Raw genomic sequence first — 207,347 nt, 5'->3', positions numbered from 1 at the left:
TGAGCGTGTTGAGTTCGCCGACGGCACGTTCTGGACATGGTCGGACATGGTTGCGGCGGGGCTGAACCAGACGGGCACGGCGGGCGCCGATGCCTTGGTCGGGTTCAATGGCAACGACAACAGTAGCGGTGGCGCTGGAAACGAGACCGTGGGTGGTGGAAACGGGACCAACCAGCTGTTTGGAGATGCCGGAGATGATGTAATCCAGGTCGCCTATAACTCAAGGGACAACATATTGGCCGGTGGGACCGGTAACGATACGTTGACCGGAGGTTACTTCTCAGACACCTATCTGTTCAACTTGGGAGATGGGCAGGACACGATCTCGGAATACGACGCTGGTTTTAGTGGCATCGATACCTTGCGGTTCGGGGCGGGGATTCTGGCTAGCGACATTCAAGCCTACAAGTCAGGCGCTGACGTCGTTTTCATGCACAACAATGGCACTGACCAAGTCAGAATCAAAGGCTGGTTTGACGGGACGACGTCTAGTGCTTCTGTAGTGACGCAGAGCGTTCTTGAGCGTATCGAGTTCGCCGACGGCACAGTGTGGTCATTTTCAGATATTTCCTCCATCAGCTTGGGCCAAGTTGGCACGGAGCTGGGGGATGTGTTGGCTGGCGGTTCGGGGAACGACAACATTCGGGGTGGGGACGGGGATGACATTATCGACGGCGGAGCGGGAGTCAATCGGCTGTACGGCGATGCAGGGGACGACAGTATTCAAGTCGCTTCTAGCTCTAGAGATAACATTTTGGCTGGCGGTACTGGAAAGGACACGCTGAAAGGTGGCTACTTTTCGGACACTTACGTGTTCAATCTGGGTGATGGTCAGGACACGATCACCGAGTACGACGCCGGCAACTCGGCGACTGACACCCTGCGTTTTGGCAGCGGTATTCTCGCCAGTGACATTGTGATGCGTCGTGTTGGCTCTGACTTGGTACTCCTGCACCGTAACGGCTCGGACCAAGTGACGGTCAAAGAAGTCTTTGACCGCGATACTTCCGCTGCCAGTGCCGTAACCTCGACTCTCATCGAGCGTATTGAGTTTGCAGATGGCACAACTTGGACATGGTCGGATATGGTTGCAGCGGGTCTGAGCCAGACGGGGACCGCGGGGGCGGACAACTTGGTTGGTTTCAATGGCAACGACATCATCCATGGAGGAAGTGGAAACGATACCTTGGATGGCGGAGCCGGTACCAACCAACTGTTCGGGGATGCCGGCGATGATGTAATCCAAGTCGCCTATAACTCGAGGGATAACACATTGGCCGGTGGGACCGGTAACGACACATTGACCGGTGGCTACTTTTCGGACACTTACGTATTCAACCTGGGTGATGGCCAGGACACTATCACGGAGTACGACGCCGGCCACTCGGCGATGGACACCCTGCGTTTTGGCAGCGGTATTCTCGCCAGCGACATTGTGATGCGTCGGACTGGTTCTGACTTAATGTTCCTGCACCGTAATGGCTCGGACCAAGTGACGGTTAAGGGGGTGTTTGACCGCAATGGTAGCGATGCGAGCGCTATCACCTCGACCCTCATTGAGCGTGTTGAGTTCGCCGACGGCACGTTCTGGACATGGTCGGACATGGTTGCGGCGGGTCTGAACCAGACGGGCACGGCGGGCGCCGATGCCTTGGTCGGTTTCAATGGCAACGACAACATTCACGCTGGCGCTGGAAACGATACCTTGGATGCCGGGACCGGTACCAACCAGCTGTTTGGAGATGCCGGAGATGATGTAATCCAGGTCGCCTATAACTCAAGGGACAACATATTGGCCGGTGGGACCGGTAACGATACGTTGACCGGAGGTTACTTCTCAGACACCTATCTGTTCAACTTGGGAGATGGGCAGGACACGATCTCGGAATACGACGCTGGTTTTAGTGGCATCGATACCTTGCGGTTCGGGGCGGGGATTCTGGCTAGCGACATTCAAGCCTACAAGTCAGGCGCTGACGTCGTTTTCATGCACAACAATGGCACCGACCAAGTCAGAATCAAAGGCTGGTTTGATGGAACGAGCTCCAGTGCGGCTGCCGTGACTCAGAGTGTACTCGAACGTGTAGAGTTCGCTGATGGAACCTCATGGTCTCTGGCTGATATCGCAACTAAGGGCTTTCGCCAAGTCGGTACAGCCGGGAACGATAGCCTATCGGGGTCGAGCGGTAACGACAGCATCAATGGTGGAGACGGTGATGACCTACTGGATGGCGGATCCGGTACGAATCAGCTATTCGGTGATGCAGGCAATGATGTTATTCAAGTCGCTTACAATTCAAGGAACAACACACTGGCCGGCGGCTCGGGTAACGATGTCTTGACTGGTGGTTATTTCTCGGACACATACGTGTTCAACCTAGGTGATGGTCAGGACACTATCAGCGAGTATGACGGCGGTAACGTAGCGACGGATACTCTACGTTTTGGCAGCGATATTGTCGCCAGCGACATTGTGATACGTCGGACTGGTGCTGACTTAATGTTTCTGCACCGTAACGGCTCGGACCAGCTAATGGTTAAGGGGGTGTTCGACCGCAATGGTAGCGATGCGAGCGCCGTCACCTCGACCCTCATTGAGCGCGTTGAATTCGCAGACGGCACATTCTGGACATGGTCGGATATGGTTGCAGCGGGTCTGAGCCAGACGGGGAACGCGGGGGCGGACAACCTGGTTGGTTTTAATGGCAACGACATCATCCATGGAGGAAGTGGAAACGATACCTTGGATGGCGGAGCCGGTACCAACCAACTGTTCGGGGATGCCGGCGATGATGTAATCCAAGTCGCCTATAACTCGAGGGATAACACCTTGGCCGGTGGGACCGGTAACGATACGTTGTCCGGTGGTTATTTCTCAGACACCTATCTGTTCAACTTGGGTGATGGCCAGGACACGATCTCCGAATACGATCCGGGTTACGGCGGCCTCGACACCTTGCGGTTTGGTTCCGGAGTCCAAGCCAGCGATATCCTCATGCGCAGAACCGGTTTCGACTTGACCTTTCTTCATCGAAACGGGACTGATCAGATAACAGTCAAAGGCTTGTTCGATGGCGTGACCTCGAATACAAGCTCTGTAAGTCAAAGCGTCATCGAACGTGTCGAGTTTGCCGATGGCACGTATTGGACTTGGTCCGACATGGTTGCAACAGGATTGAATCAAACGGGCACGGACAATGCCGACACCATGCTCGGTTGGAATGGTAACGATATTATCTACGGCGGAAGTGGAGACGACACACTAGACGCGGCAGGCGGAACTAACCAACTGTTCGGTGATGCTGGCAACGATTTGATCCAGGTTGCTACGAACTCAAGGGACAACCTCCTGGTTGGCGGCACTGGTAACGATACTCTGACGGGCGGCTACTTCTCAGACACTTATGTGTTCAACCTGGGAGACGGTCAGGACACGATCTCCGAGTACGACCCTGGTTATGGTGGCATCGATACCTTGAGGTTTGGGACAGGGATCCTGGCTAGCGACATCCAAGCTTACAAGTCAGGGGCGGACGTCGTGTTCATGCACAGCAACGGTATAGACCAGGTCAAAGTTAAAGGCTGGTTTGACGGGGCGACGTCGAGTGCTTCTGTGGTGACACAGAGCGTGCTTGAGCGTGTCGAGTTCGCCGACGGTACGTCATGGGCTCTGGCGGATATCGCAGCTAAGGGCCTGCGGCAGGTAGGCACAGCAGGAGCCGATAGCCTGTCGGGCTCCAACGGCAATGACAATATCTATGGCGGTGCTGGTAACGACGTGCTTGACGGCGGAGCCGGTACTAACCGGTTATTCGGTGAGGCTGGGAACGACGTGATTCAGGTGTCTAGCAACTCAAGAGACAACACGTTGTCGGGAGGGGCAGGGGACGACACATTGACCGGCGGATACTTCGCGGATACCTATCTGTTTAACCGCGGCGATGGCCAGGACACTGTCAATGAGTATGATCCAGGCTATGGAATGAGCGATACCTTAGCGCTTGGGACGGATCTTAGCCCTCAAGACCTTTGGTTCCGCAGGAGTGGGTCTGATTTGGAAATAAGCGTCGTTGGCGGAGACGAGAAGCTGACAGTCAGTAACTGGTATCAAGGGGGTGTTTATCACATTGAGGCCATGAAATTGTCTGACGGAAAGACGTTGCTTGATAGTCAAGTTCAGAGTCTGGTCGACACGATGGCTTCGTTTGGTGTGGCTCCAGGTGCTGAAACGACCATTACCACGGATCAGCGAGCTCAGCTTGACTCGGTACTGGCAGCAAACTGGAAGTAAGTTGCCGTAAACGTTCCTTTCACATTGAGCGGTATCTAAATAAGCTGCCCCCGCGCAGGCACGTTGGCGGGGGCAGTTTTTTTGTCCATCGCAAACGTAGCGAGCAGGGTTTCTTCGCTTATGCCAGGACGATGACCGTGGAAAGCGACTAGGGCGTCGATCACTGACGTCAGCGACTCGAAGGATGAGTATCGATTCCCTGATGGCGTCTGCCCCAATATCAGCGTCAACATACCTGCGATGATGTTGAGGTGGGCCGTTTGGGTTCGGCCTCTTAACGTTTCCTCCCGGAAGCTGGGATTCAGGGCACGTTGGGGCGATACGGAAAATCGTAGAGAACCATGAGCTATTCCATAGAGTGCAATGTCCTTATATGGAACTGCACTGTCATAGGCTAGTGAAACAATAAATGCGTTACAGCCGCTACCCCTTTACTCGACCGCTTTCCAGCATGAATTGGGCGACTGATTGAGATCGATAAAATGGCGACATCTGTTTGATCAGTCCGATCGGTAAGCCAGCCCATACGCCTTTCATATGGATATGAGGCGCTCTACCGTGAAATCTGCTGCGCAGCAGCTGACCTCAAAAAAAGTGAGAAACAAAATTTCAAATTGATGCCGTGGCTTAATCGGAAAGCTTCAGATTTTTGTAGTAAAAATCGTAGAGGAGGCCTAAAGCAGGGCGGGCTGGAGGAGCCGCGAAGGCTAGGTGTTACAGGCTCTTTCCCTGAGAGGAAGTCGTCATTGACTTCAAGTATTTGGTATTCCTTACCATATATTGCCGTAGCGCGCGAAGTGGTGTCCCAGCGGCGTCTAATGTGTTGCGTGTGTAATATTTAGTCAATTGTCTGGAAAGAATCAATTGCGAGCTACGCTTTAAATTGATGCGGCTTATTGCGAATTAATTTTTATTTGCGCCAATCTCGATCCGATCGACGGCCGCAGACTTAGTTGGGTCGCTAGGTGGCCGGGCAGACTTAACAGCAGGGTGTGCGGTCGAGCGCAGGGCAACCACTCACCGCATCCCTTATGCAACTGACGAATGGTTACCTTGTGACGGTATTCGTAAGTGGTCACAAGTTGTCATCGCTCGCTGGGATGCGTAAGCTGCTTTCTATGAACCAGTCTCCAGCACCTTCGCCCAGCACTCGCGGCCCTGCCGATCATGACATTCGCGACCAGATTGTCGCGGCGGCCAACGAGCATTTCAGTCAATACGGTTACGCCAAGACCACTGTGTCCGACTTGGCCAAGGCCATCGGCTTTTCCAAGGCGTACATCTATAAGTTCTTCGATTCTAAGCAGGCGATTGGCGAGGCCATTTGCTCCAGTTGTCTTGCGAAGATCGTCGAGGCCGTGGAGGAGGCCATCAACGAGCAAGGGCTCTCTTCGACAGAGCGCTTTCGCCGTCTGGTCAAGACCTTGATCACCACCGGAATCGACCTGTTCTTCAATGATCGCAAGCTCTACGACATTGCCGCATTCTCCGCGTCGGAGCGCTGGCCCAGCTCCCAGGTGTATGACGCACGGATCAAGCAATTCGTGGTGCAGGTGGTGCGCGAAGGGCGTGAAAGCGGTGAGTTCGAGCGCAAGACTCCCCTGGACGAAACCGTTGAAGCGATCCACCTGACCCTCCGACCTTTCGTCAATCCTCTGTTGCTGCAGTACAGCCTCGACCACGTCGAGGTTGCGCCGACGCTGACCGCGAACCTCATCCTGCGCAGCCTGATGCCCTGAACGGAGGGCTGCCGCGCGCAGCCGTCCCAAACCACACCACGTTCCTCGCTTTCGGTAGGTGCCTGACCGAGAAGTCGCTTTTTGTCTGCATGGTGACTATTGACACAATTAGTCACTTGAATAAGTATGGCTTCAACGATCCAGAGATCCCCTCGATACAGCTTCGGCATGTGTTTGCGACGCTCGTGCGGGTTCTCGTTCAGCTCCGTAGGAGAACGTCGATATGACCCGCTTCGCTGAGGTTTTGGCGCAATTTGATCCGGGCGTGCCATTTGTGGCTCCGGCCAATTGGCAGCAAGGTCGAACGATCTTCGGTGGCTTGTCGGCGGCATTGTCGTTGGAGACGGTTTTGCGCGAGCGGCCTGAAGGCTTCCCGCCGTTCAAGTCTGCGCAGGTGTCATTCATTGGGCCCGTCACGCAACCCCAGACATTCCACACAAGCGTGTTGCGCGAAGGGCGATCCGTGACTTCAGTGTCGGTCGACTGCACGTCCGGTGATGAGCTGGCGTTGCGCACGACCTTGCTGTTTGCGCAGCCACGGGCCAGCCGGATTACCCATGAGGCGTGGGGTTGCCCCTTGGTGGAAGGCCCGTCGCGGTACGCCACGCTGGAGCTGGATCGGACCATTGCGCCGGCCTGCGCCTTCAACTTCGAGATGCGACCGGCAGGCGGCTCGCTGCCGGTGTCCGGTGCAAAACATCCTGAGTTATTGATGTGGGTCCGTCATCTGGATGCCCGAGGAGTGGACCCGGCGGTGGCCCTGATCGCCCTCGCGGACAGTTTGCCGCCAGCCGCCATGACCTGTTTCACCGAGCCGGCCGCCATCAGCTCGGCGTCCTGGACAATCGATCTGCCGCAGCCCGCCGTGGCCGGCGAATGGTTTCTTATCAGCTCCTTCAGTCAGCAGGCCTTCGAAGGCTACTCGTTACAGGACATGGAGATCTGGGACGAAAGCGGGCGCCGAGTGCTTTGGGCGCGTCAAACCGTGGCCATTTTTACCTAGGCTCTGTTTGAAAAGTCTTGAGACGAAGATCAGGCAAGGCGAAAACCGGCGAGGAACGGCCGGGGTCGCGCTCGACTTTACTGGAGTAAATGAGCATTCCGAGCCGGTTTTCAACGCAGCATGAACGAGTATCAAGGCTTTTCAGACAGAGCCTAACAGAACAACCAATCGCTCCACCCCTCAGTCAGCGTTCCTAGAGTTCTAATAATGAAAAATAACTTGCTCAAGGCCCCCTTGGGGCTCGCCGTCACCCTTGCCACTTCCCAGGTGTTTGCAAGCGGCTTCGCCCTTAACGAACAGAGTATCAGCGGGATGGGGACGGGATTCGCCGGGCGTTCTTCTTCAGCGGAAGATGCCAGCACGGTCTTCGGTAACCCGGCGGGCATGTCGCGCTTGAAGCACGAGCAGGTCAGCCTCGGCGCAGCGACGCTGTTTGCCAAGAGCGATATCAGCCAGACCCGCGGCACATTCGGCGGCCAGCAAGACGGTGACATGGTGCCAACCACCACGGTGCCGATGGGTTACTACGTCAAGCCGCTGGACGAGCACTGGGCCGTCGGCGTGGGTTTCTACGTGCCGTTTGGCTTGATCACCGATTACGGCAGCGACTTTGCCGGGCGTTACTACGCCAACAAAAGCGAAGTGACGACGCTGACCTTCCAGCCCACTGTCAGCTATGCCTTCAACGACAAGGTGTCGATCGGGTTCGGGCCGACCATCAACCGGATCAGCGGTGAGATCTCCGGAATGGTCCCCAATCCTCTGAGCCCCGGCAGCAACGATGGGAAGCTGAAAAGCAACGGCGACGATACCGCACTCGGCTTCAATGCCGGTCTCCTGGTGCAGGCCACCGACCGGACCCGCCTGGGGCTGACGTATCACTCCAAGGTCAGTTATCACCTGGACGCGAAGTCCAAGCTCACCGGCGGGATTTTCAGCCTCGTCGGGGTCAGCGGGCGTAGTTATGACGCGTCACTGGATGTGGACCTCCCGGAGTCGGTCGATCTCTCCCTCACTCATCAGCTCAATGATGACTGGACCCTTTATCTGGGAAGCACCTGGACGCGCTGGAGTCGCTTCAAGGAACTGACTATCGAGAACTCAGGCTTGCCTGCGCTGTTGAGCGGTGCGCTGGGGACTGTCAGCGAAGAGCAGAACTGGCATGACACCTGGGCCCATGCAATCGGCGCGGCGTACCGGTTCAACGACCAGTGGGTACTGCGCGCTGGCGTGTCGGTGGATCAGTCGCCGGCCAACAACACCAACCGTGGGCCGCGGATTCCTACCGGTGATCGCACCGTACTCAGCTTCGGTGCCGGCTGGACGCCGGTGCAGGATGTGACGATCGACCTGGCTTATTCCTATCTTCAGGAAGAGAGCGTGCGGGTCAGCGAAACCTCGGCGAGCCGTGGTGCGTACAGTGCCAAATACCGCAACAGCGCCAGCGGTTTCGGTACTTCGATCAGCTATCGCTTCTGACGCGACATGCCGTGTGCCGGGCGCCTGCGCGGCGCCCGGCACACGGCGACCTTCATACACCCATGACATTGGCCATCAGACGCTGGTGGAGCCAGCGCGGCGTGGCCCAGGTCAACACCGTGAGCGCCTTGTTGCCGAAACCGGGTACGACACTCATGCGCCCGGCTTGCAGCGCGCGGATGCCGGCGCGAACCACCGGTTGAGGTTGCATCATCACCTTCCTCAGCACCGGCGTGAGTTTCTGGCTGGCGCTTTGGGCAAACCCGGTATCGGACATGCCCGGGCACAGTGCGGTCACGACCACACCATCGTCCTTGAGCTCCTGGTGCAGCGCCTCGGAGAAGCGGAGTACGTAGGCCTTTGCCGCTGAATAGACCGCAAAGTTTTTCACCCCCTGGTAGGACAGCAGGCTGGCGATATGCAGAATGTGCCCGCGACGCCGGGCGCGCATGTCCGCGGCAAAGAGCCGAGTCAGCAGGGTCAGGCTGGCGATGTCGAGGTTGATCATCGCCTGGGACTGGTCGACGGAGTGGTCCAGAAAGGGGCCCTGCAATCCATGGCCGGCGTTGTTGATGAGTACATCGACCACAATACCCTGTTGACCCAGCCGCTTGTGCAGCTCGATGATCGCCGGGACCGAAGACAGGTCGACCTGCTCGACGAGGATCTCGATGCCGAAGCGCTCGCGCAACTGGGCCGACAGCGCTTCAAGCTTGTCCAGCCTGCGGGCTACCAGAACCAGGGATTTTCCCTGGGCTGCGTATTGCCGGGCGAACTCCTCGCCGAAGCCGCTGGAAGCACCCGTGATGAGCACCCAGGAATTGTCGTTGCTTTTCATGTGGCTGGACTCCGGTGGTAAAGAAAGATTGAAAACAACATGTCAGATCATCGACTCGCCACGGGCTGCGGCTGAGGCGCTTGCCAGCCGCCACCGAGGGCCTTGAACGCCGCGACTGCCGCGCGCGCCGCCTCGGTTCGTGCCTGTGCCCGTGCATCGGATGCCTGGAGCAGCGTCTGGTCGGCGTTGAGGACGTCGATCAGGCTGGCCGCACCTTTCTGATAGGCAATAAAGGACGACTGGCGAGCCTCGCTCAGTGACGCTTCGCCTGAAATGAGGGTGGTCGCCTGGGACTCTCGGTTCACCAGGGCGGAGAGCGCGTTCTCGACATCCTCCGTGGCCCGAAGCGCGGATTGGCGGTAGGCCGCCAGTTCTTCAGCTTCCTGCCCCTTGGCCTGGTCGATCTGCGCGTTGATCCGGCCAAAGTCGAACAGCCGCCAGCGCAGTCCCAGTGCGCCAGAAGCCTGGCTGGCGCCGCCGGAGAACAGGTGCCCGGCCGACACGCTGGTGGCACTGCCGAGCAACGCACTGAGGGAAAATTTCGGGTAGTACTCGGCGATGGCTTCCCCGATGCGGGCATTGGAAGCGGCGAGCCGGCGCTCGGCGACGATGAGGTCCGGCCGCCGGCGCAGCAGATCAGCCGGCGTCCCCATTTCGTTGATTTGAGGGGGCAGGGGAATGCTGCCCCTCTCGGCCAATTGCTGGCGATGGGTGCCTGGCGGTGTGCCGAGCATGACATCCAGTGCATTCAGCGCGGCATCCAGGCCAGTCTGCAGCACAGGCACCGTGGCCTGCACTTGAGCGAGCGCGCCCTCGGTCTGGCGGATCTGATAGTGGGCGGCGAGGCCTTTGCTGTAGAGCAGTTGGACTTTCTCGAGTAAGTCCTGCTGGGTCTTGACTTGGCGGTTCGCGATGTCGAGTCGCGCTTGCAGGCCGCGCAGGGTGATGTAGATGTCAGCGGTCTGCGCGGCGACGGCAAGTCTTGTGGCGGCGACACCGACCTCGGAGGCCTGGTAGTCGGCCAATGCGGCTTCGCGTCCGCGTCGCAGGCCACCAAAGAGATCCAGCTCCCAGCTCGCGCTCAGGTCCAGCTCATAGGCATTGCCGTACCGGTCAAAGCCAGGCGTCGAATCGAGCACCCGGCCCAACGGGGTCTCGACCGATTGATAGGCGCGTGCGGCCTGGCCGCTGATGTTTCCCGAGGGCAGCAGGGCGGCATTGGCGGCGCCAAGGCCGGCACGCGCCTGGGCAACGCGCGCCGATGCCTGGGCAAGGTCAAGGTTCTGCTCCAGCGCTTTGGCGGTGAAATCACTCAGTACCGGGTCGCCAAATCCCTCCCACCATGTGGTGAGGCTGGTGGGCGCTGCACCGCGCCTTTGTTCGACAGAGGACTGGCCCAGGAAGCGATCCGAGAGCGCAGTGTCCGGACGCTGGTAATCCGGACCGACCGCGCAGCCGGCCATCAGGCTGGCGCCTACCAACAGAGCAAGGGGGCGGAAGGGAGGCATTGAAGTATCCTTAGGATCAATATTTGTGACCATATTATAGAGTGGTCACAGGCTGTCAATGGATGAGCAACGCGCTCGAACGGATCCAAGACTCCCTGTTTACTTAGGATTACCTAGATGTGAGGTGAACTGAAAATAAAACCTGAAATGGTGACCATTGACAGAATTGGTCACGAGAGCAAGAATGAGCTCCCCGTCCTCTGCTCAATAAAGGGAACCTATGCTCCGGCTCCGACCTGTCACCCTGGCCGCTTGCGTATTGCCTCTCGTCCTCACGGCGTGTGGCGATTCATCCACTGCCACCGATCCCCGCACGCTTGCTCCTCTGGTGAGGGTGGTGCAAGTGCAGGGGGCCTCTACCAGTGCGCGTTCTTTCACCGGCGTCGTGGCCGCCCGGGTTCAGAGTGACCTGGGCTTTCGTGTTTCCGGTAAGGTGCTGGAGCGATTGGTGGATGCGGGCCAGACCGTTAAAAAGGGTCAACCTTTGATGCGCCTGGACCCGATCGACTTGGGCTTGCAGGCGCGGGCCCAGCAAGAAGCGGTCACGGCCGCACGCGCTCGGGCCAAGCAAACCGCGGATGATGAAGCGCGGTATCGTGAGTTGGTGGCCGCCGGCGCGATTTCGGCGTCGGGCTACGACCAGATCAAAGCCGCCGCCGACACCGCCAAGGCCCAGCTCAGCGCTGCCGAGGCGCAGGCCGACGTGGCCCGCAATGCTTCCGGCTACGCGGTGCTCGTCGCCGACGCCGACGGTGTGGTGATGGAAACGCTGGCCGAGCCGGGGCAGGTCGTCAGCCCTGGGCAACCGGTGGTCCGGCTGGCGCGAGCCGGGCAACGCGAAGCCGTCGTGCAGTTGCCGGAAACCCTGCGGCCCGCCGTCGGCTCGAGTGCGCAAGCGACGCTTTATGGCCGCTCCAGCGCAGCTGTCACCGCGAAACTCAGGTTGCTGTCCGATTCGGCAGACCGAGTGACCCGCACCTTCGAAGCGCGCTATGTGCTCGAAGGCGCACTGGCCAACGCACCGCTGGGTTCGACGGTGACGCTGCGCATCGCCGAAGGCGCGGCCCAGGGGCCGGTGATGCAAGTGCCGATCGCGGCGTTGTACGACCTGGGCAATGGCGTAGGCGTGTGGGCCATCGACGGTGAGCCGGCCAAAGTCACCTGGCGAGCGGTGCAGGTCCTGGGCTTGAGCGATGATGCGGCACGCGTCACCGGCCGTATCAATGTCGGCGAGCAGATCATCGGCCTGGGCGCCCATCTGTTGCGTGAGGGTGAGTCCGTCAGGCTGCTGCCACAAACCGATGTGAAGGTCGCCGGGAGCCACCAATGAGCCTCAACCTTTCGGCTCTCGCGGTGCGCGAGCGCTCCATCACGGTCTTTCTGATTTTTCTGATTGCTGTCGCCGGAACCCTGGCCTTCTTCACGCTGGGCCGCGCGGAGGATCCGCCCTTTACCGTCAAGCAACTGACCGTGATCACGGCTTGGCCGGGCGCGACGGCGCAGGAGATGCAGGACCAGGTGGCCGAGCCCCTGGAAAAACGCCTGCAGGAATTGAAATGGTACGACCGCTCGGAAACGTACACCCGTCCCGGCCTGGCGTTCACCATGGTGTCGCTGCTGGACCGCACGCCGCCTTCACAGGTGCAGGAGGAGTTTTATCAGGCGCGCAAGAAACTCGACGACGAAGCCTCCAAGTTACCGACGGGGGTGATCGGGCCGTTAGTCAACGACGAGTACTCGGACGTGACGTTTGCGTTGTTCGCCCTCAAGGCCAAGGGCGAGCCGCAGCGCCTGCTGGCGCGTGATGCCGAGGTTCTGCGCCAGCGCCTGTTGCACGTGGCAGGGGTGAAGAAGGTCAACATTATCGGCGAGCAGGCCGAGCGTATTTTCGTTTCCTTTTCTCACGATCGGCTGGCGACCCTGGGTGTGTCTCCCCAGGATATCTTCGCCGCCCTGAACAGCCAGAACGTGCTGACCCCCGCCGGTTCCATCGAAACCCATGGGCCACAGGTCTTTTTGCGGGTGGATGGCGCCTTCGACAAGTTGGAAAAAATCCGCGACACGCCGTTGGCTATCCAGGGCCGGACCTTGAAACTCTCGGACGTGGCGACGGTGGAACGCGGTTATGAAGATCCGGCGACCTTCCTGGTGCGCAACAATGGCGAAGAAGCGCTGTTGCTGGGCGTGATCATGCGCGAAGGCTGGAACGGCCTGGACCTGGGCAAGGCGCTCGACGCCGAGACCAGCAAGATCAATGAAGGTATGCCGCTGGGCATGACGCTGACCAAGGTCACCGACCAGGCGGTCAACATCAGCTCGGCGGTCGACGAGTTCATGGTCAAGTTCTTCGTCGCCTTGCTGGTGGTGATGGTCGTGTGCTTTATCAGCATGGGTTGGCACGTCGGGATCGTGGTCGCGGCGGCCGTGCCCCTGACCCTGGCCATCGTGTTTGTGGTGATGGCGGCCACCGGCAAGAACTTCGACCGGATCACCCTTGGCTCGCTGATCCTGGCCCTCGGGTTGCTGGTGGACGACGCCATCATCGCCATCGAAATGATGGTGGTGAAAATGGAGGAGGGCTACGACCGGATCAAGGCCTCCGCGTATGCCTGGAGCCACACGGCCGCGCCGATGCTCTCCGGTACGCTGGTGACGGCGATCGGCTTCATGCCCAACGGCTTTGCCCAGTCCACTGCCGGCGAATACACCAGCAACATGTTCTGGATCGTCGGCATCGCGCTGATCGCCTCCTGGGTCGTCGCGGTGGCGTTCACTCCTTACCTGGGGGTGAAAATGTTGCCGGACATCAAAAAGGTCGAAGGCGGGCACGCAGCCATCTACGACACGCCACGCTACAACCGCTTTCGTCGCATCCTGGCGCGGGTGATCGCGCGTAAATGGCTGGTGGCCGGCACGGTCATCACCCTGTTTGCCGTGTCCATCCTGGGCATGGGCCAGGTGAAGAAACAGTTCTTCCCGACCTCCGACCGCCCCGAGGTGATGATCGAAGTGCAGATGCCCTATGGCACTTCCATCGAGCAGACCAGCGCCACCACCGCCAAGGTCGAAGCGTGGCTGCAGAAGCAGGCGGAAGCCAAGATCATCACCGCTTACGTCGGGCAGGGGGCGCCGCGTTTCTTCCTGGCGATCGCGCCGGAGCTGCCGGATCCATCGTTCGCCAAGATCGTGGTGCTGACAGACGATCAGCAAGCCCGGGAAACCCTCAAGTTCCGGCTGCGCGAAGCGGTGGCCGAAGGGCTCGCTCCAGAGGCTCGGGTCAGGGCCACGCAGATCGTATTCGGTCCGTACTCACCGTTCCCGGTGGCGTACCGGGTGATGGGGCCTGACCCGTCGAAACTGCGGGAGATCGCCAGTCGCGTCCAGGACGTCATGCAAACCAGCCCGCTAATGAGGACCGTCAACACCGACTGGGGGCCGCTGACGCCGACGCTGCACTTCAACCTGGACCAGGATCGTTTGCAGGCGGTCGGGCTGACCTCCAGCGCCGTTGCCCAGCAACTGCAATTCCTGCTGGCGGGCGTGCCGATCACGGCGGTGCGCGAGGACATCCGCTCGGTGCAGGTGGTCGGTCGGGCCGCGGGGGACATCCGCCTCGATCCGGCCAGGATCGAAGGCTTTACCCTGGTAGGGGCCACGGGCCAACGCATTCCCCTGTCCCAGGTCGGCGAGGTCGATGTACGCATGGAAGACCCGATCCTGCGACGGCGTGACCGCACGCCCACCATCACCGTGCGCGGCGACATCGCCGAAGGCTTGCAGCCGCCGGACGTGTCGAGCGCGATCATCAAGCAATTGCAGCCGATCATCGACACGCTGCCCCAGGGTTACCGGATCGAGCAGGCCGGGGCCATCGAGGAATCGGGCAAGGCCGGCAAGGCGATCGTGCCGCTGGTGCCGATCATGATTGCCCTGACGCTGCTGATCATCATCATCCAGGTGCGTTCGATCTCGGCGATGATCATGGTGTTTTTCACAGCGCCCCTGGGGTTGATTGGCGTGGTGCCGACCTTGCTGATTTTCCATCAGCCGTTCGGCATCAACGCGCTGGTCGGGCTGATCGCGCTGTCGGGCATCCTGATGCGCAACACGCTGATCCTGATCGGGCAGATCCACCACAACGCGCAGGAAGGGCTGGATCCGTTCAACGCCGTCATCGAGGCCACGGTCCAGCGTGCACGCCCGGTGTTGTTGACGGCCCTGGCGGCGATCCTGGCGTTCATTCCGCTGACGCACTCGGTCTTCTGGGGCACGCTGGCCTACACGCTGATCGGCGGTACGTTCGTCGGCACCATCATGACGCTGGTGTTCCTGCCGGCGATGTATTCCATCTGGTTCAAGATCCGTCCCGGTCATCCGGCGCAATGAAGCAGGCTGCGGCCAGTGTGCGTCAGGCTGGTGAAGGGCGGGTCGATTGAAAAACGAAGAGGTGCTTATGTTGAGTCCCACAGGTCAGAAGCGAATCGTCGTCACCGGTGTCGGCCTCGTCAGCCCATTGGGTTGTGGGGTGGAGGAGGCCTGGCGACGGTTGTTGGCCGGCCAGTCCGGCATCCGTCGGCTGGCTGACGCCATCACCGAAGGCACGGGAGTTGCCGTGGGCGGCCAAGTGCCGTCGCTGGAAGATGATGCCGTCGCCGGCTATGCCCCGGAACGAGTGATTTCGGCCAAGGACCGCAAGAAGATGGACCGCTTCATTGAGTTCGCCCTGGTGGCTGCCGATGAAGCGCTGGCGCAAGCGGGCTGGCACCCGACTAGCAGCGAGCAGCAGGAGCGCACCGCGACGATCATCGCGTCGGGTGTGGGTGGCTTCGGCGCCATTGCCGACGCCGTCCGCACCACGGATGCCCGCGGGCCGCGTCGCTTGTCACCGTTCACCGCGCCGGCGTTCCTGGCCAACATGGCCGCGGGGCACGTGTCCATCCGGCACGGTTTCAAAGGCCCGCTCGGTGCACCTGTCACGGCGTGTGCGGCCGGCGTGCAGGCGATCGGTGACGCGGCGCGGCTGATCCGCAGCGGTGAGGCGGACGTCGCCCTGTGCGGCGGCACCGAGGCGGCGATCGATCGTGTGACCCTGGGGTGCTTTGCGGCGGCCCGGGCGCTGTCCACCGGCTTCGCCGAGCATCCGCAGCAAGCGTCGCGGCCCTTTGATCGGGATCGGGATGGGTTCGTCATGGCCGAAGGGGCCGGGGTGCTGGTGATCGAATCCCTGGAGCATGCCCTGGCCCGTGGGGCCACGCCGTTGGCGGAACTGGTCGGCTATGGCACCAGCGCCGATGCCTACCACCTGACGGCTGGCCCGGAAGACGGCAACGGCGCCCGGCGCGCCATGGAACAGGCGCTGCGTCAGGCGGCTGTCAGCCCTGCGGACGTGCAGCACATCAACGCCCACGCCACGTCCACTCAAGTCGGCGACAGCGGCGAACTCGCGGCGATTAGCGCGGTGTTCGGGCGCGATCGCGGCGTGGCGATCACCTCCACCAAATCCGCGACCGGGCATTTGCTGGGCGCGGCCGGGGGGATCGAAGCGGTTTTCACGGTGCTGGCCCTGCGCGACCAGATCGTGCCGCCCACGCTGAACCTGCATCACCCCGACGAAGCGGCCGAGGGGCTGGACCTGGTCGGCCTGAGCGCGCGAAAAATGCCGATCACTCATGCGCTGTCCAACGGCTTCGGCTTTGGCGGCGTCAACGCCAGCTTGTTGCTGCGGCGCTGGGATGCTTGATGTTCCAGTGAGCTGTTAGCGTGGGAACGTTTGCCGGGGGGAAAGTGGACTTTCCCCCCCCGGCAGCCCGCATTCGCGCCCTTAAGCAATCGGCCTAAGGTAGACGCCGTTGCTCAGGTTCTGCTTGAGTTGGTTGCTCGTCTCATCGGCCAATACCTCTGGCTGATCATTGATGACGCCCTCCAGCACGCGCTGGACGACATCGTGGGCCGAGGCCTCGTGTCATGTCCGTGTCCACGAAGGCGACATGCACGCCGACCACCAGCGGTAAAGGGACGGATTTATTTACCGAGGCAGCGGACAATATGAATCTGTCCCTCTGTTTTGCTTCTTAGGTTTTGGAGCCGTGAAGAAGAAAAACACGGCTACCCAACGGTATATCTGTCTTCTGAATGTCACCCGCTATGCTAAACGGGTCGTGAAGACGTTGCTTGCCCCCACGAACCCACATCAGATTTTGTAGGGTGGTTTCGATTCTGGCCCCCATTGGTGTTTCAATAACAAGTGCCACGCTTGAACGTACCGGGTGCGGAAAGTCATGAGGGATGCCAGGGCAAATCACGCAACCGATACCATTGACTTCGAAGATTTCTTCAACTTCGCAGATCAAATGCATGTAATGAAGACCTACGTGAGGGGACTCCATATCCTAACCTATCGTTCGCCTAGCCGATTCAGGGGTTTTGAGGTCGTCAGCTTTCGGCCAGAAGCGAACAGTGAAGTCCCTAACCTAATGCACCTGCCATCTTGACTCGCGGATAAACAGGAATAGCCACGTTATGAAAATTGTTGGTAAGCGGACGGTAAACACACCTTGCGAATCTTTCGTCCTCTCCGGTTTCGATGACAGCTTGCTTCGCTTATGCTTCCCGGCTCACGCGTAAGGATTGGGGTAGGTGTGACGGCATGGAAGCAGATAAATCTTGTCCTGTAGTTCTGCGAGTCCGCGAAACGCTTGAAATCTTAGCGTTCGAGCATCCATTAGCAGGCTTTCAGCTGGTCAAAGGCAGTGTCGAGCCAGGTGAGTCAGCCGACCTGGCTGCGGTTCGAGAGCTGAAAGAAGAAGCAGGGATTCATTCGACAGTTGGGCGACATTTGGGGGAGCGGCGCTCCATCGTAACTGGACAAACATGGGCATTTCATGAATGTCATGAAGCCCAAGACCTTCCAGATACTTGGGTGCATTTTGCAGAAGATGATGGAGGCCATGAATTCAGATTCTTTTGGCATCCTCTCGTGAGCGAGCCCTCTGAGAGTTGGCATCAGGTTTTCAGGGATGCTTTGAGCTTTCTTCGGAAAAGGCTCACTGAAGCCTAAGTGCGCTTACAGCTTTTCCTGGGGTGGTCAGGCCGGCATCCACTACTGTGGTTCCAGCTCTGACCATAAAGGACTGCGTCTGATACCGGCCATCAACGTTCCGTAGTCTTCAAACTTGCTGACGTTTACTTCAACCTGACTCTTCCACGTCGCCTCACATTCTTCGCACACCCAAAGTGAGATTTTTCTAGAGCGGATAAGCATTGCTCGTATGTATCCTTGGTGGCATCTTTGGCGTTCGACCAGCATGTTAATAATCTCTAGTAGAACTCGGTGCAATCCAATCCCACCGGTTGTTCTTGGCCGGTCGTCGGCTACTGCCTGATGTTGAACATTCGGGAGATCAAGGCTGTAGCTTTTTGACCGCCAGCGTCATATAGACCAGTCAGCAATCTCTGATCCGTGAGCTTATGAAGGTTGAAAAAAATTGTAGAAGGCTTGACCGAGCCTCTGTTGTTGGAAGGCGTCTTGATTCCATTGGATCAGAAACTCATCGTAAGCAGCTTTTTCGATTTCCAATGCTGCATGGCTTTCCATATGCACCTCCCGTGGCTATAAGCGATTTCAGAGCGTACCCAGCCGGTTTGGTTGGTGCAAGGAATGACGGCTGCTAACCCGAAACGGACATTGCCTGGATTTGAAGTTGACCGTCAATGAAACCGTATTGCAGCATGGCATTGAACATGTGGCCGCTGTGCGGCCACTCTGTTGGATAGAGAGCTTATGAGTGTTGCAAGCATACCTTCGTACCTAACCGGAAGAAGCTCATGATCAGGATGTTACCGAAGAATGAACTCGAGAAACTTTCGATGAAAGCTGGCGCAGAGGGTTTAACCCTGAGTGATATTGCCGCCACTTGTGAGGAATTTGATGTCACACCGCAAGATGTGCTGAACGAGCTGTCCGTTGCGGTTGCAGAAGGTTATCTACAGGGATCTTTGATCTACGATTTTTGCGATGACGTCATGAACGGGATCGTGAATGCCGTGGTTGAGGTGGGTATGACCAACGAAATGCCTCAGCCTGCTTTCTCGCTTTATCAAGCGTTCGATCAAGGCGAGTGGATCCGTAGTAGCGACCCGCCTGAGACTGACCCCAGTGAGAAAAACACGAAGCCGTTGGTCCGAGAAATATTACGTGCCCTTAGAGGCTAGCTCTCACAAATTGAGAGTTTTCGCTCTTTGGCTGGAAGCAGGTGCGGATCGGGCGGCCGTTTTCAGCCTGCCTTGACTGATAGCGCTCGCCAGGCAGTCATTCGAACAACTCTCTCTCTGATCTGTAAGAGGTATCGACCGAGGTTATGACACTTGTGAAAGGGAATTTTATAAAGTTGACTCACGTCGATTCTACAAAGGCTTTGTACGTCGATTGGATAAATGTTCGTGATGCAGTGCCAGGAGATATTGCAGTCGTCAAAGAAACATTTAACACGGACTCCGGAATCATCGTCCGCCTATCATGCGAGCCTCGATCGGGCTTTCAAGAGTGGTGCGCCACCTTTCATGAAGCAGATCTGACCTACGAGTTATTGCTCATAAAATCAGGCCCAGATGATTAAGTTTAAAAGGCCGCTTGGGTTGCAGGCGGTCGTTCATAAACGTTTGTCTCTGACCGGTTTCTGCCGTCATGGCTGATAAATGCGCTGGCCAATCCGCCGTGTTTGGTCGATTGTTGGACCAGTTCTCATACGAGGTATTCGCGCTTTGCAGGTAGTCAGATGGTGATTCGCGATTTGTTCCATCCCCGGGGAGGCTTTCGATTTCCTCAAAAAGCCAGACTGATAGAGTGTTTACCAGGGGGAGGTGGGCTCCCCCCGGCAGCCCGCATTCGCGCCCTTAAGCAATCGGCCTAAGGTAGACGCCGTTGCTCAGGTTCTGCTTGAGTTGGTTGCTCGTCTCATCGGCCAATACCTCTGGCTGATCATTGATGACGCCCTCCAGCACACGCTGGACGACGTCGTGGGGCGAGGCCTTTGGCACGCCTTCGAGGCCTCGTGTCATGTCGGTGTCGACGAACGCGACATGCACGCCGACCACCAGGGTGCCCTGGCTCGCCAGTTGCAAACGCAAGCCGTTGGTCAATGACCACACGGCGGCCTTGCTCGCCGAATACGTGACCGTGTTGGGCAGGTTGACCCAGCTCAGGGCCGAATGCATGTTGACGATCGCACCGCCACCGTTCGCGGCCAGGATCGGTGCGAAGGCAAGGCTGGTGGCCAGCGGCGCGACGGCGTTGGTCTCGAACTCCTGGCGAAGGTTCTCCAGGCTGATGTTAGCTTTCGATTGGTTGCCGTGGATGCCAGCGTTGTTGATCAGCAGCGTCAGGTCTTGCACGCTCTCGACCGCCGCGGCGATGTCTTCAGGGCGCGTGACGTCGAGTTTCAGTGGCACCACGTTCGGTTGGGCTTCGACGGTGGCGGGGTCGCGGACCGCGGCATACACCTTGGTGGCGCCTGCTGCGAGAAGGGCCTGCACGAACGCCTTGCCCAAGCCACGATTGGCGCCGGTGACCAGGGCCACACTGCCTTTGATTTGCATGTTGAATCTCCAGGTGTTGACGAAAGAGAAAGCGAGGCATCAGCCCCGCAGGGGTTGTTTGACGAGGCTGCCTCGCAGGACGAACAGGACCAGGGCAATCAGGCACGCCGTGACCTGAATGCCTCCCAGTGCCGTGACCGGCGCAAAAGGCAGGGCCGAGGCCAGCCAGGTGGTCAGTGCGGCGGCGGCCATGGAGACAAAGCCCAGCAGTGCCGACGCCATTCCGGCCTCCTTGCCGAAAGGCCCCATGGCGATGGCCGTGCCCAGCGGATTGGCCAGCCCCATGCCCCAAAGAAAGGTGATCATGGACAGGGCGTAGCCACCCAGGCTTGGATTGGCCGGGCCCACCAGCAGCAAGGCCCCGCCAGCCATGGCGCAGATGATTCCCAGCAATGCGATGATCGCCGCGCCATGGCGGTGAGCCAGGCGCGGCGCTGCCATGCCCGCCGCGAACACCACGAACACCGTGGAGGCGAAGTACAGGCCGGTCTGCAGCGACGTCAGGCCCAGGCCTTTCATCAGGATGGCCGGGGCCGCGGCGAACGAGGCGAACAGGCCGCTCATCAAAAGGCTCATGGAAACGGCCGGCAGGATGAAGCGCTTGTCCAGGGCCAGGCGCCGATAGGCGAGCAGCACGCTCCTGGCCGAATGCGGTGCCCGCCGGTCAGCGGGGTGGGTTTCGCCAAGGCCGCGGACATAGAAGAGGGCGAGGGCGATGCCTGCCAGCCCCACCAGGATGAAAATGGCACGCCAGCCGAGGGTGTCGGTCAGCACACTGCCTGCCAGCGGCGAAAACCCCGGTGCGGCAGCCGTGGCGACCATGGTCAACGACAGCGCGCGGGCGAGGGTCTCGCCCTCGAACAGGTCGCGTGCAATCGCCCTGGACAGGACCGAGGTGGCGCACACGCCCAGCGCCTGGACCACGCGCCCGGCGATCATGACCTCCAGGGTCGGCGCGAAACCTGCGATGACGGTGCCAACGACAAAGATGCACAGCCCGCCCAACACCAGCTTCTGGCGCCCGTAACGGTCGGCGAGCGGGCCGACGATCAACTGGCCGAGCGCGAACGTGATGAAGAAACTGGAGAGGGTCAGCCCCAGCTCGCGGGTGGTCACCCCGAGTTCGTCGCCGATGGCTGGAAATGCCGGCAGAATGATGTTGGTGGAGAGCATGCCGATGGCGGCCAGGCCTGCCAGCAGCGCCACGGTCCGCCCGGTCAGGGGCTGAAGTGCCTGGGTGGAGTCGCTTACGGAAGTCGTCATCCCTTTAAGCCTGTTGATCGAAGCGGTTGTGGTGAGCGACCCGAAGACAAAGATCAGCCAACAAGGTCGTTGTTATGTATGATGGTCATCATATTTAGCGGCAAGCATGATGATCATCATGCAATCCGTCAAGCACAAAAACGGAGGTTTCCATGAGGTATTCCTCGGACCAGACAGCAGAGCGCTACGAGAGCATTGTTGAAGAAGCGTCTCGGCTGTTTCGTGCCAAGGGTGTTGCCGGGGCGAGCATTGCCGAGGTGATGAAGGCGTCAGGGCTGACCCATGGTGCGTTTTATGCGCACTTCGACTCGAAGGAAGTGTTGGCGTGCGCCAGCCTCGAACGGGCGATGGATCAGTTGGCGCAGAAGCTGCGCGAGACCTTGTCGAACAGTGACGTGCCCAAGCAGGCGTTCCTGGCCATGTACCTTGCCGAGTCGCACCGGGACCACCCGGAAACCGGCTGCGCTATGCCCGCGCTGGCGATTGACGTGGCGCGTGAGCCCGGCATGCGCCGCTCCTTTACTCAGCGGGTGGCGCGCATGGTCGAGACGTTGAAGTCCGGCCTGCCATGGCGGCCTGGCCGCTCCCGGGAAGACCAGGCCACCAGCTTTGTCGCCTCGATAGTGGGGGCGATGGTGCTGGCCCGAGCGGTCGACGATCAGGCATTTTCCGCACGCATCCTGCGGGCGACCCATGAAGAACTGCTCGCCGCTGATCGGCAGGCGCAGGAGCCCACAACATCGGCGCCAGTTGAGGAAAGCAATGATGCTTACAAGCAACCTGTCGCAACAATATCTAGTAAGCTAGATAATGTTGAGCGACAGGCGTCAGCAACCGGACTCGACGGCCATCTGTCGTTCGCCTTGTACAGCGCTTCGAATCGGATGATGCGCCTCCACAAGCCCTTGCTGGATCCCTTGGGCCTGACGTTCCCGCAGTACCTGGCGATGCTGGAGCTGTTCAATGACGCCCCCAGGACCGTGGGCGACCTCGGCGCCAGGCTCGGCATGGACACCGGAACCATCACCCCCTTGCTCAAGCGCTTGGAGACGTCGGGCAGGGTGACACGCACGCGGGACAAGGACGATGAGCGTCGAGTGCTGATTGCGCTGACCGATGCCGGCGAGGCCTTGCGCGAAGAGCTCCTGGCGGTCGGCCAGGCGATCGAGGCGGCTTGCCCGCTCAACCGGGAGGCGCGGCAGGCGCTGGCGGCGTTTGCGCGAGGGGCGGGCGAATAGCGTCCCAGGCTATAGGGCCGGGCGCCGTGAAGGGCGCCCGGCCCGTGATTACATCGCCTCGGCCTCGGTCAGCCCCTGGTCTTCACCGAGGAACCCGCCACTCTGGTGCTGCCACAGCCGGGCGTAGGTGCCGTTCCTGGCGAGCAGTTCGGCATGGGTGCCTTGCTCGATGATGCGTCCGTCATCCATGACGATGAGCCGGTCCATGGCCGCGATTGTCGAGAGGCGGTGAGCGATGGCGATGACGGTCTTGCCTTCCATCATTTCATCGAGACTTTCCTGGATGGCGACTTCGACTTCCGAGTCGAGGGCGCTGGTGGCTTCGTCCAGCAACAGGATCGGCGCGTTCTTGAGCATCACCCGGGCGATGGCAATGCGTTGGCGCTGGCCACCGGAAAGCTTGATGCCACGTTCGCCCACCAAGGTGTCGTAGCCGGTGTGGCCCTGGCGGTCGCTCAGTTGTTGGATGAACCCGTCGGCCTGGGCGTTCACCGCGGCCTGGTGGATCTGTTCGTCGGTCGCGTCCGGGCGGCCATAGGCGATGTTGTCACGGATGGAGCGGTGCAGCAGGGACGTGTCCTGGGTGACCATGCCGATGGCGCTGCGCAGGCTGTCCTGGGTCACCTTGGCGATGTTTTGCCCGTCGATGCGAATCTCGCCGCTGTCCACGTCGTAGAAGCGCAGCAACAGGTTGATCAGCGTCGACTTGCCGGCACCGGAGCGGCCCACCAGGCCGATCTTCTCGCCCGGGCGGATACTCAGGCTCAAGCCATCGAGCACCTGGCGCTCGCCGCTGTAGTTGAAGCTCACGTTGTCGAACGTAACCGCGCCGCCAGCAGGGACCAGCACGCTGGCGTCAGGCGCGTCCTGGACCTTGGGCCCCCGGGTGAGGGTTTCCATGCCGTCCTGCACGGTGCCGATGCTTTCGAACAGCGAGGTCATCTGCCACATGATCCAATGCGACATGCCATTGATCCGCAGTGCCATGGCCGTGATCGCCGCCACCGCGCCGGTGCCGACTTCACCTTGGTGCCACAGCCACAAGGCATAGCCGCCCGCGCCGATGATCAGCGCCACCACCAGGGCCTGATTGACGATCTCGAATTGGCTGACCAGGCGCATCTGGCGAAAGCCCGTCTGCTTGAAATCTTCCATGGCCGCCCGCGCGAAGTGCGCCTCGCGCTTGGAGTGGGAGAACAGCTTCACGGTGGTGATGTTGGTGTAGGCGTCCGAGATGCGTCCGGTCATCGACGACCGTGCGTGGGCCTGTTCCTGGCCGACCTGTCCCAGGCGCGGCACGAAATACAGCATGGCGAGCCCGAACAGCACGATCCAGGCAATGAACGGCAGCATCAGCTTCAGGGCGAAACCGCCGGCCAGGGCAATGATCGCAATGAAGTACACGCCAATCCCGGGGGCGATCTCGATGACGGTGAACAACACTTCGCGCACCGCCAGCGCTGTCTGCATCACCTTGGTCGTGACCCGGCCGGAGAACTCATCGGAAAAGAACGAAAGGCTTTGCCGCAGCATCAGCCGGTGAAAGTCCCAGCGCAACCGCAGCGGCAGATTGATCGCCAACACCTGGTGCTGGACCATGGTCCGCAACGCCACCAGCCCGATGCTGGTGACCAGTACGATGCCAATCCCCCATAGCACACGGCTCTCCTGGCCCTGTGCATCGCCACCGGCCTGCCAGGTCGAAAGCAGGTCCACGACCTGCCCGAGAAACGAGAACAGCCAGGCTTCGTAAATCGACACGCCGGCGCTCAACAGCGCGAACACAAGGATGTAACCGCGGGCACCCCGCGTGCAGGCCCACAGGAAGCGGGTCAGGCCGACCGGGGGCGGGGGCGCTTCATCAGGTGGGAAAGGGTCGAGTCTTCGTTCGAACACACGAAGCATTGTGGCCTCCGAAAGGATCAAGTCGGGGGTGATTGTCCCATGTTACGTCTGCCTTGAGGGGCGTACGGCCTGATGTTCTGTGAGCCGGGCAAGCCGCGCCCATGTCCAGCCGCTTGAACGCCCCCTGCAAGTCATCTCTGACAACAGCATCGCGAGGAAGTCAGGCGCGCTTGCGCGATTATTCTCTGACAGGGATCGACAACGTAGCCCGAAGGCCGCCCTCTGGCCGGTTGAGCAGTTCGATCCGTCCGCCCAAACGCGTTGCGATGGTGGCGACGATGGTCAGGCCAAGGCCCGCGCCTTGTGGATTGCCGCGGCTGTAGAACCGCTCGAACAATCGTGCTCGATCCGCCTCGTCGATGCCCGGTCCCTGGTCGTCGACGTTCAGTTGGTAGAAGTTGTCGACCCGGATCAGTTGTACGGTGATCACGCCGTGTTCCGGGGAGAAATTGGCGGCGTTGGTGATCAGGTTGTTGAGGGCGATGTCGACAGTGGCCGCGTCGGCCAGGACATGGAACGGTTGGTCGCTGACGTCGAAGGCCAGTTCCAGGTGCTTGCTCAACAGCCACGGGGTGAGCTGCACCAGGCTGTTGCGCACGGTCTCGCTGAGGTCGATGTGCTCCAGCACGGGGGCGCCGGCCTTGGGTTCGAGGCGGGCCATGGTCAACAACTGGCTGACCAGGCGACTGGTGCGATCGACCCCGGCGATGAGGAACGCCAGGGACTCCCGTCGCTCCTGTTCGGTGCCGGCCTCCTGCAGGTTTTGCGCGTGCACCCGGAGCACCGCCAGCGGGGTGCGCATCTCGTGGGCGGCGTCGGCGATAAAGCGCCGCTCGCGCCCGAGCACTTCCTGTATCTGCGCGAGCATGCGGTTGAGCGCCGCCTGCATGGGTTCGAGCTCGCTGGGCAGCGGCGTCAGTTGCAGGGGTTCGAGGGAGCCGCTGTGGCGTGCGCGCAGGGTCGCCGCCATGTTCGCCAGCGGCTTGAGGCCCCAGCCGATGGCGAGCCAGACCATCGCTGCGAGCAGCAGGCTGCCGATCGCGTTCGGCCACAGCGTGTGACGCACGATCCGGTCGACCAGATCCGCGCGCACGTCACCCCGTTCGCCGACCCAGATGCGCAGGCCGTTCTGTGGGTCTTCGAGGATGAAGGCGCGCCAGTGACGGCTGTTCAGGTCCACCACGTCGCTGAACCCTGGCTGGGTCGGCGGCGAGCGGAAGGAGGGCGCGCTGGCGGTGTGCACCAGGACGTCGCCCGCACGGTTCCACACCTGGAAGGCGATCTTGCGCTCGTAGGGATGGCCGTCGCCGCGCAACGGCGCGTCGGCCAATGCGTCGTTGAACGCCCGGTACAGGTCGGCATGCTGCTGCGCCGCCAACGGCATGCGCATCACCCCTTGCAGCAGCCGCGCGTTTTGCGCCAACTGCGCGTCATAGACTTCCGCGATTTCGTGGTTGCTGTCGTGCAGGTTGAACGCGCTGAGCACCGCGAGCCCTGCGAGCAGCAGGCCGATGATCAAGGTGAGGGTGCGGCGGCGGATCGACGTCATCGGCGTTCTTCCACCAGGTAGCCCACGCCACGGATGGTGCGGATCAGATCGGCCGAGAACTTCTTGCGCAGGTGATGGATGTGCACCTCCAGCGTGTTGCTTTCGGCTTCTTCACTCCAGCCGTAGAGCAGTTGCATCAGTTGGTCGCGGGTGATGACCCGGCCCGGCGGTGACAGCAATTCGTGCAGGAGCTGGTATTCCTTGGGCGTCAGGGCGACGGGCTGGCCGTGGTAGCTGGCTTGCTGCGTACTGGGGTTGAGGCTGATGCCGGCGTGCTCGATCAACGCCTGGGCCCGCCCGGCACTGCGTCGCAACAAGGCCCGCAAGCGGGCCTTGAGTTCGTTGAGGTCGAAAGGTTTGACCAGGTAATCGTCCGCGCCGGCATCCAGCCCGGCGATGCGATCCTCGGTGGCGTCGCGAGCGGTGAGGATCAACACCGGCAGGTTCGAGCCGGTGTTGCGCAAGCGGCGCAACACGTCGAGGCCGTCCATGCGCGGCAACCCGAGGTCGAGCACGGCCAGGTCGAAGGTTTCGCTGAGCAATGAGTGCAGGGCGCTACCGCCATCCTTGAGCCAGTCCACGGTGTAGCCCTCGCGCCCCAGTGCCTGCTGAATGCCCTCGCCGAGGGCCACGTCATCCTCTATCAGTAATAAACGCACCTGGACTCCCATCAGTCGAGTTTTTTGTCCACGTCCACCATCAGCGCGGCAATCTCTTTGCGCCGCCCGGCATCGGCGCTTTCCCGGCCCGGACGGGGCGCGGCTTGCAGGGCTTTTTGCAGCGCCGCCCTGGCTTCAGCGTAGTGCTTTTGACGGTAAAGGTGATCGCCCCAGAAGTACAGGCTGTCGATTCCATCGGGGTTCAGTTGCAGCGATTGCTTGAGCAGTTGCTCGGCCTTGTCGCTGTCGCCAAAGCCGATCGGCCAGCCTGGGACCCGGTCATACAGCGCGGCGAGGCTGGTGTAGGCTGAGCCTTGCAGGGCCTTGGGGTCCAGGCTCAGGGATTTTTCCAGGTCGGCTCTGGCGTCCTTGGCCTTGCCCAACGCTCCGAGGCCGCCCTCGGCGCCGGCCCAACTGCTGGTGACGATGCCTTTCCAGATCCAGGCCTCAGCGACCGCCGGACGTTCGGCAGTGAAGCGTGTGGCTTGCGCCGCCAACTGCTCGAACGCGGCGGCGCGCTGTTTTTCCGGCATTTCGTATTGGATGTGCGCCCAGCTCTGCTGAATGCCATCGAGGCGTTGCTGATCGGCGGTGTCCATTGCCCAGGCACCTTGGCTGAGGGCGCCTAGCAACAGGCATGCGAGGATGTTTTTCATGGTTTTGGTGGCTCGTTCCCGGTTTTTTCACTGAGGCGGCGGATCAGCGGCAGTTGCTTGCGCAGGCCGCGGTCCACCAGGTTTGGCAGCAGGCTGTTGAGGCGCACGAAGAAGCGCTCCGGCCAGCCCAGGTACACATCGCGGCGCTCCCCGGCGATGGCATGGGCCACCGCCGACGCCACGGCTTGTGGGTCGTCGACGCTGGCCTTGAGCGCATCGTTCAAGGCTTGCGCGGCGGCGCTGTTCATCGAGGTGCGGGTGGCGCGGGGCGCGACGTACAGGACACTGACCCGGGTATCCGCCAGTTCCCGGCGCAAGGCTTCGGAAAAACCGCGCAGGGCAAACTTGGTCGCGCAGTAGCTGGCATAACCGGGGTAGCCGATCGAGCCGTAAGTGGAGCCGACATTGACCACCATTGCGCTGTCCGCCTGCTTGAGCATGGGCAGCAGCCGTTTGGTCAGACAGATCGGCGCACCGACGTTCACCGCCAGCATCCCCTGGATGTCACTGTCGTCGAGCTGTTCGAGCATGGCGAAGTGGTTGACCCCGGCCGCATTGATCAGCAGGTTGATGCCGCCCACGCTCTCGGCGGCAGCCAGCACCTTGCCCTGGTCGGCCGCCAGCGTCAGGTCGGCGGCCACCCAACTGAGGTTCTGCGGATAGCGCTTGAGCAAGGCCTGCAGCGCGTCTTGGTGCCGCGCCACCGCCAGTACCCGCGCACCGGCTGCGCACAAGGTCTCGGTGATCGCCAGGCCGATGCCGCCGCTGGCGCCGGTCAGCACGACTCGCGCCTCATGCAGCTGCATGGTGTGCCTGCGCTTCACGGGGCAGGCCCCGGAACATGTCGGTGTAGAGTCGATAGACAACCTTCGAGGCATGAATCACCGCGGCCTGATCTTCCGGGTCTTCAAGCTTGTTCATCAGTCGGCGGTAGGTCTGCATGTGCTCGATGTCGAGCGAGCCGTGGGAGCTGAGGTAGCTGAAAGCGGTTTCCGGCAAGGCCAGGCGTTCGCGGATGCTGCCGGCGGCGTGGGTGGCCAGGGCGATGCTGGTGCCTTCGAGCACATTGACCATGCCGAACAACCCTACCGGGTTGCCTCGGGCGATGGTGTCATAGAGGAAGCCGGTCATCAGTTCGATCGACAGCGAAGGCTGGCCGTCTCGAACGGCGTCACGGTCCCCGCCACATGCGGCGATATCGTTGAGCACCCACTGTTCGTGGCCATATTCATCCTCGATGTACTCGCACACCGCCTTGCGCAGCCATTCCAGGCGTGTTGGCAGGCGCGCGCCGCACGCCATCATCAGCGGCACCGTGTGGCGCACGTGGTAGTAGGCCTGGGCCAGGAACGCGCGATAACTGTCCAGGCTGACCCGGCCTTGCAACGCATCGACGATGATCGGCAGGTTGAACAACTCGTGGCGTTCCTGTTGCGTGGCTTCTTGCAGGGTGTCGAAAAAACTCATGATGCAGGTTCCTCGGAAAGGGCGGATTCGGTCAGTTGGTTACGATACAAAGCGACGATGGCGTCACGACGGGGACGCCCATTGGCGGTGAGCAAACCGTTGGCGGCGCTGAAGGGCTGGGGCAGGCGGGTCCAGCGGTGCACCTGGGCGTAGCCGGGAAGTGCCTGGTTGGCTTCGGCGACGGCGGCGGCCAGTTGCTCGTCGCTGCAATCAGGGCGATGGGGCCAGAGCAAGGCATGGTTGAGTGGCTGGGCCTCGCCGTACACGAAGGCTTGGGCGATGTGGTGGCGCTGGGTCAGTTCGGACTCGATCCACTCTGGATTGACGTTGCGCCCGAAACTGGTGACGAACTGATGCTTCTTGCGACCCTTGAGGTAAAGAAACCCTTCGGCGTCGAATTCACCCAGGTCGCCGCTCGGCCACCATTGTTCGGTGTGCAGCGGTTCGCCCAGGTAACCCAACAGGGTCGAGCCCTTGATCAGCACTTCACCGTCCTCGGCCAGGCGTACTTCAACATGGGGCAGGGGTTTGCCAACGCTGCCAGGCCGGTGAGCGCCGGGGCGGTTGAGGCACACGACCGAAGCGCATTCGGACAAGCCGTAGCCTTCGTAGACCGGCAGGCCGAGCCGTTGCGCGCGGTGCAGCAGGTCTCGCGCCACCCGAGCACCGCCCACCGCGATAAAGCGCAGGTGACGCGGGTCGAACGCCTGTTGTTCGGCGGCGCTGACCAGCATCAACAGCAACTGGGGCACCAGGATCAGGCTCTGCGCCTTGCGGTCGGCGAGGTTGCTCAGCAGGCGCGGCACGTCCACGCCGCTGGCGCCCTGGATGCCCAGGGTTTTCTGGCTTGGCAGGCTCAACGTGGCTCCGGCGTAGAGGGCGGCGTAGCAGCCGAGATTCTCCAGCAGGATCGCCAGCGGCAGCAGTGCCACATGGTGCTGCGGCGCGCTGGGCAGGCTGGCCTGCTCCAGTTCCCTGGCCACCCGTAGCAGGCTGTCGGCGCTCAGGCAGACGCCTTTGGGCGTGCCGGTGGTGCCGGATGTAAAGGTCAACTTGGCGGTGCCGGCCGGCAGGCGCTGCCCACCCTCGAAGGTGCGACACCAGAATTCACCGCGCCGGGTGTAGCCAGCGGCGATTAATTCGTCCGCAAGCTCCGGCTCGGCAACGACCCGTGTCGCCTGGCTCTGCATCAAGCAATGGGCCCGCTGGGCCGGGCTGAAAAACGGCGGTAGCGTCACGCAGGCCACGCCTTCCCACAGCGCAGCCAGGTCCCACAGCATCGCCTCGATGCCATTGTCCAGCGCCAGGGCGATGACGTGCGCCTGTTCTTCGCGCAAGCGCTCCTGGCGATACAGCACCTGGGAGTACAGGGTCACGTAGTCGATCTTCTGGGTGTCGCCCCACAGCGCTACGGTGCCGTCGTTTCGTCCGGCATGGCTGCGCAAGGTTTCCTGGAAACGCTGCAGTTCAAGCGACATGGCAGGCACCTTCAATCGACGTGGGCAAACCGAGGCGAGTGAACAAGCCGATGTTGCGTAAATGAATGAACCCGGCGCGGATGTTCCCCACGTGCACCCAGGGCTTGCTTTCGTAATAGCTGCCCCAGTGATGGCGCTCCTCGCCCAGGCGTTCGGGGTCGGCGGCGCACAGCGTCACCGGCTTGAGGCCCAGGCGGTGGAAGCTGTTGACCAGGCCGATGTTGCCGGTGAAAGTCACCCACTCCAGCCCACCCATGGCCAGCAGGTAGGTAATGGCGATGATGCACAGACGGGCGCTGCCGGTGTCACTGGCCGCGAGATTGCCGACCTCGACGATCGCACGACGGTCCACCGTACGGTCGGCGGCTGCGCTGACCAGCAGCTCGATCGGCGCTTGCAGGTAACGTTCGAGAAACAGCGGCTCAAGGTGCGCGCGGCGCAGGCCGGCCACCGCGCAGAGCTCGCCAGTGCCGTTGTGCACGCCCAACAACTGGGGCATGAACTGACGGATGTCGGCACCGTGGGCCTTGCGGAAACGCTGTTGGATAAACGCTTCGAATACGGCTCGCTGAGCGTCACCGTGCTCTGCACCGGACAGGCTCATCAGGGGTGTTTCAGCCTGGCCAAAGTGCAGGGGCAGGGGGATGTTCCAATCGGACTCGGGCATGGGCAGAACGCCTCCCTCAATGGATTTGAGCGAAGTATCCGTGCCGTTTCTTAACGAAGTCTGAAGGTGAAGAAGGGTTAATGACGGGTGGGGTCGTGGACGCCCAGGAAGAAGGGATGTGCTGGCCAGTCGTATCGGTGGTTTTCGATACGACCGTGAACACAGGGCTCTATTGCGCGGGCAAGAGGATCACGAAGTTCTTTTTCATGTCTTCCAGCACGGTCCATGTCCCCTTGGCGCCCGGTTCGATAATGAACGTGTCGCCAGCGGCCAGTGTGAGCGGGGCGCAACCTTCAAGCTCGATGACGCAGCGTCCACTCAGGACATGGCAGAACTCCCAAACCTTGTAGTCGATGCGCCACGCTCCGGTGCTGGCTTCCCATTCTCCGGAAATGCGACCTTGCTGTTCATCGTGATAGTACTTGGACGTCAGCGTGTGAGGGGTGCCTTCAAGGACTTCTTCAAAAAAGGGAAGGTCGCGCACCGGTTGGATATCCAGTTCGCGGAATACGGTCAGTTTCTTGTTCATGGTTTTTTCTCGAGCACGTTTTGGGTAGGGCGATACATCAAGTAGGCTTCACCGGTTACGCCCAGCATCGGGTGCGGAACGATCTGGCAGGTTTTAACAATTTGAAAACCATGCCGTTCGTAGAATCGGCGGGCACCGTGGTTTTCTGCATAATCGATCAGGCATAGCCCCTCCAGCCCAGAGTCTTCGGCGCGCTGCTGGGCGTGGCGAAGAAACTTGACGCCCAGCCCCTGGTTGCGCCAGGCCTCATCCAGAGCCAGGCTGGATATGTACAAGGTATCGGGTATTTCCATGTCGGAATAAGGCGCGAGGACCGGGTCGGTCTCGACAGGCCCGTCAGGGGTCGCGCGCAAGGCATAGCTATGCATCATGCCGATGACACGCCCTTCGAAAGTGGCCATCAGGCAGTTCTTGTAGGAAAAGTCGCCGTGTTCCCTGGAATAGCGAGACGCACCGACACTCAGCAACGCTTCTCCCGGTGCGGCAAGCTTGCTCCATATGTAATCGGCCATGCCCTCCGATGTCAGTTGAAAGAAGCGCGCAATATCGTGCGCGTCCGAGGCTTGAGCGGGTCTGAAGTCGATAGGCATGTAGGGTGCTTCCATGGGATCGGGTGGTTAGTTTTCAAGGATTACGCCTTTAACAGGGGTGGCAGGGTAGGCGGTTTGAGCGGTTCCCATCATGCTCTGGGCGAACACCATCAGCACGGCGTGCGACGCCGCCCCATGCTCAAATACACGTGGCCGTAAAATGGATGCTTCAATCGCCAATCTTGGAGGGGGATTTGCCGACCTTGCTCGATGCCCTGACTTCCAAGCAGAGATCAGGGACTTCGCCGTCAGCGTGTTTGCTGGGTTCGGTTGGTGACGCTCGATTACAGGCTGTCGGGGTCGCCGAAGAACATTTTGACTAGGCTCTAGGACGACTTCTCAGCGGTTCAAATAGAGGGCTGTCTCGTTGTTACAGCCCTCCAGCGCAGAGGGTTCGTTAGAGCAGCTCAACCGAATTGGTTTGCCGATTCAACTGCGGTTTCAGGCTTCCACCTACGTGTTAACTGATAAGCAATTGCCAGCCATATGAACCACCCCGGCATGACCAACAGGGCAACGCGGGTGTCAGGTCTTAATGCCAGCAGGCAGAGAACGAAGCCCAGAAAAGCCATTGAGAACCATGCCATTGGAACACCGCCGGGCATCTTGTAAGCAGATTTGGCATGAAGCTCAGGACGCTTTTTGCGGTAGGCAATGTAAGACGCGAGAATGGTTGACCAAGTGAAGATCACCAGGATCGCAGACACGGTGGAAACGATGGTGAATGCCGTCATGACTTCCGGAACGATGAACAGCACGAGCACACCCAGCAGCATCAATAGTGTTGTGAAGGCCAGGCTCAGCAGAGGCACGCTGTTGCCTGATAGACGCCGAAAAATACCCGGAGCGTTGTCTTGATTCGCCAACCCGAACAGCATGCGGCTCGATGAAAATACACCGCTGTTGGCCGATGAGGCCGCCGAGGTCAGGACCACGAAGTTGACGATACCGGCCGCTGCGGGAAACCCGGCGACGAGGAACAGTTCGACAAAAGGGCTTTTGACGGGGGAAACCTGTTGCCACGATGTCACGGCAATAATGCAGCTCAGCGCGAGGACGTAGAACAGGATGATCCGCAGCGGAATAGAGTTGATGGCTTTGGGCAGGGTCTTCTCCGGCGAGCGGGTTTCAGCGGCGGCGGTGCCGATCAGCTCGGTGCCGGCGAAGGAGAAGATCGCCATTTGAAATCCGGCGAAGAAGCCAAGCAATCCGTTAGGGAAAGCCGCCTGTTTGTCCACCAGGTGGCTCAGGGATGCGGTGACACCACTGGGGGAGACGAAGGAGCTGGCAATCAACACGGTGCTGACGCCGATCAGGGTCACGACGGCAATGATCTTGATGATCGCGAACCAGAACTCCACCTCACCGAACAGTCTGACCGTGAGCACATTCAACGCGAACAGTGTCGCCAGCATGCCGACGGCGGGTATCCACGCCGGCATATCCGGAAACCAGTACTGGAAAAATCCGCCGACCACGACGGCGTCGCCGATCACCGCTACGCTCCAGCTCAGCCAGTACGACCAGCCGAGAAAGAACGCTGCGCGCGGGCCGAGGTAGGCGCCGGCGAAGTCAGCAAAGGTTTTGAAGTTGAGGTTGGACAGGAGCATTTCGCCCATGGCGCGCATGACGAAAAACACGAACAGACCGATGATCATGTAGATGAGGATGATCGACGTCCCGGAGAGGGCGATAATTTTCCCGGAGCCCATGAACAGGCCGGTCCCGATGGCACCGCCCATGGCCATCAACTGGATGTGACGATTGCTGAGCGTGCGCTGCAACGCGGGCTGTTCAAGCAGCCCGGAAGGGTTCGATTTCATTGCAAAACCTCTTGATTTTATGTTTTTGAGTTTTGGCAGAAAGTGGATGTCGAGCGTTTTTGTTAGAGAAGCAGCGGCTAATCAAGACGATGCTTGGAGGGTGAATGGCCCCTCGCCAAGTGGCGAAGGGCGGTCATCACCGATCAACTGACGGTGCGTAGACGCGAGGCTTTGGCCGGTGGTGGATCCAGCAGTTGGAATAGATTTTTGATGTTGGCCGGCGTCGGGACCAGGTGGACACGCTGGCCGATTTGCTGTGCCTGAGCCAGGTCGTTGAGATAGCGCAGTGACGAAAAGTCTTCCAAGGCAAAGCCCACCGAATCAAACACTGTCACTTGCATATCGTTTTCGCGTCCGGCCACTTCGCCCTGCACAATCTGGAAAAACTCTATCACCGGGGAGTCGGCTTCCAGTTGCTGGATGTCGCCCTCAATGCGAGTTTGCGGTTCGAACTCGACGATGACCCGGGCGTTGCGCAGGATGTCGGCGTGCAGTTCGGTTTTACCAGGGCAGTCACCACCGACCGCATTGATGTGCATGCCGGTCTCGATCATCTCGGGCGTCAGAATGGTTGCGTAGGCTTTGTCGGCGGTGACTGTGGTGACGATGTCCGCGCCCTTGACCGCGTCCTTCACCGAGCTGGCCAGAATCACTTCGATGTCCGGGAACGCCGCGAGGTTGTGCTTCAGTTTGAGGGACGCTTCTTGATCGATATCGAAAATACGGATTTCGTTGACGCCCAACATTTCATGAAAGGCCAGCGCCTGAAATTCACTTTGGGCACCGTTGCCGATCAGGGCCATCGAGGTCGCACCGGGGCGAGCCAGCGATTGCGCGACCAACGCGGAGGTGGCTGCTGTGCGCACGGCGGTGGTCAGGGTGAGTTCGCTGAGCAGGGTAGGATAGCCACTCTGCACATCCGCCAAAAGTCCGAAGGCCATGACCGTCAGTAAATTCTGCTGGCCGTTGTTGGGGTGGCCGTTGACGTATTTGAACGAGTACTGCTGGCCATCGTCGGTCGGCATCAACTCGATCACGCCGTCTGTTGAGTGGTTGGCCGTGCGCGGTGATTTATCAAACTGCGCCCAGCGTGCGTAGTCGGCTTCGATGTAGCCCGCCATTTCGCGGATGGCGCGGCGGATACCGACTTGGGTGAACAAGCGTGCAGCATCATCGACATCTATAAAAAGCGTCATGTTCTTATTCTCCGATCCAGGCATTGAAAGGTTGTAGAGCGTGGGGGGCTCAGCTGCGTTTGCTCTCGAAACCGTGCAGTACGTTGACGGCATTGATGCCGATCTCATCGACCATGTAGCCGCCCTCCATCACGAACAGGGTCGGGCAGCCGACGCTCGCGATCAGTTCACCGATGCCAATGAAGTCTTCACTTTCCAGTAGGAAGTGACTGATGGGATCGTCCTTGAACGTGTCGACTCCCAAGGAAATCACCAGCACTTGCGGCGAGAACTGCTGGAGTTTTTTGCAGGCATGGAGCAGGGCGTTGCGATAGCTCTCCCAGGTGGTGTTTTTCGGCAGGGGATAGTTGACGTTGTAACCCTCGCCGGCACCTGCGCCGACTTCGTGGCCGTAACCCGAGAAATACGGGTAGGACACCGCCGGTTCGCCGTGCAGCGACACGAACATGACGTCGCTGCGCTGATAAAAAATGTTCTGCGTGCCGTTGCCGTGATGGAAGTCGACGTCCAGCACCGCGACACGTTTGGCGCCTTGGGTGATGGCCTGCTGCGCGGCAATGGCGGCGTTGTTGAGGTAGCAATAACCGCCCATGTATTCGCGTGCGGCGTGATGACCAGGTGGACGGCATAGGGCGAAGGTACTGTCGTGGCCTTCATCGAGCAGGGCCAGGCCGGTGAGGGCGATATCGGCGCTGGTTTTCACGGCTTGCCAGGTCGTTGCGGTAATGGGTGAGCCAGCGTCCATGGCATAAAAGCCAAGCTTGCCATCGATGAACGCTGGCACCTCTTCGCCGGCCAGATCGCGCACCGGCCATACCAGCGGCAAGGCATCGTGAGTGCGACCGGTTGCGCACCATTCGCTCCAGGCATTTTCCAGAAAACTGACGTAGCGCTCGCTGTGCGCGTTGACGTAGCACGAGCGATCAAAAGCGCGCGGTTCGATGATCTGACCAAGTCCAACCTGTTTGACGCGGTTGTGCACCGTGTCGGCCCGACTCGGCTGTTCGAAAGACGGTTTGAGCGCGCCGTCTTTCAATTCGGTGCCGTGGTGCAACCGGTGGGAATCACTGAAAACTGTAAACATTCTGCGCATCCGTTAATGTGAGCCAGTGCAAATATTCTGTTCCGGCATGGCTGCGCTTTCTTTGCTTTCTTTCCACGACTTGGCGGATTATTCGGAAGTTTTTACTCAGGAGTGGTTTCATGCAGAAAAAAATATCCAAACGCATCAGTCTCGATGAAACCGATCTGGCTATTCTTGAGTTGTTGCAGGAGGACGCGAACATTTCCAATGCCGAACTCAGTGAACGGCTGTCGTTGAGCCTTACTCCGTGCTGGCGGCGGCGCAAGCGAATGGAAGAGGCGGGTGTCATCAAGGGCTATCAAGCCAACCTTGATCGGCGAATGCTCGGGCTGGATATCATGGCATTCGTGCACATTCGCTTTTCCACCCATGCCGATCACGCTCCGGACGCCTTCGAGGCAGTGATTGCGCAATTGCCAGAGGTATTGGCTTGCCACAAGATCACCGGAGATGCCGACTATGTACTTCAAGTGTTGGCCGAGGATCTTGATAGCTATAGCGACTTTATCGAGCAAGTGCTGAGGCGCCAGGTCGGCATCGCGTCTATTCAGTCGAGTCTGGCTTTGCGCGAAATCAAAGCGGGTAGCCGTATGGCCATACCCAAATTGAGCAAGGATTGAAGATCGGACGTTCTGGGCTGAACAAGGCTCTAAAACCTTACCGCCACGTCCGTCGTCATAAGCATCTGCTGAAAGCGCTTCCATATGCGCGAGTTAGCTGAGACGAAGCGCAAGCTGAGCGTCAGATAAAAGCTCCACATTACGTGATCCCTGGCTTAATACACCTGCTCCCGCGAATGGCAGCTTTCGGCCCAGGCTGCGTGAAAACGCACTCAATACGTCGAGAGTTGAGAACTACGGGCGCTCCTCGCGAAGGGTATCAACCCCAAGTTGACCGCAAATAAAAGCGACACGCTGCGGCTGTGAACAACATCACTGGACAAGTGGGCACGCAAGTAAGCTAGGCTGTTCGCGCGACAGGTCATCGGTATTCGATGGCCTGAAAAATAAGGCGCTATCAATGTCGAAGCATTTGCTGTTGGGCTGGACCCTTTCCTTGTGCGTGCTTACTGCCTTGAGCGGCTCGGCCACCATGGCAGTTGCTGCCTCGCCTAACGCTACGGCGGTATCGGACACGCAATCGGTGTCCCTGGCAGGCGGCAAGCTGAACTTCGTGCTGGAAGGCGTCGAGGCCCGTATCTTGAACAGCGAGAACGGCGGCACGATGTACTTCGATCCGAAAAGCGAGCGGGCCATCATCGTTACCGAAGGTCCGGCGCCGACTGCGGGTACCACCCCGGACGCTGCGTTTCGCATTGCCGTGGATACCTTGAAGGATAAGCAGCAGGCCGCCTCACCCAACTTTCGCATGACTGGCGAGAAGACCATCCAGGTGAACGGCTTGAGGATGTACCGCCTGGACGGCACCGACGATTTCAACGGCCTGAAACTGCTGATGGCCTCGCTGATGACGATGAGCGATCAGAAGATCACCATCATCGAAGTGATGTCCAGCGAAAACGACCCGGCCGGCCATACCGCTGCGCTGGAGAACATTCTGGGCAAGTAAACCGCAGGTTTCCGGATAGTAGGCTGTCGGCTCCCGACGGTCTGTCTATCACCAGGAACCCACATGATCTCGTGCGCAAAGCTTGCCCAAATCGGTGTCGCGCTCCCCGAACCGCTCGCGCCGCGCGGCGACTCTGTACCCGACGTGGTGCACCGCGGGGTGGTCTATGTCAGTGGCCAGCTCTGCTTTTATGGAATTCACTGGAGCTCCATTTACAAGCTATCGGGATCGCCAAAAAACATCTGAATCCGCGACCGCAACCAACGCTCCCCTGGGTCGTTGTCCTGGGAGCCGCGCCAGGCCATGTGCAGTTCGAAGCTGCGCACCGGTATCGGTGGGTCTTCGGCGCGCACGCCGCCGGCGGCGGTGAGGGCGTCGGCGGTGTAGTCGGGTACGGTGGCGATGATGTCGGTGCCTGCCAGCAAGGTGCTCAAGCCGTTGAACTGCGGTACGGCCAATACCACGTGGCGCTTGCGCTCGAGCTTTTCCAGTTCTTCGTCGATAAAGCCGCTGAGGTCGCCGGCGAAGGACACCAGCGCATGGGGGCGGGCGCAGAACTCGTCCAGGGTCAGGCGTCCCGGCGCGGTGTCGGCCCGCAGGACCTTGGGCATGCTGCGCCGCAAGACCTTGCGCTTGGCGTTGGCCGGCAGGTCGTCGGTGTAGCTGACGCCGATGGAGATTTCCCCAGAGGCCAGCAGGCCGGGCATCAGGATGTAGTTGACGCGGCGCACCACCAGCACGATGCCGGGGGCTTCGGCCCGCAGGCGCTTGAGCAGCATCGGCAGCAGGGCGAATTCGGCGTCGTCCGACAGGCCGATCCGAAACACCGAGGTGCTGGTGGCCGGGTCGAATTCCGCGGCGCGGCTGACCGCCGTGGAAATCGAATCCAGGGCTGGGGAGAGCAGGGCGAATATCTCCACCGCCCGGGCCGAAGGCTCCATGCTGCGGCCGGTGCGCACGAACAGGGGGTCATCGAACAGGCTGCGCAGGCGTGACAGCGCGGCGCTGATGGCCGGCTGGCCGAGGAACAATTTCTCGGCCGCACGGGTCACACTGCGCTCATGCATCAGTGTTTCGAACACGATCAACAGGTTCAAGTCGACACGCCGCAGGTCATTACGATTCATCTGGGGTCCTGGCTGATTCGGTAAGCTTGACGTGGGCGGCCATATGGCAACAATGGCCGGCATGAATCTTACGGGGAAAGGCTGGTACTCTGCACTGGCTAATTCGGGTTTCCCAGGGATAAAGCCGACAGGAACGGTTCATTTTCTTGCTGCGGAATCAATGACAGGCATGTCGACTATTAATAGCCACTGATGGTCTTGGGCACAAAGCCCGGATAGAGTTCATGGCATTAGAGGTTACTTTGACGAGGTTTGCGATGTCCCGCACGATCCGTTTTCACAAGTTTGGTGGTGCCGAGGTGCTCAAATGCGAAGAGCATGCGGCGGCTCTTCCTGCGCCAGGAGAAGTGCAGGTCCGTGTCGAAGCGATCGGCATCAGTTGGTACGACACCTTGTGGCGCCAGAACCTGGCTTCGTCCCAGGCCCGCCTGCCTTCCGGGTTGGGCCATGAGATGGCCGGTGTGGTCACGGCCGTGGGCGAGGGTGTCGACGACCTGGTCGTGGGTGACAAGGTCGCCAGCTTCCCGGCCGAGAGCCCTAACGATTATCCGGTGTACGGTGAAGTCATCGTGCTGCCGCGCACCGCGCTGACCCGTTACCCTGATGTGCTCAGCCCGATCGAGGCGGCCGTGCACTACACGCCGTTGCTGATCGCCTACTTCGCTTACGTCGACCTGGCGCGGGTCAAGCCGGGGCAGTTCGCCCTGGTCACCGATGCCAGCCACTGCGCCGGCCCGTCCTTCGTGCAACTGGGCAAGGCCCTGGGCGTGCGGGTGATCGCGGCGACCAAGACGGCCGACGAGCGTGAATACCTGTTGTCCCTGGGGGCCGAGAAGGTCATCGTCACCGAGGAGCAGGACTTGCTGATGCAAATCAACAAGCTGACCGACAACCGTGGCGTCGACGTGGTCTTCGACGGCCTCGGCGGGCCGCAGATGTCGCTGCTCGGCGATGTGCTGGCACCGCGTGGCAGCCTGGTGCTGTATGGCCTGCAGGGCGGCAACCAGACGCCGTTCCCGGCGTGTGCGGCGTTCCAGAAGAACATCCAGTTCTTCGTGCATTGCATCGGCAACTTTACCGGCAAGCCGGAACTGGGCATCGTCCAGGACCAAGTGGCTTTGCAACGGGCCCTGCGCGACATCAACCAGCTGACAGCAGACCGCGTGGTGGTGCCCCTCAAGACCCGGATCTTCCCATTCACCGAGTTTGTCGAAGCCCATCGCTACATGGACGAATGTCCTTGCCGCGAACGTGTTGCCCTCCAAGTCGTCGATCCTGCCTGATCGACGCCTCGCGCAAGAGTCAGTGTCCCGGCTCTTGCGCTGCCTACGGCCTGAGCGCCTGCCTTTCCTTCCTGTGCTGCCGGTCTCGTTGCCGGGTACCTGCCTGCCCAAGTGCCCTGGCTGGGGCCGTCTCTTTCTGATCTGTTTGCCCGCCCGCATCTGAACTGGTTTTTGTCCTTAATCTGTATCTTCCAATCATTGTTTAAGTCCTGATAATTGAACGCTTGTTTTCGTCTCAAGGAAGAAGTCGTGGCGTGGTATAACTTTTCCGAAGGGGGTTGCCCTTCAAATTATAATCAAGGTGCATTGAGCCTTACTTGGTGTAAGCCTATCTACCGATCGTCAATCGTGCCGGTTGTAGTGGGACGTCGATTCAAGTTCGGCAAGTTCCTTATTTCATGTACTCATTGTCTGTGGGACGTTGTCGGAAATCTCCTAGGACGTGCTAGGGGATCAACCACGTCCAGTGCCCATGCGGCTTTCAGCGGCGGGTTGAAGGCGGCGAGCGAATCCGCAAGCGTATGTATCAAATAATGACAGCAAGCAAGGCTTGAATGTACTGCTAATACTCTTTGCAGCACTAGAACAATCTATCCATATCAATACGTCGCTCGGCCCGTGGGTGCGAAGGCGACGCCGACCGTTGAATTTCCAGGTAAATGGCTATGAGTGCAATCCATGAGCAAGCAATGACTCACGTGTATCAACAAGTATTGCAGCGACTGTTGGGTTTTTATTCCCGGGCAGAACGAACCGCATTGCAGTTGTTGATCCAGCGTTTAATTGTCGCCGCCGGAGGCATCGATCGGATGGGTGATTATCGCGTGTTGACAGTGCAGAACGGCAGCCGGGATGGCTTCTATGTGCTGACGGCACTGCGAGCCGCACAGTTGAGCATCGCAGGCCGGCATCCAGCGACCTTCGCCTTGCGCGTGGCCACGCCTCGCCTGAGCCAGACCACCCAGGCCACCCTGGAAAACATCCATCGCTGCTACAGCGCGCTGTTCGTCTATGACGACCCTCGGGTCGAGCTGCTGATGGCCGATAATCGCGAGGTGGTGCCGTTCAATCACACGCAGCCGCTGTCGGTGGCGGGACACGAAGCCAATCGCATGGACATGCTGGTGCTGGGGCACCTGCGTTCGGTGGACAGCCCCCTGGAGGTCGGGGACGAGGGTTACCTGGCCATGGCGGAGTTCTATCGGCACATGGCGCGCTGGGAAGCGGGGGTGGACTCACTGGTCAGCAGTGATACGCCGCGCCAGCAGAAAAACTTCATGTCGGGGCTTCGGCGCGCGGCCGGCAAGATCGGCCTGGTGGCCGACAGCGGCAACGGTTTCGACAGCCTCTTTGCCCAGTTGGATACCCTTGGCAGCGAGCTCTATGGGCAGGTCTACGGTCCCGAGCACTTGGTCCCGTGGCAGCCGGAAGGTCACTTCGAGGCCTGTCGGCGGGTGGGGCACATCGGTATCGATGACTTGACCGTCGATCGTCTGGAAGGCACCAATTGGCCTTTGTTCAATGAATTCCTGCGGGTGCAGACCGAGAACCTCATTCCGTCGACGTCCGAGAACGAATACCTCAGCCCGCTGCTGTCGGCGCACTTGCATGGCTTGCAGGCCTGCTACCTGCATGGGCGCAGCTATGAAGCCGGGTATGGGGACTACGCGCAGCGCGCGGTGATGATCATGCACCGCAAGCAACTGCCGGAATACGCCTGCGAGCAGGCGCAGGCGATGTTCGGTTCGCCCCTGCAAATCCCGCAGCGCCGTGTCCAGGCCGCCCAGGAGGCGCAGAAAATCATGGGGCTCAGCGAAACGCAGCTGGTGTGCATGCTGTTCGCGCCGTTCGTGGAAGAGGGGGCGGGCCTGGAGCATTTCCTGCGCTGCTGCCACCCGGGCATGCTGGTGGCGATGCCGGACCTGCACAAGGCGATGCAGGGCGCGGCCATTGCCGACCAGGTGGCACATTGGATGGTCGATGTCAGCGGTTTGCCCATGGACGTGCTCGGTACGTTGTATCGGTCGAGCGTCACGCGCTCGGAACGGCTGGAAAACCAGCCCGAACATGACCTGCAACAGGCCTTGGACGGTGCCGACGCGGCACAAGCCGAGCAGGGCGATGATGACCTGTGCGAACGCTCGGCCCGGCATTGAGGAGCGAGGCTTGATGGTTTCCTGCACCCTGCTTCCCGTCATGCCGCCGGGCGCCGCGGCACGGCCGGGCAGGGCTCGCCGCCTGGGCCTGATGCCATGAAGGGCTGCCGGGAGACAGACTTCGCCTACCAGGCGGTTTATCGGTACCTGACCACGCTGATCAACGAGATGGGGGTCGATGCCCGGGTGCGCCTGCCGTCATTGCGGCAATTGTCCGAGCGCCTGAACGTGTCGATTTCCACCATCCAGTACGCGTATTCACTGCTGGAAAAGGAAGGCCGGGTCTACTCGATCGCCAAATCCGGCTACTACGCGTTGCCGGTGCCTTGCGTCGCAAGCCTCGAGGGCGGTGACGACCTGCTGGAGCGCTTGTACGTCAATGTGCGACGGCCGGGCATGCGGGTGCTCAGTGCCGATGAACCGGCGTCCATGCAGCCGCTGGACAGTCCGCTGTTGCTGCTCGAACGCGAGTTGCTGCGCCAGTACCCGCGTTCCCCGCAAATGCCCTCGCAGCCTTGGGGTGAGCTGGAGTTGCGCACGGCGCTGGCGGCCCGCTACACCTCTTCGCCGGCCCGATGCTGGAATGCCGACGATGTCTACCTGGGCGCTGACCTGCGGGGCGTCCTGGAGATCCTGATCGCTGCGCTGGCGCTCCGGGACGCCACTGTATTGATTGAATCACCCTGCGACTGGACGGTCCTGCGCCTGCTGCAGGCGGCCGGGGTCAACGTCATCGAATTGCCGCTGCAGGCCGCCGGGGGTTTCGATCTTGAACAGCTCGAACACTTGCTGGTGAACGAAACGGTGTGCCTGGTGATGCTGTCTTCGATCCTGAACATGCCCAGGGGGACCCTCGTGCCTGACGAGAACCGCCGTGCCGTCGCCCGGCTGCTGGAGCGGCACGGGACCTGGGTGTTGGAGAACGACAGCTATACCGACCTGGCGTTCGAAGCCGACACCGTGCCGTTTCGCGACCTGCTCGACCCCGATCGGCTGATCGTCTATTCCACTTTCGAGAAAACCATCGGCCCGGAAGCACCGTATGGCTACGTGCTGTCGCGCCAGCTGACCCTGCATCTGCAGCGCCATTTCCTGTTACGGGCTTTTCGCCTTTCACCCATTCGCCAGAAAGCCATCGCCCGTTTGTACAGCAATGGCAGGGTCGACCAGCACTTGCTGGTGTTGCGGCGCCTGTTGCGCGACAGCGCCGTGTCGGCGAACCAGCTGTTGCGCGAGCGGCTGGGGGACAGCCTGCATTGGCCTGAGCCCCAGGGCGGGGCGACGATCTGGTTGCAGTCGACACGGCAGGTCGACCTGCGACGGGTGTTCCAGCGGCTGCTGGCCCAGCGCATCGTCATCGCGCCTGGCGAACTGTTCAGCCTCCAGGGGCTGTATGGACAACATCTGCGCCTGACGCATGCCCTCAATGGCACGCAGGACCTGGACGCGGCACTCTGCGCACTGGCCGATGCCCTGCGGCTCGAACCCGCGTAATGGCGGGTGATGGATCGAACCCATCGCGCCATGGTCGAACTGTCAGTAAACTGCATCCCATTTCCCGAGCCACTCTATCCAGAGGTTTTGCATGACAGTCAGTCCATTTGCGGGCAAGCCGGCACCGGCAGAGTTGTTGATCGATATCCCGCGACTGGTGACGGCCTATTACACCGGCCGCCCCGACGCATCGGTTGCCACCCAGCGCGTGGCGTTCGGCACCTCCGGCCACCGTGGCAGTTCCTTCGACCTGGGGTTCAACGAGTGGCACGTGCTGGCCATCAGTCAGGCGATCTGCCTGTACCGCGAAGCCCAGGGCATCACTGGGCCGCTGTTCATTGGCATCGATACCCACGCGCTGTCGACACCGGCAGGCGCAAGCGCGCTGGAAGTGTTCGCCGCCAACGGCGTGACCGTGATGATCGCCGAGGGCGACGAATACACCCCGACACCGGCGGTTTCCCACGCCATTCTTTGCTACAACCGTGGCCGCACCACGGGGCTGGCGGACGGTATTGTCATCACGCCGTCCCACAACCCGCCTCAAAGCGGTGGCTACAAATACAACCCCACCAACGGCGGCCCGGCCGACACCCACATCACCAAATGGATCGAGGCCAAGGCCAACGAGCTGCTGGCCAATGAGCTGGCCGGGGTCAAGCGTATCAGCTATGAACAAGCCCTGAAGGCGAGCACGACCCACCGTCACGACTACGTCAACAGTTACGTGGCTGACCTGGTCAATGTCATCGATTTCGATGCCATCCGCGCGGCGGGTCTGCGCCTGGGCGTCGACCCGCTGGGCGGTGCCGGGGTGCGCTACTGGCCGGCGATTGCCGAGCACTATCGCCTGGACCTGGACGTGGTGAACACCCAGGTCGACTCGACTTTCCGCTTCATGACCGTCGACTGGGACGGGCAAATCCGCATGGATCCATCCTCCAGCCACGCCATGCAAGGGTTGATCGGCTTGAAGGAACGTTTCGACGTGGCCTTCGCCTGTGACCCGGACCATGACCGCCATGGCATCGTCACGCCGTCCGGTGGCCTGCTGGCTCCCAACAACTACCTGGCGGTGTCCATCGACTACCTGTTCCAGAACCGGCCGCAATGGCGCGCCGATGCGGCCGTGGGCAAGACCGTGGTCAGCAGCGGCCTGATCGATCGCGTGGCCAAGCGCCTGGGGCGGCGCCTCTATGAAGTGCCGGTGGGCTTCAAGTGGTTTGCCGATGGCCTGTTTGACGGCTCCCTGGGCTTCGGCGGTGAAGAAAGCGCCGGCGCGTCGTTCCTGCGCAAGGACGGTGGCGTCTGGAGTACCGACAAGGACGGCCTGATCCCGGCGCTGCTGGCGGCCGAAATGACCGCTCGCACCGGTCGTGACCCCAGCCAGGCTTACCGCGCCCTGACCGAAGAGTTGGGCGAGCCGTTCTCGGTGCGCGTCGACGCCAAGGCCAGCCCGCAGCAGAAGGCATTGTTGAGCAAATTGTCGCCGGAGCAGGTGGCGTCCACCGAACTGGCCGGCGAGAAGATCCAGAACATCCTCAGCCACGCGCCGGGCAACGACCAGGCCATCGGTGGGCTGAAGGTCATGACCGAAAACGGCTGGTTTGCGGCTCGTCCGTCGGGCACCGAGGATATCTACAAGATCTACGCCGAGAGCTTCATTGGTGAAGATCACCTCAAACAACTGGTGGCCGAAGCGCAAACCCTGGTGGACGGGGCGATCTCCGGGCAGTGAGTGGGGCGTTCATGCCTGTGGAAGATGACTTCCCCAGGCATGACGCCAATCCGCCTCCTGTGGGAGTGAGCTTGCTCGCGAAGGTGGTATTACATTCAACAGAGATGTCGACTGAAGCACCGCCTTCGCAAGCAGGCTCGTCCCCACACAAGCCTTTAAAGCTCCAGATACCTTTCACTTCATCGCCTAACCCCATGACAAATAAGATTTCTGGTGGAACCTGACGGCAAATGCAGACACCATGTCTGCCATGTTTCAGAACACCGGAGTTCCTACGCGTGTCGCAACACACTCCCGATCTTCCTCCCGATCTCTTGCCTCTTGCGCAGATGCCGTGGCTTAAACGCCTGGCGGCGCGGTTTTTTGGTCATGGCCTGACACGGCTTCGAGCCCAGCACCGCAGTTCCTGGCTGCACGGCCAGGCCGACGGGTTTCGCAGCGGCCATACCGCCGGTTTTGACTATGGCTATAAAGAAGGGCTGGAAGATGGACGCCAGGTCCTGTTGATCCGTGATTCCCGCAGCACGGAGCACCCGGCCCCGCAGGTCGATGACTCGCTGTTCGATGACTGGCGCCTGCCGTTGAACGCCGAATTGAAGAAGCGTATCAAGGCCGATGTCGCCCGGTTGCTGCCGGCCCATGGGCAACCCAGCGCCGCGCAATGGAAAATGATTTTCAGTGACACCCCCTCGACCTCGGTGGTCGCCGGGGCGGGCGCGGGCAAATCCACGACGCTGGTGCTGCGCATCCTGTTGCTGGTGCATTACCTGGGTTTCGAATTGGACTCGATGACCGTGGTGACGTTTACCCGGGAGTCGCGCAAGGACTTCATCCAGAAGCTGATCGACGTATTTGGCCTCTGGGGGCGTGCGATCAGCCTCAAGCAGGCGCGTGACCTCGTGCGCACCTTCCACTCGCGGATCTTGCCGATGGTCCGCAGCCTGCCCGGGTTCGAGCGCCTTCAAGCGTTCGAGGCCCTCAGTCACCGCGAGGTGAATGACGACGATGGGCAGGGCAACCCCTTTGATTTGCGCATCAATGATGTCCAGCGCCAGCATCTCAATGCCTGCTACCACCGGCTTTACCAACGGGACGAGCGATTTCGTGAGCTGATCAAGCCGCTGTCCCGGCATGCGCTGCAACTCAAGGAATTGGAGCGCGATCACCCGGACGTGCAAAAACGTGTGGCCGTGACCGAGTTGGCGGCCCAGCGCGATGAGGCGTTGTGTGACGCGATCGAAGACTTGTGGGTGCGCGCCGGCGCCTGGCCTATCAAAGGCGTCGAGTCGAAGCGGCAAGCCTTTGAAATCAACGGCTCGACCTTTCGCTGCCACGGCTACATCCCGTCCTTGGATGCTTGGGTCGTGCTGGGTTTCGATCCGCGGGAAGATGCTCGCCTGAGCCGTCCGGGGGCCAAGCTGAGTGTGCGCGCCGAGTGGGCGGTAAAGCGCACCTTGTTTCAAGCTTTCTGTCGTAAGCCTTTGATTTGGATTGAAAGCTATGAGTCATCCAAGCGTGTTCTTGCCTCGCTGGCGGGGGATGCCAGCGCCGGTCCCGGTTTCGACTACAAGGTCAAGGGCGAGCTTGCCTCGGCGCCATTGCTGGACTGTTTTGTCGCCGCCGCAGGTTTTATCGAGAACCTTGGCCTGGATGTGCCGGATGCCGTGGGACGGATGTCGTTTGCCCAGGATGATCCTGATCGCTACTTCTTCGAGGCATTGAGTCGCTACTGGCGGGCTTTCGAGGATCACCTGCTGGACCAGTCGCCACCGATCATGGCCTACAACCGGATGTTCGCGTTGTTCAGTGAGCAGACGCCGGAAAACTTCAAGCTGTTGAGCGACAGCATGCTCAGGCCCCTGTCGCACTTGATGATCGACGAGTTTCAGGACGTTTCGCCGCAAATCGTCTCCTGGTTGCGCGCCAGCCTTCGCGAAGTGCGCAGCCGAGGCCCGGCGATGCACGTAGGGCGCGGCGCCCAGCGTTCTTCGTTGCTGTGCGTCGGTGATGATTGGCAATCGATTTATGGCTGGCGCGGCAGTTCGCCAAGCTACTTCATGGCGTTCAACAAGCAGTTCCCGTCGCCGGCGACCACGCGGGTGATGCTGACCGATAACTACCGCAGTCATCAGCACATCATCGATGCCGCCGAGCACATCGTGCGAGCGGCCGCCGCGATCCCCGGGAAGAAGGCCAAGGCGAGCGGCCAGCCTCGATCGTTGAGCCCGGTCAACGTGTTGGATCGGGATGACGAAGGCCTGGCTCGGCGGCTTGAAGAACACTATCAAAAGGGTGATTCAATCTTGATGCTGTATCGAAAAAGCAGCGATAAGTCATTGATTGAAAAGTATATTTCGCCAACTGTTAATGTGGATTCTAACTTGCCGTACGAAACACGACGGCTCAGGCAAATGACCTATCACAGCGCTAAGGGGTTGCAGGCTGATGCGGTGTTCCTGCTAGGCGATTGTCAGCACCTGACCCGGTCGCCCTACAAGAACCAGGTCTACCGAATGGCCGGGCTGGGCCAGGACGGCGATACCGAACCCTACGACACTGCGCAAAAGGACGAGATCCTGCGCCTGGCGTATGTGGGCATCACCCGTGCGGTGCAGCACTGCTACTGGTACGTCGATGCTCCGGACGGCCAGCCAGCGAACGCCCCCAAGGCTTCGGATCGGATCGGCACGGGCAAGCCGTTCTTCGCGGATCATCGGCGTGCCCGCAATGGTTGATGCAAGTCAAGTGGGCGTTGAGGAGCAACTGCAATCGGCTCGGCCCCTGTGGGAGCGGGCTTGCTCGCGAAAGCGGTAGATCAGAAAGTAAGGGGGCGGCCAAGCTGGCCCCTTCGCGAGCAAGCTCGCTCCCACAGGGGGGGTAGGGGAACGCGATGGCTGTGATGGACCCGCTCCAACAAGCGGAGCGGGTGAGTTGATCGGTCAGGAAGCAAATCTGCGCAAGCCAACCGGTGGCACGAAGGCTTCCAGCTCGGCTTCCACTGCTTCAATGATGCGCTCCACATCCGGGGCGTTCATCACGGTTGCGCAGGGGATGCCGGCGATGGCGATCATGGTCTCGCCACTGGCACGGTCAAACAATCGGGCGACCATGCTGCCGGGGGCGTCCATGCTGGCTTCAAAGCCCATTGGATGAAAATGCCAGCGCATCAGCTGGCAGGCGTTGGGGAAGGTAACCTTGCTGAAAGATCCTTTATTCATGTGTTGCCCACCTTCTTCAATCGAGCGCTTCCTTTTGCTCATGTCAGGAAGGAAGAGCCATCTTGGCCCTACCAGTGAGAACTAAAAATAGCACCTGAAAATGAATGTCATGTGGCTTTTTTCAGTCCGTTTAGCGATTGGTTCAATTCTTTTGATCTGCATCAAGGCCTAAACGGTAGATTCTGTTTTGCCATCACGCTTCGCGTACGCCGTCCTGGACCTCGTGCAAGGGCTCTGGCGCGCGGTATTTGAAGGCGATGAGCAGGGCCAGGACGACCATGGCCAGGGCGACAGCGAAGGTCGTGTGCAGGCCGCTTGTGATTGCCTCGGGGCTGGCATTGCCGATGTCAGGCGTCGCCGACGCATGGGCGAACACTGCCCCCAGCACCGATGCCCCCGTAAAAAAGCCCAGGTTGCGCGACAGATTGAGCAGGCCGGCAATCACGCCTCGTCGGTGGGCGGCCACATTGGCCATCACGGCGGTGGTGTTGGCCGTCTGGAAGAAGGCGTAGCCGAGGGTCGTCACCACGATGGCGCCAAGGTAGCCGCCGATGCCGAGGGCCGGTGAAACCAGCGAAAGCATCAGGCTGCCAAGGACCATGGTGGCCAGTCCCGCCAGGCGCATGGGGCGCACACCGATGCGGTCGGTCAGGCGCCCGGCCGGGACGCCGGCCAGCGCGGCCACGCAGGGGCCCACCGCCAGCACCAGGCCGACGAGTGCCGCCGGCAAGCCAAGGGCGATCGACAAGTAGAAGGGGCCGACCAGCAGCGTCGCCATCATCACCGTGGCGACCACGGCACTCGTTGCCAACCCGGACACCAGCAGGCGGTCCCGGAACGCGGTCAACGGGATCAGCGGCGAGACGGACCGGGATTGGACCCACACAAACAGCCCGGCCCCCAAAGCCGCGATCAGCAACAGCGCCACATTCAGCCCGCCAAAGTCGCCGCGCCCGGAGGTCATGGCCAGGGCGTAGGCGCCGAGGGTGGCTGCCAGCACCAGCGTGCCGTAGACATCGAACCGCGCGCCAGTCGCCTGGGGTGGTCGCACCGGCAGCGAGCGCCAGGCCAGCCCCAGCGTAAGCATGCCAAGGGGCACATTGACCAGGAACAGCGCCTGCCAGCCAAAGCCGCTGATCAACGCGCCACCCAGGCTTGGCCCGAGCGCGGTGCCCACCGCCGACAACGTCGCCAGCAGGCCCATGGCGCTGCCGGTCTTGCCCTGGCTGACGGTGTCACTGGCCAGGGCCAGGGTCAGCGTCATCATGATGGCGGCACCCAGGCCTTGCAGGGCCCGGCCTGTGAGCAGCCAGCCGAGCGAAGGCGCCGCGCCACAGCCTGCCGAGGCGACCGTGAACAGCACGATGCCGATCAGTAACAGTCTGCGCCGACCCATCAGGTCCCCCAGGCGCCCGACGCTGACAATCAGCGTGGTTATCACCAGCAGGTACGCCAGCACCACCCACTGGACCTGCTGGAAGGATGCCTCGAATGCCTGGGCCAGGGTCGGCAAGCCCACCGTGGCGACACTCGCGCCCAGGGACGCCAGCAGGGTCGAGAGCGCCAGGCTGGCCAAGGCCCCGCGCGAGGCAGAGGGAAGGGGGTGGGAGGTTGTCGGTGGAACATGGGTTTTCATTGGGTCACCTGTGTCTGCGGCCTTGAACGTGGCGCTGTCAGAACGTTACGCCTGGGCATAACATGGCGGAAGACGCAGCGTTTGCACGTTATAGCTGCACCCAACGCCATCTATTCACGCCAGGGCCCTGCCATGTCCGTTCCCGACCTCAATTTGCTCGTCACCCTGGATGTGCTGCTGTCCGAAGGCAGCGTGGCCCGTGCGGCGCGAAGGCTGCGGTTGAGCCCGTCGGCGATGAGTCGGGCGCTGGCCCGGTTGCGCGAAACCACGGGGGATCCGCTCCTGGTCAGGGCCGGGCGAGGGCTGGTGCCAACGCCCCGTGCCCTGGCGCTGCGCGAACAGGTCAGCCATCTGGTTCAAGAGGCCCAGGCGGTGCTGCGGCCGGTCGCGACGCCGGACCTGGGCCAGTTGAACCGAACCTTCACCTTGCGCACCCGCGAAGGCTTCGTCGAGAACTTCGCCATCGACCTGATTGCTCGCATCAACGAGCAGGCGCCCGGCGTACGCCTGCGTTTCGTGGAGAAGGCCAACCGCGACAGCACGGCGTTGCGCGAGGGTACCGTGGACCTGGAGACCGCGGTCGTCGACAAGGACACCAGCCCGGAACTGCGGACCCAGGCGCTGTTCGGTGATCGCTTGATCGGGGTGGTGCGCGCCGGACACCCGCTGAGCCAGGCCGCCGTTACCGCCGAGGGCTATGCGGCGTGTCGGCATATCGGGGTTTCGATGCGTTTTCTCGATCAAGGGCCTATCGACCGGATCCTGGAGCCATTGGGCCTGTCGCGGGACATTGTCACCACCGTGCCAGGCTTTTCGTCGGCGTTGGGGCTGGCCCGCTCCAGCGACCTGGTTGCCAGCGTGCCGGCGCGCTACACCGCCAGCCTGCGCGAGGGCATGCACAGCTTCGCGCTGCCGTTTCCGGTGCCGGAGTTCACCATTGCCATGCTGTGGCACCCGCGCATGGATGCCGACCCGGTGCATCGCTGGCTTCGGGGCTGCCTGCGAGAAGTGTGCGCGCGCAAATCCATGGCGATTTAGTAGATATTGATTAATAGCATTTCGCTGGCACTTAGTTGGCGTAAGTGCCGCGCCTTGGGCAAATGGTTAGTTGTCGCTATTTAATATTTAAATAGAGTTTTGTCCGACAATCGGCATTCGAGTTTTTAACTAGTGAGTACGTAACGGGCGAAACCTGTTGTTTGTGGGCATGACGCCTGGGAACAGAAATTGACCTCGAAAAAACTGCTAGACGTTTGATTTCCAATTGTGTCAGGTTTCTTACGTCCCTCATTGGGCGAGTGATAGGACGATCTCGCCAGAGATCGCCTGTCGTCTGAAAAATGTTCCATTTGCAAACAAGGAAGTGTGTTTATGTCGAAAGTCAAAAACAGCGCTATTGATTCCGCCGAACAACTGCTCTGGACCCCGCAATCATTGGCGGCCGCCAGCAGTGCGTTCAACCAGATCAATAGTTTCAGCCACCAATACGATCGTGGCGGCAACCTGACCGTCAACGGCAAGCCGTCCTATTCCGTCGACCAGGCGGCCACGCAGTTGCTGCGTGACGGCGCGGCGTACCAGGACCGCGATGGCAGCGGCAAGATCGAGCTGACCTACACGTTCCTGACGTCCGCTTCTTCGAGCACCATGAACAAGCATGGCATCAGCGGCTTCAGCCAGTTCAGCGCCCAGCAGAAAGCCCAGGCGGCCCTGGCGATGCAGTCCTGGGCAGACGTGGCCAACGTCACGTTTACCGAGAAGGCCAGCGGTGGCGACGGCCACATGACCTTCGGCAACTACAGCAGCGGCCAGGACGGCGCGGCGGCATTCGCCTACCTGCCGGGCACCGGCGCCGGCTACGACGGCACCTCGTGGTACCTGATCAACAGCGGCTACACCCAGAACAAAAACCCTGACCTGAACAACTACGGTCGCCAGACCCTGACCCACGAGATCGGTCACACCCTGGGCCTGGCGCACCCCGGTGACTACAACGCCGGCGAAGGCGCACCGACCTACGATGACGCCACCTATGGCCAGGACACCCGCGGCTACAGCGTCATGAGCTACTGGAGTGAGAGCAACACCAACCAGAACTTCAGCAAGGGCGGCGTCGAAGCCTATTCCTCCGGCCCGCTGATGGATGACATCGCGGCCATCCAGAAGCTCTACGGCGCCAACACCAGCATCCGCACGGGCGATACCACCTACGGTTTCAACTCCAACGCCGGCCGGGATTTCCTCAGCGCCACGTCCTCCTCGGACAAGGTCGTGTTCTCGGTCTGGGACGCGGGCGGTCGCGACACCCTGGACTTCTCCGGCTTCACCCAGAACCAGAAGATCAACCTCAACGATGCCTCGTTCTCTGACGTGGGTGGCCTGGTGGGCAACGTGTCCATCGCCAAGGGCGCGATCGTCGAGAACGCCATCGGCGGGTCGGGCAGCGATCTGCTGATCGGCAACGCGGTCGCCAACGAACTCAAGGGCGGTGCTGGCAACGACATCCTCTGGGGGGCGGGTGGAGCCGACAAGCTGTGGGGCGGCTCGGGGTCGGACACTTTCGTGTTCGCGGCCAGCAGCGACTCGCGGCCCGGTGCGGCGGACCAGATCCTCGACTTTGTCAGCGGCCTGGACAAGATCGACCTGACCGGCATCACCAAGGGCGCGGGCCTGCATTTCGTGAACGCGTTCACCGGTGCCGCGGGCGACGCCGTGCTGTCGACATCGGGTGGCAACAGCCTGCTGTCGGTGGACTTCTCCGGGCATGGCGTGGCGGACTTCTTGGTCAGCACCGTCGGCCAGGCGGCGGTCACGGATATCGTGGCGTGATGTCAGCTTGAGTAACGTGGCGAGGGGTAACGCCCCTCGCCACACAATCCAGACCTTTTGAACGCGAGAACACACCATGCCTTGCAGGCTTTCGGCAACCGCCTGGACACTCGCTACGCTGATGCTGCTTTTCGGAGACGCCACCATGGCCCGCAGCCTGTTGTTGATAGAACCCTCGCAGTTGGCCGGTCAATGGCTGGCCGTGCTGTCGGGCCCACAGGATGACGCCCAGAGCCAGGCATTGCAGGACAAACCTTCCAACACCTGCCTGGTGGAACTCAAGGCGGACCAGACCCTGGGCGGGCAAACCGAATGCCTGGGGCATTGGTTGGGAGAGGAACCGGTGCAGTGGTTTACCGAACCCGACGGTCTTTCGTTGATCGGCCAGCACAACACCCGGGTTCATCTGGGGCTGCGCCAGCAAGACCGTTATCAAGTGACGTTGAAGTCCGGTTTGGTAGTTAGGCTTGAACGTAATAAGTCGCAAGTCACGCACTAGCCACAGTGGCGCTAAGAATCAGTAAGTTGATTAACGGCCAGGCGGCCTGATACAGCCAACACGCAAGGAAGATGCATGAATAAGGCAAGGAGTGCCGGGGCGGTGCCGCTGTTTAAAGCCCTGGGCGAATATAAAAGTATTTTGATCAGCGTCGGATGTTTTACCGCATTGATCAATGTGCTGATGCTTGCGCCGTCGATCTACATGCTCCAGGTCTATGACCGTGGGCTGTCCTCGCAAAACGAAACGACCTTGTTGATGTTGTCGCTGATGGTCGTCGGCTTCTTTGTGTTCATCGGGTTGCTGGAGATGGTGCGCAGTTTCGTCGTCATCCGCATCGGCAGCCAGTTGGAGCGACGTTTCAACCTCCAGGTATACAAAGCTGCGTTCGAGCGCAACCTGCGCCAGGGCGAGGGCAACGCCGGGCAGTCCCTGGGCGACTTGACCCAACTGCGCCAATTCGTCACCGGGCCGGCGCTGTTCGCGTTCTTCGATGCGCCGTGGTTTCCCGTCTACCTGCTGGTGATCTACCTGTTCAATGTCTGGCTCGGGGTGTTCGCCAGTGTCGGCACGGCGTTGTTGATCGGCCTGGCCTGCCTGAACGAGGTCATGACCCGCAAGCCGCTGGGACAGGCCAGTGTCTATTCGCAGCAGTCCAGCCAATTGGCGACCAGCCATTTGCACAACGCCGAGACCATCCAGGCCATGGGCATGCTCGACGCGCTGCGCAGCCGCTGGTTCGCCGTGCATTCGCGGTTTCTCGGCCTGCAGAACCGGGCCAGCGACACCGGCGCGGTGATCAGTTCCGTGAGCAAGACCTTGCGCCTGTGCCTGCAATCCCTGGTCTTGGGTTTAGGCGCGCTGCTGGTGATCAAGGGCCAGATGACCGCCGGGATGATGATCGCCGGCTCGATCCTGATGGGGCGGGTGCTGAGCCCCATCGACCAGTTGATCGCCGTGTGGAAGCAGTGGAGCGGCGCCAAGTTGGCCTATCGTCGCCTCGATGCGCTGTTGCAGGCGTTTGCTCCCCGGGACGAAGGCATGGCGCTGCCGGCGCCCAAGGGCCAGGTCAGCTTTGAACAGGTCAGTGCCGGCCCGCCGGGGCAACGCAACGCGACGCTGCAACAGGTCAGTTTCAGCCTGGCGGCGGGGGAAGTGCTCGGCGTATTAGGCGCATCGGGGTCCGGCAAGTCGACCCTGGCCCGGGTGCTGGTGGGCGTCTGGCCAACCCTGGGTGGCACCGTGCGCCTCGATGGGGCCGACATCCATCGTTGGAACCGCGACCAATTGGGCCCCTACATCGGCTATCTGCCCCAGGACATCGAGCTGTTCAGCGGCAGCATTGCCGAGAACATCGCTCGCTTTCGCGAGGCCGACCCGCAGAAGGTCGTTGCCGCGGCGCAACAGGCCGGCGTTCATGAACTGATCCTGCGCATGCCCCAGGGCTACGACACGGTGCTGGGGGAAGACGGCAGCGGTCTTTCGGGCGGGCAGAAGCAACGGGTGGCGCTGGCCCGGGCGATGTATGACCGGCCGAGCCTGGTGGTGCTCGATGAGCCCAATTCCAACCTGGACACGGTGGGCGAAGCGGCATTGGCCAGTGCCATCGCGCAGATGAAAGCCCAGGGCACCAGCGTGGTGCTGGTGACGCATCGTTCCTCGGCATTGGCCCAGGCCGACAAGCTGCTGGTGCTCAACGAAGGCCGCTTGCAGGCCTTCGGCCCCAGCCAGGACGTGCTGCGGGCGTTGTCCGGCCAGGCGGAGTCGGCCCGGGACAAACCCCAGGCCGCCCCCACCGGCCTGAGCATGAGCCGCCACTACCCGACAGCCAACAAGCCGAGCGGCGCATGAGCCAGGATCGCGACATGAACCTCGAACACACCCGGATCTTCGAAAGCCCCGAGCGCGACGCGCGGTTTTTCACCCGCATCGGCTGGGCACTGGCGCTCATTGGCGCCGGCAGTTTCTTCACTTGGGCCAGCCTGGCGCCGTTGGACCAGGGCATCCCGGTCCAGGGCACCGTGGTGGTGTCTGGCAAGCGCAAGGCGGTGCAATCGATGAGCAGCGGCGTGGTCAGCCGGATCCTGGTGCGCGAAGGCGAGGCGGTGAGGCAGGGCCAACCGCTGTTTCGCCTGGACCAGACCCAGGCCGACGCCGACGTCCAATCGCTGCAAGCCCAGTACCGCATGGCCTGGGCCAGCCTGGCACGCTGGCAGAGCGAGCGCGATAACCTGGCCCGTGTGAGCTTCCCGGCCGAGTTGAGCCACGACCCGGACCCGCGCCTGGCCCTGGTGCTCGAAGGCCAGCGGCAACTGTTCAGCAGCCGCCGCGAAGCCTTCGCCCGCGAGCAGGCGGCATTGCGCGCCAGTATCGACGGCGCCACCGCGCAACTGGCGGGCATGCGCCGGGCCCGCAGTGACCTGACGGCCCAGGCCGAATCACTGCGATTGCAATTGGGCAACCTGCAACCCTTGGCGGACAACGGCTACATCCCGCGCAACCGACTGCTGGACTATCAGCGGCAATTGTCACAGGTGCAGCAGGAACTGGCGCAGAACAGCGGCGAAAGCGGCCGGGTGGAGCAGGGGATTGTCGAGTCGCGGCTCAAACTGCAGCAGCACGGCGAGGAATACCAGAAAGAAGTCCGCAGCCAACTGGCCGATGCCCAGCTCAAGAGCGAAACCTTGCAGCAGCAGTTGAAGTCCGCCGGGTTCGAGCTGCAACACAGTGAGATCCTCGCCACCGCCGACGGCATCGCCGTCAACCTCGGTGTGCACACCGAAGGCGCGGTGGTGCGCCAAGGCGACACCTTGCTGGAGATCGTGCCCCAAGGCACGCGCCTGGAGGTGGAAGGTCACTTGCCGGTGAACCTGGTCGACAAGGTCGGTACGCACTTGCCGGTGGACATCCTGTTCACCGCCTTCAACCAGAACCGCACGCCGAGGGTGCCGGGGGAAGTCAGCCTGGTGTCCGCCGACCAGATGATCGATGAGAAGACGGGTGCGCCTTACTACGTCCTGCGCAGCAGCGTCAGCGACCGTGCGCTGGAGAAGCTCAATGGCCTGGTGATCAAGCCCGGCATGCCGGCGCAGATGTTCGTTCGCACCGGCGAGCGCTCGCTCCTGAATTACCTGTTCAAACCGCTGCTCGACCGAGCTGGCTCTGCGTTGACCGAAGAATAAGGTGTGCTGTGGTATGAAGCGTTTTTTCCGGTTGGCCCTGTTGGCCATTTGCGCGTGCGACCACGCCTGGGCCATGGGCCCGTTTGAACTCTATGAGCAGGCCCTGCGCAACGACCCGGTCTACCTGGGGGCGATCAAGGAACGCGATGCGGGCCTGGAGAACCGCGCCATTGGTCGCGCCGGGCTGCTGCCGCACCTGGGCTACAGCTACAACAAGGGCCGCAACCAATCGAAAGTCACCTACCTCAATGACCGTGGCGCCAGCCAGCATGATGATCGCAACTACAGCAGCTATGGCTCCAGCCTGACCCTGCAACAACCCTTGCTGGACTACGAGGCTTACGCGGCTTACCGCAAGGGCGTCGCCCAGGCGCTGTTCGCCGACGAGAACTTTCGCGGCAAGAGCCAGGAATTGTTGGTGCGTGTGCTCAGTTATTACACCCAGGCGTTGTTCGCCCAGGACCAGATCGACATTGCCCTGGCGAAGAAAAAAGCCTTCGAGCAGCAGTTCCACCAGAACGAGGAGCTGTTTCGCCAGGGCGAAGGCACGCGTACGGACATCCTTGAAGCCGAATCGCGCTACGAACTGGCCACGGCGGAAGAGATCGAGGCTCGCAACGAGCAGGATGCGTCCCTGCGCGAATTGGGCGCGTTGATCGGCGTGCCGGCGCTGGACATCGGCGATCTGGCACCGCTGAACGACACGTTCCAGACCTTCAGCCTGCAACCGGCGAACTTCGACAGTTGGCATGAGCTGGCGGTGAGCAACAACCCGAACCTGGCCTCCCAGCGCCAGGCCGTGGATGTCGCGCGTTTCGAGGTCGAGCGCAACCGCGCCGGGCATCTGCCCAAAGTCAGTGCCTACGCGACCATGCGCCAGAACGAGTCGGAAAGCGGCAACACCTACAACCAGCGCTACGACACCAACACCATTGGCGTCGAGATCAGCGTGCCGCTGTACGCCGGCGGCGGGGTCTCGGCGTCCACCCGCCAGGCCAGCCGCAACATGGAGCAGGCCGAATACGAGTTGGACGCCAAGACCCGCGAGACGCTGATCGAATTGCGCCGCCAGTTCAGCGCCTGCGTCTCGGGGGTGAACAAACTGCGTGCCTACCAGAAAGCCCTGGGTTCGGCCGAAGCGCTGGTGGTCTCGACCCGGCAAAGCATCCTCGGCGGCGAGCGGGTCAACCTCGACGCGCTCAATGCCGAGCAACAGCTTTACACCACTCGCCGCGACCTGGCCCAGGCCCGCTACGACTACCTCATGGCCTGGACCAAATTGCATTACTACGCCGGCACGCTGGGGGCGCAGGACCTGGCGAAGGTGGATGAGGCGTTCGTCAGCCACTGACTAGGGATGGCTGTCCGGCCTTTGTGGCGAGGGAGCTTGCTCCCGCTTGAGTGCGAAGCGCTCACAAGCAGGGGCTGTTGCACAGCCCAGCGGGAGCAAACTCCCTCGCCACGGGGATCGGCGTAGGTCAGCACAGGATTTTTGCAGCCACTAAGGAAGGTTCGTTGATGAAGACTGATAACAAAAAACAACCCGCAAGAACCCGTCGCGTGTTTGTGCCCAAAGCCCTCAACCACGCCATGCTCTGTGCACTGGCAAGCCTGGGCACGGCGCAGGCGGCGCCGTATGTCGAGGCGGGCAAGGCAGGCGATCCGGACAGTTGGCGCAGCAGCGAATTCAACGCCGAATGGGGCCTGGGCGCGATCAACGCCCAGCAGGCCTATGCCGCCGGCTACACCGGCAAGGGCGTGAAACTGGGGATCTTCGACCAGCCGGTGTATGCCGCCCACCCGGAGTTCTCCGGCAGCGATAAAGTCGTGACCCTGGTCACCAGCGGCATCCGCGAGTACACCGACCCGTACATTCCGGTGAAGGCCGGTGATCCGTTTCGCTACGACGGTTCGCCCACGGTCGGTTCCGACGGCAAGCTGGGCTCCCACGGCACCCACGTCGGCGGGATCGCCGCCGGCAGCCGCGACGGTGGGCCGATGCACGGCGTGGCGTTCAACGCACAGATCATCAGCGCCGACAACGGCGACCCCGGCCCCGAGGACGGCATCATCCTGGGCAACGACGGCGCGGTGTACAAGGCCGGTTGGGACGCGCTGATCGCCAGCGGCGCACGGATCATCAACAACAGCTGGGGCATCGGCATCACCGACCGCTTCGACCAGGGCGGGCGCGACCCGGCGTTCCCGCACTTCACCGTGCAGGACGCGCAGTTGCAATTCGACCAGATCCGCCCGCTGCTGGGGACCAAGCCGGGTGGCGCCTACGAGGGCGCCATCGCGGCGGCCCGCAGCGGCATCGTGACGATTTTCGCCGCCGGCAACGACTACAACCTCAACAACCCCGACGCCATTGCCGGCCTGGCGTATTTCGTGCCGGACATCGCCCCCAACTGGCTGACCGTCGCGGCGCTGCAAGTCAACCCGGATACCGCCAGCCCCGATCCCTACACCATCAGTACCTTCTCGTCGCGTTGCGGCTACACCGCCAGTTTCTGCGTCTCGGCGCCGGGCACGCGGGTCTACAGTGCGGTGATCGGCGGCACCAGCGCCGATGACCTGACCGTGGGCTACGGCAACAAGAGCGGTACCTCCATGGCCGCCCCTCATGTGGCTGGCAGCGTGGCGGTGTTGATGGAGCGCTTCCCGTACATGACCGGTGCCCAGGTCGCCAGCGTGCTGCGTACCACGGCCACCGACATGGGCGCGCCGGGCATCGATGCGCTGTACGGCTGGGGCATGATCAGCCTGGGCAAGGCCATCGACGGTCCGTCGATGTTGGTGACCGAGGCCGACATTCCCGAAGCGTTCCGGATCGACGGGGCCTACGGCGATGGCCAGTTCGTGGTCGACCTGCCGGGCATTGGCGCGGTCATCGACGCCGGCAAGCCCACGGAGCGTGTGTGCAGCGGGATCCAGTGTGGTCTGGACGTCTGGCGCAACGACATCGCCGGCCACGGCGGGCTGACCAAGGAAGGCCTCGGCACCCTGGTGCTGACCGGCGACAACCGCTACAGCGGGCCGACCCTGGTCAATGAAGGCCGACTGGCCGTCAACGGTTCGCTGGCCTCGACGGTGACCGTCAATGATGGCGGCGTCCTCGGCGGCAACGGCCGCGTTGCCGGCCTGACCGCCAATCGCGGCGGCAGTGTGGCACCGGGCAACTCCATCGGCACGTTGCAGGTGGCCGGGGATGTGACCTTCGAGCCGGGTTCGACCTACGCGGTGGAAGTCTCGCCGACCTCCAGCGATTTGATCGTGGCGGGCGGCAAGGCTTCCATCGACGGCGCTACGGTGTCGTTGTCATTGGAAAACAGCCCGACGCTGCTCACGGCCCGTGAGGTGAAGAGCCTGCTGGGCACGCAGTTCAACATCCTGCAGGCCGCTGGCGGTATCGATGGGCGTTTTGGCCAGGTCTTGCCCAACTACGCGTTTCTCGGCGGCGACCTGGCCTACAGCGCCAGTGGCATTCAACTGGCGGTCGAGCGCAACGCCGTGTCGTTCGCCAGCCTTGGCCTGACGCCCAACCAGCGCTCCGTAGCGACCGCCGCCGAGCAACTGGGCGCCGGCAACGGCCTTTACGAAGCCTTTGCTGTTGTCGCCCAGTGCGGCCGCGGCGCAGCAAGCCTTCCAGCAACTCTCTGGCGAAATCCACCCGGCCGTCGGCACGTTGCTGATCAACGACAGCCGCCACTTGCGTGAAGCCGTCGGCGATCGTTTGCGCCAGGACGCCTTGTATGACGCGAATACCCCAAGCACTGCCGACAGCAACGTCTGGGTCAAGGTGCTCGGGGCCTGGGGCAAGAGCGATGGCGGCAATGACAATGCCAGCGCCAACAGCTCCATTGGCGGGCTGTTGGTGGGGGCCGATGGGTTGATCGGCGAGCAGACTCGCCTGGGTGTCGTCACCGGCTACAGCGACAGTTCATTGAGCATGGGCGATGGCACGCACTCGTCGGCCAAGGCCGACAGCTATCACCTGGGCGCCTACCTGGGACATGAAATCGACGCCGTGCGCCTTACCGTCGGCGGTGCCTACAGCTGGCATCGCATCGACGTCAAACGGGACGTGCAATGGGGTGATGTCAGCGGCCGGGAGAAAACCAAGCGCGACGCCCAGACCGCCCAGCTCTTCACCGAAGCCGCCTACCGCCTCGACGTGCAGCCGCTGGCCCTGGAGCCGTTTGCCAACCTGGCCTATGTGCATCTGGACAGCGACAGCTTCCATGAAAAAGGCGACAACGCCGCGCTGCGAGGTAACGACGACCGTCGCGATGCGCTGCTTTCGACCCTGGGTGTGCGAGCCAGCCGCAGCCTGGCGCTCTCGGAGAAACAGCAACTGGAGCTCTCCGGCTCCCTCGGCTGGCAGCACAACTTGAGCAATACCCGTTCGGAACAGGACCTGGCCTTCGCCGGCAGCAGCAACACCTTTGCGGTGCAGAGCGTATCCATGGACCGCAACGCCGCCGTGATCGGTGCCCGTGCCGGGCTGGCGGTGGCCAAGGATGTGCGGGTCAACCTGGACTACAACGGCCTGCTCGGATCCCGGGACAAAAGCCATGGCATGGGGCTGACGCTGGATTGGCAGTTCTAGCCGCAAAGACGACGGTTTGCGTGGCGAGGGAGCTTGCTCCCGCTTGAGTGCGAAGCGCTCACCCAGAAGGGCCGCTGCGCTGCCCGACGGGAGCAAGCTCCCTCGCCACGAAGGTCTTTGGCCACTTGTTTTTCCGCATTCCAACAACAAAAAAGAGGCAGCAGGACATGGGTATCTATGACTACAAGACCTTCGGCACCGAGGCGTCCAAAGCCCTGGTCGGCGATGCGATGGCGATCATGTTGTATTCCTATCACAACCTCGACAACGGGTTCGCCGCCGGCTACCAGCAATACGGCTTCGGCACCGGCCTGCCGGCGACCCTGGTGACCGCGCTGCTCGGCGGCACCGATTCGCAGGGGGTGATTCCCGGCGTGCCGTGGAACCCCGATTCGGAAAAGCTCGCCCTGGAGGCGTTGCACAAGGCCGGCTGGACGCCCATCAGCGCGGCGCAACTGGGCTACACCGGCAAGGTCGACGGGCGCGGAACGTTCTTCGGCGAGAAGGCCGGCTACACCACCGCCCAGGTAGAAATCCTGGGCAAGTACGACGCCGCCGGCCACTTGACCGAGATCGGCGTGTCGTTTCGCGGGACCAGCGGCCCACGGGAGAACCTGATCGGCGACTCCATTGGCGACGTGATCAATGACGTGATGGCCGCGCTGGGCCCCAAGGACTATGCCAAGCACTACGCCGGCGAAGCCTTCGGCACGCTGCTCGGCGACGTCGCCCGGTTTGCCCAGGCCCATGGCCTTGGCGGGGAAAACGTCCTGGTCAGCGGCCACAGCCTCGGCGGTTTGGCCGTCAACAGCCTGGCCGACCTGAGTACCAGCCAGTGGTCCGGGTTCTACAACAACGCCAACTACATCGCCTACGCGTCGCCGACCCAGAGCAGCACCGACAAGGTGCTGAACATTGGTTACGAAAACGACCCGGTGTTCCGGGCGCTGGACGGCTCGACGTTCAACCTGGCGTCGGTGGGCGTGCACGACGTGCAGCAGGCCTCGGCAACCAACAACATCGTCAGCTTCAATGATCACTACGCCTCCACCGCGTGGAACGTGCTGCCGTTTTCCATCCTCAACATTCCCACCTGGATCTCCCACCTGCCCACCGGTTACGCCGATGGCATGGGCCGGATCATCAGCTCGGCGTTCTACGACCTTACGCAAAAAGACTCGACCATCGTCGTCGCCAACCTGTCGGACCCGGCCCGCAGCAACACCTGGGTGCAAGACCTCAACCGCAACGCCGAGGCCCACACCGGCAGCACGTTCATCCTCGGCACCGACAACGACGATCTGATCCAGGGCGGCCAAGGCAACGACTACCTGGAAGGCCGTGCCGGCAATGACACCTTCCGCGACGGCGGGGGCTACAACGTGATTCTGGGCGGGCAGGGCCACAACAGCCTGCATCTGCAGCAGTCGGTGCACGACTTCACCTTTGCCAGCGATGGTGCCGGAACGTTGTACGTGCGCGATGCCCACGGCGGGATCAGCATCACCCGCGACATCGGCACGCTGGTGAGCCAGGAACCTGGATCGTTGTGGGGCATGCTCAAGGATGAGGTCAGCCACAGTGTCACCGCCAATGGCCTGTTGGCCGGCGGCAACCTGACGGCGTACGCGTCAGCGGTCAAGGGCGCTGCGGGCGATGACAGCCTGGTGGCCCACGCCACGGGAGACTGGCTGTTCGGTCACGCCGGCAATGACCGGCTGCTGGGCGGCGCGGGCGACGACACGTTCGTGGGGGGCACCGGGAACGACGTTATGCAATCGGGCGGTGGACGTGACACGTTCATTTTCAACGGTGCATTCGGTCAGGATCGCATCAGCGGTTTCGACGCTGGCGACAAACTGGTGTTCATCGGTGTGCAGGGGGCCGGGGAAGGGTATGACTATCGACAGCACCTGTCCCAGGTCGGCAGCGACACGCTGCTGCAAGTGGGGGCCAGCTCGGTGACCCTGGTGGGTGTCGGGGTTGGGCAGGTGGGCGGTGAGGGTATCGTGTTCGCCTGATGACCAGGCATGGACGGTGACTGAGTAACCTGCGACGAGGCGCTTGCTCACACTCAAGCGCGAGCAAGCGCCTTCGCCACGGAGATCAATCTTCCTTGCGGATCGTTGCCACGTCGTCGGCGCGCACGCGGATTTTCTTGCCGGCGATGTCTTCGAACTCGTAGAACCCATCGGAGGTACGGGTATTGGGGGTGTCCTTGGTCAGGTACTGGGTACCGTTCTGCAAGGTCACCACGGTGGGCGACGCGCAACCGGCCAATGTCAGGAAGGCCACGGCGGCCAGGGGCAGGCTCAGAAACCTGATGTTCATATCCAAACCTCTCGATCAAAAGAACCACGGCCCAGCTGATTCGACTGCGCCATCACGTAGCTAACCGCCATTGGTCCTGCTCTCTGTAGGAAAGTTCATCACTTGGCGAAGGATTTCATCTCTAAATATAGGGGACCGTTCATCTTTTGCAGTTGCCTGGGGTGTTCGTAGCTGCTATCTGTATGCATAACCAGTGTTCCAGCATCCGTGGCGCTTCTTCCCGTGACAGCCAGTTCCCTCGACGATCCCTTTTATTACCTGAACAACTTTCAGCAAGTGCTGGGCTGGCTGACGCAGCGGTATGCCGACGTGCTCAGCCTCGAAGAACAGCGCTTCGTCGACGATTTTGCCGCAATGCCCCGGGCGTCCCGAGGCTTGCTGGTGCGGATGGTCATGCGCAAGGGGGTGCGGTTTCGCCACAGCAAGCTCAACTACCCGGAAATCGGTGAGATTGGCCTGGCCGTGCAGCCGTTACTGGCCCTGGGTTGGGTCGAGGACCAGGCCGAGTTGGGGATTGTCGAGCTGTTCGACGTGTTGCTGAAGGCGGAGATCCTGCAGTGCCTGGGGCATCTGATCGAGCAGCCCAGGGCGAAAAAGACCGAGTGGCTCCTGGCCGTCGCCGAGCGAGCCGACCCGCCGCAGGCGTTCCACGCCTGGTGTCCGCAGCTTGACGATCGGCTCTACAGCCTGACGATCATGCCGCTGTGTGACCGCTTGCGGCTGATGTTCTTCGGCAACCTCTACCAGGACTGGTCGGAATTCGTCCTGGCGGACCTGGGCATCTTCACCTACGAAAGCGTCGAATTCAGCGCCGAGTCCCGCGGCCTGCGCAACCGCCAGGACGTCGAGGCCTGTGTGTTCCTCCATGAATGCCAGCAACGCTTCGAAGCCGGCGAGCCGCTGGAAGCAATCGTTGGCCAGGTCAATGCCCTGACCTTGGACAATCCGTGGCTGGAGCGTCGGCGCGGCAAGTTGCTGTACCAGTTCGGCGAGCATGGCGAACGCATCGGTGATTTTGCCTTGGCCCTGTGTATCTACCGTGAATGCACCTACCCCGGCGCACGGTTGCGGATGATCCGCGTGCTGGAGCGCGTCGGCGAATATGCCCTGGCCCTGGAACTGGGCGAGGCGGCGGCACAGGCACCGCAAAGTGCCGCCGAAACCCAGGCCCTGCTCAGGATCGTGCCGCGGCTGCGCCGCAAGCTTGGCGGGCCGCCGGTGCCGCGCGCCCTGGCCCGTGAAGTGCAGCGGCTGGAGTTGCAACTGCCCAGGGTCGATCCGACCCTGTCGGTGGAGTATCACGTCCAGGCTCACCTGCACGATGACGCCGCCCCGGTGCATTACGTCGAGAACAGCCTGATCAACTCGCTGTTCGGCCTGCTGTGCTGGCCGGCGATTTTCGCGCCGCTGCCGGGGGCATTTTTCCACCCGTTCCAGCGTGGGCCGGTGGACCTGCTCAATGAAGACTTCCATGCCCGTCGGGCCGAGCTGTTCGCGGCGTGTTTTGCCGAGCTGGACGATGGCCGCTATCGGCACACCATCCTGGGTCGTTTTGCCGAGAAGTGGGGCGTACAGTCGCCGTTCGTGTTCTGGGGCGCGTTGTCCGAGACATTGCTGGAACAGGCCCTCGACTGCTTGCCGGCCGAGCACCTCAAGCACTGGTTCAGCCGGTTGCTGCTGGACATCAAGGCCAACCGCGCCGGCATGCCGGACCTGATCCAGTTCTGGCCGCAGCACAAGACCTACCGCATGATCGAGGTCAAAGGGCCGGGGGACCGGCTGCAAGACAATCAGTTGCGCTGGCTGGAGTTCTGCCATGAGCACCGCATGCCCGTCGCAGTCTGCTACGTGCAGTGGCTGACAGAAGGTGCGGAGCAGGGCGCATGAACCCCGCGCCAAGCTACAGCATTGCGGTGCGGGCCTTGTGTGAGTTCACCGCCAAGGTGGGCGATCTCGACCTGCGCTTCACGCCGTCGCCCACGGCCCTGGAAGGCATCGCCGGCCATCGCACCGTGGCGTCGCGGCGCAGCGAGGTCTATCAGGCCGAGGTGAGCCTGGAAGGGCGCTACCAGACGCTGAACGTCAAAGGCCGCGCCGATGGCTACGATCCGGCGCGCAACTGCCTCGAAGAAGTGAAGACCTACCGCGGCGATCTGGCCCGGCAACCGGCCAACCACCGACAGCTGCACTGGGCCCAGGCGAAGATCTACGGCTGGTTGATGTGCCAGAGGTTGCAGCTTTCGCGCATCGACGTGGCACTGGTGTACTTCGACGTCGTCAGCGAAAAGGAAACCTGCCTGACGCAAGGGTTCGAGGCCGGCGAGCTTCTGGCGTTCTTCGAAGCGCAATGTGCGCTGTTCCTGGCCTGGGCCGAGCAGGAAATGGCCCATCGACACGCCCGCAACCTGGGGGCGCAGTCCCTGGCCTTTCCCCATGCCGGCTTTCGGCCCGGGCAACGGCACCTGGCCGAGTCGGTGTTCAAGGCCGTGAGCACCGGGCGTTGCCTGATGGCCCAGGCCCCCACCGGCATCGGCAAGACCGTCGGCACGCTGTTCCCGATGCTCAAGGCCCTGGCGCCGCAGCAGTTGGACAAGGTGTTCTTCCTCACGGCGAAGACCCCCGGGCGCAAGCTGGCGCTGGACGCTGCCCAGGTCATCACCCGAAGTGCCCCGTCAATGCCGCTGCGGGTGCTGGAGATGGTTGCCCGGGACAAGGCCTGCGAGCATCCGGATAAAGCCTGTCATGGCGAATCCTGTCCGTTGGCCCAGGGCTTCTACGACCGTCTGCCGGCGGCGCGGGTGGCCGCGAGCCAGGTGAGCCTGCTTGATCAGGCGGCGTTGCGCGAGGTCGCGCTGGCCCACGGGATCTGCCCGTACTACCTCAGCCAGGAGATGGCCCGCTGGGCCGACGTGGTGGTGGCCGACTACAACTACTATTTCGACTTCAGTGCCTTGCTTTTCGGCCTGGCCCAGGCCAATGGCTGGACGGTCGCGACCTTGGTGGACGAAGCCCACAACCTGGTCGAGCGCGGCCGGCAGATGTACAGCGCGACCCTGGATCAAGCGACCTTGGCCACGGTGCGTAAAACCGCGCCCGAGCCCCTGAAGAAACCGCTGGAACGGGTCAATCGCCAGTGGAATGCCTTGCATGCACCACAAGTGGCGGCGTACCAGGCGTATGAACGGCTGCCGGACAAACTCCTGCAAGCCCTGGCCACCTGCACCACGGCCATTGGCGATTACCTCAACGAGCACCCCCAAGGGCTGGACGGCGACTTGCAGGCGTTCTATTTCGATGCCCTGCAGTTTGGCCGGGTGGCCGAGTCGTTCGACGAGCAGTTTCTGTTCGACATCCATAAGCGCGAGTTCGGCCGCCAGCGCAGCGGCTCGACCCTGTGCCTGCGCAACGTGGTGCCGGCCGGGTTCCTGCGGCCAAGGCTCACGGCGGCCCGCAGCAGCGTGCTGTTTTCCGCGACCTTGAGTCCGCGGCACTATTACGCCGACCTGTTGGGCACACCGGCCGAGACGGTGTGGATCGACGTTGAATCACCGTTCCAGGCCGATCAGTTGGACGTTCAGGTCGTCAGCCGGATTTCCACGCGCTTCGCTCACCGCCAGGCGTCCCTGGAGCCGATTGTCGCGTTGATGGCTCGCCAGTTCAGCGCGCGTCCGGGCAATTACCTGGCGTTTTTCAGCAGTTTCGATTACCTCCAGCAAGTCGCCGGGCTGTTTGCCGAGCGGCACCCGGAGATCGTCACGTGGGCACAATCGCGCGGCATGGGTGAAGCCCCGCGGCAGGCCTTCCTCGACCGGTTCATGGAGCACAGCCAGGGCATCGGTTTCGCGGTGCTTGGCGGGGCGTTCGGCGAGGGCATCGACTTGCCCGGCTCGCGCCTGATCGGTGCATTCATCGCCACCCTGGGACTGGCGCAGCTCAACCCGGTCAATGAGCAGATCAAGCAGCGCATGGCGGCGATCTTCGGCGATGGCTATGACTACACTTACCTGTACCCCGGCCTGCAAAAAGTCGTACAGGCCGCCGGGCGCGTCATTCGCACCCAGCAGGACCGTGGCGTAGTGATGCTCATCGACGACCGGTTCGGCGAGGCGCGCGTGCAGCAATTGCTGCCACGCTGGTGGTCGGTGAACCCGGAGCATCCCTCCGTCCAGCGGATGAGTGCGGGGCACTGAAGCCCGCGGGCGCCGCTAACCCCAGGTGGAAGGCGATAGTTTTTCATAGCGCACGAGTTGCTCCATACTTCGAAAAAATCCATACGGATGCCTCGGCCCACATGCTTGAGAATACCCCCCAGTCGCCGCGCATAAACCAGGAGCAGCGCTTTCGCCTGCTCATCGACGCCGTGGTCGACTACGCGATCTACATGACCGACCCCTCGGGCATCATCACCAGTTGGAACTCCGGCGCCCGGCGTTTCAAGGGGTATGAGGAAGCGGAGATCCTGGGTGAGCATTTTTCGCGTTTCTACACGGATCAGGACCGCGCCGCCGGCCTGCCGCAGCGGGCGCTGGAGACGGCCGTGCGTGAAGGGCGTTTCGAGGGCGAGGGCTGGCGGGTGCGTAAGGACGGTACGCTGTTCTGGTCCCATGTGGTGATCGACCCGATCATCGACAGCCAGAGCGGTGAACTGCTCGGGTTCGCCAAGATCACCCGCGACCTCACCGACCGCAAGATGGCCGAGGAAACCCTCAAGCAAAGCGAGCAGCAGTTCCGCCTGCTGGTGCAAAGCGTCACCGACTACGCCATCTACATGCTCGGTCCTGACGGCCAGGTCACCAACTGGAACCAGGGCGCGCAACGCATCAAGGGCTATCTGCCGGCCGAAGCCATCGGCCAGCATTTTTCGATGTTCTATACCCCCGAGGACCGCGCCGCCGGCGAACCGCAGCGGGCGCTGAGCATCGCCGCCAGCGAGGGGCGTTTCGAAAAGAAGGGCTGGCGCGTGCGCAAGGACGGCACGCGATTCCTCGCCCACGTGGTCATCGACGCGATTCGCAGCGACACCGGGACCCTGCTGGGGTTTGCCAAGATCACCCGCGACATCACCGATGCCACCCAGGCGCAGCAGGCCCTCGAACAGGCCCGCGAGGCGCTGTTCCAGTCGCAGAAACTGCAAGCCATCGGCCAGCTTACCGGCGGCATCGCCCACGACTTCAACAACCTGCTGACGGTCATCCTCGGCAACCTGGAAATCGTGCGCAAGCGCATGCCGGACGATCCGAAACTGGCCCAACTGCTCGACAACGCGACCCAGGGCGCGTTGCGCGGCGTATCGTTGACCCAGCGGATGCTGGCGTTCGCCCGGCGGCAGAAGCTGAGTGCCGAGTCGGTCGAGTTGCCGGTGCTGGTGCAGGGCATCAGCGGCTTGCTGCAAAGCTCCATGGGCCCTTCGATCCACATCCAGACTCGCTTCGCCGAGGCGCTGTCGCCGGTGCTGGCCGATGTCAACCAGCTGGAGTTGGCGATCCTCAATCTGGCGACCAATGCCCGGGACGCGATGCCCCATGGCGGTAGCATCCTGATCGCCGCCGACGAGCGCCTGGCCACCGAGGCCGGGGCGCAGGCGTCGTTGAAGCCGGGGCGCTATGTCTGCCTGTCGATCACCGACGAAGGCGAGGGCATGGATGAAGCGACGCTGGCCTCGGCCGTGGAGCCATTCTTCACCACCAAAGGGGTCGGCAAGGGCACGGGCCTGGGATTGTCCATGGTGCACGGCCTGGCCGAGCAGTTGGGTGGCCGCCTGATCCTCGAAAGCCAGAAGGGCGTGGGCACCAGCGCGCAGTTGTGGTTGCCACTGGCCGATAGCGCAGCGTCGGAAAAGGCCGTGGTCGAGGCGCAGGCAGCGCCTCCCCCTCCTGAGTTGCTGGTGCTGGTGGTCGATGACGACAGCCTGGTGCTGACCAGTACCCGCCTGTTGATCGAAGACCTCGGGCACCGGGTCTTGTGCGCGCATTCAGGGTCGCAGGCGCTGGAACTGCATGAGCGCAACCCGGACATCGACCTGGTGATCACCGACATGGCCATGCCGCAGATGGACGGCGCCCAACTGGCGAAGTTACTGCGCGATCGGCAGCCGGACCTGCCTATCATCCTCGCCACCGGCTACGCCGAACGCCTGGAAGGCTTCGCCAGCCAATTGCCGCGCCTGACCAAGCCGTTCAAGCAGATCGACCTGGTGCAGGTCATCGGGCAGGCCATGAATTAGGCGGAGGCTTGGCCAGGCCCTTTTGGCAAGCGTGCACTGCCTCTGGTCCATTGCCTTGAACTTGCCCGGCGGCAATGGTTTCCAACGAACCTCATTTGCCACCAGCGACCCTTCACGCAATGCCCAGAATATTGACCGGCCAGACGCCGGAAGAAGAATTGAGCGAACACAATGCCAAGCTGTTCGGCTCGCCCAAGGAACGACTGGATTTCTATCGGCGTGAAATCCAGTACGAAACCAGCATCCTCGCCAATCGGACTGATGCCTATCTGGCCGCCCAATCCTTCCTGGTGATTGCCTTTGCCTCGTGCATGGCCAACCTGAACCCGGAGTGGGGCAAGTTGTTCACCCTGATCGTGCCGCCGTTCCTGGCGCTGCTGGGGTTCCTGAGTTCACTCAATGCCTGGCCGGGGATTCGAGCGGCGTACGAGATCATCGACCACTGGCACTTCAAGCAGAGCGAACTGCTGCGCGCCGAGCCGGTCATGGGTTTGGTCTACGACGAGTCGCCGTTGTTCAGCGAGCGGGAATCGACCCACAAGGGGTATCGCAAGTCGCTGCTGTTTTCTGTGCGCACACCGTGGATCTTCGCCACGTTCTGGGTGCTACTGGGGGTTTATGCGGTGCTGATCCAGGTGACGGATCCGATCGGCTGAGGGTCAGCCGGTTTTCTGCCGTTCGTACCACGCCAGGGTGGGCTGGGTACTGACCCCATGAACCAGGATGCTCAAGGCCACCACCGACAACGTGAGGTTGATGCACAGCTGCGCCGCTTGTGGCGCCAGGTCATGGTTCAAGGCGAAGAACAGGTAGAACAGGCTGCCGATGCCGCGAATGCCGAACCAGCCGATCAACAGCCGTTGCGGTGCGTCCAGCAAGCGGCCCCAAGGCATGAGCAACACGCTCAACGGTCGAATGACCGCGAAGAGCAGGGCGCCGATGGCCAGGGCGCGCCAATCCCAATGGGTGGCGAGCACCACCCCGAGCAGCGTCACCAGGAACACCTCCATCGCCCGCTCCACCAGGCTGCCGAAAGCCAGCATGTCACTCATCATCACCCCGGCAGCCACCTGGCCGTCGCCCAGGGACTGGGTGTCGCCGAGCACCGCCTGGCGCGGATCGACGGCCTCATGGCCCACCACCGGTTGCACCAGGTGCTCCGCTGGTGGCGCATCTTCTTCATCGGTGGATTGCACCTCGGCCTGGCGCAGCCCGAGGCCGGCGGCAAACACCGAGAGAAAGCCATAGGCATGCACGGACTCGGCGGCGACATAGGCCAGGGCAATCAGCGCCAAGGCCAGGTAATCGTTGGGTGACAGCGTGCTGTCGGCGTTCTTGATGCGCATCGACAGGGTCAGCTTGCCGATCCCGCGTCCCATCCAATAGCCGATCAGCAGGCCCGCCGGCACCGCCCACAGGACATTGCGCAAGGCCCATTCGCCGACAAAGCCGCCGTCTTCACGCAGCATCAACAGCCCAAGGATCACGAAAGGGAAGGCCGAGCCGTCGTTCAGGCCGGCTTCACCGGAGAGGCCGAAACGCACCCGGTCGTCATCCCGCGCATCGTTGACCTGCACCAGGGCCGCCAGCACCGGGTCGGTGGGCGCCAGCATCGCGCCGATCAACATCGACATACCCCAGCCAAGGCCGAACAGGTAGTGCAGGGTCAGGCACAGGCCCGCAATGGAGAGGATCATCACCGGGCCCGCCAACCCATAGGCAACGCGCCAGGTCCGGTTCTTGAGGGGCAGGCGCAGCTTGAGGCCGCTGACGAACAGCGAGAACACCACCGCGATCTCCGTGAGATGCTCCATCCAGACGGACGAGTCGGTGATGTCCAGCTTCAGCAAACCCAACCCCGCCGGCCCGATGGCAACGCCCAGCACCAGGCACATGGCTGACGTGGTGACTGGCATCCAGCGCAGGTAGGACGACGTGAGGGCCAACGTCAACAACACGGCACCGAGCACCGCTACCCACACTGTGAAGATCATGGTTGCTCCTTGGCTGGCCGAATGGTGTGGGCTGTCACGGTCTTACGTGGCGAATGCGCTTGTGTGGCGAGGGAGCTTGCTCCCGTTCGAGTGCGCAGCGCTCGCCTGCCTGTCGGGGCCGCTTCGCGACCCAGCGGGAGCAAGCTCCCTCGCCACGCAAGCACTGAACCGGGTGGTTCTTGATATTCGAGGCCTGGAGCGAAGCGAGGGTTCCCACTAAAACGGCACCGCCCCGTTTATCCGGCGGCCTGTTCATCGGAGGGAATTTTTCGTCGCACGCGGGGCTCTGCACCTTAAGAGACGTTCTGAATCAGCGTCCTGCCGTGAACCAATGAGGCCCTTATGACTGCGCTGACACCCCTCCAATCCCGGCCAGCCACCCTCCATCCCGTCAGGGATGCCGGGCAGGTGCGCCAATGCTATGAACGGCTGCTCCAGGGGCCCGACGATGCGGACAAACACGCCGTCGCACAGGCCTTCATCCAGTCGTGCCTCGAACAGGCCCGGGACTTGCCCCAGCAGACCCCCGACGAGCCGCAGGCCTTGCAAGCCTGGGTCGAAGCCCATAGTGCCGGTGTAGCCCGGCAATACGCCGATTACCTGGAACGGCGCAAAAGCGGCGGCCCACGGGAGTACTTCAGCGGCAAGGCCCACGCGCTGTATTTCCTGCAAGCCGTGGCGCCGACCAAATTGGTGGACGGTGCCTGGCTGTACGGCGTGTTGAAACATTGGCAAGACCACCGGTTCGACGGCCTGCTGTGCACGTACCTGGAGGAGTTGGGTGACGGCCATCCGGCGCAGAACCATGTGGTGATCTACCGCAAGCTGCTCGCCGAACACGGTTTGGTCGATGCCCCGGACATCGACGATGAGCGCTACCTGCAAGGGGCTGTGCAACTGGCGCTGGGCTACGCCGGCGATGAGTACCTGCCGGAAGTGATTGGCTACAACCTGGGCTACGAGCAGTTGCCCCTGCACCTGTTGATCAGCGCCTACGAGCTGAGCGAACTGGACATCGACCCGTACTATTTCACCCTCCACGTGACCATCGACAACGCCAGCACCGGCCATGCCCAGAAGGCTGTGCAGGCACTGATGCAATTGATGCCGATGGCGGCGGATCGCGAGGCGTTCTGGCAGCGGGTGACCCTGGGGTACCGGCTCAATGACCTGGGCCAAGGCAGCCGGGCGATCATCGAATCGTTCGACCTCGACCGTGAAGTGCTGGACATGCTTGAACGCAAGCGCCCGTTCGGCCAGCACATGCATTCCGATTACTGCAAATTCGAAGGCAAGACCGTCAACCAGTGGCTGGCGGCCCCCGGCCAATTGAAAGGCTTCCTTGAGGCAATGCAGAACAAGGGCTGGATCAAGCGCCACCAGGATCCGCAGGACAGCCGCTTCTGGATGCTGATCGAAGGCGCGGGGGCGGCGATGTTCGGTGTGTTCAGCCCCTATGAGAAACAATTGCTGCACGACTGGATCGCCGGTGACTGGTTGCACAAGAGCGAGCGCACCCGTCCGCGCCGCGGCCTCGGCACCACCAGCGAACCGCAGACGCCAATCGACGACCCCGATGTGCAAAGCCTGCAACAGACGCTGCGCAGCCAGTCCCCCGATGAGCAGATGCAGACCTTGATGCCCTGGCTCTCGGCACGCTGTCACAGCCATCCGGCCGGGCTGCTGGCCACGCGTCGTTTCATCGAACTCAAGTCCGCCATTCGCTAGGGAGCCCTGCATGAATCAGGAAGATCGCCTGTCCACCTCCGACCTGGCGCTGTTGCAACTGGGGCGGCGCCTGCAAGCCGACGGTTACCGCTTCATCACCCCGACGCCGTTGACCCATGAACGGGTCAACCAACGGCCCGGCAACGAGCACTCCAAGACCCTGCGGGATGTGTTCGGCTGGTCGCGGCCGTTTGCTCCCGGGCTGATCTCGGCCGATGAGCAGCGCCAATTGCAAGAAGCCGAGGTGCTGGAGGAACGCGATGGTTTGCTGCGCAGCCGAGTGCGCTGGTCGAGCCTGGACGGCTTGTTGTTCGCCCATTCGCAATTTCCTACGCAGGCCAGCGACGCGGTGTTCTTCGGCCCGGACAGCTACCGGTTCGCCCAACTGATCCATGCCCACCTGCAACAGAGTTTCACCGCGGTGCATAGGGCCGTGGACATTGGCTGTGGCGCCGGTGTCGGCGCCATCGTGATCGCCCGGGCCCGGCGCGAGGCCCAGGTGCTGGCGCTGGACATCAATCCCCTGGCCTTGCGCCTGACAGCGGTGAATGCCGCCCTGGGCGAGGTGGCCAATGTCGAGATTGCCCGCAGCGACGTCCTCCAGGATGTCGAGGGCAATTTTGACCTGATCGTCGCCAATCCACCGTACATGGCCGACCCGTCGGAACGCGCCTATCGCCATGGCGGCGGTGTGCTGGGCGCCGGGCTGTCGCTGCGCATCGTCGAGCAGGCCTTGCCCCGGCTGACCCCCGGCGGCTCGCTGGTGCTCTACACCGGCGTGGCGATGGTCGATGGCCGTGACCCGTTCCTGGAAGCGCTGGAGCCTTGGCGCGACTCGGCGGAATTTGGCTGGACCTACAAGGAACTGGACCCAGACGTGTTTGGCGAGGAACTGCTGACGCCGGGTTACCGGGAGGTGGAAAGGATCGCCGTGGTGGCGTTGGTCGTGACCCGCATTGGCGCGGGTATCGGAGGGATTATCGATGAACAGGCGTCTGAAGTTCGGCATTGAAGAGGAGTACTTCGTCACCGACCTGCAAACCCGGTGCATGCCCACCCAGCCGCCTGCCGAGGCAGTGGCGGCATGCCGGGCCGAGCTGGGCGAGCATTTCGCCCATGAGATGTTCCTCAGCCAGGTCGAGATGGCGTCGCCCATCTTCCTCAGCCTGGACGCGGCCGCCGACTACCTGACCCAGGTGCGCAGCGGCCTGACCCAGCGCCTGGCGCCGTTCGGCCTGGGCCTGCTCAGCGCCGGCTCCCATCCGATGGTCACTCAGGGCTTGCAGCCCACGGATGAACTGCATTTCCAGCAACTGTTCGATGATTACCAACGGGTGGCACGGCGCAGCGTGCTGTCGGGCCTGCATGTGCATGTCGAGGTGCCGGTGGACCGTGACCGGGTGCGGGTGATGAACGAGATCCTGCCGTGGTTGCCGATGTTTCTCGCGTTGAGCGCTTCCTCACCGTTCTGGAACGGCGCCTACACAGGCTTCAGCAGTTACCGCCAGGTGGCCTGCGATGAATGGCCACGCATGGGCGTGCCGGAATATTTCCAGGACGAATTGGCGTTTGCCGGGTACGTCAACCTGCTCATGCGCACCGGCTCGATTCATCAGCCCAGCGATTGCTGGTGGATCCTGCGACCGTCATCGCGCTACCCCACGCTGGAGTTGCGCATCTGCGATGCCTGCCCGCGGGTCGAGGACGTGTTGTGCCTGGTCTCGTTGTTCCGGGTGATGGTGGCCCACGCCATTGACCAGCCCCAGCCGGGCGCCGGGTACAGCCTGACCTCACACTGGACTCTCAAGGAAAACCGCTGGCGGGCCAAGCGTCACGGCATCCTCGCCGAGTTCATTGCCGAAGGGCAGGAGCAGCCCATGCTCATTGGCGAATGGCTGACCGTGGCCGAGCAGACCTTCGGTGAAACCGCCGCCGAGCTGGGCTGCCAGGAGGTATTCAAGCAGGCACGGCGCATCGTCCAGGAAGGCACCAGCGCCGACCGTCAGATCGTGCTCTACGAACAAGGCCTGTTGCTGGGCGACTCCGTGGAGCAGGCCTTGAGCCGGGTGGTCGATCAATTGGTGTCGGAGAGCGCCGGGCTGCCGGTGGCCGACCCGACGCTGCAGCACGTCGCAGGTGGACCATGAGCGCCAAGACCCTTGACGACTACAACCGCATGCGTGATTTCGGCGCTACCTCGGAACCGGCGGCGAAGCGGCGTCCGCGCAAGTCAGCGAAAACCGCCCACGCCTTGCAGTTCTGCATTCAGAAGCACGACGCCTCGCGACTGCATTACGACTTCCGCCTGGAACTGGATGGCGCGCTCAAGAGTTGGGCCGTGCCCAAGGGGCCGTCGCTGGACCCCAAGTCCAAGCGCCTGGCGGTTCACGTCGAAGACCACCCGCTGGATTACGCGACCTTCGAAGGCAACATTCCCGAAGGGCATTACGGCGCGGGGGATGTCATCGTCTGGGACCGGGGCGTATGGATTCCCCAGGGCGATCCCCATGAAGCGTATGAGAAGGGCCGGCTCAAGTTCGAACTGCAAGGCGAAAAGCTCGCCGGCCTGTGGAACCTGGTGCGCACCCACATGCCCGGCAAGCAGGAGCAGTGGTTCCTGATCAAGCACCAGGACGACGCCGCGCGCCCCGAAACTGAATACGACGTGGTCCAAGCCGAACCGGACAGCGTGCTCAGCGAGCGCACCCTGGTGCCCAGGCGGCGGGGCAAGGCCGCCGCGGCGAAAGCGGTCAAACAGCCGGAAAAAGCCGCCAAGATCAAGCCGACGAAAAAAGGCGCCAGAACCACCCTTGACGGTGCAGTGGCCGGGCCTCTGCCGGAAACCCTCAAGCCGGAACTGGCGACGCTGGTCGAAAGCGCCCCCGACGGCGAGTGGCTCTACGAAATCAAGTTCGACGGTTATCGGATCATGGCGCGGATCGACCACGGTGAAGTGCGCCTGATCACTCGCAACGGCCATGACTGGACCCACAAATTGCCCAGGCAGGCCGAGGCCCTGGCGGCGCTGGGGCTGGAGTCGGCCTGGCTCGACGGCGAGATGGTGGTCGCCAATGAGCACGGTGTGCCGGATTTCCAGGCCCTGCAGAATGCCTTCGACGCAGGCAGCAGCGGCCAGATCGCCTACTACCTGTTCGACCTGCCTTATCTCAACGGCATGGATTTGCGCAACGTCCCGGTGCAAGACCGCCGCATGGCGCTGCAAGCCGTGCTACAGGCCAATGACAGCCCCTTGCTGCGTTTTTCCGATGCGTTTGAGCAAACCCCTGAAGCGCTGCTCAACAGCGCCTGTCAGATGCAGATGGAAGGGCTGATCGGCAAGCGCATCGGCAGCGTCTATACCTCCCGTCGCAGCAGTGACTGGATCAAGCTCAAATGCAAGAATCGCCAGGAGTTCGTGGTGATCGGTTTCAGCGAGCCGAAGGGCGCCCGCAGTGCCTTCGGCGCTTTGCTGTTGGGGCTGCACGACGCCGACAGCGGCCAGTTGCGCTACGCCGGCAAGGTTGGCACCGGGTTCAACGAAGCGACCCTCAAGAGCATCCACCAGCAACTGCTGCCCCTGGAGCGTAAGAAGCCTGCTGTCATCAACCCGCCGACCGGTTACGAAGCCAAGGGCGTGCATTGGTTGGAGCCGACCTTGCTGGCCGAAGTCGCGTTCGCCGAGATGACGAAGGAAGGCTCGGTACGCCACGCGGTGTTCCATGGCTTGCGCGACGATAAACCGGCCAAGGCCATCACCCAGGAGCTAGCGAAACCCGTGGACAAGACCTCCGCCCAAAAAACTACCGCCAAGCGCCCATCCAAGGGCGACGCGAAGCCTGCCGCAGCCAAACCCAAGGCAAAAGCCAAGGACAAGGCCGGCGACACGTCGGCCTTGGACGGAAAGGTACGGATCACCCACCCGGATCGCGTCATCGATGCGACCACCGGCACCACCAAGCGGCAGTTGGCCGAGTATTACGCCAGTGTCGCCGAGTTCATATTGCCCGAACTGGCCGAGCGCCCAGTCGCACTGGTGCGCGCACCGGACGGCATTGCCGGCGAGCTGTTCTTCCAGAAGAACGCCGAGCGCCTGGCGATTCCCGGCATCACCACCCTGGACAAGGACGTCACCGGGCAGCCGGTGATGATCATCAATAATGCGCAAGCGCTGATTGGCGCGGTGCAGATGAGCACCGTGGAACTGCACACCTGGAACGCGACGACGGTGGATCTGGACAAGCCCGACCGCTTTGTCCTCGACCTCGACCCGGACCCGGCGCTGCCATGGAAGCGCATGGTGGAGGCGACGCAACTGACCCTGTCGGTGCTCGATGAGCTGGGTCTCAAGGCGTTTCTCAAGACCAGTGGTGGCAAGGGCATTCACATTGTCGTCCCGCTGACTCGGAAAGCCGGATGGGACGAGGTCAAGGATTTCAGCCACGCCATTGTCAGCCACATCGCCAAGCTGCTGCCGGACAGGTTCTCGGCCGTCTCGGGTCCGAAGAACCGGGTCGGGCGGATCTTCATCGATTACCTGCGCAACGGCCTCGGCGCCACGACGATCTGCGCCTACGCCGTGCGTACCCGCGACGGGCTGCCGGTGTCGGTGCCGATCTACCGCGACGAGGTGGCGCAACTCAAAGGGGCGAACCTGTGGAACGTGCACAACGTCCATGAGCGGCTGGCGGAGGTCGGGCATGAGCCCTGGGCCGACCTGAAGAAAACCCGCCAGAGCATCACGGCGGACATGCGCCGACGGATAGGGATGAAGAAAGCGGCCAAGTAATGCCAGGCTTCCTATGGGGATGGCTTATGTGTGGGATGGCTTGTGTGGCGAGGGAGCTTGCTCCCGCTGGGGCCGCAGCGGCCCCTCTGATAGTTTGATGCCCTCATGGGGCCGCTGCGCAGCCCAGCGGGAGCAAGCTCCCTCGCCACACTCGCCACATAAGCAGCCCCTCTGTGATCAACCCACCGGCACCCGCAGGTACTCCGGCTGCAACACGTTGAACCAGAGCAGAATCATTTCCACCAGGATGGTCACCAGCACCAGCAAGCCGACGCCCCACACACAGGCCGAGTAGAGCAGCCCTTGTTCCTTCCTGAGGTTCATGAACCGCGGCAGGCCGACGAAAAGCAGGAACGTCGAGTAGGCCGACGCGGCCAGCAACACGGCCACCGCCAGCCAGCGGCTCGGGTAGAGCCCGGAAATGCCGGCCAGGAAATACGGCGTGGCGGTGTAGGCGGCAAAACCGATGCACTGGTTGAGGGACGGGCGCGCCTCAAAGGTACGGGACATCCAGCGAATGAACACCCCCATCAGCGCCACGCCGGCGACGATGGTCAGGTACAGCAACACGCACAGTTGCAGGGCGCTGGCCTGGGTCAGCCGTACGGTTTCGTTTTCCGCCAGGCTCCAGCCGGTCCAGGTGATACCGATGAACAGGCAGGCTGCCGGAATCAAGGCCAGCAACAGCAAGTGCGCCAGGTAATGACGCGGGTGAGCTTGCTCTTCTTGGCGAATGTCCTTCCAGGCGAACTCAGGGTGGGTGAACAGTTTGACGAAAAGTGCAGACATGACGACCTCCTGATCGTGACAGCCTCAGCGTGAGGCCCTGGAATTTTGAGGTGCACCGCGTGCCTGAGGTTTCATTTATTTGGCCCACGCAGGCGACCTCCGATCAGAGGGAATGAATTGGTGGCCATGGGGTCAACCCATCAGCACCCTTGGAGGATCGTGTGCCATGACAGTTGCCCGGGAGATGGTTGATTACTTGCGTGAGCACGACTTGCGCCTGACCACGGCCGAGTCCTGCACCGCCGGCCTGATCGTCACGATACTGGCCGAAATACCGGGCAGCGGGTCGCTGATCGAGAGCGGCTATGTGGTGTATTCCCCCGAGGCGAAGCAGCGACTGCTGGGCGTCAGCCCGCGGACCATCGATACCTTCAATCTCACCAGTTGCGAAGTGGCCGAGGAAATGGCCCTCGGCGCGCTGCACGATGCCGACGCCAACGTGGCCGTGGCCACCACCGGCATTCTCGGACCGGACGACATGGACGGCATTCCGGCCGGCACCGTCTGTTTCGCCTGGGCCTTCGAAGTGCACGGCAGGCGCGCATTGTTCAGCCGCCGGGAACGCTTCTTCGGCAGTCGCAACCAGGTGCAGTTGTGCGCCGCCGAGCATGCGCTGCTGCAACTGCGGCATTTCCATCAACGCGCCCTGGCGGGTGAATCGAGATAGGTGGACGCCATGCCCCGGCACAGCGAGCCTGAGGATTTTCACAGCCGCACGTTTCCGGTGCGCGAAGACATGGCCTATCAACTCAAAGTCTGGCGGTTCGAGCGGGTCGGTTGGTATGGACTGGTGCTGCTGGTGATCCTGACGTTGCTCGGCCTGTTTTCCCGTGGGCCGTTGAGCTCTCGCGAGGTGCGAAGCGACGATGGCGGGCTCACCGTCGAGTATGAAAGGTTCCACCGTAACGGTTCCACCAACCCGCTGACTGCTCACCTCAAGGGCGCGCCCAACGCAGTGCTCGAAGTGGAGTTGGGTGGCGATTGGCTCGAAGGCTTTGACGTCGAGGCCTTGCAGCCCCAACCCTTGCGTTCGGCGGCCGCGGGTAAAGGCATGAAGTTCTGGGTGCAGGCCGACGCCCAGGGCCAGGCTACCCTTTATCTGTCCGTCCTCAGCGATGGCCTGGGAACCTACCACAGCCGCATCGCCATCCCCGGTGGCCGCTCAGTCAGTTTCGAACAGTTCGTTTTCCCTTAGGTGACCTATGGATTCCGTGTTGCGCGCCGCCGCGATCTATGTGGCATTGCTGGTCCTGTTCAAGATTGCCGGCCGCCGCTCGCTGGCGGAAATCACCACCTTCGATTTCGTGCTGCTGATGATCATTGGCGAGGCGACGCAGCAAGCGCTGTTGGGCGACGATTTCTCGCTGACCAACTCGCTGATGGTGATCGTCACGTTGATTGCCATCGATGTCGGCTTGTCGCTGCTCAAGCTGCGCTCCAGGTGGGTATCGCAGTTGATCGACGGCGGGCCGACCATCATTGTCGAGGACGGTCGGATACTGCATGGTCGCCTGCGCCATGCACGGTTGGTGGAGGAAGACATCATGGAGGCAGCGCGCGCGAGCCAGGGCATCGAGACCCTGGAGCAGATCAAGTTTGCGATTATCGAGCGCAACGGGAAGATCTCGGTGATTGCCAGGGAGTCAGCCTGAGCGCGACCCCTAGCCTGGCGAGCGAGCTGTGTGGCGAGGGAGTCCCCCTCGCCACGGGTTACCGATCAGAGAATCGGCTTGCCGCCCGTAATGCCATAGCGCGAACCGGAAATGTAGCTGGACTCATCCGAGGCCAGCAGTACGTAGATCGGCGCTACTTCCACCGGTTGCCCCGGTCGGCCCAGCGGGGTCTGTGAACCGAAGTTCTGCACCTCTTCCTCGGGCATGGTCGCCACAATCAGCGGCGTCCAGATCGGCCCCGGCGCCACGCTGTTCACGCGTATGCCCTTGGGCCCCAGCATCTGGGCCAGGCCGCCGGTGAAGTTGGCGATGGCGCCCTTGGTGGTGGCGTAGGCCAGCAGTGTCGGCTTGGGCATGTCGGAGTTGACTGAGCTGGTGTTGATGATCGACGCCCCGGCCTTCAGGTGGGGCAGGGCCGCCTGGCAGATCCTGAACATCGAAGTGATGTTGATATCGAAGGTGCGCACCCATTCCTCGTCGGGGATGTCCTCGAGGTTTTCGTGGGTCATCTGGAACGCCGCGTTGTTGACCAGGACGTCGATGCGGCCGAACCGCGCGACGGTCTCGTCGACCACGCGGCGGCATTGGGCCTTGTCTGCCAGGTCGCCGGGCAGCAGCAGGCATTGGCGGCCAGCCTTTTCGACCCAGCGCGCTGTTTCCTGGGCGTCCTCGTGTTCATCCAGGTAGGAAATCGCCACGTCGGCACCTTCCCGGGCAAACGCAATCGCCACGGCGCGACCGATGCCGCTGTCGGCCCCGGTAATCAGGGCTATCTTGTTCGACAGGCGTCCGGAACCGCGGTAGCTCTGCTCGCCACAGTCGGGGTAAGGGTCCATTTTTCGTTGGGAGCCGGGCACAGGCTGGCTTTGTTTCGGAAAAGGTGGGGTAGGGTAGTCGACCATGATCGTTCTCCATGCGGGATGTGGTTGCAATGGAGGGTGGACGTTGGGGCCTCGGGCAGAGTTCGGTTGGATTGTCAGACGGGTCGATGAGCTGCACGGTGGACGAAATCGAAGAGGAGGTAGGCATGTTCAGTCATGTGATGATCGGCGCACGCGACTTGGCGAAAATGGTCGCCTTTTACGATGCGGTGCTCGGTACCCTGGGCATGGTGCGCATGCCCAGTGAAAACGACACGGGCCCGCCCGGCGAGGGCTGGCAGCAACCTGGCAGGCCATGGCCGCTGGTGTTCGTGCAGGAACCGTTCAACGGTCTTCCCGCCACCTGGGGCAATGGCATGCAGGTCAGTTTCGCCGCCGACTCACCGCAGACCGTGCGCGCCGCGTGGGAACAGGCGCTCGCCATGGGCGGCTGCGACGAAGGCGCGCCAGGCCTGCGCGAGCATTATTCGCCCGGGTACTTTGGGGCGTACTGTCGGGATCCGGAAGGCAACAAGCTGTGCTTCGTGCATGCGCCGGACCTGCGGGTGTGAGTTGTCAGTCCCCTGGTGGCGAGGGAGCAGCCCCCCCTCGCCAACGTCTTCAACCCCTGGCCTTGAGGCTGCGCTCCATTCGCGCAATGCCTTCCTCCAGCAGTGCCCGCGGGCAGCCGAAGTTCAGGCGCACGAACTGGCCGGCGTCATCGCCGAAATCCAGGCCGGCGCTCAGGCCGACCTTGGCGTTCTGGAGGAAGAACCCCTGCGGATCCTCCAGCCCCAGCGCCGAGCAATCCAGCCAAGCCAGGTAGGTGCCCTGGGGGACCGTCATGGTGATGCCGGGCAGGCGCGTCTCGACCGCTTCCACCAGGTAGTCGCGGTTGGCTTGCAAGTAGGCCTTCAACGCTTCGAGCCACGGGCCTGCTTCGCTGTAGGCCGCGCAGGTCGCTTCCAGCCCCAGGGCGTTGACGCTGTCGACCATGCCGGCGCGGGCAGCGTTGACCCGCTCGCGCAACCTGGCGTCCTGGATGATGGCGAACGAGGTCTTCAATCCGGCGATGTTATAGGCCTTGCTGGCGGACATCAGGGTGATGGTGCGTGCGGCAATCTCCGGGCTGAGGGAGGCGGTCGGAATGTGCACGCGCCCGTCGAAGCACAGGTCGGCATGGATTTCGTCGGAGATGATCCAGGCATCCTGCGCCAGGCAGATATCAGCCACCGCCTGCAACTCTTCGCGACCGAACACCTTGCCCAGCGGGTTGTGGGGGTTGCTCAACAACAACGCACCGCCCCCTTGCAGGGCATCACGCAGCGGGCCAAGGGGCGTATGGAACTCGCCATTGAGCGCATTGAAACCCAGCTCGACCTTGTTCAGTTGCCAATGCCCCGGGGCGTTGCGCAGCGGCGGGTAGTTGGGCACCTGCACCACGACATTCTGGTCGGGCGCGACCAGCGAGTGCAGGGCCATGTTGAAGCCCGGCTCGACCCCCGGCAAAAACACGATCTGCTGCGGCTCGACCCGCCAGGCGTACTTGTTCCACAGGTCGGCCACGACCGCTGCGCGAAGGTTGTCCTGGGCCACGCTGTAGCCCAGCATCGGGTGTTCGAGGCGCTTGTGCAGCGCCTCGATGACCACGGGCGGGGCAGGGAAGTCCATGTCCGCCACCCACATCGGCAGCACGTCGGCCGGGTAGCGACTCCATTTGGTGCTGCCGGTGCCGTGGCGCTCGAACACCGTGTCGAAATCGAATGTCATGGTCGTTCCATCAGTCTGGGAATTGGGATGGGGGCCATGATAAAGCAAAGGGCGCCGGAGCGTTCATCGGTAATCCCCCGTGCCGTTGCGATGACGTGGCGCCGCCGATTCAAGTGAAGCGCTGAACCAGTCGAGCATTTCATCCCAGACCCGAGTGGCCGACGCGCGGAAATAGCCCATGTGCCCGATGGCTTGCCGGGGTGAGTCGGGCGCAAGGTTGCGGGTCAGCACCGATGCATTCCGGTACCCCTTGATGAAGGCATCCCGTGACACGGGTGGCGCCCAGGGATCGTCGCTCGCGTTGGCGAACACCACCGGCACGCGTACCTCGGCGTACAGATCGGCGACGTGCGCCATGGCCGGGTCGTCGAAAAAATAATGGGGATGGGCGCACCAGCGTTTCCAATCCTTGTAGACACCCAGCGGTAAGTCGTCGCCCATGCCCAGGATGCTCCAGGCCATGTAGCCCTTGCAGGCGACAATCACCGGCAGCACCCATGTCCACAGCAGGCGAACCTTGAAGGCCTCTCGCCGGGGCATCCATCCGGCCCAGCCGGCGCCGGTCCCAAAGCAATAGGCCGCGGTGATCCGGTCGTGGTTGGGTAGCAGGCCCAGTGCGTGCCCGCCAAAGGAGTGGCCCACCCAAAATAGAGGGGTGTGACCGTCGTCCATGAACTCGACGGCTGCGGCCAGGTCTTGGTACCCCCAGTCCAGATAAGACATTTCGAAGCCTTTGAGCGTCTTTGGCCGAGACTCGCCGACGCCCCGGTAATCGATGGTCAGCACGTTGAACCCACGCGCGCTGGCGTGTTGGGCAAAGCGCCGGTAGAAGCGTTGTTGCACGCCCGTCGCGCCCGCCATGATCAGGTTGCCCTTCGGCGTGCCCTGGGCGCAGTAGCGGGTGGCGGCGAGACGAAAACCATCGCTTGTTGTCAGGTTCACCTGATCGATGACTGAGAAGGCCTTGGACGTTACAGGTTTGCTCATGAGGGTTGTTCCGTTCGTGTGGCGGCGATCAGCTCTTTGCCAAGAATGAAGTTATCCGGACGCCCCGATCAGTGGCTCGGCCAGTGCTGCCGAACCCGTTGCGATCGGGAGGTCCGGGCGGCGTCCGGGGTCAGCGACCTTTGAACACCGGCTCACGCTTTTGCATCATCGCCATCACGCCTTCGCGCACGTCTTCGCTCTTGATCAGCGAGAACAGCAGGGCATTGAGGTTCGAGAGCGCGGCGGCGTCGCCTTCATCCCGAGCCTGGAAAGCCGATTGCAAGGTGGCCTTGATGGCCAAGGGTGCGGCCTTGGCGATGCGCTCGGCGTATTCGAGGGCTCGGGCCAACTCCTGGCCGGGCTCGACCACTTCGGTCAGCAGGCGCATGGCCAATGCCTGGTCGGCGTCGAAGGCTTCACCGGTCAGCATGTAGCGCATGGCGTTGGTCCAGCCGGCAGCCTGGGTGAAGCGAACGGTCGAGCCGCCGGAGGGTGGAATGCCCCGCAGCACTTCCAGGTGGGCGAAGCGTGTGTTGCTGGCGGCGATGGCAATGTCGGCGTTGAGCACCAGTTCGATACCGGCGGTCCAGCAGGTGCCTTGGACGGCGACGACCACGGGCTTGGTCCGACGCGGTTTCGACACGCCCCAGGGGTCAATGCCTTCGTCCGGGTACTGGAAACCACCCGAGGCCAGCTTCGGCGCCAGTTCCATCAGGTCGAGGCCGGCGGTGAAGTGTTCGCCGTGGGCGAACAGCACCGCACAACGCGATTGCTCGTCGCGCTCGAACTCACCGAAGGCCAGGGCCAGGTCGGTGAGCATGGCACTGTCGAAGGCGTTGCGTTTGCCCGCCCGATCAAGGCCGATCAGGAAAAGATGGCCACGTTGCTCGCGGGTGACACGACCCGCACCGCTGTTTGCTTCGCTCATGTAGGGCTCCTGGACACTGTTCAGTTACTTAACGTACGTTTGGTTTGCAGAAACTAAACAAACATTCGGTAACCGTCAAATTGAGACGCCCAGGCTTATGTCATAGAATCAATCCCACTGATCGAGAGCAGGACTGACCGTGCGACCGTTGAAAATTCCCCGTGATGAGCTGCTCCAGCGCTGTGCAAACACGTTCAAGCGCCTTGGCTACCATGGCACGACCATGGACGCGCTGTCGTCGGCGTGCGGGTTGACCAAGGCTTCGTTCTATCACCATTACTCCAACAAGGAGTCGTTGCTGCGCGATGTGCTGGAGTGGACCCATGCCGGCCTCAAGCAAACCTTGTTCGCCATTGCCTACGATGAAAGCCGTTCGCCCCAGGAACGGTTCGTGGCGATGGGGCGCAAGGCCAGGAAGTTGTTCCAGCAGGATTCGATCGGCTGCCTGATGGGGGTGGTTGCCATCGACGCCACGTATGGCAAGACCGAACTGATGGAACCGATCCGCGCCTTCCTGGACGACTGGACCGCCGCGTTTTCCAGGCTCTTCATCGGGCGCTACGACCAGGAGCAGGCCACCGCGCTCGCCCGGCAACTGGTGGCTGATTTCGAGGGTGCGATCCTGTTGACGCGCATCTACGGCGACGCGGGCTACCTGGACGGCGTGATCGCGCGCGGTGTGCATCAGTTGGAAGCGGCCGAGATCGCCGGTTAGACCGCCAGCGCCTGCTCCAGGGTTTGCTTGAGTTCCTGCCAGATGACGTCCAGCGGTGCCGTGCTGCGGGCGGCCCGGTGGCAAAGGGGTTGGCTTGCGCCGCCGGGCATTGGACGGTTCATCAACGTAGGTTCCGGCGCTCTAGGGCGCTGAACAACAGCATGCTCACCAGCATCGCCACGCTGAACAGGATGACTTGCCAATGCCCTGTCAGCAGCAGGGCAACCGCGGGGCCGGGGCAAATGCCGGCGATGCCCCAGCCGATGCCGAACACCAGGCTGCCCCCGATCAGGCGCCGGTCCAGTTCGCGCTTGACCGGCCATTGCATCGGGTTGCCCAGTAATGAGCGTGAACGGCGGCGGGCCCAGGTCAGCGGGCCAATCGCCGCGCCTATCGCACCGGCCATCACCAGGCCCAGGGAAGGGTCCCAGGCGCCGCCCAAGTCCAGGAACGCCAGTACTTTTGCCGGGTTGGTCATGCCCGATAGCAGCAGCCCGAAGCCAAACAGTACACCCGCGATAAAAGCCGTCAACTTGACCATGTCAGGCCCCCAGCACGTGGCGCAGAATAAATACGGTGATGAAACCGCTGAACATGAAGCAGGCCGTGGCCACCATCGAACGCGGTGACAGGCGGGAAAGGCCACACACGCCATGGCCGCTCGTGCAGCCCGAGCCGTAGCGGGTGCCGAGGCCCACCAACAGGCCGGCGACCGCAAGGCCAAGCCAGCCGCCCTGGAATTCGATTCGCGGCGCCACGGCAAACACCCCCCATAACAGCGGCGCGACCAGCAAGCCCAGCAGAAACAACGCCTTCTCATCGACGCCTTCGCTGCCACGTTGCAAAAGGCTGCCGATCAGCCCGCTGATGCCGGCGATGCGACCGTTGGCGATGACAAACAGGGCAGCGGCGAGGCCGATCAATACGCCGCCGGCGAGGGAGGACCACGGGGTGAAGTTGAGCCAGTCGATTGTCATGATGGGGTCACTGTTGCTGGGTTGGCCGTCGCGCCGAGCCTGGCACGGCGAAAATCCAAGTGTCGTCCTGTGATGCAGTTCTTACAACTGCATTGAAAGGTTGGGCCTACTGTCGCGATGGGGGCGAGCTTGTCGTTACACTGCGCCTCCCCGATTTTCAGCAAGGAAGCGATGGATGCGTTCGCTTGTCAGTGGTGTGCTTCTTTCCGCGGCCCTGGTGGCGCCGGCGATGGCTGAACCGCGCTCTTTTTCGGTCAATGACCGCGACGGCCAATACCGGGTCGACGTCCTGTTCCCGGACCCGCCCGAAGACCCCGAGCAACTGGCGCAAGCGTTCATCACCGTGCGCGACAACAACACGCAAGCAGTCTTGCAGCAGTTGCAGACGCCGGCCGGCAATGTGCCGGTCGATCGCGACGGCAAGGTGAACCCCTGGCTGCTGGGTCCCTTCAGCCTGTTGTATTTCGCCGACTTCAACTTCGACGGTCGCCAGGACCTGGCGATTCGCAACGGCACGGACCCTGAGTCGCGCTACAAGCCGATGTTCGACGTCTACCTGCAAAACCCGAACAAACCCCAATGGGTACTCAACGCCGCCCTGACGGACCTGGCGAAGCAAGCCAGCAGCGGGATGTTCTCGGTGATTGCCCAGGACCATATCCTGTTCACCCAGACCGACCGCGGCTGCTGCTCGACCCGTACCACCCAGTGGCAAATGCAGGGTGACGCGTTGGTCCGGCTTCGCTCTTCCAGCGAGGATGAGGTCGAGCCGAGCGAGCTTGGCGACAGCTCCAGCATGCCCAGCGGCTATAAACGCCAGACCTACGGAGAGTTGAAGGACGGCCAATGGCACGAGCAGACCAGCCTGAGCGGGCCGGACTACGAGGACCCGATCATGCTCAAGGGCACCGTCGGCGGCAAAGCCCCGGTGGACCTCTGGTACCAGCAACAGGGCGCGCTGATGATCGGTGAAGTGCGCTATACCAAGGGCGGCAACGGTAAACCGATCAAGTTGGCCGGCTTTATGAACAACGACGGCGATGACAGCTACGCGGTCCTCCAGGAATTTGCCGACGATGGCCGCCAGACAGGTATCTGGCGGATCACTCAGGGACAGGCCGAGCCCTACGACTTCACCGGCACCTGGATCAGTGGCGTCAAGGGCAATGACCGGCAAATGGCGGTCATGCTGCACGGTGATGCGGGCGAACCGGATGTCGAAGCGAGCGGTAAAGTCGGTTCCGCCCAGCGTAGCGGTCATTACCAGATGCGTAAGGACGCCCAGGGGCACGACGCCGACCTGGACTTGAAGATCCTGCCCGAGCGGGATGCCGAGGGCAGAGAAGTCGCAGAGTTTACAGTGACCGTGAGGGACGCCGCGACGGCCCGGCAAGTCTTGCGGGAGCACCAAGTGGTGCCAATGGACGCCGACAACCTGATCATCGTGCGCGGGCCACAGGCGTTGGGCGACGGCGGGCCTTATCACATACAGCTGTTACCCCACTTCGCGGTCATCAGCCACAACGAAGCGTTCGAGTCCCCGGAGGATCTGCCGGGGATGTACCTGAGGCGGCAGCCTTGAGTTCAGGGCGGCTGAGCCTTGGCCTTGGCGGGCAGGCTTGCTCCCTTAGGTTATCGGAGTGGAGCTTGCCCGCTCGAAATTCGATAGCAAATTCCCATCCACGCGCTAACATCCGCGATCATCTCCAACACCTTGGATCGCTCATCATGAAAGGATCTCTCACCATGACATTGCGTCTGCTTGCCGCCAGCCTGTTCCTGTTTTCTTCCCTGACCCACGCCGCCGAGCCGGCCAGTGTGCCCAAAGCCCTGCAAGAGCAGGTCGGACACCTGGTGGCACTGCTCCAGGACAGCTACGCCACCGGCTACCCCGAGGCGACCACGGCCCAGACCTTGAACACCGGCGAGGAAAGCCAGGTGACGCTCGCCGTGTTCACCATCGAAGGCTTCGGCGGCGGCAACAACTACAGCCAATACCTGGCCGCCTTCACGCCTGAAGAAAACGAAGAAGGCATGCTGCATTACAGCCTGCTGGACGTCATCCGCATTGGCGGTGACAGCTGGCGTTCGATCGACAAGCTCAATGCCAAGCTGGTCAGCGACCCGGCGGGCGAGCAAACCCTGATCGACATCCCCGTGATGGAAAATACCGACGACGACGCGCCGAACTTCCCCAGCAAGACCGGCGTCATCCACCTGTCCCTGGAAGGCTCGAACGCCCAGCGACTGGTCGAGGTCAAGTAACGCGTCGCGCCGCTACTGCAGCGGCACATACACATCCGTCTGCCATTGGTTCTTCGGCGTTTCGGGATAGACACTCAGGTATTCGAAGAACAGCGGCTCATTACGCAGTTCTTCGCCACTGGTGGGAAGCCAGTCGCGATAGATCGGATAGATCGTTTCGCCGATGTGATCCGGCGACCCTGAATGGCGCACCACCACGTAGCGTCCCCCGGCAATGACGTGTTCGCGAATGCCGAATTCATTGGGCGCCACGGCCTCGTGAATTTCACCGCAAATGGCGAAGCGGAACGCGTGCGCCGGGGTCGTGTCGGGGTTGCTGTAAGGAATGCCGAACGTCCGGCTGGACGCCACCGGCGATTGCCCGCTCTGCCTGCGCCACTCGACGAATGTGCGCACTCTCTCGTCGACGCGTTCGGAAGGGCCGCAGTGTTCAAGCGCGGCGACTCTGACTTCGGCACGTTGCACGATTTTGACTTGCATGATGATGGTCCTGGAAAAGTGAGGGATGGCGAATACCGCATTCCAGACCTGCCAGTTTGGTGCCTTGCGGAAAACGCTCGGTGACCGGCCGAATGCTCGTCTGAACGCTCTGCTGAAGGCTTCGGGACTTTCGAAGCCAGCACTGAGGGCGGCATCCAGCACCGAACAGTCTGCCTGGGCGGTGAGCCGGTGTGCCGCCTGTCGCAGCCTCATCAGTTGCACATAGCGTGAAACGGACACCCCGACGAACGCCGTGAACTGTCGATGGAAATGAAACGCCGAAAAGTTCGCCACCTGGCTCAGCGCATTCACCGATAAGTCTGCTTCGAGATTGGCCTCGATGTAGGCGAGTACCGCGTTGAAGCGTTTCAGGTACGCGTGGTGGCTCGGCGTGTCAGGCACTGGAATAACCTTCCTGGAAGTACGGTCGGCAATAGCATCAACGATAGCCGGTAGAGATACCTAGCCGTGCTTGCTCAAGGCGTCGATTCCCGCTCAGCCCACCATCGCGCGTGGCGAAGGGCATTAACCGGCGGAAACTATCTCGCTCGGCGCGTTGCCGAAAAGACGTCAAGCCAGCGTCCGCCAAGGAAACCTGATGAACAACCCGAAAGTCATTCACCACGGTGCGCACGAAGGTGTGACCGGCTCGTGTCATCAGGTCTGGATGGACGAGACCTACAGTCTGCTGATCGACTGCGGCCAGTTCCAGGGAGAGGACGAGGGGCAGGGCGGGAACGATGCGCTGGGCCTGGATTTTTCCATCGAAGGCATCAAGGCCCTGATCGTCACGCACGTGCACATCGACCATGTCGGGCGGATTCCCAACCTGCTGGCGGCGGGCTTCGAGGGTCCGATCCTGTGCAGCGAGCCCTCGGCGCGGCTGTTGCCGATCGTGCTTGAGGATGCGTTTCGCCTGTCGATCAGTCGCGATCAGGAGCAACTGGAGCGCTACCTCAAGGTCGTCGAGCAACGGATCATTGCCTTGCCCTATGGCAACTGGTTCACCCTGCACGAAACCGATCAGACCCGTTGCAAGGTGCGCCTGCAACCGGCCGGGCATGTACTGGGTTCGGCGTATGTCGAATTGCAACTGGGCGAGGAATCGGCGGGCAGGCGCGTGGTGTTCAGCGGTGACCTGGGGGCGTCACATTCGCCGATCCTGCCTGACCTGGTGCCACCTGAGCGCGCCGACCTGCTGATCATGGAAAGCACCTACGGTGACCGCCGCCACGAAGACCGGGCCCATCGCCGCGAGCGTCTGTTGGCCGCCATCGAGCGGGCGTTGGCGGACCAGGGCACGGTGCTGATCCCCTCATTCAGCATCGGCCGGACCCAAGACCTGCTGTATGAACTGGAAGAGATCCTCCACGAAAAAGACCTGTCCAACCCGGTCCGTGAGCCCCCGACCACCGCCAAGAACGGCGCTGCCGATATCGACTGGCCGCAGATTCCGATCATTCTCGACTCACCGCTCGCCAGCCAATTCACCCGCACCTACAAGGAACTGCAGGGCTTCTGGGATGACGACGCCCGGCAACGCCTGGAACAAGGCCGCAAGCCGCTGTCCTTCAAGCAACTGATCACGGTCGATAGCCATGATGAACACCGACGCATCGTCGAGCACCTTACCGACACCGCTCGCCCGGCGATCGTCATCGCCGGCAATGGCATGTGTTCCGGCGGGCGAATCGTCAACTACCTCAAAGCCATGTTGGGCGATCCGAGGCATAACGTGGTGTTCGTCGGCTATCAGGGCAAGGGCACGCCTGGGCGGGACATTTTGACCCACGGGCCGGAGGGCGGATTCGTGATGCTGGAGGGCGCTCGCGTCGACATCCGTGCCGGTGTCGACAGCGTCAGCGGCTACTCGGCCCATGCGGACCAGGCTGACCTGGTGGGCTTTGTCACCGGAATGAAGGCCTGGCCCGGGGAAATCCGCCTGATCCACGGCGAGGACCAGGCCAAGCAGCGCCTGGCCGAGGTGCTGCGGGCGAGGTACCGGGAGGCGGGCCAGGAGGGCCAGATCTCCATTCCCCCGTCGTGATCGGCCGGCGCTGGAGGGAGACTTGTCGCATAAATTTGAATTACACGACGTGGCTCGCCAGAATCGCGCCCCGATCCGGGCAAAAGGTGCCGGACGTTGAGGGTCAAAGGGGCGGCAGTTGAACGAACAGACATTGTCCATGCGTCTGGAACGCGTGGCGGCGCACGTGCCGTTGGGCGCGCGATTGGCCGACATCGGTTCGGATCACGCTTATCTGCCGGTGGCGTTGGTTCGCCGTGGCGCTATTACAGCCGCAGTGGCCGGTGAGGTGGCATTGACGCCGTTCGCGGCCGCCGGGCGAACCGTGCGTGAAAGCGAGCTGGAGCGCCAGGTCACAGTGCGCCTGGCCAACGGGCTGGAGGCGATCGAGCCGAGTGATGGGATCACGGCGATCAGCCTTTGCGGCATGGGCGGGGAGACAATCCGCGACATCCTCGACAGCGCAAAAGCGCGCCTGAGCGGACAAGAACGCCTGATCCTGCAACCCAACGGCGGTGAGCAGCCGTTGCGCCAGTGGTTGATGGAGAACGACTATCGGATTCTCTGCGAAGAGGTGCTGCGGGAGAACCGCTTTGACTATGAAATCATCGTTGCCGAGCGCACGGGCCCGGTGCTGTATACCGCCCAGGAGCTGTACTTCGGCCCCTTGCAGTTGCAGTCACGCAGCCCGGCCTTCCTGGCCAAGTGGCAGCGCCTGCTGCGCCAGAAGCACAAGACCCTGGCCAGCTTCGCCCAGGCGCGGCAGGCCGTGCCCGAGGCGAAGGTGCAGGCCGTTGCCCGCGAGGTGAAGTGGATTACCGCGCTGTTGGCATGACAATCAAGCCGTCCTTGTCATCAGAAGATGAACTTGAACAGCGCAATGACCACGATCAGGCCGATCAGGAAAATGATGCCAACGGTGCCGCCAAGGAATTTCAACATAAGAACGCTCTCATCAGATGGGCTTATTTTTCTAGACCGCCCGTGATGCCGCTCGTTTCGTTAATTTTCCTGCCGGTAGCAAGAAGGCGTCATTGCCGTCCGAGTTCTTCCCTCAGCGCGTCGATCAGGGCCAAGCAATGGATCATCGCTGGCGACGCGTCGTTGGCCCGTCGGCTCTGGATGATCGGCGAGGTCGCGTCGTCCTCCAGCAGCGTGCAGAAACCGATGTCGTCGCGGTGCAACACCTGCACCGAGGCCGGCACGAGGGTGATGCCCATGCCGGCGCCCACTAGGCCGATGGCGGTCTGCAGTTCGTTGGTCCACTGGGCAACATTGATGCTCAGGCCTCGCGCCTTGAAGAGGCCCATGACATGGTCGGCATAGCTCGGGCGTGGGTTGCCGGGGTAGAGCACGAAAGGTTCGGTGACCAGTTGATCCAGCGTCACCGGCTGACCGGTCAGCGGATGCCCGGCGGGTAGGGCGACCACCAGACGATCCTCCGTCAGCACTCGTTGGACAATCGCCGGGTCGTCGATGTGGATGCGCCCGAAGCCAATGTCGATACGACCGGCCTTGAGCGCCTCGACCTGTTGCAGCGTGGTCATTTCCGAGAGCCCGAGTTCCAGCGCCATCGCCTCGTGGCTACGCAGGCGGCGAATCAATTCAGGCAGCACGCCGTACAAGGTTGACGGTGCGAAACCGATCCCCAGCCAACGCTTTGCGCCCTCACCGATGCGCCGGGTATTGCCGCAGACCTTCTCCAACTGTTCCAGCAGGGTGGTGGTCTGCTCGAAGAAAAAACGTCCGGCGTCGGTGAGTTTCAGTGGACGCCCACGCTCCAGCAGCATGACCCCCAATTCGTCTTCCAACTGCTGGATCTGCCGGCTCAGGGGTGGCTGGGCGATGTGCAGGCGTTCAGCGGCGCGGGTGAAATTGAGGGTTTGCCCCAGGACCTGAAAATACCGCAGGTGGCGCAGTTCCATGGGGCCTCCCATGAGTGAATGGTTAATACCTTCAAGGTATCGATCCAGACCAATTCTATATTGGCTTCCCGAAAAAAGCCGTACCAGAATCGGTTCCAGAATTTTAAGAACCTGATGGGTATCGAGATGCTGGAAACCGCCATTGAGTCGATCGAGACGATCATCGTCGATCTGCCAACCATCCGCCCGCACAAGCTGGCGATGCACACCCTGCAGCACCAGACCCTGGTGATCATCCGCGTGCGCTGCGCCGATGGCATCGAGGGCATCGGTGAATCCACCACCATCGGTGGCCTGGCGTATGGCAACGAAAGCCCCGAAAGCATCAAGACCAACCTCGACCGGCACTTCGCACCGCTGCTGCTCGGCCAGGACAGCCGTAACGTCAACGCTGCGATGCTGCGTCTGGAGCGTTGCATCCGTGGCAACACCTTTGCCAAGTCCGGCGTCGAAACCGCTTTGCTCGATGCCCAGGGCAAACGCCTCGGCCTGCCGGTCAGTGAACTGCTGGGCGGACGGGTCCGTGATTCACTGCCGGTGGCCTGGACGCTGGCCAGTGGCGACACCCACAGGGACATCGCCGAAGCGGAAAAAATGCTCGATCTGCGCCGCCACCGGATCTTCAAGCTGAAAATCGGCGCCGGTGACGTCAACCGTGACCTGGCGCACGCCATTGCGATCAAGAAGGCGTTGGGCGAGCGTGCCAGCGTGCGGGTCGACGTCAATCAGGCCTGGGACGAGGCGGTGGCACTGCGGGCTTGCCGGGTTTTGGGCAGCAACGGCATCGACTTGATCGAGCAACCGATTTCGCGCAATAACCGCGCCGGCATGGCGCGCCTGAACGCCATCAGCCCGGCGCCGATCATGGCCGACGAATCCATCGAAAGCGTAGAGGATGCGTTCAATCTCGCCCGCGAGGGCGCGGCGTCGGTGTTCGCCCTGAAAATCGCCAAAAATGGCGGGCCGCGGGCCGTGTTGCGCACGGCGGCCATTGCCCAAGCGGCGGGCATCGCGCTGTACGGTGGAACGATGCTGGAAGGCGGCCTGGGCACCCTGGCGTCGGCCCACGCGTTCGTGACCCTGGACCGACTCGCCTGGGACACCGAATTGTTCGGCCCGCTGTTGCTCACCGAAGACTTTCTCAATGCCCCCCTGGTCTACCGCGATTTCGAACTGCACGTGCCTAAGGCCCCCGGCTTGGGAGTGAGCCTGGATGAAGAGCGCCTGGCGTTCTTGCGCCGTGACAAAACCGCCACCCACGTCCAAAGCGCCTGAGGAAAGCCCCATGCTGTTTCACGTAAAGATGACCGTGAACCTGCCGGTCGACATGAACCCCGAACGGGCCGCGCGGCTCAAGGCCGACGAGAGAGCCCTGGCCCAGCGCCTGCAAGCGCAAGGCACGTGGCGTCATTTGTGGCGCATCGCCGGGCTCTACGCCAACTACAGCGTGTTCGACGTCGACAGCGTCCAGCAACTGCATGACCTGCTGATGCAACTGCCGCTGTACCCGTACATGGCGATCGAAGTCACCGCGATGTGCCGCCACCCGTCCTCGATTCACGAGGATGATCGCTGAGCCCGTTGGGGCCGCCTCGCTACACTCATAATTACAAGATGAGGAACTACCGCAATGAACATCAAGATTTCCCACACGGCCGGCGTCCAGCAGTTTCTCGAGCAAGCCAGCGGCCTGTTCAACGACGAAGGGAACCCGCGCACCAAGGCTCTGGTTTACCGGATCCTGCGTGATTCGGTGAACATCATCGAAGACCTGGGCGTGACCCCGGAGGAATTCTGGAAAGCCGTCAACTACCTCAACGTCCTTGGCGCACGTCAGGAAGCCGGGCTGCTGGTGGCCGGCCTGGGCCTTGAGCATTACCTCGACCTGCTGATGGATGCCGAAGACGAGCAGGCCGGCAAGTCCGGCGGGACGCCGCGGACCATCGAAGGTCCGTTGTATGTGGCCGGCGCGCCGTTGTGCCAAGGCGAAGCCCGCCTGGATGACGGCGCCGACCCGGGCGTGACCCTGTTCATGCAGGGCCAGGTCCTGAACACCGCTGGCGAGCCTTTGGCCGGCGCTGTCGTGGACGTCTGGCACGCCAACACTGGCGGCACCTACTCGTACTTCGACACCACGCAATCGGCGTTCAACCTGCGCCGGCGCATCGTCACCGACGCCGAGGGTCGCTATCGCTTTCGCAGCATCGTGCCGTCGGGCTATGGCTGCCCGCCGGACGGTCCGACCCAGCAATTGCTCGATCAATTGGGTCGCCATGGCCAGCGCCCGGCGCACATCCACTTCTTTATCTCGGCGCCGGACCATCGGCACCTCACCACCCAGATCAACCTGGATGGCGACCAGTACCTGCATGACGATTTCGCTTACGCGACCCGCGACGAACTGATCGCCAGGATCACCTTCAGCGACGATCCGGCGCGCGCCAGCGCCCGGGGTGTCAGTGGCCGGTTTGCCGAGATCGATTTCGACTTCACCTTGCAGCCGTCCGCCCAGCCCGAAGAGCAGCAGCGCCACGAGCGAGTTCGCGCACTCGAAGCCTGACCCCACGACGGCCAACCGACGGCACGGGCATGTCCCGTGCCGTCGGTGTTTCGGGCGTGGCGCCGCGTAATAGCCATGGCCCTTATAACAAGAACGGGAGTGACCCGATGATGCACGCGCAACTCTTGAGTCAGCGCAGTACCGTGTTCGATCACGCCGACCCTCATGCAGTCTCTGGCTACATCAACCAGCATGTCGGTACCCATCGCATCGGCATGCCTCGGTCCGGGCGGCCGCTGGCCAGCCTCAACCACCGCAAGTTCGCCAGCCTCGACCTGTGTCGCATCAGCTACGGCGGCAGCGTGCGCGTCACGTCCGGGGCGCTGGAAAACGTCTATCACCTGCAAGTGTTGTTGCACGGCCATTGCCTGTGGCGCGGTCGTGGGCTGGAACATGCCTTCACGCCGGGCGAACTGTTGCTGATCAACCCCGACGAACCGGTGGACCTGACTTATTCGGCCGATTGCGAGAAATTCATCATCAAGTTGCCGGTCCAACTGCTTGAGTCGCTCTGTGACGAGCAACGCTGGCGGTATCCGGGGCAGGGCGTGCGGTTCCTGGAGAATCGCTATCGGCTCGATGAACTGGAAGGGTTTGTCGGCCTGCTGGCCATGATCTGCCAGGAAGCCGAAGCCAGCGAGCCGGTGCCCAGGGTGCAGGAGCACTACGCACAGATCATCGCCAGCAAGATGCTCGGCCTGATGAAAACCAATGTCAGCCGTACCTGCCTCGGCTCGCAGGCGGCCACGTTCGAGGGGCTCGCCGATTACATCGCCCGCCACCTCAAGCAGGACATCGACAGCGAGGCGCTGGCCCGCCAGGCGCGGATGAGCCTGCGGTCGCTGTACGGGTTGTTCGAGCGCCATGCCGGCACCACACCGAAGAACTACATCCGGCAGCAACGCCTGGAGCATATCAAGGCTTGCCTGAGCGATTCGGGTTGCAACGTTCGCAACGTCACCGAAGTGGCCCTGGACTATGGCTTCCTGCACCTTGGGCGCTTCTCCGATAGCTACCGCAAGCAATTCGGCGAACTGCCTTCCGAGACCTTGAAACGCCGCCACTGATGCGCCGGGCTTGCCCGCGAATGCGGTGGGTCAGTCGACCTCTTCATCAACTGACCCACCGCATTCGCGAGCAAGCTCGCTCCCACAAGGGCGTCTGGGGCGGACACACATCTTGATCCACCCAATAACGCTGTGGGAGCGGGCTTGCCCGCGAATACGGCATCGCATCCAACTCAATTCGCCAGTCGATTGCCCCTGCGCAAAACGGATAAAGGTCTGCAACCTTCGGATAGTGCACCCCATCCCCCCGTCCTAGCATGGCCCTGCCTGAACAAAAACAATGGAGGCGGCGGCCATGTCCCTGCGACCCGAATACCTTCACTCCCTGCTTGAAGACGACAAGGAACACGGCATCTATCGCTGCAAGCGCGAGATGTTCACTGACCCACGGCTGTTCGACCTGGAGATGAAGCACATCTTCGAGGGCAACTGGCTGTACCTGGCGCACGAAAGCCAGATTCCCGAGAAAAACGACTTCTACACCACCACCATGGGGCGCCAGGCGATCTTCATCGCGCGCAACAAAGACGGTGAGCTCAACGCCTTCCTCAATGCCTGCACCACCGTGGCGCGATGCTCTGCCGACACAAATCCGGCAACAAGAGCTCCTACACCTGTCCCTTCCACGGCTGGACGTTCAACAACTCCGGCAAGTTGCTCAAGGTCAAGGACCCTGCGGCGGCGGGCTACCCGTCGAGCTTCAACTGCGAAGGCTCCCACGACCTGACCCGGGTCGCGCGTTTCGAGTCGTATCGTGGCTTCCTGTTCGGCAGCCTCAACCCCGATGTCGTGCCGTTGGTCGAGCACCTGGGTGAGTCGGCCAAGATCATCGACATGATCGTCGACCAGTCCGCCGACGGCCTGGAAGTGCTGCGGGGCTCGTCGAGCTACATCTACGAAGGCAACTGGAAACTCACGGCCGAAAACGGCGCCGACGGCTACCACGTCAGTTCCGTGCACTGGAACTACGCGGCCACCCAGAACCAGCGCAAGCAGCGCGAGGCCGGCGATTGCAACCCGACCATGAGCGCCGGCAGTTGGGCCCGGCAAGGCGGCGGTTTCTATTCCTTCGACCGCGGCCACATGCTGCTCTGGACCCGGTGGGCGAACCCCGAGGACCGGCCGCTGTACGAGCGCCGCGATGAGCTCGCCCAGGGCTTCGGCAAGGCCCGCGCCGACTGGATGATCGAGCACTTGCGCAACCTGTGCCTGTACCCCAACGTTTACTTGATGGATCAGTTCAGCTCGCAGATCCGCATCGCCCGGCCGATCTCGGTCAACCGCACGGAAATCACCATCTACTGCATCGCGCCCAAGGGCGAGAGCGACCAGGCCCGTTCGAGCCGGATCCGGCAATACGAGGATTTCTTCAACGTCAGTGGCATGGCTACGCCCGATGACCTGGAAGAGTTCCGCTCCTGCCAGACCAGCTACCAGGGCAGTACGACCGCCTGGAACGACATGTCCCGGGGCGCCGAGCACTGGGTCGAGGGCGCCGACGAGGCCGCGAGGGAGATCGACCTACAGCCGTTGCTCAGCGGTGTGCGCACCGAGGACGAAGGCTTGTTCGTGTTGCAGCACAAGTATTGGCAGCAAACCCTGCTCAAGGCCCTGGCGGCCGAGCAGTCGGAACGGATCGCCGTGGAGGCCGTGCAATGACCATTACCCATGACGCCGTGCGCGACTTTCTCTACCGTGAAGCCCGTTACCTCGACGACCGCCAATGGGACGCCTGGCTGGAGCTGTACGCCCCGGATGCGACGTTCTGGATGCCCGCCTGGGACGACAACGACGAGTTGACCGAAGACCCGCAGCGGGAAATCTCCCTGATCTGGTACGGCAACCGCACCGGCCTGGAAGACCGGGTCTTTCGGATCAAGACCGAGCGTTCCAGCGCCACCGTGCCGGACACCCGGACCTCCCACAACCTCAGCAACATCGAGCTGCTCGAACAACGCGACGGCCTGTGCCAGGTGCGCTTTAACTGGCACACCCTGAGCTTTCGCTACAAGACCGTCGACAGCTACTTCGGCAGCAGCTTCTACACCCTGGATATGCGCGGTGAAAACCCGCTGATCAAGGCCAAGAAAGTGGTCCTGAAGAATGATTACGTTCGCCAGGTCATCGATGTCTATCACCTGTGAGGCAGCCGTCATGACTCATTCCATTGCATTGAACTTCGAAGACGGCGTCACCCGGTTCATCGAGGCCACCGCCTGCGAAACCGTGGCCGATGCCGCTTACCGCCAGGGCATCAACATTCCCCTGGACTGCCGCGACGGCGCTTGCGGCACTTGCAAATGCTTTGCCGAGGCGGGGCGCTACGAGCTGGGCGAGGACTACATCGACGATGCGCTCACCGCCGACGAGGCGCAGCAGGGCTTCGTGTTGACCTGCCAGATGCGCGCCCAGAGCGATTGCGTGGTGAGGGTGCCGGTGTCCTCGGACGTCTGCCGCACGCAACAGGCCCATTTCGAGGCGAACATCAGTGCGGTGCGCCAGTTGTCGCAGAGCACCATCGCCTTGTCGATCAGGGGCGAGGCCTTGAGCTCGCTGGCGTTTCTGCCGGGCCAATACGTGAACCTCGGCGTGCCCGGCAGCGACCAGACCCGCGCCTACTCGTTCAGCTCACTGCCGCGCGACGGCGAAGTCAGCTTCCTGATTCGCAACGTGCCGGGCGGCCTGATGAGCAGCTTCCTCACCGGCCTGGCCAAGGCCGGAGACACGCTGCGGCTGGCCGGGCCGCTGGGCAGTTTCTACCTGCGTGACATACGGCGGCCGCTGTTGCTGCTGGCCGGTGGCACCGGCCTGGCCCCGTTTACCGCGATGCTGGAAAAAATCGCCGAACAGGGCAGTGAGCACCCGGTGCACCTGATCTATGGCGTGAGCAACGATTTCGATCTGGTGGAGCTGGAACGGCTGCAAGCCTTCGCCGCCCGGATCCCCCGTTTCAGCTTCGCTGCCTGCGTAGCCAACCCTGACAGTCAGCATCCGCTCAAGGGCTATGTGACCGAGCACATCGAGCCTGGGCACCTGAACGAGGGTGATGTCGACGTTTATCTGTGCGGTCCGCCGCCCATGGTCGAGGCGGTCAGCCAGTTCATGGGCGAGCAGGGCATTGCCCCGGCGAACTTCTACTACGAAAAATTCGCCGCCAGCGCGGCCTGAGGTGTCCATGAGCCGATTCAACGAAAAAGTCGCGTTGATCACCGGCGCCGCCCAGGGCATCGGGCTGCGGGTGGCGCAACGCATGGCGGCCGAAGGCGCGCGGTTGATCCTGGTGGACCGTTCTGAGCGAGTCCTGGCGTTGCAGGAGGAACTGGCATCGGCCCAACCGGTGCTCGCCTTGACGGCGGACCTGGAACAGTACGACGAGTGCCGCCGCGTGATGACCCTCGCCGTGGCGCATTTCGGCCGCCTGGACGTGCTGGTCAACAACGTCGGCGGCACGATCTGGGCCAAGCCTTTCGAACACTATGAAGCCCCGCAGATCGAGGCCGAAGTGCGCCGCTCGCTGTTCCCGACACTGTGGTGCTGCCACGCGGCGTTGCCATTGATGCTTGAGCAGGGCAGCGGCGCGATCGTCAACGTGTCCTCCATCGCCACGCGCAGCATCAATCGGGTGCCCTACGGCGCCGCGAAGGGCGGGGTCAACGCCTTGACCGCGTGCCTGGCTTTCGAAACCGCCGGCCGCGGGGTGCGGGTCAACGCAACGGCGCCCGGCGGCACCGAGGCACCCCCTCGGTTGATCCCGCGAAACAGCGCCGAGCAAAGCCCGCAAGAAAGAACCTGGTACCAACAGATCGTCGACCAGACCCTGGACAGCAGCCTGATGAAACGCTACGGCACCTTGGACGAACAGGCCGCCGCGATCCTGTTCCTGGCGTCCGACGACGCGTCATACATCACCGGGGTGACCTTGCCGGTGGGCGGGGGCGATCTGGGCTGAGCCTTGATGCTGGCTTCGCCCAGGCGGTTATCGATCAAATACGATTGAGGGAGGACTCACCCATACACCGTCACCCGATTGCGCCCGGTCTCCTTGGAGGTGTACAGGGCGTGGTCCGACCAGGCGATCAGGTCCGCATGGCTGTTGGCGGGCTGGCTCAGGTCGGCGACGCCCAGGCTGATGGTGAAGCGGATGCGCTGGTCGCCATGCATCACTTCCAGGCCTTCGATGGCCTTGCGCAGGCGTTCGGCAAATACCTGGGCGCCGGCCTTGTCGGTGTCGGAAAGCACCACGCCGAACTCTTCGCCGCCGTAGCGCCCGGCGGCATCGGAGTCGCGCACATGCTCGCGCAGGACCCGCGCCACCTGCTCGATCACCTTGTCGCCGGCCTGGTGCCCGTAGGTGTCGTTGACCCGCTTGAAGTGATCGATGTCGAACATCACCAGGCTCAGCTCATTGCCATAGCGCAGGTGCCGGGCGTAGGCGGCCTTGAGGTTTTCTTCCCAGTGACCGCGGTTGTACAGGCCGGTCAGTCGGTCGATGCTCGACAACTGTTGCAACTGCGCATTGGCGGCCTGCAACTGATGACGGTTGGTGGCGACGTCGGTGACGTCGTAGATCACCAGGCAGATATGGTTGATCTTGCTGTCGGGAGAGTGCAGCGGCAGCAGCGTGGTGTTCTGGTACATGAATTCCTCTTCGCCGGTGATCGGCTGGTAGTTCATGAACCGCACCAGGTACGGGCGCTGCTCCCAGATGGTGAACGCCGGCGTGCCCAGAGTGGCGACGCTTTCCACCTTGCGGCTGAACCATTGGCGGTCGATTTCCGGAAACAGGCTGAAGAAGTGCTGGTTCTGGGCATCCTTGGGCTGTATGCCGGAGCGGTTCTCCATGAAGGTGTTCCAGACTTGCACACGGTAGTCGCGGTCGAGCACCACCACCCCGACGTCGATGCTCTGAACCACGGCCAGCAACCAGTGGAATTCGTTCAGGTCGATAGAATCGTTCATGGCTCAGTTCATCAAGTAGGCGAGTTTGTGGGTCAGGCGGGGAATGGAGTCCTCGGTGAACAGCAGCAACAGGTCGAAACTGATGTCCTGGCCCTCCAGGCTGTAGCTGATTTCCACGGCCAGGGTCTTTTTCCAGCGCTTGCGGTTGACCCGGATCAGCTCGTCGATGGCCGCATGCTGGCCCAGAATCTGCGGATGGCCCTGGGAAAACCCCACGTCGACCTGCTCGGCGATGCTGCTCAGGCAGGCGCCGATCAGCACGCTGGAGAGGTCCAGCAACATTTCGAGGTCGGAATAATCGGCGCTCTCACGCTGCATCAGGAGGGCGATGTCGGTGATTTCCGAATCGTGGAACATCAGCAGCGCCTCGCCGGCAATGCCCCCGCCGATGAACCCCTGGCAGATCGCGGTCAGTTGCTGGGAATTGCTGGCATCGGCCAGGGCCATGTGCAGTTCGCCGACTTCGAGGATGTTCACGTTCGGCACGGGCAATTGCACGAACACCCCAAGCACCTTGGCGATCAAGGCGGCGGCTCGGCCGATGGCGACATTGACGGTTTCGCGGAAGGCGTCGTGGAAACTGATCGCGGTGTTTTGTACCGCGCGTGGTTGCGGGGGTTGTCCGGGTTGTGCCAGCAACCCCAGCTTGCCGAGGGTCTGGCGCAACTCGGCTTCGTCGAACGGTTTTTTCAGGAAGGCCAGCGCGCCCAGTTCGCGCACACGGCGCACCGCTTCTTCCTGGACGTCGCCGGAGATCACAATGACCTGGGCCTTCAGTCCTTCGGCGCGCAATGCGCTCAAGACCTGGTAGCCGTCCATTTCCGGCATGGTCAGGTCCAGCAGCACCACCTGTCCCAGGCCCTGGCGGATGGCATCCATCGCCTGCCGGCCATTGGTGGCTTCGGTGATCGAAACCGGCCAGTCCGCCGGCAGCGCCCGTAATACCTGTTTACGGGCCATGTTGGAGTCATCGCATACCACTAGGGGAATCACTGACACAGAAGACGCTCGCCGAGGGTTGGACATCAGGGAAAATCCGATGGGCATCATGCCACAGGCCTACTTGTTCCGACCGCGCCGATGTTCACGAATTCAGCAAAATTCAAATGCCAGGGGTGGGGCCGCTTCGCGCCCCGGCGGGAGCAAGCTCCCTCGTCACATAGACTGCAGCGACTGCAGAGACCACAGAAGCCACATGGCCCAGACCTTGGTCAATCCGCAACCCCGCCAGCGGCCTTCAGTACCAACAGGTGATAGACGCCGTCCTCGACCTCGATCCCATGGGTGTCATGGGTGAAGCCTGGAAAGGATCTGTCGAAGGCTTCCAGCGCCCTCAGGTAAGCCAGTATCGGGCCATCCGCGGGACCGGCATTTTCGCCGGGCATGAGTAGGGGAATCCCTGGTGGGTAGGGCACGATGCCGGTGGCCGCGATGCGTCCGGCGGCATTGTCCAGCGTGACCTTCTCGATGTGGTTGCGCACCAGTTTTTCGTAGGCTTCCACCGGGCTGTACACCGCTTGCGGCAGCATGCCGAACGCCTGGGCCATGGACGCGGTGGTCTTGTGCCGTTTCATGGCGGCGAAGATGTCATCGGCCAGGTCCTTGAGGCCCATGCCGGCGTAGCGCTGCTGGTTGGCGGTCAGCAGGTCCGGCAGGCACAGCTCCAGTTCGAGGTTTTCGTCATAGTCACGCTTGAAGTCGAGCAGGGCGTTGACCAGCGTGCCCCATTTGCCTTTGGTGATGCCGATGGAGAACAGGAACAGGATCGTGAAGTCGGTGGTTTTCTCCACCACGATGCCCTGGTGCTCCAGGTAAGCGGTGACAACACAGGCAGGGATGCCGAAGTCCTGCAGGTGGCCATCGTCACCCATGCCCGGGCTCAGCACCGAGACCTTGATCGGGTCGAGCATGCAGTAGCCGTCTTCGATGTCACCGAAGCCGTGCCAGGTTTCGTTCGGATGCAGCACCCAACAGTCCGGCTCCGTGCGCAGCATCACCGGGTCGGCGGCGTGAAAAGGCATCGGGGCGCCGTCAACCTGCACCGACGGCGGCTGCCAGCAGGTGAAGAACCACTCGTCCTTGCCTTGCATCTCGTTGTGCATGCGCGAGAGGACCTGGCGGAAGGCGACGGCTTCCTCGATGGATTCACTGGTCAGGATCTGCCCGTTCGGCGCCTCCATCATGGCCGAGCTGACGTCGCAGGACGCCATGATCGCGTAGCTGGGCGAGGTGGAGGCGTGCATCATGAACGACTCGTTGAAGCGCCCGTGCTCGATCGGGTTACGGCCATTGCGCACGTGAATCATCGAGGCCTGGGACAGCGCGGCCAGCAACTTGTGGGTCGATTGGGTGGCGAACACGGTGGGCTTGGAATCATCGTGATCGTCAGGGCTGCCGTGCATGGCGAAGCGCTCGCGATACAGCGGGTTGAACCGTGCATAGCCGTACCAGGCTTCGTCGAAGTGCAGGCGATCGACGCTTTGCCCCAACAGTTCCTCGACGCGGGTGACGTTGTAGGTCAGGCCGTCGTAGGTGGAGTTGGTGATGATCGCGTGCACCGGCGTCGGGTCGATGCCGGCCTTGACCATCGGGTTATTTGCGATGGCCGCCTTCACGCCTTCGGCGCTCAACGTGCGCGGCAGGATCGGACCGATGATGCCGTAGCGGTTACGGGTCGGCACCAGGTAGGTGGGCAGGGCGCCGGAGAGGGTCATCGCATGCTCGGCGGACTTATGGCAGTTGCGATCGCATAGGGCAATCTGGTTGCGCGTGACGCTGGCCATCAGGATCACGCGGTTGGACATCGACGAGCCATTGGTGACGTAGTACGTGCGATGGGCACCGAATACCTTGGCCGCGTAGCGTTCACCTTGGCCAATGGGCCCGCTGTGGTCCAGCAGCGAGCCCAGCTCGCCGACGGAAATGGACAGGTCCGAGCGCAAGAGGTTTTCCCCGAAAAACTCGTAGAACGCCCGGCCAGCAGTGCTTTTGAGGAACGCCGTACCACCGGCATGGCCAGGCGTGTGCCAGGAGTATTCATAAGAGCGGGCAAACTTGACCAGGGCCCCGAACATCGGCGGCAGAGCGGCCTTGCGGTAGCGTTCGATGGCCGCCAGGATCCGGCCGCTGAGGAACCGGCTGGTGTCTTCCGGCAGCCAGATGAAGTCGTCGGCGTGTTGCATCACCACCAGTGGGATGCTGGAGGCGGTGCTGCGATCACTGATCAGGAACACCGGCACCCGGGTGTTGCGCTCGCGCAGGTTGGCCAACAGCTTGATGCATTCTTCGTGGCCTTCGCTTACGTCCATTTCCCAACTGAGCAGGACGCATTGGATGGCCGGGTCGGAATTGAGGATCGACGTTGCGTCGCCGAGGGATTCGGACACCAGCACGCTGATGGCGCGTTGCTCGACGTCGCTGATCAGTTGATTCAGGGCTCGGCCAAACACCGTGCGCTTGTCGGGCGGGTTGCTGACCAGCAGGGTGAGCATCCCGAGCGTCTGGGTATTTTCCGTCATGATTGAGCCTCCAGGCTGCCTTTGTTCAAGTGGTTCACCGGTACGGGGTCACCCACCAGGTGCTGCGCGCTGACGGTTTGGGTCGGTACGCTATTGTTGAGGGCTTCCAGGCGGATGAGCCGGTTGTTGACGAAGCCGAACAAGGTGTAGCCGAAAATGGTCGCGACGCCGCCGAGCATCAGCGCCTGCTCGCCCGAGCTGTACAGCGCCAGGTAGCTGTAGGCGGCCGCGACCCAGGCGATGAGGTTGGTGGCCAGGGCCTTGCCGGCGGGCACGTTGGAGACTTTCTGCAGGGTCATCAGGGCCGCCATGGAGAGGATGTAGGGCACCAGGTTGGTGACCACCGCCAGGTTGACGAGAATGTCGAATTGCTTGCTCAAATCCGGGCTGATGGTCAGAAGACCCAGGGCCGTCTGTGCGGCCAGCAGCACCAGCATGCCGACAATGGGCGTGCCGGCCTTGTTGGCCTTGGCGAAAATCGCCAGGAAGTACCCGGTGTCCGCCGAGCTCTTGTAGACCTGGGCAATGGTGAACTGCCAACCGAGCAGCGAGCCGACGCACGCGAGCACCATCAACCCCTTCACCAGGTCGCCCACGGCAGGGTTGAACATCCTGGCGAAGGCCAGGCCGAACGGCGCCGTGGAGGCCGCCAGCTCGGCGTTGCCGACGATGCCCGCGATGACGTTGGTGGAGACGATGTAGAGCACGGCGGCCCCCAGGGTCCCACCCAATACGGCGATGGGGACGTTCTTCTCGGGGTTTTCCACCGCATCGGTGTTGGCGCAGGCCGATTCAAGCCCTAGGAAGGCCCACAAGGTGATTGCCACGGAAGCGCCGGCCGCTTCGTACCAGCTCTTGTCGTGGGGGTTCCAGGCGGCGGCATAGACACTGCTGTCGAACCAGAACCAACCGACGGTCGAGACCAGCACCACCGGCGCGATCACGCCCCACACGGTGAAGGCGCCGATCCGGCCGGTGATCCGCGCTCCGCCGAAGTTGGCGAAGGTGGTGAGCCACAACAATGCAATGGTCGCCAGCCCTACTTGCAAGGCGTCGAGCTTGAGGTGGAACAGTTCCTGGGCATAGCCGACGGCGGTGACGCTGATCGCCACGTTGGCAATCAACAGCGACAGACCGTAGGTGTAGTTGGTGATGTAGTTGCCGGCCTTGCCGAAGGTGTATTCGGCGTAACCGCCCATGCCACCGGTCTTGCGGCAGAGCATCGCGCAGCGGGCGAACGCATAGGCCAGCGCCAGGGAGCCGGTGGCGGTGACGAGCCACGACAGGATGGAAATGGCGCCCACTTCGGCCAGCTTGCTCGGCAACAACACAATACCGGAGCCCAGCATGTTGACGGCGGTCAACATCGTCAGCTGCACCACCGTCATTTTCTTCGCCACTGCCATTGCTTGCCTCACTCGATGCCGGGGAGAAAGGTTTAGCTATAGCTAATTATCCGGATGTCGCAATGTTCTGGGCCTATGCCCAGGCGCCCCGGGCGCGGAGCAGTGTTACCTGGCTACCGCCTTGCACACTCATGGATCGCCGATGGGCCATTTGGTAGCAGCTTCTTTCATCGTGCGGGCTGATGTCTTTGCAAGGCGAGAAGCGCGGCTGGCGGGCTCTTCCATTAAATCAGTCACTTGCCCTGCATTGCCGGAAGCTGGCACGCATCCTGCTTTTTGAATCCATGGATAATTGGATACAAAAATGCAGAAGGTGCTGCCATGCAATTCGCTCCTACGTTTGCTGAACGTCCGCCGATGACGGCCGAGGAAGAGGCCTACAACTTCCTGCTGGAGGCCATTTGTGGCGGACGATTTCGCAAGGGCGACCGGCTGATCGCCGAGGACATCGCCAGTGAGATCGGCATGAGCCGGATGCCGGTGCGCGAGGCGTTTCGCCGCCTGGACGCCCAGGGTCTGGTGACGTTGCGCCCCAATCGCGGGGCGGTGGTCAGTGGGCTGGACATCGATGAATTGCAGGAAGTCTTCGAAATGCGCAGCGCCCTTGAAGGCCTGGCGATGCGCGTCGCGGTGGGGCGCATCGGCGCCCGGCAACTGGCCGCGCTTGAACGCCTACTGGATGAGATGGACGACTACCGCGACGAGAGCGCCGAGTGGGTCAGCCGGCATAGGGCCTTTCATGAATACCTGTGCAGCCTCAGCGGTCGCCCGCGATTGCTCAAGCAGATCAGCGCCCTCTACGCGCTGGTGGAAGCGCCTATGCGCCTGTGGTTGCAGCATGTCGACAAGCCGTTGAGCGCACGCCAGGAGCATGCGGTGATCCTCGAGGCGATCCGGGCCGGCGATGCCGAGAAGGCCGAGGCCGTCATACGCACCCATATCGAAGGCACCGTCCCTGAACTGATCCTTTTCCTGCAATCGAAAAAATAGCCAGAGCAGGCACGAGCCTGCCGTGTTTTGACGCTGAGTACTGCCCGTTACCCACCGAACTGGAGTGTCTGGTCATGCATAAGCCTCGCCTGTTGATCGCTGCAATAACCTTGGGATTGTGTACTCAGTGGGCGCAAGCCGCCCCCGTCGTACCGGAGCGTTTGCTCAAGGTCGACACCCTGGTCTACTGCTCCGGCATGGACTCGCCGCCGCTGGTGGCCTTCGATGAGGCGCAGAAGCCCAAGGGGCTGACAGTTGACCTGGGCCTGGAGATCGCCAAGCGCCTGGGGGACAAGAAGGTGCAATGGCGGGTCATTCCGTTCTCCGGTCTGGTCCCGGCGCTGTTGGCCAAGCAGTGCGACATGATCGTCGACCAACTGTTCGACAAGCCCGAGCGCCGCGAAGTCATCGACATCGTCAACTACATGTATTCCAGCCAGGCGGTGGTGGTGCCCAAGGGCAATCCGAAGGGCATCAAGACACTGACCGACCTGTCCACCCGCAAGGTCGCGGTGCTCAACGGTTCCACCATCAAGACCCTGCTCGACGCCGAGAACGACACGCTGGCCAAGGCCGGCAAGCCGCCGATGAAACTGGTGGTCTACAACACCGACACCGATGCGTTCCAGGCACTGCGCATCCGCCAGGTCGATGCCTACGGCACCACGGTGGAAACCGCCGGCTACTACGCCGCCATGGCCCCCGATCTGTTCGAGGAAGGCGTACCGGCCTTCAGCCGGATTCTCACCGGCATCGGCATTCGCAAGGACGATCCGCAACTCAGCGCTGCGGTGCAGCAAATCATCAACGACATGCGCAGCGACGGCAGCTACCGCCAATTGCTCAGCAACTGGCACGTCGCCAGCGACACGCTCGATTGAGGGAAGGCGTCGATGAATTTCAATTGGGATGTGTTTTGGCAGTATCTGTTGCAGCCCAGTGGGGTCTACCTCACCGGCCTTTGGCTGACCTGCGTGATCAGCGTGCTGGCAATGCTGCTGGGCTGTGTGCTCGGGTTGGTGGCGGCCTTGCTACGGTTGTCGAAGAACCCGTTGCTGCACATGCCCGTGCGCTTCTACGTATGGTTGATGCGCGGCACGCCGTTGCTGGTGCAGATCGTCTTCCTCTACACCGCATTGGCGGCCGGTGGCGTGTTCCGTTTCGAGGACATCGAGCTGTTCGGCCTGGTGATCCCCGGCAATATCCAGGCGGCGATCATTGCCCTGGGCCTCAACGAAGGCGCCTACATGGCCGAGATCATCCGGGCCGGCATCGGCGCCGTCGACAAGGGCCAGTATGAAGCCGGGCGCTCCCTGGGCATGACCTTCGCCAAGCTGATGCGCCGGATCATCCTGCCCCAGGCCTTTCGGGTCATCGTGCCGCCGCTGGGCAACGAGTTCAACGTCATGCTCAAGAACACCACGCTGGTCAGTGTGATCGGTGTGCAGGAGTTGCTGCTCAGCACGCAAATGGTCACGTCCGCGACGTTCCGGGTGTTCGAGTTGTACCTGGTGGTGGCGATTTATTTCCTGTTGCTGACCACCCTCTGGGGCTTTTTCCAGCGCTGGCTGGAAGCCCGTTTCGGGCAATCGGACCGACCGTCGTCGCCTCCGCCGGCCGCCACCCGGATGTTCGGGCGCAGCAGCCTTAAACTGTTGAGGGAGCGTTGACCATGGCGCACAAGAGCGAAGAGCTGATCATCGAGGCCCTGGACGTGCACAAGTCCTTTGGCGACTTGCAGATCCTCAAGGGCATTTCCCTTCAGGTGCGCCGTGGCGAGGTGGTGGTGCTGATCGGCGCGTCTGGCTCCGGCAAGACCACGTTCATCCGCTGCATCAACTTGCTGGAGGACATCCAGGCCGGGCGCATCCGCGTCAACGGCCGGGCCATGGGTTACCGCGAGCGTGCCGATGGCAGCCTGGTGCGTGATTCGGAACGCAACATCGCCCGCCAGCGCCGGGACATCGGCATGGTGTTCCAACGCTTCAACCTGTTTCCCCACATGACGGCCCTGGAGAACATCATCGAAGCGCCGATCCAGGTGCTCGGGACGCCGCGCGGCGCGGCGCTGGAACAGGCCCGCGGCCTGCTGGAGCGGGTTGGCCTGGCGGACAAGGCCGACCATTACCCCTCGATGCTTTCCGGCGGCCAGCAGCAGCGCGTGGCGATTGCCCGCGCCTTGGCGATGAAGCCCCAGGCGATGCTGTTCGACGAGCCCACCAGCGCCCTCGATCCGGAAACCGTCGGGGAGGTATTGCAGGTGATGAAGGAATTGGCGGAGGACGGCATGACCATGGTGGTGGTCACCCACGAAATGGGCTTTGCCCGCGAAGTGGCGGACCGCGTGGTGGTGCTGGACCAGGGCGAACTCATCGAGCAAGGTCCGCCGGAGCAGATCTTCAGTCATCCCAGCCATCCGCGTACCCGGGCTTTTCTCAGTCGCGTGCTTTGATTCATTTCGTCGGTGAAGAGACTTTGTCATGTTGAAATTTTCGGCTCACGAGTACCCGTATCCCTCGCAACGCCAGAGTGTCTTTGCCCGTCGCGGCATGGTGGCGGCTTCCCAGCCCCTGGCCGCACAGGCGGGTATCGAGATCATGCAAAAAGGCGGCAATGCCATCGATGCCGCCATCGCCACGGCGGCGGCGCTGACGGTGGTCGAACCCACCGGCTGCGGAATCGGCGGCGACGCCTTCGCCCTGGTCTGGAGCCAGGGCCAACTGCACGGCCTCAATGGCAACGGCCACGCGCCGGCGGCCCTGAGCATCGAAGCGGTCAAGGCAGCCGGCCATGGGCAGATGCCGCTCTATGGCTGGACGCCCGTGACCGTGCCGGGATGCCCATCGGCCTGGGCCGAACTGTCGCAGCGTTTCGGCAAATTGCCTTTTGCCGAGTTGCTGCAACCGGCGATCAGCCTGGCGCGGGGTGGCTTTGCGCTGTCGCCGGTGGTTGCCCATCAGTGGCAGGCGGCCCTGGACGAATTCACGCCCCATCGCGACCCGGTGCTGCAGGCATGGTTCGAGACGTTCCTGATCGACGGCCGCGCGCCGCGGGCCGGGGAGGTGTTCTGCAACCCGGCCCAGGCCCGGACCCTTGAAGAACTCGCCGCCACCCGCTGCGAAAGCTTCTATCGCGGTGCCCTGGCCGAGCGCCTGGATGCCCACTCCCGTGCCAGCGGTGGCTACTTGCGCAGCGCGGACCTCAAGGACTATCGCGCCCAATGGGTCGAGCCGATCCACGTCAATTATCGAGGCGTCGATGTCTGGGAAATCCCGCCGAGCGGGCAGGGCCTGGTGGCCTTGATGGCGCTGAAGCTGCTCGAAGGGTTCCGTTTCGATCACCGTGACAGCCACCAGACCTGGCACCGCCAGCTCGAAGCGATGAAGTTGGCCTACAGCGATGGCCTGCACTACATCACCGACCCTGCGCACATGCGCGTGGCCGTGGCAGACCTGCTCAGCGACGACTACAGCGACCGGCGCCGCGCGCAGATCGGCGAACAGGCCCAGCCACCCGCGCCGGGCGATCCCCACGCCAGCGGCACGGTGTACCTGGCAACCGCCGACGCCGAGGGCAACATGGTCTCGTTCATCCAGAGCAACTACCACGGCTTCGGCTCCGGGGTGGTGCTGCCCGACAGTGGCATTGCGCTGCAGAATCGCGGGCAGGAGTTCAGCCTCGATCCCACCCACGCCAACTGCCTGGCTCCGGGCAAGAAAACCTTCCATACCATCATCCCCGGCTTCCTCACCCACAATGGCCAGGCCCTTGGCCCCTTTGGCGTCATGGGTGGCTACATGCAACCCCAGGGGCATGTGCAGATGGTCATGAACCTGGTGGATTTCGGCTTGAACCCGCAGGCCGCCCTGGACGCGCCACGCTGGCAATGGCTGGGCGGGATGAGCGTGGGCATCGAGCACGGCGCGTCAGCGGATCTGGTCAACGCCCTGGCCCGGCGCGGTCATCAGGTGCAGGTCAGCAGCGACCTGACCCACTATGGGCGTGGGCAGATCATCCTTCGCGACCCGGTCAGTGGCGTGTTGTGTGGCGGGACCGAGCCCCGGGCGGATTCGCATATTGCGGTCTGGTGATGACGGCCGCTTCAGCGCACCCGCTCGCGGCTCTGCACCGCCAGGTCCAGCGCCTTCTGCATGTCCAGCCGCGCTGAGCGGCCGATGTCCCGGTCGTTGAGCTGGTAGCGGCGCTCCGATGGCAGGATGGGGGCGGTGAGGTCTTCCGCGTCCATCCTTTCGAAGTCGTGATTGTCACCGATGGTCATGGCGCTGCGGCGCAACAGCATGCGCAATTGCTCGGGCTGCAACTGCGGATTGATGGACAGCATCGCAGCCAGCAGGCCGGCGACCATCGGCGTGGCGTAGGAGGTGCCGCAATGCACGGCGCCTTCCTCGCCAGCGCGGGTGGTCGAGGCGTGGGCGCAGGCGGCCGCGGTGATGTCGACGCGCATGTCGATGTTCGAAGAGCTGCGCTTGACCGCGTAGCCGGGGTCGTCCACGGCCACGTCCTCGCGCTCGCTGCGTTGATGCCCGCCGACCACCAGCAGTTGTTCGGTGATGAAGGAGGAGGGCAGGCGATATTCATCGGTGCCCGAGAACGACGCGCCGTTGCCGGCGGAGTTCACCACCACCACGTCGGGGTGTTCCTTGCGCAGCCACAGGAAGAACTCTTCCAACAGTTCCTCGTAGCCGCCCATGGCAATGCCCGAGCGCAACAGGGAATCCACGTCATCGCCCTTGACGTCCTTGGCGCCGACGCGGTGGATGCCCCAGCTCCAGTTGAGCACGCGCACGCCGTCTTCCACCAGGTTGACCGAGGCAGCGATGTTGGCGGTGATCCCGGCATCGGAGTTGCGTTCGACGATGACCTCGAAGCCCCCACTGGCCTTGTCCAGGCCGCGCAGGAAACCGCTGTTGCCGCCGTCGTTCCAGCGCGCCGCGAGGATGCCGGCGACGGTGGTGCCATGGTTGTCCGGCTTGTCTGCATCGCGCGCGTAGACGCAGGTGCGCGGCAGCGTGCACGGCCCGACGTAGTCGGCGAAATCGGCGGTGTCGAAGTCGACGTCGCGCTCGATCAGGCCGATGCGCACCGGTTGCACCGGGATGGGAGCCTGGCGCCCGGGGATCCGTCGCTGGTAGTAGTTCACCGCGTCGAGAAAGCGATTGGCGGCCCATTCATCGGAGTCCGGCGAAGGCTTGCCGGGTTCCTCGGGACGGGCCTGCGCCTGCTCGGCCTCTTCGGCGGCGGACTCCTCGATCACCACCGCATCGACACTGGTCTCGCTGCCCAGGCGCAGCACCAGGGCATCACGCTGGACCAGGTCCCTGGCCGGCAGGCGAAGCTGGTACAGGTTCAGCGGAGCGATGCGCCCGACCACCTTCGCCCCGTACTTGCGGGCCAGGCGCTCGGCTTCCTGGCGGCCATCGTGATCTTCTTCGATCAGCACGCTGACCAGGTCGACGTAGGTGGTCAAGCCATCCATATTCTTCGCCACTTCCCCCGGCCCGGCGGCCAGCACATGGCTGTCGCGCAGGCTCAGCCAGGCGGCGTTGCTGCGGCGCGAACCGTCTTCCAGCCACAGCGGGCCGCTCTGGTATCCGCTGCTGGCCAAGCTTGCCCGCAGGGCGTTGCCCTCACGCCGGATCACGTCCATAGGGAGTGCCTTTGCCCCCAGATGCAGTGTCGGAACGGCCTCGCCCAGCCCTCGCACGGTCAGGCACCAATCCTGGCGCTGATCGTCCAGCAGGTCGCCGCAGCGCTTGAGGCCCTCCAGGCGCAGCGGCTCCTGTGCCGCGCTCGCGCAGTGGCTCGCCAGGACAAACAAGGCCGCGAGGGCGGCGGAACGCAGGGGCATGGGGTGATTTTCCTTGGGAAGGGGCCTGATTGCTCCGACTGCCGGATTCACCGTAACGTTCCTTGGCGCCGTCAGCGGCAGAACTTCTCGATTGCCCATGCGACATCCTTGTGGCATCGCGGTGACGCTGTCGGATGTGTGCGTCGCCTCGAAAGCGCCTTCGCGAGCAAGCTCGCTCCCACAGGACACCACCATTCTTTGTGGGAGCGAGCTTGCTCGCGAAAGCAGCCCCCTCATCCATCCCCCTTTGCACCAACCGGCCACCACAAGCCCGTCGTTGCGCGCGGCGCATCACTGTGTTGCCCGAAGCACGGATTCTCCTGATGCACGCCGATCTTTAGCCTGGATGACACTTCCTTATCTTGACGAGGTGTCATCATGCTCACGGGCAATCCAGCGGCTACGGCCTTTGGCAAAACGAGTGCTTCACTGTCCGACCTGATGGTCGCGTTCCTGGCATTGTGCTGCGGCGCGGTCGTGGCCAATCTTTACTATGCGCAGCCGATCGTCGAACTGATCGCGCCGCAGATCGGCCTGTCCAGTGCCAAGGCGAGCCTGATCGTGTCGCTCACGCAGTTCGGCTACGCCCTGGGGCTGTTGTTCCTGGTGCCGCTGGCCGACCTTCTGGAAAACCGGCGTCTGGTGGTTGGGCTTACGCTGGCGGCGGGCGTCAGCCTGTTGTCGGCCGGGCTGTCCCAGACGCCTTCGATGTTCCTGGTTTTTTCGCTGTTGATCGGCCTGACCTCGGTGGCCGTGCAGATCCTCGTGCCGCTGGCGGCGCATCTGGCGCCGGAGGCCAGCCGTGGTCGCGTGGTGGGCAACATCATGAGCGGCCTGCTGCTGGGGATCCTCCTGTCGCGGCCGCTGTCGAGCCTGCTGGTCGAAGCGTTCGGCTGGCGTGGGGTATTTTTCAGCGCGGCGGCCTTGATGGCGCTTATCGCATCGGTCACGGCCGTGGCTTTGCCACGCCGGGAACCCACTCATCGGGCCAGTTATGCGGCGTTGATCGGTTCGGTACTGGCTTTGGCGCGGCGGCATGCGGTCTTGCGTGAGCGCTCGCTGTACCAAGGGTTGTTGTTCGCCAGCTTCAGCCTGTTCTGGACCATCGCCCCCATCGAATTGATGCGCAACCACGGCTTCGACCAGACCCAGGTCGCGCTGTTTGCCTTGGTGGGCGCAGTGGGCGCGATCGCAGCGCCCATCGCCGGGCGCCTGGCCGATGCCGGCCACGGTCGCAAGGGCACGCGGGTGGCGCTGTTACTGGCACCGATTTCCTTGCTGATCGCGGCATTGCCCGGCCACGGCTATGTTGGCTTGGTGGCGTGCGCCGTGCTGCTGGATTTCGCCGTGCAACTGAGCATGGTGCTGGGGCAACGCGAGGTGTACGCCCTCGACCCCCACAGCCGGGCGCGGCTCAATGCGGTGTACATGACCAGCATCTTCGTGGGGGGTGCCTTGGGCTCGCTGGTCGCCAGTCCACTCTACGAGCAATTTGGCTGGACCGTCTCGGCCCTCGCGGTGGCCGTGATTCCAGCTCTGGCGCTGGTGCTGTTCTTGGCGCGCGGGGTCCGCGCGGCGCCAGTGGCCCACGGCCAATAGTGTGGTGACGCACCGTGCGGCAAGACGGCGGGCCCACGGTGATGCACAATCGGCACCGTTCGTTCTTGATCGGAAGCCATTCATGGACAAGTTGCTGGCCCTGAAGATGTTTGTCGAGACCGTGCGCTGCGGCGGTTACTCCTCGGCGGCGCGCAAACTCGGCATCGCTACTTCGTCGGTCACCCGCCAGGTCGCGGGGTTGGAACAGGCGCTGGGGGCCAGCCTGCTCAACCGCACGACCCGCCACATCAGCGTCACGACTGCCGGGCAGGCCTATTTCGAAAAAGCCGTGGCGATTCTGGAAGCCATGGATGAAGCCGATGCCTTCGTCGCCGACCGGGGAAACGAGGCCAAGGGGTCGCTGCGAGTCAGCGTGCCGGTGGAGTTCGGTCGCCGCATCATCGCGCCGCACTTGAACCGTTTGCTGGAGCGTCATCCCGGGTTGGAGATCAGCCTGTCGCTGAACGACCAGGTGGGCGATCTGTTGAGCGAGCAGATCGACGTGTCGGTGCGCTTAGGGTCGACGGTTGTCAGCGAAGAGATCGTCAGCAAACGGCTCGGCGGCTTCCAACGCTGGGTGCTGGCAAGCCCCAGTTACCTGCACCGCCATGGCGTGCCCGCTCATCCCCGCGACTTGCTGGAACATCAATGCCTGCGCTTCGATTATGGCGGCACCCACCCGCAATGGACGTTCCGGGCCAGCGGTGAAACCCTCTCGCTGAATGTGCGGGGACGCTTGCACAGCAACAACGCCGATATCCTGCGCGAGGCCGCCATTGCCGGCGGCGGCGTGACGCTGCTGGCCGACTGGCTGGTGCGCGAGGATGTCGCCCAAGGCCGATTGATCCGGCTGCTGGAGCAATACGAGGTCAATCCGGGCAGTGCCAGCACCTGCATCAACGCGTTGTACCTGCCCAATCATCGAGGCTCGAGCCGCATCAACGTGTTCATCGAGTTTCTCCAGCAGATTCTGGCTGCGGCGTGAAAACGGCTCGCGCTGGCCTGTCTTGGGGCGTTAGCGCAATAACTGCCGTTGTCGCCGGGCCGGCGCGCTGGTGGGGAACAGCACCTCGGTCGGCCGATAGCGGGCGATGCCATAGGCCGCCGCCAGCCGCTGGCGTTGCTGGCCGTGGATAAGGGCTTTGCGGTAACTGTTTTCGCTCTGGGGCAAGCCCAGCGTGTAGCCGATGCCCGGTTGGAACTCGCTTTCATGGGCCTGCCACCAGGCAGCGACTGACGGCGGATCGGGCCACGGCAAGTCCTCGTCGGGGTCCATGGCCACCTGAGGGTCTGCCGGGTCGTCGTTGGGGCCTGCATCAAAATCCGGCGGGTCCCGCCGCTCCAGATCGAGCAGCCCCAGGTCAGCGCCGGTGATCAGGCTGAAAGCCTCGCCAGCCACGCGGGCCTGGGGCAGCTCATTCATTTGCTGGATCAACCACGGCACGCTGACCGGGTCGCCCAGCAGGCCCAGGGCCTGGACGCCGAGGCGTTGTTGCTCGGGGTTCTGGACCCATTGGCGTATCCAGGCCATGTTCAGCTCGCGTTTCTGCCAGGCCAGCAACACGCACAGCGCGCGGTACTGGAACTCCCCCGGTTGCTCGGCGAACGGGCGCAGGCTTTCCAAGGCTTGTTCATCGCCCATCTGCGCGGTGGCCCAATAGCTCCAGAAACGCACGCCTGCATCCGGATGCAGACGATGGGCCTGAAGCATTGGCAGCAGGTCACGCCGACGCAACTCGCCGGCCGTTCGAGCGGCACGCGCCAGGACACTGGGTTCAGCCTGGGCCAGCTCGCTTGCCAGGGCCTGGCCAGGGTCGCGTCGATGCATCCCGCAAGCAGCCAGGCCGAGGCGCCGGAACAACGGTTCGGAGGAGGCGAGCATGCGGTCGATCCAGGGCGAGACACACGCCCAGTCCAGCCAGCCCAACGCCATCAGGTAGCCACGCTCCGTTTGCGCGGCGCCTCGCACGTGCTCGCTGAGTCGCGACAATACCTTCGCATTGGCCGACTGGAAGGCCAGCACCACACAGGCGAACAGTTCACCGACCGAGTGTGGACCCAACTGCGCCAGCAACACCTCCAGGCCTTCCGGGCCGGCGATGCGCAGCCCATCGAGATGGGCGTCGATCCGTTCGTCCAGGTTGCCGAGGTCATCGAGGTCGTAGTGGGGCGCACGCACGGCGTAGTCGTGCAGGAGAATGAGAAAACAGGCCTCTTCGGCGTGTTGTTCGATCATTGTTGAAATGCAGGCCATGACGTCTCTATGTTGCGCGTGTCTGCTTCCAGCGTAGACGTCAGTCAGCCGCTTGGGAGGCCGCTAGGGCAGCGGGTGGCCAAAGAAGTAGCGCTTACCCACCTCGAAGGGCTGGGGCGACGCCAGGTAGCGATCCAGGATGGCCGCGGCGTTGAGCGGCTGAAAGTCGCCGTTCCTGGCGTAGAAGCTGGAGCAGTCGACACCGCTGTACACCTCGAACTTGCGTCTCCAGACGAGGAAATTGCTCCAGTCGATCCACGTTTCGGCGTCGCCAGGCACCAGCGCTTTTCGCATCAGCCAGGCTTGTTTGTTCAGGTCGATGGGCTCGCCGCCGGAAATCGAACACCGGTCGCTGCCATAAGCGTTCTGCAGTTCGCGCAGGCGTGCGTCGACCGCGTCCTTGTATTGGCTGTCGCTCAAGCCGCTGTCAAAGAATTCGGGTTCGTTTTCGACAGGGTCCAGCAGGTTGGTCAGGTTGGCCTCCACGGCCGCCCGGTCGGCCCGCCGCGTCAGCGTTCGCCACGCCTCGACCATGAACGGGACCAGCCACAGCACCCCCGACCACTGGGCCGCCAGGCACGCCTCGATGCGAAGGTACGGCGGGGCTTCGAGCATGAGTTCGGCGAGGAACTCCAGGTCGCTGTCCAGGCCGGCATCAGCGGTCAGGCCAAGGCAGGCCGAGACCAGTGTCGGCGCGCAGTCCTTGTCCAGGATCCATTGGCGCAGGTGTGACACATGGCTGTAATCGCCACGCTTGGCACTCTCCAGGATCGAAGCCAACGCCAGCCACGGATCATCGCTGCGCCATCCCTCAGGGGATAACACTTGCGCCGGGACGGGCCTGGCGTAGTGATATCCGCGCCCCTTCCAGTAGAAGCAGTCCTGAAGGAAATCCGGTCTTTGGGTGTACATGTAGCTACTGGTTTTCATCATGCGGGCCTTGGGAAACTGTTGATGCGCGCCTCTTGGAGCGTACTCAACTCGCCTTCGAGTTTCTCGCACTTCTTGCCCGTGGGCGCAAGGTTTCCTTGCCCCGCCGGACACCCTCCAGCTGCTTTGGGAACCCTGTGCGCCACGGGCTCTCCCTGACCCACGCCTTTCCACTCCATGTAGGCGGGCCGGTTTATCGTCCAGTCCGTCTCGATGTTACTTTTCTCCCGTTTGCTGGTGACGTAGTACTTGTTGCATCCACTGGGTTTCTTCCCGGCAGGAGGCAGCAGGTGCCGGCATTGGGGATTGGCCCGGACCTTGGCGAGGAGGGCAGCATTCCCGGGGTTCTGGGCCGTGCCATAGAACTGCTCCTCCGACATGAACTCACCGTTCGCCTGGGCCTTGGAATGCGCCGTACCGCCGCAGCATTCACATTTGTGCTTGCCCGCCACCTTGGCGTCTTGCTGGACCGGGGCGTACTTGGCGGTATTGACCATCGGCACTGCCGCATTGGCCGCCGGGCTGGCGTGGTTCGAGGTGGTGAGGTCGGTGTGCCGGTCGACGTTGTGGCCTTCGAACAGCACGTCCATCGACCATGAAACAAAGTAGGTCTTGCCGGTGATGACGTGGGTAATGACACCGGCGCCTTGGCTTCTTGTCGCCGGTTCGTCACCCAGCGGTGAAGTTTTGTAGAACGAAAGGTTTTTCAGCATCACCTCCTTGTTCTTGATCTTGACCGTGCGGCTGCCTTTCTTCATGTCCTTGGAAAATGAAGTGTCCGGGTAGGGGACCGGAATGGGACCTGCCGGCGGCGGCGGAGGGGTCAGGCAGACATCCGGGAATGCCGCGATGACTTTGCCACCGCCTGCCTTGCAGGCAATCTCATCGCCGTTTGCATAGACCTCGCAGCTCATGGGGCACCCCCCGATTGACGCGAGTCACGCACCACGGCAACGGCACGCGCGCCTTGCAAGGCGCTGGTCAAGCAGATCGCGGTGTTGCCCGGTGCATAGCCCTTGCGCAACGCCTGGTCGGCGAGGATCAACTGGGCGATGCCGGCCACCGCTCCGGTGTCGCCCATGGCCTGCGCCCAGTGCCAGAGAGGTTGGTCCTCTTTTCTTACCGTGCGCCACAGCCGGGCTTCCATCAGGGGGATTTCCTTGAACCCGAATTGCTCCCCCGTGGCATCGGACAGGCGCAGGTCAATCTGGTGCAGCCCCAGGTTCGACTGTGCCAGCGCAGCCCGCGCGGCCTCGGCCAGGCCCTCTGCCCGAAAGGGCTTGCACGACAACAGAGGCGCCTGTTCCTGGGCAAACCCCAGGCCACAGATTTGCAGGCAGGTGTCTGCTTGCCGGTGGGCCTGGACCAGCACGGCCGCGGCGGCTTCGCCCGGAAACAGGCCGTCCACGTGAGTGCTGGTCTTCAGTCGGCGATGTTGGTCCAGCCACTGCAGTGTCGATGCGTTGAGCAGCGAGTCGACTCCACCCACCACGCAAGCGGGGACGCCCGCGTCGAAGATCAAGCGGCTGGCTTCATGCAAGGCGCGCAGGCCGGCCACATGGCCACACGGGATGACTTTCGACAGGCCGGGATGGAACTGTATGCCCAGCCGTGTGGCGAGATCCTGAAGAATGGTCTGGGCCAGTGCCCGGATGTCGACGCCCGGACGTTCGGGTTCAGCCAGGCACAGGAGCAAGGGCACCTCCTTGAACGCGAGTGTTGGCGCGTTCTGTACCAGTTCGGCGAGCGCCTGCATAAAGAGTTTGGACAGGCGCGGCGAGGCCGGCAAATCCAGGTCCAGGGTGGGCACCGCCGCGCCGATGATGGGTTCGCCGTCGTTGTCCAGGAACGGCAGTTCCGAAAGCGCTGAAAGGCCTGCGCGCCTGGCGGCACAGGCACTGGCAACGCACAGGCCCACCGGGCTGACCATGCCCGTGCCGGTGATGAACAGGGGCGGCGTCATAGGGTGTGTTCCGAAGGCGGATAGGCTTCTTTCGTCCAGGCAATGAGCTGATCCAGTGACTCGAAGTGTTGCTTGCCCCGCATGCGTTCTTCGTAGGCCTTGGCCTGTTCGAACTGACGAGCTGTCTGCCCGACGATGACGCGGGCGACCTCCCTGATGTTGCGCCCAAGCGGCGATGACGCTCGCCACGTCAGGGTGAATCGCCTGGCGTCAGGTTCGAGAATGACTGTGTCGACGACGGCTGCGCTTTCCCGGGTGCTGCCATCGTGCAGGACGATCAGCATCGGCAGTTTCAAATGGGCCGGAAGCCTGAATGCCGAGCGGCCCTTGTCGTCAAGGTTGAGCAGCGCCACCTGCTCACCCCCTTGCGGGTAGTCCATTTGCTGGTCTTGCGGCGCACTCTGGAAGTAGCGCACGTCAAAATTCTCCGGCAGAAACGGAAACTGCTGATCGAGCCATTTCTGATCGTACGTGCCGGCCCATTGGACCCGCTGCCGCCAGGCCCGTCCCACGGGACCCAACGCCATCGGTTTGTAATGACCGTCGGGCGCAGTCACGGGCTGGTCCAGCTCTTCGGTAGTGGGCAGCGGCAGGCCATTGAGCTGCGTGGGATCGGCGCCGGGGTGGTAGCCGACCCCCACCGGGTTCCACGGGTACCACGGGTGCTTCGTCGGGTCTACCGTCGTCCGGTCCACGCCGCCAAAGGCCTGGGCATAGGTGATCGGCATCCTGGTGAATGGAAGCGGCCTGCCGACCGCGTAGGAGAAGGCGCCCGCTTCATAAATGCGTGGCCCGACCACTTTGAAGGCCTTGACCAGCGAGCCGATCTTCATGGCAACGTTGACATCGGTGGCCGGCACGCCATCAGGGGCGTGGCAATGCCCGTTGAGCAAGACATCGCAGCGTGGCTTGTAAAGGGCAAAGTCGTTTTCGTAAGACGCCGCTGACTCCCCCGGGTCGCCGGGGAACACATCGGCCGTGACCAGCGGCACCTGGTCGTCCAGCAGACGGGGCTCGTGCACAGGGTGCACGGGGATGCCATAGGTGCCTTTCGCGACCATGACCAGCCACTCACGGCCGGTCTTGTCGGTTGCGGTCGTGTAGCCGCTGGCCAGGCGAGTCTTGTTTATCCATTCCATGGCATGACGGTCTCAATTGATCTGGACGGAGCCGCCCTTGATACGGTTTACACCGGTGGAGCGGCTGGACAGGTAGGCTCCGCGGATCAGCACCTTGCCTTCGCGGGTGAGGGTGATGCTGGCTTTGCCGCAGCGCAGGACGATTTCCCGTTCGGCGATGAACTCCATACGCTCGCCGTCCAGCTGGGCCAACGCCGGCACGCTGGTTGGCGGCAGACGCTGGATGCGACCGATCACCAGTGGCCGCGCCGGGTCGCCGGCCTCGAACATCAGTGCGAGCTGCACGCCAATGTCTTCGCGGCACAGCGGTGTGGTGCTGCGCGCGGCGAGGCCTGTGTCATTGGGGCAGCCGGGAAAGCCCACCACCGGGGCGTCGGCGCTGGGCACGTCCAGCAACACACCGATGACGACACCGTCCAGGCGCGTGACCTTGCAGGCGGGAAGAGGCTGTGAAACGGTCATGGCGCACGCTCCAGGGTTAGTTCTGCAGGACTTTCTGGCCTTTGACGACCACATTCCTGTCGGCCTTGATCTTGATGGCACCGGAACCGTCGACAGTAATGTTCTTGCCGCTGATCATGATGGTGCCATCCTTCTTCAGGGTGATGCTGGCCGCCCCGGTGGTCAGGGTTATCGAGTCACCGGCGGTGAGCGAAAAGTGCTTGCCGACGTCCAGGCTGTCGTTCTGCTTGATGTTGGTGGTACGACTCTGATCGACATCACGGGATTCGTTCTGGCCGACGTGGGTGCTGTGGTTAGCGGTGATGTCGGTGCTCTGGTTGCCGCTTATCTCGATGCCTTCATTGCCCTTGACCGTCTCGTTGCGGTTGCCCGCAATCCCGATCGTTTCATTGCCGCCGACATCCTCGGTGCGATTGCCGACAATCGTGATGGCCTCGTTGGCGCCGACTTTTTCCGTGCGGTCCGCTCCGATGGTGATGTGTTCGTTGCTGCCGACCTTCTCGGTACGATTGACCCCAATGGTGATTTTTTCATGGTTGCCGACCTCCTCGGTGCGGTTCACACCGATGGTGATGGTCTCGTTGTTGTCCACCGTTTCCGTGCGGTCGTGCTTGACGTGCACGGTCTCGTCGTTATCGATGGTCTTGCGGCGGTCATGACCGACCCAGTGGGTTTCGTCGTTCTCGACCTCGATGTCCTGGTTCTTCTCGGCGTGGATGAACAACTGCTCCGAGCCTTTCTTGTCCTCCATGCGGATTTCATTGAAGTTAGCCGGCGAGCCGCCCTTGCTGGAACGGCTTTTCACACCGCTCTGGGTGGCATTGGCGGGGAGCGCATAGGGCACGGTCTGTTCGGCGTTGTAGACACGGCCGGTGATGATCGGCCGGTCGGGGTCGCCTTCCAGGAAACTGACGATCACTTCCTGGCCGATCCGTGGCAGGTGCATGGCACCCCAGTTCTTGCCGGCCCAAGCCTGGGACACGCGAATCCAGCAGGAGCTGTTCTCGTTGGACTGGTCGTGACGGTCCCAATGGAAGTGCACCTTGACCCGGCCGTACTGGTCGGTCCATATCTCCTCGCCGCTGGGGCCCACCACCACGGCAGTCTGCGGCCCGCGAACAATGGGCATGGGGGTCAGTGGAAGCGGGCGAAAGGCTTGGTGGGCGTCCATGCAATCCAGCTCGCTGACGAACTGTTCGGCCAGGTCCGATTGCCCGCTCTCGTAGGGATCCTGGCGGATCTGGTAGCGTGCGACCACCACCAGGTACTCGCGATTCTGGTCCGCCCGGTCGTACCCCGTCAGCTTGAACAAATGGCCGGCGCCCAATCCACGGGCGAGACCGCGCAACTGCACCCGCTCGAACTGGCTGTGAATGGCTTCGATGCGTGTACGGGCGTAGTGCTCACCGTCGTTGCTTTGCAGGTATTCACCGGGGTAGTCGTAGAGCGGATAGTCGCCGTTGCTGTGGCTGCGGCCGACACTTGAGCGTACCTCGAGACTGGCGCGGGGACGCTGGAAGTCGTAGTCGTTCAACGCCAGCGAACCGGGCTGCACTTCCCGCGCCAGTTGCCAGTCGTAGAAGTGATCGCGCTCGCGCATTTGCCGGTCGGGTGGATAGAAGGGCACCGAGGCGTAGTCCGGCACAGTGGAATGGGCGCCGTAGGCATCGGCCAGCACCAGCACATGGCGCGCCTGTTCGTGCCGGAAGTAGTAGTAGATGCCTTCCTGCTCCATCAGTCGACTGACGAAGTCGAAGCTGGTTTCGCGGTACTGCACGCAGTATTCCCACTCGCGGTAGGTGGCGCTCAGGCTGTCTTCGAAATCGGAAAAACCAAGGTCGCGAAACACCTGCTTGATGATGTCCGGGATGGTCTTGTTCTGGAAAATCCGGCAGTCGGACGTACGTGTGAGCAACCAGAACCAAGGCCGCAGGCTGACACGGTAACCGGCGAACTGGCCGTGGCCGGTCAACTGGCGGCAGCCGCAGACGATGCCATGGAAGTGCCGTTTGCCCCCGTCGTGCAGCTCCAGCGCCAGGCCCATTGGCTTGCCCAGCAACTGATCGAACGTGATCGCGCGGTTTTCGGACGTCAGGTCCAGCTCATAGTGAAAACACCGCCCCAGCTCTTCACTGCCTTCCATACCCTGCAACACCAGGACATTGCCGCCGAGTGGACTGTCGACTTGCACCAGGCGGTTGTTTTGCGTGATCTCCATATCGCCTCGTCATTGACCCGAGACAGCGCTGAACTGTGTTTCAAGATAGGTGACACGACAGGGTTGGTTAGGCTCGTTAGCTATAGGGGTTATTTCAAATGCACCAGCCGAGGGGGACGACGTGATTTGCGCATGCCGTGCACCTTTGTGGACGCGGGCTAAGCTCAAGAGGCCACTCATGGAGGATGACGCGATGCCCGCTCAGAGCGAAGCCAGTGTAGCGTTGGATTTCACCCAGCACTTTTCTCAGGCGTTTCAAAACAGCGACTACTATCAGGATTTCTGCGATGTAGGAGCGCTTTTGTCAGCGGAAGAAAATTGTCGGGGCCCGCTGGCGTATCTGGAGCAACAGCTATTTATCCTGTTCTCAGAGCGCGTAATGGCTGCCCAGGGGGCGTTACGCGCCAAGAACATCGACATTACGCCGGACACCTTGCTGGACCTGTTCAATCATTTGAGCGGCATGAGGAAACAATGGAACAGGGGAACACCCGCTGAGTTTAATGAACTGGCCGAGATCGCGAAGAAAACCACCAGCAAGCTGCTGACCACCGTGTTATCGCGCTGGGAAGCCGATAACGGCTTCGCTGTCGACAAGGAATTCTTTTCCAGCAAGCATTTGCCGGCGGACTTGCTGGTGGGCAACGTGCTGTCGCTGTTCAACGATCAACTGGCATCGGGACGCCCCTTCAAGGACCTCGGCGCCGGCCCGCAGCACGGCGAACATACCCACAGAATCCAGTGGTATCTGATCGGCATCGGGCTGAAACTCGGCCCCAAGGCTGGCGCCATGTTCAGGAATGTCAAACGCTGGATCAGCCGCCAGCCCATCACGTCCATCGACCAATCCAACACTGTCAGGCGATACCTCTGGGAGTATTTGTTCGACAGAGAGGGAGACCCGTCGAATGCCGCATCGGTTGCGTTCAGATGCACGGACAAGCTCGACTTCCGTGCGCCCAGCAACTTGAACAGGTTTCTAATGGACGATGCGCAGCGCGGGACGTATCCGCTCTTGAATTGGTGTTTGAACTACCGATTCGACAAACGTACCCACCAACGTGCGGGGATCGAGTATGTGTCTTCCAAGGTTTCCAATCGGAATGTCAAAAAAGTTGCGAACGCCTACGAGCGCCAATTCGTCGAGCCCGGTGACAACCGGCTGCTCAGGGCTTTCAACAGTGGTTTGTTCATTCGCAGGGGGCATCTTATCAATGGGGTTAAATGGCAGAACTGGCCGGATGATCTCTAGTTGAAGATGCGTTGACGCAAGACCAACTATGGGCGCCCGTGAACCATCATCCCCCTAATCACCGTCTCCGCATGCTGCCGGGCAAGCGCTTGAAGGTCGGGCGCGTAGGGACTGAACAGGCCGAATATCTCTTTGAACAAGGCCCCCGCGATCATCGGGCCTAGCACGGAAAACGCATAAAGAGTCGGGTCGCCAGGGCGAACTTCACCGCGTTGTTGCGCTTCGCCAATGACCCCCGTCATCAGTTTCAGCAGGTGGGCCACGACGTTGTCGTGCCAGATCGTCGCCAGGTCAGGGAAGGTTCGGCTTTCAGCGATCACCAGCCGGGCCAGGGCAGGGACGCGGCTGTCACCCAGGCGGCCGGCCGCGCCGCTGAGTATCAGGGGCACCAGGTCGCGCAGTGGGCCTCGATAACCTGTCGACACCTGCTCGATGTCTTGCAGGTTGATCGAAACGGCATGCTGCACAACGGCACGAAACAGGTCTTGCTTGGTGTCGAAGTAGCGATAGAGCGTGCCTTTGACCACGCCGGCGCGCTTCGCCACGTCGCCCAGCTTGGCTGCGGCGAAACCACATTCGGCAAATACATCCAGCGCCGCGTCGATGATTTCGGCGGGGCGGGCGTCCTTGCGCCGGTTCCATTTGGGTTGGGTATCCGTAACGTCCATCACCTGGCCTGGCGGGTTCAAACCGGCAGTATAAAGCCGCGCTCACCGAAATAGCGGTTTAACGCGGCGGTGTCCGCATTGGGGTCAGCCAGTGCCACGTAGGTGTCCGGACGCAACAGATACACGGCGTCTCGCGCCATCCCGGCCTTCTGGTGCTCAGCCTGCCAGGCGAAGACGTGCAGCGCCATGCCGCAGGCCTGGCACCATTGCACCAGGTCGGGCCTGGCCTCACCGTAGACATGCACCTGCCAGCCGATGGCACGCAGCGGCTCGTAGTTGTCCGCACCGGGCGTGGGCACCCACGGCAGCCGATCACCGCCCTGGATGTCTCCCGCCCGGCCCTGGCTCAACGGGCTCTCGTGGTAGTTGAGGGTGGTTTGCGAGATGACACGAAACAGGTACTCACGCACGTTTTCGCGCTTGTACGCGACACTCGCGAACGCAGGGACGATGCGGGTGCGCACGAAGTCGGCGAACCCGCCTTGGGCGGTTGCGAACGTGAACACTTTGTCGGTGGTCTCGACGAGCTTGTGGGCAAAGGCCTGGCGCTCGGCCTGATAACTGTCGAGCAAGGTCTCGCGGGCCTTGCCGTTCAATACCGCGGCCAGCTTCCACGCCAGGTTGATCGCATCGAGGATCCCCGTGTTCATGCCTTGGCCACCTGCCGGGCTGTGGACGTGGGCGGCGTCGCCCAGCAGAAACGCTCTGCCATGGCGGAACCGATCCGTGACGCGATGGTGGACGCGATAGGTGGAAAACCAGTTCACGGCGCTGATCTGGAGGTTCAGGCCATCGATCGCGCCGTGGCCGACATCCGCAAATGTCAGGGTTTGCGCAGGCTCGGCACGTTCCTCCTGGGCGGTGCCAATCAGACGATAACGATCCGCTTCACCGTAAGACAGGACCAGCACGAACTCGGACTTGTCGAAAGCCACATGCGCCTCCCCGGCAGGCTCAACGCCGCTGGCGGTGACATCGGCGACGTAAAAGAGCTGCTTGTAGGTGCCGCCATCGAAACCGCTGCCGGTCGCATGACGAACGAGGGAACGGGCGCCGTCGCAGCCGGCCAGGTAAGACGCCGTGCACGTTTCCTCGTGCCCGTCGGCATGCCGCAGGAGGGCCGTGACCTGGCCTGGCGCTTCCTCGAAAGACAACAGTTCAGTCTGGCGTTCGACGTCGATACCAACGCCCTGAAGCTGTTCGATCAGCAGGCGCTCGTGGCGGTCCTGCGGGTAAATCAGGACAAACGGGTAGGGCGAGATCGCCGCGCCCGCGTCGATCAGTGGCAAGCGTGCTTTGCGATCACCGCGGGCCCACATATTCATGGCGGGGGTCTTGTAACCGGCATCCACCACTGCATCGGCCATGTCGAGCTGGCGATACAACTCCAGGGTGCGTGCCTGAACCGCCATGGCGCGAGACGTTTCACCCGGGGCGCTGCTCTTGTCCACGATGCGGACGGCAACGCCTTGCCGATGGAGCCAGAGCGCAAGCGTCAATCCAGTGGGGCCGGCTCCCACGATGAGCACATCGGTCTGTGGCATGAACTGGCCTCACGACTATTAATGACCCTTGAGTCATTAGTAGTCGTGAAGACTGGTGCTGTCAATGATGGGTTGGGGACCCCCGGCGGTGCGCTCGTGGTCTGTGCCTTCGACTAGCGCGTCACGGTATTGCGGATATACCGCGCCGGCGACGAGCCCAGCGTCTTGCGAAACATGCTGATGAACGAACTCACTGACTCGTAGCCGAGCGCCTCTGCAGTGCGTTGTACCGACTCGCCCTCGGCCAGGCTCTGCAGGGCCACGATGATTTGCCATTGCTTGCGCCATTGGCCGAATGTCAGCCCGGTTTCGCGCTTGATCAGCCGCGCCAGGGACCGTTCGCTCATGGCGACCTGATGGGCCCACTGGGCCATGGTGCAGCGATTCGACGGGTCCTGCGCCAGGCTACGGGCGATGAAACGCAGTTGCGTCGAGGCGGGAAGCGGCAGGTACAGCTGTTCGGTGGGCGCCAGTTCCAATTGTTCGAGGAGCACGCTGGCCAACCGCGCCTGGGTACTGGCCGGAGGGTAGTCCTGGGGCTGGGCGCTCAGGTGCAGGATCAACTCCAGGATCAGCGGGGAAAGCACCAGCGTGCAGCATTTTTGCGGTAGCGCGGCGGCGCCGGGTTCCACGAACAGGTAGCCGATCTTGCCGTTGGCGGTCACCCGGTTGCTATGGGCGATACCACCCGCAATCCACACACCGAACCCCGACGGTACCATCCAGACCCCATCCTCCACGGTGCACACGATGCCCCCGCGATAAGCCACCACCAGTTGGCCTTTGCGATGGGTATGCACGGGGAATTCGGTGTCGTGTCGCTGGCTCCCCAGCATCAGCGCGACGGCGGGCTGTTCGAAGCTGTCCAGTTCAAATTGTTCCATCGCCGAGAGATGCGTCTGGCCCATGCCGTCTCACTCAAGTTGTCTGAATTTGATTATAGGTTGGCAGCATACTCAATATCGGCACATCCCTGCAGTCCTTACCATCGTCACCAAGGCCATCAAGGTGATTGCCGACTGCGAGACGCAACCGATGCTGAGTGAAATCACAATTGCCCACCTCTATCTGCCTCCCTTCTTGCTCTACGTAGGGGTTGCAGCCCTGGTGTATGGGGCGCTGGAGCGGATCATGCGGCGCTGGCTGGACTGGACCTGGCACCCGGAGATGGCGCGTTTTTTCGTGTCGCTGATCGTCCTCTCGCTGCTGGTCTTGAAAGGGTGAGGGCGGCGCAATGATCATCAAACAAGTGCTCAAGGTGCTCGTCACCCTTGGACTCGGGCTGATTGCCCTGCTGTTTTGCTCGCAGTTGTGGCGTGCCTATGAGTTGGCGCCCTGGACGCGGGACGGGCGAGTCAGCGCACACGTCATTCGTATCGCCCCCGAGGTGTCCGGCCAGGTAGAGCGGCTGCGGGTGGGCGACAACCAGTGGGTCGCCAAGGGCGACCTGCTGTATCAGATCGACCGCAGCGCCTATTTGATCGCCGAGCAACAGCGCACGGCCGAGTTGGCCGAGGCGCGCAGTGTCTTCGAACAGCGCAGCACGCAGTTCAAGCGCCGTCATCAGTTGGGCGATGCCATCGCGCAGGAGGAGATCGACAACGCCGCCCGTGACCTGGCAGTGGCCAAGTCGCGCCTGGACGCGGCCCAAAGCCAGTTGGCCCAGGCGCGCCTTGACCTGGACCGCACGACCATTCGCTCGCCGGTGGACGGCTACGTGACCCAACTGCGACTTCAGCCGGGTGACTACGCGTCGGCGGGCCAGACCAACATCTTTGTGGTCGACAGCCATAGCTTCTGGGTCACCGGGTACTTCGAGGAAACCAAGTTGTCGGGGATTCGGGTCGGCGCCACGGCATCGATCAAGCTCATGGGGTTTGCGACGCCGCTTGAAGGGCATGTGGCGAGCATGGGCAGGGGCATCGCCGACGGCAATGAGCTGCGCAGCAACAACGGCTTGCCTCAAGTGGCGCCAACGTTCAGCTGGATACGCCTGGCCCAACGGGTGCCGGTGCGGATTGAACTGGACAAGGTGCCGGCGGACGTGGAGTTGGCCGCCGGGATGACTGCCAGTATCGAGGTCGCCGAGGCAGGGGCCGCGCCACGTTGGAGGCTGACGCAGTGGCTTCAGGCGTTCCTGTGATGGCCCGTGGGTTGCAAATGCTCGGGGCACGGCTCGCCGCATGGAACCCCCAGCCCTCGGGCTACCTGTTGCGCAGCCTTGCGGCGGCCACCCTGGCGCTATGGCTGGGCTTCCAACTGCACCTGGAGGCGCCGTTCTCGGCGGCTTCGACGGTGTTGTTGCTGATCCATCCGCTCCAGGGCGCGGTGGTCGGTAAAGGCTTCAATCGAGTATTGGGAACGGTGGTGGGGCTCGTCGTCGCGTTGCTTCTGACCGGTCTGTTCGCCCAGAAAATGCTGCTGTTCATCCTCGGGATCGGGGTGTGGCTGGGGCTCTGCGTCGGCGCAATGACCCTGCTGCGGCACTACCAGGCCACGGCAGCCGTGGTTGCCGGCTACACCGTCTGCCTTGCCCTGGGACCGGCGATCGTCGCGCCGCAGCTGGCTTTCGAACATATCGTGGCGCGGTGCACGGCAGTCGTATTGGGAGTGTTGAGCCTGAGCCTGGTGGCCACTTTGTTCAGCCGCAAGACCGTCGAGCCGAAACTGCGTCTGGCCCTCCGGGACGTCTGCTCCCGCACGGCGCAATGGCTGGCCATGCAGTTCAAGGCGGAGCCGGGTGCACACCCGGCGATTACGCAACGCCAGCTCGCCATCGACATCAACAAGGTGGATGAGCTGCTCGGGATCGGCCGAGGCGAGTCCTTTCTGATTCGCGCCAGGCAGGCGAACCTGGAGGCGGGGCTGGCGTACCTGCACGCCGTGGTCCTGGACGAACGCACGACCGATCGGTGTGTCTCACCTGCGTTCGCCCAAACGGGCATGGCGTTGCAACAACTGGCCGACACGCTACCCGGCTTTCGCGCAGCGGCCGATCGTGTCCGGGCGCTGCAAACTCGCCTGGCACAAGCACCTGAGCACACGACAAGCCAGCAGCGCTTGAAGGACCAACTGGCTGACCTGTCCAGCGCCTTGCTGAGCTTCGCCAGCCTTGAGCATGCGCCCCGGGCGCCTGCCCGGGCGGTGGGTTTTCACCGTCACTATGCAGACGCGTTGCGTAACGGTTTGCGAGCGCTGCTGGCGACGCTGGCAACCGCAGCGTTCTGGTACCTGTCTGCCTGGGACCAAGGGCCGACGCTGTTGGCGGTGCTAGGGCCGTGCTGCACGTTACTGGCCACCAGCCCGACGCCCACCCAAGGCCTGGCCCGCTTCTTCAAGGGCACTGTCTACGGAATAGTGGCGGCAGCGGCGTGCAAATTCCTGGTGCTGCCACACCTCAGCGGGCTGGTGCTGCTCACGGTGGTGATGATCGCGTTCTGGGCCGTGGGCATTCAGGCCACCACCCGCCCACGCCACGCCCTGCAAGGCGTCGCCTACCTGATTGGCTTCAACACGCTCGTCAGCACAGGCCTGGCGGCCCAGTACGATTTCGCCGACTTCGCCAACCAGGCACTCGCGTGGCTCGTGGCGCTTGCCCTATGCGTGCTGGCCTTCCAACTGGTGCCGGGAAAACCCCACCGCCACCCACACGTGTTGAGGAAGGCGATTCACCAGGACACCCACCGACTGCTTCGTCATGGGCACCGGATTGACCCGTTCAAGTGGCAGGCCAGGCAGCAACACCGATGGGTGACCTTGCAGGCGTTGGCAGCGGCCGATGAATCGCAGACTGCCCAGGCCGACGCCACGGCCCTGCAACTGAGCCGGCAACTGATTCGGCTGCAACGCAAAACCCGCGACCTGGCTCCTGAGTCATCGACCGGTCAATGCGCGCGACGGGGCGATCGACGGATTTCGACGTCTGCCTCCGACCCGGCGATCAGCGCGGCCCAGGCCCGTCGAACCGCAAGCTCACTGACCCGCCTCGGCGCCCACGACCTGGCTGCCGATTATCGGGAGCTGGCGAGGCTGCTCGAAACGTACGCACACCTCGTCAGCGCGGATAAGCGCAAACGCTTTCGTTAACACAACCCAGGTGAAATGAAATGAAGCCACTTCTTGTTCCAATCCTGTTCGGTTTGATCCTGTCTGTTCCATGGAGCGTCCAGGCTTCGGACGGCGCTGATGCGCTGGAGCGTCGCCAGCAGGCCCTCAAGCAAGAGCAGACGCGCCCGGCGGGCAACGAGGACTCAACGGCCCGAGCGCCCAAGGCACAGAAACAGAAACCGTCCTTGGCGAGCTGATCACAACGCCGGCCCTGATGAATCAGGATTGCCAACGCGGGCGCCCGACCATTGCCCTTGGTTTTAATACATACAAAGCATATGCTCTTCATATACGAAACGTATGGAGTGAAACCAATGGGCATCGTGAACATCGACGACGAACTGCATGATCAACTGCGCCGCGCCACCAAAGTGTCTTGCCGTTCCATCAACGCGCAGGCGGCTTTCTGGATCAAGGTCGGACTGCTATGCGAAATGAACCCCGATCTGAGCTTCAACGAGGTCATGCGCCGAGAGCTCGGCAGCGCCGGCGTGCGGGCCCAGCCACTGGTGATGAGTTGAGCATGATCAAGAATCCGCAGCAGGTCGCGCTGATGGCGGAGTCAGGGCGACTGCTGGCGTTGGTGTTCGAGCGGCTGGACCAAACCCCGCTCGCAGGAATGTCGACCCTCCAGGTCGATGCCATGGTGGAACGGTTCATCGTCGACGATCTCAAGGCCCGACCGGCGAGCAAGGGCCAGTATGGCTTTGGGTTCGTGCTCAACTGCTCGGTCAACGAGCAGGTTTGCCACGGCGTGCCATCGCCCTCCAGGATTCTGCGCGATGGCGATATCGTCAATCTCGACATCACCCTGGAAAAGAACGGCTATATCGCCGACTCCAGCAAGACCTACCTGATCGGCAATGTCAGCGCCGCTGCGCGGCAACTGGTCCAGGTCACGTACGAGGCGATGTGGCTCGGCATCCGCGCGGTACGTCCAGGCGGGCGGCTGGGCGACATTGGCGCGGCGATCGAGCAACACGCCAGGCGCAATGGTTACTCGGTGGTGCGTGAATACTGCGGCCATGGCATCGGCCAGCAAATGCACGAAGAACCCCAGGTGCTGCATTTCGGCAAGCCAGGCACCGGCCTGGTGCTGCGCGAGGGGATGGTGTTCACCATCGAGCCCATGCTCAATCAGGGCAGCAGCCACGTCAGGACCCTGGCCGATGGCTGGACGGTGGTGACCCGGGACGGCGCACTCTCCGCGCAGTTCGAACACACCGTGGCGGTGACGTCATCTGGGGTGTCGGTGCTGACGTTGCGCTCGGATGAGTTGGACGGGCGTCCGGTGCCGGCTCTGTAGTCTGGGTGCCGTTAGAGGCGCTCGCCCTGGAGGTGCTCACGAATGAGCTCGGCCAGTAGCCGTGCCGGTTCGGTCAAACCCTGGCCAGAACGATGGATCAACCCGATATCACGGTGAAAGGTGTGCACGCCGAGGTCCAGTGCTCGCACGCCCGCCGGCCAGGGCGGGTTCTGCGTCGTTTGCGGTACCAGCGCAACCCCGACGCCGTTTTCGACCAGTTTGACGATAGCCTGCAGCTCATCCAGTTCGAAGACTTCGTGCGGGGTGACGTGCATCTGGCGCAGGAAGCGATCGACCTGCCTGCCACCGAAGGAGGATCGGTCGTAGCGAATGAAAGGGTGGGTGGAAAGCAGCGCCGCCCAATCGTCCCCTGGCACCTGGCGCGGCACGATCAGGCGGTAGGGCTCAAGCGCCAGGGTCGTCCAGCGCAGATCACTGTGCAGCGAAAAGGGCGGTCGAATGATCACGGCCAGGTCGATCTCGCCAGCGTCGACCAGGTTTACCAGCTCCATCGACAGTCCCGGGATGACACGCGTGCGGCACAGTGGACTTTGCTGGTGAAACCGGGCCAGGGCATCCGGCAGGTAGGAGCGCTGCACGGACGCGATCGCACCGATGTTCACCCGCACGCTCGCTGGTTGCCCCACCGCCGCGGAGCCCAGGTTGTCGTAGAGCTTGAGCAATTCCTGGGCCTGCAGGAGTACCTGCTGGCCCATGGGGTTGAGATGGGCCGTGCGGCCTTTTCTGTCGAACAGCTCGAAGCCGAGCTCGGCCTCCAGGCGCTGGACCTGTGCGCTGACAGCGGCCTGCGTGAGGCCGATTCTGTTCCCGGCAGCAGCAAAGGTGCCTTCGCGCGCCACCGCAATGAGCGTCTTGAGTTCTTTGATCATTCACAAATATTAATTGTGCTTCTAAGAAATATATATTGATTTTTCTGGTTGGTTTTGCCCGCTACGATGCGTTTGTTCCCCCGACAACCGCTGCCAGGCGCCATGACGATGGCGGTGTTCGCCCATCACAACAACAGTATTGGAGCCCTGATGAGCCTCTCGCCCTTTCACCTCGCCATCCCCGTCTACGACTTGCCCGGCGCGCGACGTTTCTATGGAGAAGTCTTTGGTCTTGAAGAAGGACGTTCCAGCAGCCAGTGGGTCGATTTCAATTTCTATGGTCACCAACTGGTGATTCACCAGCAGCCGAAAACCGCCGCCCAGGACAGTGTTCACAGCAACCCGGTCGATGGTCACGATGTGCCTGTCCCACACTTCGGCATCATCCTGGGGTGGGAGCAATGGGAGGCGTTGGCCGAGCGCTTGAAGTCGTTTGGCGTCTCCTTCGTGATCGAACCCTACGTTCGCTTCAAGGGCCAGGTCGGCGAGCAAGCCACCATGTTCCTGTTCGACCCATGCGGCAACGCCCTTGAATTCAAGGCATTCAAGGACATGAGCCAGATCTTCGCGAAATAGAGGGCACGCGCCCGGCAGGTCACTGCACCGACAGGGCCGCGGTCGTGGAGCGGGCGACGTCGATTTGCCATAACCGCCCCTGATGATCGAACAGCACGCATTCGCTGCCCACGAAACGCAGTTGCGCATGCTCCAGCGGCCAGTCCATGACGGCGCAGAGCCGGTCGCTGCTGCGGTGTATGAAGTGCCAGCGGGCCTCATCCTCGCCGACCCTGAAACCTATCACCAGCCACTGCGCGAAGGGGTAGACGTGCAACGGGTCGGCGGACTCCGTATTGAAGCCGGGCAGGCGATAGCGCTTGCTCGTGACGCCCTCGTACACCATCAGCGCGGGATCGTCGTCGACGCCGTCTTCGATCCACAATTCGACGGTTCGGCCCACCGCGTCGAACACTTGCCAGCTGTGCGCCTGACGCCGGACGGGCAGCGGTTCACGGCGCAGCAATCGGCGCTCGGGCAAGCGGTAGTGCCAGAGCAGCGCTTGCTGCGGGGTCTGCAAGAAGACCGATTCATTGTGCTCGTCATCCCGAATCGACGTGATCTGCCCGGGCAGCTCACCGACGTGCCACAGGGTTTCGAGTCGGCGACCCACGTCCACGACGCGCAACTGCGTGCCGCGGCCAACGGTCCAGGCCGTGCCGTCGAACGTCTTGGCGAAGGCGTCCAGCATCAGCACGCCCAAGTCGCTGGCGCTGCGATTGACCAGGTCCAGCTTGCAGATGCGCCAGACGTCGCCGCGCCGTGCCAGCGCCAGGGCGACCTGGCGGCTGTGGCCCAGCACAATGACCTGGGTCGGCACCGGGAAGTGGAAGGCGCACTTGCCGTTGGCTTCGACGACCGACGCACCGGCTTCGCCCAGCGCCAGCAGGTAGCGTCCATCCGTCAACGGCACGGCATCGCAGATCGCCCGAACGCCCCTGTCTGGCGCGGTGAATGACAACGGGTCGCTGACCCGCTCAAGGCCTTGGTTGAGGCGTTTGTTTCGAGGCAGGCCGTTGCCGGGCAGGTCTGCCTGGAGCAATTTGTCCTTGCTCATTTTAACCAGCGCCTGGAGCTGGTTCTGGGTCAGGTGGGCCTGTGGCCCGGCCTGGTCACAAATGATTGCCCGCACGGTCGCGGCTGCCAGCCAGGCCAGCGCTGGGCTGTAGGCCTTGTGCGCCAGCAGCGCCTGGGCGAGGGTGGCGCGGTCCATGACCCGCTCTGGGTCGCTGCGCAGTTTCTCGACCCAGGTTTCATAGGCCGTGAGCGTGTCGGGGAGCAGGATGGCGCGTTTGACCAAGGCGCCGATTGCCAGGCTGCCGCCTGCGGCCTCGGCGGCGAGCAGCCATTGTGCGGCGCGTTCGCGCTCTGCCGGCAGGCTCCAGATGACGTCCACCGCCTGCAGCCACAGGCCTTTTTCAGTCAGGGCCAGCGCCCATTCCAGGCGCAGGCGCGCAGCGGCTTCGGGCCATTTCTTTTCGAGCAGGATAACGGCATCGGCGAACGCATTGTCGCGCCGGGCGACTTGTAGCGCTCGCTGCCAATCCCCGGCCAGGCATAGCAGGCGCACGATGGTCGAGGCGGACATGTCCCAGGCCAGGGCCAGGTCGGCGGCCTGTTGATGGCGTTGGTGCTTTTCCAGGTAATCGAGCGCTTCCTGTCGTGCCCTCAACAGTTCGGCCAGCACGAACACGGCTTCCTCGATCCGCCCCTCGCGATCCAGTCGCTCGAAGGACTGCCGGTAGACCTGCTTGAGGTGGCTTTCCAGATCGGCCTCGAACAGCAAGCGGGTGCCGGGCACTGAGTGCTGGCTGAGCGTCAGGTCCTGGCGCCGGGTGGGGGTGCCGAATGCCTGGCCGGCATCGCCCTGGCCGCCGCCCAGCGGAATGGCATGGCGCAAGGCTTCTTCCAGGTTGCCGTTCTCGAACATGTCCAGCATGCGTTGCATGTAGGCGGCCTGTCGTTTGCCGTACAGCGCTGACAGTCGCGAGTGACGAGTCAGTTGGGTCAACCAGCGTCGCCACCTGGCCGGGCCTCGCGGCCGGCCCGAGGCCCGCGGTGGCACGCTCGGCTGCACGGGGCGGGCGGCATCGGCAACATGGGTGGCTTTTCCAGTCGTCGTCCTCACGCCGTCGCACCGCACCCAGGCACGCCCGGCCATCAATGCCAACATGAAGAGTACGAAAAACACAGTCCCGATCAGCGCCCACGCCAGGGCATTGTCCAGGTCGAACCCGGAAGGATCCACCGCTCGCGGTGGCTTGACGGTTTCAGCAGGCGGCGCGGTGGTCGGGGACCGCGTACCGTTGAGGGCATTGATGGCGAAGATACCGGTGCCCACGGCCACCCCAATGAAGCCTGGCAGACCATCTTTCAACGGGCCTCGGCCCTGCGAGTGAGACGCGGAGGCGGGCGGGCGGTGGGCTGCCGTTGCCTTGTCGACGGCAGCCTGACGCTGGCGCTCTAACAGGGCCCGCATCACCCCCTCGCGCTCGGGGCTGACCGGCGCCAGTGAATCGCCGAGGATCTCCCGGATATCGGTTTGCACAACCAGCGGCTCGGCGTGGGGTTCTGGCAATGCATCGCGGCAGTCATAAGTGGCGAGCAGGGCGTACTGACTGACGTCGATCCATTGGCCGGGTACCAATGCTGTGGCGTCGCGCAGGTGCAGCGCGCTGACCTGGGTGCCGCGTACCAGCCAGACATCGGCGGGTGCCAGGTGCCGCATTTCCTCGTTGCTAAGCCGCGCCGAGCACAGCGTTCGCCCCTGGCGAATCAACGGCCAGCCGGCCAGCCCCTCGCACAGCCGTGCACAAGCCTTGGGAAAACGCAGCAGGTCGCCGTCGGCAAAGCGATAGGCCTTGGCGTCGGTTTGCCAGTGGGAGAGGATCAGCCGAGCCCGTTCATGCTCACTGAAGCGCTCGGCGGGAAACCACAATGCCTCGATCGGTTGATAGCCGGTCAGCACCGGCCGGCGGACCATGACGATATCAGGACCGGACATAGGTGCTTAGCTCCGAATATGGCTGCGGCGGATTGCACATGACCTGCAGGACCCTGCGTTCCTCCCGGACCGCATACACCACCAACTCGCGAGCCTTGGTCAGTGCAGCGACCAGCCCGCTCATCGGACAGAAGGTAATCCTGGCAATGGGGTCCTGGGTGGTGAACAGCGCCTGCTGCTCACCCTGGCAGTACAGGGCGACCGTCTGCTGGTGAGGACTGAGCAGGACCATGGAAAAGACTTCGTCGTCACCGATCAGCAATCCCAGGCCTTTCCAGCCTGGCGCCAGGTCGACCTGCACGGTCTGAAGGTCGGGGGCGACCAGCTGCCACTGCTGGTGGCCGTCGACCAGGCGCATCCAGGCACAGCCGTGAAAGGCCCGGTTCCAGCATGCACTGGCCGGGAACAATACCTGAGCGACGTCGTTCGCCGTGCCCACCAGATCGCTCGCGGGCTGGCTGAGCCAGGCATTGAGCCGATGGACATACAGCCGGCCGGCTTCCTGGCGCAGATAGACCAGCATGTCGCGACTGACCTGCGCCATGCCCACCACGTTATCGGCCATCGAATGCGTCATCCCCGACGCGCGCTGCGGCGGCAGCTTGCCGTTGTCGGTCACCCAGAAGGCCAGGTGTCCCTTGTTGTCGAGCAGGAAGGCTGCGCCGTGGGTGCCGTTGTGCAACCAGACCATGGGCAGCAGCGTGGCCGTGCCCACGGGGATCTGCAGTTGATTACGTTCAGGCCGGGCGGCCGCCTTGACGAAGTCCATGTTCCAGAAGACCAACTGCTCGTCGAAGCTCAGGATCGCACCGGGCATGCGCCCTGGGAATGTGATCGCCAGCGGCGTGCCACGGCTGTTCCAGAGAGTCTTGCGAACCTCGAGCGGTTTTTTCTGCCGTGGCGCCGGGAGCTTGATCACCACGAGCCCGGGCTCGTCGAGCATTTTCAGGGCAACATGGGAGCCGCTGCTGGCGATGATCGGCGCCAGGGTCAGGACCACCCGGGCAATGGGGGTCTTGACCGGCGTGCGCGTCAACTGTCGAGCGGTGTCGAACTCACCCTTGATCAGTTGCAGGGCCTGGCGTTTGTCGGGAAAGGGCAGGGCGATATGCCGGGTGGTTGCGGCCTGCAGCGAAAACATCAGGCTGTGGCCATCGAGGCTGTCTTGAATCTGCACCCGGTGGGTGCACGAACGGCTATCGGTGGCCGGCAGGCGTTGACCGACGAGCCAGCGTTCGCCGCTGTCGTACGCTTGTTCCGACAGCCAGGCGCACCAGGTGCTCCAGTGCTCGTCACTGACGGTCTGATAGGTTCGAGCGCTGAGCAACTGCTTCAAATGCGCGGCGCCCTTGAATTCGTTCAGTCGAGGCGCGTCCTGCAAAATGCCCCAGCGCAATTCGGCCCCGGCTTCGCTGGCACGGCGGGCAAGCAGGATCAGCAGGGCCAGGTGCACCAATCGCGGGCCGCCCAGTTGCAAGGGGCCAGCATCGAACAGCACGACAATCATGCGATTGGCGTGATGCGTGCGGTAGCGCGGCGCCAAAAACAGGTGCTCGCCCACCACCGCCCTGCGCAGAAACTCGTCGGGCAACTCATCGGCCAGCAACCATTCGCTGGTCAGCAGTCGTTCATAGGGGCCGCGGCGTTGCAGGTCGCCCAGGCCGTCGGGTTCGGGGTCGCCGCCCGGCTGCATGCCGCGTAACGGACCCAGCAACGGGTTGAGACGGGTGAACAGGTCGGTCAGCACCGGCAGTTGTTCGGGGGCAAACCATTGCAGCCAGTCCCGCCAGGGTTGCAGGGATTTGGGTAATTGCATCAGTGACCTGCCCACTCATCCTGAATACGTTGCAGATGCCGGGCCGTGACGGGCAGGCAGCGGTCCAGCGGCAGAACCGCCCTGGGCGCGTGCCACAACAGCAACGGCGCTCGGGCGAATCTGTCGAGCAGCGCCTGGCCCATCAGGTCCACCGGCATATCGGGTTCCCAACTGGTGGGCAGCCAGAGGCCGGGAGCGGCGGGCTCGCTACAGGCGTAGTCGACACCCTCGACCCACGGCAGGTCATCCACATGGCCGGTGACGATCAGCACGTCCCGGTTGGCCGTGGCTTGCAGGCGAGCGGTCTGGTCCTCGGGCATGCGCAGCAGGCGTGCGTGCAGACGCGCTGCGACATCACCCCAGGCCACGGCCGCCTGAGGTTGACCGGCCTCACGCCGCGCTCGCCAATGCCAGTCGAGGGCAGGGGTGGCCCTGTTCGTCATGCCTGGGCGCTCAGCAGGTGAGCCACTTTTCCGCGCACCTCATGCAGCCGCTGGGGGATGGTCTGGCTGTTGAAGTTGGCGTCGATCTCACGCAGCAGCGCTTCCAGCAAGGGGCTGGCCGGCGGCTCGCTGCGCCCCAGGTAATCCTCGGCCGTTTCCAGCAGGCGATGCAGGCGAGCCATCGGTTGCAGCGTCGCTTCTTCGACGGCACTGAACAGATGGCTGTTGTTGCACTGGGCCAAAAGGTCTTTCAGCACCTCGCGACCGTGCTGCTGGGTCTCGCGGGTCGGCAGCACGTAGAGCAGCGGCCAGAGGTCGGCTTCGCTGGCGGCGCGGTGGCCACGCAGCAACGCGGCGGCGGCGATCAGGCGCTGGGATTTGACGATACGGCGGTCGGACAGTTGGATTCCGGCTTCGCGCAACCGGCGAATGGCCTGGGCCAGCGCTGGGCGCACCCGGGACAGGTCGACGTCCTTGAGCGCCTGGCCCAGCGTGTCGAGTGGCGTCAGGCCCAGCAGTTGCGGGACCGGGCGTTGTTCGGACTGCCAGCCGCCGGCCAGCATCGCTTCGAGCTGGTTGTCGGGGACGGCCTCCACGAACAGGTGCAGCAGGAATCGGTCGCCGAAGGCCGCCAGCGATTCGTCGTCGGGCAGGCCGTTCGCCGCAGCGACGCAGACGCGCAAGGGGCACTGGACCTGGGTGTGGCCTCGGCGGAACCGTCGCTCATTGAGCACACCGAGCAGGGTGTTGAGAATGGCCGTCGAGCCCAGGAACACTTCATCCAGGAACACGATGTCGGCTTCGGGCAGCATGCCGCTGGTGTCGGTTTCCACCGTGCCTTCGCGCAGTTTCTTCAGGTCCACCGTGCCAAACAACTCCGAAGGCTCGGTGAAGCGTCCCAGCAGGTACTCGAAATAACGCCCGCCCATGGACTGGGCGACCCGACGCACCACCGCGCTTTTCGCCGTGCCGGGCGGCCCCACGACCAGGATGTGCTCCTGGGCAACCGCCGCCAGCACGATCAACTCGGCCAGTTGCTCACGGCCGACCAGGCCTTCGGTGGCGGCGCGTACGGCCTGACGGATCTGGGTGGCGGCGAGGTCGAGCGAAGCGGACATGGGGATCTTCCCTGAAGCTGAAAGGGCCTATCTTGCCTGAAGGCGAGGGCGAACTGGGAAGTTGATCGGCATGCAAGGCCCAAGCTTGAGCCCTGAGAGGGGAGCCAGCCACGGAACATGCGCCGCCATTGCGTTGCACAATGGCGGCTGCGGCAGACGTCCGTCGCTCACGCCGCCCCCCACGAAGGCACCTGCCTAGCGGATCGGCAACAACGCCCCAAACGCCACGAAAAAACCGCCACAGATGCGGTTGAAACGCCGGCCCATCCGCGCCAGCCACGGCCGGACCCGGTTCGCCGCGCTCGCCACGCCGAACTCCACGGCGAATTCGACGAATGCGTAGGTCAGCGCCATGACCGTCGCCTGCAGGATCAGATTGCGCTGGGCGTCGATGAACGGCGTGATGAATGCGGTGAACAACAGCAAGGCCTTGGGGTTGGAAATCGCCGACAGCAGCCCCTGGCGAAACAGCGACCAGTCGGCCGAGCCGCTCACGTCGTTGACCGCCAGGGTCATCGCCTCCGAACGCCACAGGCTAAGCCCCAGCCAGATCAGGTAGAGCCCGCCGATGATCTTCAGCGCGGTCAACCAATGCAGCGACGCTTGCAGCAAGGCGCCCAGGCCGAGGACGCACAAGGCGATCACGATGACGAAACCGAGGACGCCGCCGGTGATGGTGAACAGCGTCTTGCGGTGGCCATGGATCGCCCCGTGGGTCAGCACCAACAGGGCATTGGGGCCGGGCACCAGGGCGATGCCACAGCAGGTCAGCAGGTAGAACAGCCAGGCGTCGAGGGACATGGGGGCTCCGGTGCACGATGACAGGCGCCGATGTTGACGCGAGAAGGCCTGGACGAAAAGCGCATATTGTGGCACTCAGGTATTCGATTATCGAATGCAGGGTTTTTTCCACCATGACACCCAGGGATCTTCAGATCGATTGGCTCAAGTGCTTCGTCGCCGCCGTCGATACCGGCTCGCTGTCGAGCGCCGCCCTTGAGATCAACAAGTCGCAGTCGGCCGTCAGCATGCAGCTCAAGAAACTCGAGTCGGCCTTGGGTCGCCAGGTCCTGAGCCGCGGCCCGCGACACTTCCAGCTCACCAGTGACGGCGAAGCACTGCTCGGCTACGCCCGGCGCATGCTGGCCTTGCACGCAGAAACGCTGGGGGCCTTCTGGGGCGAACAGCTGAGCGGACGGATCCGCCTCGGCGTGGCGGAGGATTACGCCGCGCCTTACCTCACGCCGGTGTTGAAACGGTTCTCGGCGCGCTACGCCAGCGTCGACATCGAGTTGACCTGTGAGCAATCCACCGCACTGATTCCCCGGGTGGCCAGCGGTGAACTGGACCTGGCCCTGGTCTCGCGCGACAGTCCGCGTCGCGGCGCCTTTCTGTTCCATGAACCCATGGTCTGGGTCGGCTCGCCGCAGTTCGAGCTCTGGCGTCGGGATCCGCTGCCGATCGCGGTCTACGACGAAGAAAGCCTGGCCCGCCGCACCGCTGTGGAAACCCTGGTCCGCCATGGGCGTCGCTACAAGGTCGTCTACAACAGTTCGAGCCTGGCCGGGCAGATCGCCGCGGTGGAAAGCGGGGTCGCGGTGGCGGTGCTGACCCGCTGCTGCACCCCGGCCAACCTTCAGGTGCTGGGCCAGGAACATGGCCTGGGCGCGCTGGAATCCATGAGCGTGGCGGTCTATCGCAGCCGGGCCTCGCAAGGATCGATCGCGGTGGATGGACTGCGCAGCTTTTTGATCAAGACCCTGGGCGCTCCTGCGCAGGCCTAGCTTGCCGTCCGGGCTACCGTGGACGGCGGCCAGCACTTGCAGGTTCGGGCGAAAAAGCAACACTCATTCACGCAATCTGCACGGCTATAAGTGACATCCAGGCAAAGTTAAAAAAATTACGAGCATCAAGGACTAAGCCCCTGTAAATTCCCGAAACAACTACCCAAACTATTTCTGATGGCCAAGGTCATTCATTCGCGCCGGTCGTTCTCAGTCACCGGTTTCCCCTACGTTCAGGAGCAACTCACACATGGCAGCACTGCAGAACACCACGCTCGAGGCGATGAAAGACAAACAGGCGCAGGTGCTGGGCGAATGGATCAACGGACTGGAAACCAGTGGCGCGACCCGCAACCTCAAAAGCCAGGACCTGCAGCAACAAACCAGCGAGTTCCTGCAACTGGTGATCAATGGCCTGCAAAACAACAACGGCACCAACATCAATACCCCGGGCTGGGAGTCCACGCGCCAGTTCCTCGAAAAGCTCTCCCAAAGTCGCGCCCAACTCGGGCAGGATTCGCAACAGACCGCCAGTTTCATTTTCGCCCTCAAGGGGCCGCTGTTTGCCTTGCTGCAAGCTCATTACCGTGAGCAACCGGCGCTGCTGGCCGAGCAACTGTGGGAAATCTCCGAGCTGTTCGATGCGTTCGGGATGCACACCATCCGCACCTTCCAGAAATCCCGCGAGGCGGTGATCAAGCGTCAGCAGGAGGAACTGCTGGAGCTGTCCACCCCGGTCGTCAAGCTGTGGGACGGCGTACTGGCGCTGCCGATGATCGGCACCCTCGATTCGCAACGCACCCAGGTGGTGATGGAGTCGCTGTTGCAGCGTATCGTCGACACCGGTTCGGAAATCGCCATCATCGACATCACCGGTGTGCCGACCGTTGATACGCTGGTCGCCCAGCACCTGCTCAAGACCGTGACCGCCATTCGCCTGATGGGCGCCGACTGCATCATCAGCGGCGTGCGTCCGCAAATCGCCCAGACCATCGTGCACCTGGGCCTCGACCTGCAAGGCGTGGTCACCAAGGCCAACCTGGCCGACGCACTGAAACTGGCCTTGACCCGCCTGGGCGTCAGCCTTGGCAAGACGGTCTGAGCCGATGGAACGTATCCCGATTCTACAGATGGGCGACTTTCTGCTGGTCACGATCCAGGTCGACATGCATGACCAACTGGCCCTGACCCTGCAGGACGATCTGTCCGAGCGCATCAGCAAGACGTCGGCCCGCGGGGTGTTGATCGACATTTCCGCACTGGACATGGTCGATTCGTTCATCGGCCGGATGATCGCGACCATTTCCGGCCTGTCGAAAATCATGGACGCCGAGACCATGCTGGTGGGCATGCAACCGGCCGTGGCGATCACCCTGGTCGAACTCGGCCTGACGCTGCCCGGCGTCAGCACTGCGCTGAACGTCGAGCGCGGAATGAAACTGCTGCAGGAACGAGTACGCCATTCATGACCGTGCGCAGCAGCGGCACTCAACCGATCAACATCGAACAGGACGTGGTGCTCGCCCGGCAAACGGCACGCAAACTGGCCACCGAATGCGGCATGCGCCTGATCGACCTGACCAAACTGGTGACCGCCGTCAGCGAGCTGGCGCGTAACACCATGGTCTATGGCGGTGGCGGCGACATGGATTGGCAGATCCTCGACGAGGGCGACAGGGTCGGCCTGCGCCTGGTCTTTCGCGACGAAGGGCCGGGCATCGCCGACATCAAGCTGGCGATGACCGACGGTTGGACCTCCGGCGGTGGCCTGGGGCTTGGGCTGACCGGTGCCAAGCGACTGGTCGATGAGTTTGAGCTCGACACCGAGCCCGGCAAGGGCACACGAATCACGATTACCCGATGGACATGACGATCGCTGGGTCACTGACCCAGGTGCTGCTGATCGAAGACAGCAGCCAGGTCGGCCATGCCCGGCGTACCGCGCAAAGGCTCGCCGAGCAAAACGGCTTTGATGCCACCGATGCCGGACGCGTGGCCCTGGTCGCCACCGAACTGGCCAGCAATGTGCTCAAGCACGCCAGCCGCGGCGAGCTCCACCTGCGCCTGTTACCTTGTCCCGACGGGTTTGGCATCGAGATGCTCGCGGTCGATCGCGCCCAGGGCTTCGATCTGGACGCCTGCCTGACGGATGGGTATTCCACCGGGGGCACCCAGGGCATCGGCCTTGGGGCCGTGGCGCGCCAGACCGAAGTGTTCGATGTGTACGCCGATGCCCGTGGCGCGGTGTTGCTGGCGCGGCTGTATCCGCGCGGCAATCGCCAGCCGGACGTGCGTTACGGCGTCAGCCAGCATTCGCTGAACGACGATCCGGCGTGTGGCGACACCTGGCACCTGGCGTACAACGGCGCCAACATCAGTGCTCTGGTGATCGACGGCCTCGGCCACGGTGAGGATGCCGAGCGCGCGGCCAAGGCGGGGGAGCGGGCGTTCGCCCAGACCCCGTTCGCCAGTGCGGTGCTGTTGATGGAGGACATGCACCGCGACATGATTGGCACGCGTGGCGGCGCAGCCGCTTTCGCCCAGTTCAATGCCGCGCGCGATGGCCTGACGTTTACCGGCGTTGGCAACATCGGCGCCACCCTTATCAGCGCGGACAAGTCGCGGGGCCTGGTGTCGAGCCCGGGCATCGTCGGCAGCCAATACCGCAGAGCCCAGCCCTTTGACTATGCTCACGTGAACGGACATTTATTGATCATGTACAGCGATGGCTTGCAGTCCCGTTGGAATCTTCAAGACTACCCCGGCCTGGTGCACCGTCATCCCGCTGTGATCGCCACTGTCCTGCATCGAGACTTCTGCCGTGGGCGCGATGATGTGACCGTGCTGGTCGTTGCCTTGGAGGCCGCCCATGGCTGAGCCGTCTACCCTGAACCCTGCCGAGCAAGCCGTGTTGATCGCCCAGTTGCAGGGCGAGAACGCCGCTCTGCGCGACGAACTCGATGAAACCAACCAGGGCGTGCTGGCGCTCTATGCCGAACTCGACACCCAGGCTGAGCAACTGCGCCAGGCCTCGGACCTCAAGAGCCGCTTCCTGTCGTACATGAGCCATGAGTTCCGCACGCCGCTGGGTTCGATCCTGAGCATCAACAGCCTGCTCGCCGATGAACTCGACGGCCCGCTCAGCCCCGAGCAGCACAAGCAGGTGGCGTTCGTCAGCAGCGCCGCCCGCGAACTCAGCGACATGGTCGATGACTTGCTCGACCTGGCGAAAATCGAAGCCGGACGGATCTCCATTTCCCCGGCGTGGTTCGACATGTTCGACCTGTTCTCGGCCCTGCGCGGGATGTTCCGACCGATCGTCGATGCGTCCGCGGTGGACCTGATCTTCGAAGAGCCCGTCGGCCTTCCGCGCCTGTACACCGATGACAAGAAACTCGCGCAGATCCTGCGCAACTTCATTTCCAACTCATTGAAGTTCACCACCCGCGGCGAAGTGCGGATCTCGGCCCGCCTGGAAGGACCGGACCGGGTGCGCTTCGCTGTCAGCGACACCGGAATAGGCATCGCGCCGGAACTGCACGGTGCATTGTTCGAGGACTTCATCCAGGTCGACTCGCCCTTGCAGAAACGCCTGCGCGGAACCGGCCTGGGCCTGTCGTTGTGCAAACGCTTCGCGGCGTTGCTGGGGGGCGAGGTCGGGATGGACAGTACACCGGGGGTCGGCTCGAACTTCTTCGTGACCATTCCATTGGCACTCGCCTTGGAGAATGCCGATGAATCGTGACATTCGTCTGTTGATCGTCGACGACAACATCGCCACCCGCTATGCCTTGCGCCGGCGTCTGGAGAGCCACGGCTACGTGGTGCTGGAGGCCGGTACCGGCAGCGAGGGCCTGGCGCGGATCGCCGGCGAGCCCATCGACGCACTGATCCTGGACGTCAACCTGCCGGACATGAGCGGCTTCGACATCGTACGTACCTTGCGCGTCGATGCGCGCACCGCGTTGCTGCCGGTGATCCATGTATCGGCCGCGTCGATCCAGACCGGCGACATCATCACCGGCCTCAACGCCGGTGCCGACGCCTACCTGATTCACCCCGTAGACCCGGACGTGCTGCTGGCGACCCTGCGCACCTTGCTGCGGGTGCGCGACACCGAAAACGCGCTGCGCGAGAGCGAGGCGCGCTTTCGCGAGATTTTCGTCAACGTCTCGGCGCCAATTGCCGTGCTCGATGCGCATTTGAAAGTGCATGAGTGTAACCATGCTTTCGCGCAGATGATCCAGGACAACCATGCCCCGGAAACCCTCAGCGAATGCTTCGACGAGGACCAGGGCGCGGTTCTCGACGAGTTGCGCCAACGCCTGGCCGATGGCGAACGCTGGAAGGGCACGTTGAACATGCGCGTGCAGGGTGAGATTCGTGAGACCGAGTGGCAGATATCACCGTACCGCACGCCGCAACTGAGCCTGGTGTTCATCGAGGACGTCACCGAACACCGCCATCGTGAGCGTTCTCACCTGGCACGGCTGGACGACACCACCACGCAACTGGCCAAGGAAGTCGCCGAGCGGGCGCGCGCCGAATCACAATTGCTGCAAGTGCAGAAAATGGACGCACTGGGCAAGCTCACCGGCGGCATCGCCCATGACTTCAACAACCTGTTGACCGGCATCATCACCAGCCTGGAACTGATCCAGAAACGCATGGCCGATGCACGTCCGGACAAGGTTCAGTTTTACGCCGAGGCGGCACTGAATTCGGCAATGAGCGCGGCCTCCCTCACGCATCGACTGCTGGCCTTCGCTCGCCAGCAGCCGCTCGACACCCGTCCGGTGGACATCAACGAGCAAGTGCGCTCGCTGGAAGAGCTGCTGATGCGCACCATTGGCGAACGCATCAACCTCAAGCTCGAATTGACCACCAAACCGGCGATTGCGCTGGTCGACCCGGTGCAACTGGAAAGCGCGGTACTGAACCTGGTGATCAACGCCCGGGATGCGCTGCCCAAGGGCGGCAACATTTGGCTCAACACCTATGCGGCGCATTCCCATGGCGCCCCCAACCTGGCCGATGGCGCGTATGTCGCGTTGTCGGTGCGCGACGATGGCACCGGCATCGATCACAGTGTGATCGACAAGGTGTTCGAGCCGTTCTTCACCACCAAGCCGCTGGGGCAGGGCACCGGGTTGGGGCTGTCGATGATCTACGGTTTCGCCCGTCAGTCTGGCGGCGATGCGCACATCCGCAGCGTGGCGCGGTGCGGCACTGAAGTGACGATCATGCTGCCGGCCACCAGCGATTCGACACAGGCTTACGTCGCCCCGCTCATTGTCGACCCGCAGGCTTCTGGCGAGCATGTGCTGATTGTCGAGGACATGCCTTCGGTGCGCCTGTTCGTGACCGAAGTGCTGGAGGATGCGGGCTATCGCTGCACCCAGGCACCGGATATCGAAACCGCGTTGGAGCGCTTGCAGAATGATCCGACCATTAACCTGCTGCTGACCGACGTCGGCCTGCCACGCATGAGCGGCCGGGAATTGGCCGATGTGGCGCGAGGCTGGCGTGAAGGTTTGCCCATCCTGTTCATGACGGGCTACGCCGAAACCGCGCTCAACCGCCAGGTGTTCCTGGGCAGCGGCATGGAAATGCTCGTCAAGCCCTTCCAGATCAGCGAGTTGCTGGAAAAGGTTCGCCTCACGCTGGATGCACAGTAACCCCCCGACATCGGCGGGGTTCCGGTAGACCAGGCATTCAATTGCGCCTACAGGAGCGAGCCTCCAGGTGTGGCGTGGCCTGGGCATGCCATGGCGCCAAGGAATTTCCAGCGAGCCTGTTCAGGTTTGCGCCAGACGGTCGATACCCTGATAGACGCCCAAGTGCGTGATTGCCGGTGCCGCCGTGAGGGGTGTGTCACCCAGATCCTTCACCCATCGTTTTCAGTGGAATTGGCATGGCCAAAAAAATCTCCCTTTTCGCCTTGCTATTGCTGCTTGCTGCCCCGGTCGGGTGGGCGGGTGTGGCGAAGCTTGATGTCGAGATTCTCGAGGGCACGGGCAAGCGGTTACCCGATGCCGTCATTACCCTCAAAGGCCCTATCGATAGGCCCTCAACTGACTTGGCCGCCAGCATGGACCAGCGCAACCAGCAGTTTGCGCCTCACGTACTGGCTGTGCACACCGGCTCCCTGATCAAGTTTCCCAACAGCGACAACATCCGCCACCAGGTCTACTCGTTTTCACCCGCCAAGCGTTTCGAGCTGCGTTTGTACGAGGGCACGCCCTCCGAGCCGGTCCTGTTCGACAAGCCTGGCGTGGTGGTCCTGGGCTGCAACATCCACGACCGCATGCTGGGCTACGTCTTTGTCACCGACGATCCGCTCTTTGCCGTCAGCGATGCTCAAGGCAACGTGGCGCTGGACAAGCTCGCGGTCGGTGAATACCACGTGACCCTCTGGCACCCGCAGCTCAAAGGGATGCAGCCGATCGATGCCGGCACGCTGAAACTTCCTGCCAGCGGACTCCAGCAGCACTACACACTGACACTCGAACCGTTACCTGAACAGATGGCGCCCGCGACCAGTGCCTTCGGTGATGCCTTCAAGCGAGCCACTCGTGAAACTGCGCAATAGTTTTCAGGCGCAAGTCGCGGCAGTGATGATCTTGCTGTCGCTGCTGGTGATCGGCTTGTTGTATTTCAGCGTCAATGCGGCGACCCGCACGGCCGTGCGAGGGCAGGCCGACGCACAACTGGACGTCGGCACGCGCATCTTCGAACGGCTGATGGAAGTCCAGGGGCGGCGCCTGGCCGATGGCGTGCAGCTGTTGGCGGCCGACTTCGGCTTTCGCGAAGCGGTGGCCAGCCGGGACGCGGCAACCATCCGTTCAGTGCTGATCAACCATGGCAAGCGGATCAATGCCAGCGACATGATCCTGCTGAGCATGGATGGCACGATACTCGCCAGTACCCTTGACCATACGCCCGAAGGATCGCTGTTCCAGTACGACGGCGCGCTGCGCCTGGCACAACGTACGCGCCAGGCCATGGTGATCGTGCCGTTGCAGGGCAAGCCGCATTTGTTGGTGGAAACACCGGTACTCGCGCCTCTGCCGGTGGCCAGGGTAGTGATGGGGTTCAGCATGGACGAGGCCTTTGCCCTTGAACTGCGCTCACTCACCAACCTGCAAGTGTCGTTTCTTGCCGTCGATCGGCAACAACCAGGGGTGCTGGTCAGCACTCAGCCAGAGGTATTGCACGGGCCAATATCCCGCTTGATGCTCGGCTCGTCCATCCGCAGCGGGGCCATGCCGACGGAACACCTGAATCACAACTACCTCAGCCAGTTACTGACGCTGGCCGACGGTTCGGGTGAGTACGATGGGCAAGTGATCGCCTTGCTGCAAAGCCCGCTCGATGCAGCCATGCAGGCCTTCGCGCCGCTGGATGAAAAAATCCTGGTGATTAGCCTGATGGCACTGATCGCGTCGCTGGTCGGTGCCTTGCTGTTGGCCCGAGGGGTGTCGCGGCCGGTCAAGTCGTTGGCCTTGGCGGCGGAGCGCATCGGCCACGGCGATTACCAGACCCCCGTGGTATTGCCGCGCGCTGATGAACTCGGCTTGTTGGCCAACGCCGTCAACGCCATGCAAAGAGGCATTGCCGAGCGTGAGCAACAACTGGCCCACAATGCGCTGCATGACCCGGTCACCGACTTGCCCAACCGGGCACTGGCCATGGAGCGCCTGGGCAGTGCGATCAGCGCAAAACGGCCGATGGCATTGATCTTCCTGGGCATCGAGAACCTGCGCGGCATCAACGAAACGGTGGACCCCGAGACGGTTGACCGGTTGCTTCGTCAAACCGGCCAGCGCATCCAGGCCCTATTGCAACCTGGCGACACCGTGGCGCACCTGATCGCCGAGGAATTTCTGATCCTGCTCGACGGGATGGACAGCGACGCGGCGGTGGCTATCGCCGACCAACTGCAGCAGTTGCTGCTCAAGCCCCAGCAAATCAACGGTCATCATCTGGCCCTGGATTGCCGCCTCGGGATCGCAGCGTACCCGGCGGATGGCGAAAACGCCCAAAGCCTGCTGGAGCGCGCATCGATCGCGATGAAGGATGCGGCTCAGATGCCAGGGCATCTGCAGGTTTACCAGCACGGGCGTGACCTGGCTCACCGTCGGCAAATCACGTTGATTCGTGACCTGCGCCATGCGGCGAACAACGGTGAGCTTATCCTGCATTACCAGCCCAAGCTGGACATCCTCAAGCATCACGTCCACCAGGCCGAAGCCCTGTTGCGCTGGCACCATCCCCAACTGGGCTCGATCTCGCCGGGCGAGTTCATTCCGTTGGCAGAGCGCACCGGCAGTATCCAGGGTCTGACGTATTGGGTGATCAACGAGGGCATGCGTCAACTGGCCGAGTGGAATGAACGGGGCCTGTGCCTGGAACTGTCGTTGAACATCTGCGCCGAGGACCTGATCAGCGATGAGTTGCCCAACCGGGTCGCGGTGTTGTTACGCACCCACCGGTTGCCAGCCGAACAGTTGGTGTTCGAAGTCACGGAAAGCGCGGTCATGCGTGAACCCGAGCGGGCCTTGAAGAACCTTCATCTGCTGCGCGATTGCGGCATCAGCCTGTCGGTGGATGATTTTGGCACTGGCTATTCGTCCCTGGCGCACCTCAAGCGGTTGCCGGTGCAAGAGCTCAAGATCGACCAGTCTTTTGTCCGCGACCTGGACGAAGCCAGTGAAGATGCGGTGATCGTGCGCTCGACGATCGAGATGAGCCACAACCTGGGGCTCAAGGTGGTGGCCGAGGGCGTCGAATATGCCCACAGCCTTCGGTTGCTCGAGCGCTGGCATTGCGATACCGCGCAGGGTTACCTGATCAGTCCGCCGCTCAGCGCCGCAGCCTTCGAGGCCTGGGTGGCGTTGCCTTTGAATATCCGTACAGCGCTGGTTCATTGAAGATGATGGCTTCTCGTTTCTTCCTGTCGATCGGCTGCTGCATGGCCCTGGCGTTCCAACACGTTTGCGCCGATGGCGGGCGCTTGATCGCGACAGGCGGCGCCAGCAGCCTGGAAGGTGCCGCGGGCGGCGGGATCACGCCCTGGGCGATGCTGGCCGGGTACGGTGAACAGAACGAGTGGGGCGCGACCGCGTTCGCGACCTCTGTCAACCTGCCGGATTATCGGCTGGATGTGGCGGGCTTGGCCGTGGCCTATGACAACCGGGTGGAGCTGTCCTTTGCCCGGCAACGTTTCGACCTGGGGTCGCTGGTGAACAAGTTGAACCTGCCGGACGACCATCTCGACCAGGACATCTACGCCATCAAGGTGCGCCTGTTCGGTGACGTGATCTATGACACCTTGCCGCAGGTCTCCGTCGGCCTGCAATACAAGCACCAGAACGACTTCCTCATTCCCAGCCTGGTGGGCGCCCGGCGCGACAGCGACACCGAAGGCTATCTGGCTGCGAGTCGGCTGTTCATGGGCGCGGCGTTTGGCTACAACCTGCTGGTCAACGGCAGCCTGCGCTACAGCCGCGCCAACGAACTGGGGCTATTGGGGTTCGGCGGCGATCGTCGCGATACCCGCAGCGTGCTGAAGGAAGGCTCGCTGGCCGTGTTGCTCAATCCGCGCTGGGCCTTGGGTGTCGAGTATCGCCAGAAACCGGACAACCTGTCCTTCAGCGGGGAAAGTGACTGGTCTGATCTGTTTGTGGGTTACTTCCCCAACAAACATGTATCAATGGTACTGGCCTACGCGCGACTGGGTGAAATCGCGACGCTCGATCGCCAAAACGGCTTGTACTTGTCCATTCAGGGGGGCTTCTGATGCGTGGGGTCCTGCTGATGCTCATCGTGCTGCTGGGCGCGTGCGCACAACCCTTGCCCAAGGACGACAGCCTCTATCAAGACCTCGGCGGCCAGCCGGGAATTACCGCGATCGTCGAGGGCATGTTGCTGAACATCGCCCGAGATGACCGTATCGTGGAACGCTTTCGCAGAATCGATATCCAGCGGTTGCGCGACAAACTGATCGAGCAGTTTTGCGTGGAGGCGGGCGGCCCCTGCACTTATACCGGCGACACCATGGCCGAAAGTCATAAAGGACAGAAGGTCAGTCGCAGTGACTTCAATGCCCTGGTCGAAGACCTGATCGCCGCGATGGATGAGCAACGCATACCTGTGCCCGTGCAGAATCGCCTGATCAAGCGCCTGGCACCGATGCGCGGCGAGGTCATCGAAAAGTGATGGACCGGCCCCATGGCATCAGAAGGCAGGCGAGGGCCTGTTCGATATTTTGATTGCCGTCTGCATGGGCAGTCTGCCCGGTAGCCGCTATAGTGCGCGTTTTACGCCACTCCGGCGCTGACACGGCAGTCACAGGAACCTTGCACATGTCCCATGGCGAAATCGCTACCCGCCCTGAAATCACCCACGTCCCACTTTCGGCAAGCGTTGAACAGGCCCGCCAACTGATACCGCCCGCCGAAGCACGCCTGGCGCAGCGCAAGCGCGTGGTGCTCAAGCCGTTCATGATCGTCCAGGGGCTGGTCTGCGGGTACTTCCTGATCAAATGGGTGGGGCAGGGGCACTACATCGGCGGTCCGATTCTCGCGGGGCTGCTCTGGTGCGTGACCTGGGTCTTCAGCCTGCCGCTGGCGATGTTCTGGCGCCAGGAAAGCCGCGAACTCAAGCGCGTCCAAGACAATGTCGGCGTCGTCCTGCACAAGACCTGCACCGACTTCCTCGCCGAACAGGCGCTGGGACCGTATCGCTGGATCTCCCGCGGGGAAAACATGCTCGGGCTGTTTCCGGAAACCGGCGTGCTCTATCTCTATGCAGAGGCGTCCGGCTACCAGCATGCGCTGATCGATGCACCGCAGGTGGTCCGCCAGGTTCGGGTCGATGAGAAAGTCCAGACTGTCCACACCTCCAACACCCACACCACCCACAGCGAGCGCCGAGTCAGCAGCACGCACTTTGGCGGCGAGATCGGCAGGGGCACGTCAGACTCCACCACCTACACCTCCAGCACGACTCATCACACCTTTACCTTGCAGATTCAGTTCCAGATCGGTGCCGGCACGCCCTGCTGGACCACCTGGTCGTTCGGCAACGACTGGCAGGAAGCGGAAAACTGGCGGTTGCAGATTGCCCAGGCGGCGGGGTTGTAGACCCGAGCCCACGGCAATAGACCAGAGCCATCCGAGTTCAAGAAGACAGGGCCCCTAAGGGGCCCTTGTCGTTGGGATGCACTGCCGTGCTATGCTCGTCGCCAATATAGGGTAGGGGGGTATGCTATGGCGCATACACAAGCAGGTAAAGAACAGCTGCTCAAGCGTGTGAAGCGCATCGCCGGGCAGGTGCAGGCGATCGAGCGTGCACTGGAGGGTGGCGCCGACTGCGCCAAGACATTGCATCTGGTGGCGGCGACGCGTGGCGCGATGAACGGTTTGCTCGACGAAATCATCGAGGATCATGCCCGGGAGCATGTCGCCAAGCCTGGCCTGACCGATCAGGAGCGGGCACAGGGCGTAGAGGAACTGCTCGAAGCCATCCATCGGTATTCAAAGTGAGGACTGCATTGAGCACTCATTCCATTCATAGCCACAACTTCCTGGGCGCCGCCCACGACGCCAATGCCAAGCGCACATTGTGGGTGGTGACACTCACGGTGGTGATGATGGTAGGGGAGATTGCCGCCGGCTACATCACCGGCTCGATGGCGCTCCTGGCCGACGGTTTCCACATGGCCACCCATGCCGGCGCGCTGGGCATCGCGGCGGCCGCGTACGCGTACGCCCGCAAGCATTCGCAGAGCCCCGCCTACAGTTTCGGCACGGGCAAGGTGGGTGACCTGGGAGGATTCGCCTCGGCGTTGATCCTCGGCTTGATCTCGTTGGGCATCGGGGTCGAATCGGTGATTCGGCTTTTCGAGCCGTCCCAGGTGCAGTTCACGATGGCGATCCTGATCGCGGTCATCGGGCTGATCGTGAACATCGTCAGTGCCTTGCTGCTGAGTGGAGGCGGCCATGACCACGGACATTCCCATGACCATCACGCTCACGGTCACGCCCATGGCCAGGACAACAACTTGCGCTCCGCCTATGTCCACGTGCTCGCCGACGCGGTCACGTCAGTCATGGCCATCGTGGCGCTGCTGGCCGGCCGGTTTCTGGGCTGGGTATGGCTCGACCCGCTCATGGGCATTGTCGGGGCGCTGGTCATTGCCCGCTGGGCGTGGTCGCTGATCAAAGACACCGCGGCGGTGTTGCTGGACAAGACGGATGAGCACGTCGCCGAAGAAATCCGCGCGCTGCTTGATCAAGCCAGCCGGCTCCAGATCACCGACCTGCACGTGTGGCGGGTAGGGCCGCAAGCGCGTGCAGCCATCGTCAGCGTGCAGGGCCCGCGAGCGTTTTCCGCGGAGGATGTACGGGCGGCGTTGAGCGCGGTACATGAAGTGACTCATCTTACGGTGGAGTACCGGGCGGTGGAGAACTAGCCCCGTCAGGTCTTGAGCGGCGTTGCCTTGGCATTGCCGCTCGCCATCTGTCTGTTCACTTTGGATCCAATCATAGTTTTTGCAAATTAATTTTGGATGAGCGTTGTCGCTGGCGGTCACTGTGCCGGGAGCCGAAACGTTGCCGGCCGCATCGGTCAAGACGACCTCAAGGGTCTGGCCATTGGTCTGCGGGCTGCTCAGTACCACCTCGAACCGGCCATCAGTGCCAACCGTCCCGGTGCCCAGTAGGTTGCCCAGTGCATCACGTATGGTGAGCAGGCTCCCGGCTTCCCCCAGGCCGCTCAGCGTCAACCCGTCACTGCTCAGTGCCAGCCCTGTGGGTGCGTCAGGCGCCGTCGTATCGACCGTCGCGCCGTTGCCGCCACCACCGCCACTGGCGACCGCGCCGGCCGCGGCCGCGGTACCGCCCACCCCGAGCAAGCCGAGACCAGCAAAAGCCCAGACCGGCGTCGCACCTTCGACGACGCCGGCACCGGCAATCAACTCGTCCAGCGAGGAGACTTCTTCGAAGGTAAAACCGTTGAACGGCTCGGCGCTGTATCGGGCTTGCCACAGGGTGCTGGCCTCGCCCTGGAAAACCATATCGCTGGTGCTGCCATCGGCGCCGTTGTTTTTACTGGGCGCTCTAGATAGGGTCTTTTTGACAAGACCGCTGGTCGGTTTTACAAAAATGAGCTTCTTGTACAAGAATCCCCAGGCAACGCTGCCGCATGGGGGCGGCGGCGATTACGCGATTGCGAAGGACAGGACAGGAACTGTCAGAACTAGTCTTTTTTAACGGAGAGCGGGCCGGGGTATCAGCGCAACAGGGCGGACCGATAGGCACCAGGGCCGATCCCGAACGCCTGCTTGAATTGCCGGGTCAGGTGGCTTTGATCGGTAAAAATTCGTCGGTCAAAAGGAACCCGAGGCCCAGTCGCCAGCGTGGAGACAGGGGGGGCGGGAGTGTACATCGCCAGCGGACCCTAGCCGGGGAAAGGGGACGACGTCCAGCCTGCTCGGTGCAGCGCTCTTCAAGCTACTGGTGTATCTCCGCCACGGACATGGTGAACACCAGCCTGGATTTGCCTGCGTTGGAGTAGGCATGAGGGACGTCGGTTTTAGCCACCGCCGAGCTCCCCGCCGGGATGATGAGTTCTGTTTCTCCGATCACGCATTTCAGCGTTCCCTTCTCCACATGAAACAGTTCAAGTGTGCCCTGGGGGTGCCCAGGTGAGGTGAAGGATTCGCCTGGGTGCATTTCCCAGCGCCACAGCTCGATCATGTTGGGGCCGGAAGTGCCCGCCAGCAGCCGCGCCGTGCCACCCAACTCGCCGGTCCAGAGGGTGGGGATGTCCTGGCTATCGATGACATGGGCAGAGGGGGCTTCGGTCACATTGACGATATCGGCTACGGACAGCCCCAGCGCGGCTGCGATTTTGCAGAGGATCCCGATACTGGGGTTCGCCGTGCATTTCTCTATTTCGACGACCATGCCTTTGCTCACGCCTGAGCGCCGTGAAAGCTCATCCAGCGTGATCCTTTGCGCCTTGCGTGCTTGCTTGAGTGTGCGGGCGACGGCCAGGCTGACGGCTTGAGCATCAGCACCCGGGGTAGTCGACAGGCTGGTATTGGTGGTCATTGATGAGCGTCATGAGAAAAATGAGCTGGAATTCTCAGCCCTTACCAACGGTGCCGTCAATCAGTCCGCCCTTTATAGTGGATCATATTGGTCATTATATTGACTTCGACGGTCGTCGCTGACTAGCATGAACTGACATTTAAGGTGCTGGAGGTTTTGATGCTGTCTGTACTGCCGTTAATCGATCAAGCCGTTGCAGAACTGGCTCCGCAATTCAGGGCGCTGAGCATCGTCGTGCAAGCTGCGCCTCTGACTCATCCCGAGGTTGCCCGGGCAGCCCTGGAACGTGCCTGCAAGGCAGTGCTGGCAGGTGGACCCAGCTGGGGAGAAGCCCACCTGAATGCTTGGGCCGACACATTCCGAAAGTTCGGTGCCAAGCCGCAGCGCACGCCGTGTTCCGCCGAAGCATTGCGCAAGCGGGTTCTACGCGACGGTAGCTTGCCGAGCCTGGACCCTATCGTCGATCTCTACAACGCCATCAGTATTGAGTACGCCATCCCTGTGGGCGGGGAAAACATAGAGGCCTATGTTGGCGCTCCACGGCTGGTGATCGCCGATGGCAGCGAGCCCTTCGACACGATGAAAGAGGGCGCACCGGCCTTCGAGTATCCAGACGCAGGCGAGGTTGTCTGGTGCGATGACAAAGGCGTCACCTGCCGTCGCTGGAACTGGCGGCAAGGTGTCAGGACGCGTCTGGGCGCGGACGCCACGTCCATGTGGTTCATTCTGGAGAGTTTGCCGGCGATGCCGCTCGAAGCCTTGACGCAAGCGGGCGACAAGTTGATCGAAGGCCTGGAGCAAATGATGCCAGGCGTCCTGATCGAAAGCTCATTGATTGGTCCTGGGGCCAGATAATCGAGGATGACGAAGATGTTTACTGGCCTTGGTGCGTTTCCCTTGACCCCCATGAATGAGCAGGGCGTGGACGAAAAAGCGTTCATGGGGCTCGTGCAACAACTGGCGCGGGCGAAAGTCGACACCATCGCAGCCCTCGGATCCACGGGAGGCTACGCGTATCTTTCTCGAGCCGAACGCACTCGCATTGCGCATCTGGCAGTGGAGGCGGCCGAGGATGTGCCGGTCATGGTGAGCATCGGGGCGCTGCGCACACGCGAGGTTCTGGCGCTGGCAGAAGAGGCACAGAAGGTGGGCGTCAAAGCCTTGCTGCTGCCCCCTGTTTCTTACCAGAAACTGTCTCAGGACGACGTGTTCTCGCTATACGAAACGGTCACGGCCAATATCTCGGTCCCGCTGTGTGTCTATGATAATCCGGGGACCACCCATTTCGAATTTACCGACGAGCTGCATGGACGCATCGCAGCGCTGCCAAATGTCGGGTCGATCAAAATCCCGGGCGTTCCCGAGTCGCCCGACCTGGCCTGCGCGCGCGTTGAGCGCCTGCGTGAGCTGATTCCAAGTCATGTGACGATCGGAGTCAGCGGTGATGTGTTCGCCGCCGTGGGCATGAATGCTGGCTGCGATGCCTGGTACTCCGTTATGGGAGGTCTGTTTCCCCATACGGCGTTGGCAATCACGCGAGCGGCGTTGTCAGGTGACGCCGATGAAGCTACACGCCTTTCTGACGCCTTGAAGCCGCTTTGGGCGTTGTTCCGCCAATTTGGCGGCAGCTTTCGCGTGATTGCGACAGCGGCGGAGCTTCGCGGCCTTACCTGCTTTCCGAGTGTCCCGCTGCCACTACGGACTGTTACCGGGGAAGGGCGCGATCAAATTGCCGCCGTGATCGACGCGCTTGAATTGAGCTGAACATCGCACTGTTCTCCTGCCTCCTTCTCGCGGTGGGAGGCAGCAGCGCTTATGCCAGCAGTCCCAACCACTTGGAATATTGTCAGGTCAGTATATTGACTTTTATAGTCGGTAGACTGAAGCTGGACAGGAGGCGTAGAAACCGCCGCAATGAATTCCAGCCGAGCGCCGCCCCCTTGCGGGCTGGTAGCTCACAGATGGCTTGAGGGTGTCTTGGATCATGAAATACGTCAGCACGCGGACGCCTGGAAGAACATTCGAATTCAGCGAAGTGCTGATGGGCTCGTACGCACCGGACGGTGGCTTGTACGTGCCGCGCAAGGTACCCCGCTTCAAAAAGGAAGCGCTCACCCGGCTAGAATGGTTGCCCTTTCATGAGTTGGCTCGACACGTGATTGCGCCCTTTGTCGGGGACTGGATTGAGCAAGGACAACTGTCTCATCTGCTTGAAGAGACGTTTGGCGGCTTTAAAAGCAACGCCGTTGCACCGCTGCACCAGACAGCAAGCAACGAGTGGGTACTGGAATTGTTCCATGGCCCTGCCGGTGTCTATCAAGACCTTGGGCTCCAGTTAATGTCGCGTTTTGTTCAGCACGAGTTACTGAAGAGTTCAAGGGAGGCGTTGGTTCTAGGTTGTACAGGCGGGGACACGGGCGCTTCGGCTATAAAAGCTTTTTCGGGCATCAAGGGTGTCACTCTCTTGGTGCTGCACCCCTTGAAAGGAATAACCCCAGCCCATCGTCGTCGGTTACTGAGTGCGAGTGCGGAAAATGTGGTCAATATAGCGGTTGACGGGGACTACTCCGATTGTCATCGCTTGTGCGAACAATTCTTCCGCCAACGTCACGATTCAAAGCGGCCGATCATTTCGTTCAACTCTGTGAACTGGGTTCGCGTACTGGCGCATCTGTCGTTCTATTTTTATTCCGCGCTACAACTCGGTGCGCCTAAGCGAGAAGTCGCATTCAGTGTACCCACGGCAAATTCTGGCGCGCTATACGCCGGTTATATGGCCAAGGAAATGGGGCTGCCCATACGGCAGTTGGTTGTTGCCACTAACGCCAACGCCGGCCTGCACCACTTCCTGCAGTCAAACCTCTACAGCCGCAGTGAAATCCGCACCACCAACACACCCAGCATGAATGTTTCACTGGCTTCGAACTTTGAGCGCTTGCAATGGAGCATGCTCAATCGATGCACAGAAAAAGTCGTTCGGAACATGGAATTGTTGGAGGGCAGCGGCGCGGTCCAGTTGGAACAGGATGAATGGTTGGGCGCACGAAAGTTGTTCGATTCGCTGGCCGTGGACGACGCCGATGCATTGACTTGCATTCATGAGTTGTTTGCGCAGAACGGGTATCGGATCAGCGCCAATACCGCTGTCGGCTTGCACGCCGCCCGGGTGAGCAGGCGCAGCCTGCTCATCCCCATGATCTGCCTGGCAACGACCCATCCCTCGGACCACGGCCGCCAGGAGGATGCAGCAGGCTCGTCGGCACCTGAACCAGACTGCCTTTGCATCGCTAATGACAGTAGGGCGCTGGCTGAGTGGGTCGGGGTCTTATCCAAAGACACGGAGTCTCACTTGTTATAACGTCGGAGCCAGAGATGAAACGTGTTTTAGATAAGGTGGATGAAAAAATCCTGGAAGCATTGACCCGTAATGCACGACTGTCTCATAACGACATTGCCATGAAGGTCAACTTATCCAGAAACGCCGTCAGGTTGCGAATAGAACGCCTGGAGCGCGATGGTTATGTCAGAGGGTACACCATCGTCAAAGGCATGCCTTCTAACGATACCGGGCCTATCAAGGCACTCATCTTCGTCTACCGTAAAGAACGCATGCGTGATGCTGAAGTGGTTCGCTGTGTAGTGTCCATGCCGGAAGTTATTTCCTGCAATGTCATGAGTGGTGATTGGGACTTGGTATTAACCGTCGAAGCAATCAACGCCGATCGCATTCACAAAGTATGGGCAGAGATATCGGCACTTCCTGGCGTCTTGAACACCGTCACCTCTTTCGTCTTGTCCAGCGCCAAATAGCAAGTTGCACGGTGATGCGAGCAATTTGCTCGCGACAACGTTCTATTTGCCATATTCGTAAAGTTAAATCACTGGATTACCATTTCAGCACCACATCATAACAATGAGAACCCTGTCGTGACTGAATATAAAGTAGCCTTGCTTGGCTTTGGTGGCGTTAATCGCGCCTTGACTCAACTTATTGCCGATAGGAACTCACGTTGGGCAGATGAACTGGGCTTCACGTTGAAGGTTGTCGGTGTCAGCGACCTTTACCTGGGTTCGATCATCGACAAAGACGGCCTGGATGCACAGGCGTTGGCTGCCGTGCCGGCTGTCAAAGGCAGTTTCGCCACGTTGCCAGGTGGTAACGCCGAACCGGCAAACGAAACCGTGATCCGCTTTTCGGGTGCGGACATTGTCGCTGAGGCAACCTTCACCAATCCTGTGGACGGGGAGCCTGCCACCACGTTCTGCCGCTGGTCCCTGGAAAAAGGCGTCAGCGTCGTGACCACGAATAAAGGCCCCGTGGCGCTTCATGCGCAAAGCTTGAAAGCATTGGCTCAAAGTACCGGTGCCCGGTTCGAGTTCGAAGGGGCTGTCATGAGCGGAACCCCGGTCATCCGATTGGCCAAGGAGTTACTCGCCGGCTCGCAAATCACTGGGTTCAAGGGGATCCTCAACGGTACGTCCAACTTCGTGCTCTCCAGCATGGAAAACGGGTTGGACTTTTGCGGTGCGGTCGCTCAGGCCCAGGCGCTGGGTTATGCCGAAGCCGACCCAACAGCCGATGTGGAAGGGCACGATGTGCGCCTGAAGGTTGCCATCCTGGCCAACGAACTGTTGGGCGCCCAGCTCAAGCCTAACGATGTTGTGTGCAAAGGCATCTCGCAGATCACCGCCGGGAACATCGCTGAGGCGGCCAAGGTGAATGCCCGTTGGAAATTGATCGGCAGCGCGGAAAAACAGGCCGACGGCTCGATTTCAGCTTCCGTGAGCCCCCAGTTACTGCCCGCCGATGATGCGCTCAGTGCAGTCAGTGGCGCCACCAACGCAATCACCTTCGCCACGACCCTTCTGGGTCCCGTCACGGTGGTGGGGGCGGGGGCCGGTCGTGTTGAAACCGCCTTCGCCTTGCTCGCCGATATCGTGAGCATCCACAACCACAAGACAGCGTCAGGTAAGTCATCATGAATAGCTTGAGTCTTTCGCTCGCTGCTGATTACAAGGCCATAACGGTGTTCAACCCGTTCGACGGCAGCACCGTGGGAGAAGTGACGGACATGCCTGCCTCCTCGGCCACTACGATTGTCGACACGGCTCTCCTGGGTGCTTCAGTGGCCAAAAACCTTGCCCGCCATGAACGCGCGAGCATCCTGGAAAAGGCCGCGCATGCGGTCGAGCGTGACAAGGACGCTTTTGCCCAACTCATCGTCGCGGAGTCAGGCAAGACCCTGAAACAGGCACGAAAAGAAGTGCTGCGCTGCGTCAACACGTTGAAGCTGTCAGCCGAAGAAGCCAAGCGCAATGCCGGTGAAGTCGTACCTTTCGACGCTTATGTCGGCTCCGAATCGCGCCAGGGCTGGTTCACTCGCGAACCACTGGGGGTAATTCTTGCAATCACGCCCTACAACGACCCGCTGAACCTGGTCGCACATAAACTGGGGCCCGCCATTGCCGGTGGCAATGCAGTTGTTCTCAAGCCGTCGGAGCTCACGCCGTTATCGGCGATCAAGCTGGTGGAATGCCTTGTCGACGCGGGCCTGCCGCGGGTCGTGGTGACGGTCGCTACCGGTGGCGCCGCGCTGGCCAAGGCCTTGGTCGCCCATCGCGCCGTGCGCATGGTGTCGTTCACGGGGGGCTTTGTCACCGGTGAGCAGATCTCGCGTACCGCCGGCCTGAAGAAACTGGCCATGGACCTCGGGGGCAACGCACCGGTCATCGTAATGGCCGATTGTGCACTGACTGAGACGGTCGATGCTTGCGTATCGGGGGCTTTCTGGGCCGCCGGTCAAAACTGCATAGGGACCCAGCGAATCCTCATCGAGGCCCCACTCTATGAAGCTTTCAAAACACGCTTCGTCGAAAAGACCCGAGAGCTGATCGTGGGCAACCCGGCCGATGAGCAAACCGATGTCGGGCCGATGATCACCGAGGCATCTGCCAAGCGCACCGAAGAGGTGGTCAATGACGCCATTGCCCAAGGTGCCACCCTGTTGTTCGGCAACACGCGCAGGGCCTCACTTTACTCGCCCACGGTGCTGGAGGGCGTCGACCGCCAATGCCGGTTGTGGTGCGAAGAGGTATTCAGCCCGGTGGTCATCCTGCAGCGCGTCGCGTCTTTGGATGAGGCGTTGGCGCTGGCCAACGAACCCGAGTACAGCCTGCATGCCGGGATTTTCACCAGCAATCTGAATGTGGCGATGACCGCTGCCAAGCGACTTGAAGCCGGTGGCGTGATGATTAATGACTCTTCCGACTATCGCTTCGATGCAATGCCGTTTGGAGGGTTCAAGTACGGCAGCATGGGCCGTGAGGGCGTACGTTTCGCCTATGAAGACATGACGCAGCCCAAGGTGGTTTGCATCAACGATGCCGGTGGCCGCTAGGCCGCTCTTCGGCTTGAGCACGACACACAACAATAAAGAGGAATCGACATGCGCCCCGACAAGCACAATCTCTCGACCCTGTCTGCAGCGACATTGGCCGTTCACGGCGGGAATGTCGCCGATGCCACCAGCGGCGCGGTCCGCACGCCATTGGTCATGGCCAACTCCTACCTGTTGCCGGAGGACCCGGCGACCATGGACTGGTCGAGCCCCGATGGTCTCGTGTACACCCGCAACCAAGGCCACAACCAGGTCTGCCTGGAGAAAAAACTGGCCGCCCTTGAGGGCTGTGAAAACGCCGTGGTGTTCGCCACCGGTGTCGCGGCGTTGCACTCGGTGTTTTTCTCGTTCTTGAAAAGTGGCGATCATGTGATTGTCAGTGACATTACCTACCAGGCGGTCTGGAAGCTTTTCGCCGAGCTTCTGCCTGAGCGCTACGGCATTGAAGCAACGTTCGTGGATGTCGGTGACCTGGAATCGGTTCGTGGGGCCATTCGGCCCAACACCCGGTTGATCCATACTGAAACCATCGCCAATCCCACCACCAAGGTGGCGGACATTGCGGCATTGGCCGACATTGCCCATGCGCACGGCGCACTCATCTCGGTGGACGCCACGTTCACGCCTCCGCCATTTTTTCGGGCGAGCGAGCACGGTGTCGACTTCGTCGTTCATTCATTGACCAAGTACATCAACGGCCATGGCGATGCCATGGGTGGGGTAGTGATCGGCTCCCATCAGTTGATCAACAAGATTAAGAATGATGCGTTGGTTGACCTGGGCGCGACTATTTCGCCGTTCAATGCCTGGATGATCATGCGCGGCTCCGTCACGTTGCCATTGCGCCTCAAGCAACTGTTGAGCACCGCCGAAAAGCTGGCTCAATTCCTGGACAACGATGATCGGATTGCCTACGTCTACTACCCAGGCTTGCCGTCCCACCCGCAACACGAGTTGGCACGCCGGCAATTCGAGGGCAAGGGCTATGGGGCGGTAATGGCTTTTGCGGTAGAGGGCGACCCTGACACCCAGAACCGCTTTGTTTCGAACCTGCGCATTATCACCTCGGCCGTTTCACTGGGACATGACGAATCGCTGATCGTGCATGTGGGGGCAGAAGGGCGGGGCGGCTTTGACAAGTATCCCGAGGAGTTTCGCAAGTATGGTCACTTGCGTTTTTCGGTGGGCCTGGAAGATCCAGAAGACTTGATCAAGGACATCACATTCGCGTTGGACGCAACGTTCAAGTGATGTAACGACTGTTGGCATGTAACAGGGTTTGGTCAACCCGTCTTTTACCCCCGTGCTCGCGGGGGTCTTTTTAACAAGGTCAGCCTAGTAGTTGTCGCTCAAGCGAACGACGGGGTTTGCCATTGGCTTGGGAATTATTCATGGCTTGGGTCAGTTTGTTCATTGCCGGTTTATTGGAAGTGGTCTGGGCTTTTTCGATGAAACAATCCGAGGGGTTTACGCGGTTAGTTCCCTCGGTCATCACATTCATCACGGTCATCACCAGTTTCGCGCTGCTGTCGTTTTCGATGAAGAGCTTGCCGCTGGGCACCGCTTACATGATCTGGACCGGTATCGGTGCGGTCGGCGCCTTCGCTGCGGGCATCTTTTTCATGGGGGAGCCCGTCACGCTGCTACGGATCCTGGCGGCAGTCCTGATCGTCGGCGGGCTGTTGTTGATGAAACTGGTGTCTGCCTGAAACGCGAGCATTTTGCTCGTAATTACGTTCACTTTGCCATATTCGTAAAGTCGTCGCAGTCAGGTAACGTTTGAATTGAAGCACTGAAGTGCCCTACTAACAATGTGCTGCTCGCTGTCAGGTTGTCCGCTGTTCACTGCCCTTAATCCAACTACAATATCTAGGGAATTACGTATGATCTCGCTAAAGAAACTTTCTTTGTTGATATGCCTGGCTGTGTGTGCAGGCAGCGCTTCGGCCAAAGAATACTCCACCCTGCGTTTCGGCGTGGATGCCAACTACGCGCCGTTTGAGTCCAAGGCTGCTGATGGCAGCCTTAAAGGCTTCGATATTGACTTGGGTAACGCGATCTGCGCAAAGCTCTCAGTCAAGTGCATCTGGGTGGAAAGCGATTTTGATGGTTTGATTCCAGGTCTCAGGGCCGGCAAGTTCGACGGCATCCTGTCTTCCATGACCGTGACACCCACCCGGGAAAAAGCCATCGATTTTTCCAGCGAACTGTTCTCCGGGTTCACGTCCTATGTGTTCAAGAAAGGTTCAGGGCTGAGCGCGGACGTCGCGTCACTCAAAGGCAAGCGGGTGGGCTACTTTCAAGGCAGCATCCAGGAAGCCTACGCCAAGGCTGTGCTGGACAAGGCAGGCGTAAAAATCCAGTCCTATCAAAATCAGGACCAGGTGTATTACGACCTGGTAGCAGGACGGCTGGACGCCTCCCTGCAGGATACGCTGCAAGCACAGTTGGGCTTTATCAACTCGCCCCAGGGCGCCGATTACGAAATGAGCCCGCCCGTGGAGAGCCCTTACCTGCCATCCAAGACGGCTATCGGCATCGTCAAAGGCAACTCAGCACTCAAGGCCATGCTGGACAAGGCGATCCAGGCGCTGCATGAAGACGGCACCTACGATTCGATCCAAAAGCAGCATTTTGGCGACCTGAATCTTTACAGCGGCAAATAACCACCCGGCGCCCGTCCGCCGGATGGGCGTTCCTCGCGATAGGTTGTTGATCATGTTCGAAACACTGTTAGGCGCACTCGGGCTCTCCGCATTCAGTTTGCAGGGGTTCGGCCCCTTGCTGCTGGACGGCGCCTGGATGACCGTCAAGTTGTCCCTGTCTTCCTTGGCGCTCAGCGTATTGCTCGGGCTGATGGGGGCCGGCGCCAAGCTTTCCGGCCTCAAGCTGCTGCGTTTGCCGGCGCAGCTCTACACCACACTGATCCGTGGGGTCCCGGACCTGGTCCTGATGCTGCTGATTTTCTACAGCCTGCAAACCTGGCTGACCGTCATCACAGGGGCGCTGGATTGGGAGTACATCGAAATCAATCCCTTCGTCGCCGGGATCATCACCCTCGGGTTTATCTACGGCGCTTATTTCACCGAAACTTTTCGCGGTGCCATGCTGGCGGTACCCCGTGGGCAGGTCGAAGCGGCGACAGCCTATGGCTTGAGTCGTGCGCAGCGCTTTCGCTTCGTAGTGTTCCCGCAAATGATGCGGTTCGCCCTACCGGGACTTGGCAATAACTGGATGGTGATCCTTAAAGCCACAGCACTGGTCTCGATCATCGGCCTGGCTGACTTGGTGAAAGCGGCCCAGGATGCGGGAAAGAGTACTTATCAGCTGTTCTTTTTCCTGGTGCTGGCCGCCCTCACGTACCTGGTCATCACCAGCGTTTCCAATGTCATCCTGCGCATTCTCGAAAGGCACTACGCGGCGGGTTCACGGGAGGCGGTACGATGATCGAGTTACTGCAAGAGTACTGGAAGCCTTTCGTCTACAGCGATGGCCAGCAGGTGACCGGCCTGGCCATGACATTGTGGCTGCTCAGCGCTTCATTGCTCATTGGCTTTATCGCCTCGATCCCTCTGTCCATCGCTCGTGTATCGCCCAGGTTCTACGTACGTTGGCCGGTGCAGTTCTACACCTACCTGTTCAGGGGTACGCCGCTCTATATCCAACTGCTGATCTGCTACACCGGGGTCTATAGCCTGGCGGCCATACGGTCCCAGCCACTGCTGGACGCGTTTTTCCGTGACGCGATGAACTGCACCATTCTGGCCTTCGCCCTTAACACCTGCGCCTACACCACGGAGATATTCGCCGGCGCCATTCGCAACATCCCCCATGGAGAAATTGAAGCGGCAAAAGCGTATGGCCTCTCAGGTTGGAAACTCTATGCATTCGTGATCATGCCGTGCGCCTTGCGTCGTTCACTGCCGTACTACAGCAACGAAGTGATCCTGATGCTTCATTCGACAACCGTGGCCTTCACCGCAACGGTGCCAGACATTCTCAAAGTCGCCCGTGATGCAAACTCGGCGACTTTCCTGACCTTTCAATCGTTTGGGATGGCTGCAGCGATTTACCTGGCGGTGACTTTTGCATTGGTTGGCGTGTTCAGAATGGCCGAACGTCATTGGCTGGCTTTTTTAGGGCCGACTCACTGAGCCCGATAGGGCCAATCCCAATCCGCGTTAGAGGATGATTGCGAACATGTACAAATTGACGGTTGAAGGTCTGTACAAACACTACGGTAACCATGAAGTGCTCAAGGGCGTTTCCCTGCAAGCCAAGACGGGTGATGTCATCAGCTTGATCGGCGCCAGTGGTTCGGGAAAGAGCACGTTCCTGCGCTGTATCAACTTTCTCGAAACCCCCAATGACGGAACCATGAGCCTGGACGGCAAGCCGATCCGCATGATCAAGGGCCCGGCGGGCTTGCAGGTGCAGGACGATCGCGAACTGCAACAACTGCGCACGCGCCTGGCCATGGTGTTCCAGCATTTCAACCTGTGGGGGCACATGACCGTGCTGGACAACATCACCATTGCCCCGCGGCGGGTGCTGGGGGTCAGCAAGAAAGACGCGCAAGAGCGGGCCCGCCGGTACCTGGAGAAAGTCGGACTGCCGGCCCGGCTCGCCGATCAGTTCCCGGCATTTCTTTCCGGAGGGCAGCAACAACGGGTGGCGATCGCCCGGGCCCTCGCCATGGAACCTGAGGTCATGTTGTTCGACGAGCCCACATCGGCACTCGACCCCGAGGTCGTGGGCGAGGTGTTGAAAGTCATCCAGGGGCTGGCTGAAGAGGGCCGGACGATGATCATGGTGACCCATGAAATGGGCTTTGCGCGAAAGGTCTCCAACCAGTTGCTGTTTCTCCACCAGGGGCTCGTGGAAGAGCAGGGCGGGCCTGAAATCCTGGATAACCCTCGAAGCGAGCGCCTGCAGCAATTCTTGTCCAATGGGTTGAAGTGAAACGCTAAAAACCTTAGGCATACGAGTCTGCGGGCATTCGAGAGGCTGACGGCCTACCACGGTGTGGCCGTCATCAAGCACTCATCGACGCATCTTGGGCACCGAATAACAACGACAACACTCTCGGCCTTCGGATACAACATGATGATTGCCAACCTGAAGTTCAGTCATAAGGTCTTGCTTGCGGCATCGCTCGTGGTGGTCGCGGCATTTTCCCTCTTTACGCTGTACAACGACTCGATCCAGCGCAGAACCATCCGCACGAACCTGGAAAACCACTTGGAAGAAATGAGCCAGATCACCGCCGCTAGCGTGCAGGCCTGGCTTTCGGGGCGCCTACTGCTGGTTGATCATGTTGCCCAGACGCTAGCCAACGATCCCGCACCGGAGAGCGTCACACGGCTGCTGGAGCAGAAATCATTGCTGTCGACATTCACCTTCACTTATCTGGGCCGTCGCGACGGCGGTTTCGCCATTCGCCCCAAGGACGATTTGCCCGCTGACTACGACCCGCGCACGCGTCCCTGGTACATCGACGCGATGGCTGCCGGGGGAACCACCTTGACCGAGCCCTACCTGGATGTAACGACGGGGCAACTGATGATGACCATCGCCACGCCGGTCAGCCATGGCGGTCAGGCGCTTGGGGTGGTAGGCGGCGACCTGACGCTCGAAACCATGGCCAACATCGTCAGCTCGCTCGATCTAGGCGGCATCGGCTATGCCTTCCTGGTCAACGCTGATGGCAAGGTATTGGTTCACCCGGACAAGGGTCAGGTGATGAAACAGCTGAGCGATATCTATCCCCAGAAGACGCCGACACTCAGTACGCACATCAGTGAGACAGAACAGGAAGGAAAACCTCGGATCCTGATGTTTTCGGCGATCAAGGGGTTGCCTTCGGTGAACTGGTACGTCGGCTTGTCCATCGACAAGGACAAAGCCTATGAGGCGCTGGGCGATTTTCGCGCCTCGGCGATTCTGGCCATGGTCATCGCCGTGGCACTCACGCTGCTCCTGCTGGGCATCCTGATTCGCGTGCTGATGCAGCCCTTGAGGCTGATGGGCAAAGCCATGCGGGATATCGCCCAGGGGGAGGGCGACCTTACCCGTCGACTGGATGTGCACTCCAAGGATGAGTTCGGAACCCTGGCCGGCGACTTCAATCTATTCGTGGAGCGTATCCAGCACTCGATACGAGAAGTCTCTTCTGCCACCACACATGTCAATGAGGTGGCCAGGCGCGTGATGCAGACCTCCAGCGCTTCCATGGCGAACTCGGACGAACAGGCCAATCGCACCCACAGCATCGCGGCGGCGATAAACGAGCTGGGGGCGGCCGCCCAGGAAATTGCACGCAATGCGGGGATTGCGTCTCACCAGGCGTCGGATGCCCGTGTTCAGGCTGAAGGCGGGCGACAGATCGTGACCCGGACGATCCATGCCATGGACGAGTTGTCCGGAAAGATCCGCCTGTCGTGCAGCAATATAGAAGCGCTGAATGGCAAGACGGAGAACATCGGACGGATCCTTGAAGTCATCAAAGGCATTTCCGAACAGACCAACCTGCTGGCGCTCAATGCCGCGATTGAGGCGGCGCGGGCGGGCGAGGCGGGGCGTGGTTTTGCCGTGGTAGCGGACGAAGTGCGCAGCCTGGCCTATCGCACCCAGACGTCAGCCCAGGAAATCCATACGATGATCGAAGAGCTTCAGGTAGGCGCACGTGCAGCGGTTCAGACCATGAGCGAAAGCGAGCGCTACAGTAAGGATGGCGTGATGATCGCCTACCAGGCTGGCGAGCGGTTGAGCAGCGTGACGGATGGCATTGGCCAAATCGACGGGATCAATCAGTCGGTGGCGGCTGCAACGGAGGAACAGACGTCGGTCATTGATTCGTTGAACGTGGACATCACCCAGATCAAGACCCTCAACGAGGAAGGCGTGCAAAACCTCCAGGCCACGCTGCAGGCGTGTGACGACCTTGAGCGACAAGCCACGCGGCTCAAGCAGTGGGTGGACGGCTTTCGAACGTAGGTCAAAAACCATGGCCAGCCGCGAGGGCTGGCCTTGAATCACGGGCGAGAAAACAACAATTTCAGGCCTGCCGCGCCAAACACCAGTCCAAGCGTGCCTTCGATCCAGCGACGTGCCCGGCGATAGCCCCGAATCATCGGTGCCGTGGAGAAAACGACCGCATAGCCACAGAAAATGGTGATGCTCAGCACGGCACAGCCCGCCAGGATGATCACCACCGTTTCAGGCGTGGACTGCGGCCCCAGTCCCAGCGTCATTGTCGCCATCCAACCCAGCAAGGCCTTCGGGTTGGTCAGGTGCATCAGCAAGCCGCGCCGATAGAGATCGAAACCCGACACCGCTGGTGCGGCCGCCAATTCCTTTTCCAGCCGCTCATCGGGCGTCAGGGCAGAGCGCCCAGCCTTGACGGCAAGAAACAGCAGGTAAAGCCCACCGATCAGCTTGAGCGCGAAGAGTGCCTGCGCGAACTGGGTCAGGATGGCCGACACGCCGGTAGCGGCCATCGATCCCCAGAAAAAAGAACCACTGATGACCCCGGCGGCGAGCATCAGCGCCGGCTGCCGGCCCTGATGCATGGCCACCCCCATGATCCGCATATTGCTCGGACCGGGGCTGGCCGCACCGACAATGTAGGCAGTGAAGACGAGCAGCAGGTGGTGGAAATCAACTGACATGTGCATTCCTTGAACGTTGTCTGCCAGACAGCTTAAGTGTTCGGACGCTGAACGTCACCACGCTAGGACAGTCAGGTCTTGAAACGCAGCACCAGATTGTTCAGGTTCACAGCGAGGTGCGACAGCTCGTTGCTGGCGATGAGCGTTTGACGGGTGCCCTCGCTGCTTTGCGCTGCCAGATCGCGAATGCTCACCAGGCTTCGATCCACATCCCGTGCCACATGCGCCTGTTGCTCGGACGCCGTGGCGATTTGCAGGTTGCGTTCATTGATTTCCAGTACCGCATGGGTGATCTGTTGCAAGGATTGCCCGGCGTCTTCCGCCGTTTTCCGGGTGCTGTGCACCTCCTGCGTGCTCTTTTGCATCGACTCCACGGTGGCAGAAGAGCCGGCCTGTATCGCCGAGATCATCTGTTCGATTTCCTGGGTGGAGGTTTGCGTACGGTGTGCCAAGGCCCGCACTTCGTCGGCCACCACTGCGAAGCCTCGACCTTGTTCGCCGGCTCGCGCCGCTTCGATGGCGGCGTTGAGGGCCAGAAGATTGGTCTGCTCGGCGATGCCCCTGATCACGCTCAGCACTTTGCTGATGTCCTGGGCCTGGCCGGCCAGGGCCAGCACCTGCGCGGATGAACCTTCCACCAGGCTCGTCAGGCTGCGCATGGCCGCCAGGGTTTCAGTGACACGTTCGTTGCCCAGGTCTGCCGACAGACTCGATTGTTGCGCGGCCTGGGAGGTGGACGTCGCGTTGCGGGCCACTTCTTCAACCGCCGCGCTCATCTCGTTGACGGCCGTGGCGGCTTGTTCGATTTCGCTGTTCTGTTGTTGCAAGGTTCGGTCAGCGTCTTCAGTGATGGACGTCATTTCGACGGCAGCGGTGCTCAGTTGCGTAGACGCACCGGCGATTTCCAGTACCGTTCGCCGCAGCCTCTGCGACATGACGTTCAGCGCCTGCATCAAGCGGGACGCTTCATCCTTCCCGGTGACTTCAAGCTGCCGGGTCAGGTCGCCTTCGGCAATGTCTTCAGCCAGTTTCAGCGATGTGTTGATCGGCTCGACAATGCTGCGGGTCAAGGCGATAGCGAGGATTACCGTCAGTACCAGCGCTACGACCACGACGATCAGCAGGACGTTGACGCTATGGTTGTACACGGCCGTTGCCACGGCGCCCGATTGCTCCGCCGCTTTGGTATTGAGCTCACGCATCAGCGTCAGCTTTTCCTGATAAGCGCTGGCGCGATTGGCCTGCTCCGAGTTGGCGAAAGCAACCGCTTTGTCATGGTCAGCGGTGTCCATTTCAATGACTTGCTTCAACCCCTCGATGTAGGTGTTCATCGCGCTGTGAGCGTCATCGAACTTGGCGCGGTCCTTTTCGTCGGAGATCAGGTTCTGCCGATAGAACTCACTGCGCGACTGCAACGTATCCATGGCTTGTCGCACTTTGGCTTGCGACGCGCTTTTGACTGAGGGATCTGTGCTGGCGAGCATCCGGATGCTTTCGAGGCGTGCGTGTAGAAGCGCTATTTGGATGTCATCGACCACTTGAACGCTGGGCAGCGAATTCTCTTCTATGTTTTGTTCCGCAGCACGCAAGTGGTCGATTTGAACGTAGGAGAATCCTCCCAGCCCGATCAGCAGCAACGTGATTGCACCGAAGCAGAATGCAGCTCTGCGCGCGATATTGAGGGATCTCAGATTCATGTTTGGCTCCAGTGGCGCGTTACGTAACGCCTTGCGGAGCTGGCCCTTTGCCAGCCATTACAGAGTTGGCCAAAGCGGATGAAAATTCTGTGAGCTGTATGTGGTTTTTTTGAGAACGATGGGACAACTGGAGAGAGGGGGGCATTCAGATGAGCCTCGACTCTCTCACTCGCACCATCATTTGACCTTTACGACGACCTTGCCCCTCGCGTGCCCTTGAGCCAGGTACTCAAGGCCCTGCTGGGCTTGTTCGAAAGGGAAGACCTTGTCAATGACGGGCTGGACGCGCCGATTTTTGATCAGGTTGCCAATCTCATCGAGTTGAGCCCCATCCGGTCGGACGAACAGGAACGAATAGTTCACATTGTGTTTTCTCGCCAACTGCATGATCTTGCGACTCATCAAGCTGAACACAATGGTGAAGAAGACATTCATGCAACGCGCTTTTGCGAAGGCTTTGTCCAGTGGACCGATGAGGGAAATGATCTGGCCGCCTGGCTTGAGTATACCCACCGACTTTTCAACGGCATCGCCTCTGATGGTGCCTAGGACCAGGTCATATGAACTCAACACCTGTTCAAATGCCTGTTTTTTATAATCGATCACTTCATCTGCACCCAAACGGCGAACCATCTGGACATTTCCAGTGCTGGTAGACGTACCTACCTCGGCCCCGAAATGTTTGGCCAGCTGAATCGCGAAGGTACCGATTCCTCCTGAGCCGGCGGGTATGAACACTTTCTGCCCGGTTTTAAGGTTGGCGCGCTCTTTCAGGGCCTGCCAGGCGGTCAGGCCGACCATGGGGAGGGCGGCTGCCTGGACAAAATCCAAATTGTCGGGTTTTGCCGCTGCAGCACTTTCCGGCACGGCTGCAAACTCGGCAATCGAACCTCTTCCGAGGTCAAATAGGCTGGCAAAGATGGCATCACCCACCTTGAAGCGAGTCACCGCGCTGCCGACCTCTATCACGATGCCGGCAAGGTCACTGCCCAAAGTGGCGGGCAAGTCGAATTTCAGGACGGGCTTGAATGTTCCTGTGGGGATCATGTTGTCAATCGGGTTCAAACCTGCCGCGTGAACTTCAACCAATAATTCATCGGGTTTGATTGTGGGGCGAGTGACCTGCGTGAACCCGACATCAGGCGACTTGCCATAACGTTTGAAGGTCAGCGCTTTCATATTGATCTGGTTCCGAGATATTTGAGGAATGTCAGGGGTTGGTACGTGTTTGCTCAATGCTCCCTACGGCAACAGCCGTTGGGAGCATTTGCTCAAAGAGAACGCCACTAAGACACCGGTCAGGCCTTGGTTTGATAGCGCTCGGCGGCGTTAGCTTGACGAATATCGGATATCAACCCTAGCCGGGCCTGGTCCAGAATCTCCCATCGGGCTTCTGCATGCAGCGGCGGGATAGTGACCAGTTCCCGACGATCAAAGCCCAACAAGGCAGCATCGACCAACTCCTCGACATCCATCATTTCCGGGATTGCATTGAGATCGATCCCGGCACGCTCCCAGATTTCTGTACGAGTGGCAGCCGGTAATACGGCCTGGACGTATACGCCCTTAGGCGACAACTCCAGATTCAGGCCCTGGGAGAGAAACAGCACAAACGCTTTAGTCGCCCCGTATACCGTCATGCCGAACTCGGGCGCCAAACCTACCACCGAGCCGAGGTTGACGATCGCCCCTTCACCTGACTGCGCGAAACGGGGGGCCGCCGCCGCGGCCAGGCGGGTAAGGGCGACAATATTGAGTGAGATAAGCTTTTCGATACTTTCGGCGCTCTGCTGAACGAACCCACCGGATTGGGCCACGCCCGCATTGTTGATCAACACGCCAATACGTTCGTCCTCGCGCAGACGAGCTTCAATCGCCGCCAGGTCTGCCGTGTCGGTCAGGTCGGCTTGATGCACCTCGACAGCAACGCCGTACTCTCCACGCAACTGGGCGGCCAAGGCATCGAGGCGGACTTTGTCGCGGGCCACCAGTACGAGGTCATGCCCGCGACGAGCAAAACGTTTGGCATAAGTGGCGCCGATGCCTGTTGAAGCGCCGGTAATAAGGACAGTCGCAAGTGTGTTCATTTGCATTTCCTGATTAAAAGATTCTGGCAAGAGAGAGAAAGGACGAAGCGTCAACCGGCGAATGTCGGGTAGTCGGTGTAGCCTTGTGCTCCGCCGCCGTAGAGTGTTGCCGGGTTTAACGGTGCTAGAGGCGCGCCGGTTTTCAACCGCTCAACCAGATCCGGGTTACTGATAAAGGGCCGGCCGAAGGCAAAGAGGTCCGCTTTGGCCTCGTTGAGGGTGGCGCTGGCGAACTCCAGGTCGTAACCGTTATTGGCCAGGTAGGTTTGCTTGAACCTGCGGCGCAATGAGGCGTAGTCGAAGGGGGCAATATCACGCGGCCCACCCGTCGCACCTTCGACCACGTGCAGATAGGCAATACCCAGGGCACTGAGCTGGTCAGCGATGTAATCGTATTGCGCTTGGGGATCGCTGCTGGCGACGTCGTTGGCTGGCGATACCGGTGAAACCCTCACGCCAGTGCGACCTGCACCGATCTCATCGGCTACCGCGGTAACGACTTCGATTAAAAGGCGCGCACGGTTTTCGACTGTTCCACCGTACGCATCGGTGCGTTGGTTGGCGCTGTCTTTGATGAACTGATCAAGCAGGTAGCCGTTGGCTCCGTGAATCTCTACACCATCGAAACCTGCGAGCACCGCATTCGCCGCGGCCTGACGGAAGTCATTCACGATGCCGGGTAGCTCACTCAAATCAAGAGCGCGAGGCTCTGAAACGTCGACGAAGCCATTGTTGACAAAGGTTTTGGTCTGAGCGCGCACCGCAGAAGGGGCGACGGGTGCTGCGCCGCCCGGTTGCAGGTCAACGTGGGAGACACGCCCCACATGCCAAAGTTGAACGAAGATGCGACCACCTTGTGCATGCACGGCCTCCGTGACCTTGCGCCATCCCTCGATTTGTTCAGCCGTGTAGAGCCCAGGGGTGTCCTGGTAGCCCTGGGCCTGCGCGGAAATCTGCGTGGCCTCGGTAATGATCAGGCCTGCGGCGGCGCGTTGCGCGTAATAGGTCGCTGTCAGCTCGGTGGGAACCAGACCGGCACCGGCACGGTTGCGAGTCAGCGGCGCCATCACTATGCGGTTAGCCAGCGTCAGATCGCCCAGGGCATAGGGCTCGAAAAGCGTTTTTGAGGTCATTTCTTTCAGCTTCTGGTGGGGAGGTGCTTCCAATGATTATGGTCGAACTCTAAAATGTCAACACTTTGATGTCGGTCAACATCAATGTATATTGCAGCCATGTGCAAGCCATGTTGGATGAACGATGAAAGTCACTAAGCAGCAGGCGCAGGCGAATCGGGCGCACATCGTCGAGACCGCCTCCGCGCTTTTTCGAGAACGCGGCTACGACGGCATCGGTATTGCCGAACTGATGGCTGCCGCCGGGTTTACCCAAGGCGGGTTCTACAAACACTTCAAATCCAAGGCCGATTTGATGGCGGAGTCGTCGTCTTCCGGTATAGCGCAATCCGCGGCGCTGACGGCCGGGGCGTCGGTACCCGAATTTGTGAACGCGTACTTGTCTCGCGAACACCGTGATGACCGGGCGACCGGATGCACCTTGGCTGCCCTGTGCGCTGATGCCGCTCGAAAAGAGGATGAAGTCAAGGCCGCCTTTGCCGCAGGCATCGAGACCCAGTTGGCGGTGTTGCTCAACGGAGCAGGGGAACTGGACGAGCCCGGCTTAGCCGATGCCCGTGCAAAATACCTTGCCATCATGGCTCACTCGTTGGGCGCAATTATCCTGTCGCGTGCCTGTCCCGACGATTCGCCGCTGGCCGATGAAATCCTCGCGGCTTGTCGCGATGAAATCCTCAGGGCCGCGGGAGAGGTTGAGCCAGAGGGGGGCCGTCTGGACCTGGCCGGCGCATAGAAGTGATCGGCTTGCCGCAACGGCAAGCCGGGCCGGCATAAGGGTGGGCCTTCCTTGTTTGTATGGTTACAAAAGGTTTTGTTTTGTCGGGTGATTCGCCTGTTTCTTCAAATAGTCGATCTGCTGGATAAGTCTGGTGATCGCTGCATCCTTTCAAACGCCCCTTAGCACGTTTGTGCTATAGCCTCGTTCCAGATAGGCATTCTAGACTTCGAGAACGGCGAACGTCGCGAACTCGCTGCCAGGAATATAGCGTTCATTACCTGCAAATACTGACCACACCTGTATTCGAGAGCAGCAAATTGTCGTTCTTGTAACATTTGGACTGATCTGATTTTCCAGGGAGCTATTGAATGTCTTTACAAAAAAAACAATTACTCACAGCACTCTCGCTGACCTCATTGTTGTTAACAGGGTGTTCTACCATCGCCCCTGAACGCTCCGCTGCCAACGAGCTGATGGGGAAAAATATCCAGGAAGCCTATAAGAAATTCGGCAATCCTTCGCTGATTCTGACAGAGCACTCAGTCAAGCCAGGTCACGAGCTGTATGGGCAGAAAGTTTATGTATTCGATAAAAACGGGGTCAATTACAACCAGCAAACGGTTGCCGGTTCATACATGGATACTTCTTCTGGGCAACTGGTGAATGTGCAGCAGATCGAAACGAGAAACGTCCAGGAACGCTGCACGGTCGCATTCTGGGCTAAGAACGACAGCAATGTAATTGATTACTACGAAGTAAAAGGCAATTGCGGGCTGTGGGGGTCAGGATTAGGAAACACTGGCGCCCTTCATTACTTGGGCATTAACTGAACAACGCCCACTGACTCAAGCTGAGCGCTCGGGCAAACAGTTAATGGGCTATATCGAACGCCCAACGTTTCAAGCCCCCGCAAGCCGCCGCCCTTGACGACTCATCCCGGGCGGCTGCCCGGTGATGCGCTTGAACGCGCGACTGAATGCCGCCTGCGACGTGTACCCCAGCCGCTGGGCTACTTCTTCTATCGGGAGCCGCTCAAGCGTCAGCCACTGGCTTGCCAGCCTCATCCGCAATTCTGTGGCATATCGCAAGGGCGCAATGCCAAGCGTGGCGTGGAAGCGCTCGGCGAATGCCGAGCGCGAGGTGTTGCATTGCTGCGCCAGTTGCGCGACGGTCCAATCGCGCCCCGGGTCCTGGTGCAAGGCCAGCAGTGCCCGAGCCAGGCGCGGATCGCGCAGGGCCGCGACCAATCCCGAGGCGTTACCACAGGCGCACTCCACCCATCCGCGAACGATCATGGCGGTCACCACATCCGCCAGCCGCGCGAGGATGCCGGCAAAACCGATGCGGGCGGCGCTGACCTCGCGCTCCATGGTTGCCAGGATCGGCATCAGCCCCGGATAACGCTGGCCCCCGGCGTCGATCACCATCAAGCCCGGCATCAGTTTGCCAAGACCGTGAATGCTGCCCAGCTCGAACGCCATGCAGCTGTTGAAAATGATCGTGGGAGAGGCGGTGTCGGACTCGCCGCCGACATCCACCGCGCAGACGGTGTCCCCAAGCGACGCGGCGTCCAGGCTGTCGATGTCCTGGACGGGCACGTCAACGTCGGAGAGCAACTGATGGGCGGCACCATGGGAAATGAACACGGCGTTCCCCGCAGACAGCGCGAAGCAGGTTCCATCCTCCATCCGAAGCACGGCGTTGCCGACTGCAACGAAATGGAACCAGGCATGGCCAGGTTGGGCTGCGAAGCCTAGGCCGAAATCAGGTCCGGTCTGGATGCGACGGTACTGGACGCCGCGCAGACGCATGCTACGCAGCAACTCGTCAATGAGATCGGAAGACAGGGGAAGGGAATCGGACATGGGCATTCCGGAGTTTCGGTCAAAAGATAGAGACGTTGCATCATAGATCATCCATTTTCACGCGCCTAGACTGCGGATCGCGATGAAATGTGGAGATCTGCAATGACTAAATGTGTATGTGACGCCGTGTTCGACAGCCGTCACGCGGTGGTAGACGAGGCGCCTACGTCACCGGCGTGGATGGCCGTGTTTTCGCTGGCCATGGGGGTATTCGGATTGCTGACCGCCGAATACTTGCCGGCCAGCCTGCTGACGCCGATGGCGACTCAGTTGGGGGTTTCAGAAGCACTCGCCGGGCAGGCGGTGACCGTGACGGCGGTGGTGGCGTTGTTCGCCGGCTTGCTGGTGCCGGGCCTGACCCGCGCCATCGACCGGCGTTGGGTTTTGCTGGGGTTTTCCACGTTGATGATCGCGTCCAACCTGTTGGTCGCTTTTTCCTCGAGCCTGGCCGTCCTGCTGGTGATGCGGGTCTTGCTGGGTATCGCCTTGGGTGGTTTCTGGAGCATGGCGGCGGCCGTGGCGATGCGCTTGGTGCCGGCGGCGCTGTTGCCTCGTGCACTGTCCATCATCTTCAGTGGCATCGCGGTAGGAACAGTGGTCGCGGTTCCCCTGGGTAGCTACCTGGGCGAGCTATACGGCTGGCGCAGCGCATTCATCGCGGCCGCGGCGGTGGGCACGGTGACGCTGGTCTTTCAATCACTCACCTTGCCGCCTCTGGCACCGCGACGGCCCGCACGTCTGCGCACAGTACTCGAGGTCTTGCTGCGCCCGGGCATTGCCTTGGGCATGCTGGGTTGCATATTGGCACACAGCGGCCACTTTGCCCTGTTCACCTATATCCGACCGTTCCTGGAAAGCACCACGGGGGTAGGGCCGCTGGGTTTGTCCGTGATGCTGCTCGGTTTCGGTGTGGCGAACTTCATCGGCACCCTGCTGGCCGGTTGGCTACTTGAGCGCAATCCACGTGGCGTCTTGGTCCTGATGCCGATGCTGGTAGGGCTCGCGGCCCTGGCCCTGGTCATCTTGCCAGCGTCTGTGCCAGGGCAGGCGGTGTTGTTGGCTGTCTGGGGCATGGCCTTCGGCGGCGTGCCGGTCGCGTGGTCGAACTGGGTTGCCCGCGCGGTGCCGGACCAGGCGGAAAGTGCCGGCGGGATGGTCGTCGCTTCAGTGCAGTCCGCCATCGCCGCTGGCGCTGCCGGAGGTGGTGTGATGTTCAGTTTCAGCGGCATCGACGGTGTGTTCATCGCGGCCGCAGTGCTGATGTTCCTGGCGGCACTGCTGATCGCCCTGCGTGTGCGCGTGGAGGCACCCGCGCCAGGTGCCGCGGCCGGGGCTGCATTACACCTCTGAGCCAGCCTCTTCGGGGTATCCCCCGTCTCCTTTGCTGACACCCATTATCTGGAGAAGTGACATGAATAATTCGACGTCCCATCAAGGACGCCTCGCTTCGTTGCGCGCGGCCGGTATAGGCAATGCACTCGAGTGGTTCGACTGGACGTTGTACGCGACGTTCTCCGTCTACCTGTCGCGCAACCTGTTCGACCAGACGGATCCGCGCTCGGCGATGCTCGCGACACTTGCCGTGTTTGCGGTCGGCTTCGTCGCCCGGCCCATCGGCGGACTGCTGTTCGGTCGTCTGAGCGACCGCCTCGGGCGCCGGACCATCATGGTGATCACGATGCTGCTCCTGGCGGTCAGCAGCCTGGGTATCGCCATCATCCCGGCTTACTCGAACGTCGGCTTGTACGCCTCCGCAGGCTTGCTGTTTTTTCGGTTGATTCAAGGCCTCGCTCATGGCGGCGAAACGGGTGTGTCGTATACGTACGTCGCCGAGATCGCGCCCAGCCAGCACCGCGGATTATGGTCCAGCTCGGTGTATGTCGGGGTGACGTTGGGGGTCATGGCAGCAACCGCAGTGGCGGCGGCACTGACCTGGCTGCTGGGGCCCGAAGCCATGAATGACTATGGCTGGCGCATCGGATTTGCCATCGGTGGTGTGCTCGGCATCTACGCATTGTTCCTGCGCCGCAGTGCGCAGGAATCCCATGTGTTCGAGCAACAGCAAGGGCAGACTCATGCGTCGCGAACGCTGTCCAGGGGCGAGGTGCTACGCATTGCTCGTAACATCGTGATGCTCGCGGCGGCCGCAAATGTCACCTATTACGCCTGGGTCACCTTCGGTGCCGCGTCGGCCATTGCCCGAGGCATGGATGCGACGGGCGCATACGTAGCGAGCCTGCTCGCGCAGATCATTTGCGTGTGCTGGTTGCCGGTATGCGGAAGGATGTCTGACCGGGTAGGGCGCAAACCCATGGTCATTGCCTGGGGCATTTGCGTGATGTTGCTGACCTACCCGCTGTCGATCATGGTCACCACCGAGCCCTATACGCTGTTCCTGGCCCAACTGCTGGGGCTGAGCGCCTGGGCCCTGATTGCGGCGATCTTTCCGGCGGTTTTGTCGGAGCAGGTGCCGACCCAGGCGCGTGCCCAGGGCGTCGGCTTCGTCTCGTCCGTCTCGGTGGCCGTTTTCGGCGGCACTGCCCCTTATCTGCACAGCTATCTCAACGGCGCCGACCTTGGCTACCTGTACATCGGTTACGTGATGGGGCTGGGCCTGGTCACGGTGGTGGCCGGTTACTTCATCGAGGAAACGGTGGGTATCGATCTCGCCGATATCCAGGCGCCGGGTGCCCGGATGACCGAGAGCACGGGAAGGTCGATCGCGTCCCAGCCATGAATGCCAGGCGTGTCGATCCGCAAAGACCATTGAATACAGGCGATAACCCCATGAATCCACCCGAATCGAAGCACACGGCCGCCCGCGGCGAACGGCCCGGCGCCGGCGTAACCCCCCTCCAGACTTCCGGCCCACACCAGGGCGCCAGGGAGATATGGGTCGAAGTCCCTGCCCAGACGGGGTCACTGGCTGCCTGGTGCTACTCCGACCGACGCTCCTATAGCCCGGGTGAAACGGTGCATCTGCACTTGTCTTCAAACAGCCCTCAGGTAGCGCTGAGGATCTATCGGGACGGGCCGCTTGCCCACACCGTGCACAACACCAGCGCTCTCGCTGCCGGTTTCCATCCGCTGCCCGAACGTGCCTACGAGCAGGGGTGTCAATGGCCGGTGTTTGCGCACTGGGCAATCCCAGCGGACGCCGAGCCCGGCGGCTACGTGGTGGAGGTGCACGATGGCGCCGGTCACGTGCTTGGGCATCACTTGTTCATCGTCAAGGCGGCGCACAAACGCGCTGACGCGCTGGTGCTGGTGGCGGCGACCTCTACTTGGGCCGCCTACAACGACTGGGGAGGCGCCAACCATTACTTCGGCATCCACCCCGATACACCGCGCGGGCGCTCACCACTGTTGTCGGCACAACGACCCTGGGCGCGTGGGCAGGTCTGGCTGCCAGAGGACGCGCCGCGTTCGATCAATGCCTCTCGCCCTCGCAAGCCAGGCCCTGCGCGTTATGAGTTCATCGAGTGGGCCGCTTTGAATGGCTTCAGCAAGTATTACGCGTTGGCGGGCTGGGCCTCTTACGAGCGGCTTTTCATGGTGTGGGCCGAGCAACAGGGCTATACGGTGGACATCCTGACCCAGGATGACTTGCATCACGACCCGCACGCACTGGAAGGCTACGGTTGCGCTGTCTTCGTGGGGCACGACGAATATTGGACGCAAGAGATGCGCGACCACGTCGACGCCTTTGTCGAGGGTGGCGGCAACGTGGCCCGCTTTGCAGGCAATTTCATGTGGCAGATTCGCCTGGAGAACGGAGGGCTGCGTCAAGTGGCCTACAAGTATGACGCCGCCGAACTCGACCCTTTGGCGGCCATCGATCCCGGCAGGCTAACCGGTGCCTGGGAAGATCCGCGGGTGGGTCGTCCCGGTGCCAAGACGTTCGGCGTGAACGCGTTGCGAGGGATATACGGCGCATTTGGCGGCATGGCCCGGCGCAGCCCGCGCGGCTTCACAGTGTTCAGGCCAAAGCACTGGGCGTTCGCCGGCACGGGGCTGGGTTACGCGGATATGTTCGGTGATGAGGCCAACCTCTTTGGCTACGAAGTGGACGGGCTTGAGTACACCTTCGTCAAAGGCCTGCCGGAACCCCTTGGCACCGACGGTGCTCCGCCAGGGTTGCAGATCCTCGCCATGGGCTGGGCCAGCGTCGCCGAGCAGGGCCGGCCCCAGGATGCGTATTCGTTCATGCTGGGGGATGGCGACGCTCGGTTTCGTGCTGCGTTGCTGGCGCCCGACCTCAGCGATGCTAGCGTCGGCGAGCATAGCCGGGGGGCTGGCATGGTGGTGTATTTTCAAAAAGGCAAAGGTGAAGTTTTCACCGCCGCGACGTGCGAATGGGTGCAGGGCCTGGTGCTGGGTGATGTCTATACCGTCATGATCACCCGGAACGTGCTGAGTCGGTTTTTGCTGGGGAGAATGAATGCTGGATAGCTGTTTTGGGGTCAGTCGGTTTTAAAGGACAGGAGCAGAGGAATGGTTACGACAGGTGTCGCTGAGTTTGCCTGGCGCCTGAACGAGCCAAGGAATGAAGTCTGGATCGCGCCCCTGAGCCATACCGTCCCATGATCGACAGGGGCCTGGCGCACACCTCTTTCAACCATCAACAGGTCGGGGGCCTGGCACGGTCCAGACGGCTTCTTATTTACGGCACCTCGAAATTCTCATACCCCAGGGAAATCGAATCGCTTCTGGGATAGCTGACATACACCATCTCGCCATAGTTGCTGGCCACCAGCACGTAGGGCCATTTGCCGTTGGCCTTTCGCAAATCCTCATACAAAGGCAGGAAGAAGTCCTTGGTCTGACCCTGTGGGTCGTAGGGAACCTCACCGATAAAGATCGGATAACGCCCGCCGTTGCACAACTGTACGCGCTCCAGCTTGATGCCGCTTTTCTCCAGCACGGTGCGGGCAGGGTGTTGCCAGGTGGCGAGGTCGACATCCTGGCAATCGTGGGTCTTCTGGGTGTAGAGCTCGGTGTCCCGGAGGACTGGGTACGCCAGGGCCTGGCCGGTCATGAGCAGTAGAACCAGGGGCAAAAGACGCGACATGAAGAGGATCCGAATGAGGGGAGGGTAATTGTAAGGGCTTTTGCGCGAGATCCAAGGCTTGAACCGTCGCGCAATCGCCTGTTTCCAAAGCCATCATTGATCAGTGTGCGCCAGCGTTGAAGAAAAAATCCTCCTGTTCGACGGCCGTAAACGCGGCGCCCTCGATGTGGTAGACGGTGGGCTCTTCAGAAAAATACGACTCCAGCCCGCTCATGAATAGCCGATGGTCTTCACTCGCTTCGAACCCCGGCGTGTGATCCTCAAGTGAAGCCCAACGCACGATGAGGTTGAATTGGCCGGGGGTCTCGATACCTTGCGCGAGCAGGTGGCCGCCGTAGCCTTTTGCACGAGAGAGCAAAGGCGTGACGTCGGCAAATGCGCGCCTGAACGTTTCGATGCGGTCCTGGTGTATGGGGAGCAGGGCGATCTCATAGATCATGATGTTCATCCAATGTGATTCGAACGGTTAGTGACAGCCACTCAGGCGATCAGCGATGGCTCGACGGCAATCGCAATTTTCCCTTGGAGGCCGTTGTTCGGGCTTTCCAGCCGGGCATGAGCAAGGGGGATGTCTTCAAGTGAATAAACCGCTCCCACGTGTGGCCGTAGCTGACCACGATTGATCAAGGCACTCAATTCATCGAGCTTGCCACGGTTTTGGCGGGTGAAAACGAAGTGGTAGCTGGCGTTCTTGCCCCAGGCCTGGATGAGGTTCTGTGGCTGGGCAATGTCTACGATCGAGACCACGCGACCCAGTTGAGCCAGCACGTCGGGGCTGCGCGACAGCGTGTTGCCGCCGATGGTGTCAAACACCACATCGACGCCTTGGCCGGTCGTTTCGCGGTTGATTACCTCGACGTAATCCTCTTTCTCGTAGTCGATGACCACGTCGGCTCCCATGGCACGGGCGAACTCGGCGTTAGCTTCGCGCACGGTGGTGAACACCCTCGCGCCGATGGCCTTTGCCAACTGGATCGCTACATGGCCAACGCCTCCCGCACCACCATGGATGAGGATGCTTTCGCCCACCCTCAGGCCTGCGCGGACGACCAGGGCTTCCCACGCCGTCCCGCCAACCAGGCTCAGGCTCGCCGCCTCAAGGTGGTTCAACGCAGCTGGCTTCTTGCCGATGATGCTTTCGGCGGCGACGTGGTACTCGGCATAGCTGCCGGGACCGTCGAATATCTGCGGGGTGTACCAGACTTCATCCCCGGGCACGAAAGACGTAACGCCAGGCCCGACGCTTTCAACGACGCCAGAGATGTCATGGCCGGTGATGGTCGGCAGCGCCGCCAGGTCGGGGTAGTCGCCACGACGAACCTGGTAATCCAACGGATTGATGGAGGTTGCGTGTACCCGGACCAGGACGTGTCCGGGCCCCGGCACGGGTTTGGGCAACTCGCGAAGTTCGAACGATTCCGGGCCGCCAAATGAGGTGAGCATCATCGCTTTCATTGCAAAATCCTCTAATCGATAAAATTAGATATCGAGATATTTCGATATCATGCGGTAAAAAAAAACCTACAACTCTTTCCCAATCAACTCGGAGAGGGCGCTGATAGTGGCTTCGTTGCGCTTGTAATAGGTCCACTGACCGATGCGCCTGACCTCGACCAGACCCACCCGTTGCAGCGTTGCAAGGTAACCAGACACCGTGGACTGAGACAGGCCGATGCCTTCCTGGATACTGCTGACACAGACACCCACCGTGTGAACGTCACCCTCATCCTGTGGAGGGAAGTTCTTTACGGGGTCCTTCAAGCCTTTCAGGATTTGCAGGCGAGTAGGATTCGAGAGGGCTTTGAATATATCGAGTAGTTCCATGCGCCCAGGATATCGAGAATTTCCGATATGTCAATACGCGAATTGCAGGCACATCAGTCAGGCCTGTCGACGGCTGTGATAGCGCCTGTTTCAGGCCGGGCCTGCGGCACACCCGGCCGGTCCGCGGCATCAAAGGTCATCCTCGCACGGCGAAAACACTCCGCGTTTTCCAACAGCCAAGTCCACAACGGCACCATTCGGACCAGAAAACTGCGCCCCAGCGAGGTCAGCTCGTAATCGACCCGGGGCGGCGTTTCGCCGTGGTCGAAGCGAGCAATCAGACCGTCACGCTGCAGTTGTCGCAAGCTACGGGTCAGCATCCGTTGGGTGACACCCGGCAGGCGTCGACCAATTTCGGCGTGACGCAACGTGCCTGCCACGCCCAACACATGGACGATACCCAACGACCAGCGATTGCCCGCGTGGGTCAGCACCTCGCGCTTGAGTTCACCGTCCTCGGCACCGAGGGCGTCGCACACGGCCTGGGACTGGCGGATGACTTCATCTTCACTCATTTCGTCGTGCGGTATCACGGGTGTGCCTTCTTCAGTGCGTTAACCAGGGCTGGCAGGATGCGGACATTCATTGCCGACCAACATTTGGGAGCTACAGATGCAACCGCACAATCCTGCAAAAAACCAGAAGATTCTCGTCTTAGGCGCTGGCGAATTGGGCCTGGCGGTTGTCCGCGCGCTGGTGCTCAACCCAGCGGCGGAGGTGGCGGTGATGCTGCGTCCGGTCGCGCCAGAGAAGATATCCAGCGAGAGACACCAGGCGCTGCACGAGCTGGAAAGCCTGGGTGTCGAGGTATTGGCGGGGGATGCCGTCAATGACAGCGAAGAACAACTTGCGGCAAGCTTCGGCGCCTTCGATACGCTGGTGAGTTGCCTGGGTTTTGTCGCCGGCCCCGGCACGCAACGAAAACTCACTCGTGCCGCTTTACAGTCCGACATCAAGCGTTACGTGCCATGGCAATTCGGCGTCGACTACGATGCGATCGGCCGAGACAGCCCGCAGGATCTGTTCGACGAGCAACTGGACGTACGCGATTTGCTCCGCGCTCAATCCCGGGTGCAATGGCTGATCATCTCGACCGGCATGTTCACCAGCTTTCTGTTCCAGCCAGAGTTTGGCGTGGTCGACCTGGACAACGACACCGTGCGTGCACTGGGCAGTTGGGACACGGCCGTGACGGTGACCACCGCGCAGGATATCGGTCGGCTGACAGCGACGATCCTGTTCGATTCAACCTTGCGTAACCAGGTGGTCTATACCGCAGGTGACACGCTCACGTATGGGCAATTGGCCGACACTATGGAGCGGTTGCTGGGCAGAACACTTGAACGTGTCGAATGGACAGCGCCTGCGCTCGAGGCAGACCTGCGTGCCGAACCTGACGATCAACTGCGCAAGTACCGAACGGTGTTCGCTCAGGGCAAAGGCGTTGCGTGGGATAAAGCGCGAACCTACAACGGCGAGCGGCAAATCGAGACGACCAACGTGGCACAGTGGATTGAGCAGAATCTGTTTTGACAGGGGTGTTTGTATAGAGGCGGTCTGGAAGTGGAGGATTTTATGGTCGGAGCTGGGTGAATTTCTGTGGGGTGTGGCGTGGTAGGTGTAATATCTTGTTACGCATAATGTATATTATGTTAAACAACACGTATGCATGCGTTTACGTTGACCTGTCACCTGCCCGCGTTACGCGGACAGATGCACCAATCGCGTTTTGAGTCGGCTTTGACGCCAGCGCCCTCCTACATGAGTTACTTGAACAGAATCTGCAACGCTGGGAAAACGAAAACGAGCCAAAGTCCCGTCCATGGCAACCGGCTTAGATCGCCAGCCCGGCGATGCGGCCCTCGACCAGTTGCAGATAATTGCCCAACATATCCAGCCCTTGCTGCGTCATCACTGACTCGGGGTGAAACTGCAGACCATAGATCGGCAGCTTACGATGTCGCAGCGCCATGATTTCGTCAGGCTGGCCGTTTTCATCCAGCGCATGGGCCGTAGCCACCAGTTCGTCGGGCAAAGCGCCGGCCACGAGCGAGTGATACCGTGCCACTTCCAGACCGTCAGGCAAACCGTCGAACAAGTCACGGCTGTCGTGACGGATGCGCGACACCTTGCCGTGCAGCACCTCTCGCGCCCTTCGCACCTCTCCGCCAAACGCGGCAGTGATGCATTGATGGCCCAGGCAGATGCCCAGTATCGGCAAGCGGCCCGCAAAGTGTTTGATGGCGGCCAGCGAAATACCCGCCTCGGCAGGTGAACACGGCCCCGGCGAGACAATCACCGACTGCGGTTGCAGTGCTTCCATTTCTGCCAGGGTGATCTGATCGTTGCGCCGCACCTCGACATCGGCACCGAGCATGCCCAGGTACTGCACGATGTTGTAGGTGAACGAATCGTAGTTATCGATCATTAAGTGCATAGGCCACCTCCTGACGTTGGGCCAGTGTTTGGCAGCGGCCCGCCGCAACCCGCATCAACTGGCTTTTCTCGATGGTTTCCTGCCACTCGCGTTCGGCGACTGAATCCTGCACAACGCCGGCGCCGGCTTGCACATAAAGTCGCGCATCCTTGAGCAGCCCGGTGCGAATGGTGATCGCCAGATCGGCGCGACCGTTCCAGTCCAGATAACCGATGGCACCGCCGTATACCCCGCGTGCATGCGGCTCAAGTTCGGCGATGATCTCAAGCGCACGCACCTTCGATGCGCCGCTGAGCGTGCCGGCCGGGAAAATACTTTTGAGCAGTTCCAGACCACTGACGTCGTCGGCTATCTGGCCGGTGACCGTCGAGACGATGTGCATGACGTGGGAGAAGTATTCCACTTTGAGCAACTGGCTTACCTGCACACTGCCTGTATTGGCCAACCGCCCGAGGTCGTTTCGCGACAGATCGACCAGCATCATGTGTTCGGCGATCTCCTTGGGATCGGCAAGCAGCTCTTCTCTGAGGCGGTTGTCCTCGGCCACCACGCTGCCTCGCCGCCGAGTGCCAGCCATGGGCCGCGTCGTCACCGTTTGCTCCTGCTGGCGGAACAGCATTTCCGGAGAAGCGCCGACCACCTGGCAATCCCCCAGATTCAACAAGTACCGGTAAGGTGTTTGCCCCAGATCCGACAGGGAGCGATACAGCGCCACGGCGTCCTCCTCGAAAGGCAGGCTCATGCGCTGGGACAATACCACCTGCATGACATCGCCTGCGGCAATGTAGTCCTTGATCCGCGCCACCGCTTCGATGAACGCAGGTTGCGGGAAGGCGGATTCGGCGGCGGGAACAGTCACCTCGGCCACATGCGCGCAAGGTGCCGGCGCGACCAACAGGGGGCGCACATTGGCAACCAGACGATTGAGCCGATCCATGCCACTCTGATAGTCGCCCAACGTTTTCGGGCTTTCATGCACGATGCACCAGGCCAGCCGTTCGCGGTGGTCGAGCACCACCACATCGGTGCTGATCAGTTGCAAGACGTCAGGGAGATGAAAACCGGAAGGCTTGCGGGGTACGCGGCGCAGGCGTGGCTCAATCAGCCGGGTCGTTTCGAACCCGAAGTAGCCGAACAGCCCACCGCTGAACGGTGGCAGGCCGGGACAATCCGGTACGCGAAAGTGCTTTTGCAGCCGGGCCAGCTCCGCCAGTGGATCTTCGCAGTCAATCCGCGTCGACAATTGGTCGTTGCAGTAACGGCGCATGACACCTTCATCCAGTTCGATACGCTCATTGCACGGCAAGCCGATCACTGAATACGCCTGCTCGAACACACCGTCGTGCCAGTGCCCGGTTTCGAACAGATAATCCTGCCCGCAATTGGCTAGCGCCTGGTACAGCGAAAGCGCTTCGACGCCGACCGGCAACGGCAGGCTTTGCCACAACGGTATATAGGTGTACCCGGCTTCACCGAACGCAAAAAAATCTTCCAGACTCAACATCCCTGTGTCTCCTGAACATCACCCGGCGCTTATTTGAGCGGCGTAGCAGCAAACGCCGGAAGTTTCTCGATCTGTTCGGAATACGCAGCGAGCGCGGCATATTTTTCGACATCGACCAGATGCGGCACACGAAACTGCGTGAAACGCCAGGCGGCGGCTACCGTCACGTCAGCCTGGGATATCTGTTCCGTTGCCAGCCAGAGGGCATCGCGTTTGTTCGCTGCTGCTTGGTCCAGAAGTTCCAGCGCGGCACTCAGTTGTTCGGTAATACGGGTTTGCCAGGGCTCATAGTGAAACGCCTTCGGCTTGTTGTATTCATATTCGAGCGTCACCGCTTTCTCACACACGGCCAGGCCAAGTCCGATGAGCGACAGCACCTTGCGATACTGTTTCGGGTCTTTTGGCAGCAAACTGAGTTCCGGGCCGACCAGCGACTCCAGATAATCAATCACCATCGAAGAGTCCGTGATCATTTCACCGTCATCGAGAATCAACGTCGGTGCCTTGATGACGGGATTGATGGCGCGAAACTCTTCAGTGTCGCGAAATACCGAGATCTGCTTGTGTTCATGGCTCAAGTCCATCAGGCGCATCGAAATGGCCACGCGCCGAACATAAGGTGATCCCATCATGCCAACCAGTTTCATGTCTTTCTCCTGAGTTGTTAGAACTTACCTGTCAGATTTTCGAGAACTCGACCCTTGCTCCGTAGAACAAAGAGGCGCGCTCTGAAACTGTTTCAACATCGCCTGTAGTCAGGAACGAGTTGCTACCGGGTTTAGCGCTGGAAAAACGCGGATTGCTTTGCAGATACTCCGTCAGATTTTCAGCGCACGCACGGGACTGGGAGAGAATCCGCACCGAGCCCGGCAACGCTGCCCGCCACAGAGGCTCAACGAGGGGGTAATGGGTGCAGCCCAATATGCAAACCTGTGGAACTTGCGGGGTACTCACCAACAGCGCATCGACGTGTTTACGTATTTCGACCCGCAACCGCTCTGTCGGCGCGCCTTGCTCAATCAGCAAGGCGAGACCGTTACAGACTTGTTGATACACCGCTGTAGCTGGATTGCGTTTGTTAATTTCCGTGGCAAAAATATTGGAGTCCACCGTATGCTGAGTGGCAAAAACCGCCACACTCCCGACAGCGGCATCTGCCGCCTCTTCGGCTACCGGTGTGACGACTCCAATCACCTCTCGATCCGGATAAAACGCTGGCAGCCATGACTGCTTCAAAATGTGCAGACTGGTGGCCACGGCGGTATTACAGGCGATCACGACCAATGAACAACCGTATTCGAAAAGCCGGGCAACAGCGGCCAGGGTGAGATCGTAAATATCACCCGATGCGTTGTTGCCATAAGGCGGGTTGCCATGATCGCCCAGATAGACAAAGTGTTCGTGTGGCAATGCAGACTCAAGGGCACGCATCACCGTCAATCCACCACTGCCGAAATCAAATACGCCAATCACATCGAACCTCGCTTGAATGCTGGTAATGCCGGGTACTCACATTCATTTAAATAGTCGTGGCAATTGCAGTGGCGACGCCGATGTACAAAACGCCCGTCACCACACTCATCTGGCGCTTTGTCTTGAATATCTTCGCTGCGTGCCGGGCCAGGAGCATGTACATGGCGTACACCGATGTGGAAATGACAATGGCGGTCGCAATCAAGGCGATGCACTGCGGGACATAAGGCAAATCTTTATTGACGAAGGTCGGGAACAAGATGATGTTCGTCAGAATGCCCTTGGGATTGGTAAATGAAACGATCACAGCTCCGGTGAACATTTGTAGCGGCGTGCGCTTGCTGGAAGTGGCCACGGCAACTTGTGTATGCGAGCGCAACGACTTCAGCGCCAGATAGAGTAAATAGACCACACCGATCCATTTGAGCCAGAACAGGATTCCGGGGTTTTTGCTGACCAGCAAACCCAGCCCCGACAGCACGATAAAGGCATGTCCCCCGCTCGCCAGGCCGAAACCGATGGCTCCAGGAAATGACTCCTTGAAACCGTGATCCAACGCTTGCGCCATAGAGAACGCGACATTCGGCCCCGGGAGGATTGCCGCTGAAAGAAAGACCACGCAAAACAAAATCCAGAGCTGAAAATCCATGTTGCACTCTCTCCGTGAGGTCACCCTGACTGAAGGCGTTCGTCGGGGTCTTGATGCCCGTTTATCGGTGGATCAGACGGGTGTCCCTATCCACTTCGGCAGAAACGCCTTGATCCACGCTTCAACCGCTGAATCATGTCGATGCCAGCCCGCGGTATGTTCGTGGGCTGGCCTGGAACCCGGGGCCTTGAGCCGTTCGGTGCCAAGGGACGACCAGCGATCGATCGTTTCGTAAGTGACTTCCGGGTGAAATTGCAGCGCGTAGGCGTTGTCGGCATAGCGGTAGGCCTGAACCGGAAAAGTCGTCCCCGCCGCCAGTTGCACGGCGCCCGTTGGCAAATCGAAGCCTTCGCTATGCCACTGATAGACATGATCCGGAAAAGGAGCGCTGGCATCGGCGGTGATTTCGTGCGCCGCGGCGAGCGGAGTGATCGGGTAATAACCGGCTTCGATGCCGCCGTTGTCCAGGCCGTAGACCCGCGACCCCAAATGTCGGGTCAGCATCTGCGCCCCCAGACAAAGCCCCAGAAACGGTTTGTCTTCTTTCAGGGGATGGGCCAGCCAGTCGATCTCTTCGCGGATGTAGGCATCGCTGTCATTGGCACTCATGGGACCGCCGAAAACCACCGCCCCGGCGTGTTCGCGCATGTCCTGCGGAAGCGGCTCGCCAAATCGCGGCTTGCGGATGTCAAGCTCGAATCCCAGTTGCTCCAACAGCTGGCCGACGCGGCCCGCCGTAGAATGTTCCTGATGCAAGATGATCAGGATCTTCCTTGATTGATCCATTGCACAATTCCATGTTGCGAAGGGTAGCCTGGTGGTTGTCCGGTTCAGATCCCAATTCAGATCGACGCTTCGAAAGGAGGACTGCCGACCCACAGTTCTGCGAAATTCTGCGCCGCCGGACCAGGTCCGAGAATACGATCGAGTTCGGCCGTCTGAAGCCGCCGATGAAAATCGGCGTTGTGGTCGAAACGATGAAACAACATGACCATCGCGTGGGAAAACTGCACATCCTTCCACACCTGCTTCAGAGCAATGTCGGAATAGGACAGCAGCAGGTCATCCTTGTCGTGTGCATAAAACCGCTCGAAAGCACGAGCAAGAATGTTGGCATCGGACACCGCGAGATTAAGCCCCTTGGCGGCGGACGGCGGCACGATATGTGCGGCATCTCCGGCCAGAAACAGTCTGCCTTTCTGCATCTTTTCGGCAACGAAACTCCTCAGGTGGACAATGCTCTTCTCGATAACGGCGCCGCCGTTGACTTTCTCGGGTCGGCCTTCGATACGAGCTTGCAAGAGATCCCACATTTGCGCGCCAGACCAATTGTCGGCCTGTGCATCAGGCGAACATTGCAGGTAGATTCTTGAAACGCTGGGCGAGCGCATGGTGAACAATGCGAGCCCGGACTCGTGGCTGGCGAAGATGACGTCCCGGGAAATGGGCGACATTTCAGCCAGCACCGCCAGCCAGGCGAACGGATAAGCGTGCGAGAAAAACTTGAGGGAATCAGCGATATGTGGGCGACAGATACCGTGGAAACCGTCACAACCGACGATGAAGTCGCAATCGAGCACCTGTTGTACGCCGTTGAGTTTGAACGTCACTGAAGGTGTATTGGCGTCGGCATCATGAATCTGCACATCGGCCGCGTCGAATAATAGTGGATAGTCTGTTTTCAACCGCGCAGCAATCAGATCCTTGATGATTTCCTGTTGGCCGTAGATGGTGACGGTCCGACCGGTGAGTGCTTTAAAGTTCAGTTCGCGTGTCGCGCCCTCATAATGAAACTGCAACGTAGAATGCACCATGCCTTCAGACGCAATTCTCGAACCGACACCACTCTCAGTCAGGATTTTCACCGTTGCTGGCGTGATCTGACCTGCGCGACTACGGCCTTCTACATACTCTTTGGGACGACTCTCGACGATGACATTGTCGATACTCATAAGAGAAAGAAGTTGCCCCAACATCAATCCGGCCGGGCCTGCTCCTACGATTGCAACCTTTGTCCGCATGGGTTTGTCCCTCTGTGTAATAAGGTTTAAGACGACTCAGTGACAGTTGTTAATTGTTTTGATGACTGCCAGTTTGCGCGCAGGCATTCTTTTTACTCATCTTTTCCGGGTAATGAGTTCACTCATGTACTGATTCAAGTCACGCAGATCGTTGATGCTCCAGGCATGCGGAGCAATTTTCACGTTGTTTTCTCGCAAGGTTTTTGGAATCAGGCTTCCACTCGGGCGAAGAATGACCGATGAAACAATCACGCCGGGATAATCATTGAGCCGCTTCTTGAAGGCGGACGTGGTCAGGTCAGGCGTCGGCGGATTGCTTTTTTTCGCCAACGGCCCTGTTCCTTTGATATCGGCGCCATGGCACACGGCGCATCGCTGTGTATAAAGATTCTTTCCATTGGCATTATCCGCATAGGACAACGACGACTGAAAAACAGATAAAAAACCAAGCAGAACAACAGGTAATATCTTCATTTGCATTTATTTTATTCAGACGAACAAACCTATCCGCTCTTTTCGAAAGTCATGAGCGGCGCACAGTTACTCACGACAAAGACATGCCGTGGACAATTAATCAGTTCAGTTGGTTATCAGTCGGAAACGCGCAGGTCCACACTCGGAATGTGATTGCACTCGAACAGAACAGAAATTGAAAGTGCGCGAGATTGCCCTGTAAAAAAGGCGCACGCAGGAGAGGATGCATGAAAGGCCGTGATATGAAACATGTCATTCCCTTGAATTGGTTTTCTTATTCCAATGAGTACTATCCTTAGTCACGGATGCTAATTTCCCACTTGTTACAAGACATGTCAAGATTCAAAAGTCACAATTTCATCTATCTAGACCACCCCACTGTCTCATAACCCCCATCGCCACACAGGCTCACTCAAACGCTCGGCAAAAAAGTCCGATACCGCCTTGATTTTTACCGGCCGGGTGCGGGCCGAGGGGGTGACGAAATACAGGCCGCCACGCGCCATGCTCCATTGCGGCAGCACCACGACCAAGCGCCCATCGGCCAGGTATTCGCTGGCTATGAATTCCGGCAGTTCGGCAATGGCCAGTCCTTCAAGCAACACTGGCAATAACGCATCGGAGTTGGTCACCCTTAACGGGCCGCTGGGCACCACGTCTTCTTCGGTGCCGTCTTTATGGGTGAACCGCCACACTTGGCTGCGGGCTCGATAGGCATAGCTCAGGCATGTACGGGTCGCCAGTTCGCGGGGGTGGCTGGGGTGGCCGTGGGCAGCTAGATACGCCGGTGAGGCAACCAGGTATTGGGTGACCGCGCACAGATGCCGCGCAACCAGGGACGAGTCCGGCATTACGGCAATCCGTAGTGCCGCATCGAAGCCCTCGGCGATCAGGTCTACCGAAGCGTCTGAAAGGTGCAGGTCAATCGACAGCTCGGGATACAGCCGGATCAACTGCGGCATCAGCGGTGCGACCCAACGCAGTCCAAACGACATGGGGATCGCCAGGCGCACTTGACCGCGGGGCTGGATCGATAACGCCTGAGCCTCGCTTTCCACCGCTTCAGCCTGCCGATAGATCTCCCCTGCCCTGGCCGCCATGCTTGCGCCGAATTCTGTGAGGGCCAGTTGCCGCGAGGTGCGGTTGAACAAGCGTCCACCCAGGCGCTCCTCCAGCCGCGCGACCGCCCGCGATACCGTAGGCACCGACACGCTCATGACACGCGCCGCGCCGGCGAACGAGCCCTCTTCGGCCACCTTGGCAAACATCGCCAACCCTTCGAAATCTGGAAGCTTGCTCATTTCATTTCTGCAACGATAGATTTCAGACAATTCTATTTTGAAACTCTTACCTCGTCGATAAGCTTCTCCCACATCACAAGTCACTCAATCGAAATACGGGAGAAACACCATGACGAACAAACTCGAAGGCAAAATTGCATTGGTTACCGGCGGCACTACCGGCATCGGCTTGGCCACTGCAAAACGCTTCGCTCAAGAAGGCGCTCACGTCTACATCACGGGCCGTCGCCTAGCCGAACTGGACGCCGCCGTCGTCGCTGTCGGCAATGCCACCGGCGTGCAGGTGGATTCCTCCAACCTCGACCAGTTGGACGCGTTGTACCGCCAGATTGGCGCGACCCACGGCCGCATCGATGTGCTGTTCGCCAATGCCGGCGGCGGGTCCATGCTGCCACTGGGCGAAATCACAGAACAGCAGTACGACGACACCTTCAATCGCAACGTAAAAGGCGTGCTGTTCACGGTGCAAAAGGCGCTGCCGCTGCTGGCCCCCAAGGCCTCGGTGATTCTCACCGGCTCCACGGCAGGTAGTTCGGGCACCGCCGCCTTTAGTGTCTATGCCGCGTCCAAGGCCGCCGTGCGCTCATTTGCACGCAACTGGATTCTGGATTTGAAAGACCGCCAGGTACGCATCAACACGATCAGCCCCGGCGCCACTCGCACGCCTGGCCTGGTTGAATTGGCCGGCCCCGATGCCGCTCAGCAGCAAGGCTTGCTCGACTACATGGCGTCGCTGATTCCAATGGGACGTGTCGGTGAAGCCGAAGAAATCGCCAGCGCAGCGTTGTTCCTGGCCTCGGATGACGCCAGCTTCGTCAACGGTATCGAACTGTTTGTCGACGGCGGCCAGGCGCAAATCTGACCACTCAGCGAGCGACTGCCATGGGACGGCGCTTATAGCCTTTCATCAAACGCGGCCCACTGCTATCAACGAAACGGCGTTATTGGCGTTAAACCACACTAGCAGTGGACCAGCCGCAGGTAAGGAGCACGCATGACCCAAGCTTTCAACATCAGCGATCTCACCAAGCACTCCGTGCCCGACGATTTGCAGGTCACGAGCGCCAGTAGCCGGGTCAGCAAGAACCCGATCGAACTCATCGTGCAGGGTACCCCTGGCAGTGATTACCTGCGCGGTGGGCTGGCCAACGAGCTGTTGATGGGCGGGGCCGGCAACGACCAGATAGTCAGCGGGGGTGGCAATGACGTGATGGTCCCCGGTGCCGGATTCGACACCTTGTACGGTGGCGCCGGCAGCGATGTATTTCGCTTCGATCGCATCGGCGACAGCTATATCAAGGCCGGAAGCGAGTTCACCGATGCCATCAGCTATTTTGATCCCGCCCACGATGTGCTCGACCTGTCAGCTCTGGGCTTTAGCCATCTGGGCAATGGCTACGGCGATACCCTGCACATACGTAGCGAGCCACTGCGCGGCATCTACATTTTGGAAAACTACGAGCAAGACCATAATGGCCGGCATTTTGCCGTGCAGTTCCTCTCCAACAGCGGCCTGATTACCGATGCCAACTTGCAACCGCTGATCACCGGTACCTCGCACGACGACCTGCTAGTGGGAACCAACGCTGGCGAAACCATCAAGGCCGGCGCTGGCCGCGACACTATCGAAGCGAGTGCAGGCAATGACCGGCTGTTCGCAGGCGCCGGCGGCGACACACTGAGCGGCGGCGCGGGTGCCGACACCTTTGTGTATAACCAGCTCAGCGACAGCTACCGCAACGATGCCAGCGGCAGCTACAGCCGCCGCGACCTGATCACCGATTTCAATGGCAACGACCATGACATGATCGACGTGTCCGCGCTGGCCTTCACCGGGTTGGGCAACGGCTACAACGGTACGTTGAAGGTGGTCCTCAACCTGGCGGGCGACACCACCGCGCTTAAATCACTGGAGGCCGATGCCAACGGTAACCGCTTCGAAATCCTGCTCAGTGGGAACCACGTCAGTGAACTAAATACCAGCAGCGTGCTGTTCGCCCCGCCCGGTAATGCGACAACTGTGACCACCCCGCAGCCGATCACACCGATGAATCTGGCCGGCGACGATAAGGCCAATACCCTGTATGGCTACTGGGGCGACGATACTCTGGCCGGCGGTGCCGGAAACGACACCCTTGAGGGTAACGCTGGCAACGACGTGCTGCCCGGTGGGTTGGGCGCGGACAAGCTCACCGGCGGTACAGGCAACGACCGTTTCGTGTTCACCAGCAGCGGCGACAGTTATGCAGGCAGCAGCGACCTGATCACCGACTTCATCTGGGGCGAAGACAAGCTCGACGTCTCCGCGCTCGGCGTGACCGGGTAGGGCGACGGCCATGACGGCACCTTGCGCATGACCTACGATGAAATCAACGAACGCACTTACCTGCGTAGCAGCGAGCCAGGTGCCGATGGGCACGCCTTTCAGGTCACGCTAGCCGGATTCGATTACACGCGATTGATCACCAATGCCGACCTGGTGGTTGCCGGTACGACAGAGATCGGGCTCATTGGGCACGCCACTGTTGACTACTTGAGCTAGCCCTTCCCTCACAGCCAGCCATCAGCCCCCACCTTTAGTTCAGGCGACGGCTACGGTGTGGGGGGGCTGACCGCAGCTACGAGTCGAAAGCAGGCGTCTGAAATCGTCCGTTTTTGGCCAGAAGCAGCCACTTGTAAACGGCAGTTCCGCATTGAATCAGGCAACCGTCGATCAATCTCGCGGGGTCTGGACAGTCGAATTTCCAATGCTCGCGAGAAAAATGCCGGTATCCCGATTAGAGCGCAGACAAACCACGCGGCAAGCTGATGGCGCTGTTGCAATAAGTTGCTGCATCTTTTCTCGCGCTGATTTTCTCGTCCGCCACATGAATCTAAAAAACTCCGGCAGGTTCATCAGCAGTTCGGGGCAGTTTTCCGGCAAGTCAGGCCGAGACTGACCGCGTTGAAGTAGGGTTCTGCGCAGTACGCGCAAGAATCGAAGCGTCGCCGAACGATCAATCCATATTAAGAGATCTGTACGGGCCCGCCGGTTGTCCCAAGTGGCTGAATGGCGACCTTCGAATATCCAACAATCTCGGGCCTCTACATCGAGACAAAGTTTTGTCTTCTCGTCCCGACTTCGTTCGATCCACCCTGGCTGCCAGTGAATAGTGTCAATATGAACGACCGGCAAACCCGTGCGCTGACCAAGCTCACGCGCCAAAGTGCTCTTGCCTGACCCAGGTTGACCAACAATCATCACCCGTTGCATCGAAGCTCCTTTTCGCTATGCAAGCTGATTTTTTGGGGGTGGCAATTTTACGTCAATGCCTATCTCGGTCAACAACAAGCGGTCAGCATGACAGGCAGCTTCTGGCCGATTTCTGCCAATATTTATCCGCCCCAAACGACCAATTCATATCGGTCACGAATAGCACCCAGGCAAAATCTCGAGCGCCCCCCACTCTTCAGTGACGTATTTCAATACCACAAACCCGCTCTACCCTAAAACCACTCAGGAACCGCGCTGAGCCTCTTGGCGCAGCGCATCAAGCTGTTGCTGTGCATGGGCAGCCTGGCAGTAGGCGTTGAGGATATCTGCAATCTGGTCGCAATCCAGGGTGATGCCTTCATGCACCAGGCCGGCAGACAGGATGCGGATCTGCGGCTGGGGCTTTTTGAGGGCCATGGCCTGGTTGCCGAATATCTGTCGCGCGGAGCGATGAACAGGCAGGGGCGCATCGGCACGCAACATCAGTTTCTGCTCCGTCAGCCAGCCTTCGTCATTGATGGAGACGTCGACAATGTCCAGCAGATCCACCGGTGCGCTCAGCGTGTCCGCAAACAGCTGGCGGCGGGTCAAGCGCATAAACACGTGTTGCCCGGCGTTGCGGTGCTGCCAGGTGATCAATGCAAACACCACCGCCATCACCGCAGCACACACGGCCAGGCTGGTGGCCCCGCTATTCAGGGCGTACCCCAGCAAGCCCAGGGCAACCAGCAAAAACAGCGGGCTGCGCACCTTGTAGCGGCGCGAGTTAGTGAATTCGGTCTGCTCGGGTACGCGCTGGATAACCTGCTCGAGTTCGGCGATCGCACGCTCGCGCTGGGCGTCGCGGGAGTCGGCGTATTCCTGGCTGAGTGCGCTGGCGAGATCCGACAGCGGATCCGAAGGTTGGGTCATGGATCATTCTCCTTGGACAGTGGGTATCGGCGGTGATACGGGCTGCGTGGCAGCCGACGACGCCGTATGGGTGAGTTGGCTGAACCAGTGTCGGTCGTGTTCGGTGGGTACGCGGGTGGCCTCGGCCAGCAGCGCGTCATCCAGGGTTACGCCCAGTTGCTGGAGGCGGAGTGCCGTCGGCGGGTGTGTATCGAACGGGTGCGCGATGGTGTGGTTCAGCGCCGCGTCGTTCAGGCGCAGTGGCGTGTGTCGCAGGTGGTCGGCCAGGGCCTGGATCAGGTTGGAGTGGCGCTCGGCGAGCAGCGTGTTGATTTCAGCGTCCAGCGCGATCACCCGCAACAGCGCCTGGCAGAACAGGCGCTCACCGCCGATGTTGCCGCCCACCCGATCCGCCGCCAATTCCTGAGCGCGGCCCCAGTGATGCACCGCCAGTTGAAAGTAATGCAGGAAACGTTGCGTCATCCAGATCGCCGGGCGCTCGATCCAGGCCGGGTCGGCATCCTCGGCACGGATAAACGCAAAGTGCAGGCACATCAGGCTGAAATGCGCACCGATCTCGCTGCCCCGCTCGGTGTCACGGCTACAGAAATGGCCCAGCTCATGACCGATGATCGACGCGGCCTCGGCCTGGCTCAGGGTCGAGAGGTAGGTCAGCGGCAGGTAAAGGGTGCGCCCGCGGAGCAAGTCGCCGGCCGGTTGCAGGGCCACATCAACGCTGGTAACGAAAAACGATTGGTCGATGCCCACCACTATATGGTCGGGCACCGGCGCACCGGTGACTGTGGCCAGTTGCTCAATCCATGCCCACAAGGCCGGGGCTTTGTCACGCCCCATCCGGTGCCCCAGGAACGCCGAGGATGGGCTATCCAGCGCGTGCCATTGCTGGCGCAGACGCCCGATCAACAGGCAGCCCGCCCATAGCACGGCTATCAGCGGCACCGCCACCAGCAGTATGAGCCAGCCACCGGCTTTCAAATGGCTCCAGCCCCAGCTCAGCTCATACAACAGACTCAGGGCCAACGCGCCCATCAACAGCCCGGCGTAAGCCGCCAGCCAATGCCCCAAGGCACGCCAGCAGAGGAACAGGCGGTCGTAGAGAAAATCCCTGGACTTCAGCGCACGCCAGGCATCCAGCCTCAGCTTGAGCCACGTCGCAGGCCCGGCCACCAACGCGGCGAGGGCCAGCCAGTAGGCCAACCCTGCCAACACCTGACGCACGCGGAGCCAGGCGTAGTAGCCGCCGATATTCTGTGCTTCGCGCAGCACGTCATCGACGCGTCCGCTTTGCACACTGGCCCAGGTCATGAGCACCACCGGCAGCAGCAATATCGTCAGCGGCCACGACCACCGCGCGAACCGGCTCATGGCTCAATTGGCCTGCAAATAATCGGTCAAAAACGCCTGTGCATTGCCTTGGCTGGACAGGAACTCGTCATAGCCGACATTCAGCGCCTGCGATTCGCCAGGCAGGTACAGCTCGCCCCAGCCTTGTTGCAGCACCAGTACCACGAATTTCTGGCCGTCCACGGTGGTGGAATAGCGGGTGTCCTTACTGGTCTTTTCTACGGTCATCTTCTGGATCTTCATGTTCCAGTCGTGGTCGACACCCTCCAGCTGCACCAGCGCCTGATTGTCATTGCGCGCACCGATGCGCAGAGTCCAGACTTTCACGCCGCCTTCGCCGGCATAGGCCAGCACTTTTTCTGCGACTTCCGGGCGGTTTTCAGCCTGGGCGCCACCCGCGATCACGGCCAGAGCCAGGCACAGCAGCGCTGCCCACTTGCGATACATCAACATTTAGGGTTTCCTCGGCAGTTCAAAGGCCACCATTGAAATCAACGCTCAGGCGCCTGCCAAGCGGCGTGGCCGTGGCGCACAACAATAAGGCCGTGACGCACAACAAATGATCGGGCTGCCCAATGTCGATATCATGCAACGCTGCCCACCAGCCCTGACGGACACTTTGCCAATGGACCGCCGCAACCCCTATCTGGACACGCACTTCTGCTTCGATCACCCAGAGGCCCTGAACCAGGCCGGTGTATTCGATGAAAGCGCGCGGCAGGTCATGGGCAGCGCGATCGGCCATTACCGCGCGCAGACGCTGCGGTCGCAGCTGCAGTATTTCGATTGCGATCTGCAATTCCCCGAACCGTTGCGCATCCACAAGGTGCTGCCCGACAGCGTGTGCATCGTGCAGGTACTGGGTGGGCAATGGCAGCATCGGGTTGACGGTCGGCTAAATGAATACACGCCCGGCGCGCCGCATGTGCTGGGATTGAGTGAAAGTATGGAAGCCATGGACCAGATGCCTGCCGGCAGCCGTGCGCGCATGGCCGGGCTGCGCATCGGCGGCGACTATCTACGCGAATTGGCTGAAGAAGACCCGTCACTGCAATCGCTGGCCAGGCTGCTCGACGATGGCATGCACTTCTCCGAACTGCGCGGCTGTCGCGCCATCGGGAGTTTGTTCGAGCGCCTTTATCACTCACCCTACCAGGGCGCCTTGGAACGGCTGAATCAGGAGAGCCTGAGCCTGGCCGTGCTGGTCGAGCTGGCGATGCACCTGGCGCCACAGCCAGCTGAGCAGGTGGCCACGTCGCGCAGCCATTCGGACCTGGCACACGAAGCACGCTTCAAGCTCGACGCCAACCTGATGAACCCACCTGGCACTCCGGCGCTGGCACGGGAACTGGGCGTGGGTGAAACCACCCTGAGACGTGCCTTTAGCCGGGTGTACGGCCAGTCGATGCTCGATTACGTGCGCCAACAGCGCCTGGAACTGGCGCGCACTCTGTTGCGCCAGCGCAAATGGCACGTGGCGCAGATTGCCCACCGCCTGGGCTACTCCAATCCTGCCAATTTCAACCATGCCTACAAGGCGTATTTCGGCCATCCGCCAGGGGCTGAAGTCTGAGGTCGGCGACACTTGCTCTGTCGCCCTGCGCATCCATACGTCCGCTTTTGGCCGGTTAGCGACCGTCGCTCTGATTAGCCATCCTTTTCTTTCCACACGTGGAGGACTTGTCATGAACATCATCGCTACCTGCAGCCGTCAGCCCCTGGAACAAAGGAAAACTAGTCGGGCAGAAAGCCCCACTCCGACTGAGAGATATCTGGGCCATGCTGGCCTGGCGAGAGCTGCTCGATCTCCGCGTCTTGGAACATCAGTGAACTCGGCACCCTACTTGCCCAGCACGTACTGACCGAAATTATTGATCCAGGCGTTGAAACGTGATGTGCCAAACAGCATCGACGCGCTGATCTCGCCGAGGTTTCCATAGGTTTTCAGCTGTTCGTTGGACAGCTCAATATGGGCGTCTGCGCGGTCGTAGAAGGCGTGGTCGGTGGCGTCGGCCATGATAAGACTCCGATAAGCAAATGAGGGGCGTCATTGGAGCATATCCCACGGCTGGATTGCAGATGCCTGACCTCTACGCGAAGGAACGGTGAAGCCCGCCTGATCTAAGTGCCCCCCTCTCCTGCCTTCCATGCAGCCACATCAGAAATCAACAGTGGCCGATACCTTCAGCGTGCGCGGCGCACCTTGGGTCAGATAACCCCCATTGGCCGAGGCCCAGTAATTTTCGTCGGCGACGTTCTCCAGCATTGCGTTCAAGGTCAGGGCGCGGCCATCCAGGTGCGTCCGATAGCGGGCGCCCAGGTCGACGCGGGTCCAGGCGGGGATGCTGTATTCGTTGGCGCTGTCCACGAATTGGCCGCCGGTGCGCAGTAGCAGGCCGTTCAGGCTCACCCCGGGCAAACCTGGCACATCCCAGTCGGCGCCCAGATTGAACTGGAACAGCGGCACACCCACCGCCTGGTTGCCATCGTCGCGACCGCCAGCGGTGCCGCGCAGCTCGGCTTTGGTCCAGGTGGCGCCGCTCAGCAGGCGCAGGCCGTCCAGCGGCTCGCCGAACATGCTCAGTTCCACGCCGCGATTGCGCTGCTCGGCATCCACCCGGTAGTAGCCGTCGCCGCCGAGCACGCCCTGGGGCTGCTCGATGCGGAACAGGCTAAGGCTGCCGCCGAAGGTGCCCCAATCCAGCTTGGCGCCCACCTCCGTCTGCTTGGAGCGATAGGGCGCGAACATCTCGCCGTTATTGAGCGCGGCGACCGGTGCGGTCGGCCCCTGTTGCAGAGACTCGACGCGGTTGGCATAGAGCGACAGGTACTCGGTGGGCTTGATCACCAGGCCATAGGCCGGCGTGGTGATGCTTTCCTGGTAGCTGGCGGTGCGGGCACCGCTGGCCGCGCTCCACGCATCAGCGCCGATGGATTGGCGGCGCAGGCCCAGGGTCAGCAGTACGCGGTCGTCGAGAAAGCCCAGGGTGTCGGACACCGCCAGGCTGCGGTTCTGTACTTTGGCGACAGTGTCCGGGTCGTGGATGTCGCCGGAAATGCTGGTGGCCGGCGGCTCGGCGACGGGCTGGCCCGCATACAGATTGCCGAAGCCACGACTGCCCGCCGCGGTGGACTCGAACGCGTTACGCTTCTCCTGCCAGATGCCGTTGGCGGCCAGGTTGATGCGATGGCTGACCGGCCCGCTCATGAGTTCGCCGCGCAGCCCCGTGACGGCGCTCAGGGTCTCTTGGTCCAGCGGCGAATAGAGGCGGCCGATACGTGCGTCGCCATTTTCGCCGTAGACGTAGTTGGAGGCGTATACCCCGTTCTCCCGTGTGTATTTGCCGCCTGCGCTCAGGTAGGCGGTCCAGCTGGGCGACAGGTCGTATTCGGCGCTGAACATGCCATAGGTGTCTTCCAGTTGCGACCAGCTCCAGGGCTGCGCGTAGTTGTGGTCTGAGTCCGGTGCCGACGGCGTCTTGCCGTTGAGCGTGCTGGTAGGCCCCGTCGTAGTCAGATAGACCACCGAGCGCCCCTCATTGACCCGTTGCTTCTGGTACCCGACATCCGCAGACAAACGTAGATCGTCACTGCGATAGTCCAGGCCGAGAGTGGCCAGGCTGAAGCGCGAGTGTTCATCGTCCACCGCTGTCTCGCCCTCACGCTGGGCCAGGTTTACTCTCAGGCCAAAGCGGTTGTCCTCGCCGAAGCGCTGGCCCAGGTCGAGGTGCCCGCCCACTCGGCTGTCGCTGGCATAGTCCAGGGTGGCGCTACGGGTGGGAGTGTCCTCGGCACGCTTGGACACCACGTTGATCGCCCCGCCGACACCGCTGGCCGACGGCGATACACCATTGACGAAGGCGTTGGCGCCCTTGAACACTTCGACCCGCTCGACCGACTCGGTGGAAATGATCTGGCGCGGCAAAATGCCGTACAGCCCGTTGAAGGCAATATCGTCGCTGAACAGTTGAAACCCGCGCACGACGAACACCTGGGAGAAGTTGCCAAAGCCGAACGACTGCCGCACGCCCGGATCGCTGGCCAGCACATCGGCCAGGGTCTGCGCCTGGCGCTTCTCGATCAGCTCGGAGGTGTAGCTGGAGAAAGCGAAAGGCACATCCTGCATGTCCTGGTTGCCCAGCACGCCGATGCGCGCACCCCGCGCCGCTTCCCCGCCGGCGTACTCGGCCGGCAGGTCGACACGGCCTTCGGTGGTCCCACTGATAGTGATCGATCCCAGCTCCAACGCGCCCTGCTCCGGCAGCGGCACCAGCGTGAAGGTGCCGTCATCGCCGGTCTGGAAGGTCAGGCCGCTGCCCGCCAACAACCGCTGCAGGCCGTCGATCACCGAATAATCGCCCTTGAGCGCCGGCACCACACCGCTGCCACGGGTCAGGCCGGCGTCATAGAGCAGACGCACGTCGGCCTGCTCGGCAAAATCGGTGAGCGCCGCGTCGAGCCGCTGGGCAGGCACGTCGAGCGCGACGGCGTGCGCCTTTGCAGCTGCCATGGCCAGGGGTAGAACGGCTAGCGCCGCGAGGAAGGAAGTCGACCGCATGCTGATGTCCTTGGCTATCAATACGAAGAAGTCGCATTTGCAGGAACGGAAGACGTAGGCGGCGATGATTTCTGAACCATCGCCGCCTAAATATTTGCTTTTTTTCTTGAGGGGCCAGGTGCGACGCGGGTCTCAGTGGCGTGAGGCGACCAGAATCAACCCCGGCAAGCGCACCAGGCGCACAGGCAAGGTGCTCTCCACGGCACTCAATACCGCCTGTGGATCGTCCAGGGCGAATACACCGGTCACCCGGAGCGTGCGAGCGGCTTCGTCGACAAACAGCACCCGTGCAGATTGGCTGCGCTCGAGCTCGGCGAACACCTGCTCGAGCGGCCGGTCGCGTAATACCAGCTTGCCGCGCTGCCAGCTCAAGCGCTGGCGCGCGTCCAGTGCCTGCGGCGCCTGCAACTCCGCGCCGCGCCACTGCACCTGCTGCCCGCCGACCACCGGCAGCGGCTCGCGCCCGTCGCTGGAGGCCAGCACTCGGCCCTCGCTGACCGCGAGGTCGACACCGCCCTCCTCCAGCCGCACATCAAAGCGTGTGCCGGTGACGCGTATGCGCGCCTCGCCGGCACTGACAATGAACGGCCGGGCCGGGTCATGGGCGACCTGGAAGTCCGCCTCGCCGCGGTACAGCCTGACCTCGCGGCGACCGTCGACAAACTCCCAGTCCAGCGCCGAATCGCCGTTGAGGGTCAACAGCGAACCATCAGTCAGGCGCAACTCGCGCACCTCGCCCGGTCGGGTGCTGATATCGGCATACAGCCCGATCCAGGTACCGCGCGGTAACCACAACGCGAGCAACAGCATCGCGGCGCAGGCCAGCGGCGTCGCCCAGCGTCGATGACGACGTACCACGCGTGCCTGAGGTTGCTCCGCCGGACGTTCTATCTGGCCGAGCAACGACCACAGCCCTTCCACCTCACGCGCCGCCTGCTCGTGCTCGGGCGCCGCCTCGCGCCAGGCTTGCGCGGCATCGCGATCGGTAGCGGTGGCACGGCCGGAATGCAGCAGCACCTGCCATTGCCGGGCCTGATCGAGTAGTGAAGGATGAGTCACGG

183 protein-coding genes and 8 pseudogenes (1 of these 191 only partly in view) are annotated in these 207,347 nt (G+C 61.6%); 104 read left to right on the top strand and 87 right to left on the bottom strand.

Translation table 11 applies throughout. The features are described from left to right. Window positions 1–46: 46 nt before the first annotated feature. From AD664_RS04610 to AD664_RS04595, 4 genes are all read left to right on the top strand, one after another. Window positions 47–4,291 carry a calcium-binding protein gene (locus tag AD664_RS04610; protein ID WP_053144697.1) on the top strand — a complete coding sequence of 1,415 codons (4,245 nt, stop codon included), beginning with the start codon at window positions 47–49 and terminating at the stop codon, window positions 4,289–4,291. A gap of 1,118 nt (window positions 4,292–5,409) precedes the next feature. Beyond that, window positions 5,410–6,030 (top strand): TetR/AcrR family transcriptional regulator, encoded by a 621-nt coding sequence (locus AD664_RS04605; protein WP_042730455.1) that lies wholly within the window; start codon window positions 5,410–5,412, stop codon window positions 6,028–6,030. Window positions 6,031–6,253: 223 nt separating this feature from the next. Further along, complete coding sequence (locus AD664_RS04600; protein WP_053144694.1) at window positions 6,254–7,033, top strand: thioesterase family protein; 780 nt, start codon at window positions 6,254–6,256, stop codon at window positions 7,031–7,033. Between the two features lie 207 nt (window positions 7,034–7,240). Further along, window positions 7,241–8,512 carry an OmpP1/FadL family transporter gene (locus AD664_RS04595; RefSeq protein WP_053144692.1) on the top strand — a complete coding sequence of 424 codons (1,272 nt, stop codon included), beginning with the start codon at window positions 7,241–7,243 and terminating at the stop codon, window positions 8,510–8,512. A gap of 52 nt (window positions 8,513–8,564) precedes the next feature. On the opposite strand, the gene AD664_RS04590 is transcribed toward AD664_RS04595, so the two are convergent. Then, on the bottom strand, window positions 8,565–9,350 hold the full coding sequence (locus AD664_RS04590; protein WP_053144690.1) for an SDR family oxidoreductase: 786 nt from the start codon (window positions 9,348–9,350) through the stop codon (window positions 8,565–8,567). 47 nt (window positions 9,351–9,397) lie between these two features. Continuing rightward, the gene (locus AD664_RS04585) at window positions 9,398–10,858 is read right to left on the bottom strand and encodes an efflux transporter outer membrane subunit (protein ID WP_053144688.1); all 1,461 of its coding nucleotides are present in this window, start codon (window positions 10,856–10,858) and stop codon (window positions 9,398–9,400) included. Window positions 10,859–11,078: 220 nt separating this feature from the next. Between AD664_RS04585 and AD664_RS04580 the strand changes: the two genes are divergently transcribed. The 3 genes from AD664_RS04580 (at window position 11,079) to fabF (ending at window position 16,598) form a co-directional block, all read left to right on the top strand. Next, window positions 11,079–12,188, top strand: a complete 1,110-nt coding sequence (locus AD664_RS04580; protein WP_053144687.1) for an efflux RND transporter periplasmic adaptor subunit — start codon at window positions 11,079–11,081, stop codon at window positions 12,186–12,188. Beyond that, on the top strand, window positions 12,185–15,244 hold the full coding sequence (locus AD664_RS04575) for an efflux RND transporter permease subunit (RefSeq protein WP_042730449.1): 3,060 nt from the start codon (window positions 12,185–12,187) through the stop codon (window positions 15,242–15,244). The genes AD664_RS04580 and AD664_RS04575 overlap by 4 nt, the downstream gene beginning before the upstream one ends. A gap of 67 nt (window positions 15,245–15,311) precedes the next feature. After that, complete coding sequence (gene fabF, locus AD664_RS04570; protein ID WP_042730448.1) at window positions 15,312–16,598, top strand: beta-ketoacyl-ACP synthase II; 1,287 nt, start codon at window positions 15,312–15,314, stop codon at window positions 16,596–16,598. Window positions 16,599–16,929: 331 nt separating this feature from the next. On the opposite strand, the gene AD664_RS27475 is transcribed toward fabF, so the two are convergent. Beyond that, entirely contained in the window at window positions 16,930–17,214 is a 285-nt protein-coding gene (locus tag AD664_RS27475) for a hypothetical protein (RefSeq protein ID WP_148049554.1), read from the bottom strand. A 290-nt stretch (window positions 17,215–17,504) separates the two neighbouring features. Between AD664_RS27475 and AD664_RS26830 the strand changes: the two genes are divergently transcribed. Further along, window positions 17,505–17,915, top strand: a complete 411-nt coding sequence (locus tag AD664_RS26830) for an NUDIX domain-containing protein (RefSeq protein ID WP_083454133.1) — start codon at window positions 17,505–17,507, stop codon at window positions 17,913–17,915. Window positions 17,916–18,229: 314 nt separating this feature from the next. On the opposite strand, the pseudogene AD664_RS27810 reads toward AD664_RS26830, so the two are convergent. Further along, window positions 18,230–18,452: pseudogene (locus AD664_RS27810) on the bottom strand (hypothetical protein). 230 nt (window positions 18,453–18,682) lie between these two features. Between AD664_RS27810 and AD664_RS04560 the strand changes: the two are divergent. After that, complete coding sequence (locus tag AD664_RS04560; protein WP_083454132.1) at window positions 18,683–19,069, top strand: hypothetical protein; 387 nt, start codon at window positions 18,683–18,685, stop codon at window positions 19,067–19,069. A gap of 681 nt (window positions 19,070–19,750) precedes the next feature. Here AD664_RS04560 and AD664_RS04555 read toward each other — a convergent pair. After that, on the bottom strand, window positions 19,751–20,452 hold the full coding sequence (locus AD664_RS04555) for an SDR family oxidoreductase (RefSeq protein WP_042730447.1): 702 nt from the start codon (window positions 20,450–20,452) through the stop codon (window positions 19,751–19,753). Window positions 20,453–20,491: 39 nt separating this feature from the next. Beyond that, on the bottom strand, window positions 20,492–21,769 hold the full coding sequence (locus tag AD664_RS04550) for a multidrug effflux MFS transporter (protein ID WP_083454130.1): 1,278 nt from the start codon (window positions 21,767–21,769) through the stop codon (window positions 20,492–20,494). A gap of 98 nt (window positions 21,770–21,867) precedes the next feature. Between AD664_RS04550 and AD664_RS26815 the strand changes: the two genes are divergently transcribed. After that, the gene (locus AD664_RS26815; protein WP_083454129.1) at window positions 21,868–22,953 is read left to right on the top strand and encodes a MarR family transcriptional regulator; all 1,086 of its coding nucleotides are present in this window, start codon (window positions 21,868–21,870) and stop codon (window positions 22,951–22,953) included. 48 nt (window positions 22,954–23,001) lie between these two features. Here the strand turns inward: AD664_RS26815 and AD664_RS04540 are convergent, their stop codons facing one another. The 13 genes from AD664_RS04540 to AD664_RS04480 form a co-directional block, all read right to left on the bottom strand. Next, window positions 23,002–24,858 (bottom strand): ABC transporter ATP-binding protein, encoded by a 1,857-nt coding sequence (locus tag AD664_RS04540; protein WP_053144683.1) that lies wholly within the window; start codon window positions 24,856–24,858, stop codon window positions 23,002–23,004. Between the two features lie 178 nt (window positions 24,859–25,036). Continuing rightward, window positions 25,037–26,407 carry an ATP-binding protein gene (locus AD664_RS04535; RefSeq protein ID WP_042732274.1) on the bottom strand — a complete coding sequence of 457 codons (1,371 nt, stop codon included), beginning with the start codon at window positions 26,405–26,407 and terminating at the stop codon, window positions 25,037–25,039. Then, window positions 26,404–27,066 (bottom strand): response regulator, encoded by a 663-nt coding sequence (locus AD664_RS04530; protein ID WP_042732275.1) that lies wholly within the window; start codon window positions 27,064–27,066, stop codon window positions 26,404–26,406. The genes AD664_RS04535 and AD664_RS04530 overlap by 4 nt, the downstream gene beginning before the upstream one ends. Before the next feature lie 11 nt (window positions 27,067–27,077). Next, window positions 27,078–27,722, bottom strand: coding sequence for a tetratricopeptide repeat protein (locus tag AD664_RS04525; protein ID WP_053144681.1), 645 nt, complete (start codon window positions 27,720–27,722; stop codon window positions 27,078–27,080). Beyond that, window positions 27,719–28,528: an SDR family oxidoreductase gene (locus tag AD664_RS04520; RefSeq protein WP_053144679.1), complete on the bottom strand. Its 810-nt coding sequence runs from the start codon at window positions 28,526–28,528 to the stop codon at window positions 27,719–27,721. Before AD664_RS04520 ends, AD664_RS04525 begins: the two co-directional genes overlap by 4 nt. Beyond that, window positions 28,515–29,189: a TenA family transcriptional regulator gene (locus tag AD664_RS04515; protein ID WP_053144677.1), complete on the bottom strand. Its 675-nt coding sequence runs from the start codon at window positions 29,187–29,189 to the stop codon at window positions 28,515–28,517. Before AD664_RS04515 ends, AD664_RS04520 begins: the two co-directional genes overlap by 14 nt. Further along, window positions 29,186–30,667 (bottom strand): AMP-binding protein, encoded by a 1,482-nt coding sequence (locus tag AD664_RS04510; RefSeq protein WP_053144675.1) that lies wholly within the window; start codon window positions 30,665–30,667, stop codon window positions 29,186–29,188. The genes AD664_RS04515 and AD664_RS04510 overlap by 4 nt, the downstream gene beginning before the upstream one ends. Next, window positions 30,657–31,334 carry a thermostable hemolysin gene (locus AD664_RS04505; RefSeq protein WP_042730652.1) on the bottom strand — a complete coding sequence of 226 codons (678 nt, stop codon included), beginning with the start codon at window positions 31,332–31,334 and terminating at the stop codon, window positions 30,657–30,659. Before AD664_RS04505 ends, AD664_RS04510 begins: the two co-directional genes overlap by 11 nt. Before the next feature lie 169 nt (window positions 31,335–31,503). After that, window positions 31,504–31,863, bottom strand: a complete 360-nt coding sequence (locus AD664_RS04500) for a cupin domain-containing protein (RefSeq protein WP_042730651.1) — start codon at window positions 31,861–31,863, stop codon at window positions 31,504–31,506. Then, the gene (locus AD664_RS04495) at window positions 31,860–32,453 is read right to left on the bottom strand and encodes a GNAT family N-acetyltransferase (RefSeq protein WP_172679690.1); all 594 of its coding nucleotides are present in this window, start codon (window positions 32,451–32,453) and stop codon (window positions 31,860–31,862) included. Before AD664_RS04495 ends, AD664_RS04500 begins: the two co-directional genes overlap by 4 nt. A 407-nt stretch (window positions 32,454–32,860) precedes the next feature. After that, a complete protein-coding gene (locus AD664_RS04490) occupies window positions 32,861–34,276 on the bottom strand; it encodes an amino acid permease (RefSeq protein ID WP_047738685.1) in 1,416 nt (471 codons plus the stop codon). A 143-nt stretch (window positions 34,277–34,419) separates the two neighbouring features. Continuing rightward, on the bottom strand, window positions 34,420–35,472 hold the full coding sequence (locus AD664_RS04485) for an ornithine cyclodeaminase (RefSeq protein ID WP_053144671.1): 1,053 nt from the start codon (window positions 35,470–35,472) through the stop codon (window positions 34,420–34,422). A 49-nt stretch (window positions 35,473–35,521) separates the two neighbouring features. Next, window positions 35,522–36,556 (bottom strand): histone deacetylase family protein, encoded by a 1,035-nt coding sequence (locus AD664_RS04480; RefSeq protein WP_053144670.1) that lies wholly within the window; start codon window positions 36,554–36,556, stop codon window positions 35,522–35,524. 119 nt (window positions 36,557–36,675) lie between these two features. Between AD664_RS04480 and AD664_RS04475 the strand changes: the two genes are divergently transcribed. Both AD664_RS04475 and AD664_RS04470 read left to right on the top strand, forming a co-directional pair. Beyond that, complete coding sequence (locus AD664_RS04475; RefSeq protein WP_024778535.1) at window positions 36,676–37,176, top strand: Lrp/AsnC family transcriptional regulator; 501 nt, start codon at window positions 36,676–36,678, stop codon at window positions 37,174–37,176. 400 nt (window positions 37,177–37,576) lie between these two features. Further along, window positions 37,577–38,125, top strand: a complete 549-nt coding sequence (locus AD664_RS04470; RefSeq protein ID WP_047738683.1) for a hypothetical protein — start codon at window positions 37,577–37,579, stop codon at window positions 38,123–38,125. Window positions 38,126–38,337: 212 nt separating this feature from the next. Here the strand turns inward: AD664_RS04470 and AD664_RS04465 are convergent, their stop codons facing one another. Continuing rightward, window positions 38,338–39,252: a LysR family transcriptional regulator gene (locus tag AD664_RS04465; protein ID WP_042730644.1), complete on the bottom strand. Its 915-nt coding sequence runs from the start codon at window positions 39,250–39,252 to the stop codon at window positions 38,338–38,340. A 257-nt stretch (window positions 39,253–39,509) separates the two neighbouring features. On the opposite strand from AD664_RS04465, the gene AD664_RS04460 reads away from it, so the two are divergent. The 5 genes from AD664_RS04460 to AD664_RS04440 all read left to right on the top strand — a co-directional run bounded on the left by AD664_RS04460 (window position 39,510) and on the right by AD664_RS04440 (window position 48,658). Further along, complete coding sequence (locus AD664_RS04460; protein WP_042730643.1) at window positions 39,510–40,535, top strand: zinc-dependent alcohol dehydrogenase family protein; 1,026 nt, start codon at window positions 39,510–39,512, stop codon at window positions 40,533–40,535. Between the two features lie 665 nt (window positions 40,536–41,200). After that, window positions 41,201–42,691: a hypothetical protein gene (locus tag AD664_RS04455; RefSeq protein ID WP_053144667.1), complete on the top strand. Its 1,491-nt coding sequence runs from the start codon at window positions 41,201–41,203 to the stop codon at window positions 42,689–42,691. A 96-nt stretch (window positions 42,692–42,787) separates the two neighbouring features. Beyond that, window positions 42,788–44,185: an aminotransferase class I/II-fold pyridoxal phosphate-dependent enzyme gene (locus AD664_RS04450; protein ID WP_053144665.1), complete on the top strand. Its 1,398-nt coding sequence runs from the start codon at window positions 42,788–42,790 to the stop codon at window positions 44,183–44,185. 91 nt (window positions 44,186–44,276) lie between these two features. Beyond that, window positions 44,277–45,923: a phosphoglucomutase (alpha-D-glucose-1,6-bisphosphate-dependent) gene (gene pgm, locus AD664_RS04445; protein ID WP_053144664.1), complete on the top strand. Its 1,647-nt coding sequence runs from the start codon at window positions 44,277–44,279 to the stop codon at window positions 45,921–45,923. Between the two features lie 329 nt (window positions 45,924–46,252). Continuing rightward, a complete protein-coding gene (locus tag AD664_RS04440) occupies window positions 46,253–48,658 on the top strand; it encodes a UvrD-helicase domain-containing protein (protein WP_371260942.1) in 2,406 nt (801 codons plus the stop codon). A 204-nt stretch (window positions 48,659–48,862) separates the two neighbouring features. On the opposite strand, the gene AD664_RS04435 is transcribed toward AD664_RS04440, so the two are convergent. Both AD664_RS04435 and AD664_RS04430 read right to left on the bottom strand, forming a co-directional pair. Then, entirely contained in the window at window positions 48,863–49,141 is a 279-nt protein-coding gene (locus AD664_RS04435) for a DUF1652 domain-containing protein (protein ID WP_003201764.1), read from the bottom strand. Window positions 49,142–49,334: 193 nt separating this feature from the next. Continuing rightward, complete coding sequence (locus tag AD664_RS04430) at window positions 49,335–50,777, bottom strand: MFS transporter (RefSeq protein WP_053144660.1); 1,443 nt, start codon at window positions 50,775–50,777, stop codon at window positions 49,335–49,337. Window positions 50,778–50,909: 132 nt separating this feature from the next. On the opposite strand from AD664_RS04430, the gene AD664_RS04425 reads away from it, so the two are divergent. The 8 genes and pseudogenes from AD664_RS04425 to AD664_RS04390 all read left to right on the top strand — a co-directional run bounded on the left by AD664_RS04425 (window position 50,910) and on the right by AD664_RS04390 (window position 63,920). Then, window positions 50,910–51,815, top strand: a complete 906-nt coding sequence (locus tag AD664_RS04425; protein ID WP_053144658.1) for a LysR family transcriptional regulator — start codon at window positions 50,910–50,912, stop codon at window positions 51,813–51,815. Between the two features lie 333 nt (window positions 51,816–52,148). Next, complete coding sequence (locus AD664_RS04420) at window positions 52,149–53,606, top strand: serralysin family metalloprotease (RefSeq protein ID WP_053144656.1); 1,458 nt, start codon at window positions 52,149–52,151, stop codon at window positions 53,604–53,606. A 76-nt stretch (window positions 53,607–53,682) separates the two neighbouring features. Continuing rightward, a complete protein-coding gene (locus AD664_RS04415) occupies window positions 53,683–54,105 on the top strand; it encodes an AprI/Inh family metalloprotease inhibitor (protein WP_080964347.1) in 423 nt (140 codons plus the stop codon). Between the two features lie 75 nt (window positions 54,106–54,180). Then, a complete protein-coding gene (locus AD664_RS04410) occupies window positions 54,181–55,956 on the top strand; it encodes a type I secretion system permease/ATPase (RefSeq protein WP_053144654.1) in 1,776 nt (591 codons plus the stop codon). Then, complete coding sequence (locus AD664_RS04405) at window positions 55,953–57,287, top strand: HlyD family type I secretion periplasmic adaptor subunit (protein ID WP_053144652.1); 1,335 nt, start codon at window positions 55,953–55,955, stop codon at window positions 57,285–57,287. Before AD664_RS04410 ends, AD664_RS04405 begins: the two co-directional genes overlap by 4 nt. Before the next feature lie 13 nt (window positions 57,288–57,300). After that, window positions 57,301–58,638 carry a TolC family outer membrane protein gene (locus tag AD664_RS04400; RefSeq protein ID WP_042728840.1) on the top strand — a complete coding sequence of 446 codons (1,338 nt, stop codon included), beginning with the start codon at window positions 57,301–57,303 and terminating at the stop codon, window positions 58,636–58,638. Window positions 58,639–58,877: 239 nt separating this feature from the next. After that, a pseudogene (locus tag AD664_RS04395) lies at window positions 58,878–61,899 on the top strand (autotransporter domain-containing protein). Window positions 61,900–62,066: 167 nt separating this feature from the next. Then, window positions 62,067–63,920, top strand: a complete 1,854-nt coding sequence (locus AD664_RS04390; protein WP_053144650.1) for a polyurethanase — start codon at window positions 62,067–62,069, stop codon at window positions 63,918–63,920. Between the two features lie 85 nt (window positions 63,921–64,005). On the opposite strand, the gene AD664_RS04385 is transcribed toward AD664_RS04390, so the two are convergent. Next, entirely contained in the window at window positions 64,006–64,230 is a 225-nt protein-coding gene (locus AD664_RS04385) for a YgdI/YgdR family lipoprotein (RefSeq protein WP_042728837.1), read from the bottom strand. 222 nt (window positions 64,231–64,452) lie between these two features. Here AD664_RS04385 and AD664_RS04380 point away from each other — a divergent pair, with 222 nt between their 5' ends. From AD664_RS04380 to AD664_RS04365, 4 genes are all read left to right on the top strand, one after another. Next, entirely contained in the window at window positions 64,453–66,117 is a 1,665-nt protein-coding gene (locus tag AD664_RS04380) for a VRR-NUC domain-containing protein (protein ID WP_053144648.1), read from the top strand. Continuing rightward, on the top strand, window positions 66,114–68,420 hold the full coding sequence (locus tag AD664_RS04375; protein WP_053144646.1) for an ATP-dependent DNA helicase: 2,307 nt from the start codon (window positions 66,114–66,116) through the stop codon (window positions 68,418–68,420). Before AD664_RS04380 ends, AD664_RS04375 begins: the two co-directional genes overlap by 4 nt. A 101-nt stretch (window positions 68,421–68,521) precedes the next feature. After that, window positions 68,522–70,453 (top strand): PAS domain-containing sensor histidine kinase, encoded by a 1,932-nt coding sequence (locus AD664_RS04370; RefSeq protein ID WP_053144644.1) that lies wholly within the window; start codon window positions 68,522–68,524, stop codon window positions 70,451–70,453. 119 nt (window positions 70,454–70,572) lie between these two features. Next, complete coding sequence (locus AD664_RS04365; RefSeq protein ID WP_042728833.1) at window positions 70,573–71,109, top strand: hypothetical protein; 537 nt, start codon at window positions 70,573–70,575, stop codon at window positions 71,107–71,109. Between the two features lie 3 nt (window positions 71,110–71,112). On the opposite strand, the gene AD664_RS04360 is transcribed toward AD664_RS04365, so the two are convergent. Beyond that, window positions 71,113–72,447, bottom strand: a complete 1,335-nt coding sequence (locus tag AD664_RS04360; RefSeq protein WP_053144643.1) for a sodium:proton antiporter — start codon at window positions 72,445–72,447, stop codon at window positions 71,113–71,115. A gap of 342 nt (window positions 72,448–72,789) precedes the next feature. Here AD664_RS04360 and AD664_RS04355 point away from each other — a divergent pair, with 342 nt between their 5' ends. Genes AD664_RS04355 through ligD form a run of 4 tightly spaced genes read left to right on the top strand, consistent with a single transcriptional unit; the run spans window position 72,790 to window position 78,961 of the window. Continuing rightward, complete coding sequence (locus AD664_RS04355) at window positions 72,790–74,175, top strand: iron-containing redox enzyme family protein (RefSeq protein ID WP_053144641.1); 1,386 nt, start codon at window positions 72,790–72,792, stop codon at window positions 74,173–74,175. 10 nt (window positions 74,176–74,185) lie between these two features. After that, the gene (locus tag AD664_RS04350; protein ID WP_053144639.1) at window positions 74,186–75,187 is read left to right on the top strand and encodes a class I SAM-dependent methyltransferase; all 1,002 of its coding nucleotides are present in this window, start codon (window positions 74,186–74,188) and stop codon (window positions 75,185–75,187) included. Then, the gene (locus tag AD664_RS04345; protein ID WP_042728829.1) at window positions 75,159–76,322 is read left to right on the top strand and encodes a carboxylate-amine ligase; all 1,164 of its coding nucleotides are present in this window, start codon (window positions 75,159–75,161) and stop codon (window positions 76,320–76,322) included. Before AD664_RS04350 ends, AD664_RS04345 begins: the two co-directional genes overlap by 29 nt. Continuing rightward, the gene (gene ligD, locus AD664_RS04340; RefSeq protein ID WP_053144637.1) at window positions 76,319–78,961 is read left to right on the top strand and encodes a DNA ligase D; all 2,643 of its coding nucleotides are present in this window, start codon (window positions 76,319–76,321) and stop codon (window positions 78,959–78,961) included. Before AD664_RS04345 ends, ligD begins: the two co-directional genes overlap by 4 nt. A gap of 177 nt (window positions 78,962–79,138) precedes the next feature. Here ligD and AD664_RS04335 read toward each other — a convergent pair whose 3' ends face one another. Beyond that, entirely contained in the window at window positions 79,139–79,750 is a 612-nt protein-coding gene (locus AD664_RS04335) for a Yip1 family protein (protein WP_047738651.1), read from the bottom strand. A 166-nt stretch (window positions 79,751–79,916) separates the two neighbouring features. Here AD664_RS04335 and AD664_RS04330 point away from each other — a divergent pair, with 166 nt between their 5' ends. The 3 genes from AD664_RS04330 to AD664_RS04320 are packed head-to-tail and all read left to right on the top strand — an operon-like array spanning window position 79,917 to window position 81,402. Next, window positions 79,917–80,417 (top strand): CinA family protein, encoded by a 501-nt coding sequence (locus AD664_RS04330; RefSeq protein WP_042732056.1) that lies wholly within the window; start codon window positions 79,917–79,919, stop codon window positions 80,415–80,417. 9 nt (window positions 80,418–80,426) lie between these two features. Beyond that, entirely contained in the window at window positions 80,427–80,945 is a 519-nt protein-coding gene (locus AD664_RS04325; RefSeq protein WP_042732059.1) for a hypothetical protein, read from the top strand. A 7-nt stretch (window positions 80,946–80,952) separates the two neighbouring features. Then, window positions 80,953–81,402: a DUF421 domain-containing protein gene (locus tag AD664_RS04320; protein ID WP_042732055.1), complete on the top strand. Its 450-nt coding sequence runs from the start codon at window positions 80,953–80,955 to the stop codon at window positions 81,400–81,402. Between the two features lie 65 nt (window positions 81,403–81,467). Here AD664_RS04320 and AD664_RS04315 read toward each other — a convergent pair whose 3' ends face one another. Beyond that, window positions 81,468–82,325, bottom strand: coding sequence for an SDR family oxidoreductase (locus AD664_RS04315; protein ID WP_053144635.1), 858 nt, complete (start codon window positions 82,323–82,325; stop codon window positions 81,468–81,470). A gap of 125 nt (window positions 82,326–82,450) precedes the next feature. Here AD664_RS04315 and AD664_RS04310 point away from each other — a divergent pair, with 125 nt between their 5' ends. After that, window positions 82,451–82,855, top strand: coding sequence for a VOC family protein (locus AD664_RS04310; RefSeq protein ID WP_053144740.1), 405 nt, complete (start codon window positions 82,451–82,453; stop codon window positions 82,853–82,855). A 49-nt stretch (window positions 82,856–82,904) separates the two neighbouring features. Here AD664_RS04310 and AD664_RS04305 read toward each other — a convergent pair whose 3' ends face one another. The 3 genes from AD664_RS04305 to AD664_RS04295 all read right to left on the bottom strand — a co-directional run bounded on the left by AD664_RS04305 (window position 82,905) and on the right by AD664_RS04295 (window position 85,968). After that, window positions 82,905–84,053 carry a MalY/PatB family protein gene (locus tag AD664_RS04305; protein WP_053144633.1) on the bottom strand — a complete coding sequence of 383 codons (1,149 nt, stop codon included), beginning with the start codon at window positions 84,051–84,053 and terminating at the stop codon, window positions 82,905–82,907. 63 nt (window positions 84,054–84,116) lie between these two features. Beyond that, window positions 84,117–85,040, bottom strand: a complete 924-nt coding sequence (locus AD664_RS04300; RefSeq protein WP_053144631.1) for an alpha/beta fold hydrolase — start codon at window positions 85,038–85,040, stop codon at window positions 84,117–84,119. A gap of 130 nt (window positions 85,041–85,170) precedes the next feature. After that, window positions 85,171–85,968 (bottom strand): crotonase/enoyl-CoA hydratase family protein, encoded by a 798-nt coding sequence (locus AD664_RS04295; protein WP_053144629.1) that lies wholly within the window; start codon window positions 85,966–85,968, stop codon window positions 85,171–85,173. A gap of 139 nt (window positions 85,969–86,107) precedes the next feature. Between AD664_RS04295 and AD664_RS04290 the strand changes: the two genes are divergently transcribed. After that, complete coding sequence (locus AD664_RS04290; protein ID WP_047738638.1) at window positions 86,108–86,683, top strand: TetR/AcrR family transcriptional regulator; 576 nt, start codon at window positions 86,108–86,110, stop codon at window positions 86,681–86,683. Here AD664_RS04290 and AD664_RS27800 read toward each other — a convergent pair. The 3 genes from AD664_RS27800 to AD664_RS04280 are packed head-to-tail and all read right to left on the bottom strand — an operon-like array spanning window position 86,680 to window position 87,663. Further along, window positions 86,680–86,805: a hypothetical protein gene (locus tag AD664_RS27800; protein WP_256207010.1), complete on the bottom strand. Its 126-nt coding sequence runs from the start codon at window positions 86,803–86,805 to the stop codon at window positions 86,680–86,682. The genes AD664_RS04290 and AD664_RS27800 overlap by 4 nt on opposite strands. Further along, on the bottom strand, window positions 86,805–87,224 hold the full coding sequence (locus AD664_RS04285; RefSeq protein WP_053144627.1) for a YeeE/YedE family protein: 420 nt from the start codon (window positions 87,222–87,224) through the stop codon (window positions 86,805–86,807). The genes AD664_RS27800 and AD664_RS04285 overlap by 1 nt, the downstream gene beginning before the upstream one ends. A gap of 1 nt (window position 87,225) precedes the next feature. After that, entirely contained in the window at window positions 87,226–87,663 is a 438-nt protein-coding gene (locus AD664_RS04280) for a YeeE/YedE family protein (RefSeq protein ID WP_371260941.1), read from the bottom strand. 172 nt (window positions 87,664–87,835) lie between these two features. On the opposite strand from AD664_RS04280, the gene AD664_RS04275 reads away from it, so the two are divergent. Next, entirely contained in the window at window positions 87,836–89,242 is a 1,407-nt protein-coding gene (locus AD664_RS04275) for a hypothetical protein (RefSeq protein ID WP_053144623.1), read from the top strand. A 164-nt stretch (window positions 89,243–89,406) separates the two neighbouring features. Continuing rightward, window positions 89,407–89,925, top strand: a complete 519-nt coding sequence (locus AD664_RS04270) for a hypothetical protein (RefSeq protein WP_042729155.1) — start codon at window positions 89,407–89,409, stop codon at window positions 89,923–89,925. Between the two features lie 12 nt (window positions 89,926–89,937). On the opposite strand, the gene AD664_RS04265 is transcribed toward AD664_RS04270, so the two are convergent. Beyond that, window positions 89,938–90,807, bottom strand: a complete 870-nt coding sequence (locus AD664_RS04265) for a GyrI-like domain-containing protein (protein ID WP_053144622.1) — start codon at window positions 90,805–90,807, stop codon at window positions 89,938–89,940. Between the two features lie 196 nt (window positions 90,808–91,003). On the opposite strand from AD664_RS04265, the gene AD664_RS04260 reads away from it, so the two are divergent. After that, on the top strand, window positions 91,004–92,452 hold the full coding sequence (locus AD664_RS04260) for an MBL fold metallo-hydrolase RNA specificity domain-containing protein (RefSeq protein WP_083454128.1): 1,449 nt from the start codon (window positions 91,004–91,006) through the stop codon (window positions 92,450–92,452). A gap of 118 nt (window positions 92,453–92,570) precedes the next feature. Continuing rightward, a complete protein-coding gene (locus AD664_RS04255; RefSeq protein WP_053144619.1) occupies window positions 92,571–93,266 on the top strand; it encodes a tRNA (adenine(22)-N(1))-methyltransferase TrmK in 696 nt (231 codons plus the stop codon). Window positions 93,267–93,462: 196 nt separating this feature from the next. Here the strand turns inward: AD664_RS04255 and AD664_RS04250 are convergent, their stop codons facing one another. Next, on the bottom strand, window positions 93,463–94,356 hold the full coding sequence (locus tag AD664_RS04250) for a LysR family transcriptional regulator (RefSeq protein WP_053144617.1): 894 nt from the start codon (window positions 94,354–94,356) through the stop codon (window positions 93,463–93,465). Window positions 94,357–94,482: 126 nt separating this feature from the next. On the opposite strand from AD664_RS04250, the gene AD664_RS04245 reads away from it, so the two are divergent. From AD664_RS04245 to AD664_RS04210, 8 genes and pseudogenes are all read left to right on the top strand, one after another. Further along, window positions 94,483–95,631, top strand: coding sequence for a muconate cycloisomerase family protein (locus AD664_RS04245; RefSeq protein ID WP_172679695.1), 1,149 nt, complete (start codon window positions 94,483–94,485; stop codon window positions 95,629–95,631). Window positions 95,632–95,641: 10 nt separating this feature from the next. Next, on the top strand, window positions 95,642–95,932 hold the full coding sequence (catC, locus tag AD664_RS04240) for a muconolactone Delta-isomerase (RefSeq protein WP_053144614.1): 291 nt from the start codon (window positions 95,642–95,644) through the stop codon (window positions 95,930–95,932). 54 nt (window positions 95,933–95,986) lie between these two features. Then, entirely contained in the window at window positions 95,987–96,916 is a 930-nt protein-coding gene (catA, locus tag AD664_RS04235) for a catechol 1,2-dioxygenase (protein WP_053144612.1), read from the top strand. 107 nt (window positions 96,917–97,023) lie between these two features. After that, the gene (locus tag AD664_RS04230) at window positions 97,024–97,983 is read left to right on the top strand and encodes an AraC family transcriptional regulator (RefSeq protein ID WP_053144610.1); all 960 of its coding nucleotides are present in this window, start codon (window positions 97,024–97,026) and stop codon (window positions 97,981–97,983) included. A gap of 295 nt (window positions 97,984–98,278) precedes the next feature. After that, window positions 98,279–99,642 (top strand): annotated as a pseudogene (gene benA / locus AD664_RS04225) (benzoate 1,2-dioxygenase large subunit). Continuing rightward, the gene (gene benB / locus AD664_RS04220; protein WP_042729147.1) at window positions 99,639–100,127 is read left to right on the top strand and encodes a benzoate 1,2-dioxygenase small subunit; all 489 of its coding nucleotides are present in this window, start codon (window positions 99,639–99,641) and stop codon (window positions 100,125–100,127) included. The pseudogene benA and the gene benB overlap by 4 nt, the downstream one beginning before the upstream one ends. Window positions 100,128–100,137: 10 nt before the next feature. Beyond that, window positions 100,138–101,151: a benzoate 1,2-dioxygenase electron transfer component BenC gene (gene benC / locus AD664_RS04215; protein ID WP_053144609.1), complete on the top strand. Its 1,014-nt coding sequence runs from the start codon at window positions 100,138–100,140 to the stop codon at window positions 101,149–101,151. A gap of 7 nt (window positions 101,152–101,158) precedes the next feature. Further along, window positions 101,159–101,932: a 1,6-dihydroxycyclohexa-2,4-diene-1-carboxylate dehydrogenase gene (locus AD664_RS04210; protein WP_053144607.1), complete on the top strand. Its 774-nt coding sequence runs from the start codon at window positions 101,159–101,161 to the stop codon at window positions 101,930–101,932. A 56-nt stretch (window positions 101,933–101,988) separates the two neighbouring features. On the opposite strand, the gene AD664_RS04205 is transcribed toward AD664_RS04210, so the two are convergent. From AD664_RS04205 to AD664_RS27470, 5 genes are all read right to left on the bottom strand, one after another. Next, window positions 101,989–102,942 carry a sensor domain-containing diguanylate cyclase gene (locus AD664_RS04205; RefSeq protein WP_053144605.1) on the bottom strand — a complete coding sequence of 318 codons (954 nt, stop codon included), beginning with the start codon at window positions 102,940–102,942 and terminating at the stop codon, window positions 101,989–101,991. Window positions 102,943–102,945: 3 nt separating this feature from the next. Then, entirely contained in the window at window positions 102,946–103,968 is a 1,023-nt protein-coding gene (locus AD664_RS04200; RefSeq protein WP_083454134.1) for a response regulator, read from the bottom strand. Window positions 103,969–104,153: 185 nt separating this feature from the next. Then, window positions 104,154–106,460 carry an Orn/Lys/Arg decarboxylase N-terminal domain-containing protein gene (locus AD664_RS04195; RefSeq protein WP_053144601.1) on the bottom strand — a complete coding sequence of 769 codons (2,307 nt, stop codon included), beginning with the start codon at window positions 106,458–106,460 and terminating at the stop codon, window positions 104,154–104,156. Further along, window positions 106,457–107,866 carry a putrescine-ornithine antiporter gene (gene potE, locus AD664_RS04190; protein ID WP_053144599.1) on the bottom strand — a complete coding sequence of 470 codons (1,410 nt, stop codon included), beginning with the start codon at window positions 107,864–107,866 and terminating at the stop codon, window positions 106,457–106,459. The genes AD664_RS04195 and potE overlap by 4 nt, the downstream gene beginning before the upstream one ends. A gap of 129 nt (window positions 107,867–107,995) precedes the next feature. Next, window positions 107,996–108,193 carry a hypothetical protein gene (locus tag AD664_RS27470; RefSeq protein ID WP_157061538.1) on the bottom strand — a complete coding sequence of 66 codons (198 nt, stop codon included), beginning with the start codon at window positions 108,191–108,193 and terminating at the stop codon, window positions 107,996–107,998. On the opposite strand from AD664_RS27470, the gene AD664_RS04185 reads away from it, so the two are divergent. The 5 genes from AD664_RS04185 to AD664_RS04165 all read left to right on the top strand — a co-directional run bounded on the left by AD664_RS04185 (window position 108,188) and on the right by AD664_RS04165 (window position 112,947). Then, window positions 108,188–108,856, top strand: coding sequence for a GntR family transcriptional regulator (locus AD664_RS04185; protein ID WP_053144598.1), 669 nt, complete (start codon window positions 108,188–108,190; stop codon window positions 108,854–108,856). The two genes, AD664_RS27470 and AD664_RS04185, sit on opposite strands and share 6 nt — an antisense overlap. 74 nt (window positions 108,857–108,930) lie before the next feature. After that, window positions 108,931–109,737 (top strand): ABC transporter substrate-binding protein, encoded by an 807-nt coding sequence (locus AD664_RS04180; RefSeq protein ID WP_053144596.1) that lies wholly within the window; start codon window positions 108,931–108,933, stop codon window positions 109,735–109,737. Between the two features lie 12 nt (window positions 109,738–109,749). Then, window positions 109,750–110,526 (top strand): amino acid ABC transporter permease, encoded by a 777-nt coding sequence (locus AD664_RS04175; RefSeq protein ID WP_053144594.1) that lies wholly within the window; start codon window positions 109,750–109,752, stop codon window positions 110,524–110,526. A gap of 2 nt (window positions 110,527–110,528) precedes the next feature. Then, window positions 110,529–111,308: an amino acid ABC transporter ATP-binding protein gene (locus AD664_RS04170; RefSeq protein WP_053144592.1), complete on the top strand. Its 780-nt coding sequence runs from the start codon at window positions 110,529–110,531 to the stop codon at window positions 111,306–111,308. Between the two features lie 28 nt (window positions 111,309–111,336). Further along, entirely contained in the window at window positions 111,337–112,947 is a 1,611-nt protein-coding gene (locus tag AD664_RS04165) for a gamma-glutamyltransferase family protein (RefSeq protein ID WP_053144590.1), read from the top strand. A gap of 11 nt (window positions 112,948–112,958) precedes the next feature. Here the strand turns inward: AD664_RS04165 and AD664_RS04160 are convergent, their stop codons facing one another. Further along, complete coding sequence (locus AD664_RS04160) at window positions 112,959–114,725, bottom strand: S8/S53 family peptidase (RefSeq protein ID WP_053144588.1); 1,767 nt, start codon at window positions 114,723–114,725, stop codon at window positions 112,959–112,961. A 378-nt stretch (window positions 114,726–115,103) separates the two neighbouring features. Between AD664_RS04160 and AD664_RS04155 the strand changes: the two genes are divergently transcribed. Both AD664_RS04155 and AD664_RS04150 read left to right on the top strand, forming a co-directional pair. After that, window positions 115,104–116,324 (top strand): MFS transporter, encoded by a 1,221-nt coding sequence (locus AD664_RS04155; RefSeq protein ID WP_053144586.1) that lies wholly within the window; start codon window positions 115,104–115,106, stop codon window positions 116,322–116,324. A gap of 82 nt (window positions 116,325–116,406) precedes the next feature. After that, window positions 116,407–117,309 carry a LysR family transcriptional regulator gene (locus AD664_RS04150; RefSeq protein ID WP_053144584.1) on the top strand — a complete coding sequence of 301 codons (903 nt, stop codon included), beginning with the start codon at window positions 116,407–116,409 and terminating at the stop codon, window positions 117,307–117,309. Window positions 117,310–117,339: 30 nt separating this feature from the next. On the opposite strand, the gene AD664_RS04145 is transcribed toward AD664_RS04150, so the two are convergent. From AD664_RS04145 to AD664_RS04115, 7 genes are all read right to left on the bottom strand, one after another. After that, complete coding sequence (locus AD664_RS04145; RefSeq protein ID WP_053144582.1) at window positions 117,340–118,578, bottom strand: TIGR02270 family protein; 1,239 nt, start codon at window positions 118,576–118,578, stop codon at window positions 117,340–117,342. Window positions 118,579–118,641: 63 nt separating this feature from the next. Then, entirely contained in the window at window positions 118,642–119,508 is an 867-nt protein-coding gene (locus tag AD664_RS04140) for a hypothetical protein (RefSeq protein ID WP_172679689.1), read from the bottom strand. Then, window positions 119,508–120,422 carry a DUF4150 domain-containing protein gene (locus AD664_RS28010; protein WP_053144580.1) on the bottom strand — a complete coding sequence of 305 codons (915 nt, stop codon included), beginning with the start codon at window positions 120,420–120,422 and terminating at the stop codon, window positions 119,508–119,510. Before AD664_RS28010 ends, AD664_RS04140 begins: the two co-directional genes overlap by 1 nt. Then, entirely contained in the window at window positions 120,419–121,471 is a 1,053-nt protein-coding gene (locus tag AD664_RS04130) for a 3-oxoacyl-ACP synthase (RefSeq protein WP_053144578.1), read from the bottom strand. The genes AD664_RS28010 and AD664_RS04130 overlap by 4 nt, the downstream gene beginning before the upstream one ends. Continuing rightward, window positions 121,468–122,610, bottom strand: a complete 1,143-nt coding sequence (locus tag AD664_RS04125; protein ID WP_053144576.1) for a DUF2169 domain-containing protein — start codon at window positions 122,608–122,610, stop codon at window positions 121,468–121,470. The genes AD664_RS04130 and AD664_RS04125 overlap by 4 nt, the downstream gene beginning before the upstream one ends. Before the next feature lie 12 nt (window positions 122,611–122,622). Beyond that, window positions 122,623–123,072: a DUF6484 domain-containing protein gene (locus AD664_RS04120; RefSeq protein WP_053144574.1), complete on the bottom strand. Its 450-nt coding sequence runs from the start codon at window positions 123,070–123,072 to the stop codon at window positions 122,623–122,625. Between the two features lie 16 nt (window positions 123,073–123,088). Next, window positions 123,089–125,290 carry a type VI secretion system Vgr family protein gene (locus AD664_RS04115; RefSeq protein ID WP_053144572.1) on the bottom strand — a complete coding sequence of 734 codons (2,202 nt, stop codon included), beginning with the start codon at window positions 125,288–125,290 and terminating at the stop codon, window positions 123,089–123,091. Between the two features lie 178 nt (window positions 125,291–125,468). Here AD664_RS04115 and AD664_RS04110 point away from each other — a divergent pair, with 178 nt between their 5' ends. Further along, the gene (locus AD664_RS04110; RefSeq protein ID WP_053144570.1) at window positions 125,469–126,542 is read left to right on the top strand and encodes a LirA/MavJ family T4SS effector; all 1,074 of its coding nucleotides are present in this window, start codon (window positions 125,469–125,471) and stop codon (window positions 126,540–126,542) included. 26 nt (window positions 126,543–126,568) lie between these two features. On the opposite strand, the gene AD664_RS04105 is transcribed toward AD664_RS04110, so the two are convergent. From AD664_RS04105 to AD664_RS04095, 3 genes are all read right to left on the bottom strand, one after another. Continuing rightward, a complete protein-coding gene (locus AD664_RS04105) occupies window positions 126,569–127,210 on the bottom strand; it encodes a TetR/AcrR family transcriptional regulator (protein WP_053144568.1) in 642 nt (213 codons plus the stop codon). Between the two features lie 17 nt (window positions 127,211–127,227). Beyond that, complete coding sequence (locus AD664_RS04100; RefSeq protein ID WP_053144566.1) at window positions 127,228–128,754, bottom strand: FAD-dependent oxidoreductase; 1,527 nt, start codon at window positions 128,752–128,754, stop codon at window positions 127,228–127,230. A gap of 113 nt (window positions 128,755–128,867) precedes the next feature. Continuing rightward, window positions 128,868–129,662 (bottom strand): helix-turn-helix domain-containing protein, encoded by a 795-nt coding sequence (locus tag AD664_RS04095; protein WP_053144565.1) that lies wholly within the window; start codon window positions 129,660–129,662, stop codon window positions 128,868–128,870. On the opposite strand from AD664_RS04095, the gene AD664_RS27465 reads away from it, so the two are divergent. The 6 genes from AD664_RS27465 to map all read left to right on the top strand — a co-directional run bounded on the left by AD664_RS27465 (window position 129,661) and on the right by map (window position 134,167). After that, entirely contained in the window at window positions 129,661–129,978 is a 318-nt protein-coding gene (locus tag AD664_RS27465) for a DUF1656 domain-containing protein (protein ID WP_157061537.1), read from the top strand. The two genes, AD664_RS04095 and AD664_RS27465, sit on opposite strands and share 2 nt — an antisense overlap. Before the next feature lie 10 nt (window positions 129,979–129,988). Then, a complete protein-coding gene (locus AD664_RS04085; protein WP_053144563.1) occupies window positions 129,989–130,897 on the top strand; it encodes an HlyD family secretion protein in 909 nt (302 codons plus the stop codon). Next, window positions 130,897–132,840, top strand: coding sequence for an FUSC family protein (locus AD664_RS04080; RefSeq protein WP_053144561.1), 1,944 nt, complete (start codon window positions 130,897–130,899; stop codon window positions 132,838–132,840). The genes AD664_RS04085 and AD664_RS04080 overlap by 1 nt, the downstream gene beginning before the upstream one ends. A gap of 20 nt (window positions 132,841–132,860) precedes the next feature. After that, window positions 132,861–133,058 (top strand): hypothetical protein, encoded by a 198-nt coding sequence (locus AD664_RS04075; protein WP_053144559.1) that lies wholly within the window; start codon window positions 132,861–132,863, stop codon window positions 133,056–133,058. Between the two features lie 117 nt (window positions 133,059–133,175). Further along, entirely contained in the window at window positions 133,176–133,382 is a 207-nt protein-coding gene (locus tag AD664_RS04070) for a ParD-like family protein (protein ID WP_042728600.1), read from the top strand. 2 nt (window positions 133,383–133,384) lie between these two features. Continuing rightward, entirely contained in the window at window positions 133,385–134,167 is a 783-nt protein-coding gene (gene map, locus AD664_RS04065) for a type I methionyl aminopeptidase (RefSeq protein WP_053144557.1), read from the top strand. Between the two features lie 11 nt (window positions 134,168–134,178). Here the strand turns inward: map and AD664_RS04060 are convergent, their stop codons facing one another. Continuing rightward, entirely contained in the window at window positions 134,179–135,057 is an 879-nt protein-coding gene (locus tag AD664_RS04060; protein WP_053144555.1) for a LysR family transcriptional regulator, read from the bottom strand. 150 nt (window positions 135,058–135,207) lie between these two features. On the opposite strand from AD664_RS04060, the gene AD664_RS04055 reads away from it, so the two are divergent. After that, window positions 135,208–135,633, top strand: a complete 426-nt coding sequence (locus AD664_RS04055; RefSeq protein WP_047738567.1) for a VOC family protein — start codon at window positions 135,208–135,210, stop codon at window positions 135,631–135,633. A gap of 19 nt (window positions 135,634–135,652) precedes the next feature. On the opposite strand, the gene AD664_RS04050 is transcribed toward AD664_RS04055, so the two are convergent. From AD664_RS04050 to AD664_RS04030, 5 genes are all read right to left on the bottom strand, one after another. After that, window positions 135,653–138,616 carry a bpX6 domain-containing protein gene (locus AD664_RS04050; protein WP_053144553.1) on the bottom strand — a complete coding sequence of 988 codons (2,964 nt, stop codon included), beginning with the start codon at window positions 138,614–138,616 and terminating at the stop codon, window positions 135,653–135,655. Next, the gene (locus AD664_RS04045; RefSeq protein WP_053144551.1) at window positions 138,603–140,432 is read right to left on the bottom strand and encodes a hypothetical protein; all 1,830 of its coding nucleotides are present in this window, start codon (window positions 140,430–140,432) and stop codon (window positions 138,603–138,605) included. The genes AD664_RS04050 and AD664_RS04045 overlap by 14 nt, the downstream gene beginning before the upstream one ends. Next, a complete protein-coding gene (locus tag AD664_RS04040) occupies window positions 140,432–140,875 on the bottom strand; it encodes a hypothetical protein (RefSeq protein ID WP_053007401.1) in 444 nt (147 codons plus the stop codon). Before AD664_RS04040 ends, AD664_RS04045 begins: the two co-directional genes overlap by 1 nt. After that, window positions 140,872–141,993 (bottom strand): AAA family ATPase, encoded by a 1,122-nt coding sequence (locus AD664_RS04035; protein ID WP_053144549.1) that lies wholly within the window; start codon window positions 141,991–141,993, stop codon window positions 140,872–140,874. Before AD664_RS04035 ends, AD664_RS04040 begins: the two co-directional genes overlap by 4 nt. Window positions 141,994–142,188: 195 nt before the next feature. Further along, window positions 142,189–142,794, bottom strand: coding sequence for a LysE family translocator (locus tag AD664_RS04030; protein WP_053144547.1), 606 nt, complete (start codon window positions 142,792–142,794; stop codon window positions 142,189–142,191). A gap of 113 nt (window positions 142,795–142,907) precedes the next feature. Between AD664_RS04030 and AD664_RS04025 the strand changes: the two genes are divergently transcribed. The 14 genes from AD664_RS04025 to dmeF all read left to right on the top strand — a co-directional run bounded on the left by AD664_RS04025 (window position 142,908) and on the right by dmeF (window position 156,255). After that, a complete protein-coding gene (locus tag AD664_RS04025) occupies window positions 142,908–143,777 on the top strand; it encodes a LysR family transcriptional regulator (protein ID WP_042732010.1) in 870 nt (289 codons plus the stop codon). A gap of 250 nt (window positions 143,778–144,027) precedes the next feature. Further along, window positions 144,028–144,879: an STAS domain-containing protein gene (locus tag AD664_RS04020; protein WP_053144545.1), complete on the top strand. Its 852-nt coding sequence runs from the start codon at window positions 144,028–144,030 to the stop codon at window positions 144,877–144,879. Between the two features lie 4 nt (window positions 144,880–144,883). Further along, window positions 144,884–145,246, top strand: coding sequence for an STAS domain-containing protein (locus tag AD664_RS04015; RefSeq protein WP_042732012.1), 363 nt, complete (start codon window positions 144,884–144,886; stop codon window positions 145,244–145,246). Then, window positions 145,243–145,647, top strand: a complete 405-nt coding sequence (locus AD664_RS04010) for an anti-sigma regulatory factor (protein WP_042732013.1) — start codon at window positions 145,243–145,245, stop codon at window positions 145,645–145,647. Before AD664_RS04015 ends, AD664_RS04010 begins: the two co-directional genes overlap by 4 nt. Then, the gene (locus AD664_RS04005; protein ID WP_053144735.1) at window positions 145,644–146,654 is read left to right on the top strand and encodes an ATP-binding protein; all 1,011 of its coding nucleotides are present in this window, start codon (window positions 145,644–145,646) and stop codon (window positions 146,652–146,654) included. The genes AD664_RS04010 and AD664_RS04005 overlap by 4 nt, the downstream gene beginning before the upstream one ends. Beyond that, window positions 146,647–147,522, top strand: a complete 876-nt coding sequence (locus tag AD664_RS04000; protein WP_053144543.1) for a sensor histidine kinase KdpD — start codon at window positions 146,647–146,649, stop codon at window positions 147,520–147,522. Before AD664_RS04005 ends, AD664_RS04000 begins: the two co-directional genes overlap by 8 nt. Continuing rightward, on the top strand, window positions 147,512–149,455 hold the full coding sequence (locus AD664_RS03995) for a response regulator (RefSeq protein ID WP_053144541.1): 1,944 nt from the start codon (window positions 147,512–147,514) through the stop codon (window positions 149,453–149,455). The genes AD664_RS04000 and AD664_RS03995 overlap by 11 nt, the downstream gene beginning before the upstream one ends. Before the next feature lie 236 nt (window positions 149,456–149,691). Beyond that, a complete protein-coding gene (locus AD664_RS03990; RefSeq protein WP_053144539.1) occupies window positions 149,692–150,369 on the top strand; it encodes a methylamine utilization protein in 678 nt (225 codons plus the stop codon). Beyond that, the gene (locus AD664_RS03985) at window positions 150,353–152,710 is read left to right on the top strand and encodes a bifunctional diguanylate cyclase/phosphodiesterase (protein ID WP_053144537.1); all 2,358 of its coding nucleotides are present in this window, start codon (window positions 150,353–150,355) and stop codon (window positions 152,708–152,710) included. Before AD664_RS03990 ends, AD664_RS03985 begins: the two co-directional genes overlap by 17 nt. Window positions 152,711–152,751: 41 nt before the next feature. Then, complete coding sequence (locus AD664_RS03980; protein WP_371260940.1) at window positions 152,752–153,579, top strand: DUF3034 family protein; 828 nt, start codon at window positions 152,752–152,754, stop codon at window positions 153,577–153,579. After that, window positions 153,579–153,998 carry a group 1 truncated hemoglobin gene (locus tag AD664_RS03975; protein WP_053144534.1) on the top strand — a complete coding sequence of 140 codons (420 nt, stop codon included), beginning with the start codon at window positions 153,579–153,581 and terminating at the stop codon, window positions 153,996–153,998. Before AD664_RS03980 ends, AD664_RS03975 begins: the two co-directional genes overlap by 1 nt. Before the next feature lie 146 nt (window positions 153,999–154,144). Further along, window positions 154,145–154,924: a hypothetical protein gene (locus AD664_RS03970; protein ID WP_053144533.1), complete on the top strand. Its 780-nt coding sequence runs from the start codon at window positions 154,145–154,147 to the stop codon at window positions 154,922–154,924. Window positions 154,925–155,050: 126 nt separating this feature from the next. After that, window positions 155,051–155,326, top strand: a complete 276-nt coding sequence (locus tag AD664_RS03965) for a metal/formaldehyde-sensitive transcriptional repressor (RefSeq protein ID WP_053144531.1) — start codon at window positions 155,051–155,053, stop codon at window positions 155,324–155,326. 8 nt (window positions 155,327–155,334) lie between these two features. Beyond that, entirely contained in the window at window positions 155,335–156,255 is a 921-nt protein-coding gene (dmeF, locus tag AD664_RS03960; protein WP_053144530.1) for a CDF family Co(II)/Ni(II) efflux transporter DmeF, read from the top strand. Between the two features lie 117 nt (window positions 156,256–156,372). On the opposite strand, the pseudogene AD664_RS28120 reads toward dmeF, so the two are convergent. From AD664_RS28120 to AD664_RS03955, 3 genes and pseudogenes are all read right to left on the bottom strand, one after another. Beyond that, window positions 156,373–156,963 (bottom strand): annotated as a pseudogene (locus tag AD664_RS28120) (Ig-like domain-containing protein); the annotation flags it as partial. A gap of 110 nt (window positions 156,964–157,073) precedes the next feature. Then, window positions 157,074–157,160: pseudogene (locus AD664_RS27790) on the bottom strand (AraC family transcriptional regulator); the annotation flags it as partial. Window positions 157,161–157,294: 134 nt separating this feature from the next. After that, window positions 157,295–157,897 (bottom strand): helix-turn-helix domain-containing protein, encoded by a 603-nt coding sequence (locus AD664_RS03955; RefSeq protein WP_042731158.1) that lies wholly within the window; start codon window positions 157,895–157,897, stop codon window positions 157,295–157,297. Between the two features lie 159 nt (window positions 157,898–158,056). Between AD664_RS03955 and AD664_RS03950 the strand changes: the two genes are divergently transcribed. The 14 genes and pseudogenes from AD664_RS03950 (at window position 158,057) to AD664_RS28110 (ending at window position 171,291) form a co-directional block, all read left to right on the top strand. Beyond that, window positions 158,057–158,752 (top strand): B3/4 domain-containing protein, encoded by a 696-nt coding sequence (locus AD664_RS03950; RefSeq protein ID WP_047738548.1) that lies wholly within the window; start codon window positions 158,057–158,059, stop codon window positions 158,750–158,752. A gap of 15 nt (window positions 158,753–158,767) precedes the next feature. After that, window positions 158,768–159,661: a dihydrodipicolinate synthase family protein gene (locus tag AD664_RS03945; protein WP_042731160.1), complete on the top strand. Its 894-nt coding sequence runs from the start codon at window positions 158,768–158,770 to the stop codon at window positions 159,659–159,661. A 220-nt stretch (window positions 159,662–159,881) separates the two neighbouring features. Then, window positions 159,882–161,255, top strand: a complete 1,374-nt coding sequence (locus AD664_RS03940; RefSeq protein ID WP_042731161.1) for a pyridoxal-phosphate dependent enzyme — start codon at window positions 159,882–159,884, stop codon at window positions 161,253–161,255. A 14-nt stretch (window positions 161,256–161,269) separates the two neighbouring features. Further along, entirely contained in the window at window positions 161,270–161,707 is a 438-nt protein-coding gene (locus tag AD664_RS03935; protein WP_042731162.1) for an Lrp/AsnC family transcriptional regulator, read from the top strand. A 117-nt stretch (window positions 161,708–161,824) separates the two neighbouring features. Then, a complete protein-coding gene (locus AD664_RS03930; RefSeq protein ID WP_042731163.1) occupies window positions 161,825–162,880 on the top strand; it encodes a homoserine dehydrogenase in 1,056 nt (351 codons plus the stop codon). Further along, window positions 162,877–164,295: an aldehyde dehydrogenase family protein gene (locus AD664_RS03925; protein ID WP_042731164.1), complete on the top strand. Its 1,419-nt coding sequence runs from the start codon at window positions 162,877–162,879 to the stop codon at window positions 164,293–164,295. The genes AD664_RS03930 and AD664_RS03925 overlap by 4 nt, the downstream gene beginning before the upstream one ends. A 48-nt stretch (window positions 164,296–164,343) precedes the next feature. Beyond that, entirely contained in the window at window positions 164,344–165,546 is a 1,203-nt protein-coding gene (locus AD664_RS03920; protein WP_047738546.1) for a PLP-dependent aspartate aminotransferase family protein, read from the top strand. A gap of 140 nt (window positions 165,547–165,686) precedes the next feature. After that, a complete protein-coding gene (locus AD664_RS03915; protein WP_042731166.1) occupies window positions 165,687–166,004 on the top strand; it encodes a multidrug efflux SMR transporter in 318 nt (105 codons plus the stop codon). Window positions 166,005–166,178: 174 nt separating this feature from the next. Beyond that, entirely contained in the window at window positions 166,179–166,961 is a 783-nt protein-coding gene (locus AD664_RS03910) for a transporter substrate-binding domain-containing protein (RefSeq protein WP_042731167.1), read from the top strand. Between the two features lie 52 nt (window positions 166,962–167,013). After that, window positions 167,014–167,742 carry an ABC transporter permease gene (locus tag AD664_RS03905; RefSeq protein WP_042731169.1) on the top strand — a complete coding sequence of 243 codons (729 nt, stop codon included), beginning with the start codon at window positions 167,014–167,016 and terminating at the stop codon, window positions 167,740–167,742. Then, window positions 167,739–168,449, top strand: a complete 711-nt coding sequence (locus AD664_RS03900) for an ABC transporter permease (protein ID WP_042731168.1) — start codon at window positions 167,739–167,741, stop codon at window positions 168,447–168,449. Before AD664_RS03905 ends, AD664_RS03900 begins: the two co-directional genes overlap by 4 nt. 46 nt (window positions 168,450–168,495) lie before the next feature. Then, window positions 168,496–169,257: an ABC transporter ATP-binding protein gene (locus tag AD664_RS03895; RefSeq protein ID WP_053144528.1), complete on the top strand. Its 762-nt coding sequence runs from the start codon at window positions 168,496–168,498 to the stop codon at window positions 169,255–169,257. Window positions 169,258–169,398: 141 nt separating this feature from the next. Next, a pseudogene (locus AD664_RS28115) lies at window positions 169,399–170,433 on the top strand (cache domain-containing protein); the annotation flags it as partial. A gap of 72 nt (window positions 170,434–170,505) precedes the next feature. Further along, a complete protein-coding gene (locus AD664_RS28110; RefSeq protein ID WP_371260939.1) occupies window positions 170,506–171,291 on the top strand; it encodes a methyl-accepting chemotaxis protein in 786 nt (261 codons plus the stop codon). A 38-nt stretch (window positions 171,292–171,329) separates the two neighbouring features. On the opposite strand, the gene AD664_RS03885 is transcribed toward AD664_RS28110, so the two are convergent. From AD664_RS03885 to AD664_RS03865, 5 genes are all read right to left on the bottom strand, one after another. Next, window positions 171,330–171,965 (bottom strand): LysE family translocator, encoded by a 636-nt coding sequence (locus tag AD664_RS03885; RefSeq protein WP_047738541.1) that lies wholly within the window; start codon window positions 171,963–171,965, stop codon window positions 171,330–171,332. Between the two features lie 71 nt (window positions 171,966–172,036). After that, window positions 172,037–173,662, bottom strand: coding sequence for a methyl-accepting chemotaxis protein (locus AD664_RS03880; RefSeq protein ID WP_042729683.1), 1,626 nt, complete (start codon window positions 173,660–173,662; stop codon window positions 172,037–172,039). 177 nt (window positions 173,663–173,839) lie between these two features. After that, window positions 173,840–174,841 (bottom strand): NADP-dependent oxidoreductase, encoded by a 1,002-nt coding sequence (locus AD664_RS03875; protein WP_047738539.1) that lies wholly within the window; start codon window positions 174,839–174,841, stop codon window positions 173,840–173,842. A 119-nt stretch (window positions 174,842–174,960) separates the two neighbouring features. Further along, entirely contained in the window at window positions 174,961–175,749 is a 789-nt protein-coding gene (locus AD664_RS03870; RefSeq protein WP_042729681.1) for an SDR family oxidoreductase, read from the bottom strand. Between the two features lie 50 nt (window positions 175,750–175,799). Then, window positions 175,800–176,882, bottom strand: coding sequence for an alkene reductase (locus tag AD664_RS03865; protein ID WP_053144526.1), 1,083 nt, complete (start codon window positions 176,880–176,882; stop codon window positions 175,800–175,802). A gap of 124 nt (window positions 176,883–177,006) precedes the next feature. Between AD664_RS03865 and AD664_RS03860 the strand changes: the two genes are divergently transcribed. Both AD664_RS03860 and AD664_RS03855 read left to right on the top strand, forming a co-directional pair. Next, window positions 177,007–177,615, top strand: coding sequence for a TetR family transcriptional regulator (locus AD664_RS03860; protein WP_042729679.1), 609 nt, complete (start codon window positions 177,007–177,009; stop codon window positions 177,613–177,615). 353 nt (window positions 177,616–177,968) lie between these two features. Then, window positions 177,969–178,430 carry a hypothetical protein gene (locus AD664_RS03855; RefSeq protein ID WP_053144524.1) on the top strand — a complete coding sequence of 154 codons (462 nt, stop codon included), beginning with the start codon at window positions 177,969–177,971 and terminating at the stop codon, window positions 178,428–178,430. A gap of 69 nt (window positions 178,431–178,499) precedes the next feature. On the opposite strand, the gene AD664_RS03850 is transcribed toward AD664_RS03855, so the two are convergent. Continuing rightward, window positions 178,500–179,465, bottom strand: a complete 966-nt coding sequence (locus tag AD664_RS03850; RefSeq protein WP_371260935.1) for a cupin domain-containing protein — start codon at window positions 179,463–179,465, stop codon at window positions 178,500–178,502. Window positions 179,466–179,567: 102 nt separating this feature from the next. Here AD664_RS03850 and AD664_RS03845 point away from each other — a divergent pair, with 102 nt between their 5' ends. The 3 genes from AD664_RS03845 (at window position 179,568) to AD664_RS03835 (ending at window position 183,917) form a co-directional block, all read left to right on the top strand. Continuing rightward, window positions 179,568–180,815 (top strand): MFS transporter, encoded by a 1,248-nt coding sequence (locus AD664_RS03845; RefSeq protein WP_053144520.1) that lies wholly within the window; start codon window positions 179,568–179,570, stop codon window positions 180,813–180,815. A gap of 61 nt (window positions 180,816–180,876) precedes the next feature. After that, window positions 180,877–182,202 (top strand): MFS transporter, encoded by a 1,326-nt coding sequence (locus AD664_RS03840; protein WP_053144518.1) that lies wholly within the window; start codon window positions 180,877–180,879, stop codon window positions 182,200–182,202. Between the two features lie 50 nt (window positions 182,203–182,252). After that, window positions 182,253–183,917 (top strand): N,N-dimethylformamidase beta subunit family domain-containing protein, encoded by a 1,665-nt coding sequence (locus AD664_RS03835; protein ID WP_083454127.1) that lies wholly within the window; start codon window positions 182,253–182,255, stop codon window positions 183,915–183,917. Window positions 183,918–184,128: 211 nt separating this feature from the next. On the opposite strand, the gene AD664_RS03830 is transcribed toward AD664_RS03835, so the two are convergent. The 5 genes from AD664_RS03830 to AD664_RS03810 all read right to left on the bottom strand — a co-directional run bounded on the left by AD664_RS03830 (window position 184,129) and on the right by AD664_RS03810 (window position 186,875). Beyond that, window positions 184,129–184,536, bottom strand: coding sequence for a hypothetical protein (locus tag AD664_RS03830; protein WP_053144514.1), 408 nt, complete (start codon window positions 184,534–184,536; stop codon window positions 184,129–184,131). A gap of 100 nt (window positions 184,537–184,636) precedes the next feature. Further along, complete coding sequence (locus AD664_RS03825) at window positions 184,637–184,975, bottom strand: antibiotic biosynthesis monooxygenase (protein WP_053144731.1); 339 nt, start codon at window positions 184,973–184,975, stop codon at window positions 184,637–184,639. A gap of 41 nt (window positions 184,976–185,016) precedes the next feature. Next, window positions 185,017–185,991 (bottom strand): zinc-dependent alcohol dehydrogenase family protein, encoded by a 975-nt coding sequence (locus AD664_RS03820; RefSeq protein ID WP_053144512.1) that lies wholly within the window; start codon window positions 185,989–185,991, stop codon window positions 185,017–185,019. A gap of 66 nt (window positions 185,992–186,057) precedes the next feature. Further along, entirely contained in the window at window positions 186,058–186,360 is a 303-nt protein-coding gene (locus AD664_RS03815) for a helix-turn-helix transcriptional regulator (RefSeq protein ID WP_042728573.1), read from the bottom strand. Window positions 186,361–186,413: 53 nt separating this feature from the next. Then, window positions 186,414–186,875: a helix-turn-helix domain-containing protein gene (locus AD664_RS03810; protein ID WP_083454126.1), complete on the bottom strand. Its 462-nt coding sequence runs from the start codon at window positions 186,873–186,875 to the stop codon at window positions 186,414–186,416. 97 nt (window positions 186,876–186,972) lie between these two features. On the opposite strand from AD664_RS03810, the gene AD664_RS03805 reads away from it, so the two are divergent. Beyond that, window positions 186,973–187,893 carry an aromatic alcohol reductase gene (locus tag AD664_RS03805; protein ID WP_053144510.1) on the top strand — a complete coding sequence of 307 codons (921 nt, stop codon included), beginning with the start codon at window positions 186,973–186,975 and terminating at the stop codon, window positions 187,891–187,893. 301 nt (window positions 187,894–188,194) lie between these two features. On the opposite strand, the gene AD664_RS03800 is transcribed toward AD664_RS03805, so the two are convergent. The 9 genes from AD664_RS03800 to AD664_RS03765 form a co-directional block, all read right to left on the bottom strand. Then, entirely contained in the window at window positions 188,195–188,797 is a 603-nt protein-coding gene (locus AD664_RS03800; protein ID WP_053144729.1) for an aminodeoxychorismate/anthranilate synthase component II, read from the bottom strand. Next, complete coding sequence (locus AD664_RS03795) at window positions 188,778–190,226, bottom strand: anthranilate synthase component I family protein (protein ID WP_256206999.1); 1,449 nt, start codon at window positions 190,224–190,226, stop codon at window positions 188,778–188,780. Before AD664_RS03795 ends, AD664_RS03800 begins: the two co-directional genes overlap by 20 nt. Window positions 190,227–190,330: 104 nt before the next feature. After that, window positions 190,331–190,948, bottom strand: coding sequence for a glutathione S-transferase family protein (locus tag AD664_RS03790; protein WP_053144506.1), 618 nt, complete (start codon window positions 190,946–190,948; stop codon window positions 190,331–190,333). A 31-nt stretch (window positions 190,949–190,979) separates the two neighbouring features. Next, a complete protein-coding gene (locus tag AD664_RS03785; RefSeq protein WP_157061536.1) occupies window positions 190,980–191,774 on the bottom strand; it encodes a glutamate racemase in 795 nt (264 codons plus the stop codon). Window positions 191,775–191,820: 46 nt separating this feature from the next. After that, window positions 191,821–192,423, bottom strand: coding sequence for a LysE family translocator (locus tag AD664_RS03780; RefSeq protein ID WP_053144502.1), 603 nt, complete (start codon window positions 192,421–192,423; stop codon window positions 191,821–191,823). Between the two features lie 72 nt (window positions 192,424–192,495). Beyond that, window positions 192,496–193,209 carry a glutamine amidotransferase gene (locus tag AD664_RS03775; RefSeq protein WP_053144501.1) on the bottom strand — a complete coding sequence of 238 codons (714 nt, stop codon included), beginning with the start codon at window positions 193,207–193,209 and terminating at the stop codon, window positions 192,496–192,498. Between the two features lie 56 nt (window positions 193,210–193,265). Next, entirely contained in the window at window positions 193,266–194,444 is a 1,179-nt protein-coding gene (locus AD664_RS03770; RefSeq protein ID WP_053144499.1) for a 4-hydroxybenzoate 3-monooxygenase, read from the bottom strand. A gap of 96 nt (window positions 194,445–194,540) precedes the next feature. Further along, on the bottom strand, window positions 194,541–194,918 hold the full coding sequence (locus AD664_RS26805; protein WP_072394801.1) for a c-type cytochrome: 378 nt from the start codon (window positions 194,916–194,918) through the stop codon (window positions 194,541–194,543). A gap of 383 nt (window positions 194,919–195,301) precedes the next feature. Continuing rightward, a complete protein-coding gene (locus AD664_RS03765; RefSeq protein ID WP_053144497.1) occupies window positions 195,302–196,219 on the bottom strand; it encodes a LysR family transcriptional regulator in 918 nt (305 codons plus the stop codon). 109 nt (window positions 196,220–196,328) lie between these two features. Between AD664_RS03765 and AD664_RS03760 the strand changes: the two genes are divergently transcribed. The 3 genes from AD664_RS03760 (at window position 196,329) to AD664_RS27785 (ending at window position 198,761) form a co-directional block, all read left to right on the top strand. Then, a complete protein-coding gene (locus tag AD664_RS03760) occupies window positions 196,329–197,081 on the top strand; it encodes an SDR family NAD(P)-dependent oxidoreductase (protein WP_053144495.1) in 753 nt (250 codons plus the stop codon). 132 nt (window positions 197,082–197,213) lie between these two features. Next, window positions 197,214–198,545, top strand: coding sequence for a M10 family metallopeptidase C-terminal domain-containing protein (locus AD664_RS03755; RefSeq protein WP_256206996.1), 1,332 nt, complete (start codon window positions 197,214–197,216; stop codon window positions 198,543–198,545). Between the two features lie 27 nt (window positions 198,546–198,572). After that, entirely contained in the window at window positions 198,573–198,761 is a 189-nt protein-coding gene (locus AD664_RS27785) for a hypothetical protein (RefSeq protein WP_256206995.1), read from the top strand. Window positions 198,762–198,932: 171 nt separating this feature from the next. On the opposite strand, the gene AD664_RS27780 is transcribed toward AD664_RS27785, so the two are convergent. From AD664_RS27780 to AD664_RS03740, 4 genes are all read right to left on the bottom strand, one after another. Continuing rightward, on the bottom strand, window positions 198,933–199,472 hold the full coding sequence (locus AD664_RS27780; RefSeq protein WP_083454125.1) for an AAA family ATPase: 540 nt from the start codon (window positions 199,470–199,472) through the stop codon (window positions 198,933–198,935). A 243-nt stretch (window positions 199,473–199,715) separates the two neighbouring features. Next, the gene (locus tag AD664_RS03750; protein ID WP_053144493.1) at window positions 199,716–200,384 is read right to left on the bottom strand and encodes a hypothetical protein; all 669 of its coding nucleotides are present in this window, start codon (window positions 200,382–200,384) and stop codon (window positions 199,716–199,718) included. Between the two features lie 3 nt (window positions 200,385–200,387). Further along, on the bottom strand, window positions 200,388–201,749 hold the full coding sequence (locus tag AD664_RS03745; protein WP_053144491.1) for a M48 family metallopeptidase: 1,362 nt from the start codon (window positions 201,747–201,749) through the stop codon (window positions 200,388–200,390). 3 nt (window positions 201,750–201,752) lie between these two features. Beyond that, on the bottom strand, window positions 201,753–202,181 hold the full coding sequence (locus tag AD664_RS03740; RefSeq protein ID WP_053144490.1) for a hypothetical protein: 429 nt from the start codon (window positions 202,179–202,181) through the stop codon (window positions 201,753–201,755). A 172-nt stretch (window positions 202,182–202,353) separates the two neighbouring features. Between AD664_RS03740 and AD664_RS03735 the strand changes: the two genes are divergently transcribed. Both AD664_RS03735 and AD664_RS27460 read left to right on the top strand, forming a co-directional pair. Further along, entirely contained in the window at window positions 202,354–203,301 is a 948-nt protein-coding gene (locus tag AD664_RS03735; RefSeq protein WP_053144727.1) for an AraC family transcriptional regulator, read from the top strand. Between the two features lie 112 nt (window positions 203,302–203,413). Next, window positions 203,414–203,510: pseudogene (locus AD664_RS27460) on the top strand (integrase); the annotation flags it as partial. A 94-nt stretch (window positions 203,511–203,604) separates the two neighbouring features. On the opposite strand, the pseudogene AD664_RS26795 reads toward AD664_RS27460, so the two are convergent. The 4 genes and pseudogenes from AD664_RS26795 to AD664_RS03720 form a co-directional block, all read right to left on the bottom strand. Beyond that, window positions 203,605–203,745 (bottom strand): annotated as a pseudogene (locus AD664_RS26795) (DUF3144 domain-containing protein); the annotation flags it as partial. A 141-nt stretch (window positions 203,746–203,886) separates the two neighbouring features. Further along, window positions 203,887–206,286 carry a TonB-dependent receptor gene (locus AD664_RS03730; protein WP_053144487.1) on the bottom strand — a complete coding sequence of 800 codons (2,400 nt, stop codon included), beginning with the start codon at window positions 206,284–206,286 and terminating at the stop codon, window positions 203,887–203,889. Between the two features lie 132 nt (window positions 206,287–206,418). Beyond that, window positions 206,419–207,345, bottom strand: a complete 927-nt coding sequence (locus AD664_RS03725) for a FecR family protein (RefSeq protein WP_053144485.1) — start codon at window positions 207,343–207,345, stop codon at window positions 206,419–206,421. Next, window positions 207,342–207,347 carry the 3' portion of an RNA polymerase sigma factor gene (locus AD664_RS03720; protein WP_042731766.1) on the bottom strand. The gene runs 501 nt beyond the window's last position, so 6 of the gene's 507 nt are visible here — the last part of the coding sequence; the start codon falls outside the window, past its right edge — the gene reads right to left on this strand; the stop codon is at window positions 207,342–207,344. The genes AD664_RS03725 and AD664_RS03720 overlap by 4 nt, the downstream gene beginning before the upstream one ends.

Source organism: Pseudomonas sp. P97.38 (assembly GCF_001269745.1).
GTDB lineage: Bacteria > Pseudomonadota > Gammaproteobacteria > Pseudomonadales > Pseudomonadaceae > Aquipseudomonas > Aquipseudomonas chlororaphis_E.
This window is presented reverse-complemented; position numbering and strand designations above follow the sequence as displayed.

Coding starts and splice junctions, on each gene's coding strand:
- AD664_RS04055 (WP_047738567.1), top strand. CDS start 135,208: ATGAGCCTCTCGCCCTTTCACCTCGCCATCCCCGTCTACGACTTGCCC.
- AD664_RS26805 (WP_072394801.1), bottom strand. CDS start 194,918: ATGAAGATATTACCTGTTGTTCTGCTTGGTTTTTTATCTGTTTTTCAG.
- AD664_RS04460 (WP_042730643.1), top strand. CDS start 39,510: ATGTCCCGCACGATCCGTTTTCACAAGTTTGGTGGTGCCGAGGTGCTC.
- AD664_RS04205 (WP_053144605.1), bottom strand. CDS start 102,942: ATGAACGATTCTATCGACCTGAACGAATTCCACTGGTTGCTGGCCGTG.
- AD664_RS04120 (WP_053144574.1), bottom strand. CDS start 123,072: ATGACCGTTTCACAGCCTCTTCCCGCCTGCAAGGTCACGCGCCTGGAC.
- AD664_RS04200 (WP_083454134.1), bottom strand. CDS start 103,968: ATGTCCAACCCTCGGCGAGCGTCTTCTGTGTCAGTGATTCCCCTAGTG.
- AD664_RS04110 (WP_053144570.1), top strand. CDS start 125,469: ATGGAGGATGACGCGATGCCCGCTCAGAGCGAAGCCAGTGTAGCGTTG.
- AD664_RS04305 (WP_053144633.1), bottom strand. CDS start 84,053: ATGACATTCGATTTCGACACGGTGTTCGAGCGCCACGGCACCGGCAGC.
- AD664_RS03995 (WP_053144541.1), top strand. CDS start 147,512: ATGAATCGTGACATTCGTCTGTTGATCGTCGACGACAACATCGCCACC.
- AD664_RS04295 (WP_053144629.1), bottom strand. CDS start 85,968: ATGAGCGAAGCAAACAGCGGTGCGGGTCGTGTCACCCGCGAGCAACGT.
- AD664_RS04310 (WP_053144740.1), top strand. CDS start 82,451: ATGTTCAGTCATGTGATGATCGGCGCACGCGACTTGGCGAAAATGGTC.
- AD664_RS04420 (WP_053144656.1), top strand. CDS start 52,149: ATGTCGAAAGTCAAAAACAGCGCTATTGATTCCGCCGAACAACTGCTC.
- AD664_RS03765 (WP_053144497.1), bottom strand. CDS start 196,219: ATGAGCAAGCTTCCAGATTTCGAAGGGTTGGCGATGTTTGCCAAGGTG.
- AD664_RS04230 (WP_053144610.1), top strand. CDS start 97,024: ATGATGCACGCGCAACTCTTGAGTCAGCGCAGTACCGTGTTCGATCAC.
- AD664_RS04580 (WP_053144687.1), top strand. CDS start 11,079: ATGCTCCGGCTCCGACCTGTCACCCTGGCCGCTTGCGTATTGCCTCTC.
- AD664_RS03905 (WP_042731169.1), top strand. CDS start 167,014: ATGTTCGAAACACTGTTAGGCGCACTCGGGCTCTCCGCATTCAGTTTG.
- AD664_RS03975 (WP_053144534.1), top strand. CDS start 153,579: ATGCGTGGGGTCCTGCTGATGCTCATCGTGCTGCTGGGCGCGTGCGCA.
- AD664_RS03910 (WP_042731167.1), top strand. CDS start 166,179: ATGATCTCGCTAAAGAAACTTTCTTTGTTGATATGCCTGGCTGTGTGT.
- AD664_RS04140 (WP_172679689.1), bottom strand. CDS start 119,508: ATGAAAACCAGTAGCTACATGTACACCCAAAGACCGGATTTCCTTCAG.
- AD664_RS04275 (WP_053144623.1), top strand. CDS start 87,836: ATGCGTTCGCTTGTCAGTGGTGTGCTTCTTTCCGCGGCCCTGGTGGCG.
- AD664_RS04145 (WP_053144582.1), bottom strand. CDS start 118,578: ATGGCCTGCATTTCAACAATGATCGAACAACACGCCGAAGAGGCCTGT.
- AD664_RS04365 (WP_042728833.1), top strand. CDS start 70,573: ATGCCCAGAATATTGACCGGCCAGACGCCGGAAGAAGAATTGAGCGAA.
- AD664_RS03790 (WP_053144506.1), bottom strand. CDS start 190,948: ATGAAACTGGTTGGCATGATGGGATCACCTTATGTTCGGCGCGTGGCC.
- AD664_RS04315 (WP_053144635.1), bottom strand. CDS start 82,325: ATGGTCGACTACCCTACCCCACCTTTTCCGAAACAAAGCCAGCCTGTG.
- AD664_RS04060 (WP_053144555.1), bottom strand. CDS start 135,057: ATGATCAAAGAACTCAAGACGCTCATTGCGGTGGCGCGCGAAGGCACC.
- AD664_RS03925 (WP_042731164.1), top strand. CDS start 162,877: ATGAATAGCTTGAGTCTTTCGCTCGCTGCTGATTACAAGGCCATAACG.
- AD664_RS04560 (WP_083454132.1), top strand. CDS start 18,683: ATGATCAGGATGTTACCGAAGAATGAACTCGAGAAACTTTCGATGAAA.
- AD664_RS04370 (WP_053144644.1), top strand. CDS start 68,522: ATGCTTGAGAATACCCCCCAGTCGCCGCGCATAAACCAGGAGCAGCGC.
- AD664_RS26815 (WP_083454129.1), top strand. CDS start 21,868: ATGAGGTATTCCTCGGACCAGACAGCAGAGCGCTACGAGAGCATTGTT.
- AD664_RS04320 (WP_042732055.1), top strand. CDS start 80,953: ATGGATTCCGTGTTGCGCGCCGCCGCGATCTATGTGGCATTGCTGGTC.
- potE (WP_053144599.1), bottom strand. CDS start 107,866: ATGGCAGTGGCGAAGAAAATGACGGTGGTGCAGCTGACGATGTTGACC.
- AD664_RS04610 (WP_053144697.1), top strand. CDS start 47: ATGGTTGCGGCGGGGCTGAACCAGACGGGCACGGCGGGCGCCGATGCC.
- AD664_RS03770 (WP_053144499.1), bottom strand. CDS start 194,444: ATGCGGACAAAGGTTGCAATCGTAGGAGCAGGCCCGGCCGGATTGATG.
- AD664_RS04155 (WP_053144586.1), top strand. CDS start 115,104: ATGCTCACGGGCAATCCAGCGGCTACGGCCTTTGGCAAAACGAGTGCT.
- AD664_RS03840 (WP_053144518.1), top strand. CDS start 180,877: ATGAATAATTCGACGTCCCATCAAGGACGCCTCGCTTCGTTGCGCGCG.
- AD664_RS04485 (WP_053144671.1), bottom strand. CDS start 35,472: ATGACGCTTTTTATAGATGTCGATGATGCTGCACGCTTGTTCACCCAA.
- AD664_RS04400 (WP_042728840.1), top strand. CDS start 57,301: ATGAAGCGTTTTTTCCGGTTGGCCCTGTTGGCCATTTGCGCGTGCGAC.
- AD664_RS04410 (WP_053144654.1), top strand. CDS start 54,181: ATGAATAAGGCAAGGAGTGCCGGGGCGGTGCCGCTGTTTAAAGCCCTG.
- AD664_RS04475 (WP_024778535.1), top strand. CDS start 36,676: ATGCAGAAAAAAATATCCAAACGCATCAGTCTCGATGAAACCGATCTG.
- AD664_RS03880 (WP_042729683.1), bottom strand. CDS start 173,662: ATGAATCTGAGATCCCTCAATATCGCGCGCAGAGCTGCATTCTGCTTC.
- AD664_RS03920 (WP_047738546.1), top strand. CDS start 164,344: ATGCGCCCCGACAAGCACAATCTCTCGACCCTGTCTGCAGCGACATTG.
- AD664_RS04355 (WP_053144641.1), top strand. CDS start 72,790: ATGACTGCGCTGACACCCCTCCAATCCCGGCCAGCCACCCTCCATCCC.
- AD664_RS04100 (WP_053144566.1), bottom strand. CDS start 128,754: ATGCCACAGACCGATGTGCTCATCGTGGGAGCCGGCCCCACTGGATTG.
- AD664_RS04185 (WP_053144598.1), top strand. CDS start 108,188: ATGCAATTCGCTCCTACGTTTGCTGAACGTCCGCCGATGACGGCCGAG.
- AD664_RS04505 (WP_042730652.1), bottom strand. CDS start 31,334: ATGCCCGAGTCCGATTGGAACATCCCCCTGCCCCTGCACTTTGGCCAG.
- AD664_RS04390 (WP_053144650.1), top strand. CDS start 62,067: ATGGGTATCTATGACTACAAGACCTTCGGCACCGAGGCGTCCAAAGCC.
- ligD (WP_053144637.1), top strand. CDS start 76,319: ATGAGCGCCAAGACCCTTGACGACTACAACCGCATGCGTGATTTCGGC.
- AD664_RS04350 (WP_053144639.1), top strand. CDS start 74,186: ATGAATCAGGAAGATCGCCTGTCCACCTCCGACCTGGCGCTGTTGCAA.
- AD664_RS04095 (WP_053144565.1), bottom strand. CDS start 129,662: ATGGGCCAGACGCATCTCTCGGCGATGGAACAATTTGAACTGGACAGC.
- AD664_RS03900 (WP_042731168.1), top strand. CDS start 167,739: ATGATCGAGTTACTGCAAGAGTACTGGAAGCCTTTCGTCTACAGCGAT.
- AD664_RS03870 (WP_042729681.1), bottom strand. CDS start 175,749: ATGAACACACTTGCGACTGTCCTTATTACCGGCGCTTCAACAGGCATC.
- fabF (WP_042730448.1), top strand. CDS start 15,312: ATGTTGAGTCCCACAGGTCAGAAGCGAATCGTCGTCACCGGTGTCGGC.
- AD664_RS04270 (WP_042729155.1), top strand. CDS start 89,407: ATGACATTGCGTCTGCTTGCCGCCAGCCTGTTCCTGTTTTCTTCCCTG.
- AD664_RS03865 (WP_053144526.1), bottom strand. CDS start 176,882: ATGACCTCAAAAACGCTTTTCGAGCCCTATGCCCTGGGCGATCTGACG.
- AD664_RS04010 (WP_042732013.1), top strand. CDS start 145,243: ATGACCGTGCGCAGCAGCGGCACTCAACCGATCAACATCGAACAGGAC.
- AD664_RS04595 (WP_053144692.1), top strand. CDS start 7,241: ATGAAAAATAACTTGCTCAAGGCCCCCTTGGGGCTCGCCGTCACCCTT.
- AD664_RS04160 (WP_053144588.1), bottom strand. CDS start 114,725: ATGCCCCTGCGTTCCGCCGCCCTCGCGGCCTTGTTTGTCCTGGCGAGC.
- AD664_RS04440 (WP_371260942.1), top strand. CDS start 46,253: ATGCCGTGGCTTAAACGCCTGGCGGCGCGGTTTTTTGGTCATGGCCTG.
- AD664_RS03820 (WP_053144512.1), bottom strand. CDS start 185,991: ATGAAAGCGATGATGCTCACCTCATTTGGCGGCCCGGAATCGTTCGAA.
- AD664_RS03780 (WP_053144502.1), bottom strand. CDS start 192,423: ATGGATTTTCAGCTCTGGATTTTGTTTTGCGTGGTCTTTCTTTCAGCG.
- AD664_RS04105 (WP_053144568.1), bottom strand. CDS start 127,210: ATGGACGTTACGGATACCCAACCCAAATGGAACCGGCGCAAGGACGCC.
- AD664_RS04465 (WP_042730644.1), bottom strand. CDS start 39,252: ATGAATCGTAATGACCTGCGGCGTGTCGACTTGAACCTGTTGATCGTG.
- AD664_RS04360 (WP_053144643.1), bottom strand. CDS start 72,447: ATGATCTTCACAGTGTGGGTAGCGGTGCTCGGTGCCGTGTTGTTGACG.
- AD664_RS03915 (WP_042731166.1), top strand. CDS start 165,687: ATGGCTTGGGTCAGTTTGTTCATTGCCGGTTTATTGGAAGTGGTCTGG.
- AD664_RS04405 (WP_053144652.1), top strand. CDS start 55,953: ATGAGCCAGGATCGCGACATGAACCTCGAACACACCCGGATCTTCGAA.
- AD664_RS04385 (WP_042728837.1), bottom strand. CDS start 64,230: ATGAACATCAGGTTTCTGAGCCTGCCCCTGGCCGCCGTGGCCTTCCTG.
- AD664_RS03875 (WP_047738539.1), bottom strand. CDS start 174,841: ATGAAAGCGCTGACCTTCAAACGTTATGGCAAGTCGCCTGATGTCGGG.
- AD664_RS04495 (WP_172679690.1), bottom strand. CDS start 32,453: ATGCCTATCGACTTCAGACCCGCTCAAGCCTCGGACGCGCACGATATT.
- AD664_RS03750 (WP_053144493.1), bottom strand. CDS start 200,384: ATGACCCAACCTTCGGATCCGCTGTCGGATCTCGCCAGCGCACTCAGC.
- AD664_RS04075 (WP_053144559.1), top strand. CDS start 132,861: ATGAAGCCACTTCTTGTTCCAATCCTGTTCGGTTTGATCCTGTCTGTT.
- AD664_RS04430 (WP_053144660.1), bottom strand. CDS start 50,777: ATGAAAACCCATGTTCCACCGACAACCTCCCACCCCCTTCCCTCTGCC.
- AD664_RS03955 (WP_042731158.1), bottom strand. CDS start 157,897: ATGACCACCAATACCAGCCTGTCGACTACCCCGGGTGCTGATGCTCAA.
- AD664_RS04325 (WP_042732059.1), top strand. CDS start 80,427: ATGCCCCGGCACAGCGAGCCTGAGGATTTTCACAGCCGCACGTTTCCG.
- AD664_RS03755 (WP_256206996.1), top strand. CDS start 197,214: ATGACCCAAGCTTTCAACATCAGCGATCTCACCAAGCACTCCGTGCCC.
- AD664_RS04250 (WP_053144617.1), bottom strand. CDS start 94,356: ATGGAACTGCGCCACCTGCGGTATTTTCAGGTCCTGGGGCAAACCCTC.
- AD664_RS28110 (WP_371260939.1), top strand. CDS start 170,506: ATGCAGACCTCCAGCGCTTCCATGGCGAACTCGGACGAACAGGCCAAT.
- AD664_RS03845 (WP_053144520.1), top strand. CDS start 179,568: ATGACTAAATGTGTATGTGACGCCGTGTTCGACAGCCGTCACGCGGTG.
- AD664_RS04415 (WP_080964347.1), top strand. CDS start 53,683: ATGCCTTGCAGGCTTTCGGCAACCGCCTGGACACTCGCTACGCTGATG.
- AD664_RS04245 (WP_172679695.1), top strand. CDS start 94,483: ATGCTGGAAACCGCCATTGAGTCGATCGAGACGATCATCGTCGATCTG.
- AD664_RS04115 (WP_053144572.1), bottom strand. CDS start 125,290: ATGGAGATCACGCAAAACAACCGCCTGGTGCAAGTCGACAGTCCACTC.
- AD664_RS27800 (WP_256207010.1), bottom strand. CDS start 86,805: ATGAACCGTCCAATGCCCGGCGGCGCAAGCCAACCCCTTTGCCACCGG.
- AD664_RS04300 (WP_053144631.1), bottom strand. CDS start 85,040: ATGAGCAAACCTGTAACGTCCAAGGCCTTCTCAGTCATCGATCAGGTG.
- AD664_RS04015 (WP_042732012.1), top strand. CDS start 144,884: ATGGAACGTATCCCGATTCTACAGATGGGCGACTTTCTGCTGGTCACG.
- AD664_RS04330 (WP_042732056.1), top strand. CDS start 79,917: ATGACAGTTGCCCGGGAGATGGTTGATTACTTGCGTGAGCACGACTTG.
- AD664_RS04260 (WP_083454128.1), top strand. CDS start 91,004: ATGAACAACCCGAAAGTCATTCACCACGGTGCGCACGAAGGTGTGACC.
- AD664_RS04535 (WP_042732274.1), bottom strand. CDS start 26,407: ATGACGTCGATCCGCCGCCGCACCCTCACCTTGATCATCGGCCTGCTG.
- benC (WP_053144609.1), top strand. CDS start 100,138: ATGACTCATTCCATTGCATTGAACTTCGAAGACGGCGTCACCCGGTTC.
- AD664_RS04525 (WP_053144681.1), bottom strand. CDS start 27,722: ATGAAAAACATCCTCGCATGCCTGTTGCTAGGCGCCCTCAGCCAAGGT.
- catC (WP_053144614.1), top strand. CDS start 95,642: ATGCTGTTTCACGTAAAGATGACCGTGAACCTGCCGGTCGACATGAAC.
- AD664_RS04150 (WP_053144584.1), top strand. CDS start 116,407: ATGGACAAGTTGCTGGCCCTGAAGATGTTTGTCGAGACCGTGCGCTGC.
- AD664_RS04470 (WP_047738683.1), top strand. CDS start 37,577: ATGTCGAAGCATTTGCTGTTGGGCTGGACCCTTTCCTTGTGCGTGCTT.
- AD664_RS27785 (WP_256206995.1), top strand. CDS start 198,573: ATGACCTACGATGAAATCAACGAACGCACTTACCTGCGTAGCAGCGAG.
- AD664_RS03730 (WP_053144487.1), bottom strand. CDS start 206,286: ATGCGGTCGACTTCCTTCCTCGCGGCGCTAGCCGTTCTACCCCTGGCC.
- AD664_RS03860 (WP_042729679.1), top strand. CDS start 177,007: ATGAAAGTCACTAAGCAGCAGGCGCAGGCGAATCGGGCGCACATCGTC.
- AD664_RS03855 (WP_053144524.1), top strand. CDS start 177,969: ATGTCTTTACAAAAAAAACAATTACTCACAGCACTCTCGCTGACCTCA.
- AD664_RS03940 (WP_042731161.1), top strand. CDS start 159,882: ATGAAATACGTCAGCACGCGGACGCCTGGAAGAACATTCGAATTCAGC.
- AD664_RS03825 (WP_053144731.1), bottom strand. CDS start 184,975: ATGATCTATGAGATCGCCCTGCTCCCCATACACCAGGACCGCATCGAA.
- AD664_RS27780 (WP_083454125.1), bottom strand. CDS start 199,472: ATGCAACGGGTGATGATTGTTGGTCAACCTGGGTCAGGCAAGAGCACT.
- AD664_RS04195 (WP_053144601.1), bottom strand. CDS start 106,460: ATGACGGAAAATACCCAGACGCTCGGGATGCTCACCCTGCTGGTCAGC.
- AD664_RS04170 (WP_053144592.1), top strand. CDS start 110,529: ATGGCGCACAAGAGCGAAGAGCTGATCATCGAGGCCCTGGACGTGCAC.
- AD664_RS04070 (WP_042728600.1), top strand. CDS start 133,176: ATGGGCATCGTGAACATCGACGACGAACTGCATGATCAACTGCGCCGC.
- AD664_RS04435 (WP_003201764.1), bottom strand. CDS start 49,141: ATGAATAAAGGATCTTTCAGCAAGGTTACCTTCCCCAACGCCTGCCAG.
- AD664_RS04590 (WP_053144690.1), bottom strand. CDS start 9,350: ATGAAAAGCAACGACAATTCCTGGGTGCTCATCACGGGTGCTTCCAGC.
- AD664_RS03775 (WP_053144501.1), bottom strand. CDS start 193,209: ATGGATCAATCAAGGAAGATCCTGATCATCTTGCATCAGGAACATTCT.
- AD664_RS03815 (WP_042728573.1), bottom strand. CDS start 186,360: ATGGAACTACTCGATATATTCAAAGCCCTCTCGAATCCTACTCGCCTG.
- AD664_RS04175 (WP_053144594.1), top strand. CDS start 109,750: ATGAATTTCAATTGGGATGTGTTTTGGCAGTATCTGTTGCAGCCCAGT.
- AD664_RS27465 (WP_157061537.1), top strand. CDS start 129,661: ATGCCGTCTCACTCAAGTTGTCTGAATTTGATTATAGGTTGGCAGCAT.
- AD664_RS26830 (WP_083454133.1), top strand. CDS start 17,505: ATGGAAGCAGATAAATCTTGTCCTGTAGTTCTGCGAGTCCGCGAAACG.
- AD664_RS04165 (WP_053144590.1), top strand. CDS start 111,337: ATGTTGAAATTTTCGGCTCACGAGTACCCGTATCCCTCGCAACGCCAG.
- AD664_RS04035 (WP_053144549.1), bottom strand. CDS start 141,993: ATGTCCGCTTCGCTCGACCTCGCCGCCACCCAGATCCGTCAGGCCGTA.
- AD664_RS04520 (WP_053144679.1), bottom strand. CDS start 28,528: ATGCAGCTGCATGAGGCGCGAGTCGTGCTGACCGGCGCCAGCGGCGGC.
- AD664_RS03740 (WP_053144490.1), bottom strand. CDS start 202,181: ATGTTGATGTATCGCAAGTGGGCAGCGCTGCTGTGCCTGGCTCTGGCC.
- AD664_RS04030 (WP_053144547.1), bottom strand. CDS start 142,794: ATGTCCCTCGACGCCTGGCTGTTCTACCTGCTGACCTGCTGTGGCATC.
- map (WP_053144557.1), top strand. CDS start 133,385: ATGATCAAGAATCCGCAGCAGGTCGCGCTGATGGCGGAGTCAGGGCGA.
- AD664_RS03980 (WP_371260940.1), top strand. CDS start 152,752: ATGGCCCTGGCGTTCCAACACGTTTGCGCCGATGGCGGGCGCTTGATC.
- AD664_RS04005 (WP_053144735.1), top strand. CDS start 145,644: ATGACGATCGCTGGGTCACTGACCCAGGTGCTGCTGATCGAAGACAGC.
- AD664_RS04455 (WP_053144667.1), top strand. CDS start 41,201: ATGAGTGCAATCCATGAGCAAGCAATGACTCACGTGTATCAACAAGTA.
- AD664_RS03950 (WP_047738548.1), top strand. CDS start 158,057: ATGCTGTCTGTACTGCCGTTAATCGATCAAGCCGTTGCAGAACTGGCT.
- AD664_RS04375 (WP_053144646.1), top strand. CDS start 66,114: ATGAACCCCGCGCCAAGCTACAGCATTGCGGTGCGGGCCTTGTGTGAG.
- AD664_RS04450 (WP_053144665.1), top strand. CDS start 42,788: ATGAAGGGCTGCCGGGAGACAGACTTCGCCTACCAGGCGGTTTATCGG.
- AD664_RS03885 (WP_047738541.1), bottom strand. CDS start 171,965: ATGTCAGTTGATTTCCACCACCTGCTGCTCGTCTTCACTGCCTACATT.
- AD664_RS03805 (WP_053144510.1), top strand. CDS start 186,973: ATGCAACCGCACAATCCTGCAAAAAACCAGAAGATTCTCGTCTTAGGC.
- AD664_RS04585 (WP_053144688.1), bottom strand. CDS start 10,858: ATGCCTCCCTTCCGCCCCCTTGCTCTGTTGGTAGGCGCCAGCCTGATG.
- AD664_RS03935 (WP_042731162.1), top strand. CDS start 161,270: ATGAAACGTGTTTTAGATAAGGTGGATGAAAAAATCCTGGAAGCATTG.
- AD664_RS04480 (WP_053144670.1), bottom strand. CDS start 36,556: ATGTTTACAGTTTTCAGTGATTCCCACCGGTTGCACCACGGCACCGAA.
- AD664_RS04335 (WP_047738651.1), bottom strand. CDS start 79,750: ATGTCTGCACTTTTCGTCAAACTGTTCACCCACCCTGAGTTCGCCTGG.
- AD664_RS04045 (WP_053144551.1), bottom strand. CDS start 140,432: ATGCAATTACCCAAATCCCTGCAACCCTGGCGGGACTGGCTGCAATGG.
- AD664_RS03965 (WP_053144531.1), top strand. CDS start 155,051: ATGGCGCATACACAAGCAGGTAAAGAACAGCTGCTCAAGCGTGTGAAG.
- AD664_RS04345 (WP_042728829.1), top strand. CDS start 75,159: ATGAACAGGCGTCTGAAGTTCGGCATTGAAGAGGAGTACTTCGTCACC.
- AD664_RS04540 (WP_053144683.1), bottom strand. CDS start 24,858: ATGCTTCGTGTGTTCGAACGAAGACTCGACCCTTTCCCACCTGATGAA.
- AD664_RS03945 (WP_042731160.1), top strand. CDS start 158,768: ATGTTTACTGGCCTTGGTGCGTTTCCCTTGACCCCCATGAATGAGCAG.
- AD664_RS04125 (WP_053144576.1), bottom strand. CDS start 122,610: ATGGAATGGATAAACAAGACTCGCCTGGCCAGCGGCTACACGACCGCA.
- AD664_RS03835 (WP_083454127.1), top strand. CDS start 182,253: ATGAATCCACCCGAATCGAAGCACACGGCCGCCCGCGGCGAACGGCCC.
- AD664_RS04130 (WP_053144578.1), bottom strand. CDS start 121,471: ATGACGCCGCCCCTGTTCATCACCGGCACGGGCATGGTCAGCCCGGTG.
- AD664_RS04605 (WP_042730455.1), top strand. CDS start 5,410: ATGAACCAGTCTCCAGCACCTTCGCCCAGCACTCGCGGCCCTGCCGAT.
- AD664_RS04515 (WP_053144677.1), bottom strand. CDS start 29,189: ATGAGTTTTTTCGACACCCTGCAAGAAGCCACGCAACAGGAACGCCAC.
- AD664_RS04000 (WP_053144543.1), top strand. CDS start 146,647: ATGGCTGAGCCGTCTACCCTGAACCCTGCCGAGCAAGCCGTGTTGATC.
- AD664_RS04600 (WP_053144694.1), top strand. CDS start 6,254: ATGACCCGCTTCGCTGAGGTTTTGGCGCAATTTGATCCGGGCGTGCCA.
- AD664_RS04285 (WP_053144627.1), bottom strand. CDS start 87,224: ATGGTCAAGTTGACGGCTTTTATCGCGGGTGTACTGTTTGGCTTCGGG.
- AD664_RS03810 (WP_083454126.1), bottom strand. CDS start 186,875: ATGAGTGAAGATGAAGTCATCCGCCAGTCCCAGGCCGTGTGCGACGCC.
- AD664_RS04020 (WP_053144545.1), top strand. CDS start 144,028: ATGGCAGCACTGCAGAACACCACGCTCGAGGCGATGAAAGACAAACAG.
- AD664_RS04080 (WP_053144561.1), top strand. CDS start 130,897: ATGGCCCGTGGGTTGCAAATGCTCGGGGCACGGCTCGCCGCATGGAAC.
- AD664_RS03990 (WP_053144539.1), top strand. CDS start 149,692: ATGGCCAAAAAAATCTCCCTTTTCGCCTTGCTATTGCTGCTTGCTGCC.
- catA (WP_053144612.1), top strand. CDS start 95,987: ATGAACATCAAGATTTCCCACACGGCCGGCGTCCAGCAGTTTCTCGAG.
- AD664_RS04040 (WP_053007401.1), bottom strand. CDS start 140,875: ATGACGAACAGGGCCACCCCTGCCCTCGACTGGCATTGGCGAGCGCGG.
- AD664_RS04425 (WP_053144658.1), top strand. CDS start 50,910: ATGTCCGTTCCCGACCTCAATTTGCTCGTCACCCTGGATGTGCTGCTG.
- AD664_RS03735 (WP_053144727.1), top strand. CDS start 202,354: ATGGACCGCCGCAACCCCTATCTGGACACGCACTTCTGCTTCGATCAC.
- AD664_RS03745 (WP_053144491.1), bottom strand. CDS start 201,749: ATGAGCCGGTTCGCGCGGTGGTCGTGGCCGCTGACGATATTGCTGCTG.
- AD664_RS04180 (WP_053144596.1), top strand. CDS start 108,931: ATGCATAAGCCTCGCCTGTTGATCGCTGCAATAACCTTGGGATTGTGT.
- AD664_RS04025 (WP_042732010.1), top strand. CDS start 142,908: ATGACACCCAGGGATCTTCAGATCGATTGGCTCAAGTGCTTCGTCGCC.
- AD664_RS04490 (WP_047738685.1), bottom strand. CDS start 34,276: ATGAAATCGAACCCTTCCGGGCTGCTTGAACAGCCCGCGTTGCAGCGC.
- AD664_RS04210 (WP_053144607.1), top strand. CDS start 101,159: ATGAGCCGATTCAACGAAAAAGTCGCGTTGATCACCGGCGCCGCCCAG.
- AD664_RS04050 (WP_053144553.1), bottom strand. CDS start 138,616: ATGTCCGGTCCTGATATCGTCATGGTCCGCCGGCCGGTGCTGACCGGC.
- AD664_RS03830 (WP_053144514.1), bottom strand. CDS start 184,536: ATGTCGCGTCTTTTGCCCCTGGTTCTACTGCTCATGACCGGCCAGGCC.
- benB (WP_042729147.1), top strand. CDS start 99,639: ATGACCATTACCCATGACGCCGTGCGCGACTTTCTCTACCGTGAAGCC.
- AD664_RS28010 (WP_053144580.1), bottom strand. CDS start 120,422: ATGAGCTGCGAGGTCTATGCAAACGGCGATGAGATTGCCTGCAAGGCA.
- AD664_RS03850 (WP_371260935.1), bottom strand. CDS start 179,465: ATGTCCGATTCCCTTCCCCTGTCTTCCGATCTCATTGACGAGTTGCTG.
- AD664_RS04555 (WP_042730447.1), bottom strand. CDS start 20,452: ATGCAAATCAAAGGCAGTGTGGCCCTGGTCACCGGCGCCAATCGTGGC.
- AD664_RS04500 (WP_042730651.1), bottom strand. CDS start 31,863: ATGAACAAGAAACTGACCGTATTCCGCGAACTGGATATCCAACCGGTG.
- AD664_RS03895 (WP_053144528.1), top strand. CDS start 168,496: ATGTACAAATTGACGGTTGAAGGTCTGTACAAACACTACGGTAACCAT.
- AD664_RS03760 (WP_053144495.1), top strand. CDS start 196,329: ATGACGAACAAACTCGAAGGCAAAATTGCATTGGTTACCGGCGGCACT.
- AD664_RS04575 (WP_042730449.1), top strand. CDS start 12,185: ATGAGCCTCAACCTTTCGGCTCTCGCGGTGCGCGAGCGCTCCATCACG.
- AD664_RS03970 (WP_053144533.1), top strand. CDS start 154,145: ATGTCCCATGGCGAAATCGCTACCCGCCCTGAAATCACCCACGTCCCA.
- AD664_RS27475 (WP_148049554.1), bottom strand. CDS start 17,214: ATGCATTTGATCTGCGAAGTTGAAGAAATCTTCGAAGTCAATGGTATC.
- pgm (WP_053144664.1), top strand. CDS start 44,277: ATGACAGTCAGTCCATTTGCGGGCAAGCCGGCACCGGCAGAGTTGTTG.
- AD664_RS04085 (WP_053144563.1), top strand. CDS start 129,989: ATGATCATCAAACAAGTGCTCAAGGTGCTCGTCACCCTTGGACTCGGG.
- AD664_RS03800 (WP_053144729.1), bottom strand. CDS start 188,797: ATGCACTTAATGATCGATAACTACGATTCGTTCACCTACAACATCGTG.
- AD664_RS04510 (WP_053144675.1), bottom strand. CDS start 30,667: ATGTCGCTTGAACTGCAGCGTTTCCAGGAAACCTTGCGCAGCCATGCC.